Origin of the sequence: Aquidulcibacter paucihalophilus (genome assembly GCA_030285985.1) — a bacterium.
Classification (GTDB): Bacteria; Pseudomonadota; Alphaproteobacteria; order Caulobacterales; family Caulobacteraceae; genus Brevundimonas.
Genome location: CP127384.1, coordinates 224802 through 451049 on the forward strand (window position 1 = coordinate 224802; position 226248 = coordinate 451049).

At 68.3% G+C, this 226248-nt stretch carries 218 protein-coding genes, 1 tRNA gene, 2 pseudogenes and 1 riboswitch (2 of these 222 running past the window's edge); of the genes and pseudogenes, 109 read left to right on the top strand and 112 right to left on the bottom strand.

Going from position 1 to position 226248, the window contains the following annotated elements:
- Both leuS and KB221_01225 read right to left on the bottom strand, forming a co-directional pair.
- Window positions 1-1940: the 5' portion of a leucine--tRNA ligase gene (gene leuS / locus KB221_01220; GenBank protein WIY69657.1), read on the bottom strand. 661 nt of this gene lie to the left of the window's left edge; the window shows 1940 of its 2601 coding nt (coding positions 1-1940); it begins with the start codon at window positions 1938-1940; the stop codon falls past the left edge of the window.
- Between the two features lie 64 nt (window positions 1941-2004).
- Window positions 2005-2520, bottom strand: coding sequence for a DUF3576 domain-containing protein (locus KB221_01225; protein WIY69658.1), 516 nt, complete (start codon window positions 2518-2520; stop codon window positions 2005-2007).
- Window positions 2521-2857: 337 nt separating this feature from the next.
- Here KB221_01225 and KB221_01230 point away from each other — a divergent pair, with 337 nt between their 5' ends.
- A complete protein-coding gene (locus KB221_01230; GenBank protein WIY69659.1) occupies window positions 2858-3271 on the top strand; it encodes a hypothetical protein in 414 nt (137 codons plus the stop codon).
- Here the strand turns inward: KB221_01230 and KB221_01235 are convergent.
- Entirely contained in the window at window positions 3268-3918 is a 651-nt protein-coding gene (locus KB221_01235) for a thiamine phosphate synthase (GenBank protein WIY69660.1), read from the bottom strand. The two genes, KB221_01230 and KB221_01235, sit on opposite strands and share 4 nt — an antisense overlap.
- Between KB221_01235 and KB221_01240 the strand changes: the two genes are divergently transcribed.
- Window positions 3917-4636 carry a YggS family pyridoxal phosphate-dependent enzyme gene (locus KB221_01240; GenBank protein WIY69661.1) on the top strand — a complete coding sequence of 240 codons (720 nt, stop codon included), beginning with the start codon at window positions 3917-3919 and terminating at the stop codon, window positions 4634-4636. The two genes, KB221_01235 and KB221_01240, sit on opposite strands and share 2 nt — an antisense overlap.
- A gap of 62 nt (window positions 4637-4698) precedes the next feature.
- On the top strand, window positions 4699-5385 hold the full coding sequence (locus KB221_01245) for a response regulator transcription factor (GenBank protein ID WIY69662.1): 687 nt from the start codon (window positions 4699-4701) through the stop codon (window positions 5383-5385).
- A 1-nt stretch (window position 5386) separates the two neighbouring features.
- Here the strand turns inward: KB221_01245 and KB221_01250 are convergent, their stop codons facing one another.
- The 3 genes from KB221_01250 to KB221_01260 form a co-directional block, all read right to left on the bottom strand.
- Complete coding sequence (locus tag KB221_01250) at window positions 5387-6181, bottom strand: exodeoxyribonuclease III (protein WIY69663.1); 795 nt, start codon at window positions 6179-6181, stop codon at window positions 5387-5389.
- Window positions 6182-6513: 332 nt separating this feature from the next.
- A complete protein-coding gene (locus KB221_01255) occupies window positions 6514-7146 on the bottom strand; it encodes an outer membrane lipoprotein carrier protein LolA (protein WIY69664.1) in 633 nt (210 codons plus the stop codon).
- A 170-nt stretch (window positions 7147-7316) separates the two neighbouring features.
- Complete coding sequence (locus tag KB221_01260) at window positions 7317-9671, bottom strand: DNA translocase FtsK 4TM domain-containing protein (protein ID WIY69665.1); 2355 nt, start codon at window positions 9669-9671, stop codon at window positions 7317-7319.
- A 134-nt stretch (window positions 9672-9805) separates the two neighbouring features.
- Between KB221_01260 and KB221_01265 the strand changes: the two genes are divergently transcribed.
- Entirely contained in the window at window positions 9806-11059 is a 1254-nt protein-coding gene (locus tag KB221_01265) for a UbiH/UbiF/VisC/COQ6 family ubiquinone biosynthesis hydroxylase (protein ID WIY69666.1), read from the top strand.
- Here the strand turns inward: KB221_01265 and KB221_01270 are convergent.
- The 5 genes from KB221_01270 to rpe form a co-directional block, all read right to left on the bottom strand.
- Complete coding sequence (locus tag KB221_01270; protein WIY69667.1) at window positions 11056-11250, bottom strand: Trm112 family protein; 195 nt, start codon at window positions 11248-11250, stop codon at window positions 11056-11058. The genes KB221_01265 and KB221_01270 overlap by 4 nt on opposite strands.
- Window positions 11251-11258: 8 nt before the next feature.
- Window positions 11259-11918 (bottom strand): LON peptidase substrate-binding domain-containing protein, encoded by a 660-nt coding sequence (locus KB221_01275; protein ID WIY69668.1) that lies wholly within the window; start codon window positions 11916-11918, stop codon window positions 11259-11261.
- Between the two features lie 9 nt (window positions 11919-11927).
- Window positions 11928-12824: a thioredoxin gene (gene trxA, locus KB221_01280; GenBank protein ID WIY69669.1), complete on the bottom strand. Its 897-nt coding sequence runs from the start codon at window positions 12822-12824 to the stop codon at window positions 11928-11930.
- A gap of 94 nt (window positions 12825-12918) precedes the next feature.
- Complete coding sequence (locus KB221_01285; protein ID WIY69670.1) at window positions 12919-14730, bottom strand: heparinase II/III family protein; 1812 nt, start codon at window positions 14728-14730, stop codon at window positions 12919-12921.
- Complete coding sequence (gene rpe / locus KB221_01290) at window positions 14727-15386, bottom strand: ribulose-phosphate 3-epimerase (GenBank protein ID WIY69671.1); 660 nt, start codon at window positions 15384-15386, stop codon at window positions 14727-14729. Before rpe ends, KB221_01285 begins: the two co-directional genes overlap by 4 nt.
- Before the next feature lie 102 nt (window positions 15387-15488).
- On the opposite strand from rpe, the gene KB221_01295 reads away from it, so the two are divergent.
- Window positions 15489-15950, top strand: coding sequence for an OsmC family protein (locus KB221_01295; GenBank protein WIY69672.1), 462 nt, complete (start codon window positions 15489-15491; stop codon window positions 15948-15950).
- On the opposite strand, the gene KB221_01300 is transcribed toward KB221_01295, so the two are convergent.
- Window positions 15947-16675, bottom strand: coding sequence for a dienelactone hydrolase (locus KB221_01300; protein WIY69673.1), 729 nt, complete (start codon window positions 16673-16675; stop codon window positions 15947-15949). The genes KB221_01295 and KB221_01300 overlap by 4 nt on opposite strands.
- A 171-nt stretch (window positions 16676-16846) precedes the next feature.
- Window positions 16847-18451 carry a bifunctional phosphoribosylaminoimidazolecarboxamide formyltransferase/IMP cyclohydrolase gene (gene purH / locus KB221_01305; GenBank protein WIY69674.1) on the bottom strand — a complete coding sequence of 535 codons (1605 nt, stop codon included), beginning with the start codon at window positions 18449-18451 and terminating at the stop codon, window positions 16847-16849.
- Window positions 18452-18697: 246 nt separating this feature from the next.
- On the opposite strand from purH, the gene KB221_01310 reads away from it, so the two are divergent.
- A complete protein-coding gene (locus KB221_01310; GenBank protein WIY69675.1) occupies window positions 18698-19546 on the top strand; it encodes a DUF5694 domain-containing protein in 849 nt (282 codons plus the stop codon).
- A 59-nt stretch (window positions 19547-19605) separates the two neighbouring features.
- On the opposite strand, the gene KB221_01315 is transcribed toward KB221_01310, so the two are convergent.
- Complete coding sequence (locus KB221_01315) at window positions 19606-20133, bottom strand: prolyl-tRNA synthetase associated domain-containing protein (GenBank protein WIY69676.1); 528 nt, start codon at window positions 20131-20133, stop codon at window positions 19606-19608.
- Between the two features lie 55 nt (window positions 20134-20188).
- Here KB221_01315 and KB221_01320 point away from each other — a divergent pair, with 55 nt between their 5' ends.
- Window positions 20189-20929 carry a DUF6065 family protein gene (locus KB221_01320; GenBank protein WIY69677.1) on the top strand — a complete coding sequence of 247 codons (741 nt, stop codon included), beginning with the start codon at window positions 20189-20191 and terminating at the stop codon, window positions 20927-20929.
- Between the two features lie 97 nt (window positions 20930-21026).
- On the opposite strand, the gene KB221_01325 is transcribed toward KB221_01320, so the two are convergent.
- From KB221_01325 to KB221_01340, 4 genes are all read right to left on the bottom strand, one after another.
- Complete coding sequence (locus KB221_01325) at window positions 21027-21575, bottom strand: hypothetical protein (GenBank protein ID WIY69678.1); 549 nt, start codon at window positions 21573-21575, stop codon at window positions 21027-21029.
- Between the two features lie 82 nt (window positions 21576-21657).
- Window positions 21658-22290, bottom strand: coding sequence for a LysE family translocator (locus tag KB221_01330; protein ID WIY69679.1), 633 nt, complete (start codon window positions 22288-22290; stop codon window positions 21658-21660).
- A gap of 79 nt (window positions 22291-22369) precedes the next feature.
- On the bottom strand, window positions 22370-22942 hold the full coding sequence (locus tag KB221_01335) for a hypothetical protein (protein WIY69680.1): 573 nt from the start codon (window positions 22940-22942) through the stop codon (window positions 22370-22372).
- A gap of 110 nt (window positions 22943-23052) precedes the next feature.
- Window positions 23053-23484 carry a hypothetical protein gene (locus KB221_01340; GenBank protein WIY69681.1) on the bottom strand — a complete coding sequence of 144 codons (432 nt, stop codon included), beginning with the start codon at window positions 23482-23484 and terminating at the stop codon, window positions 23053-23055.
- Between the two features lie 114 nt (window positions 23485-23598).
- On the opposite strand from KB221_01340, the gene KB221_01345 reads away from it, so the two are divergent.
- Complete coding sequence (locus KB221_01345; GenBank protein WIY69682.1) at window positions 23599-24900, top strand: PQQ-dependent sugar dehydrogenase; 1302 nt, start codon at window positions 23599-23601, stop codon at window positions 24898-24900.
- A 13-nt stretch (window positions 24901-24913) separates the two neighbouring features.
- Here KB221_01345 and KB221_01350 read toward each other — a convergent pair whose 3' ends face one another.
- The 3 genes from KB221_01350 to htpX all read right to left on the bottom strand — a co-directional run bounded on the left by KB221_01350 (window position 24914) and on the right by htpX (window position 27686).
- On the bottom strand, window positions 24914-26146 hold the full coding sequence (locus KB221_01350) for an argininosuccinate synthase (GenBank protein ID WIY69683.1): 1233 nt from the start codon (window positions 26144-26146) through the stop codon (window positions 24914-24916).
- A gap of 97 nt (window positions 26147-26243) precedes the next feature.
- Complete coding sequence (locus tag KB221_01355; protein WIY69684.1) at window positions 26244-26669, bottom strand: hypothetical protein; 426 nt, start codon at window positions 26667-26669, stop codon at window positions 26244-26246.
- Between the two features lie 63 nt (window positions 26670-26732).
- Window positions 26733-27686, bottom strand: a complete 954-nt coding sequence (htpX, locus tag KB221_01360) for a zinc metalloprotease HtpX (GenBank protein ID WIY69685.1) — start codon at window positions 27684-27686, stop codon at window positions 26733-26735.
- A gap of 87 nt (window positions 27687-27773) precedes the next feature.
- Between htpX and KB221_01365 the strand changes: the two genes are divergently transcribed.
- On the top strand, window positions 27774-28010 hold the full coding sequence (locus KB221_01365; protein WIY69686.1) for a DUF1674 domain-containing protein: 237 nt from the start codon (window positions 27774-27776) through the stop codon (window positions 28008-28010).
- A gap of 265 nt (window positions 28011-28275) precedes the next feature.
- A complete protein-coding gene (locus tag KB221_01370; protein ID WIY69687.1) occupies window positions 28276-29178 on the top strand; it encodes a hypothetical protein in 903 nt (300 codons plus the stop codon).
- A gap of 5 nt (window positions 29179-29183) precedes the next feature.
- On the opposite strand, the gene pyrF is transcribed toward KB221_01370, so the two are convergent.
- Entirely contained in the window at window positions 29184-29909 is a 726-nt protein-coding gene (gene pyrF, locus KB221_01375) for an orotidine-5'-phosphate decarboxylase (GenBank protein WIY69688.1), read from the bottom strand.
- A 94-nt stretch (window positions 29910-30003) separates the two neighbouring features.
- Between pyrF and KB221_01380 the strand changes: the two genes are divergently transcribed.
- The gene (locus KB221_01380) at window positions 30004-30702 is read left to right on the top strand and encodes a MarC family protein (GenBank protein WIY69689.1); all 699 of its coding nucleotides are present in this window, start codon (window positions 30004-30006) and stop codon (window positions 30700-30702) included.
- 2 nt (window positions 30703-30704) lie between these two features.
- Window positions 30705-31088, top strand: a complete 384-nt coding sequence (locus tag KB221_01385) for a DUF1801 domain-containing protein (GenBank protein WIY69690.1) — start codon at window positions 30705-30707, stop codon at window positions 31086-31088.
- Here KB221_01385 and KB221_01390 read toward each other — a convergent pair.
- Window positions 31085-31897 (bottom strand): SDR family oxidoreductase, encoded by an 813-nt coding sequence (locus KB221_01390; GenBank protein ID WIY69691.1) that lies wholly within the window; start codon window positions 31895-31897, stop codon window positions 31085-31087. The genes KB221_01385 and KB221_01390 overlap by 4 nt on opposite strands.
- Window position 31898: 1 nt before the next feature.
- Entirely contained in the window at window positions 31899-32369 is a 471-nt protein-coding gene (locus tag KB221_01395) for an Rrf2 family transcriptional regulator (GenBank protein ID WIY69692.1), read from the bottom strand.
- A gap of 243 nt (window positions 32370-32612) precedes the next feature.
- On the opposite strand from KB221_01395, the gene KB221_01400 reads away from it, so the two are divergent.
- Complete coding sequence (locus KB221_01400; protein ID WIY69693.1) at window positions 32613-34601, top strand: potassium transporter Kup; 1989 nt, start codon at window positions 32613-32615, stop codon at window positions 34599-34601.
- 47 nt (window positions 34602-34648) lie between these two features.
- Window positions 34649-35995 carry an RsmB/NOP family class I SAM-dependent RNA methyltransferase gene (locus KB221_01405; protein WIY69694.1) on the top strand — a complete coding sequence of 449 codons (1347 nt, stop codon included), beginning with the start codon at window positions 34649-34651 and terminating at the stop codon, window positions 35993-35995.
- Window positions 35996-36104: 109 nt separating this feature from the next.
- Here KB221_01405 and KB221_01410 read toward each other — a convergent pair whose 3' ends face one another.
- The 5 genes from KB221_01410 to mutS all read right to left on the bottom strand — a co-directional run bounded on the left by KB221_01410 (window position 36105) and on the right by mutS (window position 44947).
- A complete protein-coding gene (locus KB221_01410; GenBank protein WIY69695.1) occupies window positions 36105-36806 on the bottom strand; it encodes a GNAT family N-acetyltransferase in 702 nt (233 codons plus the stop codon).
- Window positions 36807-36874: 68 nt separating this feature from the next.
- Window positions 36875-37924 carry a tryptophan--tRNA ligase gene (gene trpS, locus KB221_01415; protein ID WIY69696.1) on the bottom strand — a complete coding sequence of 350 codons (1050 nt, stop codon included), beginning with the start codon at window positions 37922-37924 and terminating at the stop codon, window positions 36875-36877.
- Complete coding sequence (gene murJ, locus KB221_01420) at window positions 37924-39519, bottom strand: murein biosynthesis integral membrane protein MurJ (protein ID WIY69697.1); 1596 nt, start codon at window positions 39517-39519, stop codon at window positions 37924-37926. The genes trpS and murJ overlap by 1 nt, the downstream gene beginning before the upstream one ends.
- A gap of 32 nt (window positions 39520-39551) precedes the next feature.
- The gene (glnD, locus tag KB221_01425; GenBank protein WIY69698.1) at window positions 39552-42242 is read right to left on the bottom strand and encodes a [protein-PII] uridylyltransferase; all 2691 of its coding nucleotides are present in this window, start codon (window positions 42240-42242) and stop codon (window positions 39552-39554) included.
- Window positions 42239-44947, bottom strand: coding sequence for a DNA mismatch repair protein MutS (gene mutS, locus KB221_01430; protein ID WIY69699.1), 2709 nt, complete (start codon window positions 44945-44947; stop codon window positions 42239-42241). The genes glnD and mutS overlap by 4 nt, the downstream gene beginning before the upstream one ends.
- Before the next feature lie 99 nt (window positions 44948-45046).
- A riboswitch (cobalamin riboswitch) is annotated at window positions 45047-45188 on the top strand.
- 185 nt (window positions 45189-45373) lie between these two features.
- Here mutS and KB221_01435 point away from each other — a divergent pair.
- Window positions 45374-47194 (top strand): TonB-dependent receptor, encoded by a 1821-nt coding sequence (locus KB221_01435; GenBank protein WIY69700.1) that lies wholly within the window; start codon window positions 45374-45376, stop codon window positions 47192-47194.
- Here the strand turns inward: KB221_01435 and KB221_01440 are convergent.
- On the bottom strand, window positions 47178-48035 hold the full coding sequence (locus tag KB221_01440) for an aldo/keto reductase (protein WIY69701.1): 858 nt from the start codon (window positions 48033-48035) through the stop codon (window positions 47178-47180). The two genes, KB221_01435 and KB221_01440, sit on opposite strands and share 17 nt — an antisense overlap.
- A 124-nt stretch (window positions 48036-48159) precedes the next feature.
- Complete coding sequence (gene recQ, locus KB221_01445; GenBank protein ID WIY70845.1) at window positions 48160-50031, bottom strand: DNA helicase RecQ; 1872 nt, start codon at window positions 50029-50031, stop codon at window positions 48160-48162.
- Between the two features lie 185 nt (window positions 50032-50216).
- Here recQ and KB221_01450 point away from each other — a divergent pair, with 185 nt between their 5' ends.
- On the top strand, window positions 50217-51602 hold the full coding sequence (locus tag KB221_01450; protein WIY69702.1) for an SPFH domain-containing protein: 1386 nt from the start codon (window positions 50217-50219) through the stop codon (window positions 51600-51602).
- 84 nt (window positions 51603-51686) lie between these two features.
- On the opposite strand, the gene KB221_01455 is transcribed toward KB221_01450, so the two are convergent.
- From KB221_01455 to KB221_01465, 3 genes are all read right to left on the bottom strand, one after another.
- Window positions 51687-52454, bottom strand: a complete 768-nt coding sequence (locus tag KB221_01455) for a hypothetical protein (protein ID WIY69703.1) — start codon at window positions 52452-52454, stop codon at window positions 51687-51689.
- Between the two features lie 23 nt (window positions 52455-52477).
- Window positions 52478-53131, bottom strand: coding sequence for a response regulator (locus KB221_01460; protein ID WIY69704.1), 654 nt, complete (start codon window positions 53129-53131; stop codon window positions 52478-52480).
- A 103-nt stretch (window positions 53132-53234) separates the two neighbouring features.
- Window positions 53235-53633: a hypothetical protein gene (locus KB221_01465; GenBank protein WIY69705.1), complete on the bottom strand. Its 399-nt coding sequence runs from the start codon at window positions 53631-53633 to the stop codon at window positions 53235-53237.
- A 237-nt stretch (window positions 53634-53870) separates the two neighbouring features.
- Here KB221_01465 and KB221_01470 point away from each other — a divergent pair, with 237 nt between their 5' ends.
- The 8 genes from KB221_01470 to KB221_01505 all read left to right on the top strand — a co-directional run bounded on the left by KB221_01470 (window position 53871) and on the right by KB221_01505 (window position 61043).
- Window positions 53871-54770 (top strand): class I SAM-dependent methyltransferase, encoded by a 900-nt coding sequence (locus KB221_01470; protein ID WIY69706.1) that lies wholly within the window; start codon window positions 53871-53873, stop codon window positions 54768-54770.
- Window positions 54771-54949: 179 nt separating this feature from the next.
- Window positions 54950-55684, top strand: a complete 735-nt coding sequence (locus KB221_01475) for a pseudouridine synthase (GenBank protein WIY69707.1) — start codon at window positions 54950-54952, stop codon at window positions 55682-55684.
- A complete protein-coding gene (locus KB221_01480; GenBank protein WIY69708.1) occupies window positions 55681-56322 on the top strand; it encodes a phosphoribosylanthranilate isomerase in 642 nt (213 codons plus the stop codon). Before KB221_01475 ends, KB221_01480 begins: the two co-directional genes overlap by 4 nt.
- A 33-nt stretch (window positions 56323-56355) precedes the next feature.
- Window positions 56356-57585 carry a tryptophan synthase subunit beta gene (gene trpB, locus KB221_01485; protein WIY69709.1) on the top strand — a complete coding sequence of 410 codons (1230 nt, stop codon included), beginning with the start codon at window positions 56356-56358 and terminating at the stop codon, window positions 57583-57585.
- 3 nt (window positions 57586-57588) lie between these two features.
- The gene (locus KB221_01490; protein ID WIY69710.1) at window positions 57589-58026 is read left to right on the top strand and encodes a hypothetical protein; all 438 of its coding nucleotides are present in this window, start codon (window positions 57589-57591) and stop codon (window positions 58024-58026) included.
- Window positions 58023-58853, top strand: coding sequence for a tryptophan synthase subunit alpha (gene trpA, locus KB221_01495; GenBank protein WIY69711.1), 831 nt, complete (start codon window positions 58023-58025; stop codon window positions 58851-58853). The genes KB221_01490 and trpA overlap by 4 nt, the downstream gene beginning before the upstream one ends.
- Window positions 58854-58862: 9 nt before the next feature.
- Window positions 58863-59759, top strand: coding sequence for an acetyl-CoA carboxylase carboxyltransferase subunit beta (locus KB221_01500; protein ID WIY69712.1), 897 nt, complete (start codon window positions 58863-58865; stop codon window positions 59757-59759).
- A 9-nt stretch (window positions 59760-59768) separates the two neighbouring features.
- The gene (locus KB221_01505) at window positions 59769-61043 is read left to right on the top strand and encodes a folylpolyglutamate synthase/dihydrofolate synthase family protein (GenBank protein WIY69713.1); all 1275 of its coding nucleotides are present in this window, start codon (window positions 59769-59771) and stop codon (window positions 61041-61043) included.
- Window positions 61044-61057: 14 nt separating this feature from the next.
- Here KB221_01505 and KB221_01510 read toward each other — a convergent pair whose 3' ends face one another.
- The 8 genes from KB221_01510 to KB221_01545 all read right to left on the bottom strand — a co-directional run bounded on the left by KB221_01510 (window position 61058) and on the right by KB221_01545 (window position 71677).
- On the bottom strand, window positions 61058-61363 hold the full coding sequence (locus tag KB221_01510; GenBank protein WIY69714.1) for a hypothetical protein: 306 nt from the start codon (window positions 61361-61363) through the stop codon (window positions 61058-61060).
- 94 nt (window positions 61364-61457) lie between these two features.
- Window positions 61458-61796: a thioredoxin gene (gene trxA / locus KB221_01515; GenBank protein WIY69715.1), complete on the bottom strand. Its 339-nt coding sequence runs from the start codon at window positions 61794-61796 to the stop codon at window positions 61458-61460.
- A 99-nt stretch (window positions 61797-61895) separates the two neighbouring features.
- Window positions 61896-65396 carry a double-strand break repair helicase AddA gene (addA, locus tag KB221_01520; protein ID WIY69716.1) on the bottom strand — a complete coding sequence of 1167 codons (3501 nt, stop codon included), beginning with the start codon at window positions 65394-65396 and terminating at the stop codon, window positions 61896-61898.
- Complete coding sequence (gene addB, locus KB221_01525) at window positions 65393-68479, bottom strand: double-strand break repair protein AddB (protein WIY69717.1); 3087 nt, start codon at window positions 68477-68479, stop codon at window positions 65393-65395. Before addB ends, addA begins: the two co-directional genes overlap by 4 nt.
- 52 nt (window positions 68480-68531) lie before the next feature.
- Window positions 68532-69236 carry a nucleotidyltransferase family protein gene (locus KB221_01530; GenBank protein WIY70846.1) on the bottom strand — a complete coding sequence of 235 codons (705 nt, stop codon included), beginning with the start codon at window positions 69234-69236 and terminating at the stop codon, window positions 68532-68534.
- Window positions 69237-69253: 17 nt separating this feature from the next.
- Window positions 69254-70354 (bottom strand): phosphotransferase, encoded by a 1101-nt coding sequence (locus KB221_01535; GenBank protein WIY69718.1) that lies wholly within the window; start codon window positions 70352-70354, stop codon window positions 69254-69256.
- Window positions 70347-70817 (bottom strand): tRNA (adenosine(37)-N6)-threonylcarbamoyltransferase complex ATPase subunit type 1 TsaE, encoded by a 471-nt coding sequence (gene tsaE, locus KB221_01540; protein ID WIY69719.1) that lies wholly within the window; start codon window positions 70815-70817, stop codon window positions 70347-70349. Before tsaE ends, KB221_01535 begins: the two co-directional genes overlap by 8 nt.
- On the bottom strand, window positions 70814-71677 hold the full coding sequence (locus KB221_01545; GenBank protein ID WIY69720.1) for a 1-acyl-sn-glycerol-3-phosphate acyltransferase: 864 nt from the start codon (window positions 71675-71677) through the stop codon (window positions 70814-70816). Before KB221_01545 ends, tsaE begins: the two co-directional genes overlap by 4 nt.
- 98 nt (window positions 71678-71775) lie before the next feature.
- Here KB221_01545 and KB221_01550 point away from each other — a divergent pair, with 98 nt between their 5' ends.
- The 6 genes from KB221_01550 (at window position 71776) to KB221_01575 (ending at window position 81908) form a co-directional block, all read left to right on the top strand.
- Window positions 71776-73878 (top strand): S9 family peptidase, encoded by a 2103-nt coding sequence (locus KB221_01550; GenBank protein WIY69721.1) that lies wholly within the window; start codon window positions 71776-71778, stop codon window positions 73876-73878.
- A gap of 73 nt (window positions 73879-73951) precedes the next feature.
- Window positions 73952-76060, top strand: a complete 2109-nt coding sequence (locus tag KB221_01555; protein WIY69722.1) for a S9 family peptidase — start codon at window positions 73952-73954, stop codon at window positions 76058-76060.
- Window positions 76061-76193: 133 nt separating this feature from the next.
- The gene (locus tag KB221_01560; protein WIY69723.1) at window positions 76194-78224 is read left to right on the top strand and encodes an AsmA family protein; all 2031 of its coding nucleotides are present in this window, start codon (window positions 76194-76196) and stop codon (window positions 78222-78224) included.
- Window positions 78225-78301: 77 nt separating this feature from the next.
- Window positions 78302-79159, top strand: coding sequence for an alpha/beta hydrolase (locus tag KB221_01565; GenBank protein WIY69724.1), 858 nt, complete (start codon window positions 78302-78304; stop codon window positions 79157-79159).
- A 77-nt stretch (window positions 79160-79236) separates the two neighbouring features.
- The gene (locus KB221_01570) at window positions 79237-80328 is read left to right on the top strand and encodes a hypothetical protein (GenBank protein WIY69725.1); all 1092 of its coding nucleotides are present in this window, start codon (window positions 79237-79239) and stop codon (window positions 80326-80328) included.
- Window positions 80329-80462: 134 nt separating this feature from the next.
- Window positions 80463-81908 carry an AMP nucleosidase gene (locus KB221_01575; protein WIY69726.1) on the top strand — a complete coding sequence of 482 codons (1446 nt, stop codon included), beginning with the start codon at window positions 80463-80465 and terminating at the stop codon, window positions 81906-81908.
- A gap of 37 nt (window positions 81909-81945) precedes the next feature.
- Here KB221_01575 and KB221_01580 read toward each other — a convergent pair whose 3' ends face one another.
- The 5 genes from KB221_01580 to KB221_01600 form a co-directional block, all read right to left on the bottom strand.
- Window positions 81946-82449, bottom strand: a complete 504-nt coding sequence (locus KB221_01580) for a phasin family protein (protein ID WIY69727.1) — start codon at window positions 82447-82449, stop codon at window positions 81946-81948.
- A gap of 20 nt (window positions 82450-82469) precedes the next feature.
- Window positions 82470-83225, bottom strand: a complete 756-nt coding sequence (locus tag KB221_01585) for a creatininase family protein (protein ID WIY69728.1) — start codon at window positions 83223-83225, stop codon at window positions 82470-82472.
- 74 nt (window positions 83226-83299) lie between these two features.
- Window positions 83300-83893 carry a TetR/AcrR family transcriptional regulator gene (locus tag KB221_01590; GenBank protein WIY69729.1) on the bottom strand — a complete coding sequence of 198 codons (594 nt, stop codon included), beginning with the start codon at window positions 83891-83893 and terminating at the stop codon, window positions 83300-83302.
- Entirely contained in the window at window positions 83893-85482 is a 1590-nt protein-coding gene (locus KB221_01595) for a DHA2 family efflux MFS transporter permease subunit (GenBank protein ID WIY69730.1), read from the bottom strand. The genes KB221_01590 and KB221_01595 overlap by 1 nt, the downstream gene beginning before the upstream one ends.
- Window positions 85479-86570 carry an HlyD family secretion protein gene (locus KB221_01600; GenBank protein WIY69731.1) on the bottom strand — a complete coding sequence of 364 codons (1092 nt, stop codon included), beginning with the start codon at window positions 86568-86570 and terminating at the stop codon, window positions 85479-85481. Before KB221_01600 ends, KB221_01595 begins: the two co-directional genes overlap by 4 nt.
- A gap of 164 nt (window positions 86571-86734) precedes the next feature.
- Here KB221_01600 and KB221_01605 point away from each other — a divergent pair, with 164 nt between their 5' ends.
- Both KB221_01605 and nth read left to right on the top strand, forming a co-directional pair.
- Window positions 86735-86884 (top strand): hypothetical protein, encoded by a 150-nt coding sequence (locus KB221_01605; protein WIY69732.1) that lies wholly within the window; start codon window positions 86735-86737, stop codon window positions 86882-86884.
- A 40-nt stretch (window positions 86885-86924) separates the two neighbouring features.
- The gene (gene nth, locus KB221_01610; protein WIY69733.1) at window positions 86925-87674 is read left to right on the top strand and encodes an endonuclease III; all 750 of its coding nucleotides are present in this window, start codon (window positions 86925-86927) and stop codon (window positions 87672-87674) included.
- A 108-nt stretch (window positions 87675-87782) separates the two neighbouring features.
- Here nth and KB221_01615 read toward each other — a convergent pair whose 3' ends face one another.
- Window positions 87783-88655, bottom strand: a complete 873-nt coding sequence (locus KB221_01615; protein WIY69734.1) for a transporter — start codon at window positions 88653-88655, stop codon at window positions 87783-87785.
- Window positions 88656-88746: 91 nt separating this feature from the next.
- Here KB221_01615 and KB221_01620 point away from each other — a divergent pair, with 91 nt between their 5' ends.
- Complete coding sequence (locus KB221_01620) at window positions 88747-89769, top strand: adenosine kinase (GenBank protein WIY69735.1); 1023 nt, start codon at window positions 88747-88749, stop codon at window positions 89767-89769.
- On the opposite strand, the gene KB221_01625 is transcribed toward KB221_01620, so the two are convergent.
- Genes KB221_01625 through KB221_01635 form a run of 3 tightly spaced genes read right to left on the bottom strand, consistent with a single transcriptional unit; the run spans window position 89756 to window position 91088 of the window.
- A complete protein-coding gene (locus KB221_01625) occupies window positions 89756-90301 on the bottom strand; it encodes a Smr/MutS family protein (protein WIY69736.1) in 546 nt (181 codons plus the stop codon). The genes KB221_01620 and KB221_01625 overlap by 14 nt on opposite strands.
- Window positions 90298-90558, bottom strand: coding sequence for a helix-turn-helix transcriptional regulator (locus tag KB221_01630; protein ID WIY69737.1), 261 nt, complete (start codon window positions 90556-90558; stop codon window positions 90298-90300). Before KB221_01630 ends, KB221_01625 begins: the two co-directional genes overlap by 4 nt.
- 23 nt (window positions 90559-90581) lie before the next feature.
- The gene (locus KB221_01635; GenBank protein WIY69738.1) at window positions 90582-91088 is read right to left on the bottom strand and encodes a DUF2975 domain-containing protein; all 507 of its coding nucleotides are present in this window, start codon (window positions 91086-91088) and stop codon (window positions 90582-90584) included.
- A 618-nt stretch (window positions 91089-91706) separates the two neighbouring features.
- Between KB221_01635 and rdgB the strand changes: the two genes are divergently transcribed.
- From rdgB to KB221_01705, 14 genes and pseudogenes are all read left to right on the top strand, one after another.
- Window positions 91707-92312, top strand: coding sequence for an RdgB/HAM1 family non-canonical purine NTP pyrophosphatase (gene rdgB / locus KB221_01640; protein ID WIY69739.1), 606 nt, complete (start codon window positions 91707-91709; stop codon window positions 92310-92312).
- Window positions 92313-92415: 103 nt separating this feature from the next.
- Entirely contained in the window at window positions 92416-93561 is a 1146-nt protein-coding gene (gene hemW / locus KB221_01645) for a radical SAM family heme chaperone HemW (protein ID WIY69740.1), read from the top strand.
- A 44-nt stretch (window positions 93562-93605) separates the two neighbouring features.
- Window positions 93606-94478 carry a 16S rRNA (cytidine(1402)-2'-O)-methyltransferase gene (gene rsmI, locus KB221_01650; GenBank protein ID WIY69741.1) on the top strand — a complete coding sequence of 291 codons (873 nt, stop codon included), beginning with the start codon at window positions 93606-93608 and terminating at the stop codon, window positions 94476-94478.
- Window positions 94475-94915 carry a YraN family protein gene (locus tag KB221_01655; GenBank protein ID WIY69742.1) on the top strand — a complete coding sequence of 147 codons (441 nt, stop codon included), beginning with the start codon at window positions 94475-94477 and terminating at the stop codon, window positions 94913-94915. Before rsmI ends, KB221_01655 begins: the two co-directional genes overlap by 4 nt.
- Window positions 94912-95727, top strand: coding sequence for a transglutaminase family protein (locus tag KB221_01660; GenBank protein WIY69743.1), 816 nt, complete (start codon window positions 94912-94914; stop codon window positions 95725-95727). Before KB221_01655 ends, KB221_01660 begins: the two co-directional genes overlap by 4 nt.
- A gap of 207 nt (window positions 95728-95934) precedes the next feature.
- Window positions 95935-96876, top strand: coding sequence for a glutathione synthase (gshB, locus tag KB221_01665; GenBank protein WIY69744.1), 942 nt, complete (start codon window positions 95935-95937; stop codon window positions 96874-96876).
- Between the two features lie 182 nt (window positions 96877-97058).
- A pseudogene (locus tag KB221_01670) lies at window positions 97059-97703 on the top strand (magnesium chelatase domain-containing protein).
- 258 nt (window positions 97704-97961) lie between these two features.
- Window positions 97962-98336, top strand: coding sequence for a hypothetical protein (locus tag KB221_01675; GenBank protein ID WIY69745.1), 375 nt, complete (start codon window positions 97962-97964; stop codon window positions 98334-98336).
- A gap of 616 nt (window positions 98337-98952) precedes the next feature.
- Window positions 98953-99222: a hypothetical protein gene (locus KB221_01680; protein ID WIY69746.1), complete on the top strand. Its 270-nt coding sequence runs from the start codon at window positions 98953-98955 to the stop codon at window positions 99220-99222.
- A 131-nt stretch (window positions 99223-99353) separates the two neighbouring features.
- Window positions 99354-99527, top strand: a complete 174-nt coding sequence (locus tag KB221_01685; GenBank protein ID WIY69747.1) for a hypothetical protein — start codon at window positions 99354-99356, stop codon at window positions 99525-99527.
- Window positions 99528-99814: 287 nt separating this feature from the next.
- Window positions 99815-99979, top strand: a complete 165-nt coding sequence (locus KB221_01690; protein ID WIY69748.1) for a hypothetical protein — start codon at window positions 99815-99817, stop codon at window positions 99977-99979.
- A gap of 167 nt (window positions 99980-100146) precedes the next feature.
- A complete protein-coding gene (locus tag KB221_01695; protein WIY69749.1) occupies window positions 100147-100653 on the top strand; it encodes a hypothetical protein in 507 nt (168 codons plus the stop codon).
- A gap of 71 nt (window positions 100654-100724) precedes the next feature.
- Window positions 100725-101795 carry a hypothetical protein gene (locus KB221_01700; GenBank protein ID WIY69750.1) on the top strand — a complete coding sequence of 357 codons (1071 nt, stop codon included), beginning with the start codon at window positions 100725-100727 and terminating at the stop codon, window positions 101793-101795.
- Between the two features lie 491 nt (window positions 101796-102286).
- The gene (locus tag KB221_01705) at window positions 102287-102634 is read left to right on the top strand and encodes a hypothetical protein (protein ID WIY69751.1); all 348 of its coding nucleotides are present in this window, start codon (window positions 102287-102289) and stop codon (window positions 102632-102634) included.
- A gap of 707 nt (window positions 102635-103341) precedes the next feature.
- On the opposite strand, the gene KB221_01710 is transcribed toward KB221_01705, so the two are convergent.
- Together KB221_01710 and KB221_01715 are read right to left on the bottom strand one after the other, a co-directional pair.
- On the bottom strand, window positions 103342-104028 hold the full coding sequence (locus KB221_01710) for a hypothetical protein (protein WIY69752.1): 687 nt from the start codon (window positions 104026-104028) through the stop codon (window positions 103342-103344).
- A 3-nt stretch (window positions 104029-104031) separates the two neighbouring features.
- Complete coding sequence (locus KB221_01715) at window positions 104032-106131, bottom strand: hypothetical protein (GenBank protein WIY69753.1); 2100 nt, start codon at window positions 106129-106131, stop codon at window positions 104032-104034.
- Window positions 106132-106391: 260 nt separating this feature from the next.
- Here KB221_01715 and KB221_01720 point away from each other — a divergent pair, with 260 nt between their 5' ends.
- On the top strand, window positions 106392-107144 hold the full coding sequence (locus tag KB221_01720; GenBank protein WIY69754.1) for a recombinase family protein: 753 nt from the start codon (window positions 106392-106394) through the stop codon (window positions 107142-107144).
- A gap of 333 nt (window positions 107145-107477) precedes the next feature.
- Here KB221_01720 and KB221_01725 read toward each other — a convergent pair whose 3' ends face one another.
- The 4 genes from KB221_01725 to KB221_01740 all read right to left on the bottom strand — a co-directional run bounded on the left by KB221_01725 (window position 107478) and on the right by KB221_01740 (window position 111728).
- Window positions 107478-109349, bottom strand: coding sequence for a ubiquitin-activating E1 FCCH domain-containing protein (locus KB221_01725; GenBank protein ID WIY69755.1), 1872 nt, complete (start codon window positions 109347-109349; stop codon window positions 107478-107480).
- A gap of 186 nt (window positions 109350-109535) precedes the next feature.
- On the bottom strand, window positions 109536-109946 hold the full coding sequence (locus tag KB221_01730) for a hypothetical protein (GenBank protein WIY69756.1): 411 nt from the start codon (window positions 109944-109946) through the stop codon (window positions 109536-109538).
- A gap of 14 nt (window positions 109947-109960) precedes the next feature.
- On the bottom strand, window positions 109961-111196 hold the full coding sequence (locus KB221_01735; GenBank protein WIY69757.1) for a hypothetical protein: 1236 nt from the start codon (window positions 111194-111196) through the stop codon (window positions 109961-109963).
- 124 nt (window positions 111197-111320) lie between these two features.
- Window positions 111321-111728, bottom strand: a complete 408-nt coding sequence (locus tag KB221_01740; protein ID WIY69758.1) for a response regulator — start codon at window positions 111726-111728, stop codon at window positions 111321-111323.
- A gap of 259 nt (window positions 111729-111987) precedes the next feature.
- Between KB221_01740 and KB221_01745 the strand changes: the two genes are divergently transcribed.
- Together KB221_01745 and KB221_01750 are read left to right on the top strand one after the other, a co-directional pair.
- Window positions 111988-112365, top strand: a complete 378-nt coding sequence (locus KB221_01745) for a response regulator (protein ID WIY69759.1) — start codon at window positions 111988-111990, stop codon at window positions 112363-112365.
- 9 nt (window positions 112366-112374) lie between these two features.
- A complete protein-coding gene (locus tag KB221_01750; protein WIY69760.1) occupies window positions 112375-112881 on the top strand; it encodes a hypothetical protein in 507 nt (168 codons plus the stop codon).
- A gap of 568 nt (window positions 112882-113449) precedes the next feature.
- Here KB221_01750 and KB221_01755 read toward each other — a convergent pair.
- Entirely contained in the window at window positions 113450-114091 is a 642-nt protein-coding gene (locus tag KB221_01755) for an HAD hydrolase-like protein (GenBank protein ID WIY69761.1), read from the bottom strand.
- Window positions 114092-115485: 1394 nt separating this feature from the next.
- Here KB221_01755 and KB221_01760 point away from each other — a divergent pair.
- Together KB221_01760 and KB221_01765 are read left to right on the top strand one after the other, a co-directional pair.
- Entirely contained in the window at window positions 115486-115791 is a 306-nt protein-coding gene (locus tag KB221_01760) for a hypothetical protein (GenBank protein ID WIY69762.1), read from the top strand.
- Between the two features lie 171 nt (window positions 115792-115962).
- Window positions 115963-116199 carry a hypothetical protein gene (locus KB221_01765; GenBank protein ID WIY69763.1) on the top strand — a complete coding sequence of 79 codons (237 nt, stop codon included), beginning with the start codon at window positions 115963-115965 and terminating at the stop codon, window positions 116197-116199.
- Window positions 116200-116513: 314 nt separating this feature from the next.
- Here the strand turns inward: KB221_01765 and KB221_01770 are convergent, their stop codons facing one another.
- On the bottom strand, window positions 116514-116717 hold the full coding sequence (locus tag KB221_01770; GenBank protein ID WIY69764.1) for a hypothetical protein: 204 nt from the start codon (window positions 116715-116717) through the stop codon (window positions 116514-116516).
- A gap of 149 nt (window positions 116718-116866) precedes the next feature.
- On the bottom strand, window positions 116867-117415 hold the full coding sequence (locus tag KB221_01775) for a GNAT family N-acetyltransferase (GenBank protein WIY69765.1): 549 nt from the start codon (window positions 117413-117415) through the stop codon (window positions 116867-116869).
- A gap of 174 nt (window positions 117416-117589) precedes the next feature.
- Here KB221_01775 and KB221_01780 point away from each other — a divergent pair, with 174 nt between their 5' ends.
- The 3 genes from KB221_01780 to KB221_01790 all read left to right on the top strand — a co-directional run bounded on the left by KB221_01780 (window position 117590) and on the right by KB221_01790 (window position 119288).
- Window positions 117590-118486, top strand: a complete 897-nt coding sequence (locus KB221_01780; GenBank protein ID WIY69766.1) for an endonuclease/exonuclease/phosphatase family protein — start codon at window positions 117590-117592, stop codon at window positions 118484-118486.
- On the top strand, window positions 118483-118665 hold the full coding sequence (locus KB221_01785) for a hypothetical protein (protein WIY69767.1): 183 nt from the start codon (window positions 118483-118485) through the stop codon (window positions 118663-118665). Before KB221_01780 ends, KB221_01785 begins: the two co-directional genes overlap by 4 nt.
- 158 nt (window positions 118666-118823) lie before the next feature.
- Complete coding sequence (locus KB221_01790) at window positions 118824-119288, top strand: hypothetical protein (protein WIY69768.1); 465 nt, start codon at window positions 118824-118826, stop codon at window positions 119286-119288.
- 54 nt (window positions 119289-119342) lie between these two features.
- On the opposite strand, the gene KB221_01795 is transcribed toward KB221_01790, so the two are convergent.
- Window positions 119343-121004, bottom strand: coding sequence for a recombinase family protein (locus KB221_01795; protein WIY69769.1), 1662 nt, complete (start codon window positions 121002-121004; stop codon window positions 119343-119345).
- Window positions 121005-121041: 37 nt separating this feature from the next.
- Here KB221_01795 and KB221_01800 point away from each other — a divergent pair.
- The 3 genes and pseudogenes from KB221_01800 to KB221_01810 all read left to right on the top strand — a co-directional run bounded on the left by KB221_01800 (window position 121042) and on the right by KB221_01810 (window position 124995).
- Window positions 121042-121998, top strand: a pseudogene (locus tag KB221_01800) (ATP-binding protein).
- A gap of 80 nt (window positions 121999-122078) precedes the next feature.
- On the top strand, window positions 122079-123602 hold the full coding sequence (locus tag KB221_01805) for a response regulator (GenBank protein ID WIY69770.1): 1524 nt from the start codon (window positions 122079-122081) through the stop codon (window positions 123600-123602).
- A 34-nt stretch (window positions 123603-123636) separates the two neighbouring features.
- Window positions 123637-124995 carry an MFS transporter gene (locus tag KB221_01810; protein WIY69771.1) on the top strand — a complete coding sequence of 453 codons (1359 nt, stop codon included), beginning with the start codon at window positions 123637-123639 and terminating at the stop codon, window positions 124993-124995.
- Window positions 124996-124999: 4 nt separating this feature from the next.
- On the opposite strand, the gene KB221_01815 is transcribed toward KB221_01810, so the two are convergent.
- Window positions 125000-127282 carry an NADP-dependent malic enzyme gene (locus KB221_01815; GenBank protein ID WIY69772.1) on the bottom strand — a complete coding sequence of 761 codons (2283 nt, stop codon included), beginning with the start codon at window positions 127280-127282 and terminating at the stop codon, window positions 125000-125002.
- 48 nt (window positions 127283-127330) lie between these two features.
- Entirely contained in the window at window positions 127331-128164 is an 834-nt protein-coding gene (gene dapF, locus KB221_01820; GenBank protein WIY70847.1) for a diaminopimelate epimerase, read from the bottom strand.
- Between the two features lie 60 nt (window positions 128165-128224).
- Here dapF and KB221_01825 point away from each other — a divergent pair, with 60 nt between their 5' ends.
- From KB221_01825 to KB221_01835, 3 genes are all read left to right on the top strand, one after another.
- Window positions 128225-129043: an ion channel gene (locus tag KB221_01825; protein ID WIY69773.1), complete on the top strand. Its 819-nt coding sequence runs from the start codon at window positions 128225-128227 to the stop codon at window positions 129041-129043.
- Between the two features lie 216 nt (window positions 129044-129259).
- Window positions 129260-131434: a prolyl oligopeptidase family serine peptidase gene (locus KB221_01830; GenBank protein WIY69774.1), complete on the top strand. Its 2175-nt coding sequence runs from the start codon at window positions 129260-129262 to the stop codon at window positions 131432-131434.
- 44 nt (window positions 131435-131478) lie between these two features.
- Window positions 131479-133692 carry a prolyl oligopeptidase family serine peptidase gene (locus tag KB221_01835; GenBank protein ID WIY69775.1) on the top strand — a complete coding sequence of 738 codons (2214 nt, stop codon included), beginning with the start codon at window positions 131479-131481 and terminating at the stop codon, window positions 133690-133692.
- A gap of 188 nt (window positions 133693-133880) precedes the next feature.
- Here the strand turns inward: KB221_01835 and KB221_01840 are convergent, their stop codons facing one another.
- The 3 genes from KB221_01840 to ftsY all read right to left on the bottom strand — a co-directional run bounded on the left by KB221_01840 (window position 133881) and on the right by ftsY (window position 136231).
- Window positions 133881-134510 carry a MarR family winged helix-turn-helix transcriptional regulator gene (locus KB221_01840; protein WIY69776.1) on the bottom strand — a complete coding sequence of 210 codons (630 nt, stop codon included), beginning with the start codon at window positions 134508-134510 and terminating at the stop codon, window positions 133881-133883.
- Window positions 134511-134599: 89 nt separating this feature from the next.
- Entirely contained in the window at window positions 134600-135292 is a 693-nt protein-coding gene (locus KB221_01845; GenBank protein ID WIY69777.1) for a septation protein IspZ, read from the bottom strand.
- Window positions 135293-135295: 3 nt separating this feature from the next.
- Window positions 135296-136231 carry a signal recognition particle-docking protein FtsY gene (gene ftsY, locus KB221_01850; protein WIY69778.1) on the bottom strand — a complete coding sequence of 312 codons (936 nt, stop codon included), beginning with the start codon at window positions 136229-136231 and terminating at the stop codon, window positions 135296-135298.
- A gap of 185 nt (window positions 136232-136416) precedes the next feature.
- On the opposite strand from ftsY, the gene KB221_01855 reads away from it, so the two are divergent.
- Window positions 136417-138456, top strand: coding sequence for an NAD(+) synthase (locus KB221_01855; GenBank protein ID WIY69779.1), 2040 nt, complete (start codon window positions 136417-136419; stop codon window positions 138454-138456).
- Window positions 138457-138508: 52 nt separating this feature from the next.
- Here the strand turns inward: KB221_01855 and KB221_01860 are convergent, their stop codons facing one another.
- Entirely contained in the window at window positions 138509-139384 is an 876-nt protein-coding gene (locus tag KB221_01860) for an alpha/beta hydrolase (protein WIY69780.1), read from the bottom strand.
- A gap of 86 nt (window positions 139385-139470) precedes the next feature.
- Window positions 139471-139983: an HAD family hydrolase gene (locus KB221_01865; GenBank protein WIY69781.1), complete on the bottom strand. Its 513-nt coding sequence runs from the start codon at window positions 139981-139983 to the stop codon at window positions 139471-139473.
- A 157-nt stretch (window positions 139984-140140) separates the two neighbouring features.
- Between KB221_01865 and KB221_01870 the strand changes: the two genes are divergently transcribed.
- Together KB221_01870 and KB221_01875 are read left to right on the top strand one after the other, a co-directional pair.
- Window positions 140141-141301 carry a DegT/DnrJ/EryC1/StrS aminotransferase family protein gene (locus KB221_01870; protein WIY69782.1) on the top strand — a complete coding sequence of 387 codons (1161 nt, stop codon included), beginning with the start codon at window positions 140141-140143 and terminating at the stop codon, window positions 141299-141301.
- A 9-nt stretch (window positions 141302-141310) separates the two neighbouring features.
- Complete coding sequence (locus tag KB221_01875) at window positions 141311-142246, top strand: Gfo/Idh/MocA family oxidoreductase (protein ID WIY69783.1); 936 nt, start codon at window positions 141311-141313, stop codon at window positions 142244-142246.
- On the opposite strand, the gene KB221_01880 is transcribed toward KB221_01875, so the two are convergent.
- From KB221_01880 to KB221_01890, 3 genes are read right to left on the bottom strand one after another with little or no spacing between them, the layout of a single operon-like run.
- Window positions 142243-142527 carry a hypothetical protein gene (locus tag KB221_01880; GenBank protein WIY69784.1) on the bottom strand — a complete coding sequence of 95 codons (285 nt, stop codon included), beginning with the start codon at window positions 142525-142527 and terminating at the stop codon, window positions 142243-142245. The genes KB221_01875 and KB221_01880 overlap by 4 nt on opposite strands.
- 9 nt (window positions 142528-142536) lie before the next feature.
- Complete coding sequence (locus KB221_01885) at window positions 142537-143022, bottom strand: MaoC family dehydratase (GenBank protein WIY69785.1); 486 nt, start codon at window positions 143020-143022, stop codon at window positions 142537-142539.
- A 13-nt stretch (window positions 143023-143035) separates the two neighbouring features.
- Window positions 143036-144016, bottom strand: a complete 981-nt coding sequence (locus KB221_01890) for a threonine/serine dehydratase (protein ID WIY69786.1) — start codon at window positions 144014-144016, stop codon at window positions 143036-143038.
- Window positions 144017-144275: 259 nt separating this feature from the next.
- Between KB221_01890 and glpK the strand changes: the two genes are divergently transcribed.
- A complete protein-coding gene (glpK, locus tag KB221_01895) occupies window positions 144276-145781 on the top strand; it encodes a glycerol kinase GlpK (protein WIY69787.1) in 1506 nt (501 codons plus the stop codon).
- Window positions 145778-146854, top strand: a complete 1077-nt coding sequence (locus KB221_01900) for a phosphotransferase family protein (protein ID WIY69788.1) — start codon at window positions 145778-145780, stop codon at window positions 146852-146854. Before glpK ends, KB221_01900 begins: the two co-directional genes overlap by 4 nt.
- A 107-nt stretch (window positions 146855-146961) precedes the next feature.
- On the opposite strand, the gene KB221_01905 is transcribed toward KB221_01900, so the two are convergent.
- The 7 genes from KB221_01905 to ccmC form a co-directional block, all read right to left on the bottom strand.
- Window positions 146962-148701, bottom strand: coding sequence for a CHAT domain-containing protein (locus tag KB221_01905; GenBank protein ID WIY69789.1), 1740 nt, complete (start codon window positions 148699-148701; stop codon window positions 146962-146964).
- An 11-nt stretch (window positions 148702-148712) separates the two neighbouring features.
- On the bottom strand, window positions 148713-149369 hold the full coding sequence (locus KB221_01910; GenBank protein WIY69790.1) for a hypothetical protein: 657 nt from the start codon (window positions 149367-149369) through the stop codon (window positions 148713-148715).
- Window positions 149370-149479: 110 nt separating this feature from the next.
- A complete protein-coding gene (locus KB221_01915) occupies window positions 149480-150235 on the bottom strand; it encodes a DUF1223 domain-containing protein (protein WIY69791.1) in 756 nt (251 codons plus the stop codon).
- 75 nt (window positions 150236-150310) lie between these two features.
- Window positions 150311-150532, bottom strand: coding sequence for a hypothetical protein (locus KB221_01920; GenBank protein ID WIY69792.1), 222 nt, complete (start codon window positions 150530-150532; stop codon window positions 150311-150313).
- A 34-nt stretch (window positions 150533-150566) separates the two neighbouring features.
- The gene (locus KB221_01925) at window positions 150567-151145 is read right to left on the bottom strand and encodes a DsbE family thiol:disulfide interchange protein (GenBank protein ID WIY69793.1); all 579 of its coding nucleotides are present in this window, start codon (window positions 151143-151145) and stop codon (window positions 150567-150569) included.
- On the bottom strand, window positions 151142-151336 hold the full coding sequence (gene ccmD, locus KB221_01930) for a heme exporter protein CcmD (GenBank protein ID WIY69794.1): 195 nt from the start codon (window positions 151334-151336) through the stop codon (window positions 151142-151144). The genes KB221_01925 and ccmD overlap by 4 nt, the downstream gene beginning before the upstream one ends.
- Window positions 151336-152058, bottom strand: coding sequence for a heme ABC transporter permease CcmC (gene ccmC, locus KB221_01935; protein WIY69795.1), 723 nt, complete (start codon window positions 152056-152058; stop codon window positions 151336-151338). Before ccmC ends, ccmD begins: the two co-directional genes overlap by 1 nt.
- Before the next feature lie 116 nt (window positions 152059-152174).
- On the opposite strand from ccmC, the gene KB221_01940 reads away from it, so the two are divergent.
- Window positions 152175-152399, top strand: a complete 225-nt coding sequence (locus tag KB221_01940; GenBank protein WIY69796.1) for an alkylphosphonate utilization protein — start codon at window positions 152175-152177, stop codon at window positions 152397-152399.
- A 194-nt stretch (window positions 152400-152593) separates the two neighbouring features.
- On the opposite strand, the gene ccmB is transcribed toward KB221_01940, so the two are convergent.
- On the bottom strand, window positions 152594-153259 hold the full coding sequence (gene ccmB / locus KB221_01945) for a heme exporter protein CcmB (GenBank protein ID WIY69797.1): 666 nt from the start codon (window positions 153257-153259) through the stop codon (window positions 152594-152596).
- Complete coding sequence (gene ccmA / locus KB221_01950) at window positions 153256-153855, bottom strand: heme ABC exporter ATP-binding protein CcmA (protein WIY69798.1); 600 nt, start codon at window positions 153853-153855, stop codon at window positions 153256-153258. Before ccmA ends, ccmB begins: the two co-directional genes overlap by 4 nt.
- A gap of 201 nt (window positions 153856-154056) precedes the next feature.
- On the opposite strand from ccmA, the gene acnA reads away from it, so the two are divergent.
- From acnA to KB221_01970, 4 genes are all read left to right on the top strand, one after another.
- The gene (acnA, locus tag KB221_01955) at window positions 154057-156762 is read left to right on the top strand and encodes an aconitate hydratase AcnA (GenBank protein ID WIY69799.1); all 2706 of its coding nucleotides are present in this window, start codon (window positions 154057-154059) and stop codon (window positions 156760-156762) included.
- A 336-nt stretch (window positions 156763-157098) separates the two neighbouring features.
- On the top strand, window positions 157099-157650 hold the full coding sequence (locus tag KB221_01960) for a fasciclin domain-containing protein (protein ID WIY69800.1): 552 nt from the start codon (window positions 157099-157101) through the stop codon (window positions 157648-157650).
- Window positions 157651-158039: 389 nt separating this feature from the next.
- Entirely contained in the window at window positions 158040-158501 is a 462-nt protein-coding gene (locus KB221_01965) for a DUF3429 domain-containing protein (GenBank protein WIY69801.1), read from the top strand.
- A gap of 412 nt (window positions 158502-158913) precedes the next feature.
- Complete coding sequence (locus KB221_01970) at window positions 158914-159612, top strand: hypothetical protein (GenBank protein ID WIY69802.1); 699 nt, start codon at window positions 158914-158916, stop codon at window positions 159610-159612.
- An 18-nt stretch (window positions 159613-159630) separates the two neighbouring features.
- Here the strand turns inward: KB221_01970 and KB221_01975 are convergent, their stop codons facing one another.
- Together KB221_01975 and KB221_01980 are read right to left on the bottom strand one after the other, a co-directional pair.
- Window positions 159631-160161: a hypothetical protein gene (locus KB221_01975; GenBank protein ID WIY69803.1), complete on the bottom strand. Its 531-nt coding sequence runs from the start codon at window positions 160159-160161 to the stop codon at window positions 159631-159633.
- A gap of 79 nt (window positions 160162-160240) precedes the next feature.
- Window positions 160241-161143 (bottom strand): isoaspartyl peptidase/L-asparaginase, encoded by a 903-nt coding sequence (locus KB221_01980; protein ID WIY69804.1) that lies wholly within the window; start codon window positions 161141-161143, stop codon window positions 160241-160243.
- A 164-nt stretch (window positions 161144-161307) separates the two neighbouring features.
- Here KB221_01980 and KB221_01985 point away from each other — a divergent pair, with 164 nt between their 5' ends.
- The 3 genes from KB221_01985 to KB221_01995 are packed head-to-tail and all read left to right on the top strand — an operon-like array spanning window position 161308 to window position 163729.
- Window positions 161308-162015 (top strand): 2OG-Fe(II) oxygenase family protein, encoded by a 708-nt coding sequence (locus KB221_01985; protein WIY69805.1) that lies wholly within the window; start codon window positions 161308-161310, stop codon window positions 162013-162015.
- Window positions 162015-163016, top strand: a complete 1002-nt coding sequence (locus KB221_01990) for an NADPH:quinone oxidoreductase family protein (GenBank protein ID WIY69806.1) — start codon at window positions 162015-162017, stop codon at window positions 163014-163016. The genes KB221_01985 and KB221_01990 overlap by 1 nt, the downstream gene beginning before the upstream one ends.
- Window positions 163013-163729 carry a 2OG-Fe(II) oxygenase family protein gene (locus KB221_01995; GenBank protein ID WIY69807.1) on the top strand — a complete coding sequence of 239 codons (717 nt, stop codon included), beginning with the start codon at window positions 163013-163015 and terminating at the stop codon, window positions 163727-163729. The genes KB221_01990 and KB221_01995 overlap by 4 nt, the downstream gene beginning before the upstream one ends.
- On the opposite strand, the gene KB221_02000 is transcribed toward KB221_01995, so the two are convergent.
- Window positions 163726-164124, bottom strand: coding sequence for a YkvA family protein (locus KB221_02000; protein WIY69808.1), 399 nt, complete (start codon window positions 164122-164124; stop codon window positions 163726-163728). The two genes, KB221_01995 and KB221_02000, sit on opposite strands and share 4 nt — an antisense overlap.
- Window positions 164125-164181: 57 nt before the next feature.
- Between KB221_02000 and KB221_02005 the strand changes: the two genes are divergently transcribed.
- Both KB221_02005 and KB221_02010 read left to right on the top strand, forming a co-directional pair.
- The gene (locus KB221_02005) at window positions 164182-164964 is read left to right on the top strand and encodes an SDR family oxidoreductase (protein ID WIY69809.1); all 783 of its coding nucleotides are present in this window, start codon (window positions 164182-164184) and stop codon (window positions 164962-164964) included.
- 120 nt (window positions 164965-165084) lie between these two features.
- A tRNA-Gly gene (locus KB221_02010) sits at window positions 165085-165159 on the top strand.
- 217 nt (window positions 165160-165376) lie between these two features.
- Here the strand turns inward: KB221_02010 and KB221_02015 are convergent.
- The gene (locus KB221_02015) at window positions 165377-166468 is read right to left on the bottom strand and encodes a phytase (protein WIY69810.1); all 1092 of its coding nucleotides are present in this window, start codon (window positions 166466-166468) and stop codon (window positions 165377-165379) included.
- A gap of 251 nt (window positions 166469-166719) precedes the next feature.
- On the opposite strand from KB221_02015, the gene KB221_02020 reads away from it, so the two are divergent.
- From KB221_02020 to lpdA, 4 genes are all read left to right on the top strand, one after another.
- Window positions 166720-168954 carry a TonB-dependent receptor gene (locus KB221_02020; protein ID WIY69811.1) on the top strand — a complete coding sequence of 745 codons (2235 nt, stop codon included), beginning with the start codon at window positions 166720-166722 and terminating at the stop codon, window positions 168952-168954.
- Window positions 168955-169168: 214 nt separating this feature from the next.
- A complete protein-coding gene (locus KB221_02025) occupies window positions 169169-170956 on the top strand; it encodes a PAS domain-containing protein (GenBank protein WIY69812.1) in 1788 nt (595 codons plus the stop codon).
- A gap of 65 nt (window positions 170957-171021) precedes the next feature.
- Window positions 171022-171513, top strand: a complete 492-nt coding sequence (locus KB221_02030) for a hypothetical protein (GenBank protein WIY69813.1) — start codon at window positions 171022-171024, stop codon at window positions 171511-171513.
- A 118-nt stretch (window positions 171514-171631) separates the two neighbouring features.
- The gene (gene lpdA, locus KB221_02035) at window positions 171632-173047 is read left to right on the top strand and encodes a dihydrolipoyl dehydrogenase (protein WIY69814.1); all 1416 of its coding nucleotides are present in this window, start codon (window positions 171632-171634) and stop codon (window positions 173045-173047) included.
- Here lpdA and KB221_02040 read toward each other — a convergent pair.
- From KB221_02040 to fsa, 4 genes are read right to left on the bottom strand one after another with little or no spacing between them, the layout of a single operon-like run.
- Window positions 173044-174087 carry an aspartyl protease family protein gene (locus tag KB221_02040; protein WIY69815.1) on the bottom strand — a complete coding sequence of 348 codons (1044 nt, stop codon included), beginning with the start codon at window positions 174085-174087 and terminating at the stop codon, window positions 173044-173046. The two genes, lpdA and KB221_02040, sit on opposite strands and share 4 nt — an antisense overlap.
- Window positions 174088-174124: 37 nt before the next feature.
- Window positions 174125-175054, bottom strand: coding sequence for a tyrosine recombinase XerC (locus KB221_02045; GenBank protein WIY69816.1), 930 nt, complete (start codon window positions 175052-175054; stop codon window positions 174125-174127).
- Complete coding sequence (locus KB221_02050) at window positions 175036-175743, bottom strand: DUF484 family protein (GenBank protein WIY69817.1); 708 nt, start codon at window positions 175741-175743, stop codon at window positions 175036-175038. Before KB221_02050 ends, KB221_02045 begins: the two co-directional genes overlap by 19 nt.
- A gap of 21 nt (window positions 175744-175764) precedes the next feature.
- Window positions 175765-176418: a fructose-6-phosphate aldolase gene (gene fsa / locus KB221_02055; protein WIY69818.1), complete on the bottom strand. Its 654-nt coding sequence runs from the start codon at window positions 176416-176418 to the stop codon at window positions 175765-175767.
- 30 nt (window positions 176419-176448) lie between these two features.
- Here fsa and KB221_02060 point away from each other — a divergent pair, with 30 nt between their 5' ends.
- On the top strand, window positions 176449-178611 hold the full coding sequence (locus KB221_02060) for a primosomal protein N' (GenBank protein ID WIY69819.1): 2163 nt from the start codon (window positions 176449-176451) through the stop codon (window positions 178609-178611).
- A gap of 151 nt (window positions 178612-178762) precedes the next feature.
- On the opposite strand, the gene KB221_02065 is transcribed toward KB221_02060, so the two are convergent.
- Both KB221_02065 and KB221_02070 read right to left on the bottom strand, forming a co-directional pair.
- Window positions 178763-179554 (bottom strand): glutaminyl-peptide cyclotransferase, encoded by a 792-nt coding sequence (locus KB221_02065; GenBank protein WIY69820.1) that lies wholly within the window; start codon window positions 179552-179554, stop codon window positions 178763-178765.
- Window positions 179555-179556: 2 nt separating this feature from the next.
- Entirely contained in the window at window positions 179557-180363 is an 807-nt protein-coding gene (locus KB221_02070; GenBank protein ID WIY69821.1) for a TerC family protein, read from the bottom strand.
- A gap of 150 nt (window positions 180364-180513) precedes the next feature.
- On the opposite strand from KB221_02070, the gene KB221_02075 reads away from it, so the two are divergent.
- From KB221_02075 to KB221_02110, 8 genes are all read left to right on the top strand, one after another.
- The gene (locus KB221_02075) at window positions 180514-181458 is read left to right on the top strand and encodes a DUF808 domain-containing protein (protein ID WIY69822.1); all 945 of its coding nucleotides are present in this window, start codon (window positions 180514-180516) and stop codon (window positions 181456-181458) included.
- A gap of 202 nt (window positions 181459-181660) precedes the next feature.
- Window positions 181661-182215, top strand: coding sequence for a F0F1 ATP synthase subunit delta (locus tag KB221_02080; GenBank protein ID WIY69823.1), 555 nt, complete (start codon window positions 181661-181663; stop codon window positions 182213-182215).
- A 69-nt stretch (window positions 182216-182284) separates the two neighbouring features.
- Complete coding sequence (gene atpA / locus KB221_02085) at window positions 182285-183820, top strand: F0F1 ATP synthase subunit alpha (GenBank protein ID WIY69824.1); 1536 nt, start codon at window positions 182285-182287, stop codon at window positions 183818-183820.
- Between the two features lie 32 nt (window positions 183821-183852).
- Window positions 183853-184731: a F0F1 ATP synthase subunit gamma gene (locus KB221_02090; protein WIY69825.1), complete on the top strand. Its 879-nt coding sequence runs from the start codon at window positions 183853-183855 to the stop codon at window positions 184729-184731.
- A gap of 64 nt (window positions 184732-184795) precedes the next feature.
- On the top strand, window positions 184796-186349 hold the full coding sequence (gene atpD, locus KB221_02095) for a F0F1 ATP synthase subunit beta (GenBank protein ID WIY69826.1): 1554 nt from the start codon (window positions 184796-184798) through the stop codon (window positions 186347-186349).
- A 3-nt stretch (window positions 186350-186352) separates the two neighbouring features.
- The gene (locus tag KB221_02100) at window positions 186353-186622 is read left to right on the top strand and encodes an ATP synthase F1 subunit epsilon (GenBank protein WIY69827.1); all 270 of its coding nucleotides are present in this window, start codon (window positions 186353-186355) and stop codon (window positions 186620-186622) included.
- A gap of 337 nt (window positions 186623-186959) precedes the next feature.
- Window positions 186960-187280, top strand: coding sequence for a multidrug efflux SMR transporter (locus KB221_02105; protein WIY69828.1), 321 nt, complete (start codon window positions 186960-186962; stop codon window positions 187278-187280).
- 18 nt (window positions 187281-187298) lie between these two features.
- Window positions 187299-187544: a DUF1272 domain-containing protein gene (locus KB221_02110; protein ID WIY69829.1), complete on the top strand. Its 246-nt coding sequence runs from the start codon at window positions 187299-187301 to the stop codon at window positions 187542-187544.
- On the opposite strand, the gene KB221_02115 is transcribed toward KB221_02110, so the two are convergent.
- From KB221_02115 to KB221_02145, 7 genes are all read right to left on the bottom strand, one after another.
- A complete protein-coding gene (locus tag KB221_02115; GenBank protein ID WIY69830.1) occupies window positions 187541-188011 on the bottom strand; it encodes an RNA pyrophosphohydrolase in 471 nt (156 codons plus the stop codon). The two genes, KB221_02110 and KB221_02115, sit on opposite strands and share 4 nt — an antisense overlap.
- Window positions 188012-188106: 95 nt before the next feature.
- The gene (locus tag KB221_02120; protein ID WIY69831.1) at window positions 188107-189306 is read right to left on the bottom strand and encodes a divergent polysaccharide deacetylase family protein; all 1200 of its coding nucleotides are present in this window, start codon (window positions 189304-189306) and stop codon (window positions 188107-188109) included.
- A 118-nt stretch (window positions 189307-189424) separates the two neighbouring features.
- Window positions 189425-190795 carry a S41 family peptidase gene (locus tag KB221_02125; GenBank protein ID WIY69832.1) on the bottom strand — a complete coding sequence of 457 codons (1371 nt, stop codon included), beginning with the start codon at window positions 190793-190795 and terminating at the stop codon, window positions 189425-189427.
- Window positions 190796-191046: 251 nt separating this feature from the next.
- Window positions 191047-192126 (bottom strand): peptidoglycan DD-metalloendopeptidase family protein, encoded by a 1080-nt coding sequence (locus KB221_02130; GenBank protein WIY69833.1) that lies wholly within the window; start codon window positions 192124-192126, stop codon window positions 191047-191049.
- Entirely contained in the window at window positions 192126-192590 is a 465-nt protein-coding gene (rlmH, locus tag KB221_02135) for a 23S rRNA (pseudouridine(1915)-N(3))-methyltransferase RlmH (GenBank protein ID WIY69834.1), read from the bottom strand. Before rlmH ends, KB221_02130 begins: the two co-directional genes overlap by 1 nt.
- A gap of 26 nt (window positions 192591-192616) precedes the next feature.
- Entirely contained in the window at window positions 192617-193018 is a 402-nt protein-coding gene (gene rsfS, locus KB221_02140) for a ribosome silencing factor (protein ID WIY69835.1), read from the bottom strand.
- Between the two features lie 91 nt (window positions 193019-193109).
- Window positions 193110-193787, bottom strand: coding sequence for a nicotinate-nucleotide adenylyltransferase (locus tag KB221_02145; protein WIY69836.1), 678 nt, complete (start codon window positions 193785-193787; stop codon window positions 193110-193112).
- 156 nt (window positions 193788-193943) lie between these two features.
- On the opposite strand from KB221_02145, the gene KB221_02150 reads away from it, so the two are divergent.
- Window positions 193944-194495 (top strand): hypothetical protein, encoded by a 552-nt coding sequence (locus KB221_02150; GenBank protein WIY69837.1) that lies wholly within the window; start codon window positions 193944-193946, stop codon window positions 194493-194495.
- Between the two features lie 6 nt (window positions 194496-194501).
- On the opposite strand, the gene obgE is transcribed toward KB221_02150, so the two are convergent.
- Window positions 194502-195560: a GTPase ObgE gene (gene obgE, locus KB221_02155; protein ID WIY69838.1), complete on the bottom strand. Its 1059-nt coding sequence runs from the start codon at window positions 195558-195560 to the stop codon at window positions 194502-194504.
- 312 nt (window positions 195561-195872) lie between these two features.
- Here obgE and KB221_02160 point away from each other — a divergent pair, with 312 nt between their 5' ends.
- Window positions 195873-196514, top strand: a complete 642-nt coding sequence (locus tag KB221_02160; protein ID WIY69839.1) for a hypothetical protein — start codon at window positions 195873-195875, stop codon at window positions 196512-196514.
- 33 nt (window positions 196515-196547) lie between these two features.
- On the opposite strand, the gene ald is transcribed toward KB221_02160, so the two are convergent.
- Window positions 196548-197666 carry an alanine dehydrogenase gene (ald, locus tag KB221_02165; GenBank protein ID WIY69840.1) on the bottom strand — a complete coding sequence of 373 codons (1119 nt, stop codon included), beginning with the start codon at window positions 197664-197666 and terminating at the stop codon, window positions 196548-196550.
- A 187-nt stretch (window positions 197667-197853) separates the two neighbouring features.
- Between ald and KB221_02170 the strand changes: the two genes are divergently transcribed.
- Window positions 197854-198285, top strand: a complete 432-nt coding sequence (locus KB221_02170; protein WIY70848.1) for an Lrp/AsnC family transcriptional regulator — start codon at window positions 197854-197856, stop codon at window positions 198283-198285.
- 2 nt (window positions 198286-198287) lie between these two features.
- Here the strand turns inward: KB221_02170 and KB221_02175 are convergent, their stop codons facing one another.
- From KB221_02175 to KB221_02205, 7 genes are all read right to left on the bottom strand, one after another.
- Window positions 198288-198500 carry a hypothetical protein gene (locus KB221_02175; GenBank protein WIY69841.1) on the bottom strand — a complete coding sequence of 71 codons (213 nt, stop codon included), beginning with the start codon at window positions 198498-198500 and terminating at the stop codon, window positions 198288-198290.
- 17 nt (window positions 198501-198517) lie between these two features.
- Window positions 198518-199780: a DUF418 domain-containing protein gene (locus tag KB221_02180; GenBank protein ID WIY69842.1), complete on the bottom strand. Its 1263-nt coding sequence runs from the start codon at window positions 199778-199780 to the stop codon at window positions 198518-198520.
- A 73-nt stretch (window positions 199781-199853) separates the two neighbouring features.
- Entirely contained in the window at window positions 199854-201506 is a 1653-nt protein-coding gene (locus KB221_02185; GenBank protein WIY69843.1) for an MFS transporter, read from the bottom strand.
- A gap of 168 nt (window positions 201507-201674) precedes the next feature.
- Window positions 201675-201812, bottom strand: a complete 138-nt coding sequence (locus KB221_02190) for an entericidin EcnA/B family protein (GenBank protein WIY69844.1) — start codon at window positions 201810-201812, stop codon at window positions 201675-201677.
- 42 nt (window positions 201813-201854) lie between these two features.
- Window positions 201855-203606: a sensor histidine kinase gene (locus KB221_02195; GenBank protein WIY69845.1), complete on the bottom strand. Its 1752-nt coding sequence runs from the start codon at window positions 203604-203606 to the stop codon at window positions 201855-201857.
- A 37-nt stretch (window positions 203607-203643) separates the two neighbouring features.
- Window positions 203644-204255: a sigma-70 family RNA polymerase sigma factor gene (locus tag KB221_02200; GenBank protein WIY69846.1), complete on the bottom strand. Its 612-nt coding sequence runs from the start codon at window positions 204253-204255 to the stop codon at window positions 203644-203646.
- The gene (locus tag KB221_02205; GenBank protein ID WIY70849.1) at window positions 204252-204449 is read right to left on the bottom strand and encodes a NepR family anti-sigma factor; all 198 of its coding nucleotides are present in this window, start codon (window positions 204447-204449) and stop codon (window positions 204252-204254) included. The genes KB221_02200 and KB221_02205 overlap by 4 nt, the downstream gene beginning before the upstream one ends.
- A 191-nt stretch (window positions 204450-204640) precedes the next feature.
- Between KB221_02205 and KB221_02210 the strand changes: the two genes are divergently transcribed.
- Window positions 204641-205438, top strand: a complete 798-nt coding sequence (locus KB221_02210; protein ID WIY69847.1) for a response regulator — start codon at window positions 204641-204643, stop codon at window positions 205436-205438.
- Between the two features lie 61 nt (window positions 205439-205499).
- Here KB221_02210 and KB221_02215 read toward each other — a convergent pair whose 3' ends face one another.
- Complete coding sequence (locus tag KB221_02215; protein WIY69848.1) at window positions 205500-205769, bottom strand: hypothetical protein; 270 nt, start codon at window positions 205767-205769, stop codon at window positions 205500-205502.
- A gap of 327 nt (window positions 205770-206096) precedes the next feature.
- Here KB221_02215 and KB221_02220 point away from each other — a divergent pair, with 327 nt between their 5' ends.
- Window positions 206097-207119, top strand: a complete 1023-nt coding sequence (locus KB221_02220; protein ID WIY69849.1) for an NADP-dependent oxidoreductase — start codon at window positions 206097-206099, stop codon at window positions 207117-207119.
- A 13-nt stretch (window positions 207120-207132) separates the two neighbouring features.
- A complete protein-coding gene (locus KB221_02225; GenBank protein WIY69850.1) occupies window positions 207133-207540 on the top strand; it encodes an acyl dehydratase in 408 nt (135 codons plus the stop codon).
- Window positions 207541-207686: 146 nt separating this feature from the next.
- On the opposite strand, the gene KB221_02230 is transcribed toward KB221_02225, so the two are convergent.
- Window positions 207687-208478: a SapC family protein gene (locus tag KB221_02230; protein WIY69851.1), complete on the bottom strand. Its 792-nt coding sequence runs from the start codon at window positions 208476-208478 to the stop codon at window positions 207687-207689.
- 92 nt (window positions 208479-208570) lie between these two features.
- Entirely contained in the window at window positions 208571-210589 is a 2019-nt protein-coding gene (locus tag KB221_02235; protein ID WIY69852.1) for a TonB-dependent receptor, read from the bottom strand.
- 105 nt (window positions 210590-210694) lie between these two features.
- Between KB221_02235 and KB221_02240 the strand changes: the two genes are divergently transcribed.
- From KB221_02240 to KB221_02260, 5 genes are all read left to right on the top strand, one after another.
- Window positions 210695-211171 (top strand): Fur family transcriptional regulator, encoded by a 477-nt coding sequence (locus KB221_02240; GenBank protein ID WIY69853.1) that lies wholly within the window; start codon window positions 210695-210697, stop codon window positions 211169-211171.
- Between the two features lie 40 nt (window positions 211172-211211).
- Window positions 211212-212102 (top strand): alpha/beta hydrolase, encoded by an 891-nt coding sequence (locus KB221_02245; GenBank protein ID WIY69854.1) that lies wholly within the window; start codon window positions 211212-211214, stop codon window positions 212100-212102.
- 83 nt (window positions 212103-212185) lie between these two features.
- Window positions 212186-213688: a CoA-acylating methylmalonate-semialdehyde dehydrogenase gene (locus KB221_02250; GenBank protein WIY69855.1), complete on the top strand. Its 1503-nt coding sequence runs from the start codon at window positions 212186-212188 to the stop codon at window positions 213686-213688.
- 6 nt (window positions 213689-213694) lie between these two features.
- The gene (locus tag KB221_02255; GenBank protein WIY69856.1) at window positions 213695-214165 is read left to right on the top strand and encodes a GNAT family N-acetyltransferase; all 471 of its coding nucleotides are present in this window, start codon (window positions 213695-213697) and stop codon (window positions 214163-214165) included.
- Window positions 214166-214251: 86 nt separating this feature from the next.
- Window positions 214252-215115 carry a hypothetical protein gene (locus KB221_02260; GenBank protein WIY69857.1) on the top strand — a complete coding sequence of 288 codons (864 nt, stop codon included), beginning with the start codon at window positions 214252-214254 and terminating at the stop codon, window positions 215113-215115.
- Between the two features lie 13 nt (window positions 215116-215128).
- On the opposite strand, the gene KB221_02265 is transcribed toward KB221_02260, so the two are convergent.
- Both KB221_02265 and secA read right to left on the bottom strand, forming a co-directional pair.
- Entirely contained in the window at window positions 215129-216298 is a 1170-nt protein-coding gene (locus KB221_02265) for an aminotransferase class V-fold PLP-dependent enzyme (GenBank protein WIY69858.1), read from the bottom strand.
- 8 nt (window positions 216299-216306) lie between these two features.
- A complete protein-coding gene (gene secA / locus KB221_02270) occupies window positions 216307-219201 on the bottom strand; it encodes a preprotein translocase subunit SecA (protein ID WIY69859.1) in 2895 nt (964 codons plus the stop codon).
- 242 nt (window positions 219202-219443) lie between these two features.
- Between secA and KB221_02275 the strand changes: the two genes are divergently transcribed.
- From KB221_02275 to KB221_02290, 4 genes are read left to right on the top strand one after another with little or no spacing between them, the layout of a single operon-like run.
- The gene (locus tag KB221_02275; GenBank protein WIY69860.1) at window positions 219444-220409 is read left to right on the top strand and encodes a peptidyl-prolyl cis-trans isomerase; all 966 of its coding nucleotides are present in this window, start codon (window positions 219444-219446) and stop codon (window positions 220407-220409) included.
- Complete coding sequence (argJ, locus tag KB221_02280; GenBank protein WIY69861.1) at window positions 220406-221797, top strand: bifunctional glutamate N-acetyltransferase/amino-acid acetyltransferase ArgJ; 1392 nt, start codon at window positions 220406-220408, stop codon at window positions 221795-221797. Before KB221_02275 ends, argJ begins: the two co-directional genes overlap by 4 nt.
- An 8-nt stretch (window positions 221798-221805) precedes the next feature.
- Complete coding sequence (mutT, locus tag KB221_02285) at window positions 221806-222204, top strand: 8-oxo-dGTP diphosphatase MutT (protein ID WIY70850.1); 399 nt, start codon at window positions 221806-221808, stop codon at window positions 222202-222204.
- 23 nt (window positions 222205-222227) lie between these two features.
- On the top strand, window positions 222228-222407 hold the full coding sequence (locus tag KB221_02290; GenBank protein ID WIY70851.1) for a Flp family type IVb pilin: 180 nt from the start codon (window positions 222228-222230) through the stop codon (window positions 222405-222407).
- Window positions 222408-222410: 3 nt separating this feature from the next.
- Here the strand turns inward: KB221_02290 and KB221_02295 are convergent, their stop codons facing one another.
- Window positions 222411-223292, bottom strand: coding sequence for a methyltransferase domain-containing protein (locus KB221_02295; GenBank protein ID WIY69862.1), 882 nt, complete (start codon window positions 223290-223292; stop codon window positions 222411-222413).
- On the opposite strand from KB221_02295, the gene KB221_02300 reads away from it, so the two are divergent.
- The 5 genes in view from KB221_02300 to KB221_02320 are tightly spaced (at most 25 nt apart) and all read left to right on the top strand, a layout consistent with a single transcriptional unit that may run on beyond the window.
- The gene (locus KB221_02300) at window positions 223291-224097 is read left to right on the top strand and encodes a ComF family protein (protein ID WIY69863.1); all 807 of its coding nucleotides are present in this window, start codon (window positions 223291-223293) and stop codon (window positions 224095-224097) included. The genes KB221_02295 and KB221_02300 overlap by 2 nt on opposite strands.
- 25 nt (window positions 224098-224122) lie before the next feature.
- Window positions 224123-224380 carry a glutaredoxin 3 gene (gene grxC / locus KB221_02305; GenBank protein WIY69864.1) on the top strand — a complete coding sequence of 86 codons (258 nt, stop codon included), beginning with the start codon at window positions 224123-224125 and terminating at the stop codon, window positions 224378-224380.
- The gene (locus KB221_02310; protein WIY70852.1) at window positions 224377-225216 is read left to right on the top strand and encodes a carbon-nitrogen hydrolase family protein; all 840 of its coding nucleotides are present in this window, start codon (window positions 224377-224379) and stop codon (window positions 225214-225216) included. Before grxC ends, KB221_02310 begins: the two co-directional genes overlap by 4 nt.
- Window positions 225213-225647, top strand: coding sequence for a DUF1178 family protein (locus KB221_02315; GenBank protein WIY69865.1), 435 nt, complete (start codon window positions 225213-225215; stop codon window positions 225645-225647). Before KB221_02310 ends, KB221_02315 begins: the two co-directional genes overlap by 4 nt.
- Window positions 225648-225650: 3 nt before the next feature.
- On the top strand, window positions 225651-226248 hold the 5' portion of the coding sequence (locus KB221_02320; GenBank protein ID WIY69866.1) for a helix-turn-helix domain-containing protein. The gene runs 224 nt beyond the window's last position; 598 of the gene's 822 nt are visible here — the first part of the coding sequence; it begins with the start codon at window positions 225651-225653; its stop codon lies off the right edge, out of view.

Sequence of the window (226248 nt, forward strand, 5' to 3'; positions counted from 1 at the left end):
GCGACGACGTTCTTCTTCGACTTGGACATCTTCTCGATGTCGCCGATCGTCAGCGTTTCGCCGGTCGAGAGTTGCCGGGCCGAGCGTTGGCCTGCGTCATTGGTCAGATCGACATCCGTGGGCTCGACCCAGGCCCCGTCGGCGCGGCGGTAGGTCTCGTGGACCACCATCCCCTGGGTGAACAGGCCGGCGAAGGGCTCGCGCACCGACATCAGGCCGGCATCCGAAAGCGCGCGGCTGATGAAGCGGGCGTAGAGCAGGTGCAGGACCGCGTGTTCGACCCCGCCGATATACTGGTCGACCGGCAGCCATTTGTCGGCGGCGGCGCGCGAGATCGGCTCGGCCGCGGTCGGATCGGTGAAGCGGGCGAAATACCAGCTGGAGTCGACGAAGGTGTCGAGGGTGTCGGTCTCGCGCACCGCCTTGCCGCCGCAGGACGGGCAGGCGACGTGCTTCCAGCTCGGGTGGCGATCCAGCGGATTGCCCGGCGTGTCGAAGGTCACGTCCTTCGGCAGCTCGACGGGCAGCTGATCGGCCGGAACGCCGACGGGGCCGCACGTGTCGCAGTGGATCACGGGAATGGGACATCCCCAGTAGCGCTGGCGGCTCACGCCCCAGTCGCGCAGGCGATAGATGGTCGCCCCCTGGCCATGCTCCGACGCCTCGAGGCGGGCGATGGCGGCGGCCTTGGCGGCCTCTACCTCCATTCCGTCCATGAAGTCCGAGTTGAACAGACGGCCGGGGCCGACGTAAGCCTCTGTTTCGACGCTGAAATCATCTTCTGCGCCATCGGGTCGCACAACCGGGACGACCGGAAGACCGTATTTCCGGGCGAAGTCCAGATCGCGCTGGTCGTGGGCAGGGCAGCCGAAGATGGCGCCCGAGCCGTATCCCGAAAGCACGAAATTGGCCGCCCAGACCGGCACGGTGCGGTCAGGGTCGAACGGGTGGCGCACCCGGATGCCCAGATCGACGCCCAGCTTCTCGGCCTTCTCGATATCCGCCTCACTGGTCCCCGAGCGGGCGCAGGCCGCCACGAAGTCCGCCACGGCGGGCTGGTGGGCCGCGATGGCGCGGGTCAGGGGATGATCCGGGGCCAGCGCCAGGAAGCTGGCGCCGAACAGGGTGTCGGGCCGTGTGGTGTAGACCTCGACCGGATCCCGCGCATGGTTGGGTTCGCCCGGCGCGGACGCCGGCAGGAAGGCCGGGGCCTCGGCGATATCCCACCAGAGGGTCGCGCCGCGGCTCTTGCCGATCCAGTTCTCCTGCATCAGCCGGACCTTGTCGGGCCAGCGGCCTTCCAGTTCCTTGAGGCCCTCGATCAGGTCGTCGGCATAGTCGGTGATGCGCAGGAACCACTGGTTCAGCTTGCGCTTCTCGACCACGGCACCGGAGCGCCAGCCGCGGCCGTCGACGACCTGCTCATTGGCGAGAACCGTATTGTCGACCGGATCCCAGTTGACCACCGAGTCCTTGCGATAGACCAGACCGCGCTTGAGCAGCTCCAGGAACCAGGCCTGCTGCTTGCCGTAATAGGCCGGGTCGCAGGTGGCGAACTCGCGCGACCAGTCCAGCGACAGGCCGAGCAGTTTCAGCTGGTCGCGCATGGCGGCGATGTTGGACCAGGTCCAGTCGCCGGGATGGATACCGCGCTCGATCGCCGCGTTCTCGGCCGGAAGTCCGAAGGCGTCCCAGCCCATCGGGTGCAGGACATCAAACCCCTGTGCCCGCTTCGACCGCGCCACCACGTCGCCCATGACGTAGTTGCGGGCGTGGCCCATGTGGATGGCCCCTGACGGATAGGGGAACATCTCCAGCACATAGTATTTCGGCCGTCCGGTGCCTTCGGTCGTCATGCGGAAGGCGTCGGCGGCCGCCCAGCGGGCCTGCTGGCGGGGTTCGGCGGTCTTGGGTTCGTAGCGAACCGGGGTCTTGGCCACGGGAGTCTTTCAGGCTGCTCCTTCAGGAACAGGCCCGACGGAGGCTAGTCGATGGGGAGGGTGATCAGCCGGCGTTGGAAAGGTTGAGCTGGCGCGCCTTGGTCAGGATGGCGTTTTCCAGATCGGTTTCGGTCTGGGCCGCGACGCGGGCTCCGGTCCAGCAGCCGGCGGTGTCGACTTCGGCGTCGGCGTCGGCCGGGTTGGGCGTGCAGCCGGGGCGCAGGACCTGTTTGGTGATGCTGACGTTCAGGGCGTCGGCGCGCAGGCGGCGGTCGAGGATGAAGACGGTCGCCTTGAAGCGCTCGTTCGGCGTCTGCGGGTCAACGTACCAGCCGTAGTTGATGACGCCGCCCCAGGGATCGGCATTGGCGAGGGGCATGAAGCTCAGCGTGTCGAGCGTGGCGCGCCACAGGAAGGCGTTGACGCCGATTCCCGTCTGCGCATCCGCTGCAGCCTGAGCGCTGCCCATGCCGCTGAAAACCTCACCCACGGTCGGGCCGAACGGGCGGGTGCCGGAGCAGCTGCCCAGCAGGACGCACGAGGTGATCAGGGCGAACGTCGCGCCGCGAACCAGCACCATCGAGACTTCTCCATACGGTCATGACGTGCAGCGGACCGGTTCCGGCGCACGCGCTGGCTCTGCCGGATACGGTCCGAGCCGAAGCGTCGCTCTATAACACGGCGAAAAGGGGCTATGACAAGGCGAAGACGCATTCGAGCGATCACCCGTCGGCCCCGGACGGCCAGGACGGCTCTCTGGCGAAGGATTCGCGTGACGCTCGCGCCACAGGAGTCTTCCAGAGTCGCCCGGAACCCACTTGCGGGGGCGCCGTTTCGTTGACCGGGTTGGCCAGCGGTGTCTTACTGATGGCGATCGCGACGTCTCGTCGTGATGTGAAGGGCAGGACATGCGCAAAATGACGCGCAAGACAGGCGCTCTGATCGCCGGACTGGCTGCGGGGCTTACGCTCCTGGCCATGGCCGACGTCGCCTCGGCCCAGGCCGCCGGCACGTCTGCGCGCGCCCGTGCGCCCGCCGTCTCCCTCACCGACGCCCAGGCGGCCCGCGCCGCCGCGGCCCAGCCCGGCTCGTCCCGTCTGCGCTTTACCGAGCGCGGCCGCTGGGGGCTCGATCTGAACCTCAACCAGCCCGTCGGCCGTGAGAGCAATCTCGGCGACGTCGAGGCCGGTGCCTATTACCGCGTCAACCCGCGCCTGCGCGTCGGGGCCGCCGCGGGCCTGGCCGAACCTGAGAGCGATCCGGCGCGCGCGCCCCAGACCGACCGCCGCGCCGCGCCCCGCTTCCGGCTGGAATCGATCTTCCGCTTCTAGTCCGGCCCGAACGCCGACTGGATCGCCGACACACCCGCAATTCCACACGCGCCGGAGCCGATAAGGCCCTGCGCGTTCGCGCCGTCGATTCCGCCGAGGGCGTAGACCGGGCAGGGTGCCGCCCCGACCCACTCTGAAAGGGTCTTCAGACCCAGCGCCGGCCGGGCCGCGGAAGCGCCGCCGGCCGGGAACACGGGCGACACGACAAGGGCGTCCAGTCCGGGCGTTTCCAGTCTTGCGCGGGAATGCGCCGCCCCGATGATGATCCAGTCAGGCCGGGCGGTCGCCAGGGCCGCCGCCTGATCCAGCGCCCGCTCTGGCAGGTGGACGCCGTCGGCCCCGACCGCTTCGGCCAGCGCCGCGTCGAGTCCGATCAACAATCGTCCACCGCGTTCCAGCGTGGCGTCGCGCAAGCGCTGCGCCGTTTCGAGAGCGTCGGTCCGGCCGAAATGCCGGAACACCACGCCGCACCCCGCTGGCAGTCGCGCCGCTGTCTCCCATGGCCGCGGCGTCCGCTCCGGATCGGTGAAGAAGAGGAGGGGCGGCAGGTCCGGACCGGCGCGACGGCGTGCCCGGCTGACTTTGGCCGCGTCCCGTGCGAGGACGCTGGCGGCTTCCCACAGGATTTCGGCGTCCGCCCGGTTCATGACCTCCTCATCTCCCGAACCCGTTCCGCCGTCCAGCACCGTCGCTGCGCGGCTTGAAGCCATCCGGCTGCGCATTGCCGCCACCGGCCGCGCCGCGGGCCGCCCCGAGGGCGGCGTGATCCTGACGGCCGTGTCCAAGACGCAGCCTCCTGAAGCCATCGATGCGGCGCTCGCCGCGGGCCAGCGGGTCTTCGGGGAAAACCGGGTGCAGGAAGCCCAGACCCGCTGGACCGACCGCCGGGACAGGATCGCGGGCCTCGAGCTCAGGCTGATCGGGCCGTTGCAGTCGAACAAGGCCGCCGATGCCGTCGCCCTGTTCGATGTCATCGAGACCCTCGACCGGCCGAAACTGGTGGACGCCCTCGCCGCCGCCGGCGCGCGCGCCGGCAAGACCGTGCGCGTCCTGATCCAGGTCAACACCGGCGCCGAGCCGCAGAAGGCCGGCGTCCTGCCGGGCGAGGTTGCGGCGCTTCTCGACCACGCCCGGGCCGCGGGCCTGATCGTCGAGGGCCTGATGTGCATACCCCCGGCCGACGAGGCCCCCGGCCCGCATTTCGCCCTGCTGCGCAAGATCGCCCGCCGGCACGGACTGGAGACCCTCTCGATGGGGATGAGCGGCGACTATGAGACCGCGATCCGCTTCGGCGCGACCCATGTGCGCGTCGGATCGTCGCTCTTCGGGGAACGAAAAGCCCCCGAAACACCCTCTAGGGACTGAAAACCGCACCGCTTGCGGTCCAACCCTTGGCGGAACCGCCGACGCTCGCCATTCTGGTACCCATGCCCACGCCCAAGACCATATTGATCATCGACGACGACGACGACCTGCGCGAGGCCCTGGCCGAACAGCTGGCGTTGCACGAGGCCTTCCGCCCGGTCCAGGCCTCGACGGCGGCCGAGGGCGTGCGGATGGGCCGCGAGGTCCGCGCCGATCTGATCCTGCTGGACGTCGACCTGCCCGATATGGACGGCCGCGAGGCCTGCCGGCTGCTCCGCAAGGACGGCGTCTCCACCCCGATCATCATGCTGACCGGCCAGTCCTCGGATTCCGACACCGTCCTGGGGCTGGAGTCGGGGGCCAATGACTATGTCACCAAGCCCTTCCGCTTCGCGGTCCTGCTGGCCCGGATCCGCGCCCACCTGCGCAGCCATGAACAGTCCGAGGACGCCGTCTTCCGCATCGGCCCCTATGAGTTCCGTCCGGCCGCCAAGGTCCTGATCGATGACAAGGCGAAGAAGGTCCGCCTGACCGAAAAGGAAACCAACATCCTCAAATACCTCTACCGCGCCGGGGCCAAGGCCGTGTCGCGCGAGGAGCTGCTGACCGAGGTCTGGGGTTACAACGCCGGGGTCACCACCCACACGCTGGAAACCCACATCTACCGCCTGCGCCAGAAGATCGAGCCCGAGCCGGGCCAGGCGCGGCTGCTGCTGACGGACGCGGGCGGGTACCGGCTGCAGCCGTGACCTAGACCTCCAGATCCATGGTCACCGGTGCGTGGTCGCTGGGCTGGGTCCATTCGCGGACGGTGTCGTGGATGCGGGCGCTGCCGGCCTTCACGGCCGGGGTCAGGCCCGGCGAGGTCCACAGGTGGTCCAGCCGCAGGCCGCGGTTGGACTTGCGGAAGTCGGCGGCGCGATAGCTCCACCAGCTGGCCAGTTTGGTCGGCTCGGGGATCTGGTCCCGGACCACATCGGCGAAGCCGCCCGCCGCCTGCAGCCGGCGCAGGGTCTCCACCTCCAGCGGCGTGTGGCTGACGATCTTCGACATATAGCGGTGGTTCCAGACGTCGTTCTCGCCCGGCGCGATGTTGAAGTCGCCGGCCAGGACCAACGGCCGCTGTTTGTCCCGCCCCGCCATTTCAGCGGTGAGGCGCTCGTAGAAATCCATCTTGTGATCGAATTTCGGGTTCAGGGCCCGGTCCGCGACGTCACCGCCGGCGGGGATGTAGAAATTCTGCACCTCGACGCCGTCGACCACGACGCCGACGCAGCGGGCGTGCTTCTCACGGCAGACGTCGAGAACCGGCGCCTCGGTGATCGGCTTGCGGCTGGCGATGGCCACGCCGTGCCAGCCCTTCTGGCCGCCGATCCTGAGGTACGGCAGCCCCATGGCCTCAAAGGCACCGCGCGGGAACTGGTCCTCGAGGCATTTGATCTCCTGCAGACACAGGACGTCGGTCCCGCTTTCGGAGACGAACCGCGCGGCCTGGTCGATGCGCAGGCGGACGGAGTTGATGTTCCAGGTGGCGATACGAAGCATGTTTTCCGGGGGCGCGGTCAGAAGGCTCCGCCTTCTCGACCCGACGCGCCCCTGGTGCAAGCACGGGCTTCGCGCTCAAGCAGCGAGGCGCCGCGCGGCGAGCGCTAGCGCCCAAAACGGCGCTCAAGCAGCGAGCCGCCGCACGGCGAGCGTTAGCGCCCTCAAATAAAAAAGCGCCCGGTCGGGGGGGACCGGGCGCTGGAAGGTTCGTCTCTCTCGCCGCCGGGAAGGGGATGAAATCCGTAGCGGTTCAGGTCGGCTCCCGCCGACCTGTGATGAAAGTGCCACGGTCGACAAAAAATGTCAAACCGCTGCTCGCCCCTCAGGCGAAATCAGTTCCGGCCCGGACGACGGGTCGGATCGCGCAGCTGGAACAGGCTGGCGGCGAGGTTCGAGGCCGGGGTCAGCGAGGTCAGCTGGGTCCGGGTGCTGCCGCCCTGGGCGTCGCGGATAGTCCATTCGTGCAGGCGGATCGGGTTGCCTGCGAAGGACAGGATGACCGAGCCCTCCTCGGGGCGACGCGCATCGCGGGCGATGATGGCGAAGGCCCCGGACGCCATGCGGGTCACACGGTCGACGCGCACGCCCTGATCGAAGCGGACATTGCGGGCGAGGAAGGTCGAAAGCGGCGTCGCGCCGAGCGGCACCTGACGGAAGACGTTCAGGCGCGGGTCGTAGCGTTTGACGTTCGAACCGTCCGACACGACCAGAAGGCCGGAGGGATTGGTGTATTCGAACCGCATCTTGCCGGGGCGTTGCAGCCAGAAACGCCCTTCGCGGCGCTGGGCCCCCGAGGTCTCGACGAAATTGCCCTGGGCCGACGTCAGCCCCTGCAGATAGGCCTGGGCCTGGGCCAGGACGGCGCGATCCTCGGCCGACAGGTTGCTCTGGGCGGAGGCGGGCATGGCGGCGAGGGCCGCGATGGCGGCGGTTCCGAGTGCAAAGGCGCGGCGCGAGACTGTCATAGGGTCTTCTCCCGTTCGGGATGGTTGTTGATCATGCCGTCATGCGGAACGGGAAAGGCGCAGGCATGGCCCGAGCCTGACCATATTCCGGCGCTGCGATGAAGCCCTGTTCAGCTTCAGGCGGCGACAACGGAGCCCTAACGCAGCAGGAGCGGCTCGCGTTGCCCGCCCTACATAGGCGGCGGGCCGGCGAGGATGTCGCGCTTGCCGGCGTGGTTGGCCGGACTGACGACGCCCTCCTGTTCCATTCGCTCGATCAGGGAGGCGGCGCGGTTGTAGCCGATCTGCAGGCGACGCTGGATGTAGCTGGTCGAGGCCTTGCGGTCGCGGGTGACCACGGCCACGGCGCGATCATAGAGGTCGTCGCCCGAGCCGCCGCCCTCATCGTCGAACCCGGCCGCGTCGCCGTCGCCGTCCGGATCGTCGGTGATCAGGTCGAGATAGTCGGGCTCGCCCTGGCTGCGCAGGTGTTTGCAGACCTCGTCGACCTCCTGGTCGGTCACGAACGGGCCGTGCAGGCGGGTGATACGGCCACCGCCGGCCATGTAGAGCATGTCGCCCTGGCCCAGCAGCTGCTCGCCGCCCTGTTCACCAAGGATGGTGCGGCTGTCGATCTTGGAGGTGACCTGGAAGCTGATCCGGGTCGGGAAGTTCGCCTTGATGGTGCCGGTGATGACATCGACCGACGGGCGCTGGGTGGCCATGATCAGGTGGATACCGGCGGCGCGGGCCATCTGGGCCAGACGCTGGACCGCGCCCTCGACGTCCTTGCCGGCGACCAGCATCAGGTCGGCCATCTCGTCCATGACGACGACGAGGAAGGGCAGGGGTTCGGGGCGGATCTTCTCGGATTCATAGACCGGGCGGCCCTGTTCGTCGAAGCCGGTCTGGACGGTGCGTTCGAAATGCTCGCCCTTGGCCACGGCCTCGCGGGCGCGCTCGTTGTAGGAGGCGATGTTGCGCACGCCGAGCTTGGACATCCGCCGGTAGCGGTCCTCCATCTCGCGCACGGTCCATTTCAGCGCGACGACCGCCTTCTTCGGATCGGTGACGACCGGGGCCAGCAGGTGCGGGATGCCGTCATAGACCGACAGTTCCAGCATCTTGGGGTCGATCATGATGAAGCGGCACTCCGCCGGGCTGTGCCGGTAGAGGATCGACAGGATCATGGCGTTGACGCCGACCGACTTGCCCGAGCCGGTGGTGCCGGCGATCAGCAGGTGGGGCATGCGCGCCAGATCGGCGACATAGGGTTCGCCGCCGATGGTCTCGCCCAGCGCCAGGGGCAGCAGGTGGGCGGGCTTGTCGTATTCGGTCGAGGCCAGCAGGTCGCGCAGATAGACGGTCTCGCGCTTGGCATTGGGCAGTTCGATGCCGATGGCGTTGCGGCCTGGCACGACCGAGATACGGCAGGCGCGGGCGCTCATCGAGCGGGCAATATCATCGCTCAGGGCCACGACGCGGCCGTGTTTCACGCCGGGCGCGGGCACCAGTTCGTACAGGGTGACGACGGGGCCGGGGCGGATCTGGTCGATCACCCCGCGCACGCCGAATTCCTGGAGCACGCCTTCCAGCATCTTGGCGTTCTGCTTCAGCGCCTCCTCATCGACCGAGGCCACGCGCTTGGCCGGCTTGGTCAGCATCGACAGGGGCGGCAGGTCGAAGCCGGTCGAGGGGCGGACGAAGTCGAAGGCGGCCTGGCTGTCGTCGGCCTCGCGGCGCGGCTTCGGCGCCTTGGCGGCGGCGACCTTGGGCTCGGGGGCACCGCGCACAGGGTCCGGTGCCTCCCACGGCGGGGACGGCTCAAGCACGGCGGGACCGTCGTCCAGCTCCAGCGCGGGGCGGGGACGCGGCGGGGCCTTGGCGGCGACGGGCCGGCGGGCCTTCGGGGCCGGCGGCGCGGGCGTGCGGATGCCACGAACCCAGGCCAGGCCATCGGCCAGGTCGGCGACTCTCAGACCGACGGCGTAGCCGATGCCCCACAGGGCCAGCGGCAGGAACAGCAGGCCGGCGATGACCGGCGCGCCGGGCAGGCGCAGGCCGCTGCAGATCAGGCGGATCAGGCCGACGATGGCGTCGCCCCACAGGCCGCCGAGGCCGGCGGCCAGGGGCCAGGCGGCGGGTGCCGCGAGGGCCGACAGCGCCGCCGACAGGGCGAGAACGCCGCCGGTGGCGGCAAGCGCCTTGAGCGCCGTGGGTTTCAGGCGCTGCTGGATGGCGTCGCCGATGGCCGCCGCAAGTCCGAAGGCGATCAGCAGGATGGCGGCCGGCCAGGCGGCCAGGCCGAGGGACTGCATGAACAGGTCGGCGAACAGCGCGCCGTTCAGGCCCAGCCAGTTGGTCGGTTCCGCGCCGGAGGCCGCATTCAGGCTGGGATCGGCCGGATTCCACGAGATCAGCGCCACCAGCAGCAGGGCGGCGAGCAGGGCCTGGAGCACGCCGCGGAATTTCACCGTGATCGGCGCGCCCCACAGGATGCGGGCGCTGACCCAGGCGCGCTGGCCGATGGCGAGGGCGGCGGACATGCGGCGACGAACTCCGGACGGACGGGACAGTCCGCTGTTGTCGCGCGAGGAGGGTTAAGGGGCTGTTTACCAGCCGACGACCGACCTCATTTGCCGCACTGGACGTTCCGCCCTTGCGGCGCGACAACCCCTCCATGAGCCAGACCGACCGTTATGACGTCATCATCGCCGGCGCCGGCCTCGCCGGGGCCACGTTTGCGCTGGCGGCGGCGCAGGGCGGGCTGAAGGTGGTTCTGGTCGATCCCCAGCCGTTTGACGTCCAGCTGGCACCGAGCTTCGACGGGCGTTCGACCGCCATCGCCTTTTCAACCTTCCGCATGCTGGACGCCCTGGGCGTCGGCGCGGCCCTCCGGCCCCATGCCTGTCGGATGGACCGGATTCTGGTCACCGACGGCCGGTGTCCGGGCGCGGCGTCGCGGCCGCAGTCCTCTGCCTTCCTGCGCTTCGATGCCGACGAGATCGGCGACCGGACCGACGGCGAGCCGCTGGGCTATATGGTCGAGAACCGGCGCATCCGCGTCGCCCTCTCCGAAGCGGTGACGGCGGCGGGCATCGAGGTGCGGGCACCGGCGGCGGTCGCCAGGGTCGAGGCCGGCCCGGGAATGTCGCGGGTCACCCTCGTTGACGGCTCGGTGATCGAAGCCCCGCTGACGGTCGGCGCCGAGGGCCGGGGGTCGACGGTCCGCACGGCCGCCGGAATCGAGACCGTCGGCTGGAGCTATGAACAGAGCGGGGTCGTCGCCACCGTGTCCCTCGGCCGGGACCACGGCAATGTCGCCCATGAATATTTCCTGCCCTCGGGCCCCTTCGCCATCCTGCCGCTGACCGAACGCCGGGCCAGCCTGGTGTGGACGGAATCGACCCGGCGCGGCGAGGCGCTGCGGGCCGCGTCCGATGAAGCCTTCCAGTCTCATCTGATGCGACGCTTCGGTGACTTCCTCGAGGACGTCACAGTGGTGGGACCGCGCTTCGTCTATCCCCTGTCGCTGCAACTGGCCCAACAGCTGACCGCCCCGCGCACCGCCCTGATCGGCGACGCGGCCCATGCGGTCCATCCGGTCGCCGGCCAGGGCCTGAACATGGGTCTCAAGGACGCCGCCGCCCTTGCCGAGGTGCTGGTCGAGGCCCTGCGGCTGGGCGAGGACATCGGCTCGGAGATCGTGCTGGACCGCTACGCCCGCTGGCGGCGGTTCGACAACGCCGCCCTGGCCGCGGGCTTTGACGGCTTCGTGCGGCTGTTCTCCAACGACATCGCGCCGGTTCGACTGGCGAGGACCCTCGGTATCGCCGCCGTCAACCGTATCGCCCCCCTGCGCCGCGCCTTCATGCACGAGGCGGGCGGTGCGACGGGGGATCTGCCGCGGCTGTTGAGGGGTGAGGCGGTCTAGTCCAGCGCCCGCGCCTCTTCCGGCAGCATGATCGGCACGCCCTCGCGGATCGGGAAGGCCAGTTTCGCGCCCTTTGACACCAGCTCCTGCCGCTCGCGGTCATAGGTCAGCTTGCCGCGCGTGACGGGGCAGACCAGCACCTCAAGCAGGCGGGGATCAACGGACGGCGGGGTGTGGAAGGCGTCGCTCATGATCACACCTATTGCATGGACGGCGCGTCGCCGTCTCCGTCCACTGCCGCGTCGATGGTCAGCAGGGCGGTCAGGACGCCCGAGCGGTCGGTCAGGCTGACGGCTTCCAGCAGGGCCTGTTTCTCGGGCGGGTCGAAGGGCAGGGCCATGGACAGGCTGTTGATCAGCGCCTCGGGCGGGGCGCTCTCGGCCGTGTCCCAGTCGATGTCGAGGCTGCGCGCTTCCAGATAGGCGCGCAGGGCGTCCAGCAGACCATCGCGGTCGAGGCCGACGTCATCGACGGCCGGCGGGCTCAGATCCGCCTCGAACGACGTGAAATCGGCACGGATCTGGCGATAGGGCGTCTGGGTCGGGATCTCGCTGCCCAGCCGGAATCGGGCGCAGCCGGTCAGGGTGATCAGATAGCGGCCGTCTGACGTTTCGGCGAAACTGGTGATCCGTCCCGCGCAGCCGATCGGCGACAGGCCCGGCAGACGCTGCGGCCCGCCCTGGGGCTGGAGCATGCCGATGATCCGGTCCCCGGCCATGGCGTCGTCGATCATGTTCAGATAGCGCGGCTCGAAAATGTTCAGCGGCAGCTGGCCGCGCGGCAGCAGGATCGCGCCGGGCAGGGGAAAGACAGGGATCACCTGCGGCAGGTCGGCGGCCTTCACATATCCCTGCGCCACGCCCGTCTCCTATGCGAACAGGATGGAGGACAGGCGTCGACGCCCGTCCCGCGCCACGTCCGACGCCGCGCCGGCCGCCTCGAACACGACCAGCAACTGTTTGCGCGCGGCCTGCTCGTTCCATTCGCGGTCGGCGGCGACGATGGTCAGAAGGCTGTCGACCGCCCCTTTCAAATCGCCCGACGCGGCCTGGGCCAGCGACAGGTCGAAGCGGGCCTGGCGGTCGGCCGGGTTGGCCGCGACCTTCGCCTTCAGGTCGTCGTCCGCGCCCGTCGGGGCGGCGGACAGCAGCGACAACTGCGCCCGGACGGACTGGACCGTGGCGTCCTTCGAGTCCGGTGCGGCCATGGCGATGGTCTGACGCGCCTGGTCGACGTCGCCGTCGGCCAGATAGACCCGCGCCATGCCGGCGATGGCCCGCTCATGCGCCGGCTCCAGCGTCAGCACCTGGGCGAAGGCCTGGGCCGCGCCGCCGAGATCGTGGAGCGTCAGGGACTCCTCGCCCAGCGACATCAGCTGTTCGATATCGGCGTTGGCGCTCGTGCCGCCCGTGAGCTTGTCGATGAAGGCCTTGAGCTGGCTGTCCGGCACCGCGCCCTGGAAGCCGTCGACCGGCTGGCCGTTGACGAAGGCATAGACGGTCGGGATCGACTGCACCCGAAGCTGGCCCGCATAGGCGGGGTTCTTGTCGACATCGATCTTGACCAGTTTCACCGCCCCGCCGGCGGCGCGGACGGCCTTTTCGATCGCCGGCGTCAGGGTCCGGCACGGCCCGCACCAGGTCGCCCAGAAATCGACCAGCACCGGCTGCGACTTCGAGGCCTCGATGACATCGGTCATGAAGCCGGCGTCGGAGCCGTCCTTGATCAGGTCTTCGGGCAGGGCGGTCGGGTCGGCGAAGCTCATCAATCGATCCTGTATCGGAAAAGGCGGAACGCGGCAGGCTCCAGATGGTCGCGGGCAAGCCCCGTCTCAAGTAGCGCGAAGCGCGGCAGCGCCCCTAGGTGGGGTCGGTTCCCGCGCCTGCCGGGCTCAGCTTCCAGCGGATCTTGGTCTCGGAGTCGGTCCGGGCCGAGCCGCGCACCACGATCTGCAGCGACCGCCGGGTCAGGCCCTCATCGATATGGACCGAGGGTTCTATGGCGACGTCGGGGCCGTCGGTGCGGAACCACCAGCCCCGGCCCGAATGGCCGCGCAGCAGGATCGAGCGACGATCGCGCGCCAGCGAGGCCTGCACGCCGGGTTCCAGCTGGAAGCGCACGGCATAGGGCGCCGCAATGGCGCGGACGACGTCCTTCTGGCCCGGTGCGGGGTGCAGCCGCTCCTCGGCGCGAAGTTCGTCCAGACGCTGGTCGAGATAGAGCCGGCGCTGGTGCAGCAGGCCGTAGTCGTGAACCCAGCCGTCGTGCTCGACTTCCAGCCACACCGCGCCCTCGCCGTCGCGCTGCTGCACCTCGAGGTGCAGCGGCCGGCCCATCAGGCGGTGGCCCATCAGCTCGGCCTTCCAGCCCCCCAGGGGTTCGCCGGTCGAGCCTTCGCCGAGCGTGAGGGTCGAGTGGCCGGGCGGCAGGCGCAGGCCCTGACGCTCGCCCGCGCGGGGCGTCCAGCCACAGCCCGTGACCAGCCGGTCCTTGCCGCAAACGATCTCCAGCGCCATCGGCTGGGCGCAGGCGGCGAGGGACCAGACCCCGCGTGCCGGTCCCGCAACATCCGCCGCTATGGTCAGCAGCGGGCTGCGGATGCGGGCAATGCCGGCCACGATCCGGCTTTGCAGATCGGCGGCGGGCGTCTCGTCATGGGCGCGGGCAGCGGCGATCCGGGCCTGGGTCGACGGCCCGCCGCCCTGCATGGTCACCAGCCGCCCATCGGGCAGGGTCAGCAGGCGCAGGGCCACGGTCAGCCGCTGGATGGCCGCGCGGACCGCGTCCGGGCCGGCTTCCGACAGTTGCGAGAGGGCGTCGTCGAGGGTCAGCAGGTCGAGCAGCAGTTCCAGCCCGGCCTCGGGGCTGCGCGAGGCGTGACCGCCGTCGGCATCGACGGTGCGGTCCAGCGCGCCGGGCAGGCGGCGCAGGGCGGCACGGCGCAGCGAGACGCCGGGCGGGCCGGCGAGGACACAGCCGGCCACGGCCGCGGCGGTCAGCCGTTCGGCGCTTCCGGCCAGGCCGCCGGGCGGACGCAGCAGTTGCCGTCCCTGACGGCCGAGGATGTCCGCCAGCCGCAGCCGTTCGGCCTCGGTCGCGACCTGCCCCATGCGCCGGGCGGCGCAGGCGAGATTGAGGGTCCGCCGCGCCAGCACCTCGGGACCCCAGGCGAACGGTGACCAGCGCGCGAAGGCGGAGCCCCAGGCAAGGGTCAGGCGCACGGCTTCCCGGGCCCCGCGCTCGCCCTGCAACATCATGGACGGCAGCCAGGCGAAGGCATGGAGTTCGGTGGCGAAGGCGCGGTTCGGGCTGGGGCGGTTCCAGGGGTCCTCGGGCGCCGCGGCCTCGAGACTGGATCCGGCGAGGATGAAACGGCCATCCACGGCGGCCTTGCCCGGGGCCGGATCAACCGGCCGGAAGTCACGGGGCGTCGCCGCGAAGGCCTGCACGGGCGGCCCCTTCAGCGTCAGACTGTAGCCGGGAAGGCCGTAGAGCTCGATCCAGAGCTGGCGGACCAGCATCCGGCTGATCACCGTCGGCCACAGGCCGGGCCCTGTCGCGGCACCGGCGCTGCGGACCGGCGTGCGCATCGGCGCACCGCGCAGGCCCGGGATTTCACCCGGTGGCGGGGCGTCGGCCTCGGTGCGGGAGAAGGCGGCGAGCGGATTCACGCGGTTTTCAGCGCCTGGATATTGGCGGCATAGGCCGAAGGCCCGCCCCGGAACACGGCAGTGCCCGCCACAAGGGCGTCCGCGCCCGCGGCCACACAGGCCCCGGCGTTGACGGCGGTGACCCCGCCGTCCACCTGCAGATGGGCTTTCGATCCCGCGGCGTCGAGCAGGGCGCGGGTCCGTTCGATCTTGCGCAGCGTGGTCCCGATGAAGGACTGGCCGCCGAAGCCCGGATTGACCGACATCAGCAGCACCAGATCGACCAGATCGATGACCTCCTCGAGCACGGTCAGCGGGGTCCCCGGGTTCAGCACCACCCCGGCCTTCGCCCCCAGTTGGCGGATGCGGCCCAGCGTCCGGTGCAGGTGCGGCCCGCTCTCGGGGTGGACGGTCAGGATGTCGGCGCCCGCCTCGCGATAGGCCTCCAGCCAGGGATCGACCGGGGCGACCATCAGATGGACGTCGAAGGGCAGGGCGGTGTGGGGCCGCAGGGCCTTCACCACATCGGGGCCGATGGTGATGTTCGGCACGAAATGGCCGTCCATGACGTCGACGTGGATCCAGTCCGCGCCGGCGGCGTCCAGCGCGCGAATTTCTTCGCCCAGCTTCGCGAAGTCACTGGCGAGGATGGACGGACAGATGAGGGGGGCGGCCATGGACCGGGGATAAGGCGGGTCGCGGGCGGGAGCAAGGCGTGCGCGGGGTTTCGCCGCCGCGACGTGCTACACGCTTCGGTCATTGCCCACTGGAGAACCGTCATGAGCGAACATCTGGCCACCGTGGAATGGAGCCGCGGCGATCAGGATTTCACCGGCAATCGCTATTCCCGCGCCCACGACTGGCGGTTCGATGGCGGGGCGGTGGTGCGCGGGTCCTCGGCGCCGACCAGTGTGCCGGAACCCCTGTCCGATCCCGCCGCGGTGGATCCCGAAGAGGCGCTGGTGGCGGCCCTGAGCAGTTGCCACATGCTGTTTTTCCTCGCCTTTGCGGCCAAGGGCGGGTTCACGGTCGACTCCTACCGCGACGAGGCGGTCGGGATGTTGGGCCGGGACGAACGGGGAAAAACCTCGATCACCACCGTCGCCCTGCGGCCGGCCGTGGTTTTCTCGGGCGAGACCCGTCCGGACGCCGCCGCGATCGACGCCCTGCATCACCGGGCGCATGAGGCCTGCTACATCGCCAATTCGATCCGGGCGGATGTGACGATCGAGGCGCGCTAGACCGCCGGGGCCACCGCGACATCATTCAGCAGGGCCACGAACCGCCGCTCGGCCTCGGCCGCCAGTTCGGGGTGGTAACGCATCGGCGGGGCGGTCATCGGCTCGTCGAAACTGTGGGTGCCGTCGGCAATCCAGGTCTCCACATCAGCCCCGCAGTTGCGGACCATGTCGTGCACCTGCTGGGCATTGCGGACGGTGGTCAGGTGGTCGGTGCGCGAGATCACCGCGACGGTCTTCGGGCAGTGCCGCCAGGGCCGCATCCGGTTGAAGGCGCCGATGCCGACATAGGGATAGGCCAGCCAGGTCCCGATCACCCCGTCCAGCGAGACCGCGCCGGGGTCCGTGACGCCCAGCTGACCCGGTGCCCGGTCGGAGCTCATTGCCTCCATGATGCCCCAGCCGCCGTGGCTCCAGCCGGCCAGAACGATTTTCGACGCATCCACATCGGCTCGCTGCGACACGCCGAGCAGGGTGGCCAGAATGTCGCCCGCCCGCTGCGAACCGTGCAGCAGGATACCGGTGCAGACCGTGGCCATGGCGAACCCGCGGCTCCAGCCGCGGGGCCCGTAGGAATCGACGATGAAGGCGCGCCAGCCGGCCGCCCTGGCCGCCGCGGCATATTTGGGCAGATGGCCGCGCAGGCCGCCGCAGCCGTGGAACAGGATGACCGCCGGGCGGGGGCGGTCATCGTCCGGGCCGACGACCGTGACGGCCGGTTCAAGCATCGACCAGCGTTGGGAGAGGGTTTGCATGAGTGTGACCATAGCCGGAGCCGCCGGTGCGTCGAGGTGATTAGTGGTTGGTGATTGGTGGTTCGCAGCTGCAAGCGCCGGTGTTCGCGAGCAGGGCGTGGAGCCCGATCCCGCAACCACCAATCACCAATCACCAATCACACCTCAGTGCCGGAACACCCGCACGCCCGTGAACGCCATCGCCACGCCCGCCTCGTCCGCGGCCGCAATGACCTCATCGTCGCGGATCGAGCCGCCGGGCTGGATCACCGCCGTGGCGCCCGCCGCGACCGCTTCCAGCAGGCCGTCGGCGAAGGGGAAGAAGGCTTCGGAGGCGCAGGCGGACCCTTGCGCCAGCGAATGGGCCAGACCCTTGGCCTCGCCGGCTTCGCGGGCGCGGATGGCGGCGATGCGGGCCGAGTCGCGGCGATTCATCTGGCCGGCGCCGATGCCGGCGGTCTGGCCGTCCTTGGCATAGACGATGGCGTTGGACTTCACGTGCTTGGCCACGGTGAAGGCGAACAGCATGTCCTCGATCTCCTGCGGCGTCGGCTGGCGGCGGGTCACGATCTTCAGGTCCGCGGGGGCGATGCGGCTGCGGTCGCGCGACTGGACCAGGAAACCGCCGGCCACCGAGCGGAACACCTCGCCGGCCGCCAGCGGGTCAGGCAGGCCGTCGGTCAGCAGCAGGCGCAGGTTCTTCTTGGCGGCGAAGATGGCCTGGGCCTCCTCGTCGGCGCCGGGGGCGATGACGACCTCGGTGAAGATGTCGGTGATCAGCCGGGCGTCGGCGCCGGTCAGGGTCCGGTTGACGGCGATGACGCCGCCGAAGGCCGAGACGGCGTCGCATTCCAGGGCCCGGGCATAGGCGGTCGCCAGATCGGTTCCGACGGCGACGCCGCAGGGGTTAGCGTGTTTGACGATGACGCAGGCGGGGGCCTCGAACTCCGCGACCAGCTCATAGGCGGCGTCGGCGTCGGCAATGTTGTTGTAGCCCAGCTCCTTGCCCTGCAGCTGGCGGGCGTGGGCGACGCCGGGGCGGGCATCCCCGGTGCGGTAGAAGGCGCCCGTCTGGTGCGGGTTCTCGCCGTAGCGCAGGGTCTGGGCCAGCGAACCGGCGATGGATTTGCGCGCCGGGGCGGCGTCCCCGACCTGGCCGGCGAACCAGCCCGAGACGGCGGCGTCATAGGCGGCGGTGCGGGCGAAGGCGCGGGCGGCGAGCCGCTTGCGCAGGGCCAGATCGGTCGTCCCGTCGGCCTTCAGCCCTTCCAGCAATTCGGCGACCGAGGCCGGATCGACGCAGACGGCGACATAGCCGTGATTCTTGGAGCCCGAGCGGATCATGGCCGGGCCGCCGATGTCGATGTTCTCGACCACGGCGTCGAAACCGGCGCCCGAGGCGACGGTGGATTCAAACGGATAGAGGTCGACCCAGACGATATCGATCGGGCCGATGTTGTGCGTCGCCATGGCCTCGGCGTGGTCGGCCGCGTCGCGCACGCCCAGCAGGCCGCCGTGCACCACGGGGTGCAGGGTCTTGACCCGGCCGTCCATCATCTCGGGGAAGCCGGTCAGGTCGGTCACGTCCTTCACCGGCAGGCCGAAACCGGCGATGGCGGCGCGGGTGCCCCCGGTCGAGACCAGTTCGACGCCGAGCCCGTGCAGGGTCCGGGCGGCGTCCTCCAGCCCGGTCTTGTCGCTCAGCGAGATCAGGGCGCGCTTCGGCGCCACGCGGTCGGGCGCGGGGGGAAAGTCGGGAGCGGCGGGCATGGCGGCGTCCGTATCTGGCGTGGGGTCGGGGGAGACGCGCGCCCTCTAGCATTCCACGAGGCGGGATAGAACCGTCGCGGTCGATCAATACAACGAACCGACGCATGGAGGGCGGAGATCGCAATCGGTCCGCGCCGGACCGCCCGGCCGATCTCTCCAAGATTTAATGTTCGGCCGCTCTTCCGGGGCATCGCCCTGCCACTTGTTGCATTATGATATGAAAATCGAACAAGTCGGGAGGTGACGATGCTGAAGTTGAAACTGTTGGCCGCCCTGGCGGTCCTGTGTCTGCCCCAGACGGCGTGGGCGCAGACACCCGCGCCCGCGCCGGTCCAGGTGATGGTGGTGGGGTCCTTTCACATGAATAATCCGGGTCGGGACATGCATAATATGCAGATCGATCCCGTGACCACGCCGCAGAAGCAGGCAGAACTGGCGGCCGTGGCCGAGGCCCTGGCAGCCTTTCGGCCAACCGCTGTGGCGATCGAACGGGTCGCCCCGGACCAGACCACCATGCTGGACGCCAACTGGCCCGCGTTCCGGCCCGAGCAACTGCTGACAAACGCGGACGAGCGGGTTCAGATCGGCTACCGCCTCGCCGCCCGCGCAGGAATCGACCGCGTATACGGGATCGACGAGAAGGACCGCGAGGGGCAGCCGACCTATTTTCCGATGGGCCCGGTCATGGCCTGGGTCCAGGCGAACGGCCGGATGCCGGAATTCCAGGCGGTGAGCGCGACCATCCAGTCCTCGATCGCCGAACTGGAGGTCCGCCAACGGGAGCGCACGATCGGTCAGCTGCTGGCCGAGATCAACGCGCCCGACCACCCGATGGTCGGGCCCGCCGGGCAAGAAGCCATTTATTACGCCATGATCGGCTTCGGCTCCGGCGACAACCAGGCGGGAGCTGAACTGAACGCGCGCTGGTATGCCCGAAACGCACAGATTTTCGCCCGACTGGTCCAGGTCGCCCGACCCGGCGATCGTATCGTGGTCGTTTACGGCAGCGGCCACGCCTACTGGCTGCGTCACTTTGTCGAGACGACCCCGGGATTCGAGTTGGTTGAACCGACGGCCTGGTTGTCCGCGGACTAGCTTGCCGTGATGGGTGTGGGTGGTTCCGGCGCGCAGGGAGCCACCCCGCCACCCTTTGGTCAGGCCGTTGGTTGACCGAAGTCCACCACCATCGCCTCGCGCCCGATGAGCGCGAGGAATCGCCGGAAGTCCGCCTGCGCCAGCGCTGTCGTCGCCGTATTGGTCAGCGGATGGAAATTGACGATGGCCGCGTCCCACAGCGCCTTGTCGATGACGAAGGTGACGCGGTGTTCGGGGTCGTTGATCAGGCCCAGGGCCGTGACCGAGCCGGGGCGGACGCCGAGGGTTTCGTACAGCAGGGTCTCATTGCCGAAGGACAGCCGCGCCGAGCCGATCCATTTGTCGGCCCGCTTCAGGTCCACCACCGTGTCCTGCCGCGCCGAGATCAGCCACAGCCGGCCCTTCTTGTCCTTGAGGAACAGGTTCTTGGTGTGGGCGCCGGGCATGGCGGCCTTGAGCTCCAGCCCTTCCTCGACGCGGAAGACGGCGGGGTGGTCGTGCGTCGTCCCGGCCACATCGTTGGCCGCCATCCAGTCCAGCAGGCGGTCGCGATCAAACGCGGGTTCGGTCGGCTTGTCTTCGGTCATGCGGCGCCGCTAGGAGGGAATGGAGACGTCCCTCGATACCGCCCGGAGGCCCGCCGTGGAACTGGAATGCTATCCGATGACGGCGACCCCGCCCGACCTCGTGCCGGGGCGGCAGTCGCGCAACTGGATGGACGCCTTCGCCAGCCGCCACCCCTATCGCTGCCTGCCGCTGAACATGGCCAACACCACGGGCTGGGAGATCCTGTGCCCGCTGACCTTCACCGCCGAATGGAACGGCGGGCCCAGCCAGGCCGACATCGTCATCACGCCCGAGCGGCCGAACGCAAATCTGACCCATGTGGTGACCTCGCATTTCTCGCGCGGGGTCCTGACCATGCATCCGCAGTATCTGTTCCGGACGCCGCCCGGCTGGGGCCTGCTGGCCGGCGGTTCGCCCAATCACATGAAGGACGGCATCCAGCCGCTGGTCGGGCTGATCGAGACCGACTGGCTGCCCTTCCCCTTCACCATGAACTGGCTTTTCACCCGCCCCGGCCGGGTCAAGTTCGAGAAGGGCGAGCCCTTCTGCTTCATCACCCCGATCGAGCACCGCAAGGCTGAACAATTCCAGCCGGTGATCCGTTCGCTGGAGTCCAATCCGGTCATGCACGGCCAGTTCGAGGCCTGGAACCGCGCCCGCACCGACTTCAACAAGCGCCTCGCCTCGGGCGACCCCGACGCGGCCAAGGAGGCGTGGCAGCGCTATTACTTCAAGGGCGAGGTGCCCGAGGACCTCGGCGTCGCGCCGGAGACGCATGTCAACAAGCGGCGGCTGAAGTCGCCGAGGATCGGCTAGGTTTTTGGGTGGTTGGTGATTGGTGGTTGGTGATCAGGGTTTGAGTCGCCATCGATCACTCGCCAGCCACCAATCACCAATCACCAACCACCGCTTCTCACATCGCCCGCGTCACCCGCGGCCCGAGGTTCTGGATCACTTCGCGGGCGTCGAAGGCATTGGCGTCGCCGGCCGGCTTGGCGCCGCGGCCCATGATGATCTCGGCCGAGGCCTCGAACCGGTCGATCTCGCGCACGTCGAAATCGCGGCCGAAGGGATCGCCCCACAGGCTCCAGGAACCGCCACGGTAGTAACGCCATGACGGACCCCAGAACGGGCTGTAGCGGTCGCGGTAGAAGGGGTCGGGGATGCCCTGCAGGCGGACGTCGCGGTCGGTGGCGCGGTTGACGGTGGAGAACCAGTCATAGCCGCTCTCGGCCGTGACCTCGGCGGCGCGCAGCAGCAGGGCCATTTCGACCTGTTCGCGCGAGGTGACGGAGTTGCCGGCGAAGCTGACCCGATAGCGGTCGGCGTCCACGCGCTGGTCGGAATAGCCGTAGCGGCTGTCGACGCCTGCCGGACCATAGGGCGTGGCCGTGGCGCAGGCGGACAGGGCCAGGGCTGCCGCCGTCGCCAGCAGAACGGGCTTGAGGAAACGAAGTCTCATGGAAACTCTCCTTGGCGCGACAGGGCGCACCCTGTCGGCTGAACGGGACATGATCGGCGTGGTTCCTGTTGCCGGCAAGTCCCTATAAACGCGACACAATAAGTACGGCGGCGGCCAGCAGAAGGATGCCGGTCAGGAGGGCGAAACCCTTGCGGAAACGCGGCTCGCTCATGCGCCGGGCCAAGGCTGCGCCGCCCAGACCGTAGGCGGACATGGTCAGGACGTCCATGCCGATGGTGGCCAGGGCGAACAGGGCCAGCTGCGGGGCCGCGGGGCGGGTCACATCCATGAAGGGCGGCAGGACGGCGGTGAAGAACAGGATCGCCTTGGGGTTGGCGATCTGCACCATGAAGCCGTCCACCAGGGCGCTCCGGCCCATCCGGATAATCGGCGCGTCCGGATCCGCGGCGTCGCGGAAGGCCCCGCGCAGGGCGCTGATCCCCAGCCAGGCGACATAGAGGGCGCCGCCGATCGAGATCAGGCGGAAGACCTGCGGAAAGGCGACGACCAGCGCGCCGAGCCCCAGGGCCGCGGCCCCGAACCAGACCAGGGTCGCGGCATTCATCCCGACCACCCCGGCCATGGCGGCGGCCTTGCCGCGCTGCACGCCATTGGCGACCGAAAACAGATTGGCCGGCCCCGGCGTGACGGCCATGACCATCATGACGCCGAGAAAGGTCAGATACAGGTGTGGATCGACGGGCAGGCTGGCCATGGCCGTCCTGTCGGGCCGGCGACGGCGCGGGTCAAGCCTGCAAGGCGTTCAGGCCGCGGAGGGGCGGGTTGGGCGGGCCTCAGTCGTCCCGGTCTTGGTCGGGGCCCGCCTTGGCGGCTTCGGCGGCCGCTTCATTGGCTTCCTCGACGGCGGCCTCGACCTCGCCCTGGGCCTCTTCGATCGAGTCCATGGCCGTGCCGAGCGCGTAATCGGCCATCAGGCCGTAGGTGGCCATGTGCTCGGGGTCGTTCGACGCCCAGGCCCCGTTGGCGACCATGCCCTGTGCGCTGGCGAGGGCACCGGACTCCTCGACGGCCGACAGGGCTTCGGCGACAAGCGCCTCGACATCGATGCCGGCGAGGGCCTCGGCGGCGATGGTCGAGGCGTGTTCGGCCACCACGGCGGTGAAGGCGTTGAGGTCAGGCTGGTATTCGGCCCAGAGGGCGGCAATCCGCGTTTCGCGCTGGGCCTCGGTCAGGCTGGCGTCTTCGGAAATGGCCTCGGCGCGTGTGCCGAAGGCTTCCATCCGGGCCTCGAAGGCGGCGGCGGCGGCTTCGATGGCGTCTTCCGACGGTCCGCGCGCGTCTTCCGCGACGGCGGCCGACATCGGCAGCAGGGCGAGGGCGGCGGCGAGTGACAGGGCCTTGATCATGGCGGCGCTCCGTATGAGGTCGCCACAAACGTCCGCCGAACACCGTCCGGCCTCAAGTGAAATCGCGGTAAGGCGGCGGGGCTGGCCCGCCGCCCTTCCGGATCAATGGCTTACTGGGCGGCGGCCTGCTGGAGCAGTCCGGCCTTGATTGTCGCCGGGGCACCCATGATCTGGGCGCGCACCATCGGACCCATCTGCGCCATCTGGGCCTGCTCCGCCGCCGGCATGACGGGCAGCTGGGAGGTGATGAAGGCGTCCAGTTCATTGGCGAAGGCGTCGGCCTGCGGCTGATAGCGGGCGGCGATGGCGTCCATGTCGGCATTGGCCCTGGCCCGGTCCGCGCCGGCGGCGGTGAGGGCGGCCTGCATCTCCCCCTGCATGGCCGTCATGGCCTGCTGGAAGGCCTGACCCTTGGCCTCGAAGGCGGCCTGCGCCTGCGCCGCTGCGGCGGCGGCAGGATCGGCGGGCGGCGCGTCCTGGGCAAAGGCGGGGGTCGCGAGCGCCAGGAAGGCGGCGGCGGCGAGGGCGGTACGAAGAGACATGTCGGGGTCCTGAAAGAGGTCGGTGGAGCCCATGCTCCTGTCCACAGGGTGGCGCCGATCCGGCGAAAGCGCGAGGCCGTTTGTGCCGCCGCCGGTCCGGGTTAGCGTAGCCGGATGCTGAAGACGCCGATGATCCGGGCCCGCCTCGCGCTCGCCGCCCTGTTCCTGATCGGGCTCGCCGGCCCGGCTGCCAGCCAGGGCGCGAGCCGGGCCTACGCCGTCGACGGCGACTGCGGCGGACGGCCCCGTACCCTTGTTCCGATGGTCGCCGGTTCCTGTCTCGGTCGGGTCTGGCAGCGCGCCGACGGCGAGGGCCCGCGCATGCCGCGCGGCCTGCTGGAGTTGCCCGACGGCGACTGGCTGGTCACCGACCTCGGCTCATGGGACGCGGGCCGGGGCGCGCTCTGGCGGATGTCGCCGGATGCGAACGGTGCGGTGTCGTGGACCCGGCTGATGCGCGGCCTGTCGATGCCGCACACGCTCGCGCGCGGCCCGGACGGCCGCATCTACCTGGCCGAGATGAGCCGGATCCTCGCCTTCGATCCGGCGCGGCCCGAGGCGGCGGTGACGGTGATCGACGGCCTGCCCGACAACCGCCTGCACGAAAACCGCCACCCGTTGTCCAGTTTCATCTTCGACGGCGACGGTGCCTTGCTGGTCAATGTCGGTGCCCCCTCGGACCGCTGCCTGACGCCGGCCGGCGCGCCGCAGCGGGACGCGGGCGGACAGTGCGCCGAGAGCGCCGAACAGGGGATGGTGCGCCGTTATGCGCCGGAAGGCCGTGGCCGCTGGAGCCGGACCTGGACGGTCCATGCCTCCGGCCTGAGGAACTCCGTCGCCCTGGTCCGGCACAGTTCCGGCGCCGTCTACCAGGCCGAAAACTCGGTCGATCTGACCACGCCCGACCGGCCGTTCGACGAAATCAACCGGTTGACTCCGGGCGCCCACTACGGCTGGCCCTACTGCACCGACATGGCGACGGTGCTGCCGGGCTGGACGGCGGCCCAGGCGCGCTGCGGCGCACGAGCCGCGCCCGTTTCCCTGCTGCCGCCGCATGCCGCGCCGCTGGCGATTCTCTACTACGACGGGGCGATGTTGCCGGAACTGCGCGGCCGGATGCTGATGAGCTGGCACGGCTATCGCCGCGCCGCCGGTCGGGTCGTGGCGGTGGAGACGGACGCTGCCGGCGGGCCCCTGACCGACCGCCGCGCCCGTTACGCCATCTATCCGCGCGGCTCGATGCCCTATCCGGTGGAGGCCCCGGCCCCGCGCGCGCGGGTGCTGACGCCGGGCTGGAGTGCGCGGCCCGGCCGCCACCCGCAGGGCTCGCCCGCGGGCCTGGCGGTCGCGCGAGATGGTTCGATCTGGATCGCCGACGACCGCGCCGCGGCCATCCTCAGGATCGCGCGGGACTGATTCAGATTTCGGTCTAGCTTCTGTCGCGCGCATCCCGCTTGCCCAGCACCCGCAGGCGCAGGGCATTCAGCTTGATGAAGCCGGCGGCGTCCTTCTGGTCATAGGCGACGGCGCCGTCCTCGAAGGTGACCAGCTCCTGGTCGTAGAGGCTGTTCTCGCTCTCGCGGCCGATGACGGTCGCATTGCCCTTGTACAGCTTGACCCGGACCGTGCCCGACACCTTCAGCTGGGAATGGTCGATGGCGGCCTGGAGCATCTCGCGCTCGGGCGAGAACCAGAAGCCGTTGTAGACCAGGTGGGCGTATTTGACCGCCAGCTCGTCCTTCAGATGCATGGCACCGCCGTCGAGGGTGATCGACTCGATGCCGCGGTGGGCGGCCAGCAGGATGGTGCCGCCGGGGGTCTCATAGACGCCGCGCGACTTCATGCCGACGAAGCGGTTCTCGACCAGATCGAGACGGCCGATGCCGTTGTCGTGGCCGTACTGGTTCAGGGCGGTCAGCAGGGTGGCCGGCGACAGGGCTTCACCATTGATCGAGACGGCGTCGCCCTTCTCGAAGCCGATGGTGATGACCGTAGCGACGTCCGGGGCGTCTTCCGGCGACAGGGTGCGCTGGTGGACGAATTCGGGGGCCTCGACCGCCGGGTCCTCCAGCACCTTGCCCTCGCTGGACGAGTGCAGAAGGTTGGCGTCGACGCTGAACGGGGCCTCGCCGCGCTTGTCCTTGGCGATCGGGATCTGGTGCTTCTCGGCGAAGTCCAGCAGGTGTTCGCGGCTCTTGAACTCCCATTCACGCCAGGGCGCGATGACGCGGATGTCGGGCTCCAGCGCGTAGTAGCCGAGCTCGAAGCGGACCTGGTCGTTGCCCTTGCCGGTGGCACCGTGACAGACGGCGTCGGCGCCGACCATGCGGGCGATCTCGATCTGGCGTTTGGCGATCAGCGGCCGCGCGATCGAGGTGCCGAGCAGATACTGGCCCTCGTACAGGGCGTTGGCCCGGAACATCGGGAAGACGTAGTCCCGCACGAACTCCTCGCGCAGGTCGTCGATGAAGATGTTCTCTTCCTTGATGCCCAGCTTCAGCGCCTTCTCGCGCGCCGGCGCCAGCTCCTCGCCCTGCCCCAGGTCGGCGGTGAAGGTCACGACCTCCGCGCCGTATTCCGTCTGGAGCCATTTCAGGATGATCGAGGTGTCGAGGCCGCCGGAATAGGCAAGGACGACCTTCTTGGGCGCGGACTGGGTCATGTCGGGTCTTTCGGCGAACGCGGGGAGGCGTTTGGGACGTGTGCGCGCGCTTAAAGGACCAGATGCCCCGCGATGCAAGGGCGGGAATGCGGCAGGGTCAGGCGAGACCCCCGCGCCAATAGACCGCTGCTACGAGCAGGATCAGAAAGATCGACTGCTCGGCCATGCCGATGAACATGCCTCCATAGGTCCCGTCTCGGGCCCACTGATTGTGAATCGTCCGCCAGCCACCACGCAGCAGGCCTGCGGCCAGGACGAGGATCAGGGCATTCAGCACCCAGATGGCGACGAGGGATTGTCTCCATTCTGCGGCCCATCGCTCGCCTGCCATGGCAAGACCGATCAGGGTTGTGAGCAGGATGAGTGCTGCGAGCGACGATCGGCGCACGAGCGCGCGGGCGCGGGACAGGTTCTCATCCACGCCGCCGATGCGGACGCGCCGCAACTCCTTCAAATCACGCCGGAAAGATGCGACCGCCAGGGTGCCGATGATCAGCGGCAGGAGAAGGAATGGAAGGGCCATGGGTCGGCAGGGTGCAACGCCCCACCGGTCTTCACAACTGACCCCCCGCCAGGGAGGTGGAGATCAGCCCCACGGTCCCCGGGGGGCCGACGGCGTGGACGGCACGCTGGTCGAAACCGGTCCGCGTGCGATCTCCGCAACGACCGGACGGACCCGCGTGACCCCCATGTTCAGCCCCAGCTCCATCAGGGCCTTCACCCGGTTGCCCGTCGCCGGATGGGTCGAGAACAGGTTGTCGGCACCGCGGCCCGCCAGGGGGTTGATGATGAAGAGCTGGCCCGAGGCCGGATTACGCTCGGCGGTGGGATTGACGATCTGGCGGGCGTGGCCCTCGATCTTCTGCAACGCCGAGGCCAGCGAGTGAGCATCGCCGGCGATTTCGGCGCCGACCCGGTCGGCCTCGTATTCGCGACCGCGGCTGATGGCCATCTGCACCAGGCCGGCCGCCATCGGCGCGAGGATCATCAGGGCCAGCGTCCCGATGATGCCGCCGGGCCGCTCCCGGTCGTCGCCGCCGAAGAACAGGGCGAAATTGGCCAGGGCAGCGATGGCCCCTGCGACGGTGGCGGTCACCGTCATGGTCAGGGTGTCGCGGTTCTTCACATGGGCCAGTTCGTGCGCCATCACGCCGCGGATTTCCTCGCGGGTCAGCATGTCCAGCAGGCCGGTGGTGGCGCAGACGGCGGCGTTGGCCGGGTTCCGGCCTGTCGCGAAGGCGTTGGGCTGGTCGTTGGGGATGATGGCGATGACCGGCCGTGGCAGGCCGGCGTCGCGGGCCATCTGCACCACATCGGCGACATAGGTGCGGACCACGGCGTTCGGATGCTGTTCGTCGACCGGCTGGGCCCGGTACATCTTCAGGACGATCCTGTCGGCGTTCCAGTAGCTGAACAGGTTCATCCCGCCGGCGAACACCAGCGCGATCAGCATGCCGGTCGGCCCGCCGATCAGATAGCCGAGGCCGACGAACAGGGCGGTCAGGGCCGCCAGCAGGGTGAAGGTCTTGAGGTGGTTCATGGTCCGGAAAAATCAATCGACGCTGGCGCCGGAAGGTCAGACGCATCATGTGTGCGGATCAACGCCCGGGCTCAAGACGAGGCTGCTGTGACCGATCATCCCACCCCCGACCCATCCCCGGCGCCGGCCTTCAACGCGGATGTGCCGAACGCCACCCCGGACCGGCCCCTGCCGGAGGCCGCGCGCCGCGCCCTTCTGGAGGCCGCCGAACGCCGCGGCGCGGGGGCGGAGGCCGAGCGACCGGTTGAACACGGCGGCCCGCGCGGGCCGGAGCCGACGCGCTACGGCGACTGGGAAAAGAAGGGTCTGGCGGTCGATTTCTGACCCCGTCGAACAAGGGCGGGCGAACGGCGTGAACGGTTTCGTTCCGGAGACCCGCCCGAGGTCCGCTTCCTCGCGGCCGGCATGAGGCGCTTTCGCAGCAGTCTGGACGCCTATCTCTACGACCGCTGACCGGCGCTTTTGCGACCCGAAAGGTTAATTTGAGGGCCGTTCGGGGAAAGCCGGGGGCCCGGTTTCGCCCGCTCGGTGCAATCTGAACCCTTTGTATTCCATAGGCTTAGAACGGCTCCATATGGGAGTCCGCGCCATGCGAATGATTAACCTTGCGGCCGTCGCCGCCCTTGCCATCCTGGCGGCCAGCCCGGCCTTCGCCGGCGACCGACGCGGCGGCGGTCATCCGGGTGGCGGCCACCCCGGCGGCGGCCCGAGCTGCGGCGGCGGCTGTGGTGGAGGCGGTGGCCATCAGCCGCCCCCCTATACGCCACCTCCGCCCCACGGCGGCGGCTACAACGGCAATATCAACGTGAACGTCAACGCCAACGCCAGTGCGAACGCCAATGCCGGCGCCGCGGCGGGCGGCTATTTCAACGCCCGGACCTATGACGTCGGCGGCATGCGGGGCGGCGGCGGCAGTTACGGTGCCGTCTATGTCGGCGGCGGCTATGGCGGGTACGGCGGCGGCTACTACGGCGGCGGCGCCATCTACAACGAAGAGGTCTATGAGGGCCGGGCCTGCGCCAGCGCGCCGTTCGGCTATGTCGTCAGCGGATTCGGCCGCGACGGACGCCGGGCGCCGGCCTGTGTGGCGAACACCGGCGGCTGCGAGGTCGATGTCGACCGCGGCGGCCGCTACGGCCACAGCGAGCGCCACAGCTGCGCCGGCGGCCGTCGTGAAGATTACGGCTCGTACGAGGAATCACGGTCGTACGAGAGCTACGGCTCCTACGAGCGCCGGGAAGAGTATCGCGAGGAATCGTCGTACGGCGGCGGCTACACCTATGTGGACGACCGGGGGTCCTACGGCGGCCGGGACTGCGACTGCGATCACGGCGGGGGCCACGACGCCGCCCCCTATCCGCCGCCCTATACCCCCGAACCGCCCCGCTATGAGCCGCCGGCCCCGCCCGCGCGTCCCTATCGGCCCGAACGGCCCCGCCCGGCGCAACCGCCGCGCCAGCACTACAGCCAGGAGCCCGGCGAGCGCGGCTGATGGCTCTAGCGGGCGACCCCGTCGATCGATTCGACGATGGCCGAGGCCGCCAGCAGGGGGTTTTCTGCCCCCACCACCGGCCGGGCCACGACCAGATGGGTCGCGCCCGCCTCCAGCGCTGCGCGCGGGGTGGCGACGCGCTGCTGATCGCCCTTGTCCGCGCCTTCGGGCCGGACGCCCGGGGTGACGATCAGGAAGTCCGGTCGTCCGGCCTCATGGGCGATCTCCCGCACCCGCGCCGCTTCCAGAGGGCTTGAGACCACCCCGTCGACGCCACAATCGAGCGCCTGCCGCACCCGCCGTTCGACCAGGTCGCGGGCGGTAAAGCCGTAGCCGATGTCGGTCAGGTCGGCGTCCGACAGGCTGGTCAGGACGGTGACGGCCAGCAGTTTCGTGCCCGTCCCCGCCGCGTCGCGGCCCTTGACCGCGCCGCGCATCACCTGCGGCTCGGCATGGACGGTCAGCAGGTCGCAGCCGCCCTCGGCCACGGCGCGGGCCGCGCCTTCGACCTGGGCGCCGATGTCGTGCAGCTTCCAGTCCTGGAACACCATCTTGCCCGAGGCCCGCAGCTCATGGGCGAAGGCCACGCCCCCGGGCCGGGCCAGCAGGGTCAGGCCGATCTTGTAGAAGCTGATGGTCGCGCCGAGGCGGTCGACCATGGCCCGCGCCGCGTCCAGCGACGGCAGGTCGAGACCGACGATCAGGCGGGGGTCGGTCAGTACGGGGGTCATGGCGTCGCTCCGTTCGAGCCGTTAGGCTGGACGCGCGCGGGGGCGTCAGCCTTTATGGGCCGCGGTTGGTTGAATTGCAGGGCGAGGTCAGCACATGGACGCGGTCGATCTGGGCGTCAACCTGTTCGTGGCCCTGTTCGCGCTTGTCGATCCGATCGGCAATATCCCGATCTTCGCCGCCGCGACGGCCGGCGCCTCGATGCGTCAGCGGCTCTCGGTCTCGGCCCTGATCTGCATCTTCATCGTCATCTTCCTGTGCTTCTTCTTCTTCACCGGTCTGGGGCTGCTGCAGTTCTTCGGCATCTCGCTGGCGGCCTTCCGCATCGCCGGCGGCATTCTGCTGCTGCTGCTGGGCCTCGACATGACGCGCGAGGACTTCCTCAAGATGTTCGCCGACCCCGACGCGGTGAAGGACGCGGCGAATGACAAGGGTTACGCCCGCCGCCGCTTTCAGCGGCTGGTCGTGCCCTTCGCCATGCCGCTGCTGATCGGCCCGGGCGCCATCTCGACCATCATCATCCAGGCTGGCGAGGCCGAGAAGGTCGGGCCCGCGGGCCAGGCGGCCGGGCTGGTGGCCATCGCCGCGGCGGGCTTCGCCACCTTCGTCTGCTTCACCCTGACCGGTCCGATCAGCCGTCTGCTCGGCGAGATCGGCATGGCCATCATTGTGCGGGTGCTGGGTCTGATCCTGTGCGCCCTGGCCATCCAGTTCATCCTCGCGGGCCTGTCGGAAGCCATCCCCGGCATGTTCAGCAGCATCGCGACGACGCCGTACCCGGACGCCGGGCACTAGTCGTGGCGAAGGGGCCCACGGTCGGGGCCTGGCTGGCGGCCCGGACGCCGGATATCCGGGGCGCGGTCGAGCGGCTGCGCGCCATCGTTCTGGGTGCCGGCGACGGTGTCACCGAACATATCAAGTGGAACGGGCCCAGCTTCTGCATCGACGGCGACGACCGGATCACCATCGGCCTTTTGCCCAGGGGCGGGGTCCGGGCCATTCTGCATCGGGGGGTCAAGGTGAAGGACGCGACGGGCTTCGCCTTTGCAGACGACAGCGGCCTGATCCAGTGGGCCGCGCCGGACCGGGGGGTGGTCACCTTCGCCGATGAAGCCGCGATCGCCGCCCGGGCTGACGCTTTCGCGGACATCTGCCGGCGCTGGCTTGAGGCGACCCGCTAGATCCGCTTCAGCCGCTTCGCATGCCCGCCGACCATGCCCAGCGCCACCTGGTCGGGCAGGTGTTTGGCCAGACTGGCCAGCAGATTGTTCATGACGCCCGGCGTGACCTTCGGCCGGTTGGCCTCGCAGGCCTCATAGCCGACCCGCGCCACATGATCGGCGGTCTGCCACATCCAGGCGGGATAGGCTGAGGACACCTGCTCGCGGGTGCCGTTGGCGTCGTGGAACTCCGTCAGGGTGTAGCCGGGGCAAAGGGCGGTGACGTGGACGCCGGTCCCCCGCAGCTCCAGATGCAGGCCCTGCGAGGCCTTGATGAGGAAGCTCTTGATCGGCCCGTACAGGGTGTCGCCGCCGGTCGCGGGCATCTGTCCGGCGAGGGAGGCGACATTGAGGATACGGCCATAGCCGCGCTCGACCATGCCGGGGGCGAACAGCCGGGCCAGTTCGACCGGGGCGGCCAGCATGACCTGGATCATCGCCCTGTGCGCCGCGGGGTCGGTGTTCAGGAAGCCGGCCGTGCGGCTGAAGCCCGCATTGTTGATCAGGCCGTCGACGGTCAGACCCTTCGACCGGATGGCGTCGAACAGCCGGCGCGGGGCGGCGGGATCGGCCAGATCGTCGGTCAGTATGGTCGAGGCCGCGCCGTTGCCGGCCAGTTCGTCCGCCAGCGCCTGCAACGGCGCTTCCCGCCGCGCCGTCAGGATCAGGTCCCAGCCTTCGGCGGCGTAGATGCGGGCGAGCGCGGCGCCGATGCCCGCAGAGGCACCGGTGATCAGCACCACGGGACGCGGCCGCGACGGCAGGCTCATCTCAGGCGGCAACCGGGCAGGACGAATGCGGCGCGAAGGCCGCCAGCGAGGCCGGGTCCTGATCCAGCAGGTCGGCGATGGTGATCTTCGACAGGGCCTGTCCCGCGGCCTGGTCGGCGGCGGTCAGGGCCTTGGCCACCTGACGCGGGATGTGTTCGCTGACCGGGCAGCCCTTGGCCCCGGCCGGCGGCGAGCCGAGGTGGGCGCAGCCGTTGACGGCGCGCAGCACGGTTTCCAGCGAAATGGCCTGCGGTTCATGCAGCAGCCAGGCTCCGCCCGAGGCGCCGGGCCGGGTGGCGATCAGCCCGGCCTTGGCCAGCAGGGCGGTCACGCGGCGCACGACGACGGGATTGGTCGGGATCGAGGCGGCCAGAATCGCGCTCGGCACGGCCTGGGCCGGCGAGTGCGCGCCCTTGTGGGCCAGATAGGCCAGGGCGTGGGCGGCGACGGGAAAGCGTTGGCTGTCTGACATGGTGTGGCCTCAAGATAGGCGCGCGGGACGGCTTTCACAAACCGGGTCATTCTGGTGGGCCGCGGTCGTCGATCCTTCGGGATCTCCCGACCCAAAGCCTGCCCTCGGGCCGACCCCTGGTCGGACCCGGGGCGGCCAATGACCTTCGCGCTTGCAGCACGATTGAACGGCTCGCGGAAAGGGCTTAAAGGCTCGCCGCTCTTTGGATGGGAACCGCAGTGTGCGGGGTCCCGGAGGAACTTCATGGCCGGGGCTTCTCCCCAAGGTGAAGACGGCGCCAGCGCCGCCGCCTCAAACTCCCAGACTCCCGCCGACAAATCGGTCGCACCGGCCCATCCGCACCCCGCGGCGGCCGGCGAGGGCGGTCACGTCAAGGCCGGTAAATGGGGCCTGATCATCGGCGCCATCGGCGTCGTGTTCGGCGACATCGGCACCAGCCCGCTCTACGCCATGCGCGAGGCCCTGCATCACAGCCGCAATGGCGGCGCTGATGAACTGGCCGTCCTCGGCGTGGTCTCGCTGGTCTTCTGGGCCCTGCTGCTCGTCGTGACGCTGAAATACGTCGTCTTCCTCATGAAGGCCGACAACAAGGGCGAAGGCGGCACCCTGGCGCTGATGGCCCTGGCCCAGCACGCCATCGGGCGGCGCTCCGGCCTGATCTTCATCCTCGGCGTCTGCGGCGCTGCCCTGTTCTACGGCGACGGGGTGATCACCCCCGCCGTTTCGGTTCTTTCAGCGGTCGAGGGCCTGCGCGACGCGCCAGGCCTGTCGGGCCAGCTGGACAGTTTCGTCGTGCCGATCGCGGCAGGCATTCTGATCGCCCTGTTCCTGATCCAGTCACGCGGCACGGCCAGTGTGGCGCGCTATTTCGGCCCTCTGACCGCGGTGTGGTTTCTGATCCTCGCCGGGCTGGGCCTTTGGCACATCTTTGACGACGTCTCGATCCTGCGGGCCCTGTCGCCGCACTACGGCGTGGTGTTCCTGTTCGACAACGGCTTCCTCGGCTTTGTCATCCTGGGCAGCGTCTTCCTCGCCGTGACCGGTGCCGAGGCGCTGTATGCCGACATGGGCCATTTCGGAAAGGCGCCGATCCGGATGGGCTGGCTGTGGTTCGTCCTGCCCTGCCTGACGCTGAACTATCTCGGCCAGGGTGCGCTGGTGCTCGACAACCCCGCCGCCGCGGCCAATCCGTTCTGGATGATGGTCCCGGAGGTCGCCTACTGGCCGGTCCTGATCATGGCCACCATCGCCACCGTCATCGCCTCCCAGGCGGTGATCACCGGTGCCTTCTCGGTGACCCAGCAGGCCGTGCAACTGGGTCTGCTGCCGCGCATCGACATCCGCAACACCTCGGAAAGCCAGGCCGGCCAGATCTTCGTGCCCTCGGTCAACATGATGCTGATGGTCGGGGTGCTGGTCCTGCTGGTGACCTTCCAGACCTCGACCAATCTGGCCGCGGCCTACGGCATCGCCGTGACCGGCTCGATGTTCGTCGACAGCCTTCTGGCCTGGTTCATCGTCCGCAATATGTGGAAATGGAGCCTTCCCCTGTCGCTGGCCGCCATCAGTCCGCTGGTCGCGCTGGACCTGGTCTTCCTGACCTCCAACATGCTCAAAATCCCGCAGGGGGCCTGGTTCCCGCTGGTGCTCGGCGCGGCCCTGATCCTGCTGATGTGGACCTGGGTGCGCGGCACCCAGATCCTGACCGACAAGACCCGCAAGGACAGCCTGCCGCTGACCGATCTGATCGAGATGCTGCGCGCCCGTCCGCCGCACCGCGCGCCCGGCACGGCCATCTTCCTGACCTCGGACCCCGACGTCGCCCCGGTCGCCCTGATGCACAATCTCAAGCACAACAAGGTACTGCACGAGAAGAACGTCATCCTGACTGTCCGCACCACCGACCGCCCGCGCGTGCCGGAAAGCCAGCGGGTCACGATCGAGCCGATCTCGGACGACTTCAAGAAGCTGACCATCTCCTACGGCTTCATGGAGCAGCCCAATATTCCCAAGGCGCTGGGCGTGTGCCGCAAACAGGGTCTGAAGTTCGACATCATGTCGACCAGCTTCTTCCTCGGCCGTCGCTCGGTGGTCGCATCGGCGTCGCAGGGCATGCCGCTGTGGCAGGACCGGCTGTTCATCTTCCTGACCCGTAACGCCGCCAACCCCACCGACTTCTTCCACATCCCGCCGGGACGGGTGGTCGAGCTGGGCACGCAGGTGGTGGTGTGAGCCGGGGACCTGACCAGGGGCGCAGCTCCGCCGCCCGCGGCCGTCGCATGGCCGACAAGGCCCGCGCCGGAACCCGTCCTCCGAAACCCCGGGTCGCGGACCCCCGCGACGACGGCCCGGACATCGGCGTCGAGGCCCGTCTGGCCGCCGGCGTGCTGCTGAACGCCGCGCTGGAAGGCCGGGGCGGGCTGGATACGGCCCTGTCGTTCCGCGAGGTCGCCGACCTGCCGGGGCCCGACCGCGCCTTCGCCCGCGCCGTGGCCATGGCCGCCCTGCGCCGCCTCGGCGAGATCGACCAGATCCTGGATCGCAAGCTTCAGAAGGCCCCGCCGCTGGCGGTGCGTACCATCCTGCGTGTCGCCCTGGCCCAGACGCTGGTGCTCGAGACCCCGGCCTTCGCCGCGGTGTCGACGGCGGTGAAACTGGCCGAGCGCGAGGTCAAGACCCGGCCCTACAAGAACCTCGTCAACGCCGTCCTGCGCGGCATCGAGCGCGAGGGCCCCGGCCTGACCACCGCCGAATCCAACCTGCCCGAATGGCTGGCCGCGCGCTGGCGCGCCACCTACGGCGAGGCGACCCTGACCGGGCTGGCGCTCGCCGCCCGCGAGGAGCCGTCGACGGACCTGAGCCTCAAGCCGGACGTGGACGCCGCCGCCGTGGCCGAGGCGCTGGACGGCGAGGTGATGGCCGGAAACACCGTCCGCACCGGTCGCCGCGGCGACCTGTCGATCTGGCCGGGCTTCGACGATGGCGTCTGGTGGGTCCAGGACGCCGCCGCCGCCGTGCCCGTTCGCCTGCTGGCGCCGAAGGCCGGCGAATCCATCGTTGATTTCTGCGCCGCCCCCGGCGGCAAGACGCTGCAGATCGCCGCCTCGGGCGCCTCGGTCGTGGCGCTGGACCGGTCGGACAAGCGGCTGGACCGGCTGCGCGCCAATCTGGCCCGCACCGGCCTGTCCGCCGAGGTCGTCGCCGTGCCCGCCGAGGACTGGGACGACCCGCGCGCCTTCGATGCCGTCCTGCTGGACGCGCCCTGCACCGCCACCGGCACCTTCCGCCGCAATCCCGAAGTCCTGCGCGCCACCAAGCCCGCTGACGTGGCCAAGCTGGCCGATGTGCAGCACCGGCTGCTCGACGCCGCCGCCGAACGGGTCAAGCCCGGCGGCCGTCTGGTCTATTGCGTCTGTTCGCTGGAACGCGAGGAGGGTGAGACCCAGATCATCGCCTTCCTCCGGCGCAACCCGGCCTTCAGGACCGCCCCTGCCGTTCCGGCCGAGGTCGGTGCGCCTGACGAAGCGCTGACGCCGGAAGGCTGGCTGCGCATCCTGCCGTCGATGTGGGCGGAAAAAGGCGGGCTGGACGGCTTCTTCATCGCCCGGCTGGACCGCGTCGCCTAGAGCGAAATCGGTCTTGGTGGACGCAGTCCGCCAAGACCCAGATTTCGCTCCAGCATAATTCTGGACCATTTTTTGGGTTCAGGTCGATTCGACCTGAAACAAAAATGGTCTAGGCCAGCACCGTATAGGTCATCCGCGCGCGGACGCTGAACCCGAGGCTTTCGTAGAAGGCGACGGTCGCCGTGTGTTCGGCATAGGCATGCAGGAAGGCCTGTTCGCCCCGCGCCAGAATCCGCGACACGACGGTGCGGCTCAGCACGCCCGCCAAGCCCTGACTGCGGAAGTCGGGATGGGTACAGACCCCGCTCAGCTCGCTGTAGCCCTCGACCTTCATCCGTTCGCCGGCCATGGCGATCAGCCGGCCCTCGCGCCGCACGCCGATGAAGCCACCGAGCCGCAGGGTCCCGCGCCGGAACGGGCCCGGCCGGGTCAGGGTGGCCAGGGCCAGCATCTCGTCGGCGTCGGCCTCGCCCAGCGTCAGGATCTCCAGATCGTCCTCGTGGCCGGCGGTCAGGGCGGCGGCGGTCATTTGCACGCAGGAGGCTTGCGAGAGGACCGGCACGTCCGGAAGGACCGCCGCGATCGGCTGGCCCTCAGGCTCGACCAGGCCCGCCCCCGGATATTCGCGGCACAGGGCATCGAGCAGCATGCGGCTCGCGGGCGTGTCGTCGGCGGCGGCGACGAAGACCCCCACATCCGGGTCCAGCCGCACGGCCGTCCCACCGTCCTGCGCCCGGCGGATGGCGAAGGGTGCCACGCGGGTGTTGAGGGCGCTCCAGACCGGTCGGTCGAGGGGGTGGGCGAGGGTCATCGCCCCTGTCTATCGCAAGCGTCGCCGTTCGCCAGAGACGACCGGGGCGTCGGGTCCGAAAACCGCCGTCAGGCGCGCCAGAAGCCCACGATCTTCTTGACCTCGTCCACCACGGGATCGGCGATAGCGGCGGCGCGTTCGGCGCCGTCCTTGAGGACGCGGTCGATCTCGGCCGTGTCAGCCATCAGCCGGCGCATCTCGGCGCTGACGGGGGCCATGGAGGCGACGGCGAGGTCGGCGAGCGCGGGCTTGAAGGCACCGAAGCCCTGGCCGGCGAACTGGGCCAGCACGGCTTCGCGGCTCATGTCCGCCAACGCCGCGTAGATGGTGACGAGGTTTCTGGCCTCGGCGCGGCCCTCGAGGCCTTCCAGCGTCTCGGGCAGGGCGTCGGGGTCGGTGCGGGCCTTGCGGATCTTGGCGACGATGGTGTCGGCGTCGTCGGTCAGATTGATGCGCGACTGGTCCGACGGGTCGGACTTGCTCATCTTGGCCGCGCCGTCACGCAGGCTCATGACCCGCGGCGCCGGTCCCTGGGTCAGGGGCTCGGGCAGGGGGAAGAAGCCGGGCGCGTTGAAGTCATTGTTGAACTTGGCCGCGATGTCGCGGGTCAGTTCCAGATGCTGCTTCTGGTCCTCGCCGGTCGGCACCTCGGTGGCCTTGTAGAGCAGGATGTCCGCCGCCTGCAGCACCGGATAGGTGTAGAGGCCGACGCTCGAGCGTTCCTTGTGCTTGCCCGACTTCTCCTTGAACTGGGTCATCCGGTCGAGCCAGCCGAGGCGGGCGACGCAGTTGAGGATCCAGGCCAGCTCCGAATGGGCCCGCACCGCCGACTGCGGGAAGATCACCGAGCGCGCCGGATCAAGGCCTGAAGCCAGATATGCGGCAGCGATCTCGCGGGTCTGGGCGGTCAGCAGGGCCGGGTCCTGCCAGACGGTGATCGCGTGCAGGTCGGCCACGAACAGGAAACAGGGTGCGCCTGTGTCCTGCAGCTGGGTGAACCGCTTCAGGGCGCCCAGGTAGTTGCCCAGATGCAGGGCACCCGAAGCCTGGATGCCGGACAGGATGCGGCGGGGGCCGGCGTAGGTGGAGGCGGGGGCGGCGGGAGCGTCGTCGGTCATCAATCCAGTCCGGTCGGCGCAACAGCGCCCGGTTCACGCTTCAGGGTGGCCTTCAGTTCGGCCACGCTGACGGCGCGGAAAAGCACGATGCAGGCCGCATAGACAAGGGCTCCCGCGCCACAGACGACGAGGACGGCGATTTCCTTGGCCAGCAGGACGCGGCTCAGGGTCGGGTAGCCGATCCCCGCGACGAGCAGCAGGCCGGCCATCACGGCGCTGGCGGCCAGAACCCGGAACAGGCGCGACAGGAAGGCCGGCGAGGGCCGCCAGATGTGCTCGCGCATCAGGGTCCCGCCCAGCAGGGCCACATTGATCCAGGCCGACAGGCTGGTGGCCACGGCCAGACCCAGGACCCCGTCGACGCCCATCCGCGTCAGGGTAAAGAACAGGCCGGCGCCGACCACGATGGTGAAGACCACGGCCGTGATGGCGTAGATCATCGGCCGGCGAGTGTCCTCGCGGGCGAAGAAGGGCGGGGTCAGGACCTTGGCCAGGACAAAGGCCGGCACGCCCCAGGCGAACTGGCGCAGGACGTCCGCGGTCCGCGCCGCATCCTCGCTGGTGAAGGCGAAGCGCGTCACGGTGGCGTCGATGACGAAGAAGGGGATGACGAACAGGGCCACCGCCGCCGGCAGGGTGAAGGCCATGGCCAGGGTGATGCCGTCGTCCAGCGTCTTGCGTCCGCCCTCGTGATCGTCGTTGACGAAGGCCCGGGTCAGACGCGGCACCAGGGCCAGGCCGATGGCGACCCCGATCAGGCCCAGCGGCAGCTGGTACAGGCGGTCGGCGTTGTACAGCACCGACCGGGCACCCTCGTCCGATCCCGCCAGCATCTGGCTGACCACGGAATTGACCTGCATCGCCCCGCCGGCCATTGCGCCCGGCACGGCGAGGGCCAGGGCCCGCTTCACATTGGGCGTCAGCCGCGGCCAGGACAGGCGGAGGGTGATCCCCAGCCGCTGCACGCCCCACCACAGCAGCCCCGCCTGGATCAGGCCGGAGACGGTCACGGCGGCGGTGACCCACAGCAGCACCTGCGGCTGGCTGGCGGGAATGACCCAGGCCGCCAGCAGGGGGGCGAGGGTGCACAGGTTCAGGAACACCGGCACGCCCGCGGACAGGGCGAACCGCCCGCCGGTGTTGAGCACGCCCGACAGCAGGGAGGCCACGGTCATACAGGCCAGATAGGGCATGGCGATCTGGGTGGCGGTGACCGCGACCGTCATGATCTCCGGCTGGCCCCGATAGGCCGAGAGCAGCCACGGCATGATCCAGGGCATCAGCACCTGAAGGACGATGCAGAAGCCGGCGACCACGGCGAGCATGAAGGACATGGCCTCCGACGCCGTCACCGCCGCCGCCGCATCGCCCTCGCGGGCGCGGACGCCGCCATAGACCGGCACGAAGGCCTGGGCGAAGGCACCCTCGGCGAACAGCCGCCGGAACATGTTCGGCAGCATCAGCGCCGTGGTGAAGGCGTCCATCATCGGCCCCTGGCCGAAGCGGGCGGCCAGGGCCATGTCGCGGGCAAAGCCGAGTATCCGGCTGCCCAGGGTCAGGGTGGCTTGGACCAGGGTATTGCGGGCGAGGCTCATCAGGGGCTCGGAAAAGCGGTTCGGATCAGCGCTTATCCTGCTTCCGGCGCGCGCGATACGGGGTCTGGCGCGGAAGCGCGCCGGCCGACCTCGGACACGTCGCGCAGGCTGGCCCGGACCGGGGTGGAATGCCGGGTCCCGGCGCGGTCCACGCGGTCCAGCACGGCTTCCAGCTCGAGCCGCAGTCGTTCCAGCTTCGGCCCCGCGCCCGGCTTTCGGCCCCGGGAGTCGGTGACATAGAAGCTGTCGACCGCGCGCTCGCCGAAACCGGCGATATGGGCCGAGCGGATCGACAGGCCGTTGTCGGCCAGGACGCGGGCGAGGTCGGCCAGCAGACCCGGCCGGTCGGCACCGGAGACCTCGACCACGGCGGCGTCGGGGCTCTCGTCCAGATCGACGATGGCGGTCGGCCGCACGTCGAAGGCGGCCCGGCGCGGGCTGGGCGCCGGCGCTGGCGCGGTCGCGATCCGGGCACCGCCGCGCGCGGCGGCCTCCAGGGTGGCGATCAGCCGGGTCAGGCGGCGCGGCTCGGCCTGGCCATAGGGGGCGCCGCCGCCGTCCTGAAGCTCGAATACGTCCAGGGCAGTCCCGTCCCCGGCGGTCGCCACCCGGGCCCCGACGACATCGGCACCCGCGGCGGCCAGGGCGGCCGCCAGATCGACGAACAGGCCGGGCCGATCCCGGGCGGCGACGGCCACCCGGGTGGCGGCGTACTCCTCGGCCTCGTCCTCCCGGATCGTCAGCACCTCGACCGCCGCGCCGCTCTTGCGGGCGCGCCCGACCAGTTCAGGGTAGTCGTCCAGCGGGTCCGCATGGGTCACGTCCTCGCCCCGGAACACGCCCTCGGTGCGCTGGTACAGGTCGCGGATCAGCCCGCCCTTCCACGCATTCCAGACGCCCGGCCCGACGGCGCGGATGTCGGCCACGGTCAGGATCAGCAGGGTCCGCAGCCGCTCGGGATCGCCCACCAGCCTGGTGAAGGCCCTGACCGTCGCCGGATCGGAGACGTCGCGCTTCTGGGCGTAGTCCGACAGGGCCAGATGGTTGCGCACCAGCCAGACCACGAACTCGGTCCGGCGCGGATCGAGCCCCAGACGGTCGCAGGCGCGCCGCGCGGCGATGGCACCGTCCTCCAGCTGTCCCCGGTCGCCACCCTTGCCGACATCGTGCAGCAGCATGGCCAGCATCAGGGCCTCGAAGTCGTCGATCCGGTGGACGATCTCGGACGAGGACGGATGCTCGGCCTTCAGCTTGCCGCGCCAGATGTCGTTGATGATGCCGATGGCCTGCAGCGTGTGCTCGTCGACCGTATAGGCGTGGTACATGTTGAACTGGGTCTGGCCGACGATCCGGCCCCACTCAGGCAGGAACCGGCCCAGCAGACCGGTCTCGTTCATCAGGGTCAGAACCCGGTACGGTCGCTGGCCGTGGGCGAGGATGTCGAGGAAGGCGCGCGTCGCCTCCGGGTCGCGCCGCAGCGAGGGGGTGACCAGCGACAACGACCGGCTGACCGCCGAAAAGGCGTCGGGGTGAATGTCCAGGTCGTGCTCGTCCGCCGTGCGGAACAGCATCAGCAGCTTTTCGGGTGCCTCGGCGAAGACCTCGGGACCCTTGACCGACAGGCGGCCGGCGTCCTCGATGAAGCCCTCGACGCCGAGCTTGCGCTTGCGGCCGGGGATCAGCCGCGACAGGCTCATGGTCGACTTCTGCTGGCGGGCTTCCAGCTTGGCCGACATGGCGCGGGTCAGGGCGCCGACGTCGCGGGCGACGAGGAAATATCGGCGCATGAACCGCTCGACCGCCGGCTCGTCGCCGCGCCCGCGCCAGCCCATCCGCCGGGCCACCTCGGGCTGGAGATCGAAGGTCAGCTTCTCCTCCGGCCGTCCCGCCGTGAGGTGCAGATGCGCCCGGACCCGCCACAGGAAGTCGAAGGACTCCTCGAAGGTGCGCCGTTCGCGGGCGGTCAGCAGGCCGTCCATCACCCGCGCGCCCAGCGGGCTGTCGGGTGCCAGCGACCGGGCGATCCAGAACAGGGTGTTGAGGTCGCGCAGGCCCCCCTTACCGTCCTTGACGTTGGGCTCGACCCGGTAGCGGACCGCACCGGATTTCTGGTGCCGGACGTCACGCTCCTCCAGCTTGGCGGCGATGAAGGGGCGGGGGTCGGACTTGACCACGAGGGCACGGAAACGGGTAATGAAGTCGTCGGCCAGCTTCTCGTCGCCGGCCAGGGGCCTCGACTCCAGCAGGGCGGTGCGCACCGTCATGTCGGATTTCGACAGGGCCAGACATTCGTCGACCGACCGCGCCGACTGCCCGACCTTCAGGCCGAGGTCCCACAGGACATAGAGCATGAACTCGATCACCTGTTCGGTGCGCGGGATCGATTTCCACGGGCGCAGAAACAGCAGGTCGAGGTCGGAGTGGGGTGCCAGCACGCCCCGGCCATAGCCGCCGACCGCGATCAGGCTGAGCCTTTCGGCCTCGCTGGGGTTGGCGGCGGGATAGAGGGTTTCGGTGGTGAACCGCCACAGGGCGTTCAGCAGGTCGTCGGCGGCGCCGGAATAGAGCCGGGCCACCTCGACACCCTCCCCGCCCGCGTCGAGTCGCCGGGCGATGCGGGCGCGGGCGGCGTCGAACGACTCGCCAAGGATGGCCGCCACGGCCTTGCGTACGTCGGACGCGGACGCGGCCTCGATCAGCCGGTCGTCGAGCACGTCGGTCACCGGCGGCCGAGGCCCTTCAGCCGGTACAGGGCCTCCAGCGCCTCGCGTGGCGACAGTTCATCGGGTTCGATGGCCTGCAGGGCGTCCTCGACGGCCGACGACCGCGGCGGCGGCGCGGGTTCGGCCACTGCGAACAGGGGCAGGTCGTCCAGGCTGATGGCGGCGGCCTTTTCGCCCTCCAGCCGTTCGAGCACTTCCCGGGCGCGCTCAACCACGGCGGCGGGCACGCCGGCCAGTTTCGCCACCTGCACGCCGTAGGAGCGGTCGGCGGCACCGGGCCGGGCCTCATGCAGGAAGACGAGGTCACCGTTCCATTCCCGAGCCGCCATCGACAGGTTGCAGACGTGCGCCAGCCGCGTCTCGAGGCCCGCGAGCTCGTGATAGTGGGTGGCGAACAGGGTGCGGGCGCGATTGCGGTCGTGCAGGGCCTCGGCCACGGCCCAGGCGATGGCCAGGCCGTCATAGGTGGCGGTGCCGCGCCCGATCTCGTCCAGCACAACGAAGCTGCGGTCCGTGGCCTGGGTCAGGATGGCGGCGGTCTCGACCATCTCCGTCATGAAGGTCGAGCGCCCGCGCGCCAGATCGTCGCCGGCACCGACGCGGCTGAACAGCCGGTCCACCACGCCCAGCCGCATGGCCTTCGCCGGAACGAAGGCTCCTGCCTGGGCCAGCACCACCAGCAGGGCGTTCTGGCGCAGGAAGGTCGACTTGCCGGCCATGTTCGGCCCGGTGACGATCGACAGGCGCGCGCCCGCCCTCTCGGAATTGGCCGCGCCGGATCCGTCCAGCCTGCAGTCATTGGGCGTATAGGGATCGCCCTGCGCCTTCACCGCCGCCTCGACCACCGGGTGCCGCCCGGCGGAGACCTCGAAACAGCCGGTATCGTCGATGGCGGGACGGACGCCGCCGACCTCCTCGGCCCATTCGGCGAGGGCGGCATGGGCGTCGAGCTCGGCCAGCGCCTCGGCCACCGCCTGAAGTGGCCGGGCCAGCGACTGGACCGTGGCGCGCCAGACCTCGAAGGTCTCGCCCTCGATGGCCAGCGCCCGATAGCCGGCCTGGCTGATCTTCGCGTCGAGCTCGGACAGTTCGACGGTGGTGAAGCGGACCTGGTTGGCCAGCGTCTGCCGATGGATGAAGGGGCTCTCGCCCGTGGGCCGGAGGAGTGGCTCGGCGGCCTTGGCCGAGGTCTCGAGGAAATAGCCGAGCACGGCGTTGTGGCGGATCTTGAACGGCACCCCCGCCTCAGCCACGGCCCGGGCCTCAAGGTCGGCGACCACGCGGCGGCTGTCGTCGCGCAGACGACGCGCCTCTTCCAGCTCAGGGCGATAGCCGGCCGAGACGAAGCCGCCGTCGCGGGCCAGATGCGGCGGTTCGGCGACCAGACCCTCGGCCAGATCGACCAGCAGCCTCCCCAGATCGGGCGACAGCGTCATCCGGTCGAGGCAGGCGACGAGCCGCGCCGGCGGGCCGGACAGGGGCTCGCGCGACGGCGGGAACAGGCCGGCGATGCCCTCGGCGATCGACAGGCCGGTGCGGATGGCGGCCAGATCGCGCGGCCCGCCGCGGCCCAGAACCAGCCGTGAGACGGCGCGGGCCACATCCGACGACGCCCTCAGACCGTCGCGGAGGTCGCGGCGCAGGTCGCGACGCTCCAGCAGCCATTCGACGGCATCGAGTCCATGATTGATTTGAGCCGGGTCGCGCAGCGGCCGGGCGATCCGTTCGGCGAGGGCCCGGGCGCCGCCCGAGGTGACGGTGCGGTCGATGCAGGCCAGCAGCGACCCCTCGCGTTCGCCGCGCTGGGTGCGGTCGATTTCGAGGCTCAACCGGGTCGCCGGATCGATGGCGAGGAAGCCGCTGTCGCCAGAACGGCGCGGCGGCGACAGGGCCGGGATCTTTCCGGCCTGGGTGGTCTCCAGATAGGCGGCGATCAGGCCCAGGGCCGAGACCTCGGCCTCCTCGAAAGCCCCGAAACCGTCCAGCGAGGCGACGCCGTACAGCCGCTCGACCCGGACCCGCGCCCCGACCGGCTCGGCCAGCGCCTGGGGCAGGGCCTGAACGACACCGCCCGAGCCGTCGAGCGCGGCCTTGGTCGTTTCGTCCGAGAACAGGCGGTCGGGCACCAGCACTTCCGAGGCCCGGAAGGAGGCGAGGGTGGCACCGAGATCTTCCAGCGAACAGGCGACCGCGTCGACCGATCCGGCCGACAGCTCGACCACGGCCACGGCGGCCCGGCCCTTGCGCACCGAGACGGCGGCCAGCCGGTTGGCTCCGCGCGCATCAAGCAGACTGTCCTCGGTCAGGGTGCCGGGGGTGACGACGCGGACGATGTCGCGATGGACCACCGCCTTGGAGCCGCGCTTGCGGGCCTCGGACGGGGCCTCCAGCTGTTCGCAGATGGCGGCCTTGAACCCCTGCCGGATCAGTCGCGCCAGATAGCCGTCCAGCGCATGCACCGGCACGCCGGCCATGGGGATGTCCTCGCCCTGGTGCTTGCCGCGTTTGGTCAGGGTGATGCCGAGGGCCTTCGAGGCGATCTCCGCGTCCTTGAAGAACAGCTCGTAGAAATCGCCCATGCGGAAGAAGACGATGGCGTCCGGCTGGCTGGCCTTGGCCGCCAGGAATTGCGCCATGACCGGCGTCACGCCCTCGCTGGACGGGACGGCGTCGGCTGTCGGGGGATGGACGAGGGGGGCGTTCATGGGGAGGCGACAGGGTGAAGGATTGCGCGGGCGCGCTCAAGCGGAATGGCGCGGCCTTGCACAGGCATGACCGGGCTGCGACAAGCCCGTCAGGCGGTTAAGGGAACGCGGTGCGATGCCGCGGCTGTGCCCGCAACTGTAGGCGGCGAGGCCGTCGTTCGATCCGGGGAGCGATCTCCGGCGCCACTGGGCAACCGGGAAGGCGTGGACGGCTGTTGTTGACCCGCAAGCCAGGAGACCTGGCCGCCGACGTCGCTCGTCCGCTGTCCGGGACCAGACAGAGGCGTGGGGCCAACCCTTCCGCAATTGCGGAAATTGTTCCGTCGAAGCGACCCGACCCAGGCGCCGTGCCCCTTCCGGGGGCCGGGTCGGTCGCTTTCACCTGCCGCCGCGCAGCGCCCGCGCGGGGCGACGGGAGACCCGCGCATGACGCGATCCATCCTCTACGCCACGGCCGCGGCCGTGTGCCTTCCCCTGCCCGCCTGGGCGTTGACCGCCGGTGAACCGGGCAGCGATCTGCCCGAGGTCGTCGTCACCGCCACCCGTCTGCCGGCCATCGTCGCCGACACACCGGGGGCCCGGACCATCGACCGGGCGACCATCGACCGGCGCGGTGCCGTCTTCGCCGCCGACATCCTCGGCGATGTGCCCGGCCTGTCCGTCTATCGCGCGGGCCTCGGCGGGGTGACCTCGGTGCGAATCCGCGGTGCCAGCCAGGACAAGTCGCTGGTCCTCGTCGATGGTGTGCCGGTGAATGACCCGTCCCAGCCGGCCGGCGGCTTCGACTTCGCGGGCTTCGACCTGACCGACGTCGACCGCATCGAAACGCTCAGCGGACCGCAGTCGTCCCTGTGGGGCTCGGACGCCATCGGCGGCGTGATCGCCTTCACCAGCCGCGAACTGGACGGCCTGCGCGCCGGGGTCGAGGCCGGATCGCTCGGCACACAGCGCGGCCGGCTGCAGATCGGCCGGGCAGACGACCGCCATGCGCTCGGTGCCTTCGTCTCACACTATGAAAGCGACGGTGTCTCGGCCGCGGCGAGCGGGACCGAGGCCGATGGCTTCGAGACCACCGCCTGGGGCGTGAACGGCCGCTACGCCTTCGACAGCCGCGTCGAGATCGACGGCCGCATCCGTCATGCCGACCGTTTTGCCGAGCTCGACGGGTTTGGCCCCGTCGATTCGCTGGATACGACCGACACCACGGACCGTTCGGGTTTCGTCCGACTGGCGCTCACCGACGTCCTCGGCCTCGATCACCGGGTCACGGCGGCCGTCTCGGACATCGCGCGGACCACTGACAGCGCCTTCCCTTCGGCCTATCAGGGCGAGCACCGCCTGTGGCGCTGGCAGGCCGACAGCCGGGGGACCGGCCCGGTGATCTATGCCTTCGGGATCGAGCGCGAGGAGACCGGGGCCGATCTGAACGGATACAGCGCCGGCCTCGGCGTCGATTCGGCCTTCGGGACGTTGCGTTGGGCCGCGTCGGACCGGCTGACGCTGAATCTCGGCCTGCGCCATGATTCGACCGACGACTTCGGCGGCGAGACGACCGGTCGGATTTCGGCCGCGTACCGGCTGGACGGCGGCCTGACCCTGTCCGGCGCGTTCGGGACCGGCTTCAAGACGCCCAGCGTCAGCCAGGCGGTCTGCGACTTCTGCTTCGTACTGCCGGGCACGGCGGTCGCGCCGCTGGTTCCCGAATACGCCCGCGGTGGCGAGATCGCCCTGGGCTGGCGGTCGACGGATGGACGCTTCGACGGTCGCGCAACCCTCTACCGGCTGGAGGTGGAGGACCAGATCGACGGCTTCTTCGATTCCGGGAGCTTCGAATTCTACTACGTCAACATCGCCGAGACCCGGACCGACGGGGTCGAAGTCGAAGGCCGGGCCGTGCTGGGCGCAGGCTTTGACCTCAGCGCCTCATACGCCTGGACCGACGCCGTCAATGAAGCGACCGGCGCCGCCATCCTGCGCGTGCCGGAACAGGCGGGGTCCGCGACCCTGGGCTGGACCGGCGGTCGCTGGTCGGGAGCCCTGACCGTGCGGGCGGAGGGCGATATGCCCGACTCGGGCGGAACGCGGGACGGCTTCGTGACGGCGAACCTGAACGCCGCCTGGGATGTCACGGATGCCATCACCCTGACCGCGCGGATCGAAAACCTGACGGACGAAACCTGGCAACAGCTGCTGGGCTATGGCGAGCCGGGCCGGTCCGGCTCGGTCGGGATCAGGCTGCGCTACTGATCCTGCGCGGGCCGGCGGCGGTGATCGTCGCCGGCTCCAGCTGCATGGAGGCCCAGTCGAGATCGGGCGTCTGGGCATGGGCCGCGGCGATGACGGCGCGCAGTTCGGCGGCCGAGGCGATGCTGGCGACGACGGCGGACACCTCGGGCAGGCCCATGGCGTAGGCCAGGGTGGCCTGCATCGGATCGACGCGGGCTTCGGCCAGACGCCGCCGGATGCGCGACAGGGTCGGGGCGTGGCGGTGCATTTCGAGGGGCAGGGCCTCGCCGCTCATGAACAGCAGGCCGTCGGCAAAGACCGAGGCGGCGTGGATATCCACGCCGAGGGCCGCGAGCTCGGCGAGGGCGCCGGAATGCTGGGCGCGCTGGTCCAGGAGGTTGCATTTCAGCTGGACCACGTCCGGCTGGAAGCGCCGGGCCAGCAGGCTCGGGCCGTCCTCGACCGTGGCGCAGAAGCCGATGCGGCGATACAGGCCGCGGTCCTTCAGGGCCAGCAGACGGTCCCAGAGGGCGCGGCCCTCGGCACCGGCCAGATCGGCGGCGCTGGAGACCAGCAGCAGGTCGCCGCGCGGCAGGCCGAGACGCTCCAGCGAGCGGCGGGCGCGGGCCTCGACCCGGTCGACGCCGTCACTGACGGACACGGTGCGCACCGAAACCTGGAAGGGCGAAGGGAAGGGCCAGGCCTGGCCGAGCCAGCGTTCGCCGTCGCCGTCAGGCTTGGTCGCGACCCGCGTGATGCCGGAATCGGCGGCGGTCTGGAGCAGCAGGCGCAGGGATTCCTCGCGCGCGCCGGCAGGCGCGGGAATGGCGCGGTCGGGCTGATGCACGACGGCCAGAGCCAATTTGTCGACCGGGGACGGGGCGCGGCTTGGGATCACCCCCGGACTGTGACGACCAAAGTTTAAGGCCCCCCTTCCGAGACCTTGCACGAAGCTTAACCAGCGAACGCCGGTCTTGGCCGTCGGCTCAGGCCGCGCCCTGCCGCAGGGCCTCCAGTACGCCCTTGCCATAGCGGTCCAGCCGGGTCTGGCCGACGCCGGAGATATGGCCCAGCCGCTCGAGGTCGGCCGGTTCGGCGAGGGCGATTTCCAGCAGGGTCTTGTCCTGGAAAATCACATAGGGGGGGACGCGCTGTTCGGCGGCCCGGTCGCGGCGCCAGGTCCGCAGGATCTCGAACCGGGCGCGGACGTCGGCGTCCATGGTCTCGAGCGCGGCGTTGCGGCCCGTGCGCGTCCGCTCGCGCGGGGCTGTGGCGGCGCGGGCGGCGGCGGCGCGCACCTCAATGGCGCGTTCGCCGCGATAGACGGCGCGCACGGCCTCGGGATCGCCCAGCCGGACCAGCGGCTTGCCCTCATTCGGGTCCTCGACCAGCAGCCCTTCGAACATCAGATGGTCGACCACGTCGCGCCAGGTGTGCTGGCCCGTGTCGGCGCCGATGGCCCAGGTGGACAGGGCCGTCTCCCAGGGCTGGACGTCCTTCGTCTTGCCCAGCAGGTGGTCGATGACGCGGGTCTTGCCGAACCGCTCGCCCAGCCGCTGCACCGCCGCCAGCGCCTTCTGGGCCGGGACGGTGGCGTCGAAGACGGCGGGCGGGTCGAGGCACAGGTCGCAGACGCCGCAGCGTTCGGCGCCTTCTTCCCCGAAATAGCGGCGCACGGCCTGGGCGCGACAGACGGCGCCGTCGAGCATGGCGAACAGCTGGCGGGCCTTGCGGACCTGCACCGCCTTGACCTCCTCGGCCATGGGGCGGCCCTCGAGCCGTTTCAGCGTCCAGGCGATGTCGGAGGGGCCGTACAGGGTGATGCCGTCGGCGGGTTCGCCGTCGCGGCCGGCCCGGCCGATCTCCTGCCAGTAGGCCTCGAGCGAGCCTGGCGGATCGGCGTGGATGACGAAACGGACGTCGGCCTTGTCGACTCCCATGCCGAAGGCGATGGTCGCCACCATGACCGCCCCGTCCTCGGCCAGGAACCGCTCTAGCCGGCGGTCGCGGTCGCGGGCGTCCATACCGGCGTGATAGGCGATGGCGTTGGTCCCGGCCTCGCGCAGGGCCTGGGCGACCCGTTCGCAGCCGTCGCGGCTGCCGCAATAGACCACCCCGGACTTGCCGCGCCGCTGGCGCACCAGATCGATGACGGCGGCGTCCGTGCGGGCCCGCGATGCGCTTTCCTTGCGGATCGCCGAGAGTTGCAGATTCGGCCGGGCGAAGCTGTCGACCACGACCTTCGCATCGTCCAGCCGTAGCGAACGGACGATGTCGTCGCGGGTTCGGGCGTCGGCGGTGGCGGTGACGGCGATCCGCGGCACGCCCGGGAACAGCTCGGCCAGTCGGCCCAGGGTCCTGTAATCCGGACGGAAATCATGTCCCCACTGTGAGACACAATGCGCTTCGTCGATGGCGATCAGGCTCAGAGGCAGGTCGTGCAGCCGGTCGATCAGATGCGGCTGGGCCAGTCCCTCGGGTGAGACATAAAGCAGGTCCAGCTCCCCCGCCCGGGCCTGACGCCAGATGGCCGAGCGGTCGTCCATGGAGACGCCCGAGTCGAGCCGCGCGGCCGCCACCCCCTGCTGTTTCAGCGCCTCGACCTGGTCGGTCATCAGGGCGATCAGGGGCGAGACGACGAGACCCAGCCCGGGCCGGAGCATGGCCGGGATCTGGTAGCAGACGCTCTTGCCGCCGCCGGTCGGCAGGACGGCGACGACGTCGCGCCCGGCGAGGATTTCGGTCACCACCTCAGCCTGGCGCCCGCGGAAATCGGCATGGCCCCAGACCCGCTCCAGCGTCGCCCGCGCGTCGGCGAGCGACAGGGCGGGCGGGGAAAGGATCGAGTCGGCGAACATGGCGGCCTTGTGCCTCATTTGTTCCGGTCTGTCAGTGGGGAAGTCCGTATCCGGGCCGCGGTTTTTCCTGCCCTTCAGGGGGCGGGATTCCGGCGCGCGCGGAACCTCCCGCAATAGCGGAACCTCCCGCAATAGTTGCGCCCCCCGGGGTTTATGGACATAGTCCGGCCAATTCAGGGGGTCTCATGCATTTGTATTTCATCGCCGGCGGCGTAGCGCTCGGCGTCTTCGTCATTGGTTTCCTGATCGCGCTTGTTCTGCGCCGGGTGGTCCCGACCAACGAAGTTCACATCGTCCAGCGCGGCCGGTCGCGCGTCAGCTACGGTGCCAGCCAGACGGCCGGAAACGTCTATTACGAGTGGCCGGCCTTCCTGCCCCGGATCGGCGTCCTGGTGACCAAATTCCCGGTCTCGATCTTTGATGTGAACCTGAAAGACTACGAGGCCTACGATACCGGGCGCCTCCCGTTCCGCGTGGACGTGCAGGCCTTCATGCGGATCGCAAAGTCGGACACGGCGGCGGAAAAGGTCGCCAATTTCGACGAGCTGCAACACCAGCTGTCCGGCATCCTCCAGGGCGCCGTCCGGAACGTGCTCGCCACCCACAAGCTCGAGGACATCCTCGAGGCCCGATCCACCCTGGCCGAGGCCTTCACCGCCCAGGTGGACAACCAGCTTCAGGCCTGGGGCGTCGAGACGGTCAAGAACATCGAGTTCATGGACATCCGCGACAGCGCCAACTCCCAGGTCATCGCCAACATCATGGCCAAGGAAAAATCCCGCATCGATCGCGAGAGCCGCGAGGCCGTGGCGATGAACAGCCAGATGGCCCGGACCAAGGAAATCGAGGCCGAGCGCATCGTCGAGGTGAACCAGCAGGACGCCCTGCAGCAGGTCGGCATGCGGACGGCCGAGCAGGAGAAGCAGGTCGGCATCGCCAAACAGGTCGCCGAGCAGGAGGTTCTGGTCGCGCAGAAGGACACCACCGAACGCGAGATGGATGTGAAGCGGGTCGCCGATACGCGCGCCGCCGACATCGCCAAGGGCGTCGCGGAGGTTCAGGCCGCGCAGGAGCGCGAGGTCACCATCATCCGGGCCGAGGGCCAGCGCCAGCAACAGGTCATCGGCGCGGAGGCGGAACGCCAGCGTCTGGAGCTGGTCGCACAGGGCACGCTGGCACAGCAGAAGCTCGACGCCGAAGGTTTGCTGGCGCAGGGCCAGAGCCGCGCCGAAGCCGAGCGGCTGCTGCTCCTGGCGCCGGTCACCACCCAGATCGAACTGGCCCGGGAGATCGGCGGCAACGAGGGCTACCAGACCTATCTGGTGCGCGTGGAGCAGATCAAGGCGGGGCAGACCGTGGGTGTCGCCCAGGCCGAGGCCCTCAAGGCCGCGGACATCAAGGTGATCGTGACGGGCGGCGACGTGCCTTCGGGCATGAACGGCATCACCGACGTGTTCAGCGCCAAGGGCGGACAGGCCCTCGGCGCGATGCTGGAGGGACTGGCCCAGACCGACGCCGGCAAGGCCGTGGTGGAACGGGCGACAAAGGGGTCGGCAAAGCCCAGGGAATAGCGCTGTTGGGGGTCCGGTCGGCCGCCGACAAGTCTATCGGCGGCCGCATCCCTCCCGACGTCGACTCCCCCGGGCCCGGCAGAGTCAGCCAGATTCCGCGTGTTGAGGCGGATCGACAGTCCAGGCGGGCCAGGTCCATCCCGCGGCTACGCCCAGACCTCTCCGCGGTGCGAACCGCCCGCTGAGATCGATCACGAGCCCGGCCTGCGGTGCCGGGCTTTCCGGGGTCGCCTCAATCCCGGTGAGGTCGGGGATTTCAAATTCTGACACCGTCGCCGCGTCTGGCGAAGGACCTGGAAGCTCGTCCACGAAGGACGACGGGGCACCCACGAGCCTGTTCATCAGCAGGCGTCGTTCTTCCATATGGACCTGGTAGAGCGCGTCGTACCTCGCCTGAAGGCCCGCCTCGGAGCGTCGACTCGCCATCGCCGCCTCCTGGAAGACGAAAATCGCCCGCGCCAGGCGGCGAACGCCAACGACCGGTCCACGGAGATCGGCGAGGTCATCCGTGTGACCGTCAACCAGGGCGTCCAGGCGATCCGCGAGATCCCGGTAGGGCTTGAGAGCAATTCCGCCAATCGTCCGCGCTGTGAGGACGCAGGCCACCCAGAGCAGAAAGCCCGTCAGCCCGGCCTTGGTGGCGGCATTCACGAGGGCTTCCTGGCCTGCCTCGAGTGTAAGCTGATGACCCACGGCGACGATGCGTTCGAACTGGAGCGCGGAAAGGCCGCCCAGAACGGTGGCGACCAGGGAGCCGGCGATGAGGGTGATGTGCGATTTGAAGAATGTCGCAGATTCTCGACGGGACATGACAGAAGCCCTTTGACTGTTATCTGTCTTGTAAGAGAACACAGGTCTGCCGCCATATCGTAGTTCTACTGCGCCGACTGTTTTTCTACATGTCCTGACAGGTCCGGCGCTTCCCGTTCTGCGTCAAACCAGAGCCTGAATACGGCAGATAGACTTCGAAGTGCCAGTTTTTCCATCAAGTTGATGCGATACATCTCAACAGTTCGAATACTGAGTTCCAGATTGTAGGCGATCAGCTTGTTCGACAAGCCCGCCAGCAAGCCTTGCACGACCTGTATTTCCCGAGGGGACAGCAAGGCCAGGCGGGCACAGGCGGAAGCCTTGCGGTCCGCTTCAGCTTCGGTCGTGTCGAGGCGTTCGAAGGCCTCGGCCACCATGTTCAGCAGGTCGGCATCCGCATAGGGTTTTTCCAGAAAATACAGGGCACCCGCCCTCATCGCGCGGACCGCGATCTCGATATTGTTGTCGCCGGTGAAGACGATCACCGGCAGCGCCATGCCACTGGCGATCATCTGATCCTGAACACGGAGCCCATCGGGTTCGGGCATGTGGATGTCGAGCAGAACGCATCCCGGCTTCCGATCCGGTTGAGAGTCGAGGAAATGCCGACCGGAGGCATGGGTCTTCACATCATAGCCGTCCGAACGCAGGAGCTCGGCACCGTGCGCCCGGTCGACCGGGTCGGCCTCGACGATGTGTACGCAACGATCAGTCAGCATATCCCGACCCCATGATGGCGTGGTCATCGGATATTGTGATCCGGGGTGCCGGACACTCCGACCCCGCCTGACCTTTACTCTCTTTATTCGGGAAATTCTCTCGCTATTCATCCCCAGGGGTGAGCAACGCCACACAGCGCAATTTTTTGCCATTCAGGACGGCGCATGCACCCTGGGCCCCGGGCTGACCCAATCCCACGAGCCGAAGCCCGGTCGGGGACGACAATCGCGGACGGGCCGGCCGCTCCGAACGCTCGGCGATTCCGGCATCTTCGGCCGACGACCACCCCGGAAAGTGCGGCGCGGGATTTTCCTGCTCCGGCTTCGGTTCGGCAAACGGATCGTAGAGGACGACCCGCAGACCCGGAGCGGGTGCGACGGTTCCGTCGACCCCGCAGCCCGGCCCGGTCTGGCAGGATGGGATCTCAACGGGTGCGGGCGCGACCGCCCGGATCAGGAAGGCTCCAATCGAGAAGCCGAACAACAAGGTGAGCAGGCGCATCGGCATCGCTCCGGGTGATCGGCCCTGTGGGGCCATGATCGGTTCGGCGGTGAACGCGCAACGGCAAGGACCGCCGGCGTTGTAATCAGCGCTGCGGCCTTGGTAGGGGCCGTATGGGAGCGGGCCAATCCGGTAGAAATACTGGGCTCTTCCGGGGCGACTTCGGAGACCGCACCAACCGCGCGCGATCTTGTCTTTGGCTTCGCGCGGCCCCGCATTCCGGCTATAGGCGCCGCCATGACATCCCTTCTCTACGGCCGCCCGCCCGCCGTGTTCGATCCGCCCGGTGCAGCGACCCAGCTTTCGCCCCTGATCCCCGGCGCGACGCCGATCGAGGACCTGGCCGAAGGCTCGGCCGACGGCATCATGATCTACGCCCCGCCCGGCGTTCTGGAGCGGCGCTATACGCTGGCGCTGGCTCTGAGGGCGTTGAAGCCCGGCGGCCGGCTGGACGTCATGGCGGCCAAGGACAAGGGCGGGTCCCGACTGAAGAAGGAGCTGCAGGGCTTCGGCGTCGAGGTCGGCGAGAGCGCCAAGGCGCACCACCGCCGCTGCGTCGTCATCCGCCCGGAGACGCTGACGGGGCTCGAGGCGGCCATCGCCGCCGGCGCGCCGCGGCTGGTCGAGGGCCTGGACGCCTGGTCGCAGCCCGGCGTCTTCGCCTGGGACCGGATCGATGCGGGCTCCCTGCTCCTCGCCCAGGCCCTGCCGCCGCTGAAAGGGGCTGGGATTGATCTCGGCTGTGGTTACGGCGCGCTGGCGACGGTGGTGCTGGGCTCACCGGCGGTGACCTCGCTGCGTCTGGTCGATCTGGACCGGCGGGCGATCGCGGCCGCGAAAAAGAACGTCACGGATCCGCGCGCGACCTTTGAATGGGCCGATGCGCGGACGCTGGAGGATGTCGGCGAGCTGAATTTCGTCGTCAGCAATCCGCCCTTCCATGACGGCGGGGCCGAGGACAAGCGGCTGGGCCAGGCCTTCATCCGCAAGGCCGCGGGCCTGCTGAAGAAGGGCGGCGTGCTGTGGGTCGTGGCCAACCGCCACCTGCCCTATGAGGCCGAGCTGAAGGATGCCTTCAAACGGGTCGACATGATCGCCGACTCCGGCGGCTACAAGGTGTTCGAGGCCGTGAAGTGAGTTCTCTGCTTTCGTCATCCTCCGGCAAGCCGCGCAGCGGCGCAGACCGGGGGACCCAGCGGCGCGCGCGAGCGCGAAACTGCCGGGAGCGCGCTGTTCAAGCCAGCCTGCATGAGCAGGTCGCCTTCGGCGCCGCTGGGTCCCCCGGTCTCGCTGCGCTCGCCGGAGGATGACGAAAGATGAAAACCCCTACCTCCCGCGTGGACAAGCTGCTGGGTTCGATGGGCTATGGCTCGCGGACCGAGATGGCGCGGCTGGGCAAGGCCGGCGGCATCGTGCTGGACGGCGTCGACCTGACCGATGTGTCGAAACGGATCGCGGTGACGCCGGACCTGACGGCGCGGATGGAGATCGACGGCCAGCCGCTGGATCCGGTGCCGGGTCTGGTGATGATGCTGCACAAGCCGCTCGGCATGACCTGTTCGCGCAAGGAGGACGGGGCCCTGGTCTATGACGTCCTGCCGCCCCGCTGGCGGCGGCGCGACCCGGCCATCTCGACCATCGGCCGGCTGGACAAACAGACCACCGGCCTGCTGTTGCTGACCGACGACGGCGACCTCTTGCACCGTGTGATCTCGCCCAAACGCCATGTGGCCAAGGTCTATCGCGCCACCCTGGCCCGGCCGCTGGTGGGGACCGAGGGCGACGTCTTCGCCGCCGGGGGGCTGGTGCTGGAGGGCGAGGACAAGCCGCTCTCGCCCGCCGTGCTGGAAGTCCTGTCGCCCACGGAGGCGCGACTGACGGTGACCGAGGGGCGCTATCACATGGTGCGGCGGATGTTCGCGGCGGTGGGCAACCACGTCGAGGGCCTGCACCGCGAGCGGGTCGGCGGCCTGGCCCTGCCGGACGATCTGGCGCCGGGGGCGTGGCGGCTGCTGGATCAGGACGGCATCAACGCCATATTCGCCACATGAGCGCCCATGCCAAGATCTGCGGCCTGACCACGCCCGGTACGCTCGATGCGGCTCTGGCCGGCGGTGCGGCCTTCGTCGGAGCGGTGGTCTTTCCGAAAAGCCCCCGCCACATCGACCCGCTGCACGGCGCGACCCTGTTCGAACGCGCCCGCAACCGGGCGAAGATCGTGGCGGTGACGGTGGACGCCGACGACGCCCTGCTGACCGAAATCGCCCTCGTCCTGAAGCCCGACCTGATCCAGCTGCACGGCCATGAGAGCCGCGAGCAGGCGCAGCGGGTGCGGATGCTGACGGGGGCGGGGATCATCAAGGTCCTGCCGATCCGGTCGGCAGAGGATTTCGCGGAAGCGGAGGCCTGGGAGCCGCTCGTCGACCATCTGATGTTCGACGCCAGACCGCCCGAGGGCTCGCACCTGCCGGGCGGGGTCGGGGCGCGGTTCGACTGGAGCCTGCTGGCCGGCCGGGTCTTTGACCGGCCGTGGTTCTTGGCCGGCGGTCTGAACCCGGACAATGTGGCGCAGGCGATTTCGGTGTCGGGTGCGCCCCTGGTGGATGTGTCCTCTGGCGTCGAAAGTGCGCCGGGTGTTAAGGACCCGGCCCTGATCGCGGCGTTTCTCGAGGCGGTGCGGTCGGCCTGATTTCCGCCGCTCCCCCGCGCGAAGGCTACTGACGTGAACGCCATCATCCCCAACCACTACGCCATGCCTGACGCCGAGGGCCGTTTCGGTCCCTATGGCGGACGGTTTGTGGCCGAGACCCTGATGCCGCTGGTTCACGAGCTGAACGCGGCCTATGAGGCGGCCAAGGCGGATCCGACTTTCCAGGCGGAGCTGGACGGCTTCCTGACCGACTATGTCGGCCGGCCCAGCCCGATGTACCTGGCCGAGCGGCTGACGGCCCACTACTCGGAGCAGTATGGGGGGGCCGCTGACATCTGGTTCAAGCGCGACGAGCTGAACCATACGGGCGCGCACAAGATCAACAACTGCATGGGCCAGATCCTGCTGGCCATGCGGATGGGCAAGAAGCGGATCATCGCCGAGACCGGCGCTGGCCAGCACGGCGTGGCCACCGCGACGGTCTGCGCCCGCTTCGGCCTGCAATGCGTCGTCTACATGGGTGCCACCGACGTCGAGCGGCAGATGCCCAACGTCTTCCGGATGAAGCTTCTGGGGGCCGAGGTCGTGCCGGTGACGGCCGGGGGGGCGACACTCAAGGACGCCATGAACGAGGCGATGCGTGACTGGGTCACCAACGTCGAGGACACCTACTATCTGATCGGCACGGCGGCCGGCCCGCACCCCTATCCGGCCATGGTCCGCGACTTCCAGTCCGTGATCGGGCGCGAGACCCGGGCCTCGATGCTGGCCCGGCGCGGCAAGCTGCCCGACGCGGTGGTGGCGGCCATCGGCGGCGGTTCGAACGCCATCGGCCTGTTCCATCCCTTCATTGACGACGCCGGCGTGCGGCTGATCGGGGTCGAGGCCGCCGGACGCGGTCTGGACGGCCCGGACCACGCGGCCAGTCTGCAGGGCGGCCGCCCCGGCGTGCTGCACGGCAACCGCACCTATCTGCTGCAGGACGAGGACGGCCAGATTCTCGAGGGCCATTCGATCTCGGCCGGTCTCGACTATCCCGGCATCGGCCCCGAACACGCCTGGCTGAAGGACATCGGCCGCGCCGAATACCGCGCCGCCACAGACATGGAAGCCCTCGAGGCCTTCCAGCTGTGTTCGAAACTGGAAGGCATCATCCCCGCGCTCGAGCCCAGCCACGCGCTCGCCCGGATCGGCGAAATCGCGAAGGAAGTGGGCAAGGGCGGCGATGTCGTGCTCAATATGTGCGGACGGGGCGACAAGGACATCTTCGCTGTGGCGAAGCATCTGGGCGTGGAGTTGTAGACCATGAAAATCGTGATGATGGCCGCCGCGGTGGCCCTTCTGGCCGCGCCGGCGATGGCGCAAACCCCGGCTCCCCTGCAGGTCGAGATCCCGGAACTGCCGACGGCGGTCAACGATCCGACCTGCGGCGGCAAGGTTGGCCTGGCGCAGCAGGCCATGTGCGTGATGACCACCCAGGGTGCCATCGGCGGTCTGGTCGATGCCTACAGTGAGGCCTTCCGGCGGCAGAACTGGCTGGCGGCCGGCGGAGAGGAAAACCGGGTCGTCTATGTGCGACGCCGCCCCGAAGGGGGTTGTGACGGCTTCCAGATGCTGGCCTTCGCCGATGAGGCGCGGGTACCGGGTCCGGCCGAGCCGGCCTGGCTGGCCTTTGCGGCCATACCGGGCGATGTCTGCGCGACCCGACCGGCGGCCGCGGCGACGCCCGCACCGGCGCAATGACCACAGCCCGTATTGACGCCCGCTTCGCCGCCCTGAAGGCGGAAGGACGGGCCGGATTTGTGGCCTATGTGATGGCCGGCGATCCCACGCGGGACGAGGCCCTGCAGATCCTGCGCGGCCTCCCCGCCGCCGGGGCCGACCTCATCGAGCTGGGCTTCCCCTTCTCCGATCCGATGGCCGAGGGGCCGCCGATCCAGCGCGCCGCCCTGCGCGGGCTGAAGGCCGGTCTGACACTGAAAGGGACGCTGGCCCTGGCCGCGGACTTCCGCGCCGGAGACGCCGACACGCCGGTGATCCTGATGGGCTATCTCAATCCGATCGAGAGCTATGGCTATGACGCCTTCGCCCGTGATGCGGCAGCCAGCGGTATCGACGGCCTGATCGTGGTCGACTGCCCGCCGGAAGAGGCCGGGCCGCTGTCGGACGCGCTGGACGCGGCACAGGTCTCCCTGATCCGGCTGGCGACGCCGACGTCGGACGATGCGCGGCTGAAGGTCATCGCCGAACGGACCTCGGGCTTCGTCTATTATGTCTCGGTCGCCGGCGTGACCGGGGTCAAGGAGGCCCAGACCCTGTCTGTCGCCCCGGCCGTGGAGCGCGTGCGCAAGGCCTCGGGCCTGCCGGTCGCCGTCGGCTTCGGGGTCAAGACCGAGGAGCGTGCCGCGAGCATCGCCCGCGTCGCCGATGCGGTGGTCGCCGGCTCGGTTCTGGTCGATGAGGTCGCCGCGGCGCTCGAGGCGAACGAACCGGCCGCCCCGCGCGTTCTGGCGAAGGTGAAGGCCCTCGCGGACGCCGTCCGGGGTGCGCGGGTCGCGGAAACGGTCTAAAGCGCGCCCATGGCTGACAAGAACCCTCCCAAACCCCAGGAAAAACGCGGCGGCTGGCTGAGCCGTTTCGCGCCCGGCGTTCGCAAGATCGTGAGCCGGCGCGACACGCCCGACAATCTGTGGGTCAAGGACCCCGATTCCGGCGAGATGCTGTATCGCCCGGATCTGGAGGCCAGCCTGTGGGTCACGCCGTCGGGCCGGCATATGCGCATCGATGCGCCCACCCGTCTGCGCGCCACCTTCGACGACGGCGACTTCGAGGCCATTGAGACCCCCGAGGTTCCTGAAGACCCGCTGAAATTCTCGGACGGCAAATCCTACAAGGACCGTCTGGCCGCCGCTCGCAAGGCCGCGGGCCGCAAGGACACCATGGCCATCGGTTTCGGCGAGCTGGACGGCACGCCGGCGGTGGTCATCGTCCAGGACTTCACCTTCATGGGTGGGTCGCTGGGCATGGCGGCGGGCGAGGCCTTCATCGCGGCCGCCCGCGCGGCCATCGAACGTGGCGTGCCGCTGGTCTGTTTCACTGCCGCCGGGGGCGCGCGGATGCAGGAAGGCGCGCTAAGCCTGATGCAGATGGCCCGCACCACCCTCGCCATCCAGGAGCTGAAGGCGGTTCAGCTGCCCTTCGTCGTGGTGCTGACCGATCCGACCACGGGCGGCGTCACCGCCAGCTACGCCATGCTCGGCGACGTGCACCTGGCCGAGCCGGGTGCCCTGATCGGCTTCGCCGGCCCGCGCGTGATCGAGGCCACCATCCGCGAAAAGCTGCCGCCCGGCTTCCAGCGGGCCGAATACCTCCAGGAAAAGGGCATGGTCGACAAGGTCGTGCCGCGGGCGGACCTGCCGGTCGTTCTGGGTCAGATCCTGTCGATGCTGATGGGCGGGAAGCGCCGCGCGGCGTAGCCTCGGCCCATGGACCCGATCTCCGAACGCCTGCGCGCGCGCCATCCGCAGCGGATCGATCTGTCGCTGGAGCGGATGCGCATCCTGTGCGCGGCGCTCGGTGATCCCCAGCACCGCCTGCCGCCCGTCGTCCATGTCGCCGGTACCAACGGCAAGGGTTCGACCGTCGCCTTCATCCGCGCCATCGCGGAGGCCGCGGGCCTGAGGGTCCACACCTACACCTCGCCCCATCTGGTGCGTTTCAATGAACGGATCCGGCTGGCGGGCCAGTTGATAGGGGACGCACCCCTGAACGCCATTCTCGACCGGATCGAAGCCGTGGGGACCGAGGCGACGGTGTTCGAAAGCACCACCGCCGCCGCCTTCGTCGCTATGAGCGAGACGCCCGCCGACCTGGCCATCATCGAGGTCGGGCTCGGCGGCCTGCTGGACGCCACCAACGTCATCGAACGGCCCCTGCTCAGCGTCATCGCGCCGGTCGACCTCGATCACGCCGAGTTCCTCGGCACGGATCTGCACGGGATTGCGGTGGAGAAGGCCGGAATCCTCAAGGCGGGCGCGCGGGGCCTGATCGCCCGCCAGTCCGAGGTCGCCATGGCGGCGATCGAGGCGGCGGCGAGGGCTGTGCATGCGCCTCTGACCGTCATGGGCGTGGATTTCGACGCCTGGGCCGATCGCGGCGGCCTGTCCTTCCAGGACCAGGAGCGGTTCCTCGACCTGCCGGCACCGGCCCTGAGCGGTCCGCACCAGGTCGACAACGCCGGTCTGGCGGTCGCCGTGGCCCTCGAGCTTGACCTGCCGGAGACGGCCATCGCCGAAGGCCTGCGCGCGGTGCGTTGGCCGGCCCGGATGCAAAGGCTCACCGCGGGTCCTTATGGCGAGGCCGCGCGGGCCGCGGATGCCGAACTGTGGCTGGACGGCGGGCATAATCCGCATGCGGGCGCGGCCCTGGCGGCGGCCCTGGCGGAACGACAGGCCAGGGCACCGCGACCGCTGGCCCTGATCGTCGGCATGCTGGCCAACAAGGACGCCGGGGGCTTCTTCGAGGCGCTCGGCCAGTCCGGCGCGGCCGTCTTCACCGTGCCCTTCGACGGGGCGGCGGCCGAGCCGGAGGCCCTGGCGGCGGTGGCGCGCGGTCACGGCCTCGGCGCGACACCCTGCGCTTCGGTTGATGAGGCGCTGGCTCGCGCCCTGCGGCTGGGCGCCGGCCGGGTTACGATCTGCGGATCGTTGTATCTCGCGGGCGAGGTGTTGGCCGCTTCCCGCGAAACCTGGCCGGACTGAGCCGGCCGGGTTCGTCAGCCGTTGGGGCCGCCCGGCGTCACCTGGGCACCTTCATCGGGCATGCGCATTCTCTGCATGGAGCGCATGAACTCCCGCGTCTGTTGATCCTGGACCCCGGCGCGAGGGATGTCGCGGCAGACGCGCTGCTGCATGTTGGATCCCGTGGCGCGCTCCAGCCGGCAGACGCGGCGGGTGTCGCCCTCGGGTCCGGGTGGCGCGCTGGCCGGGCGGGCCTCGGCCGGCGGGGCTGCGCCGGCGATGACGGCGACCTGGCCTCCGTCAGCAAGCAGGATTGTGGCGAACAGGGCGGCGGTCAGCATGGTGACTCTCCAGCATCCGTTGGGATGGCCGGAAGGAAAACATCGTTCAGCCGGCAGGACAAGTTACGGTTCGGACAGGCCCGGAGGGCCAGCCTCAGGCCGCGGACTTGCCGACCCCGGCTTCGGCCAGCCATTCGACGATCTTGCCCTTGGGCATGGCCCCGACCTTCATCGAGGCCATCTGGCCGTCCTTGAACAGCATCAGGGTGGGAATGCCCTTCACGCCCAGTTTCGACGGGATCATCGGGCTGTCGTCGATATTGACCTTGGCGATCACCACCTGACCGGCCAGTTCGTCGGCGATCTGTTCGAGCGCGGGGCCGATCTGTTTGCAGGGGCCGCACCACTCGGCCCAGAAATCGACCAGAACCGGGACGGACGCTTTCAGAACGTCGGCGTCGAAACTGTCGTCGGTGACCTTGAGGGTGGCCATGGGGAAATCTCTCCGGATCGGCCGGCCATCATGAGGTGATTCCGGCGCTTCGAAAGCCGATGTGGGGCGGGTTGCCGATCAAATCAACGGACGATCTGCTCAGACCGCCAGGGCGGCGTCCAGCATCGCCTGCGGAACGGCCATCAGGCGGGGGCCATCGGTCCAGACCAGGGCAGCCTCTACGGCCCGGTCCGGGTAGAGCTCGCGCAGGACCGCGGCATAGATCGCCAGCTGCAGCACATAGGCCGGGTCGGCGTCCTCGATCCGGTCGGGGGCGGGGCGGTTGGTCTTGTAGTCGATGACCAGCACCCGGTCCGGCGTGACCACCAGCCGATCCATCCGACCTGAAACGGCGGTGGTCCCGATCGATCCGGTCAGGGCCACCTCGGGTCGGGAGCCGGCCCCGAACACCGGCGCGAACCGCGCGTCGTCCAGGACCGAGAAGGCCGCAGCGATCATTTCGGCGCGCTGGGCGTCATCGATGTCCCGTTCGCGGGATAGCATCCGAGTCGCGGCAAGCGGGCGATCAGGCGCGGGAATATCCGGCAGTCGCTCCAGCAACCTGTGGATCAGGTCGCCCCGCCGGAACCGGCCCAGCGGCGCGCCCGGTCCGGCCGTGGTGGCCAGCGGTGACGGCGCGGGCGTGCGCAGGGTCTCCTCCATCCGCGAAGGGGCAGCGAGGCGGCCGGAGGCGTCGGGGGCGGGCGGGGTTCGCGCCCAGGGCGGAACGATGACGGCTTTTGTCAGGCTGGAAGCGGCAGGGGCGGCGGCCTCGTCCAGGTCGACGCCGAAGCGCAGCAGGCCATCGCCCACATCGCGCACATTCAGTGTGTCGTCCTCGTCCAGCCGCTGGAAGGTTTCGGCGATCACGTCCCACCAGCTTCCGACCTCGAAGCCGGTATCGGGCCGCCTGAGCGCACGCCCCATGATGATCAGGCGATCGCGGGCACGGGTCAGGGCGACATAGAGCAGCCGCAGCGACTCGGCGTCGGTTCGCGCGACGCGGGCATCGCGGGCAGCCTTCGAGGCGGCGCAGTCGTCCTTCGTCGAGCCCGGACACATCAACCAGCCCTCGCCCTCCGACCCGTCCTCGCCGGCGGCGGGCATCAGGGTCGGGCCCTGCGGCTTGGCCCGCGAGGTGGTGTCGGGAAGGATGACGACGGGTGCCTCGAGGCCCTTGGCCCCGTGGACGGTCATGACCCGAACCTCGTTTCGGGCCCCTTCCATCTCTCGCTTGACCTCGACGTCGGCAGCTTCGAGCAGGGCGACGTTTGTCTCCAGGTCAACGCCGCCGCGGTCCTCGGCGGCCAGGACCTGGGCGAGGGTCTCATCGATGGCTTCCTCGGCCTCGCGACCCAGCCGGGCGAGGATGCGGGCACGGCCGGTGACGCCGGTCTCGTCGACGCGGTTCAGCAGGCTTGAGAAGAAGGCGAAGGGGTCGCGGTCGCGCGCGTCCAGCGCGGCCTGGATGAAGTCGCGGGCCCGTCGCCAGACCGGCTGCTCGTCTGCCCGAAGCTGCAGTTCCTGCCACAGCGAGCGGCCTTGCCGGCCTTCCTTGTCGGCCAGCGGATAGAGGCTGTGCGGATCGCCGAAATCGGTGACGTCGCAGAAGGGGCTGCGCAGGACCTCGGCGAGGCTGAGGTCGTCGTCGGGATAGAGGGCGAAACGGGCCACGGCGATCAGGTCGTCGAAGACGATATGGCTGCTCAGCTTCAGCCGGTCGGCCCCCGCGACGGGCACGGCCTCGGCCTTGAGAGCGCGGATGATTTCCTCGAACAGGGCATCGCGGCGGCGGACCAGAATGAGAAAGTCGCCCCAGCGGGCGGGACGCCGGCCTTCGGGCGCTCCGCGATCATGGATGGCGACACCGGCGTCGACCTGCCGGCGGATATCGCGGGCGAGGGCGCGCGCCAGCTGTTTGCGGCCGCTGCGGGCGTCCTCCTTGTCAACCGGCGCGTTCCAGGCCTCGGCGTCGGGCGCGGCGGGGTCCTGGAAGAGGGGCCAAAGGTCAACCGAGCCATGCTCGCCGACGCGGGCCGGCTGATGGCTCGGGATGTCGCCCGAGGTGCCGACGAGGGCGCGGGTTCGCTCGGGCCCCTCGAAGGCGGCGTCGACGAAGGCCAGCACCTCCTCCGTCGAGCGGAAGGAGGTGTCGAGCGGCACTTCCTGGAACGGCCGTCCGGCACCGCGGACAAGGGCGTCATAGGCCTGGGCCTCCTGGCGGAGCCGTTCCGGTCGGGCCCCCTGGAAGGAGTAGATCGACTGTTTCTCGTCGCCGACGGCGAAGACCGTGCGGGGGATGCTGGGGGCGGTCTGGCCCCGACGCGGCGCGCCCTCGCCCGAGAAGAACTCCTCGGTCAGGGCCTTGAAGATGGCCCACTGGTCGGGAGCGGTGTCCTGAGCCTCGTCGACGAGGACGTGCTCGATGCCCCCGTCCAGCTTGAACAGCACCCAGGCGGCGGTGGACCGCCCGGTCAGCAGATCCACGGTCCGGACGACGAGGTCGGAGAAGTCGAGTGCGCCCTGCCGGGCCTTGGCCGCCTCGTAGAGGGCGGCGTGGGTCCGCGCCAGGGTCAGGGCCTTGACCGTGTCGTCCGCGACCTTCGCCGCCCGCATGCGGTCCAGCACGGCGCAGTATTTCAGCGAGACCGAGTCGAGATAGCCGGCCGCCGCGGGCGGAGCGCTCTTCGTGCCGAATTTGGTCCGCGCCTCGCCTTTTGAGTCGATGAAAAGGGCCTTCATCGCCGCGAGACTGGAGTGCGGGGGAACCGCCTCGCGCATCTGGTGTGCGATCTTCTGGTCGTTGGCGGATCCTGTGGCGAAGCCGTCGGCGGCGGCGCGCCATTCCGCAGGGTCCAGCCAGTTGAGGAAGTCACGCTCGATCACGCCGGGGGTCTCGTCCTCGGCGACGCCGGCGAGGATGTGCGGGCCCGGGGCGGCACCGCTGTCGACGCGCTCCACATAGGCCACCAGCTTGCCGCGCTCGGTCTCGATCATGGCCAGCAGGGCGTGGAAGGCCTTCCAGTCCAGCTCGACCGCGAAATGGGCATAGGCGGCACCCAGCCGGCCGTCGGGATCGGCGAGGGCGGCGCGGGCCAGGTCCTCGCGCGCCGCATGGGACAGGGCGATGGCCGCCTCATTCTCCAGCACCCTGAAGGCGGGGGAGACGCCGGCCTCGATGGGGAAACGCCGCAGCAGCTTCTCGCAGAAGGCGTGGATGGTCTGGATCTTCAGCCCACCGGGCGTCTCCAGCGCGCGAGCGAACAGGCGACGGGCGTCGGACAGGTCGGCGGGCTTGAGTCCGGCGGGGTCGCGGCCGTCAAGAAGGACCAGATCGCCGGCCAGTTCCTCGTCGTCCATGACGGCCCAGCGGCCCAGCTTTTCGAACAGCCGCGCCTGCATCTCGGCGGCCGCGGCCTTGGTGTAGGTGACGCACAGGATCTCGGCCGGGCGCGCCTTCTGCAGCAGCAGCCGGGCCACCCGGTCCACAAGGGTGGTGGTCTTGCCCGAGCCGGCGTTGGCCGTGACGAAGACCGAACGGCCGGGATCGGCGGCGGTCCTCTGGTGGGCGCGGGCCTGTTCGAGGGGAGACAGGGTCATTCGGGGGCCTCGTCCTCGCCGCCGACGACGTGCCATTCCCAGACCCGGGCCAGATGGTCGTAGTTGCCGCCGAAATTGCCCATGAACTGGGGCGCGGCCCAGGAGACATAGGGCCGGGCCTCGTCGTCGAAGGCGGCGACGCCGTCGATCAGCCGGGCCAGTTCGCGCCCGGCCAGTTCCGCAGCGGTGAGGGGCTGGTTGCGGCCGACCTTGCCCACGTCGACCGACTCGCCGGGTGTCTTGCGGCCGGTGACCTTGACGTAGAGCAGTTCGGACGCCGGCGTCGGCGGGGCGTCGGCGAACCCGCCGTCGGCAAGGATGGCGGCGGTGAGGGTCAGCTGGGGCGCGAAGCCTTGGGCGACCTGTCTGGCCGTGGGGGTCGAGCCGGTCTTGAAGTCGATCACGGCGGCTCCGGCGGCGTCGAGTTCGACCCGGTCCGCCTTGGCGGTCAGGGTGAAGGGGCCGAACGGGGCGTCGAACGTCATCCGGCCCGTCTGTTCGATCAGCAGGGTCGCCCCGCGCGCCCGGCGCTCGCGCTCCCAGCCGGCCAGCCAGACGGCGCAGTTGCGGGCCAGCGGCGTCTCCCGGGCCATCGCGTGGTCCTCGAAGCCGGCGGCGTCCAGCTCCTCGCGCAGGAAGCCCTCGATCTGGTCGGCGCAGTCGTCGGGCAAGGCATCGGGCCAGCTGACGACGACGCGTTCGATCGCCCGGTGGACGGCATTGCCGCGGGCCATGGCCTCGGCCGAGGCACCCGGACGGTCGAGCTTCTGCAGAGCAAGAATGCGTTGGGCATAGACGGCATAGGGGTCGCGCACCCAGCGCTCGATCCCGGTGACCGGCAACTGGCGCGGACGGCGATGCACGGGCGGCGTCGGCGCCGGACGGCGGGCGTAGCGCGGCGGTCCCGGCAGCGGGACATCCAGCGTCCGGGCCAGATCCACGGCGTCCGACGGCCGCTCGAGCACGACAGGCGTGCTCGGGGCGTCGGCACCGCGGGTCAGCATCTCCAGCCGCCAGAGCCAGCGCGACTTGACCGCCGGCTGCCCGCCGCGGCGCTCGGAATGGACCAGTATGGCCTCGTCGGCGCAGGCGGCCTGGACGAAGTCCTGGGCGGTCTGGCCGAGGCGGCGCTCGGGCGGCGGCAGGCCGAGGGCCGCCCGCATGGGCCGCGACAGGAAGGGATCGGTCGGGGCGGCATTGGGCCAGACGCCTTCTTCCAGTCCTGCCAGAATCATCCGGTCGGCCCGCACCAGCCGGGCCTCGATCGCACCGAGAATGCGCAGGCGCGGCTGGTTGGCCCCGCCGGTACGAACGGTCTCTTCGGCCAGCAGGCTGCGGATCAGGTCGGCGAATTCGGCGCGCGAGACGGGGCCCAGCGACGCCCCGCCCTCGATCAGGCCGGACAGCAGGGCCGCAGCCGCCTCTCCGTCGGGACCGGCCCAGGCATCCTGCCCGGCAAGCGCCTCGATCAGTTCTGTCAGACCGCGGGCAGCGACGTCGAGCGGGGCGTCCGGGGTGAAGGGCGCGAGGGCGGCGGCGGACAGGGTCTCCAGCCGGTCGACCAGGGTCGTGGCCGCCGCCAGGCGGGCGCGGGTTCCCTCCGACGGCGCCTTGCCGTCGTCGCGGGGCTCTCCGGCCTTGAGCAGGGCGCGCCGCAGACGGGCCCAGTCACGGTGACGTGGGCCGCGCAGGGCGTGGTGCTCCAGCGCCTGCCGCGCGACGGCGGAATCGGTCTCGCCGAGGTCGAGCCGGGCCAGGGGGTGTTTCAGCAGGCCGAGCAGGGCGTGGGGGTCGAGGGGTTTCGCCACGAAGCGGACCGCGAGATCGATCAGCCGGCCGGCGTCCATGCGCGACAGGGGCTGGCCGGACGAGACGTCGGCGACGCCCCCCCAGCGCTCGAGCCGGGCGGCGACGCGCCGGCCCAGCGCCAGGTCGGGGGTGACGAGGGCGCAGGTCTTTCCGGGTGTCTCCAGCGTCTCGCGCATCATCAGGGCGAGGGCGGCGGCGGCGTCCTCCTCGGCCCGGACGGTAACGACGGACAGACCCTCAAGACCCTGGGCGATCGGGTCGGCGGACTGTTCGCGGAAGGCATCCTTGCGCAGGGTGCTGATAACCGTGCGCCAGTCGTCGGTCGCGTCGGCGGGGCGCAGGGCTTCGTTGATCAGCCGCTGACGCGCCCGGTCTCGCCTGCGGGACACAGGGTCCTCTGCGGGCTCGAACCATGGCCGGACTTCCTCGCGTTCCGCGCGACCGTCCAGCAGTCGCCAGAGCGCATTCTGCGGATGCTGTTCGTTATCGCCCAGCGTTGCCCAGACCGCCGGATCCAGTTCGCGGTCGAGGCCGGGCAGGACGACGCAACCGCGTGGGGCGGCCGCGACGGCGGCCAGCACAGCGGCGGCCGCGGGGGCGGTGCCGGTCGAGCCCGCGGCGATGACCGTCTGGGTCGGCGGCCGCTCGGTCCAGGCGGTGGCCAGAAGGCGCAACAGGCGGGCGCGACGCCAGGCCGGATCGACCAGCCCCATGGCCTCAAGACGCTTCGGCCAGGCCTCTACGGCGAGGGCGAGGAACTCGGCGGACTCCCGCCAGTGTTCGGCCAGATCCTCCTCGACCAGGGTGGCGACCCGATGCAGGTCCTCGACCTCCTCCAGCTGGCAGGAGTCGAGGAAGCCGCCGAGCGCGTCGGCCATCTCCAGGGCGCGCAGGGGCGACAGGCCGGGGCGGAAATCCTCGACGATCATTCGCGCCATCTCGAATCGCCGCGTCAGGGGCGCGATGGCCGGGGGCAGGTCGAGCCCCAGCTCGCCCGGCGCGAACGGCGGCTCGTCTTCTTCCAGATCGCCCAGCGGCCGGACCTGCGGCAGCAGGATGGCCCGCCCGCCGGCCTGTCTCGTCAGGGCGGCGGTGAAGGCCCGGGCCGCGCGGCGGTTGGGCAGCAGGATGACGGCGTCGGACAAGGTCTCGGGCGGATGGTCGCCGAGCCAGTCGAGCACGCCGGCGGCGAGATCCTCAAGGAAGGGGCGGCGGGCCTCGATCGCATACCAGCGCGGCCCTGCCGGTTGGAACGGATCGAAGCGGGCGGTCATTGGGTGCCTACCGCTCGACGCGCGGCGTCTCGCTGCATGAGGCGCGAAATGCTCATCCGCCAGCCAGTTTCACTTCAGCCGCATCGCGGGCTTCGGGGTCGCCGACGTGCATCCAGTCGCCGTCCAGCACGCAGCCGTACAGCCGGCCCGCCGCCGCCGACCGGCGCCAGAAACCGCTCAGGGAGAAGGGGCCGTCGGAGCCGTCCGCGACATAGTCGGGCCGGCAGATGTGGACGCCCATATAGGCGAAGGGGGCCTCGGGGGCGTCGCCCCGGAAGGTCAGTCGCCCGTCGTCCGTGAGGAAGAAATCGCCGCCGCCCTCGAAGCCGATCGAGCCTTCGCGTCGCGCGAGAAGAAGGGCCGCATCCATGATTGACGGATTCCACAGCCGCGCGAGTTGATTCAGCGCGGTGTCGCCGGGGCCGCTGTTGTCGGTCCAGACGCTGTCGATATTGGCGACGAAGACCGGGTCTGACCCGAGTAGCGCCGCGGCCTTCTTCAGGCCCCCGCCCGTTTCCAGCAGTTCGGCGCGCTCGTCGGAGATGAGGATTTCAGGCCCTCCGACCCGTGCTGCGAGGTGCGATTCCAGCCGTTCGGCGAACCAGTGGACATTGACGACGGCCCGCTCGACGCCCGACTCGCCCAGACGGCGAAGCACATGGTCGATCAGGGCTGCCCCGCCGACCTCGACGAGGGCCTTGGGCCGGTCGTCGGTGAGGGGCCGCATCCGCGTGCCGAGGCCGGCGGCGAGGACCATGGCGGTGGTGGGCGCGGTCACGACCGGTTCTCCGCGACCCGGTTTTCCGCCGGCACGTAGCGGTCGAACCATTGCTTCAGACCGTGCAGCCCGCCGACCTCCAGGTCGCGCTCCAGATGCCGCCAGGTGCGCGGCATGAAGGCGGTGTAGCGGTCGCGCCGGAACAACACCTCCTGCCGGGCGAAGACCCGGCCGAGAATGCGGGCCGCGTTCAGGGCGGCCAGCGCCCGGTAGTCGTGCAGGAAGGTCTCGCGGTCCAGCGCCGGGCCGCGCGCGGCCAGATAGCGGTCCAGCATGGCCGTCTCCAGCTCCGGCGCGACATCCCGGCGGGCGTCCTGCAGCAGGTGCAGCAGGTCCCAGGCCGGGTGGCCGCTGACCGCGTCCTGGAAGTCGATCATCCCGACCCGCGCCAGTCCCGACCGGTCGGGCAGCCACAGCAGGTTCTCGGCGTGATAGTCGCGGTGCACGAAGACCGGCGTCGCGGCCTCACCCAGGGCGATCACCGGCGCCCAGAGGGCAGACCATTCGGCCCGCGCCTCGTCCGAGGGAACGGGCAGTCCCGCGAACGCCGGCCACCACTCCAGGAAGGGGTCCAGCCCCGCCTGATAGGCGAGGGCGTCATAGCGGTGCAGCGGCCAGCGCTCGCCGTCCGCCTTGATCACCCGCGGCGGGGCGGTCTCATGCAGGCCGGCGAGGGCGTCGACCGCCGCGCCGTAGATTGTCTGCAAGTCCCGGTCATGGGACGCAAAGATGTCGTCGCCCAGATCCTCAAGCACAGCCAGTCCGGCTGCCGTGTCGCGCGCGCCGATGGCGGGCGTCGACAGGCCGCGCTCGCGGAGCCAGCCCGCGATGGCGACGAACGCCGCGACCGACCCTCCCGCCAGCCGCGCCTCGGCATTGTAACCCAGCGCCCGGCGCTGGTCGGCGTCGGCGTCCTCGGGCGCGACCGCGCTCTCCTCGGCCGGCGCCTGATCCATCAGGATCAGCTTCCGACCGTCAGCCGTGGTCAGCCGCTCATAGCGGCGCGTCGAGGCGTCGCCGGCCAGCGGGACGCGCACGGCATCGGCGAGGCCGGCGGCCTTCAGGAAGTCGAGGCGTTGAAGCTCGCGGTCAGACATGCAGATCCTTCACCTTGGCTTCCCACGTCCCTACGCCAGAAACGGTCGCATGCCGTCCCGCGCCCTGTTCGGCGAGGGTCACGGTCAGCCGGTCGGGCCCCAGCCAGGCGGCGGGATCGTCGCCCAGCCGCTCGGGCCATTCAATCACGGCGCAACCCTCATCCAGCGCTTCGTCCAGCCCGATCTCCGCCGCCTCCTCGGGACGGGTCAGGCGGTAGAGGTCGAAATGGGCCACCGGCGGCGCGCTGTCATAGAATTGCACCAGGGTGAAGGTCGGGGAGGGTACGTCCTCGTCGGGCCGGGTCATGGCCCGGATCAGGCCGCGCGCCAGGGTCGACTTGCCCATGCCCAGAGGTCCGTACAGCAGCACGGTCTCGCCTTGCGCCAGTCGCGGCGCGATGGCCGCGCCGAGACGGGTCGTGGCTTCGGCGTCGGGCAGCACCCAGTCGCGTGTCCCGGTCATGCGAAATCGGCGTCCGGCTGGCTGGGCAGGACCCGTTCGGTGAAGGCCTTCAGCCCGTAGGTCGCCCTGGCCGCATCGATATCGAGCCGCGAGGGCGGGATCGGTTTGCCGACCTTCAGCTGGAAGGGCTTGCGCTTCTTGTTCAGCAGTTCGTGGAAAAGCGTGATGTCGCGCAGCTCCTGCGACACCCGGTCGAACAGGTGGAACAGGGTGGAATCGGGTCCCGCCACATGGATCGGCACGACCGGCGCGTCGTATTTGCGCGCCAGAGACGCCGCCGTCGGGGCCCACTCCGGATCGGTCAGGGAGCCGTCCTTGGCCACGCGGGACAGCCGGCCGGCCGGGAACAGGACCACGCAGCGCTCGGCCTCGAACGCCTCCTTGGCCGCCAGCAGGGTGGCGCGGGTCTTTTCGCGATTGCGCTTGGACACCACCCATTCGACGGGAATGACGGCCTCGCCCAGGCGGGGCGAGACCCTGAGCGCATCGGCATTGGCGAAGAAGATCGCGTCGGCCCGCCGCGCCCTCACAGCGTCGAACACGGCGATCCCGTCGGCGATGCCGGTCGGATGGTTGGCGACGACGATGCAGCGGCCGCTGGCCGGAATCCGCTCGGGATTCATCACCGCGACCCGCAGGTCCATGAGGTCGCTCATATAGTCGAGCGCCCCCGCCCCCGTCAGTGGCCTGACGGCGTCGGCCATGCGCACGGCGGCGCGATAGTTGAGCAGTTTGTAGAGCACCGGCCGGATCGCCGGCCAGAAGAAGGATCGGGTCAGACGCGGCGCGCGCTCGGCTATCAGCACGTCGACGATGTGCTGATCCGGGCGGGTCGGCGGGGGAGCGAAGATCTCGGTCATTCGCCCCGGTTGTCGCCGCTTGCGGCGCGCTCGGCAAGCGGCTTGGCGGGGGCGAGGGCCGTGTTAAGTCTGACCACTGGAACAAGGGGGTCGGGCGGATGACGATGCGGATGGGACTTCTGGCCGGCGCGACGGTTCTGGCCCTTGCGATCAGCGGCGCGGCCTTGGCCCGGACGCCGCCCGCCGGGGACGGACCGGTGGTCGCCCCGACCGCGGCCGGCGGCCTCAGCCCGGACCAGCTGGCCATGATGGAGCGGGTCGCCGATCCCCGCCTGTCGCCGGACGGCCGCCGCATCCTCTACATCGTCCGGGCCACCGACTGGGCCGGCAACCGGGGTGTCAGCTCGGCCTGGGTGATCGATCCGGACGGTCCGCCGCGGCGGCTGCCGGCCTCGGATGGCGGCGTGGCCAGCGCGCGCTGGGCCCCCGACGGCCAGTCGATCTATTTCCTGTCCTCGCGCGGGGGCTCCAGCCAGGTCTGGCGTATGGATCGCGAGGGCCAGGCCGCCGTGCAGGTGACCACCCTGCCGGTCGACGTCACCGCCTTCCGCCTGACGCCGGACGGCCGGTCTCTGGTCGTGGCCCTGGCGGTCTTCGTCGACTGCCCCGACCTCGCCTGCACCCGCGATCGGGTGAGGGCGCAGGCGGCCTCGGTCTCGACCGTACGCAGCTATGACCGGCTGCCGCTGCGCCCGTGGGACAGCTGGAATGACGGCCGCCGCAACCATCTGTTCGCCGTGCCGCTGAACGCCTCGGGTCTGGCGGCGGGCGAGGCGCGCGACCTGATGCGTGGGGTCGACGGCGATACGCCGTCGCGGCCGCTCGGTGACGACGGCGAGTTCGTCATCTCGCCCGACAGCCGTCGCCTCGTCTTCCAGACCCAGATGCAGGGCCGGACTGAAGCCTTCACCAACGACCTTGACCTCTACAGTGCCTCGATGGACGGCGGGCCGCCGGTCAATCTGACGGACGGCAATCCGGCGCCCGACACCAATCCGGTCTTCTCGCCGAACGGACGCCAGCTGGCCTGGCTGGCGGGCGGTCGCGAGAACGTCTTCGGCGACCAGGCCGTGATCATGGTCGGCAATGTCGACGGCTCCGGCGCGCGCGCCCTGACGGCCGACTGGGATCGCGGTCCCGGTGCCCTGCGCTGGCGCTCGGACGGGCGGGCGCTCTACGCCACGGCCGCCGAGAACGGTCAGCAGAAGCTGTTCGAGATCGACGCCCGCACGGGTGCCGTTCGCGCCGCTACCGACGAAGGCACGGTCTCGGCCTATGACGAGGCCGGCGGCCGGTTGATCCTGTCGCACGAAGGCTTCGGCGGCCCGGCGCAGATCGTCGACGCCTCGGGCGAGGCCCCGCGCGCCCTGACCGACCACAACGCCGCCGTCCTGGCCGGAACCGACCTGCCCGAGGGCGAGACCTTCACCTTTGCCGGCTGGAACGGCGAGGCGGTGCAGGGCTGGGTGTTCAAACCGGCCGGCTATGTCGAGGGCCGGACCTATCCGGCGGTCTATCTGATCCACGGCGGCCCCAAATCGCCCTGGACCGACGGCTGGAGCTATCGCTGGAACCCGCAGATCTACACTGGCGCAGGCTATGCGGTGGTGATGGTCAATTTCCACGGCTCGCCGGGCTTCGGCCAGGCCTTCACCGATGCCATCAACGATCACTGGGGCGATCGGCCGCTGGAGGATCTGCAGAAGGGCTGGGAGTCCGCCCTGGCCTCCAACGCCTTCATCGACGGCGACCGGGCCTGCGCGCTCGGAGCCTCCTACGGCGGCTATATGGTCAATCTGATCGCCGGCAAATGGAACGGGCCGTGGCGCTGTCTGGTCAACCACGCCGGGGTGTTCGACGTCGGCCAGCTGATGAACGCCATGGACATCGCCACCTTCATCGCCGAGTTCGGCGGTCCCTCGTGGGAGCGGCCGGAGCTGTACCGCGACTTCAGCCCCAACACCTGGGTGGCGGACTGGAACAAGCCCATGCTCGTCCTGCACGGCTCGCGCGACTTCCGTGTGCCGATCGAACAAGGGCTGGGGACCTTCTCGGCACTGCAAAGGCGCGGCATCGAAAGCCGGTTCGTCCATGTGCCGGACGAGAACCACTGGGTGTTGAAGCCGCGCAACTGGGTCGACTGGCAGCAGGAAATCCTCGACTGGACCGCCGGCCATACCGGAGCGGTGCCCGCGCCCTGACCGCCTTCCGCCCGCCGACCCGTGGTGCTACGCCAGCGCCCTGATCCGCGTCTTCGTCTCCAGGAGCCTGCTCATGCGTCACCGTTCCCTGCTCACCGGCGCCTGCGCCGCCTTCGTCCTGCTGGCCGTCGTCCCCGCCCTCGCCGAGACGCCGCCGGTGGTGGTCGCCGAAGCTCCGGCCGCCGCAGCCCAGGACCTGAACACCTTCACCTGGCAGGACATGATCGCCCTCAACCGGCTCGGCGATCCGCAGGTGTCGCCGGACGGGCGCTGGGTTGTCTATTCGGTCACCGCCACGGACGTCGCCGCCAACCGTCGCTCGGGTGCCCTGTTCATGATGGACCTGCAGAACCCGGGCGAGCCGGTCCGGCTGGCCATCAATGAAGGCGGCGCCAACACCGCCCGCTGGGGGTCTGACGGCAAGCTGTATTTCCTCTCGGGCCGCTCGGGCACGAGCCAGGTCTGGCGCGCCGCCGCCGACGGGACCGGCCCGGTGCAGGTGACCAACCTGCCGCTGGACGTGAACGCCTACCGCCTCAGCCCCGATGCCTCGAAGGTCGTGGTCTCGCTGGCCGTCTTCCCCGACTGCGCCGACCTCGCCTGCACCGTCGACCGGACCAAGGCCGTGGCCGACGACCCCTCGACCGGCCAGGTCTATGACCGGATGTTCGTGCGCCACTGGGACACCTGGGCGGACGGCACGCAGAACCACCTGTTCGCGGTCAATTCCGACGGCTCGGGCGCGCCGGTGATGGTGACGCGCGGCTTCGACGGCGACACCCCCTCCAAGCCGTTCGGCGACGAGAGCGAGTTTGTCTTCGCGCCCGACGGCCAGTCCATCGTCTTTTCGGCCCGGCTGGCCGGCCAGTCCGAACCCTGGAGCACCAATTTCGACCTCTACCGCACCAACGGCCTGAGCGGCGACGGGACGTTCGAGAACCTGACCGACGCCAATGACGCCTGGGACACCGGCCCGGTCTTCTCGCCGGACGGCCGCACCCTGGCCTATCGCGCCATGGCCCGTCCGGGCTTCGAGGCCGACAAATACGCCATCTTCCTGCGCGACATGGGCACGGGCCAGACCCGCCAGATCGCCGCGGACTGGGACCGTTCCGCCGACACCCTGCAATGGTCGCGCGACGGGCGGACGCTCTACACCACCGCCGGCGACGTCGGTCAGACCCGGATCTTCGCCGTCGACGTGACCCGCGGCTCGGTCGTGCCGATCACCGGGCCGGGCCATGTCTCGGCCTTCCAGCAGACGCCGTCCGGCTTTGTCTTCGCCCAGGACACCCTGACCCGTCCGAGCGAGCTGTTCGTGAAGACCTTCCGCGGCCGCGAAATGCCGCGCCGGATCACCGATGTGAACCCGTCGCTGGACGCCGAGACCTTCGGCGAGCCGGAGCAGTTCAGCTTCCCCGGCTGGAACGGCGAGACGGTGCACGGCTATGTCATCAAGCCCGCCGGCTATGTCGAAGGCCGTCAGTATCCGGTCGCCTTCCTGATCCACGGCGGACCGCAGGGCTCGTTCGGCAACAGCTGGTCCTATCGCTGGAACCCGTCGTCCTACGCCGGGGCCGGCTATGCGGTGGTGATGATCGATTTCCACGGCTCGACCGGCTACGGCCAGGCCTTCACCGACTCGATCAGCCAGCACTGGGGCGACCGTCCGCTGGAAGACCTGCAGAAGGGCTGGGCCTTCGCCCAGGAACGCTATCCCTTCCTGGACGGCGACAACGCCTGCGCCCTGGGGGCCTCCTACGGCGGCTATATGATCAACTGGATCGCCGGCAACTGGGCGGGCGAGTTCAAATGCCTGGTCAACCATGACGGCGTCTTCGACACCTTCGGCATGGGCTATTCGACCGAGGAGCTCTGGTTCACCGAGTGGGAATATGGCGGCACGCCCTGGGAAAACCCGCGCGGCTACCAGGAATTCAACCCGGCCAACCATGTGCAGAACTGGCGTGACCCGATGCTGGTGATCCAGGGCGACCTCGATTTCCGCATCCCGACCGCCCAGGGTCTGTCGACCTTCACCGCCCTGCAGCGTCGCGGCATCGAGAGCCGTCTGGTGGTCTTCCCGAACGAGAACCACTGGGTGCTCCGGCCCGCCAACAGCCGCCAGTGGCACACCGAGGTGTTCGGCTGGCTCGACAAATATCTGACGCCGGAAGACTGACGCCGGTCTGAAAGGGCGATCGACAGGGGGCGCGTCCGGCAACGGGCGCGCCCTTCGCCTTGAGGCCGGTGGCGCCAACTGCCGACTTCGCGCGTTGTCAGGGGTTGGACGGAGTTCCGGTTTGCCCAACCCCTTGAAAGACAATCCGAACTGGCTCGCCCTTCGCGACCGGGCCCTGGTCCCGGCCGTCGCCTGGGCGCGCGAGCGGCGGGACCGGGTCGTCGCCCATGATCCGGTCTATGGCGGCCTGCGTCGTCCGGGCCGTCCCGAGGCGTTCGCGGCCGGCGGGACCGTCCTGCTGCTCCTTCTGCTCGTGTTGTTTCTGGCCCTGTTCCAGTGGAACTGGCTGCGCGGGCCGATCGGCTCCTGGGCCTCGGCGAGATACGACCGCGAGATCGAGCTCAACGGCGACCTCGACGTCCATCTGTTCAGCCTGACGCCCTCGGCGCGGGTGCAGGGCCTGCGCATCGGGGGGCCGGACTGGGCGCTGGAACAGGATACGCTCAAGGTCGCGGACCTGCAGGCCTCCGTTGGCCTCGGTGCCCTTCTGGCCGGCCGGATCGAGATGCCGCGCGTGATCATCACCCGGCCCGAAGTCGTCCTGATCGCCGCCGAGGACGGGCGGTTGAGCTGGGTCCTCGACCCCGGCAAGACCGACGATCAGGGCATGAAGATTCCCCTGATCAACCATCTGGTGATCCGCGACGGCAGGCTGAGCCTGGACGAACTGAAGCGCGACCTGACGCTCAGGGCGACGCTATCGGCGCGCGAGGGCTCGGACGGTCAAGCCGGATTCCACCTCGACGGCCGCGGCACCATGAACGGCACGCCCCTGCGGCTGGAAGTCCGCGGTGGGCCCTTCATCAACATCCGGCGCGACCGGCCATATGGCTTCAAGGCCGAGCTGTCGGGCGTGGGCTCGACCCTGATCGCCGACGGCTCGATCACCCGGCCGTTCGACCTCGGCCAGTTCACCGCGGCCCTCAGCCTGCAGGGGCGCGACATGGCCGACCTGTATCTCCTGACCGGGATCACCACCCCCAATACGCCGCCGTACCGGCTGAGCGGGACGCTGAAGCGGGACGATACGGTTTTCACCTTCAACGATGTCTCGGGCCGGGTCGGGACCTCGGACCTGTCCGGCGACCTGAAGGTCGACAAGGTCGGCGACCGCCGTCGGGTCGATGCGGACCTCCGGTCCAATCTGCTGGACATCGACGACCTCTCCGCCGTGCTGGGCGGTACGCCGCGGGTCACGGCCTCCGGTGATACGGTCACGACCTCGGGCGCCGGCGCCAAACTGCTGCCCACCGCGCCGCTGAACGTCGAGCGGCTGCGGGTCATGGACGGCACGCTGCGTTACCGGGCCGCGCGGGTGAAGCGCAATGAGCTCGACATCCGTCAGGTCGACCTCGGGGCGGATCTCAGGGACGGCATCCTCAAGCTCGATCCGGTGTCCTTTGATTTCAACCGTGGCTCGCTGAACGGGACGGCGCGGATCAACGCCAACCGGGACACGCCGTACACCACGGCCGACTTCCGGCTGAGGGGCTATCCGCTCGAATCCATCGTGCCCGCCCGCGACGGCGCTCCGGTCGTCACCGGCAGCGCCCTCGGCCGCGCCAGACTCGAAGGCCCCGGGGCGTCGGTGCATGATTTTGCGGCCAACTCCACCGGCACGCTCAGCCTGGTGGTGCCGCAGGGGCGGATGCGCGCGGCGTTCGCCGAACTGCTCGGCATCAATGTCACCGCCGGACTGGGCAAATTGCTGTCCGGCGACACGGGTTCGTCCGAAATCCGCTGCGCCGTCGCCGACTTCACGGTGCGGCGCGGCATCGCCACCGCGCGGACCTTTGTGGTCGACACGACCCCGGTGCTGGCGCGGGGCGCCGGGACCATCGACCTCGGGGCCGAGACGATGAACCTTCGCATCGACGGAGAGACCAAACAGCCGCGTCTGATTCGTCTCTGGTCGCCCATCACCCTTCGCGGGCCGCTGACGGCTCCGGCGATCGGGATAGAGGGCGGCGCGGTCGCCGGCCAGGTCGGTCTGGGCGCGGCCCTGGGTGCCCTGATCAATCCGTTGATTGCCCTGCTGCCCTTCGTTGATCCCGGCCTGGCGGAGGACGCCAACTGCGGGGCCCTGATCTCCTCCGCGAGATAGGCCGCGCGACAGGTTGAGCCGAACGCGCGTTCCGTGCGTATCTTGGGCCCCGTCTCCCATTCGCCCTCAAGGACCGCATGACCCGAAGAGGCCTGTTCGCCCCCGCGCTCGGACTGCTCGCTGCCGCCTGTTCGCCCCTCGCCCTGCTGAATACGTTCGGCCCGCGCGACGGCGGTGTGCGCCGGGTCGACCGTGACCTCGCCTATGGCGAGGATGCCCGGCAGACCATGGACATCTTCGTCCCTACCGCGCCGCAGGCCCGGCCCTGGCCTGTGCTGGTGCTGTTCTACGGCGGCGGCTGGGACAGTGGCGACAAGACCTACTACGCCTGGGCGGCGCAGGCGCTGGCGGCGCGCGGCTTCGTGGTCGCCCTGCCGGACTACCGGCTGGTCCCTGAGGTGCATTTCCCGGCCTTCATCGAGGACGCGGCCCTTGCTACGGCCAGGGTCGGTGAAATCGCCGGCCAGTACGGTGCCGATCCCGCGCGGCTGGGCGTCATCGGCCAGTCGGCGGGGGCCCACCTCGCCATGATGATCACCCTCGATCGCCGCTATATGGCTGCCGTCGGCGCGCCCGGCCTGATCAAGGCGGCCGTCGGCCTGGCCGGCCCCTATGACTTCCTGCCCTTCGACGTCCCGGCCTCGGTCAATGCCTTCGGTCGGGTCGCCGACCCGACCCTGACCCAGCCCGTGACCTTCGCCCGCGCCGACGCTCCGCCGCTGTGGCTGGGACACGGCACCGCCGACGTCATCGTCCATGCCGAGGACACCACCATCCTGTGCGAGCGGATGCGTGCGGTCGGGGGACGCTGCGAAGAGAAACTCTATCCCGGCCTCAACCACGCCGACCTGATCTCGACCTTCTCCCCGCTGTTCAGGAAGAAGGCGCCGGTGCTGGACGATGCGACGGCCTTCCTGCGCCGCGAACTGGGCTGATCGTTTCGGTATCAGAACCGGTCAGTGGCGCGGACCGCGGGGCGGGTGCAGTCTTGGCCAAGATCGGGGAGACGGCGATGCGACTTCTGTTGTCTGTGATGATGGTCCTGGGCGTGGCGTCACCGGCCGTGGCGCAGCTTCCGCCGCCGTCGGCCGAACTCACCGCCGCTTTCGGGGCCGCCCGTGACACGTCGCCCACCTCGCCCCAGCTCGAGGCCGAGCAGCGGCAATGGCTGCACTATCGGAGCCTGGATGAATATGGCTACGGCACCGACGGGGATGACGAGCGTGCGCAGGAGCTGACCCGCCGGGCGCAGCGGGACCAGGCGCTGCAGGACGTGACCGTGACTTCGCCCGAAGCGCTCGGTGCCTGTATCGGCTCGGCCCTGAACGGCTGTTCCAGCCGAGCCGCCGGCTGGCTGTCGTCCCCGGACGGCGATCGCCTGTTCTGGCAGCTGCAGGACGGGGTCACCGACGAGAACGGAATCACCGGCGGTTTCATGCTGCTGTCCGGCGGCGGAACGGGACCTGTCCGGCCGAGGGCCTGGGCCTTCGAGGGCTGGCGCTACGAAGCGCCGACGCTGATGATCTTCGAAGGCAGGATGTATGTGGCGGTCCCGGGCCGGATGCAGGGGACAGGCAATGGCAATGCCGACGCCGTCTTCCGCTGGTCGCCCGATGCGGCCGAGCCCCTGGTCCAGGTGGATAACTGGAGCTGGCGTGATCAGCTGGCCGAACGGCTCCCGGCCGGACTGGAGGTCTGGAAGGGCGTGGACTACCGCTATGGGGACGGCGAGGTCTGGGCCTGGACGAAGCTCTGGCAATCGACCGACGGCAACTGTTGTCCCAGCGGGGGCGAGGCGACCCTTGGCTTCGAGATCCGGGACGACGCGCTGGTGCTCGCCGGGGTCAGCGTCAACGAGCCGCTGCGTGACGCGGCGATGACCGTGCCGGCCGAGGTGTTCGCGTGGATGGGCCGCAAGATGATGTGCGACCACTGGGCGGGCGAGGAAGGCTATGACGCCGACCGGCGGGCGCAGATCACCGCGGCCGTCCGCGACCTGCGATGCGAGGCCGAGCCGGCGGACGGAGCGGCGCTGAAGGTCAAATACGCCGACAACGCCATGCTGACGGCCCTGATCGCCCGCACGCAGGCGAACGGGGATTAGAGGCCGCGCTCAAGCCGCGAGCGACTGCGTAACAGCGCCTCATGCGCTCAAGCCGTGAGCGACCGCGTCGCGAACATAGCGCCCAACAAGCTGCACCGTCTCGCCAAGGCCATGATCTTCCGCTAGACGAGGCCATGACAGAAACGATGACAGCACAGGCGGCTCTGGACCGCCTCGAAACCCTCTACAGCCAATCCGTCTCCAACCTGCGCACCGCGGTAGGGACCTTCCTCCGGACCGGCGAACGCGCCGATCCCGAAGCGCGGGCCAGGGGCCTGTTCTCCTATCCGGAGCTTCGGGTCAGCTGGTTCGGCGACCGGCCCCAGAACCTTGAAACCCGCGCCTATGCCCGCCTTTCGCGGCCCGGCGTCTATTCGACCACCATCACGCGGCCGGACCTGTTCCGCCCCTATCTGACGGAACAGCTGAGCCTGCTGCAGGCCGACTATGGGGCCACCTTCGATGTCGGCCCGTCGGAACAGGAAATACCCTTCCCCTATGTGATGGACGGCTCGGACGTCGCGCTCGACCGCAGCCAGACGGCCGCCGTCGCCCGCTATTTCCCGACCACGGACCTCGCCCACATCGGCGACGAGATCTCCGACGGGATGTTCGACCTGACGAAGGACTTCCCGCTGGCCCAGTTCGACGGCCTGCGGACTGATTTCTCGCTGGCCCGCCTGCGCCACTACACCGGCACGCCGGTCGAGGACGTCCAGTCCTACATCCTGTTCACCAACTACAATCGCTACGTCGACGAGTTCGTGCGCTGGGCCTGCGCCCAGCTGCAGGACCCGAACAGCCCCTATGAAAAGCTGGTCTGCGCCGGCGGCATCGTCATCACCCGCGATACGCCCGATCCCGAGGCCGCGGTCATGGATGCGGCCTGGAAGAAGCACCAGATGCCGGCCTATCACCTGACCGCGCCGGGCTGGGCGGGCATCTCCCTGGTCAACATCGGCGTCGGACCATCCAACGCCAAGACCATCTGCGACCACCTGGCCGTCACCCGTCCGCATGCGTGGATGATGATCGGCCACTGCGGCGGCCTGCGTCCCTCGCAGAGCATCGGCGACTATGTCCTGGCCCACGCCTATCTGCGTGACGACCATGTGCTCGACGCGGTGCTGCCGCCCGACATCCCCATCCCCTCGATCGCCGAGGTCCAGCGGGCCCTCTATGACGCCGCCAAGATCGTCTCCGGCGCGCCGGGCGAAGAGGTGAAGAGGCGGCTGCGCACCGGCACGGTGGTGACCACCGACGACCGGAACTGGGAGCTGCGCTATTCCAAATCGGCCCTGCGCTTCAACCAGAGCCGGGCCGTGGCCATCGACATGGAATCCGCCACCATCGCGGCCCAAGGCTACCGCTTCCGCGTGCCCTACGGCACCCTGTTGTGCGTTTCGGACAAGCCCATCCACGGCGAGATCAAACTGCCGGGCCAGGCCAACCGCTTCTACGAGGGTTCGATCTCGGAACACCTGCAGATCGGCATCCACGCCATCGACCTGCTACGCGCCGAGGGCAGTCGCCTGCACTCCCGCAAGCTGCGGGCCTTCGACGAGCCGCCGTTCCGTTAAGGCCGCCTGACGCGCTTCCCGCAACTTGAGGCGAGGGCTACTTCTTCAGCCGTTTCGCATTGGCGACGGCGGTGTTGTGGATCGGGCGGATGGCATCGGCCTGACCCTTCAGCATGGCGCTGTTCAGGGTCAGCATCTGCGCGGCGGCGCGGCTCCACCAGCCGACGGCATAGCTGTACTGCGCCTGCATCGCCGCGGCCGGGGTCGCGGCGGTGGCGATCGATGTGGCGGCCTTCGAGGCGTGCCCTGCCTCGGTCATGACGCCCGAACCCAGACGGCCGCCAATGTCGCCGAAGGTCTTCGCCACGGACGAGGCGGAGGCCGACAGGGCCTCGACCTTCTCCGAGCTCATCAGCGACATTTCCTTCAGGTCGACCTTGCGCGGATCGATCATGCCGGCGGCCATGATCTCCAGCCGGGCGTTGATGACGTCGCCCGCGGCCTTCATCATCTCGCCACCCGACAGGGCTGTATTGGCCGCCCGCGCGCCGTCGCGGGTCAAGCGGCGGCCGGTCTTGATGGCTTTTTCGAACTGGGTCATGCGCCAGCCTTGGGCCGCAATCACGCCTCGGGCAAGACCTCGGCAGAGAAGTCGGCGACATCCTTCAACAGGGCGGGGACCGCCGCGTCGATGATGGTTCGTCCGTGCTCCGGGCTGGCCTGGGCGGGGTCCGAGCCGATCCGGCCGTCGGGGAAGCGCGCGCGATAGTCGAGCGCGTCGCGGATCGGGCCGGTGGGCGCGATCTGCGGGCTGTAGGTCGCCGTCTTGATATGATCCGGATAGGCGGCCTGCGTCACGGCGATCTCCGACGGCGTCGCATGCATGCCGTGGCCGGTCGGGAAGATGCGGGTGCAAAGGCTGTTGACGCCCGGCAGGTCCCACCAGTTCTTCAGCTTCAGCACGAACGGCGGCTGCTCCTCGACGAAGCTCCATTCCGCATAGATCTCGGCGAAGGTCGCCTCGATGGTGGCGACATTGCCGCCGTGGCCGTTGAGGAAATAGATCCGCTCGAACCCGTGCCGGCTCAGCGAGCTCACCCAGTCGGTGATCGCGGCCATGAAGGTCGAGGGGCGCAGCGAGATGGTGCCCGCGAAGGCCAGGTGATGCTGGGCCATGCCGATGTTGAAGGTCGGGGCCACGACGAGGCTGCCGTCCTGCTTCTCGGCGGCGTGGGCGATGATCTCCGGGCACATCCAGTCGGTGCCCAGGAGGCCGGTCGGGCCATGCTGTTCGTTCGAGCCGATCGGCACCACCACCGTCTTCGTGGTCTTCAGCCGGGCGTCGATCTCGGGCCAGGACGACAGATGGATCAGCATGGGGAAGCTCCGTGGAGATTTGCGCGGTTTAGGCCGATTGGCGGCCGGGGCCAACCTTCACCGGGTGCCGGCCGTCATCGGGCGAAGGCGCGCAGGAACCGGTGCACGGCCTCGGCGGCGCGCGCTTCAAGGTCGATCGGCGGCTGGGCGACGCCGAGGATGGCGCGCAGGTGGCCGTGCCCCAGCACCATGCCCGCGAACATCTCGGCCGCAACCTCGGGCTGGGGGATGCGTAGCAGCTCAAGCCGGTCCTGTTCGGCCAGCCAGGCCGCCAGCCGGCGCAGGCCCTCGGCGGGTCCGGCCTGGTAGATGGCGTCGGCGAGGTCCGGCATTTCCGGCGACATCAGGGCCACCCCGCGCAGCGAGGCCCCCGCGTCCACTCGCAAGAGCTTGTCGAGCAGGCCGACGGCGAAGGCGGTCAGCACCGTCTCCGGATCGCCCCCGGCGCGCAGCGGCGCGCTGATGGCGTCGGACCGGCGGGCGGCCAGCGCCCGGCCGATCTCCAGCTTGTTGGGAAAGCGGTTGTACAGGGTCTGGCGGGAGACCCCGGCCCGGCGCGCGATCTGCTCCATGGAGGCCAGGGCGCCCTTCTCGCCGAACAGGGCCGTGGCCGCCTCGAGGATGGCCTCGGTCTTGGTCTCGTCGACCTGTCCGCGAACGCGCGCCATCAGTGTGCCTCCACCGGCGGGGCCCCGGCCGGCGTCCTCACCGGTCGCGACAGCAGGGTGACGCAGGCCGCGAAGGCGCAGGCGATGGCCAGCATGGCGAAGGCGTCGCCGAACGCCAGGGTCGTGGCCTGCTTCTGCAGCATGCCCTGGACCGCCTTCATCGCCGACCCGGCCGGATCGATCGATCCCGCGAACCGCGCCTGCATCCCCGCCAGCATGTCCTGCATCCCCGCGCTGGTCACCGGGATGTTCTGGGTCAACTCGCTCATGTGCAGGGCGGTGTTCTGCGTCAGGGAGGTGTTGAGGATCGCCAGGCCGAAGGCGCCGCCCACGTTGCGGCTCAGATTGACCAGGCCCGAGGCGTTCTTGACCATCTCGGGCGGCAGGGTCGACATCGTGACCTGCTGGGCCGCGATCATGGCCATCATGACGCCGCAGCCGCGCACCGCCTGCACGCTGGCGAACTCCCAGAAGCCCCAGTCGGCGGTGACCAGTCGGGCGTCCCACATGCCCCAGGCGCAGAGCATGAAGCCGCCGAACATCAGCAGCCGCAGGTCGACCTTGCGTACCAGCCGTCCCGCGAAGGGCGCGGTCAGGAACATGGCCAGGCCCGAGACCACCATGGTCGTTCCGACCTCGGAGGCCGAATAGTCGCGCACCCGGCCGAGGAACAGCGGCAGCAGGAAGGTGCCGCCGAACAGGGCCGCGCCCACGATAAAGGTCATCACCACCCCGACGACGAAATTGCGGTTGGTGAAGGCGCGCAGCTCGACGATCGGATTGCGGTAGGTCAGCGACCGCCAGACGAAGGCCGGGCCGGTGATCGCGGCGACCAGGGCCAGCAGCAGGATCAGGTCGTCGGCGAACCAGTCATTCTTCGAGCCTTCCTCCAGCACGAACTGCAGGCTCATCAGGAAGGTGGCCATCAGCCCCAGCCCGGCCCAGTCGAACCCCTTGGCCAGGGACGGATCGCCCTTGTCGAAATTGGCGTAGCGACCGACCAGGAACAGCACCAGCATGCCCGGGATGAGGTTGATGAAGAACAGCCAGCGCCAGCTGAGCCACTCCGTCAGATGCCCGCCCAGGGTCGGGCCGACCGTCGGCGCCAGGGTCACGATCAGGCCCATGACGATGCTGGCCGTGACCCGCTTGTCCGGCGGGAAGGCGGTGAAGGCGACGGCGAAGACCGTCGGGATCATGGCCCCGCCGACAAAGCCCTGCAGCGCCCGGAAGAAGATCATCGCCTCGATCGAGGACGACATCCCTGTGGCCAGGCTCATGAGCAGGAAGCCGCTGCAGGAGACGAGGAAGACCTTCTGCGTCCCCCACAGCCGCGACAGATAGCCCGACAGGGGGATCATCACGACCTCGGGGATCAGATAGGCCGTCTGGATCCAGCTGATCTCGTCTGCCGAGGCGCCGACCCCGGCCTGGATCTGGGGCAGGGACGAGGCCACGATCTGGATGTCGAGGATGGCCATGAACTGGCCGATCACCATCCCGGCGAAGCCGAGCAGCAGGAAGGTCCAGTTGACCTCGGGCGCCGGCGTGGGCGCGGCGGCCTCGACCGTCGGAGCGGCGGCGGTCACCGGACCGCGGCCACGACGGGTCCGGTGGCGGCCTCGGCGAAGCTCAGGCCGCCGCGGCTCTTCAGGTCAACCTTGACCTCGACCGACAGGCCGGGCCGCAGGGCGGCGGCCCCCGCGCGGTCGACGCGGATGCGGACCGGCACGCGCTGGGTGATGCGGGTGAAATTGCCGGTCGCGTTCTCGACCGGGATCAGGGCGAACTCCGAGCCGGTGGCCGGGGCGAAGCTGTCGATATGACCGACCAGAGGCTCGCCGGGGAAGGCGTCGGCACTGATCTCGACGGTCTGGCCGATGCGCAGACGGTCGAGCTGGGTTTCCTTGAAATTGGCGACCACATAGGCGTCGCCCAGCGGCACGATGGACAGGATCTGGCCGCCCGGCCGGACATATTGCCCGACGCGGACGCCGCGGGCCCCGACCACGCCGCCGACCGGGGCGCGGATGACGGTGCGGTCCAGGGCTATGCGGGCCTGTTCGACACGGGCGCGGGCCACATCGACGGCGGCGAGGCTCTGGCTGCGGCTCGAACCGAGCACCCCGGCGGTGCGCTGTTCGGCGATCAGGGCGGCTTCCGCCTCGGCGACCGAGGCCTGGGCGGTGCGGGCACCGGCCTGTTCTGTCTGGATGCGGGCCTGGGACACCCAGCCCTGCTCGGCGAGGCGGCCGTAGCGGTCGACCTGCTGTGCGGCCAGGTCGGCCTGGGCGCGGGCCTGGGCCACGCCGGCGGCGCGCGAGGCGATGACGGCCTGTTCCTGGGCGGCGCGGGCGTCGACATTGCCGACGGCGGCGATCACCGACGCCAGATTGCCCTCGGCCTCGGCCAGATTGGCGCGGGCATCGGCGTCGTCCAGCCGGATCAGGATCTGGCCCGGTGCGACCCGCTGGTTGTCGGCGACCAGAACCTCGACGACATAGCCGTCGATCTGGGGGCTGACGCCGGTGGTGTCGGCCTGGACGAAGGCGTTGTCGGTCGCCTCCCAGCGCTGCTTGCCCTGCCACCAGACGACCCCGCCGATGACGAGGGCCAGGGCCGCAAAGGCGGCGACGATCAACGGCAGGCGCTTCTTGTGGGCGGGGGTCAGGGTCATGGCGGACTCGAAAGCGTGTCGGGGAGGACGGCGCATAAATGGACATGACTGTCCAAAAATCAACCACTCATGCGCCGGGGCCCAACACATCCTGTTTCCGAACCTGCGCTTGACCGCCGCCGCCGGGAGGTTTCGACTACGGCCAAGCTGAGAGGAGACCTCCCATGAAGCGCTTCGCCGCCCGGTACGCCCAGCCTGCCAGTCTTCTGATCCTGAGCTGCACCATCCTGTTCGGCCTGCCGCTGGCCGTCGGTCTGGCCGGGATGCTGCTCGGGGCCGGGGCCCTGTTCATTCCGGCATCGTGGGAGACCTGAGGCCTTCCCGGTTCCGGTCCGCGTCTGCTACCCGGGCGGGATGAAGCCGCCCAAGGCCCGTTCCAGACCTGCGCCGAAACCCGCGCCGAAACGCCCCGCCGTCATGACCGGGGCGATGGTCCCCGTGCTGGGCTGGCCGCCGGACGAGGACCGGGTTGAGGCCATCTTCGAACGGCTGGCGCGGATCATGCCCGAGCCGAAGACCGAGCTCAGCTTCTCCAGCCCCTATACGCTGGTGGTCGCCGTCGCCCTGTCGGCCCAGGCCACCGACGTTGCGGTCAACAAGGCCACGGACAAACTGTTCGCGGTCGCCGACACGCCCGCGAAGATGCTGGCGCTGGGGGAGGCGGGGCTGGTGCCCTTCATCGCCTCCATCGGCCTGTACCGGAACAAGGCGAAGAACGTCATCGCCCTGAGCCGGATCGTGCTGGAGCAGCATGGCGGGGAGGTGCCGCTGAACCGCGCCGACCTCCAGGCCCTGCCCGGCGTCGGCCGCAAGACCGCCAGCGTGGTGCTCAACGAACTGGGCATCGAGGCGGCCATCGCCGTGGACACCCACGTCTTCCGCGTCTCGCACCGGCTGGGCCTGGCCAATGCCGCCACGCCCGACAAGGTTGAGGCCCAGCTGTTCCGTGTGGTGCCCGAGCACTGGCTGCCCAAGGCCCACCACTGGCTGATCCTGCACGGCCGCTATGCGTGCACGGCGCGCAAGCCGAAATGCAGCGCCTGCGTGATCAGCGACCTGTGCCCGAGCCGGGCGGGGTTAGCGGCGCTGGGGGAGGCGGGGTGAAGGGGTGATTGGTGGTTGGTGATTGGCGAGGGAGGGGTCGACCACTCTGCGAAGCCAGAACCGCTGGTGCCCTCAACCAACCACCAACCACCAATCACCAATCACCAATCACCCAAGCCGCGCCCGCACCGCCGCCGCGAACCGCTTCCCGCCCTCCGGTGCCGAGGCCAGATAGAAGTCCGGCTCGATCAATTCCGCCTCCATCAGCAGCCAGCCGCCGTCGGCGTCCGGGGCCATGTCGATGCGGGCGTAGAGCAGGTCCTCGCCGATGGCGGCCAGCGTCTTCTCCGCCAGCGCCAGCGCGGCTGCCGGGGGCTCGGGCAGGGCGACATAGCCGCCGCCGTACTGGACCTGCACCCGGAACTCGCCCGGGACCGGCCGTTTGTTGACGACGTGGCTCAGCTTCCCGCCGAAGAAGAGCAGGGAGGTTTCGCCCTCGGTCTCGATCGACGGCAGATAGGGCTGGATCATCGCCGGGCCCTCGGGCGCCCCGACCATGGGCTCGCCCCGGGCCAGCCGCAGGGTCTTGTGGGCCCCGCCCGAGACGCGCGGCTTGACCACGATCTGATCGACACCGAAGCGATCGAAGGCGGCATCGGCGTCGGCCTGCGTCGGGCCGTCGATCCAGACCGTGTCGGGCATGGCGATGCCCTGTTCGGCCAGCCGGCCCAGATAGGATTTGTCCGAATTCCAGGCGAGCACCGACGACGGGTTCAGCATCTTCACCCCCGCCGCTTCCCAGGTCGCGCAGGCCTGCATCCAGCGGTCGTGGTCGCGGTGATAGCCCCAGGCGATCACCGGCAGGACCAGCGGAAACCGCATCAGGCCGGAGGCGTCCGCGATGTGGTCGGTCCAAGCGGTCGGAACCGCCGTCAGTCCGGCTGTGGCGAGGGCTTCTGCCAGCCGCTCCAGCACGCCGGGCCACTGGCCGGCATAGGAGGGGTCGGCGGCATCGGGGGTCAGGACGGCGATCTGGGTCATGGCGGACTCATAGCGAAGCGGCGGCAATCGCATAAGGCGTTCCTTATGCTTTTCGGATGACGCGGGGCCGGCTGTCCGATAAGGGCCGCCCATGACCCAGAACCCAACCTATGACGTCTGCGCCGTCGGCAACGCCATCGTCGACGTCCTCGCCCCCTGCGACCCCGCCTTTCTGACGGCCCAGGGCCTGACGCCCGGCTCGATGCAGCTGGTCGATGCGCAGCAGAGCGCCGCCCTCTACGCCGCCATGGCCGCGGGCGTTGAGGCCTCGGGCGGGTCGGCGGGCAATACGGTCGCCGGCGTCGGCAGCTTCGGCGGCCGCGCGGCCTATATCGGCAAGGTGGCCGATGACGTGCTGGGCGGCGTCTTCACCCATGACATCCATGCCGGCGGCGTCCATTTCGAGACTCCCGCGCTCCGGGACGGCGCCGTCCATGGCCTGGCCACCGGCGTCTGCATGATCAACGTCACGCCCGACGGCCAGCGCACCATGTGCACCTTCCTCGGTGCCGCCAATCAGCTTCAGGCCGCCGACATCGACGCGGCCCTGATCGGTGCCTCGGCCATCGTCTATCTGGAAGGCTATCTGTTCGACCCGGCCCCGGCCCGCGCCGCCTTCGAGGCCGCCGCCGCCGCCGCCCACGCCGCCGGACGCAAGGTCGCCATCACCCTGTCCGATACCTTCGTCGTCGCGCGCTGGCGCGCCGAGCTTCTGGCCTTCATCGAGGCCTCGGCCGACATCGTCCTGGCCAATGAGGGCGAACTGGCCGCCCTGTTCGAGACCGAGGACTTCGACGCCGCCGCCGCGCAGCTCGCGTCCATGGTGGACGTCGCCGCCATCACCCGCGGCGAATCCGGCTCGGTGGTCGTCTCGGGCGACGAACGCGTCGCCATCGCCGTCGTCCCCGTCGACAAGGTGGTCGACACCACCGGTGCCGGCGACCAGTACGCCGCCGGCTTCCTGCTGGGCGTGGCGCGTGGCCTGTCACTGGAAGACGCCGGCAAGCTCGGCTCGCTGGCGGCGGCAGAAGTCATCGCCCACTGGGGGCCAAGGCCGATGACCTCGCTGGAAGCGCTGGCGAAGGATGCGGGGCTGACCCTCAACCCCGCCTGATCGTCACATACAGCGCGCCATCCCCGCCATGATGGCGAGCGGCGGCCGCGAACCCCGACACCACACCGCGCAAGGCCGGGGCCTGCAGCCATTCATGCACCGAGGCCCGGATCACGCCCGTGCCGCCGCGCCGCCCCTGGCCCGTCACGACCAGCACCGAGCGATAGCCCCGCGCCTGCGCCCCCATCAGGAAGGCCGTCAGGGCGTCCTGGGCCTGGAAACGGCCGTAGCCGTGCAGGTCGATCTTCGCCTCGATCGGATCGCGCTCGCGTGACAGCCGGCGCTGGCGGCGCGGCTCCAGCTCTTCCGGGTGGCCGCGCGGCCGGAGCGGTGCCTGCACCGGCGGGCTCCAGGCCGGGGCGGCGGGCCGGGGCCTGGCCAGACCACGCGGCAGCGGTGCCGCGGGCGGATCGACCACGGCGGCACCTGGAATGACCAGGGCCGCCTTCTTCGGTTTGGCCGGCGTGACCGATCCGGCGACGCGGGCCCAGATGCGGCGGTCGTCGGGGCTCAGGTCGTCGCGGCGGCTCATGTCGTGCCGGGGGCGTTCCCGTCCGGATCCTCATCCGAGCCGACGTCCTGCGGCCCCGGGGCCTGGACCAGCAGGTCGCCCGGTTGGCAGTTCAGCTCGCGGCACAGGGCGTCCAGGGTCGTGAACCGGATCGCCCGCGCCTTGCCGGTCTTGAGGATCGACAGGTTGGCCAGCGTCACGCCGACGCGGTCGGCCAGCTCGGTCAACGACATGCGCCGTTCGAGGAGGATGCGATCAAGCTGTACGCGGATGGCCATGGGGGTTCTCTAGCTCAACCCGATCAGATCGTCAGTTCAGATTCGCGCCGCAGCCGGGCGCCTTCGCGGAACACCTCGGCGAGGACGAAGACGACCAGAACCGAGAAGGCGGGGGTGACGAGGTCGAACAGGCTGGGCGGCTCGAGCGACCCGCGCACCAGCCGCGATACCAGGGTCTGGCCGGTCCAGGCGCCGCCGGTGACCGTGGCCAGGGTCAGGCCGATCTGCTTCAGCCGGCTGACATTGGCGGGCTGGAAGGGGTCGCCGATCCTCAGGCTGAAAACGATGCGGCGCAGATGGCGGAGGATCAGGGCGAAGCCGGCGAAATAGCCGGCGAAGGCGCCGACCCCGAAGAGGGCGTAGGCGCGCGGAATGGGCACGCTGGTGCCGCCGTCTTCCGAGGTCGCGGTCAGGTCGAGCGGACCCATCGGAATGAAAACGAGGAAAAGAAAGACGAGGAGGGCGGCGCAGGTCAGCAGCGCCAGGATCCAGAAGGCGGCCCCGAGGGCGACGCCGAGCAGGCTGGACATGGATCCGGGACCGAGGGCCGGAAGGGCCGGGGTCCGGACGAAAGGCACGCGGATCCCGATCGAAAGCGATTTCGGGAAGCGCATGGGTCGACCTCTCTGCTAGCGGGCCGGTCGGCGGGGCGACGATGCCGCGCGGGGTCCGGCGAACCCGCACGCGGTCTTATTCTTCGCGATTGTCATGCCGATCGTCAAAGCTCCTGTGAGACTTTGTTGGTTTGGCCTGTCGCCCCTGGGGCGACTCCAGGCCATGTAGTCCGGTCGCCGTTCTGGCCGGTGTGGCCAGAGCGGGATCAGAAGGCCTGGATCAGGGTGGTGATCAGGGCGGTCGGCAGGGCGGCGAGCAGGAAGGCGTTGAGGATGCCGTGGCCGACCTTCTCGATGAAATAGGAAGCGTTCATGGTGTTCATAGTCGTTCTCCGTTGGTCCTGAGCGAGGGATGTTTTCACCCCTCTTTTGTTATTCCGCTGCATCGATATTGCCGGTTTCGGCTCTATCGGGGAACGTCGCGGCGTCCGTCCGTGAAGACATAGATAGGACATGCCTAACCGAAAGGCACGTTACATATCGTTTAACGATATTAAACTTTGGCAATGGATTGTTTCGGAGCGCGTGGTCAGTATGAAACTGAAGCTTATCAAGGGGATGCGGCTCGTCGTGGCCACCCACAACCCCGGCAAGGCCGTCGAGATCGACGCCCTTCTGGACGGACATTACGACGTGGTCACCGCCGCCAGCCTGAATCTGCCCGAGCCGGACGAGACCGAGAGCACCTTCGTCGGCAACGCCCTGCTCAAGGCGCGCCATGCGGCCGACCGTTCCGGCGAGGTCGCGCTCGCGGACGACTCCGGCCTGTCGGTCGCGGCCCTGGACGGTGCCCCGGGCATTTTCTCCGCGCGCTGGGCCGGACCGGACAAGGATTTCGCCTTCGCCATGCGCCGCGTCGAGGAACGGCTGGAGGAAACCGGCTCGTCGGATCGCCAGGCCTGGTTCACCTCGGCCCTGGCCGTGGCCTGGCCCGACGGCCCGGCGGTGGTGGTCGAGGGCCGCGTCGACGGCCTGCTCACCTTCCCTCCGCGCGGCGACCGCGGCTTCGGCTACGACCCCATCTTCATCCCCGAAGGCCAGACGCAGACCTTCGGTGAGCTGGATCCGGCGCTGAAGGATTCGATCAGCCACCGGGCGGTCGCGTTTGCGAAACTGAAGGCGGCGTTGATGGAAGGGTGATTAGTGGTTGGTGACTGGTGTGGCTGGATCGCCGCTGCCGATCACCGCCCAAGCACCGGCACCTGCCCCCGCCAATCACCAGCCACCAACCACCAATCACCCCATGCCCTCCGTTCCAGATCCCGGCTCCGACCTCGCCCTCTACGTCCACTGGCCGTACTGCGCGCGCATCTGTCCCTATTGCGACTTCAACGTCGTGCGCGACCGGGGCAGGGTTGAGGAGCAGGCGGCGCTGGCCGCGGCCATCCTCGCCGACATGGAGGCGCAAGGCCGGCTGACCGGCCCGCGCCGTCTGGCCTCCATCTTCTTCGGCGGCGGCACCCCCTCGCTGATGGCGCCCGAGGCCGTGGCCGCCGTCATCGACCGCGCCCGGACCCTGTTCCCGCCGCGCGGCCCGATCGAGATCACGCTCGAGGCCAATCCCACCGACGCCGAGGCCGCCCGCTTTGCGGCCCTGTCGGACGCCGGGATCAACCGCCTGTCGATGGGGGTACAGGCGCTGGACGACGCCGCGCTCGCCTTCCTCGGCCGCAACCATTCAGCGGACGAGGCCCGGCGCGCCGTCGCCGTCGCCGCCCGCGCCTTCCCCCGCCTGTCCATCGACCTGATCTATGCCCGGCCCGACCAGACCGTCGACAGCTGGACCGCCGAACTGACCGGGGCCATCGACATGGGCTTCGAGCACGTCTCGCCCTATCAGCTGACCATCGAGCCCACGACCGCCTTCGGCCGCGCCGTGGCCCGTGGGGCCTGGACCCCGCCCGACGAGGACCTCTCCGCCGCCCTCTATGAGACGACGCAAACCGTGCTCGAGGCGGCGGGCTTCGACGCCTATGAGGTTTCCAACCACGCCCGGGGCGAGGCGGCCCGCTCGGCGCACAATCTCCACGTCTGGCGTGGCGGTGACTATCTGGGCCTCGGCCCGGGCGCGCATGGGCGGCTGACCCTGGAGGGGTCGCGCACGGCGACCGTCGCGCACCGGGGCATCGGGGACTACGTCACCGGCGTGGCGGCCGGCGCGCCTTGGAGCGAGCGGGAGACCCAGTCGGCGCGCGACGCGGCCGAGGAGAAGGTGCTGCTGGGCCTGCGGACGGTGGAGGGTGTGGACCGCGCCACCTTCGCGGCTCTCGACCTCGATCCGGACGATCTGGTCACGGGCGGCTTCCTCGCCGTCGATGGAGACCGAATCGCCGCGACCCCGAAAGGACGCCCCGTGCTGGATGGGGTTCTCAAGGCGCTGCTGGTCTGAATGAGACCTTGAGGGGATGCGCCCCCTCGGGCACGGTCCCGCCGATGCCTGATCCGTCCGTCTTTCCGCCGACCGCCCCGCCCCCGCGCCCCGTCGCGTCGGGCCTCTATCTGGTGGCGACGCCGATCGGGAACCTCAGGGACATGACCCTGCGGGCGCTCGATGTGCTGGCCGCCGCCGACCTGGTCCTGGCCGAGGACACCCGCGTCACCGCCAAACTGCTGTCGGCCTACGGGCTGAAGGCAAAGCTGGAGCGGTGCGACGACCATGCCTCGGCGCGGGCCGCCGAGGGCGCGATCGAGCGGCTGCGGGCCGGCGAGGTCGTCGCCCTCGTCTCCGACGCCGGCACGCCGATGGTCAACGATCCCGGCTTCGTCGTCGCCCGGGCCGTGATCGCGGCGGGCCTGCCGGTGCATCCGATTCCGGGCCCGTCCAGCCTGTTGGCCGCCCTGTGTATCGCCGGCCTGCCCGCCGACCGCGTGCTGTTCGCCGGCTTCCTGCCCGCCAAATCCGGTGCCCGCCGCGCGGCGCTGGAAGAGGTGCGGACCGCCCGCCAGACCCTGGTCTTCTTCGAGAGTGGCCCCCGCCTCGCCGACAGCCTCGCCGACATGGCCGCCGTGCTCGGCCCGCGCCCCGCCGCCGTCGCCCGCGAACTGACCAAGATGTACGAGGAGTGCGTGCGTGGCTCCTTGGCCGAACTGGCCGGCGACCCGCGCTGCCAGTCGCCGAAGGGCGAGATCGTCATCGTCATTGCCCCCGGCGAGACGGAGGTCGCCTCTGAAGCCGATGTCGACGCGGCCCTCGCCGAAGCCATGACCCGCCTGCCGCCCGGCGAGGCCGCGGCGGAGGTGTCGAAGGCCCTGAACCTGCCGCGCAAGCCGCTCTACAAGCGGGCGCTGGAGATGCAGGGCCGGTGAGCCCGAAGCGGCCCCCGACGAAGGTCCGGGCCCCGAAGGTCGTTCGGACCAAGCGCGGCTGGCGTGTCGCCCTCGGGGCCGTCTCCCACCGGCTTGGCCACCGTTCGGAATGGCTGGCCGCCGCCTGGCTGATGGTCCGGGGCTATCAGGTGCTCGGTTTCCGCCTGAAGACCCGCGCCGGCGAGATCGACATCCTCGCCCGCCGCGGCAAGGTGCTGGCCGTGGTCGAGGTCAAGCGCCGCGCCACGCTGGAGGCTGCGCTCACCGCCCTCGGCCCCGACCAGTACGACCGCCTGCGGGCCGCCGGCCGGTCGGTGTTGCGCCAAAGACCCAGCCTGGCCGGTCATGTGCTGCGGATCGATATGGTGGCGCTGGCACCGGGCCGGTTTCCGCGCCATCGTCGCGGCGTTGTCGCCTTCGGGAGGGGCGCTGCATGACCCGCGAAGAAGCGATCGAGGTTCTCACGGAGGCCGGACAGGCCGGGGACGAGGCGTTCCCGCTGCTGGAAGCGGCCATCGCCTGCGCCATCCACGACCAGCCGTTTCGCGACCCCCTGCCGGTCCGCACCCTGGCCGCCCACGCCGCCGAACGGTTGGCCGAGCGGATCGCAAGCGAAGGTCCTGACGAGGCCCTGACCGAGACCATGGCCTCGGACCTGCGTTTGAACGGGGACCTGCTCAACCACGACAGCCCGGCCAATACGGACGTCATCCACGTCGCCGATACCCGCCGGGGCCTCTCCGGCGCGCTCTCGATCTTCTACCTCGACGCGGCGCGGCGGGCCGGCGTGAAGGCACGGGGCGTCGACTTCCCCGGCCATTTCCTGCTGCGGGTCGAGACGCCGGAGGGGCCGGTCGCGCTGGATCCCTTCAGCCAGGGCCGGCTGGTCCTGCCGTCGGAACTGACCCGGCGGGCCTTGCGGGCCGGTCTGACCCCGCACGTGGCCGACCGGCTTGATGTGCTGATGGCTCCGGTCAGCGACCGCGAGGCCCTGATCCGGCTGCAGAACGTCCTGTTCAGCCGGGCCCTCCGCGCGGCGGACTACGAGGGGGCCGAACGCTCGGCCCTGCGCCGCGCCCTGCTCGACCCCGAGGACCACCGCCCCTGGCTGGACGTCGCCGCCGCGCGCGAGAAACAGGGTTCGCTCGCCGGTGCGCTCGAGGCCCTCGCCCGCGCCCGCACGGTCGATGGTCCGATGGAGATCACGCGCCAGATGTCGGTCGATCGGGTCCGGCTGCAGCTGAACTGACGTCGGCTGCGCCGGGTGATTGGTGGTTGGTGATGGGTGGCAGGCCACCGCCGGTGCGGGGGCGCGAACTGCGCCGCCGTTCCGCTGACAGCGAGGCGGCAATCACCAACCACCAATCACCAGCCACCCCTTCGCTCGCCGCCGAGGGTTGCGCTCACCCCCGCGGCTGCCCATTAGCCAAGCATCCCCCGCTTGGAAGGACATCCCATGCTCAGAGTCGCGATCCAGATGGACCCCGTCGAGGCGGTCAACATCGAGTCCGACACCACCTGGCTGATGATGACCACAGCCCAGGACCGGGGCCACGCCCAGTGGGTCTATGATGTCCGCACCCTGGCGCTGGAGGACGGCCGCCTGTTCTGTCGCGCCCGCCCGGTGACCCTGCGCCAGACCCAGGGTGACCACGTCACCCTCGGCGAGGAGGTGAAGCTGGACCTCGGCGAAGATGTCGACGTCATCCTGATGCGTCAGGACCCGCCCTTCGACATGGCCTATGTCACCTCGACCTATCTGCTGGAGACGGTGCATCCGAAGACGCTGGTGGTGAACGACCCGGCCGAGGTGCGCAGCGCCCCCGAGAAACTGCTGGTGACGCAGTTCCCCGGCCTGACCCCGCCCACCCTGATCAGTTCCGACCCGGTCGCCCTGGTCGATTTTCACGAACGCCACGGCGATGTGGTGCTCAAGCCCCTGCACGGTGCCGCCGGCTCGGGCGTGGTCAAGCTGAAGGCCGGCGATCCCAATCTCGAGGCCCTGGTCGAGATCCACATGACCGGCAGCCGCGATCCGCTGGTGATCCAGAAATTCATCCCGGCGGTTTCGAAGGGCGACAAGCGGATCATCCTGATCGACGGCGAGCCGGTCGGGGCCATCAACCGTATCCCTGCCAAGGATCAGGTCCGCTCCAACCTCCGCGTCGGCGGCACCGCCGCCCCGGTCGAACTGACGGCGCGCGACCGCGAAATCTGCGCCGCCATCGGGCCAACACTGAAGGCCCGCGGCCTGATCTTCGTCGGCATCGACGTGATCGGCGACTATCTGACCGAGATCAACGTCACCTCGCCAACCGGCGCCCAGCAGCTCAAGGCCTTCACCGGCGTCGATGCGACCGCGCTCATGTGGGATGTGGTGGAGAAGAAGAGGGCTTAGGTCTTGGGGCTGGGGCTGGGGTGCCGGGTTTCAGGGCTTCCGGGCGTGTGCAGTCCTTCCAACTCCTAAGCCCTAACCCCTAAGCCCCAAGCCCCAAGCCCCAAGCCCCAAGCCCCAAGCCCTTCCCCTTGCCAACCGCCACCGTTCGTGGTTCGTTCTTTCTCCCATAGCGGGAGGAAGTGATGCTCGCCAGCGTGGTGACGGTAGCCTTCGAGGGGGTGGACGCCCGGCGGGTGGATGTGCAGGTCCATCAGCTGCCGTCTGGCGACCAGTCGTCCTTCACCATCGTCGGCCTGGCCGACAAGGCCGTGGCCGAGAGCCGCGAGCGGGTCCGTGGGGCCTTCGCCGGCATCGGCCTGTCGCTCCCGCCCAAGCGGATCATCGTCAACATGGCCCCGGCGGACCTGCCCAAGGAGGGCAGCCATTTCGACCTGCCCATCGCCCTGTCCCTGCTGGCCTCCATGGGCGTCATCCCGCCGGACATGCTGGCGGGCTGGGCCGCGGTCGGCGAGCTGGGGCTGGACGGTCGGATTGCGCCCGTCGGCGGGACCCTGCCGGCGGCGGTGGCGGTGGACGCCATGGGGCTGGGCCTGATCTGTCCCGAAGCCAACGGGCCCGAGGCGGCCTGGGCCGGCGACGTCGCGGTGCTGGCACCGCGGTCCTTGATCGGCCTGGTCAACCATTTCAAGGGCACTCAGGTGCTGCGCCGGCCCGAGCCGGGGGCGATGCGGTCCGGCGACCGCGTCCCCGACCTGCGCGAGGTCAAGGGTCAGGAGAGCGCCAAGCGCGCGCTCGAGATCGCGGCGGCCGGCGGCCACAACCTGCTCAGGTTATCTCTTAAACATCCCGACATTCAGCGGGCCGTTTGATCGTGTCTTTTGCGGCCTCCCACAGTGGTTTCGGAAAGCCCAAGGCAGCCGCCCAGTGCTTTGTGAATACCCAGGGCATTTTCCGTTGGCGCAAGGCTTAACAAGCCGATGCCCAATGTCGGATATCGCCTCCACGATAGGTTGGGCCCAATCGGTTGTAAGCTCTAGCCAAAATCACAAAGTTATCCTAAAGTTTCAACCTTATCGGGAGGCCACATGATTTTCTTGATTGCGATGCTTGGAGCACTCGGTGCACCTGAGATCACTCCGTTAACGGACGAAGCGATCGCATTGATTGAACCGGGCTTGACCTGCTCTGCGATCACTGAAACCGGCGACACCGTATTCCTCACCGACGGTGCCTTGGCGCTCCTAGGTATCGACGGGAAGGCTGTGAGAGTGAGCGACACCGATGACACCATGGGACTGCCTGAAGAGTTCTCAGGCGAAAAAATAACATTTAATATTCGACAGACTGGATCGACTATTTTTCTAGAAGAGGAAGAGCGCTCCTATATTCCTGCAGACTTGTTTTTGCAGACGGAGACAGGCACATCGCGGATTGCCGTTCAGTTTTCGTGTAGCTCCTGATTTCGATCAGTCTATCACGGCTGTAATCCTGGCGCGTATTTTGAAAACAGTGATTAAATATGCGGGCAATAGCTCTATTACTTTTTTATCTTGGCGCATGCTCGCCCGACGAAGGTGTGGCCAAGTCTTTTGAGGACAGCGCGGCCATAGGCCAATCCACCTCGGCTGCGGAGCTTGATATAAGCGATGCCGTTCCAGTTTATTGCCTTGATGACACTCAGACGTTTCAGCCTCTGGTCCGCACTAACTATGGGCGCTTAAAGCAGTCTTTCGTGCGCCAGTTCGGCTGGAATTCTTCGCTTATTGCGACATCAGAATCGCTTGGACGGCTAACGTTTTCCGAAACTGGGCTAGCCGATGCCAGGGAGCGGATAAGTTACGACGTCCTGCCACACAACGGCGGGATCGCCCTGCTGCGAATGGACGTCTCATTGGAGGGAGTGTCCGAGATTTCATCTGGGACCAAAATGTGCGGTACCACGTGGGGGATCGTCAACGTCCAGTAGGCATCCAGCCTCCGGTCATCGGCGAACCTGCCGCTCGGACACCGAGTTCGACCGATTTAAGCGAGCAAGTGGTGCACTCGGCTCACACGAAAGCGATGGGATCTTCTGCCATGAAAAAGTCAACGATGATCATCCTGGCCCTCAGCGCTGCGACCGTCATCGGGATCCTTGCCTTCGGCACGCAGCCCGCAAGGGTCGGCGAAGCCTGCATCACGGACGACCTAGTTTATGAAACCAAGGACGGTGTAGTGCATTTTGACGAGAACTCGTCGGAATGCTCTCCAGCCAACGAGGGCATCGCTCCAGTTGGCGAGGTCGTTATACTTGAGCAGCCCGCCGCTTCCGCAGAGACCACCTATTCCATGGAAACAGCACGATAGGGCGGGTTTCTGAACAATAGCGGCGCTCATCTAACCCGGCAAAAGCGCCTTTCAAATCAACCCTCATGTGATCTGACGCCGGGCCTGTGCCGACCAAAGCGCCGGCCAACCGCAGCATCCGAGGCGTTCGCATGACCGACGCAAAGCCGACTCCAAAACCCGCTAGTCCGGCCTTGTTCGCGACGATCCACTTCCAGAGCGACGAGCGTCCCGACGGCTATACGGACGAAGATATCGCCAAGCTGAACGGCCTGGCGAATGGTCGGGGTTCGTCGACCCAATCTAAAGCCAAAGACCCAGCCTAAAATCGATTCTCCGGCGATTTAAGCCCGCCTTCCTTATCTGCCGGGCGGCTCGCCCTGAAAGGTCGAGGACGCCGTTCGATCGCCTAAATTTCAAACCTTACCTCGAGGGTGATTTATTACTCTTGCTGAATGATGATGGTCTGCTCTTGTGCGATCGTCATGATCTAGGTTGAAGTAAATTGGTGATGTTTCGCCAATACATCATAATATTCGAAAGCGGTTTTGGCCATCTTTACTTGTCGCTTTGCTCGGTGCATACGGCGCCTTCTTCAAGTGAGAGGCCCACCATGAGCACTGCCAGCACCCCGCCGACCGCCAACAATCATATCGAAACCCACAATTCGGAGGACGGCGGCGACACGCCGTCAGCCTACCCGGAGATCCCGTCCAGCGACCAAATCGTCGGCGCTGACTCAGGGATGATCAAGCCGCCCGAACGCCCCGATGACTAGTGCCCGGATGGGGTACTTCAGGACCCCATAATCGGGGTTCCTTCCACACACACGCTTCCCGCCGACAGCGCTGATTCTGTGCGGCCTGTGGAGGTGCGCCCGATGCCGTTCCTGACGGCTTTCGCCCCCTGCGACCCGCCATGGATCGCAACGTCCCAGGTGCCTCCATGAGAACCATCGAAATCATAGTCCGGCAGGTCACCAGCCTTGATCCTGCGCTTCGAAGCGAGGCCCTACTGGCAGCCGTCCCGCAAGCGAGGGTCAGGAAGCTGAAGGCCGGTTGCGAGGTCCAGGTTAGTGTCCGGGATCCCGACCCCGGTGCCGTGCCGGACATTGTCTTGCGTTTCGATGCCAGCACACGGGTTGTCGAAGGCCGCTGGACCCAACTGTTTCCCGACATCAACGGGGCGGCGGACATGTTTGAGATTATGGAACGCCTGATCCGGAAGCACATGCTCGTCCGTTCCACATGTCATGTGACGGTCGGCAACCGTAAGGTGCGAAGCATCTACGGCCAGACGTGGCGCATCTCCGAACATCAGTCACTGACGCTTCAGATGACCCAGCCGAGGGTCAGAGTGCTCAGCCGAGAGGTCTCTCTGGTCCACAGTCTGAGACAGGTTGATTCCACAGTGGCCAGCACGCCCGCCCTGTGGGGCGGACATCCCGGCTGAAGACGATCGCACACACCTTGTCGCCGCCCGTTGTGGGCCTGTGACGATACAAGCCACCTAACGAGGCAACCATGAAGTCTCCGAACGCAAACGCCGTCATTCAGACGGCCTACGCTCTCAGTGCTGCGGCAACGTTTGAGAGTGCTCGACGGGCGTTTCCAGCGCTCTGCGCCGCCGAACCAGATGTACTGGCGGGCCGGCTATGTGGCTCGCATGTGCAAGATGCGATCGACCTCCAGCTTTCCTACCGCCAAGGCCTGCTCTCGGAAGTTCGGGTGCGTGCAACGATCTGGTCCGACCGTGATACGGCGAAGGCCGCTAGGGAGCTCCGGCAATACATTTCCCGGGCTTCGGGCCAATCGGTCCAACGGCGCGGCGGCCGCGCTCCTGAAAAAGATCGTTGGACAGTGGGCCACGAGACGGTGGCGCTCGAACTTAGACAGGCCAACGTGGAAGGCTTCCTCCTGGGGCTGGTCATCCTGACCCGGACATTCGACCAGCCGGACGCCGCCCAGGCCTCGAGCGCATCGTTGAGCGGTCTGTTCGGAGCGGCCCCCCGCGCCCCACTCCTCACGTTGCCGGCACGCAATTCACGGCAGGTATTCCCTCAGGCGGTGGACGACAGACCGGTCTGGGGCGAGAAGGTCATTCAGGTTGCGAAACTGAACTGGCCGAGAGCGTGGGCGGATGGGCCATACGTTCCAAAGTGGAAAACTGGTCGCCAGCGTGTTGGGCCTAGTTCAATGCATGTTGACGGTCCCCTGTTTTATCGCAGCGAGTTCGGCGATGCTGGCGGAGAAATAGGCCCCCGGCTCGCGGCGCTGGCGACGGCCTTGGACACCATGGCTGCCCGCAGCGATTGGGAGCCGGTCCGTCATTGTGACGAGGCCGACATCCGTCACCATTCCAGCCGCTGGTGGTGGCTCGGCGGAGGAGTGATGCTGCACGTCTACGTGCAAGAGCGCTCCATGTTCGACCCAAGTTCCTCCCACATCATTATCGACGCCTACCAAGAACTCGACGGGCCGCCGGCGCAGTCGGCGCGGCCGACACCGACGGTTCACGACGTCACCAGTTTGGTTTCCAAGGCGACGAGCCAGGCTCTCGGGTCGACAGTCGACGCTAATTCAGCTGCGGACTAGTACCCCGCTGGCGCTCGTCTGGACGCGGAGGCCTCACGACACGCCTAGTGTTGAAGCGGGGCCGGCATGCGACGCTATCGTTCGCAAGTGGGCCGCCGACGGGGCGCACGTGGAGCCGAAAAAGATCCTTGCTGTCGGGGACAGACGCCTATGATTTTTAGGCGATCTCGGCTATAATATCTGTGTTGGAAATTCGCATTTGCGCCTCCAACCACCCCCTAAATTTATAACCCCACAGGTTCGTTTGAGCCGGCCTTTCGCCGTGCCCAATCCCCTCCTCACATTCACAATTCATCAGCCCCAGCCTTCCCGCTGCGGCCCCATTTTTCATGGCAAACACAAACCCATATTTTCGTCCCAACCAACCCCGCCTCCTTCGTGTTGAGCGGGCCATCTCGTCGTGTCTGGAAACATATCTCGTCACGCTCACCACGAAACGTCGCCTGTCATCCAACACCTTCTCGAATGACGTCCGTGAGACGTTCAATCGAGTGAACGGCAAACTGTTCGGGACCGCCTTCAAGCGGGGGCGCAACGGCGAGAAGGTCCGCCTTCGCAGTCTCGCCGTTCAGGAACTCACGGCTAACGACGGTCTACACACCCACCTACTCGTCGGCGTGCCGGATGACTCCCTCGACCTCCGGGCTACCCCCTGCCCGACACCGGTCCCGGACCTGATCGTGCAGACGTGGATCGCTGGTGACCCCCACTTCCGCCGCCGGGAGGCGCAGGACGTCCGACCGATCACCGACTTCGAGGGCGCTCGAAGCTATATAATGAAGGGCATCTATACGCCGGCCGATTTCGCCGAGCGGTTCGACCCCACCAACACCCACTGATCATTCCGTGGACCCGAGCGACTGTTCATAGAGCCAGCGCTCGGCCCGGAACTTTAATCGTCCCGCTTGGCCAGACACCCGTCCGGCCTTGATTATAAAGTATTGTCTAAAGCTCAAAGAGATTCAGAGAGAGATCCAACATACCTCCATAACTGCTCCGAAGGAGCGTCGACGAGCGAAGCGAGGAGACCACTCCAATAGCTTCAAGATTCACTAGAGATAGAAGACTGGCTCTCGCGGTGGTTGTTGCGTATGGTGGCGGCGTCCGGGGGAGGGCTAATGCGTTTCCAAGTCCTTTGGGTGTGTCTGGCGCTCGCGGTGCCGACGGCGTTCGTTGGCGCTGTCCCGGCCGAAGCGCAGTCGTGAGGCTCCGGCTATTACCGCAATAGCGCAGGCAACTGCATCCCGGTGCCAAGGCGTCCCGGCAGCGGCCAGACCCAAGGTGCGTTGGGCGGGTCTAACGTCCCTGCAGGCGCTACGGCTCGTTGCCGCGATGGGACCTACAGCTACTCCCAGAGCCAGCGTGGAACATGTTCCGGGCACGGCGGCGTGGCTAGCTGGCTGTGAGCGCGAACGGAAACAGCTGGGGTCCCGTGGACCAGTTTAGCGACCGGATTTGACTCTTCTCCGCCCTTGGGAAGATCCACTATTCGTAGGGTTGGCCGCCGCCCCCTTCAGCGATAGGAAGACGACAGATCCCGCCTCCACTAGGCGTTGATGAGCGCCTCCTTGCCCACTGCGGCGAGCGCTCCGGTGAGCCACTCGCGATAGTCGGCGCTCGCGTTCCGAATTTCGTCGGCGATACGGATTTCGGCCAAGTCGAAATCGTTGGGCATCGAGAACCGGATTTCGCGACGAAGCAGTGTCCCCACGAGGTAGTCGTACCCAACGCAATGGTCTTCGTGAAATTCGATGGCGTGGAGCTCGAACTGCCTGGCGATCAGCGGATCGATGATGGAGTAGATGAACTCAAGGGAGAGCCCGCGCAGGTCGCCTTCGTCGGGCTCGCAGAAGTGCTGGATGGCGTTGCGCGCCAATCGCAGGCGCTCATAGCAGTCGGCGTTCGGGATTCGGATTCCGGCGGTCGCCCACAGGACCTGCGGCAGCTTCGCGAAGTCGTGGGTCTGACCCCTCTTCAAGAGCATCTGCAGATCCAGCTCGTCGGCTTGTTTGTCATCGAGGGTCGGCAGATCCTTGAAGATCAGGAGCGGGTGTTCCGACGCGATGATGGCCTTGAGGAATAGCTCGCCGGCGTGGGCGGCGTTCAATATCGACATCTGGGGCCAGTGCTCGTTGCCGGGGTCCGCGAACGCCGCATGCATGTTGGCTTGCGCCAACGCGCCGCTCGCCAGGTACAAGATCCGGTCGGGGATGCCGCGCAGGGCTTCGTTCATGGCTTAGTCTTCGTCAATATCGGTGTCGTCGATCGTCGGTGTAGGCTCGGGATTGCCCTTCGTAGGGGTCAGTTTACTTCGGTTGAGGCCAGCCGCCTGCAAGGTCGCCCTGTTTCGAAGCCATGCGTCATTGATGAGGTCCTGCCATTGGATGACCTCGATCTGACCGCGATAGGCTCCTTTCAGCTGACGAATTCTACCTTGGCTGTTGGACGTGGTTTCCCACCCGGACAACTGATGTTCCAGGTCGCCACGTATGTCGGCCACGACGTAGCAATAGAATATGCAGTCGTCGGCCACGCGAACGCGGGTCCGGTCGAAGCTCTCGATCTCGCCGCCCTTGAGCTGGGACAGGTATTTGGTGATCTGCCCCTCGATGTTGTCCTCGGCTTTTGCGTAGGTCGTACGACCAGGACGCTTGAACTCGACGATCATCACCGTGCGCATCGGTTCTGAGACATTGACGCTATCGGGGTTGTCGGTGTCGGTGACCCCCAGGCCATAGGCTAGGTCCCACACAAGCAGGTCTGGCCGATCCCCTGAGCCGCCTTCGGTCAGCACGGCGTCCAAACGCTTGTCGGACGAAAACGCCCGGGTAAAGGCCAGCCGCTCGTCAACAATCCAAAGGTCATGGGCGCGGCTCTTGGGCTCATCGCCGTCGTCGCCGCGGATCCGCATCGGACAAATGAACGCGTGGAGGGTGCTTTCCAGGTGATGGTCGTCGTCGCGCTCCCCGTGAGCGCGTATTCGCCGGATCAGCTTGTCGAGAAGTTCGAGCGCGAGCTTGCGGCGAACGACGTGCTGCGCCAGCGCCAGTTGTTCAGAAGCTTGGATTTCGCCGACAGCGCTCGTGATCGAAGCTTCTAGGTTGACCGGCGTCTGTTCGAGATCGAGGCTGTCAATGAGCGTCTGTAGGGACTTTTGACGGCTTTCCTCGCTGCGGATTTGGTACTTCACCAGCCCGGACGCGAAGTCCTCCGGGTTGGTGGCGTGGAAGGGAACGCGGCCCAGCTGTGTGTCGTCGGCGTCGAAACCAAAGGTCGGATATCGCTCGACAAAGGCCTGATAGCTCTTGCGGCGGGCTTCTGCGAATTTCGCGATCTGGCCGGGGAGCAGCTTCGCCTTGACCTCGTCCATGCAGGCTCGGCTGATAGCCTTCAGCGTGTTTTCCGGCAAGTTGAACGCGGTACGCCCCTCGTTGACGCGAAGGTCGAGATATTCCCCGGAAACGCACCCGTGGAAGACGAGATCCGATTGTCCGTCTCGCTCAAGGTCCACAACGCCCAGCAGGTTGTCGACCTTCCGAGTCTCGACGGTGCGCTCGTTGGCGAGCAGGTGCAACTGATGGCGGCCTTCCAACCCGGTACTGGCCTCTGCCTGACACGTGAAGCCGACTATCCGTAGCGTCCCGAATTCCTTGTGATCGAACGTCGTCTCCAGTGGCTTGCCCACCGTCAGTTCGGCGACAGCCTTCGGGTATTCGGTCGTGTTGCCGTCGAGGTCGATGAAGATCGACGGACCGGTGCCGACCAAGAAATCGGCGATGAAGTGAGCGCTGAAGTAGCGCAGGAACGTTTCGGCCCGCCTTGGGAAGGAGTCCGCATACTCCTTGGTTCGCAGGCCGGTGAAGGTGATCGTGGTCCCACATTCGGCGCTGCCGGCTTCGCGGTCCTCGAACCGCACAACGACTTGCTCGCGGTTATTGAGCAAGAAGTCGAACGCCCGCTCGTGGGTGACGCCGTCCCGGTAGTACGTGCTCTCGACCTGGATTTCTGAAAAGGCATCAAGCCAGAAGAGCCGTCCGACGCCTTTTCCGCCGCGAGGTCGTTTGAAGTCTGTGTCCACCTCGCAGAACGCGCCGTACCGGGTCTCATCCAGGCCGATGCCGCTGTCCGCGACGACAATCTGGATCCGCTCGGGGTCCGAAAGATTGGCCACGCGGATGTCGACGCGCCCCTCCGACACCCGGTCGTCGAGCCGATCTTCCAGCGCAAACATGGCGTTGCTGACCGCTTCAAACAGCGGCTGGAGCCCCTGCGTCGCGTTCGAGGGCTTCGGCAGCTTCCGAACGCGATTTTCGATATTTGGCGTAAGGGTGGGCACGACGGCATCCTAGTGATGCTGTGGAACGTGCGGGCCTATTCGTCCTGTGTAAAGCCCGAGCAACATAACCCATTGGTGCCCAGTTTTTCCCGGCGGTTCTCGAACTTCGGCCTCTTGGCTTAGTCCTAACGTCAGCTCATGGCACATGACTGACATACAGCAGGCCTCCGCCCAGCCTCGTTGTCCGAACTCATTTTTCGGGTGACCCGGGCCATTCCGGCAAACGTTCATTTGCCGCGAGATCGGGTCGGAAAACGCCAATGAAGGCAATCGCATATTACCGGGTGAGCACGGCCTCTCAGGGGAGAAGTGGTCTGGGATTAGACGCTCAGCGCCACGCCGTTCAGCAACTTTCAGTGCAGCGCGGTCTGTCGCTTTTGGCGGAGTTTACCGAGGTCGAGACAGGCCGTCGCGACGACCGACCCGTGCTCAAGAAGGCGCTGGCGAGAGCAAAGCTAACGGAGGCGACCCTTGTGATAGCTAAGCTCGATCGGTTGTCCCGCAATGCTGCGTTCTTGCTGACCCTGCGCGACAGTGGTGCGCGGTTTTTGGCTGCGGACGTTCCGGACGCGAACGACCTGACCATCGGTGTGCTTGCTGTAATTGCCCAGGCCGAGCGGGAGATGATCTCGCGTAGGACGACCGAAGCTTTAGCCGCAATCAAACACAAGATCGCTCGTGGCGAGATGCATCTATCCAGCCGGAGCGGACGGCCCGTCACAGCGCTGGGTAATCCCCACGCGGAAGGAGCGCTTGGAAGGTATGCGGGAAATCTGACGCTGGCTCGTCGGGCGAATGCTCGCCGAACGGCTGCCCGCTATCGCGAGCTCGGCCCCATCGTGGCTGCGATTATGTCGGCCGGACACACGAAGCCCTCGGCAGTGGCGGCCGAGCTCAACCGACAGGGTATTGCCACCGTGCGCGGCGCTAAGTGGCATGCATCGACCGCCGCTCGGTTGATAGCTGCTCGGGTCGCCAAAACGTCTGCTATGCGCCTCGCCGCGAAGGGCTGATTTCGACCAATTGCGGACATTAGAAGCCCCCAGACTGTCTCTCCAGCGGCCCTCGTGTGGCGGCACGACGCCGCGCCCTCACTGTTCGCCAGCGCGAGAAAACCAGCCACGCATGTGTTTGCGGGCCGCGTCTGGCGACCGCCAGTTTTCAAAAAGGCCCGGCGGCCGAATGTGCTGAAATCAATCAGCATAAAGCGTTCCGATGAGCGCCCGCGCGGCTACCGGACGATCACGGCGGCTTCCTAGGGGCATATGAGACAGTGCACCATACCGTCTTTACGCTGTACTGGGACAGGAGGTGGCACCTAGGGCGGGGCTGACCGTGTTCCCACCCTAGCGCGAAATTCTCAGCTTCGAGATATCGCGCCCGATGGCTGCGAAGGCTTCGGACAGGTCGGATCCGCTGGTCGGCAGATGCGCATGGGCAGGGCTGGTAGCACAGTTCGCGAGGAGGTTGGCGGCATTCCCGCCCGCCGAGATCTGGAACCCGACGGTGTAGACGATGACGCCCCGGTCCTTCATGGCATTGCAGAGGGCGGCACCCTGCGTGAACGGGCTACCGTTGGCGGCGTTCTGATTGATTTTGTCGCCTGTGCCGCCGGATCCGGCCCCAGCGTTCTGGGCGATCACGCCGCTGTTGTAGGGCGTATTGAATTCTCCGTCCGTCATGATGATGACGGCCTTGAGCGTATCCTCGGGCTCATAGGCACCGGCAGGGCTGCCGGGCCATAGGGTATTGAAGTTGGGTGAGACGGCGTACCAGCCCCAGGCCATGCCGATCTGGCCCGCTGTGGAGCCGGTGACGGACAAGCCGCTGATCAAGGATTTAAGGGTCGACCGGTTGCTGCTGAGCGGCAGGATGGTTGCCGATGGACAAGGGTTACCCGAGGTGGACGGATAGTTGCGCCCGACTCTCGCCGAGCCGGGTGACGCGTCCGTATAGGCCTGAGCGCCTGTTCGTTCGCTCACACAGGTGCTGGTCTCGAGGGCGCGGAGAGCGCCGGACGGATTGGTGAACACCCGCCACTGGCAGCCGTCTGCGCCGCACCAGCTGGACCCTCCGGAGGTATGTGACCCCCATTCGGCGCCGTTGACGCCGATCGAATAGGTATTGGCGGTGACGTTGCCGACGATGTAGGGGCGATTGTTGACCTGGGTCATGCCGTTGGCGCCGGTAATGTAGACGCCATCACCGTCGGACAGGCCGTGGCCGGGAGCGGTTACCTGGACCGAACAGTCCGACAAGAGGCACTTGCGAACCTCGCCGCCGCTTCGATATCCACCGTACGCGCCAGTTTGCAGGGTCGCCCAGGATGAGCCATTCCAGGTCTGCAGCGAGAAACTGTTGCTACTGAGTTTCTGGACCCGGTAGGGGCGATTGTTCACCTGCGTCATACCGGTGACGTTTCGGATCCAGACATAGTCATTGGTCTGCAAGCCATGACCGGAAGTGGTGGTGACCACGCCCGTGCTGGCGCGTGTGATGCTGCTGATGCCTCTCCCGGCCGAGGCTGCCCATTCCATCTGCGAAATCGATCGGGCTCCGGTGGGGGTCCCGCGGGCACCGCTGGCATAGGAGCCGAGGTTGACCCCCATCGAGTAGGGCACAATTGCCATCCGCGTATAAAAGGGTGTCTGGACGTCCTGCACCACGATATCAACCAGTTGGGTCGCTGCCGCCTTCAGGTCGATGATGCGCTGCCCAGCCATCGAGCCGGTGATATCGAGAACCAGCGCGACCTCGATGTTCTTTGCAGACCGATCGACCTCCGAATGGGCACCGACGGGCAGATAGTCATCCATGAACTGGCCGTAGGGTGGCAGGAAGATGTTGGCGACCAGAGCCTTCACATCGACTTTTGAGCTTGCGATGACGACGTTCTCGTCATTGATGACGAAGCGGGTGTCCGCTTCGCGCAGCAGAACATCGGGATAGGCCTTGAGATTGGCTCGAAGCGCCACCAGACCCACCCGCTGGAGGTCGGCGTTGTCGGTATAGGGAGACCGTGCTGCGGTCAGGGCGGCGGCGTCGAGAGCGTCCTGCAGATTGACCCGCACGGTCGAGGCGCGGTGAAGATCAACCCCGCCGACAGATATGAGCACCACCACCGGCAGGCTGAATGCGAACAGCAAGGCCACATTGCCGCGGGCGTCCGAAAGAAGACCGCGTACAAGGTGGACAAGATGAGTGATCGCCGTGCGCATTCTGCCAATCCTCGTTAATTCGTCACTCCGGAATTCGGTCCAGAATCTCATACGCCCACGGCTCTATAACGCGCCGCCAAGCTTAGCTTCGCATTCACAGGCATGGTTGATGCTCTGGGAATCTTGCTGATCCGAGCGAGGTCGCGACCTGCCGCCGGGAACGGACGCACGGATGAAGGCCGGGCTTCAGGCCTCTCCACGACCGCTTCTACGCGAGCTCCCGCGGCGGTCGCTGCTGCGCATCCCGCCGTTCAACATCATCAACTCGAGCCTGATTTCGACCAGGCGCAGCTCGATGGAGCCGAGCGCCAGCCACAGGGTGGAAATGAAGAGCAGGGCCACCTCGAAGGCAAGGACGCTCATCGCGGCCCTGGCACCCAGGATTTCAACGGCCAGCAGGGTGATCACAAGCAGCGCCGTGCTGATCCCGACCCCCAGTGCGCCCAGCAACTTCAGCACGGATCGGCGAGGTGCCTGCGGATTGATACGGCTGCCGTTACTTCGCCGGTCAGGCCCCCGCCGTTCGGCCCGCGCCCTGCGGTCGGCCGGGGCCGGAACATCGATCTGTTCCGCCACAAGTCCAGCTTCCAATGCCATAAGGTGCTCCGTTCCTAGTCGATCAGCCGGCTGCCGCCGGTGCGCGGCCCGACGCCGCTGGGTACCGGCACGTCAGAAGCGTCGTAGTTGGCGTTGATGAAGAGTGAGGGTGATCCGCTGAGCCGGAGTTCCCGGGCGACAATCACGGTCCAGGCGCTGTCGCGCGCGACGTCCGCGGTTCCTTCAACGATCAGGCGTGCAGACGGCACATAGATCACCCCCAGCAGGCTCTCGACATGGTCAGCCGAGATGAGGAAATCCTGTTGGTTGTCACGCATGCTGGCCATGACGATGCCAGCGAAGGCACCCGACTCACGACCTTCAAGATTGACCCGGGCCGCTGCGCTGAACGCGAACTTCGAAGCTCGGTCGAACAGCAGCACAACATCTTCGCCCTCCAGACGGGCAGACCCGTCGATGAGGAGGTTGCCCTTCAGGAAATAATGCTCACCGCTCTGCAGGACAATCCGGCCGTCGCCTGTGGCCTCAATGCCTCCGCAGTGCCTCCCCGGACTGATGTAATGGACGCCCGACGACACGGTGACTTTCTCTCGCGTCGCGTCGACGTCGCGGCAGGCACCTCCAAGGCCACCGACCGTCTCGAGTTCCAGATTGGCGAATGGGTCGTCGATCGGGGCGGCGCCTGTATTGGCCGCCGGGCTGATGGCACCGCCGGCCGATGTCACGGCCTGGACTGCCGCCGCCGTGATGGCACCCCCGCTGACCTCGATGTCGCGGTTGGAGTGCACCATGCAGGACGGCGCGGTCATTCGCCCCGTGTCCCTGACATGAAGGACGCGATTGGCTGTGGTCCCCGTGACAAGGACGCACAATGGAACCAGCCCGACCGAAGTCGCGGTCGCCTCTCCTTTGAAGTTCCACCCCCCGGGCGGCAGCATATTGGCGAAGAATGACGTCCGGTTGGCCTGCAGCAGGACCCGGATGCCGCGCTGCCCCCCCTGCGTCACGACCTCATAGGTCTGGACCACCGTCGGCGCGTCGGACCACTCGCTGAGTTGCCCCGCAACGAACGAGGCTGACCGTTCGCGGGCCGCGGCCCCGTCGGTGGCCAGGGCCAGGGCGGGCGCGCCGGCCAGGGCCCCGGCATCGGCAATGGCTTGCAGCCGGGTCTGGGCCGCCGTGACGGCAAAAAGGTCAATCGCGCCGACGCTTACCATGGCGATCGCCGGAACGATCAGGGCAAATTTCAACGCGATGGAACCCCGGGTCTCGCGCAGCAGCCGCTGCATCAGTGCCTGGACCCGACGCTGCAGGCGTTCAATCATGCGCGGCTCCCCGCGACATGGCCCCGGCTCTCTGGCCACGGGGCCTTCACCCGCACCGAGCCGGCCTGCACGCCACAGGTCAGTCGGCTCACATCACACCGGCGGATGACGGTTCGGACGATTGCAGTCGCCGCTCCGCGCGCGATGCCCGCAGGACATAGCGAATTTGATAGGTCAGCAGGCGCCAGTGCAGGGGTTTGGTGACGAACGAGGTCGCGCCCAGACGGAAGGCCCTGTCGATGGCTTCAACATCCTCGCGCCCGGTCTGGACCATGACCGCCAGACCCTCGAACCGCGGGTCGGCCCGTATGGCTGCCAAGGTGTCAAAGCCGTTCAACACCGGCATTTCCAGATCAAGCAGCACGATTTCGTAGTCATTGAGCGCCAGCCGCTCCAGAGCCTCGGCACCGTTAGATGCGACATCCACCGTGGCCGTCGGGGATGCCAGGTTTACCTGTGCGAACTCTCGCAGGATCGGATCATCATCGACGAACAAGATGGGCGTCGATTCGTCTAAGACATAGAAAAACCGAGCCAGAGTTTGACTTTCTACTTAAATACAAAATACGATTAGCCATTCACCATCTATGGTTAATCGCGCTCTCGCCAGTGCCTGCGGCGCCATTATACCTAAAATGGGGAAAAATTCACCCATGCGGGCATTTGGCGCAATTTCAAAAGCCACCCCGAACGGCCACTATCCGTAAGCGGCGGAATCCAGAATGCGGTTTCCCGTCTGTATTCTGGAGTTCACCGTGGCCATCATCCTGCTCGTTGACGATGATCCCGCATTACGGCTGATCGCCAAGGAACTGCTGCGGGTTGGCGGCCATGCCATTCTGGAGGCTGAAGACGGCGATGAAGCCCTGAAAATCGCCGGCGCCATCGCGGTGGATCTGGTCGTGCTGGACATGCTGATGCCCAACAAGGACGGGCTGGAAACCATTCTTGAACTGCGAAAGACCCATCCACACATCCGAATTCTGGCCATCTCCTCGGGAGGAAGGATGGATGAGGGCATCCTCTTGAGAACAGCCAGTTTATTCGGGGCCGACGAAATAATGCAGAAACCTTTGCGGTTGGACGTTTTTTCTCGTGTCGTCGATCAGATGCTATCCGATAAAAAAACTTGAATATCACTAATGATAGGCGACTATCGAAAACTTAGTAATCAAGTGTTGAGACAGATTAAAGTGACATCGCCAGATGAAATCGACGATGCTCTATCGGGTTTCCTGTTTGCGCAAAACATGGACTTCGTGATGAAGAGCGTTACCGCTTACAAAGCGATATTCGATGGCGACAGTACGACAATGTTCATATTTTTCGCTATGGCGCGGGCTTCGGTGGAGCACCTGAACCGTAAAAAGGTCCCCCGCGATGAAGCAGCCCGTGGGGTTTTTCCGGACACGCTTCGGCGACCAGTCTCGATACTTGGCATCGCCGACTACCTGGGCCTGCCGTATGAAACGACCCGCCGGCACGTTATGAAACTGGTCGAGCAAGATTTTTGTCAGCGCCAAGGCTCGCGGGAGTTTTTTATTTCTGAGGCAACAATGTCTCGGCCGGAGTTCCGGGCCCTATCGAGAGAGACGCTTGATCTCAGCATTTCATATATAAAGACGGTCAGCCCTTATATTGAGATCTGACGCGCGAGTGCTGAAAGGATTGTTCGCTTTTACGTCGGACCCTCGGTTCTGACCCGGGTCGTTCAGACACTCGTTGATCAGCAGCTGGCTCATGCATCCCCCGATGCAGGACAACTTCGCATTGTTCGGGTTGCCCGAACAAGTGATCGCACGATTGAGCGGCGACCATTCCCTACTGAAGGTTCTCAGCGGCTCTCGGTCAGGTGTTGGGGAAGGCGGGTTGACGCTTGGAATGCTTCAGGGGTTGGCGGGGAAGCGTCAACATCTTGCCAGCACGCTGAGCGTTCACCCAGTAGGGACCCACGGAGGTAACAAACGAGAAGGCCCTTCCGCCGCTCGCCAGTCGATGTCCAAGTCAGAGTGGCATTTGAAAGGTGGTGCCGCCTGGGTGACTCGAACGCCTGACCCCCGCATTGCTCATCCTCGACACACAAGAGGCCGTGGTCAACGTCCGCTACCCACCCATAGCAGACCTCAAGACCGTCCGCTTTCCGGCGGACAGCTCAGCCGACCCCTTCATGCCGGAAAGCAGACTCTTGGGATGGCTGCTATGGGTGGAAAGCAGACCTTAGTCGAGCAACTCGGCTGGTGCGCTGATGATCACCGCCGCTCCTGCCGTCGTAAGCTCCTCTCGGCTACCGTAGCCCCATAGAACGCCAACAGTGGGGATAGCGTGACGGCTTGCTGCACGAACATCCTGTTCTCGGTCACCGACCATGCAAACGTCGTCCGGAACCAAGCCCTCTGTTTCAACAATGTGGCCGATTAGATCACCCTTGTCGTCGAAACGGCCATCAAGATCAGGCCCAAAGACTCCATCCAGCAGTTCAGCCAATCCGAAATGGTCAACAACCCGTCTCGCGAAAACGGCTGGCTTGGCAGTGCAGAGTAACAGTCGGTGTCCCATTTTTCGCCGCTCCAGCAGCACATCGTGGATGCCGCTGTAGACCTGCGCTTGAGTTAGCCCCCACTCAGAATATCGCTGCCGGTAGTGCCGGAGTGCTTCTTCAGGCTCACCACGGCCATTCAGTAGTTGAGCAAAGGTCGCCCGAAGCGGCGGGCCAATAACCCACCGGAAGTCCTCATTTGCTGTGACGGGCCGCCCCATTCGCTCCAAAGCATAGACGCAGCTTCCGATGATTCCTTCAGCGGGATCGGTCAGGGTGCCATCGAGATCGAGCAGCAGTGTTTTGCGGCGGCGGACGGGCATTGGGCTGGATTACACTGCCGGGGAGATGTCGCCTATGGGTCGATAGCAGCCATCTAGGTCACGCTCGCAAGCGGACCCCGGCGACGCTGAAGGGGCGGAACCGGAAGCGTTACCCTGCCTTTGAGTTTCCGACGTAATGAAATACAAAGAAGAATTCAATCACTCTCTTCCCGTCATAAGAACAGTAAGTATCTTGACGTACATCCCTACGGATTGGCGCAAAGACTGAATATTGCGGATTAAAAAAATGATGACCGGTTCCGGTCAACTCAATTTCATATTCACCTTGTTTAACATTTCTACTTACCACGCCATTCGGGTCGCCCAGATCAGACGCTTCATTTGAACTCCAGAAACAGTTCAATTTGACCGTTTCTGCCGTCGTTCTATAATCGAATGAAAAACCATACCATGTACATGGCACTGAGTTCCCATCGTAGATGCAGAGTTGATTACCGCTTATAGTGATATAGCTAGTTTCCTCACAGATTTCGCGATCACTCTTCGGCGAGCAGACGGTACCCACCTTCAGATTTGATATAAATACGCTGTTGAGGTCACTAGGTGGATTGACGCGGGCGCAACCTGCCAGAACGCCAAGCACTATCAAACAAGGCCGCCACCAACCAACCATTAGTCTATTCCTCTCTCGCGCGGACTCGCCAAACGATATACCCCATTTGAGACAATAGTCGGCACGTTGGGCATGACCTTTCGAGGAACGGCAACGTCCGCTTTGGGTCGGGAGCGGACCATCGCCTGAGGGTGGAAAGCGGACGAGCCTCAAAGGTCACTCGGGTCGAATATCTGTGACCGTCTGCTGCTGACCAACCCATCTCTCCAGAAACCGAACCAGAGACGTGGGCCCGTCTAAATCTCGCATATCGATTTGAGCAGATGCTTGTCCGTGTGCTTCGATGACAATCCTTCCTCGACTCTCATCCAGCCGAAAACGCACCGGCCGTTGAGACGACAGCGTGAATCGCCGGTCCTCCCAACCACGGACTAGCAGGGTGCCGCCCCGCAACTCCACTGCCGGGATACGCCCCAATGCTCTAACCACCATTGGAATACGGGATAGGGCGATCCCGACGAGAACGGCCCCCACCGCATACACAATATATGATCCTGGTGGCTGATGGAGATAGCGGAAGAACGTTGAGGGCCCATTCATTGCGACCGGAAGCAGCGCAATCATGATCAGCAGACCCGCCTGCCGCAACGCGACTGGCAAGGCGCGATAGTAAAACTTGGGCTGTTGCTCGACCGTAGCCATAGCCGCCAACCTAAGTCGCGCCTGAGGAGGTCCGCAATGGGTCGAGAGCCGACGGTGACCTCAGGGTGTGGAGCGGACACGAGGGTGCTATCGGTGGGGTATCGCTGCTGAGAACCCGTTGATGCCCTCGATCAAGACCATCGGCGCCGCGTATGGCTGGGGCGGCTGGATCGCGTTTTTCGGTGCAGTCTACCTCACGCAATTCAGTTGGATCGCCGCCGGAATTTTCCTGTTCAGCTACGCCTTGGCGGGACCGGTGCTCTTGAAGTGCCCGAGGTGCGGATTGCCGACGTCTGGCCGCGTCCGAACTGACAGGAAAGGTCGGGAGCGGCGCAGTTCTTCTCACCACTCCCCCGACCCGGATTATTGCAGCCGGTGCGCTCTCGACTTCCGCACCCACACCCTGGGTGAACGCTTTGATTGATGTGTAGCCAACGTCCGCTTTGGGTCGTTAGCGGACGGTCGGCTCTGGGGGAAAGCGGACTTTCGGACGAGCGTTTGATTTCTGCTCTCGGCACACTTCAGCGGTCTACCAACGCCCGCCTGGACGCCGCCCCGGGTGATTGAGAGGTAAAGCGGCCCGATCGTCTGGCACATGAATGTTGGCGAACCATCGCATCAGAACGCGATCCCCGGCGACTGGCCGAACACTGGCGTTCGTAAAGGCAGCCTGTCCGAACTCAGGCGGGATCCCGATATCAACCGCGACCAATGCGACATCGTCGCCGACAGCCCCATCGCAATCGGGGCGGTCGCTGGTTCGTTCATAGACCTCGATACGACCACGGTGCGTAAGGGCTGGTTCGTCGAACTGGACGGGGGGACCCTGTAGGCGGCGCACTGTGATTGTTCCGCACTCGCTCTCGAACATCACAATTTCGCCCATCACATTCATCCGACCATCTCGCCCGCCCTCGACACGCTGATCGACCAAAAAAGGGTCGACAGCCGGCGGTGCCTGCCAGTCGCGATAATCATAAGGGCGCGCGGCGCACGAGGCGACGAGGCCGCCTGCGACTAAGACTTGTATCCAACGAAACGCATGACGGTGAGACATTCGGCTAGCTATGCACCGTGGTAGCCAAACCGCAACGGCTCGCGCCAACGTCCGCTATGGGTCGGAAGCCGACCGTCGCTTGAGGGCGGTTAGCGGACGGCCCCTTTGCGCTTGCGCCAATAATCCCAGACGAACTTCAACACGTTCACACCAATGGCGACCCCAAGCAGCGGCGTGAGCCAGCCGTCTGGGATGTCGGCACCGATGTCGAAATGAACGGACGCCCAGAACAGGCCGAAGAAGGCCAGCATTCCTGCCCACAGCAGTATCGAGTTCTTCGCGTCTCGGCTCATGAAGTGCTCCCGATGGCAGAGTAGCTTACCGCCAGCCGAAATGTCCGCAATGGGTCGGGTCCGATCATCAGCCTCACGCCCGATGGCGGACACTCGCTGCCCCGCCCGGACGCGGACACTTTGACGGTCGGCCAGGGGGCACCGTAAAACTAAGTCGCAGCCTTGCGCTGCTCCCTCCACACGTCGCGGCTGATCTCCCATAGCTCCACATCGTGAACGCCTGAGACCAGTTGCTTGGGGAAGCGGGCGATCACGCGCATTCCACGCTTCTCCGAAATTCGACGCGATGACGGATTATCGACGGCTTTGGGAACTCGGAGAATTTCCCGTCCAAGAACCTCGAACCAGAAGTCGGTCACTGCATCGCTCGCTTCAGTCATGAGCCCGCGTTGTTGCCATTCTGGAGCAAGCCAAAATCCCCTGTTGTCGTCAGGGTGATCCCTCAAGCTTACGACCCCGATCAAGAGATCAGGCTGTTCTCGTGGCCTTAGACTCCAGTGCCAGCCATTCCCGGCTTCAATAGCGGGGAGCGCAACGTGCCGCAGGTAGCCTTCGGCTCCGTCCTCGGGGTAGGGCCATGGCACTGCACCGTCCATCCAGCGGACGATCTCCCACTTCGGAAATGTGCGCTGGATTGCGGGTGCATCGCTAATGGACAGCGGGACCAGGTGCAGACGCGTTGTTGCCAGAGACTGCATGGCGGGAGCCTACTCGATGGTCCGATGTCCGCAATGGGTCGGGAGCGGCCATTCGAGCCGTTGCCGAAAGCGGACCTTGGACTGCAGCCGAACGGCTCGGTCTGGGGCCCCGCGCAAGGCCGGAAACGCCCGAGCCGATTTTGAACCGCCCGGGCCGCGTGCTCTACTGGGCTCATGAACACTACCGCCCTTCTCGCCGGTCTCGCCCTCTTCGCGGGAGCCTGTACCGGCACGCTCGCACCCAGAGACGAGCCATCGTCCGGGGCGGCCATCAAGCTTGCGGCCTGGAACGTTGAGCATCTCGCCGAGGCCGATGGCTCGGGGTGTCGTCCACGCACTGAGGCCGACTACGCAGCTATGCGCGCCTATGTGGCTGAGCTGGATGCGGACGTGATCGCCTTCCAAGAAGTCGAGTCAAAAGTCGCAGCCGAACGAGTGTTTGATCCGGCGAGATACACGGTGGTGATCGAAGATCGGGTTGGCACAAATCGCCGGGGTCCCTGCGGAGGTCGCGAGGGGCTGACGATCAACGCCCAGCGGACTGGGTTTGCGATACGCAACGGCATTCCGTTCGAGCGACAGCCCGACTTCACCGATCTCCAAGTCGGCAACCCCGATCTTCGCTCTGGGGTCGATCTCGTCGTGCGCCCGCGAGGAGGTGAGCCGATCCGGGTTCTATCGGTCCATCTCAAATCTGGCTGCAGCTCCGGCGACCGAAACGAAGCTTGCCCCGTCCTTTTCGAGCAGGTTCCGGTCATGGAGCGCTGGATCGACGAGCGTGCGGTCGAAGGGACGCGGTTCGCCGTCATGGGCGACTTTAACCGTCGTCTAGCGATGCCGGATGATGCCGTGTGGTCGGATTGGGACGATGCATCACCACCGAACGCCGACCTTGCCCTTGCCTCCGGTGAACAGTCCGCTCGGTGTAATCCCCGCTACCGCGACTTCATCGACATGATCGTGCTTGATCGCCGAGCCGCCGCTGATCTTGTTGGCTTCGAAGAGAAGACGTTCGCCGGCGATGCCCTGAGCGACCACTGCGCGGTGTCGGCGCGCTTGAGCCTTCGATGAGCACGCTCCACCACCTGCTTAGCGGATGGGTGGGACTGCGATCCGCGTGGTCCCGGAACGATGGCAAGCCGCGTGAGGAATGGGCACCGGGGGTCGATCTCAAAGAGTTGGTGTTGACCGGGGCGCTGGTGGTCGTAGTCGCCACGCTGGCCGTCGTTGTGATCGCCGCTCTTACCTGAGAACCCGAGCGGATTGGCTCGACGCCGGTAGGGTCCGGAAGGGCTGCGGGCCGAAGGTCGCCTATGGCTCGGAAGAGATCATATGGGTGATCGAACCTTCGCGTTGTCCTTCAGCCGATCTGACCGGAAGGGGCCTTCATCAACTGAAGGAGGCCCACATGAGTGTTCTGGACAAACTTGAACTGACGGCTGGCGGCGAACGTCGGGCGAGCTACGACCCGGTGCAGGTTCGCCGGCGCAAACTGGCGGCGGGTCTGCTGGATCAGATCAAACTGATCGACGCTATCGAGCAGGGCGAGGCGCACACAAAGACGAAGATGCGCAAACAGATTGTGCAGGGCACCAACGAGGTCGTCACCACGCAGGAGAGCCGCTCGGTCTCCCCGTGGTGGACGATCGACGACGACGGCAAGGTTCACTTCGCCATCCGGTACGGTGCGATGCGTCTGAAGCTGAAGGGCACGAACGACACGATCGTGTGCAAGTCGCTCGGCGACCTCCGCCAAATCCTCCCGCCACTGAGGCAGGAGGCCCTTACGGGATCGTTTGATGCGGCGCTGGCGACGGCCGCCGCCGAACTTCAAACGCGGTTCACGCCGAAGAATGCCTCCAAGTCCAAATAGCGCTTTGAAGGTCAGCCAGGTGTCTCTCCGGATGCCTGGCTGATGCTTTCCAGATCACCTCTCCGACAGTATGCGCTTCCCAGCCGCATGCGCCTCATCCGGCGGCAAGTCGGGGATGGTGATGTCGCCCACGATTTCACCATTTAGGTCCATCTGGACCACCGACGGCGCCCCTCGGATCGCCACGTACAGGGTGCCTGCAAACTCGATGTGATCGATGAGCTCTCGAAGGCTGCTGGCCGTTTTCGCTCTAGCGTCCCGTCGTTCATCCGACGGCGGCCCATCCAGCAAATGATGAACGGCTGCGACACGATCGATGTGCTTGTCAGGGCTGACGGAGCCCCGAGCGTGTTCGAGACGAACCCTCAACCCTTCTGTTGCAGCTTCGGCAGAAGCGATTTCGGTGCGGGCTCCCAGCCACCGCTGGCGGGCCTCCTGGTCGCCAGTCTCTTCGAACAGGTCGAGCATCCGCTTGGCACGAGCTTTCGCATTCTCCAGCTCCCTGAGCGCTCGGTACTCAGCATCGACGAGGCTTGCCGTCCCGACCGAGTTTTCGAAGAACCGGTCAGACAGCGCTGATCGCAGGAAGGCGTCCAGTATGCCGCTCTCGATAGGCTCATACCGATAGTGGGTGGAGTGATCGCAGTTGCCGCCGCGAACACGCAGCGCACAGCTTAGGTAACTGGCCTGTCGCTGAGGCGTAGGGACGCCTCGGCGCATTCTGGTCCCTTCGTGGGACTTCAGCTGAAATGCCATCGGTCCGCCGCAAGACCCGCATCGACATAGGCCGCTGAGGAGGTTTCTGACCTGCCCCCGTTGCCCGTCATTGCCTCGGCTCGGCTTGCGCTTGCCTTGAACCGTCGCCCAAAGTTTTTCGGAAACCACCGGTGGAAAGTAGCCCGAGATCGGTTCGCCGAGAGGAACTCGACGGGTCGATCCGCGGGGCTTGGTGTGCGGTTGAAACTCGCCGATGACGGCTGGGTTGGTCAGGATCTTCTGGACATAACTGGAATGCCATGCGGTCGCTTGGCTCTTGCCTCTGCCCCACGGTTCGACACCCCGTCGGTTCAGGTCGCCGGTGATCAATCGCTTTCCTTCTCCGTCGGCGGAGCGCTGGAAAATCTCATGCACGATCGCTGCTCGATCGGGGATCAGTTCGAATCCAGTCTTGTCCGGATCAAGCCGCAGCCATGCCGGACAGACGCCGGTGATCGGGCGGCTGTCACCCTGTCCAAGACGATCCCTTTTGATCTTCCAGCTGGCGGAAAGACGCTCGCTCTTGTGCCGGCTTTCCTCGTGAGCCCGGAACGAGTTGAACACCAATCCCATGAAGCCCATCAGGTTAGTGCTGATGCTTTCCGCCGTGATGACGTACCCGTCGTTTGCCGTGGCAATCGAGACGCCGAGGTCGGTCACTCGCTGAATCCAAGCGATCACCTTGGCTGGTGGAAGCCGGCTGATCCGATCCAGCTGCTCGACGACGATGGTGATGTCCCGGGGAAGCCTTCCAGCCTCCACCCGCCGGATCACGTCACCCAAGTTTCCGGTCTGGACGTTGGTGCCTGCATAGGCGCTGGAGCCTTCGTCAGTGACTCGTTCGAGGATTTCTAGCCCGTGCTGCGAACAGTATCGCTCGACCACTTGGAGCTGCCGCTCCAGTGTCGATCCCTTTCCCTGTTCCAGTGAACTCCAGCGAGCGTAAGCAATGGCCAACATGCCAATCGCCTAGCTGAGAAATTCGGGATGTTAAACAAATAACCTGCTCTTCGTCGGCCCACAAGGCTCGGGCAAGTCGATGATGGCGGCGCGGCTGCCGGGCCTGCTGCCGCCGCTGACGCCGAAGGAACTGCTGGAGACCTCCATGGTCTGGTCGGTGGCCGGGCTGATCGAGCGTGGCGCCCTGACCCGCGACCGGCCGTTCCGCAGTCCCCACCATTCGGCCTCCATGGCCGCCCTGACTGGCGGCGGGCTACGGGCCAAGCCCGGCGAGGCCTCGCTGGCGCATAACGGCGTGCTCTTCCTCGACGAACTGCCCGAATACAGCGCCCAGGCGCTGGATTCCCTGCGCGCGCCGCTTGAGACGGGCGAGATCGTGGTGGCGCGGGCCAATGCCCATGTCCGATATCCGGCGCGGTTCCAGCTGATTGCCGCCATGAACCCGTGCCGCTGCGGTCTCGGCGGGGGCGGCAAGGGGGCCTGCGGCAAGGCCCCGCGCTGCCAGCGCGACTATCAGAACCGCATCTCCGGCCCGATGTTCGACCGCATCGATCTGACGGTCGAGACGCCGCCGGTCACCGCCGCCGACATGGCCCTGCCGCCGCCCGCCGAGGGCACGGCCGAGGCCTCGGCGCGGGTATTCGCCGCCCGCGCCATGCAGGAGGAGCGGCTGCGGGCCGCCGGGATCGACCCCGACACTGCTCGCGACCAGGCTGTCAACGCCCGCGCTTCGGGCGAGACCCTGGACCGGTTCGCCACGCCGGATGACGCGGGTCGCGCCCTGCTGATGCGCGCGGGGCAGGCCGGCGGTCTCACAGCGCGGGGCTGGACCCGGACGCTGCGACTGGCCCGCACCATCGCGGATCTGGACGGCTGCGACGGGGTGCTTCGCCGCCATATCGCGGAGGCCCTGGTCTATCGCCGCTCCACGGTCGGAGCCCAGGGCGATTTTGAGCGGCAGGCGGGCGTGAGGCGGGAGACACGCGCCTTCTGAGTCCCGCCCGGCCTCTTAACCGGGCCGATTGAGCCGGTCTTAAGGGATTGCCCCGCAGGATACGGCTCGAGGAGAGCGGCATGGCGCGGCGGGCGAAGTCAGATGTGGCAACGGAGGCACCGGAACAGCAGTTCCTGCGCCTGATGAGCCATGAGATGCGCACGCCCCTCAACGGCGTCATCGGCATGCTGGGCCTGTTGTCGCGGACCCGGCTGGACGGCGCCCAGCGCGCCTATGCCGAGGCGGCGCGATCATCGGCGGAGCACCTGCTGGGTCTGGTCAACGATCTGCTCGACTATGCCCGGCTCGAGGCCGGCAAGCTGGAGTTCGACCACGCTCCGGTCGACGTGGAGGCGCTGGTGCGCGGCGTCGCCGAACTGCTCAGCCCGCGCGCCCATGAAAAGGGGCTCGAGATCGCCTGGTCGGTGGCGCCCGGCGCCGTCGACATCATGGGCGACGAGGGCCGCGTGCGGCAGGTGCTGTTCAACCTCGCGGGCAATGCCGTCAAATTCACCGAGTCCGGCGGTGTCCGCATCGCGGTCGAGCGCATCGGCGGCGCTGACAAGGCCCCGCGGCTCGCCTTCATCATCGACGACACCGGGCCCGGTGTTCCGGCCGAGGCGCGGGCGCGGATCTTCGAGGAGTTCGGTCACGTCGACGCCTCGGACGCCAGTCGCTTCGGCGGCGCTGGCCTGGGTCTGGCCGTGGTTTCGAAACTGGCCGCCGCCATGCAGGGTGCGGTGAGCGTCGGCGACCGGCCGGACGGGCCGGGTGCCCGCTTCCGCTTCGAGGCGGTCTTCGAGGCGGCGACCGGAGTCCCCGAGCGCGGCACCGCCCTGACAGGTCATGCCGTTGCGGTGGTCAGCCCCGACCCCTTCGTCCGCGCCGCCGCCACGGCCCAGATCGTCGCCTCGGGCGGGACGGTGCGCGAGGACGCCGGCATCGTCCTGATCGACCATGCCGCGCGCGAGACGGATCACGGCCTCGTCCGACGGCCCGCCGACGGTCGCGCCATTGTCCTGCTGAAGCCCGCCGAGCGTGATCTGATCGCCCGCTATCGCGGTGCCGGTTTCCACGGCTATCTGATCAAGCCCCTGCGCCGCGCCTCCCTGGCCGAGCGCGTGCTGGCCGCGTCGGGCACCGGTCAGGCGCACCAGCCCGGCCTGGCACCCTCGCCGCCGGCCGAGGATGACCGTGTCGCCCCGACGCGCTTCTCCGGCACGCGGGTCCTGCTGGTCGAGGACAATCCGGTCGGCGCCCTGCTGGCCGCGACCCTGCTGCGCCGCGAGGGCTGCGCCGTCGAGACCGCCGCCAGCGGCCATGAGGCGGTCGATGCGATGAAGCGCGCCCGCTACGATCTGGTCTTCATGGACATGCGGATGCCCGGCATGGACGGGCCCAGCGCGGCCCGCGCCATCCGCGCCGCCGGCGACCGCACCCCCATCGTCGCCCTGACCGCCAACGCCTTCGCTGAGGACCGCAAGGCCTGTCTCGAGGCCGGCATGGATGACCATCTGGTCAAGCCGCTCGAGCTCGATTCCCTGCGCGCCGCACTCGCCCGCTGGACGAACCGCACGGACCGCGCCAAGGTCTCCGCCGGATAGGGACGCGGGGGCGTCGCTTCGAGGGACGCCAGAGATGACCGACAGCTCCACGGAGGCCGCGCCGCCCAAGGCGAGCACGAAGGACGTGATCAAGGCGCTGGGCCGGGGCCGCGTCCTGATCACCCTGCTGCTGGGCTTTGGCTCGGGCCTGCCCTTCCTGCTGACGGGTGCGACGCTCAGCCTCTGGCTGGGGGAGGGCGATGTCACCCTGTCGGCCATCGGCTTCATCTCGTGGGTCGGCCTCGCCTATTCCTTCAAATTCGTCTGGGCCCCGGTCGTTGACCGGTTCGACGTTCCGATCCTTGGCCGGTTCGGCCGGCGGCGCGGCTGGATGCTGCTGTCCCAGTTCCTGGTCGGCGCGGCCCTGATTGCAATGGCGATCGTCGGTCCGGAGGGCGGGCTGACCGCCCTCGGTGCCGCCGCCCTGGTCACCGCCTTCGCCTCTGCGACCCAGGACATCGTCGTGGACGCCTGGCGGATCGAGACCGCCGAGAACGACGAGGACCTCGGGCTGCTGACCTCGGCCTACCAACTGGGCTACCGGTTCGCGATGCTGGCCGGCAACGCGCTGATCCTGTTCTTCGCGACCTGGTTCGGCTGGAACGGCGCCTACTTCATCTGGGGCGCGGCCATGTCGATCGCCATCATCGCTACCCTGTTCGCCAAGGAGCCGCTGGACCGGATGGCCATAGCCCGGGCCACGGGCGGCGCGGCACCGTGGACCCTGCGCGGCATGTACGACGCCGTCGTCGGCCCGTTCATCCAATTCCTGAAGACGCACAAGACCGCCGCCCTGCTGATGCTGGCGGCGATCAGCCTCTACCGCCTGCCGGACTTCGTCATGGGACCGATGGTGGGGCCGTTCTATCTCGACCTGGGTCTGACCAAGGAGGCGATCGGGGCCATGCGCCTGAGCTTTGGTCTGGCGGGCTCGATCACCGGGATTGCGGCCGGCGGGATCTGCGCCCTTCGCCTCGGTTTCGGCCGGACCCTCCTTCTGGGCGCCCTGATCGGCCCCATGTCGAACCTGGGCTACACCCTGATGGCCATGGTCGGCCTCTCGACGCCGATGTTCGCCGGCGTCCTGTTCGTCGAGAATTTCAGCGAGGGTTTGGCCGGGGCGGCGCTCGTGGCCTACATGTCCAGCCTCACCGGGATTGGCTACACGGCCACCCAGTATGCCCTGCTCAGCTCCTTCTACGCCCTGCTCGGGAAGTTCCTCAAAGGCTTCTCGGGGGTCGTTGTCGACGGCCTTCAGCAAGGGCACGAGTTGATGGTCGCCTACGCGATGTTCTTCGCGGGGACAGCGGCCATCGGTATTCCGGCCGTCTTCCTTTGCTGGCTGCTGGATCGCCGGAACCGCAGGCTGAAAGAAGCGGTCGGGTCGACCTGACCCTTCAGCCCTCCGCCGCCGCCCCTTCGTCATAGGCCGCGAACGTCGCGGCCGTGATGATCTCGCTGACCGAGGCGCCGAGGCTGACGATCTGGACGGACTTCTCCAGCCCGACGAGCAGGGGGCCGATCACCCGCGCCCCGCCCAGCGACTGGACCAGACGGGTCGAGATCGAGGCTGAGTGGATGGCCGGCATGACCAGAACATTGGCGTGGCCGGTCAGGCGCATGAAGGGATAGGCGCCCCGGGCGTCGGGATCGAGCGCCAGTTCGGGCGGCATCTCGCCCTCATATTCGAAATCGACGCCGCGCTGGTCGAGGATCCGGATGGCCTCGCGCACCTTCTCGCCCCGGTCGCCCGGAGGGTTGCCGAAGGTCGAATAGCTGAGGAAGGCGACGCGCGGGGTCTTGCCCAGCTTGCGGACCGTCTCGGCCGCCTGGATGGCGATCTCGGCCAGTTCCTCGGCATTGGGCAGTTCGTGGATCGAGGTGTCGGCGACGAACAGCGTGCGGCCCTTGGCCAGCAGGATCGACATGCCGATCATGCGGTTCTTGACGTCGAGGACGCGACGGACCTCTTTCAGCACCATGTTGAAATTGCGGGTTACGCCGGTGACCATGGCGTCGGCCTGGCCGCGGGCGACCATGGTCGCGCCGAAATAGTTGCGGTCCTGGTTGATCATCCGCTGGACGTCGCGACGCAGATAGCCGCGGCGCTGCAGGCGGGCGTAGAGCCAGTCGGTGTATTCGACATTGTGCTCACTGACCCGGGCGTTGACGATCTCCATGCCCATGGCGTCGAAATCGAGCCCGGCCTCGGCGGCGTTCTTGCGGATCAGTTCCTCGCGGCCCAGCAGGATGGGCGTGCCCAGTTCGGCCTGTTTGAAGCCCCAGGCGGCGCGGATGACGGCGGTCTCCTCGCCCTCGGCGAACACCACCCGCTTGTTCGGGGCGGCGCGCACGGCACCGGAGATGTTCTGCATCAGGGCGGCGGACGGATCGAGCCGCGAGCGGAGCTCGGTCCGGTAGGCGTCCATGTCCTCGATCGGCTTGCGTGCCACATCCGAGTCCATCGCCGCCTGGGCGACGAAGGGCGGGATGTACCAGATCAGCCGCGGGTCGAACGGCGAGGGGATGATGTAGTCAGGGCCGAATTTCAGCTTGCGTCCGCGATAGGCCATGGCGACCTCGTCGGGCACATCCTCGCGGGCGAGGGCGGCCAGGGCCTGGGCGCAGGCCACCTTCATCTCGTGATTGACCCGCCGCGCGCGCACGTCCAGCGCGCCGCGGAAGATGTAGGGGAAGCCGAGGACGTTGTTGACCTGGTTGACGTAGTCGGACCGGCCCGTGGCCATGATGGCGTCCGAGCGCACCGAGGCCACGTCCTCGGGCGTGATCTCCGGATCCGGATTGGCCATGGCGAAGATGATCGGATTGGGAGCCATGGAGGCCACCATGTCCTTGGTGATCGCACCCTTGGCCGACAGGCCCAGAACCACATCGGCGCCGACCATGGCTTCGGCGAGGGTCCGGTGCGGCGTGTCGGTGGCGTGGGCGGCCTTCCACTGGTCCATCCCGGTGGGCCGGCCCTTGTAGACCACGCCGTCGCGATCGACGATGACGGTGTTCTCGGCGCGGACCCCGACCGCCTTCATCAGGCCGATCGACGACAGTCCCGCGGCACCGGCGCCGGCGAGCACGACCTTGATGTCCTCCAGCTTCTTGCCGGTGATGTGGCAGGCGTTGATCAGGCCGGCGGTCGAGATGATCGCCGTGCCGTGCTGGTCGTCATGGAAGACGGGGATGTCGAGCAGGTCCTGCAGCTCGCTCTCGATGACGAAACATTCCGGGGACTTGATGTCCTCCAGATTGATGCCGCCCCAGGTGTCGCCGATGTTCTTGACGACGGTGATGAACTCGTCCGGATCGGTGGCCTTGACCTCGACGTCGAAGCTGTCGACGTCGGCGAACCGTTTGAACAGGACGGACTTGCCCTCCATCACCGGCTTGGACGCCATGTGGCCGAGGTTGCCGAGGCCGAGGATGGCCGTGCCGTTGGAGATGACGGCGACCAGATTGCCCTTGGACGTATAGTCGTAGGCCTTGTCCGCATCGGCGGCGATCGCCAGCACCGGGATGGCGACGCCCGGCGAATAGGCCAGCGACAGGTCGCGCTGGGTCGCCATGGGCTTGGTCGGCGCCATGGAAATCTTGCCCGGCGTCGGACTGCGGTGAAACTCCAGCGCGTCTTCGTCGGAGAAGGTCTGTTTGTCTGTGAGATCGGCCATGCCCGTTCCTAAGCCGCGGGACGGGCGGGGACAACCGTTGACGCAGCGTCAGATCGCCAGCGTCCCCGTTCGTTCGACCTCGACCGGCCCCGTCATGAAGACGTGGTCGGTGGCCTCGTCCCATTCGATCCGCAGGGTGCCGCCATCGACCTCGATGGTCGCGGCGCGTCCGGTCAGGCCGCGGCGGGAAGCGGCGACCAGGGCGGCGCAGGCGCCCGTACCGCAGGCGCGGGTCAGGCCGGCCCCGCGCTCCCAGACGCGCAGACGGATGTGATCAGGCGCGAGGACGTGAGCGAAGCCCACGTTGACGCCTTCCGGGAAGCGCGGGTGGTGTTCGATCAGCGACCCCGTCCCGCGCACGAAGGCGTCGTCGGGCGTCTGGTCCATGAAGAAGACCACATGCGGATTGCCCATCGAAACCGCGCCGGGCGTGTGCAGGACCGGGGCGTCGATGGGGCCGACCTGAAGTTCGATGCCCCGGGTGTCCATCGCCTCGTCCAGCGGGATCTGTTCCCAGTCCAGACGCGGCGCGCCCATGTCGACGGTGATCCGGCCATCAGCGGCGCGGCGCGCGGTGGTCGGACCGCCCAGGGTGTCGATCGTCACCTCCGCCTTGCCGGTCGACTGCAGCAGCATCCAGCCGATGCAGCGCAGGGCGTTGCCGCAGGTCTCGACCACGCCGCCGTCGGCGTTCCAGACCCGCATGAAGGCATCGGCGTTCGTCGACGGCTCGAGCGCGATGAGCTGGTCGCAGCCTTCGCCCGTCTTCCGGTCGGCGATGGCGCGCGCCTGGTCAGCCGTCGGCGCGAACGGCGTCTCCAGCGCATTGACGACGACGAAGTCGTTGCCGGCACCGTTCATCTTGACGAAGGGGCGGGTCATCATCGCCGCATATAGCGTTTGCCGGTTCCTTGCGCGAGCCGGCCGCGTTATCGCTGCATCATGAGCCGAACCAAGCCCGCGCCCCAGCCCGAGCCTGTCGACCAGAAGATCGGCGGCCTGCGCCTGCGGGCCCGGCTGCGGGCGCTCTATCACGGCTCCTCGCCCGTCGCCGTCCGCTTCCGGCTGGCCGTCCTGATCATCGACCTTCTGATCATCGCCTTCTTCATCGCCGCACCGCTGCTGCGCATGGAAGGGCTGATCTTCTACATCATCGACTATGTCATCGCGGCGGTGCTGCTCGCGGATCTGGCGGCGCGCGCCTCGGCCTATTCCAACATCCGTGACTGGTTGAGGAAGCCGATCGTCTGGGTCGACCTGTTCGTCTTTGCGACCCTGTTGTTTCCGTTCCTGTTCAACCTCGGCTTCCTGCGGGTGCTGCGGCTCTGGACCCTGATCCATTCCGAGTTTTTCTGGCGCACGGTCGGGCGTCGCTATGACGACACCCGGGTCGAGGATGTCACCAAGGCCCTGGTGTCGCTGATCACCTTCGTCTTCGTCGCGACCGGCTTCGTCTACACCAGCTTCATGGGCCGCCACGACGGCATCAGCGGCTATCTCGACGCCCTCTATTTCACCGTCACCAGCCTGACCACGACGGGTTATGGCGACATCACCCTGCCGGGCGAGTGGGGCCGGATCGTCTCCATCCTGATCATGCTGGGCGGCGTGACCCTGTTCGTACGGCTGGGCCAGACCCTGCTGCGGCCGCACAAGGTGCGGTTCCCCTGTGATCGCTGCGGCCTTCAGGTGCACGACCCGGATGCCGTCCACTGCAAGGCCTGCGGCAAGATCCTGTGCATTCCGGATGAGGGGGCGTGAAGCGGGTGACTGGTGGTTGGTGATTGGTGGTTGGCCGGCCGCCGTGCGACGGCGCGGACTGCGCCGCCCTTCCGCGGGCAGCGAAGCCGCAGCCACCAATCACCAACCACCAGCCACCCCTCAAGATGACAAAGCCGTAACCTCGGCCCGCCCCGCCTTGCCGCCACTCGACCCGCCGCTAAGGTGCCGCACGACCATTGCCGGGGACCTGACCACATGATCCGCACCACCGCGCTCGCCGCGCTTCTCGTTTCCACTGCCCTTTGCACGAGCGCCATGGCCCAGACACCGACCCCGCCCAACCCGCCGCTGGCGGAGGGCGCCTTCGCCACCTCGGACGCGACCGATCCCTATGTCTGGCTGGAAGAGGTCGACGGCGAGCGCGCCATGGCCTGGGTCAACGCCCACAACGAGCATTCGCTGGGCGTTCTCCGCGGCGATCCGCGTTTCGAAGGTCTGCACCAGCAGGCGCTGGAGATCGTCCAGTCGCGCGACCGCATTCCCTCGCCGGGCTTCAACCACGACGGCACGATCGACAATTTCTGGCAGGACGCCGAGCATGTGCGCGGCATCTGGCGCACCACGACCCTGGACAGCTACCGCACCGACGCGCCGCAGTGGGAGACCATCCTCGATTTCGACGCCCTGGCCGCGGCCGAGGGCAAGAACTGGGTCTACAAGGGCGCGACCTGCCTGCCGCCGGACGAGACCCGCTGCCTCGTCTCCCTGTCGGACGGCGGCAAGGACGCCGTGACCATCCGCGAGTTCGACCGCGCGACCCGCACCTGGGTCGAGGGCGGTTTCGTGCTGGAGGAGTCCAAGGGGGGCGCGTCCTGGGTGGACGAGAACACCCTGCTGATCTCGCGCGACTTCGGCCCCGGTACCCTGACCAGCTCGGGCTATCCGATGATCGTCAAGATCCTGCGGCGCGGCCAGACCATCGAGCAGGCGCAGACGGTGTTTACCGGTCAGCCCTCGGACGTCTCGGTCTCGGGCTACACCCTGCGCGACGCCGACGGCGTGGTTCAGGCCACCCTGATCAACCGCGGCGTCAGCTTCTATGAGGGCGAGACCCACCGGCTGCTCGACGACGGGACGGTGGTCCAGCTGCCCCTGCCGCCCAAGTCCAATATCAACACCCTCGTCCAGGGCCAGCTGGTGGTCACCACCGATCAGGACTGGACCGCGCCCTCGGGCCAGGAGTTCAAAACGGGCGACGTTATCGCCTGGGACCTGACGGCTTGGCTGGCCGATCCGACCGTCCGGGCCCAGCTGGTCATCCGCCCCGGCCCGCGCGAGGCCATCGAGGGCATCACCAGCACCCGCAACAAACTGGTCGTGGCCCTGTACGAAAACGTGCGCGGCTCGGTCTATGTCTATGAACCCAATCCCTCGGGAGAATGGGCGCGCAGCCGCATGGACCTGCCGCAGAACGTCTCGGTCGGCGTCGGCTCGGCCAGCGAGCGGGACGACCAGATCTTCGTCAGCGTCACCGGCTATCTGAACCCGTCCAGCCTCTATCTCGCCGACGCCGCCACCGGCTCGGCCGACCTGACCAAATCCCTGCCGGCCAAATTCAACGCCGAGGGCATGACGGTCGACCAGTTCGAGGCCCGTTCGGCCGACGGGACGATGATCCCCTATTTCGTCGTCCATCGCGGCGACATGGCCATGGACGGGTCGAACGCGACCCTGCTGTACGGCTACGGCGGCTTCCAGTCGTCGCTGCTGCCCGGCTATTCGGCCACGGTCGGCAAGCTCTGGCTCGAGCGCGGCGGGGTCTATGTCATCGCCAATACCCGCGGCGGCGGCGAGTTCGGCCCCAACTGGCACCAGGCGGCCCTGCAGGAAAACCGGCAGCGGGCGCACGAGGATTATCAGGCCGTCGCCATGGACCTGATCGCCCGCAACATCACCAGCCAGCCGAAGCTCGGCATCATGGGCGGCTCGCAGGGCGGCCTGTTCATGGGGGCGATGCTGACCCAGCGTCCGGACCTGATCAACGCCGCCGTCATCCAGGTGCCCCTGTTCGACATGCTGCGCTTCCACCGCCTGCTGGCCGGGGCCAGCTGGATCGCGGAATACGGCAACCCGGACATCCCTGAAGAGCGGGCCTGGATCCAGCAGTATTCGCCCTACCAGAACCTGCGCGCCGGCCAGCCCTATCCCGAGGTCTTCATCCATACCTCGACCAAGGATGACCGCGTCCACCCCGGGCACGCCCGCAAGGCGGCGGCGCGGCTGGAGGAGCTGGGCTATCCGGTGCTGTTCTATGAGAACACCGACGGCGGCCACGCGGCGGGGGCCAACCTGCGCGAGACCGCCCGGCGGCTGGCGCTGGAATACACCTATCTGACGCGGCGGCTGATGGACGCCCCGGCGGCGGAATAGGCCATCCTCCGGCGGCGGAGGGTTTCAATGTGCGGAGTTTTGCGATGAACCGACTGATCCTGTCCGCCGCTATCCCGGCGCTGATGCTCGCGGCCTGTGCGGGCGCGCCGGCGACGATGGAGGTCCCGATGCTGACCGTGGCGGACGTGCCGCGTCCGCTGCTGGCCCCCCCGCCGCACATGCCCGCGGACCTGTCCCCCGCGGGCGTCCGCGCCGCCGACGACCATCTGGCGCTGGAGGAGGTCAACGGGACCGAGGCCATGGCCTTCGTCGCCGGCGAGAACCAGCGCGCCCTCGCCGCCCTGACCGGCGACCGCCGCTACGAGACCTTCCGCCGGCAGGCGGAGGCGATCCTGACCGCCACCGACCGCATCCCCGGCCCCAGCTTCCTCGGCGACGGCATCGGAAACTTCTGGCAGGACGCGGCCAATCCCAAGGGCATCTGGCGGCGGACGACGCTGGACAGCTACCGCTCGGCCAATACCCGCTGGGAGACGATCCTCGACATCGATGCCCTCGCCCGCGCCGAGGGCCGCGACTGGGTGTTCAAGGGTGCCGACTGTCTGGCCCCGGACGAAACCCGCTGCCTGATCAGCCTGTCCGACGGCGGCAAGGATGCGGTGGTGGTGCGCGAGTTCGACACGACCACCCGACGCTTTGTCGACGGTGGCTTCAGCCTGCCCGAGGGCAAGCACCGGCTGGAATGGCTGGACCGCGACACCCTGCTGGTGGCGACGGACTTCGGTGCCGGCACCCTGACCGAGAGCGGCTATCCCTTCATCGTCAAATCGCTGCGCCGCGGCCAGACGCTGGCGCAGGCGACGGAAGTCTATCGCGGCGACATCGGAGACGGCGGCTACGGGGTCAGTCCGAGCGTCTATCGCGACCGCGCCGGCGCGGTGCAGGCGGTGCTGATCAGCCGTCCGCTCGACACCTTCCGCTCGGAAACCTGGGAACTGGTCGACGGCCGTCCGGTCAAGCTGAACCTGCCCGAGCGGGTCAGTGTCTATGGGGTGCAGGGCGGGTCCTTTATCCTGTCGCCGGACGAGGATTGGGCGCGGCCCGGACGGTCGCACAAGGCCGGCTCCCTGCTGGCGATCTGTATTCCCTGTGTCCGCCCCACAAGCGGTCCGGTGGTGATCACCAACCAGGTTGAGACCATCTTCGAACCCACAGAGCGCCAGTCGATCGGGGGCGTCCGGGTCATGCATGACCGGGTCGTGGTGGCCATCTCGGACAATGTCGTCGGCCGCCTCGCCGTATTCCATAACCGCGGCGAATTCGGCTGGCCGCGCACGGACATTGTCGTGCCGGACAATGTCGACGTTTCGCTGGGCGACTCCTCGAAGTCGCGTGGCGAATTCTTCGTCTCGACACAGGGCTTCCTGACGCCCCAGACCCTCAGCCTGGCGACGGTCACCGCGACGGCCGAGGTCGTCCGGCAGGCTCCGGCCCGTTTCGACGCCTCCACCCACGTCACCGAACAGTTCGAGGCCCGGTCCTCGGACGGGACCATGATCCCCTATTTCGTCACCCGCCCGCGCGACATGGTGATGGACGGATCGGCCCCGACCATCCTGTTCGGCTACGGCGGCTTCCAGGTCAGTTTCCCGCCCGCCTACAAGCCCGAGATGGGCAAGCTGTGGCTCGAGAACGGCGGCGTCTTCGTCCAGGCCAACATCCGCGGCGGCGGGGAGTTCGGACCGCAGTGGCACCAGTCGGTGCTGAACGAGAACCGCCAGCTGGCCTTCGATGATTTCGCGGCGGTGGCAGCCGACCTGCACCGGCGAGGCATCAGCTCGCCACGCCGCACCGGCATCTATGGCCGTTCCAACGGCGGGGTCCTGACCTCGGTGTCGATCACCCAGCATCCGGAGCTGTTTCATGCGGCGGTGATCGAGAGCCCGCTGATCGACATGCTGCGCTACCACGAACTGCCTGCCGGGGCCTCGTGGATCGGCGAATATGGCGACCCGCGCATCCCGGAAGAGGCGGCGTGGATCGCCCGCTACTCCGCCTATCAGAACCTTCGTCCGGGTGCGGACTATCCGCGCGTCTACATCACCACCAACACCCGCGATGACCGCGTCCACCCCGGCCATTCGCGCAAGTTTGCCGCGCGGCTGGGCGAGATGGGCTATGACCACCTCTATTACGAAGAGACGTCAGGCGGTCACTCCAACGACGCCGACCCGATCGCCAACGCCCGCCGCTGGGCGAGGCATTACGTCTATCTGGCGCAGCAGTTGATGGATTGAGGGGGCGGCTCCCCACACCTGCTATCGTCATCCCGGGGGCGCGAAGCGAGCCCCGGGACCCAGCGGCGCGCGCGAGCGCGAAACTGTCGGGAGCGCCGTCAGCGAGCAGAGACCCGTAGCCGCCGGTGTTTCGCCGCCGTCGCGGCGCCGCTGGGTTCCGGCCTTCGCCGGAATGACGATAGCGGGGGCTAAGCCGGCTCGACGACCTTGGCTTTTTTCGGCTTGGCGGGCTTTTCGGCCTTGGGAGCCTTGGCCGGTTTCTCGGCCTTCACCTTGGCCGGTTTGGCCGCCTTCTTGGCCAGCTTCTTCGCGTCGCGCGCGGCCTTCTTGGCCGCGCGGGCCTCGGCCTTGGCCTTGTCCGGGGCTGCGTCGGCCTCGCCGGCCAGTTCGGCCAGCAGGTCCAGGAAGCCGTCGCGCTTGGCCTTGGGCAGCAGGGCGAGGATGCGTTTGTCAGCGGCCTCGACCTTCGGGCGGGCGGCGTCCAGCGCAGCCTGGCCGGCTACCGACAGGCTGACCGCCTTGGCGCGGGCGTCGACGGCCGACTTCACCCGGTCCAGCAGGCCCTTGGTCGTCATGCGCGAGACGAGGTCAGCGAGGGTCGAGCGGTCGATCCCCGTGGCTCGGACCAGATCGGTCTGGGTCAGGCCGGACTTCTGCGACACGGCCTCCAGCACGGCGAACTGACGCTGGGTCAGGCCGTCGGGGCCGGTTTCTTCTGAATAGATGTCGAGCGCCAGCTGCAGCACACGGTGCATCAGATGGCTGGGCGACGCAGCGAGGCTGCCGCCGCGCTTCGGCTTGTTCCCGGACTTGACCATGAACCGTATCCCTTCGGCCGCGATGGGCCATGCGTAGCAGCGGTGCTTTACGGTTTGACGACGAACGGTCCGTCGTCGGTCCGGATATTTCAGGGTGCGGTGTCGGGCTCCGCCGGAGCCATCGGATCGACCGGCGCATCCGGCGAAGTCAGGTTGCGCATGATCAGCGGGATCTGCGACAGGCCGAAGGCGGAGGAGGCGATCCACAGAACGCCGCGGAAGCTGACCCAGACGTCAGCCGGATCGACGTCCTGGCGTCCCATCTGCGCGGCGGCCCAGCCGACCAGCGCTTCGCTGCGGACCAGTTCATTGACGATGGCGACGGCGAGAAAATAGATCCCGTAGCGCAGGGTCAGGGTTCGCCAGGCTCGGTCGTTGATGGGGATGACCGTGCCCAGCAGGGCCTTCAGCGGCTGTTTGTGAAGCAGGACACCGCCGATCAGGGCGACCGCCAGCGACAGGTTCAGCGCCGTGACCTTGACCTTCACCCACAGGCCGTCGCCGGTCAGAACGGTCAGCAGGCCGAAGACCAGGGCGAAACCGCCGACCAGCAGCGGCATCAGGGCCAGCCGCTTCTCGACGATCAGCCCGACCGCGACGCCCACGGCGGAGCCGGCGACGAGGAACCAGGTCGCGTGCACGAGGGCGTCGTCGCCGCTCATGCCGCGCAGGCGCATCACCAGGAAGGCGAGGCCGAAGGCCAGCAGGCCGCCGAAATCCACGGCCTGTCGCAGGCCGGACTCCTTCCTGGCGGTCGGTTCCGGGGCGGGGGCGTCAGTCATGCGTCAGTCCTCAAGCCCCACCAGCAGCCTTGAAAAGGCTCGCGCGTCAAACGGTTGCAGGTCCTCGACGCCTTCGCCCACGCCGATCAGCTTGATCGGGGCGTCCGAGGCCTGGGCCACGGGAACCAGAACGCCGCCCCGTGCCGTGCCGTCCAGCTTGGTCATGACCAGTCCGGAAACATAGGCCGTGCGGCCGAATATCTGTTCCTGGGCGAGGGCGTTGCGGCCGACGGTGGCGTCGAGCACCAGCAGGGTCTCGTGCGGGGCCTCCGGATCGATCTTCTTCAGCACGCGCACGATCTTCAGCAGTTCGTCCATCAGGGCGGACTTGTTCTGCAGCCGCCCGGCGGTGTCGATCAGGACGACGTCGTAGCCTTCGGCCTTCGCCCTGGTATAGGCGTCGAAGGCCAGACCCGCGGGGTCGGCGCCGTCGCGGCGGCTCTCGAAAGAGGCCCCGGCGCGCTCGGCCCAGACCTTCAGCTGTTCGCGGGCCGCGGCGCGGAAGGTGTCGCAGGCGACGATCATCACCTTGGCCCCCTGGCCGGTCAGGTCGGCGGCGATCTTGCCCAGGGTCGTGGTCTTGCCCGAACCATTGACCCCGACGAACAGGGTGACGAACGGTCGCGGACCGTTCAGCGGTTCGTAGCGGGCCTCGTGGTTGACCAGTTCGGCGGTCACGGCCTCGGCCAGCGCCTCCTTGACCTCGCGCTCATTGGCGCCCGCGCCGAAGCGCAGCTCGCGGAAGCGGGCCACGATCCGGTCCGTGGCCGCAGGCCCCAGATCGCTCTCCAGCAGATGCTCTTCCAGCCCCTCAAGCGCGGCTTCGGACAGCGGTTCCTTGATGAAGGTCGCGACGACCTGTTCGGTCATCTGCTTCGAGGAGCGGGAGAGGCCCTCGGTCAGGCGTGAGAGCCAGCCCTTTTTCGGCGCGTCGTTCATGCAGCGGGCTTAGCGGACCCTGCGAACGCAGTCACCCGCATTCCTTTTCCGCTCATCCCGGCGAAAGCCGGGACCCGGTGCTTTGGATGAACGGTTTGGACCTGTATGAGCATAACTCGCGCTCCAGCGGCGTCACGCTGGACAGGACTGGGTCCCGGCTTTCGCCGGGATGAGCGGATATGAAGATGCCCAAGATCCACCCGTTCCATTCGCCCCGCACCCACGGCTTCGTCCGCGTGGCCGCCGCGACGCCGGTGGTGCACACCGCCGACCCCGCCGCCAATGCCGAAGAACATGTCGCCCTGATCCGGCAGGCGGGCGAACGGGGCGTGGACCTGATCGTGTTCCCGGAGCTGTCGCTGAGCGGCTACGCCATCGACGACCTGCTGATGCAGGACGCCCTGCTGGCCGAGGTGGAGCGGCAGATCGCGGTTCTGGCCGGGGTGGCGGACAAGGCGGGCGTGATCGCCGTGGTCGGGGCCCCGCTTCGCAACGGCGACGCCTTGTACAACTGCGCCGTGGTGCTCGGCTCGGGGGCCGTGCTCGGCGTCGTACCCAAGACCTATCTACCCAACTACCGGGAATATTATGAGAAGCGGTGGTTCGCCCCCGCCGCCAGCCGGTCGGAGGACACGATCGTTCTCGACGGCGAGTCGGTTGATTTCGCCCCCGGCCTGATCTTCGAGGCGGTCGATCGGCCGGGCTTCGTCTTTGCCGCCGAGATCTGCGAGGATTTCTGGGCCCCGCAGCCGCCCTCGACGCGCGCGGCGCTGGCCGGGGCTCGCATCCTGCTGAACCTGTCGGCCTCCAACATCGTCATCGGCAAGGCGGACGAGCGGGCCGTGTTGTGCGCCAGCCAGTCGATGCGGACCCTGTCGGCCTATGTCTTCACGGCCTCCGGCTGGGGCGAGAGCACAACAGACCTGGCGTGGGACGGGCAGGCGACGATCCATGAGCTCGGCGCGAAACTGGCTGAAGGCGAACGTTTCACCCTGGAAAGCCAACTGACCGTCGCCGACATCGACGTCGAGCGAATCGGCCTGGACCGTCTGCGCAACGGCACCTTCGCCGACTGTGCGCGGCTGGAGGGCGAGCCGGCGACGGTCGTGCCGTTCGAGGCCGGACCGGGGCCGGACAGCGACCTCCTCCGCCCCCTCGACCGCTTCCCCTTCGTCCCCGACGATCCGGCCCGACTGGACCAGGACTGCTACGAGGCCTTCAACATCCAGGTGCAGGGGCTGATGCGCCGGATGAAGGCGACGAGCGCCGAACGGCTCGTCATCGGCGTCTCGGGCGGGCTGGATTCGACCCAGGCCCTGCTGGTCGCCTGCCGGGCCTTTGATCGGCTCGGCCTGCCGAGGACCGGCATCCTCGCCTGGACCATGCCCGGCTTCGCCACCTCGGACGGCACGAAGTCGAACGCCTGGGCCCTGATGAAGGCGCTGGGCGTCACCGGGGCCGAGATCGACATCCGGCCGACCGCGCGGACCATGCTGGAGGCCATCGGCCACCCGTTCGCCAGCGGCGAGCCGGTGCACGACATCACCTTCGAGAATGTGCAGGCCGGTCTGAGGACGGACTATCTGTTCCGGCTCGCCAACCAGAACGGGGCCTTTGTGCTGGGCACCGGCGACCTGTCGGAGCTGGCCCTGGGCTGGTGCACCTATGGCGTCGGCGACCATATGAGCCACTACAACGTCAATGGCGGGGTGGCGAAGACCCTGATCCGGCATCTGATCCGCTGGGTGGCGATGAAGGAGCACACGGGCGGGGCGGCGGACATTCTGCAGGCCATTCTGGACACGGAGATTTCACCCGAACTGGTCCCCGCCGGCACCGACGGCAAGCTGCAGTCCACCGAGGCGACCGTCGGCCCCTATGCGCTGAATGACTTCTTCCTCTTCTACATCAGCCGCTTCGGCCTGAAGCCGTCGAAGGTGGCGTATCTGGCGCATCAGGCCTGGACGGATGCGGCGACGGGCCACTGGCCGACGGCCACCCCGGACGACGAGCGGGTGGCCTATGACCTGCCCACGATCAAACACTGGCTGCGGAAATTCCTGTTCCGCTTCTTCCAGACCAGCCAGTTCAAGCGCTCGGCCCTGCCCAACGGGCCCAAGGTCGTGACCGGCGGCTCGCTGAGCCCGCGTGGGGATTGGCGCGCGCCCTCTGACGCGACCGCCCGGGTGTGGCTGGGTGAGCTGGAAGCCAACGTTCCGGACTGAGGGCTTAGGTCTTGGAGACGACCCCTAAGCCCTACGCCCTAAGCCCTCCCTATCAGGGCAGTTCGCTCAGGAACGGAAAGATAGCCGCCTTGGCCTCGGGTTCGTCCAGCATGGGTGCATGGCCGACGCCGGGAACCTCGACGACGTCCATCTTCGGCGCGCGCTTCTGCATCTTGGCCATGATCTCGGGGCTGAGCAGATCCGAGGTCTCGCCGCGCACCAGCAGCACCGGCCGACCCTTGGTGAGCCGGGTGAAGAAGGGCCACAGATTGGGGACCAGGGCCTTGGCCCCGGCCGCCCGGATCGGGGCCATGATGTCGGGGTCATAATCCGGAATCGGCGTGCCCTCGGTGCCCATGCGGAAGGTGCGACGGGCGAAGGCGTCCCAGTCGGCGTCCGACAGGTGCGGCAGGGCGACTTCGTTGAGCTTGCGGGCATAGGCCGCCGCATCGGCCCAGTTGCTGATCTCGACCGGTTGTCCGGCATAGGCGGCGATCCGGCCCAGGCCGACGGGCGACACCTCGGGACCGACGTCATTTATGATGGCGGCGGCGATGACCTTCGACCGGATGGCAGCGAGCGCCATGGTGATCAGCCCGCCCATGGAGGTGCCGAGGAAGACCGCCCGCTCGATGCCGAGGTCGCGCATCAGGGCCAGCACGTCCTGGGCATAGGTCGCGGGCTGGTAGGTCATCGGATCCGGCGCCCGGTCCGACTGGCCGCGGCCCCGGATGTCCACGGCCAGGACCCGTCGGCCGCTCTGGGCGATCAGCGGGGCGATGGCATCGAAGTCAGCGGAGTTTCGGGTCAGGCCGTGGATGGCGATGACCGGCAGTTTCGCGGTCCCGGACGTCGCGGCATAGTCGCGGGCGTACAGGCTCAGGCCATCGGAACTGGACCAGCGGCGCTCGGCGAAGGTCTGGGTCATGACGGGCTCCAAGGGCTGACGGCCAAGCTTATTTCATGGGCGGAAGAATTCCCACCCGACGTGACCTGACAGCGGGTGTCAGCTCTTCAGTGACCGAGCAGTTCCCGGACGAAATCGAACAGGTCGCCGCCCTCGAAGCGGAAACCCGGCACGCCGGCGCGGCGGGCGGCCTCCATGTCCGACGGCTGGTCGCCGATCATGAAGCTTTTCGCCGGGTCGATGCCGTGGTCGGCGATGGCCCGAAGGATCATGCCGGGGTTGGGCTTCCGATCCGGATGGTCGGGATGGATATAGGCCTCGACCCGGCCCTCGCTGTGGAAGGGGCAGGCGTAGACGGCACCGATCACCGCCCCCTTGGCGGCCAGCTTCCGGACGATCAGGGCGTTGAAGGCCTTCATCTGGTCTTCGGAGAACAGGCCGCGCGCGACGCCCGACTGGTTGGTCACAATCACGCACAGATAGCCGAGCTGGTTCAGCCGCCGCACGGCCTCGGCCGCGCCTGCCACGAGGCGCAGATGTTCTTCCAGATGGGGATAGCCGGTGTCCTCGATCAGCACGCCGTCGCGATCGAGGAAGACGGCGGGAACGCCAGAATTCATGATTTCCGGGCATACGGCGCCGTACACGGTCGTTGCAACCCGTCACGCGAAGTGACGGCGCGTGATTTGGCTTTAAGGCGACCGATTTGGTAGGAGGCCGCAACCGCAGCGGCGTCGACCGCCGCCGTCACGCCGCGCGCCCGGAGATATTCCCGACATGAGCATCGCCTTCATCGACCTTCAGGCCCAGCGCCTTCGTCTCAACGGCCGGATCGAGGCCGCCGTGCAGGAAGCCGTCGTGGGCGGTGCCTGGGTCATGGGACCGCAGGTGCGCCAGTTCGAGGCTGATCTGGCCGCCTTCGGCCAGGCGAAGCACGCGCTCGGCTGCGCCAACGGCACCGACGCCCTGATCCTGCCCCTGATCGCTTGGGGCATCCGCACCGGCGATGCGGTCTTCTGTCCCAGTTTCACCTTTACGGCGACGGCCGAGGTCGTGCCGTGGCTGGGTGCCACGCCGGTGTTTGTGGATGTGGACTCCCGGACCTTCAACATGGACCCGGTCCAGCTCGAGGCGGCGATCGAGGCGACCCTGAAGGAGGGCCGACTGAAGCCGCGCGTGGTCATCGCCGTCGACCTGTTCGGCCAGCCCGCCGACTATCCGGCCATCCGGGCCATCTGTGACCGCTACGGCCTCAAGCTGATCGCCGATTCGGCCCAGGGCTTCGGCTGTACCCTCAATGGCGACCATCCCATCAAATGGGCCGACATCACCACCACCAGCTTCTTCCCGGCCAAGCCGCTGGGCTGCTACGGCGACGGCGGGGCGGTGCTGACCGATGATGAGGATCTCGCCCAGGAAATGGACTCGCTGCGGGTCCACGGCAAGGTCGTCGCCAAGGACATGAAGCCCGGCGAGACGTTCGCCCACGACCCCAAATACCTGGCCATGCGGATCGGCATGAACAGCCGGCTCGATACCATCCAGGCCGCGGTCCTGATCGAGAAGCTGAAGGTCTTCGGCCAGGAGATCGAGTGGCGCAATCGCGCGGCGGACCGCTATGCCGAAGGTCTGGCACCCCATGTCGCCAGCGTGCCCACCGTGATCGACGGCGGGGTTTCGATCTGGGCCCAGTACACGATCGAGCACGAGAACCGCGACGGCCTGGCCGCGCATCTGAAGGACCAGGGCGTGCCCACGGCGGTCTACTATCCCGTCCCCATGCACCTGCAGCCCGCCTATGCCCGGTTCTCCAGCGGGCCTGGCAGCCTGCCGGTCACCGAGCGGCTGATGGAGCGGGTCATCAGCCTGCCGATGCACGCCGATCTCGATGAGGCGACCCAGGACAGGATCATCGCCGCGGTCGCCAGCTTCCGCTAAGGATCGCGCATGACCCAGCACCTTCCCCCGCTCAAGGTCGGCGTCGCCGGCGTCGGCGTCATGGGGCGCAACCACGCGCGCGTCCTGTCCGACATCCGTGACTTCGACCTGACCGCCGTCTTCGATCCCGACGCCGCCACGGCCGACGGGGTCGCGGCCCTGTATGGGGCGAAGGCCTTCACCACGGCCGCCGACTTCGTCGCCGCCGGTCTGGACGCCGCCGTGGTCGCCACGCCCAACCGGCACCACGCCGAACTCGGCGTCGCCCTGCTGGAAGCCGGGGTGCATGTGCTGGTCGAAAAGCCGATCGCGGCCACCGTCGCCGACGCCCAGCGGATGATCGACGCCGCCAAGGCCAACAGCCGGGTTCTGATGGTCGGTCAGGTCGAGCGGTTCAACCCGGCGGTCGAGGCCGTGAAGCGCGCCATTGACGGCGACGACATCATCTCGATCCAGATCACCCGCGTCGGCCCCTTCCCGCCGCGCATGGGCGAGGTCGGGGTGGTCATCGATCTGGCGGTCCACGACATCGACATCATCCGTCACCTGACGGGTTCCGAGATCACCGAGGTCCAGCCCCAGCTGGCCCGCACCAAGGCCGAGCGCGAGGACACGGCCCTGCTGCAGTTCCGGCTGGCCAATGGGACCATCGCCCACATCACCACCAACTGGGTCACGCCCTACAAGGTCCGCACCCTGCAGGTCGCCACGGCCAACAAATTCGTCGTCGCCGACCTGATCACCCGTCAGGTGACGGAGTATTTCGGCCAGCAGCCCGATGGTTCCTACCAGACCCGCGCCGTCAACAGCTGGCCCGCCGAGCCGCTGAAGAAGGAGCTGGAGGCGTTCGCCCACGCGATCCGCACCGGCGAGCCGCCGGCGGTCACGGGCGAGGACGGGCTGAGGAACCTGGAAGTGGCGCTGAGGTGTCTGGGGGAGGGCTAAAGGCCGTTCAGGCGCCGAAGCTCGTCGTCGCCAGGATAGTCTTTTAGCTGCTGCGATAGCGCGGCGAGGTCATAGGTCACGTCCGTGATGCCGGGGACGGGCGCATACTGCCCCCAGCCCTGACGGTCGTAGTGGGCCTGCATCGCTTCGTCCTGGGTCGAGGCGTAGACGACATAAAGCAGCGTGCCGGGCCCACTGATCCGTTCCATCTGGGCGGTGCCGTCCAGTGTCACCCTGCCAAAGCACAGGCCATCGGCGTATTCGCGTCCCTCATGCCGCAAGGTCGCCATTCAGGCCGCGCCCACCACCTGCATCCCCAGCCATTCCGCGATCAGGGCCGGCTTGTCCGCGCCCTCGATCTCGACCGTGACCTCGTGCTTCAGCAGCCAGCGTCCGCCACCCTTGTCCTCGGCGGACAGGAGTTTGAACCGGCCCCGGACGTTGGAACCTGCCGGCACCGGCGCGAGGAAGCGCAGTTTGTCGAAGCCGTAGTTGACCCCCATCACCACGCCCTCCAGCGGCGGCACGGCGTCATAGGTCATGGCCGACAGCAGGCTCAGCGTCAGGAAGCCGTGGGCGATGGTGCCGCCGAACGGGGTCTGCGCCGCCGCCACCGGATCGATGTGGATGAACTGACGGTCCTCGGTGATCTCGGCGAAGGCGTCGATCCGGGCCTGGTCGACGGTGATCCAGCGGCTGACGCCGATCTCCTGACCGATCAGGCCGGCCAGATCGGCGACGGGGGTGGGGGCGCCTGTGCGTTCGGTGCGGCTCATGCGGTCGGCTCCTTCAGGGGATGGGCGTGAAACGGTCTTCGATGATGGCGGCGAACAGGGCCGGGTCGACATTGCCGCCCGACAGGATGACGGCGGTGGTGCGATCGCGTGTCTCGATCCTGCCCGCCAGAATCGCGGCCAGCGACACTGCGCCGCCCGGCTCGACCACCTGTTTCAGCACCTTGAAGGCGTAGCGCACGGCCTCCGCCACCTCGGCGTCCGACACGGTCTCGACCCGGTCGACGCGGCGGTTGATGGGGAAGGTCAGCTCGCCCGGCCGGTCGGTCATCAGGGCGTCGCAGATGGTGCCCGGCGCCGGCGCATAGGTCAGCCGGTCGTTCGCGGCGATCGACCGCTGCATGTCGTTGTAGTGGTGCGGCTCGACGGCGATCACCGGACTGTCCGGCGACAGGGCCTCCATGGCCAGATTGATCCCCGCGATCAGACCGCCGCCCGAGGCACCGCAGACCAGCTGGTCGATCAGGCCGTCGGCCTGTTCCATGATCTCCAGCCCGATGGTGCCCTGGCCCTCGATGACGAAGGGGTCGTCGAACGGGCGGACGAGGATGGAGCCCTTCGACGCCGCGATCTCCTCGCCGATGGCCTCGCGGCTCTCGGTATAGCGGTCGTACATCCGCACCTCGCCGCCGAAGTCGATGACGCCCTCGACCTTCACCTTCGGACTGTCGGCGGGCATGACGATGATCGCCTCGATGCCGAGCATCTTCGCGGCGCAGGCCACGGCCTGGGCGTGGTTGCCCGAGGAATAGGCGACGACGCCGCGCGCCTTTTCCTCATCCGTCAGCCGGCTGATCCGGTTCCAGGCCCCGCGGAATTTGAAGGCCCCGGCGCGTTGCAGGTTCTCGGCCTTCAGCAGGATCCGGCCGCCGGTCAGCGCATTCAGCGCCGGGCTCTCGATCAGGGGCGTGCGCACGGCCTGGCCGGCGATCTGGCGGGCGGCGTCGCGGACGCCGGCAAAGGAGGCGGTATGCATGGGAGACTCATACCGCGTGATTTCCTCCCGGCGAAGCCGGCTTTGAAGGCCGGCTGGTTCATCACAACGAACACAACGAAGAATCCACAAAGGACACGACGGGGCCTGCGCCGAAATCCCATACCGTTGTGTCCGTCGTGCCTCGTTGTGTTCGTTGTGATGAACCTCGACTGCGCGTCTCCGGCTCACGAGTTACGGCTTCGCCGCGACGGCAGCGATGACCGGTTGAGTCTGCGGAAGGGCGCTCTAACCTGACCGGATGAAGAGCCTGATCCTCGCCATCGACCAGGGCACGACCTCGACCCGGGCCATCGCCTTTGAGGCGGCACCCGAGGGCGGTCTGCGGCCAGTCGCCGTCAGCCAGATCGAGCTGGAGCAGCATTTTCCGCAGCCCGGCTGGGTCGAGCATGACGCGGCCGAGATCTGGTCCGCGACCCTGCAGACCTGCCGCGAGGTGATCCGCAAGGCGGGCGGCGTCGGCCGGTTCGCCGCCATCGGCATCACCAACCAGCGCGAGACTTCGGTCCTGTGGGACGTCGCCACGGGCCAGCCCCTGCATCGCGCCATCGTCTGGCAGGACCGGCGCACGGCGGATGTCACCGGCAAGCTGGCCGCCGCCGGTCATGAGCCCATGGTCCAGGCGGCGACCGGCCTGATCCTCGACCCCTATTTCTCTGCCTCCAAATTCGCCTGGCTGCTGGACGCCGTTCCAGGCGCACGCGCGCGGGCGGAGACGGGGGAGGTCAAGGTCGGCACCATCGAATGCTGGCTGATCTGGAAGCTGACCGGCGGGGCCAGCCATGTCACTGATGCCACCAACGCCAGCCGCACCTCGCTGATGGACCTGTCGACGCGTCGGTGGCGTTCCGATCTCGCGGACCTGTTCAACGTCCCGATGGCGGTCCTGCCTGAGATCCGCGGCTGCGCCGACCCGTTCGGCGACTGCGATCCGACCCTGTTCGGCGCGGCCCTGCCGATTCATGGCGCGGCCGGCGACCAGCAGGCGGCCCTGGTCGGCCACGGCGCGCTCAAGGCCGGGGACGCCAAGATCACCTATGGCACGGGGGCCTTCCTGGTCGCCAATGTCGGGGCGGAACCGGTCGGCTCGACCAGCCGCCTGCTGGGCACGATGGGCTATGCGGTCGGAGACGACGTTGCCTGGGCGCTGGAGGGCTCCATCTTCTCGGCCGGCTCGGCCATCCAGTGGCTCCGCGACGGGCTGAAGGTCATCACTGAGTCGCGCCAGTCCGAAGCCATGGCCATGAGCCTGAAGGACAACGGCGGCGTCTATCTGGTGCCCGGCTTCACCGGCCTCGGCGCGCCCTGGTGGGAGCCGGAGGCGCGCGGGACCATCATTGGCCTGACCCGCGACAGCGGCCCGGCCCAGATGGTGCGGGCGGCGCTCGAATCGCTGGCCTACCAGACCCGCGACCTGCTCGACGCCCTGGCGAAGGACGGGGCACCGAAGCTCAAGGTGCTCAAGGTCGACGGTGGCGTCACCGCCAACGCCTTCGCCATGCAGTTCGTGGCGGACATCTGCGACGTCGTGGTCGAACGCCCGGCGTTTCAGGAGATGACGGCGCTGGGTGCGGCGAAGCTGGCGGCGCTGGGCGTCGGCCTGATCGGCGATCTGGAGGACCATCCGGTCGAGGCACCGGCCCGCTGGGCGCCCCGAATGGCACCGGAAGAGCGTGAACGGTTGCTCAGGGGCTGGCGCAGCGCGGTCCGCGCGGCCATCATCGCCGCTCACCCGGAAGACGCATGACCCAGACCGCCCCCGAAGACGCACAATCAACCTTTTCCGGCACCCGGGAGGTGGACCCCCGCTATGCGCTCGACGAGGCGGCGCTGGATCGCTGGTTGACGGCCCATGTCGAGGGCTACGCCGGCCCGCTGACCGTGCGCCAGTTCAAGGGCGGCCAGTCGAATCCGACCTATGAACTCGTCACGCCCGGACACGCCTATGTCCTGCGCCGCAAGCCGCCCGGGACGCTCCTGCCCAGCGCCCATGCGGTCGATCGCGAGTTCACCGTCATCTCGGCCCTGCATGCCCAGGGCTATCCGGTCGCCCGGCCGTATGCGTTGTGCACCGACGACGGCGTCATCGGGTCAATGTTCTACGTCATGGACAAGGTCGAGGGCCGGGTGCTCTGGGATCTGAAACTGCCGGGCCTGGAGCCGGCCCAGCGCCGCGCCATCTACGACAGCCAGGTCGACACCCTGGCGGCACTCCACGCCTTCGACCCGGCAGCCATCGGACTGTCCGACTACGGACGGCCCGGCAACTATTTCGAGCGTCAGGTCGGTCGCTGGACCAAACAGTACCGCGCCTCCGAGATCGATCCGATCCCGGCCATGGACCGGCTGATCGAATTCCTGCCCGCGACCCTGCCGCCGGACGGACCGACGCGGATCGTCCACGGCGACTTCCGTCTCGACAATCTGATCCTCGCCCCGGACGGGCCGCAGGTCCGCGCCGTGCTGGACTGGGAGCTGTCGACGCTGGGCGATCCGATGGCGGATTTTTCCTATCTGCTGATTGCCTGGGTGATCCCTGCGACGGCGCGAAACGGCCTCGCCGGTGCCGATCTCGAGGCGCTGGGCATTCCGTCGGTCGCCGATACGGTCGAACGCTATGCCCGCCTGACCGGGACGACGCCGGCCAATCTGGACTGGCTGTTCGCCTACAACCTGTTCCGGCTGGCCGCCATCTGCCAGGGCATCGCCGGGCGCGTGCGGGACGGGACGGCGGCCTCGGCCCACGCCCGGACCATGGCGGCGCAGGTGCCGATGCTGGCCGCAGGGGCGCTGAACTTTGCGGAGAAGGCAGGGGCCTGACGAGGGCTTGGGCCTTGGGTCCTAGGTCTTGGGAAGATGGGGACTCCGCGGCCTGTTGGGCATCATGGTTTCCAAGCCCCAGGCCCCAAACCTCAATCCCTGATCTCCTAACCCGGTTCGCCCACCAGGGTGAACGCCGCCCAGTAGGCTGGATGGGCCCAGCGGCGTTCGGCGCGGACGGCCCGGATGCCTGCCTGCAGGGCCCGGGCGCGGACGCCGGGATCACGCGCGCCCTCTCCGTCCAGATCGGCGAAGGCGGAGGTGATCAGGGTCGTCGTGGCGGCGTCCGAAACCTCCCAGTGCGACACCATCACCGACCGCGCCCCGGCGTAGAAGAAGGCCCGCGCCAGCCCCGAAAGGCCCTCGCCGCCGGGCCGCCCGTCTGACGCTGCGGTGTTGCAGGCCGAGAGCACCACGAACTCGGCGTTGAGTTTCAACTGGGCGGCTTCCGAGGCGCTCAGATAGCCGTCGTCGGCCTCGGTGGCCTGATCGGGCGGGGTCATCACCAGTCCGGGCTCGGCGGCGGCGGATCCGGCCATCAGGCCGTGGGTCGAGAAGACCACGAACCGCGCCCGCGACAGGGCGTCGGCGTCGTCGGCGCGCACGGCGTGCTCCGTCGCCTCGGGCCCGATCCTCACGACGGCGTCAGGGTAGCGGGTCTTCAGCGTCTCCAGCTCCAGTTTCGAGCCGGGCAGGGCGGGCAGGGCGCGCAGTTTGCCGACATCGGCCAGCCGGCCCTCGCCCATGACGTCGTCGGCGGCGGGCGAGCCGCGGGTGGCGTTCGTCGGCTCGCCGGTCAGCAGGGGCGCGCCGAAGGCGGCGAGCTGCAGGCGGGCGCCGCCGGCCTCGGCCCGCCGCACCACGGCTCCGCGACGCGGCGCGCAGCCGGCGCTGCGCTGGGCCGGGTCGGCGACCAGATGGCAACGAAGGGCTTCAAGGCTGGACACCGAGGGCAGGGTGGCGAGGGCGTAGCGGTCGATCAGCCAGGGCGTGGCGGCCAGGGCCTCGGGCGCGGCGTCGGAACCGGACGGTGCGGCGGTCGTCAATACCGACAGGGGCAGGGCGGTCAGCGCACCCGTGACGACCGAGATCAGGGTCTTCTTGCCGGCGAAGGCGGCCTCAACGGGCTGGATAAGCTCCGTGTACAGATGATGTGCCGTGGCGCGGTCGAATGGTGTCGCCTGCGGGCCGGCGAACAGCAGCGGGTCGACGTCCTGCCCGCCGCGCACGGTGCCGGCGCTGGTCAGGGAGGTGCGCAGCCGGTTCACGGCCGCGGTCATGGCCGCGTCACCGAGATTGTCCGCCCGGGCCCATTCGACCCGCTCGCGCGAAACGCCCCAGACATAGGTCGCCTCTGGATTGACCAGCACGAGCAGCAGGCCCTCGTCCGGACCGAGCAGGGCCTGGGTCTCCGCGATCGACAGGGCGCGCGGGCTGGTCAGTTCGGAATAGGCGGGGAACCGGGCGTCGATGTCGGCGTCGACGGTCTGCAGTCGTTCGACGGTCGCCTCCCAGACCGCGCGGGTGCGGGTCCGGTTGGCCAGCGCCTCGGCGTCCTCCGATGCGTAGAGCCGCTCCAGTTCACGCTCCAGACGGTCGCGGCGTTCGATCAGCTCCTCGCGCTCCTCCGCCAGCCGCCCCAGCGCATCGTCGCCCTGGGCGAAACGGGCCGAGACCCGCGCCAACGCGTCGGCGGCGTCGGAAGCGATGGCCCATTGCGCCGCCTCATAAGCCTCTGCGCGCAGGGCGGCGGGGGAGTCCTGGCGCGCGGGTGCGGGGCCGGCAGCGAGCAGGGCGGCGATTGCGGCGACCGCGGCCACAGACCTTGCGAATCCGGCTGCGATCATCCGTTCATGCCTCAGTTGCTCAGGACCTGGACCCGGGTCCAGACCGCGCCACGGTTGACGATGTCGACCTGCATCTGCCCGCCCGCCCGCGGCGAGACGGTGCAGACCGGATAGTGGTCGCCGAAGCCGTCGCGGCACACCACGGCGCCCCGCGCATCGCGCACGGTCAGGTCGATGTTGGTGTCGCCGTCGCCGATGGCCGCGACCCGCAGGATCTCGCCCCCGCGCGCCTCGACCGCGAAGGCCCAGCTTTCGCGGGCCTGAAGCGATTTCACCGTCAACACCGGTCCGTTCCCGAAGGTCGAGGAACGCACCCCGCGGGTCAGGGGGTCGCGCAGCCGGTCTATGGCGTCGACCACGCCGGGATTGTCGCCCGCCATGGCCGCCGCTTCGTCCAGAAGGCTGGTCGCGGTCAGGAAGGGAATCTCGCCGTCGGTCTGGCGCAGCGGCACCTCGGCCAGCAGCCGCGCCGCCATGATCAGGGCCCCGGCGTCATTGCGGGCACGGCCCCAGGCGGCCAGTTCGGCGGCGGTCAGGACCTGGGTCACGCCGCGCGCGGCCGGGGTCATCGAGCCTTCGTCCTGCGCCGCTGTCGCCACGGCGGCGCAGCCGAACAGCAGGCTGATCGCCAGGCCCGCACCGATCCATGTCCGTCCGCCGATACGCATCACCGTTCCCGCCCGCTGTCCGGCCCACGGACTGCAGGCCAATCATGCACTGTCCGGGGCTTTGGGAGAACAGGGATACTGACGGAAGCTGACAGCGCCGGTCCGGAGGTTCAGCGCGGGGCCAGAACGGCCGCGTTCAGGATGCGGCGGTCGTCCTTCGCCTGGACGAGAATGGCGACGGCCTGACCGGGCTCGCTGGTGCCGGGCAGAGCGTAGAGGGCGGGCCGTCCGGTCCACTCCCCGAGCGTCCGGACCGAGCGCACGACATTCATGTGCCGCACCGTGCGCCCGCGATTGTCGCCGCGGGCGATGACGACCTCCTGCGGACCGGGTGTGAAGGTCACCGCCACGACCTCGGCACCGCCGGAGGGGACGCGGCCGGAGCCGACCCCGACACGCTCGCCGCCGGTGCGGAATTCGATCTCCGGCGGAAACACCCGGCGCGCGGCCTCCTCGTCGATGGCGCTCTGCAGGGCGGGTGCCTGGGCCCCCACGACCTGACGACGGCCATCGATCACCACCTGGGGCGTGGACACATTGCGCAGTCTCAGCGGCTTGCGGTAGGCGCGCTGGCGCTGGGCGAATTCCGGACGGGCGAAGGTGTCCTGCCAGCCCAGATAGTCCCAGTAGTCGACGGCGTAGGTCAGGGCGATGACGCCGGGCTCGGCCGCGACCGACTCGAACCGCGCATTGGCCTCGGGACAGCCGGCGCAGCCCTGGGCGGTAAACAGTTCGATGACCACGGGCTCGGGCGGGGGCGCGGTTTCTCGGGCGGCGCGGGCCGACGACGGCTGGGCCACAGACCCCGCCGCGACAAGGGCGGCCGCCAGGGCCGCCGCAGGGATGATCCAGCCCCTCGCGCGCATGGTGGAGAGGTTAATCACGGTGGGCGAAAACGCGCCGCTCATTTTCGCGTGAAGGCCGAACGTCGCGGGGGATGATCAGACGCGGATGTCCAGCAGGGCCCCGGGGCGCGGGGGCTGGTCTTCCCGGGCTGTGCCGGCAGACGCCGGCGCCGCGGCGCGGACGACCGGCTCCGCCCCGCCTGTCTGGACGGCGTCCAGCGCGGCCTTGAAGAAGTCCGACCGCGCGGCGCGCGCCGGAGCCTGTGCGGGCTGCAGGGGTGTCGGGAAGGACGGCAGATTGGGTCGAATCGCGCTCATGCCGACAGGGTTAACGAAAACCGTCGGAAAGAGGTTAACGCGCCGGCGTGCGCGGCGTGGCGGTGGGCAGCGGCCGGGCCGGCGCCTGTATGGCCGCGACCAGACGCTCGATCTCGGCGGCGTCGAGCAGCGGACCGGACGATTTGGCGACGACCTTGCCCATGGCGTTGACGGCGAAGGTCTCGGGGGCGCCGCTGATGCCCAGGTCGAGGCCGGCGCGTCCGTCGCGGTCGACCAGCACCATGGCATAGGGGTCGCCCAGCTCGTCAAGGAAGGCGCGGGTGGCGACGGGGTCGTCCTTCCAGGCCACGCCGACTACGGCCACGCCGCGCGCCTTGAGGGCCATCAGGGCCGGATGTTCGGCGCGGCAGGGCGCGCACCAGCTGGCGAAAACATTGACCAGCATCGGCTTGCCGACGCCGGCGGTCTTCAGGTCCAGATGGCCGGGACCGGGCTGGTCGCCCGTCAGCAGGGGCAGGACGGTCTCGGGGATGGGCTGGCCGACGATGGCGTCGGGCTTGATCGACGGATCGCGCTTCAGCGACCAGCCGATGAACAGGGCCGCCAGCGCCACGAGGACGATCAGCGGGACGACGGACAGCCAGCGGCTCATTCCGGGTGCGCTACCGTGCTTCGCACTACTTGAGCGCGGTCCGGCTCGTCCTCGAGCCGCTTCAGCTCGGCCGACCAGCGGCGGGCCGCGATCAGGGCACGGGCGGCGAGCGCGGCGAGGACGATCGCGCTCAGGCCCCAGGCGGGCCAGACGAAGGCGGCGTAGCGGCCCATGTCGAGGTCGAGCATCATCAGGCCTCCAGCGCCCTGCGGGCGCGGATCGACACCACGCGGCGGCGCACGATCTCGGTCCGGATCGAGGTCAGCCAGATGGCCAGGAACAGCGCCCCGTAAGCCGCCATCATCAGCAGCAGGGGCGTCAGGAAGACGGCGGACATCGACGGCCCGTCGGCCCGCATCAGCGACGCCGGCTGGTGCAGGGTGTTCCACCAGTCGACCGAGAATTTGACGATCGGCAGGTTGATCAGCCCGACTAGGCCCAGCACGGCGGCAGCGCGCGCGGCCTTGGCCTCGTCATCGATCGAGGCCCTTAGCGCCATATAGCCGAGGTAGAACAGGAACAGGATCAGCACCGACATCAGCCGCGCGTCGCCCCACGCCCACCAGGCCCCCCACATCGGCTTGCCCCACAGGCTGCCGGTCACCAGCGCCAGGGCAGTGTAGGCGGCACCGGGCAGGGCGGCGGCGCGGGCGGCGGCGTCGGCCAGCGGATGGCGGAACACCAGGGCGAAGAAGCTGGAAACACCGAGCGCGCCATAGATCATCAGCCCGACCGAGGCCGCGGGCACATGCACGAACATGATCCGCACCGTGTCGCCCTGCTGATAGTCCTCGGGCGCGATGAAGCTGAACCAGGTCCCGACGGCCAGCAGCACGACGGCCACCCCCCACACCACCGGCGTCAGCGGGCGGGTGAAGCGCAGGAAGCGGTCGGGATTGGCGAGGCCGAACATCGTCGACGTCTTAGCGGCCCGGAACGGCGCGCGCCATATACGGACTTCACCGGGTGGCGCGAGGACGCAGGCAGTGTGCTAAGGCCACGCTTCCTCCCGACCCGAAAGACCCGGACATGACCGACGACGTGACCAAGGACTCCAACGGCAACATCCTGGCCGACGGCGACAGCGTGACCCTGATCAAGGACCTGAAGGTCAAGGGCTCGGGCGGGGTGACCCTGAAGCGCGGGACCCTCGTCAAGAACATCCGCCTGACCGGTGACACCGACGAGATCGAAGCCAATGTCGACAAGGTCCGCGGGCTGGTTCTGCGCGTGGAGTTCGTCAAGAAGGCCTGACCGGCGAGGCCGATCGCGCGAAGCGCAACGGGCTTCGAACGCGCAGGTTCATCACAACGGATACAACGAGGTCACGACGAACACTGCGGGATTTCGTCAGGCTCCGGTCCCGTCGTGCCCGCTGTGAGAGCGTTGTGTCCGTTGTGATGAACCTGCGCCGCCAAGGGGTTGAAGGGCGCTTCGCGCGGCCGGATTCACCCCTGCGCGTTGCGGACGGCCGCCGCCCCCGCAAACGGCGTGACCACGGCCGCGAACAGTACATAAGCGCCCAGGAAGGCCAGTGCCGGGGCCGGGTCGAGTCCGTTGACGGCCCGCTCCAGCGCCCCCGCCCCGAACACCACCGGCGGAATGAACAGCGGAAGGACGACCACCGCGATCAACAGGCCGCCGCGCTTTGAGCCCAGCGCCAGCGCCGCGCCGAGCGCGCCGGTCAGGGCGAAGCCGAGCGAACCGATCAGGGCGGACAGGCCGACCAGCCCGGCCAGCGACGTCGGCAGGCCCAGGGTGATCGCCGCAATCGGTGCGGTCAGGGCCAGCGGCACGCCGACCGCCAGCCACTGGGCCTTGGCCTTGGTCAGGACCACCAGTTCCAGCGGCACGGGGCCGAGGGCGATCAGGTCCAGCGCACCGTCTTCCAGATCGCGCTCGAACAGCCGCTCCAGCGACAGGATCGACGACAGGGCCAGGGCCAGCCAGGCGATGCCGCCCGCGATCGGCCTCAGGCCCGCCGGGTCGCCGCCGGCCGCCAGTGGAATGAGCACCGTCAGGCACAGGAAGAAGGCGCAGGCCAGCAGGGGCCCGCCGCCGCCGGACCAGGCCAGCGCCAGCTCGCGCCGGAAAAGGACCATCAGCGCCTTCATCGTCCGGCCCCGATGTCGAGCGCCCGCGCCGCGACGGGCAACGGATCATGGACCGCGGCGAGAATGGCGCCCCCCTTGTCCAGATGGGTCTGCATCAGCAGGCCGAGGGCGGCCCGCCACCGGGCGTCCAGCGGGGCGAAAGGCTCGTCCAGCAGCCACAACGGGCGCGGCGCGGCGACCAGCCGGGCGAAGGCCAGACGGCGGCGCTGACCGGCCGACAGCTTGCGCACTTCGAGATCGAGCAGGGGCTCCAGTGCCAGCACGTCTATGGCGGCCGCGATTCCGTCCGCCTCGGCCCCGGCCCAGCGGGCGTGGAAGTCCAGCTCCTCGCGCGCCCGGCGGCCGGTCTTGAGGCCGTCCAGATGACCCAGCCAGTGGATGTGGCTCGCCCGGGCCTGCGCCGGTTCGATGTCGGCGAAGGCGACCGTCCCGGCGTCCGGGCGGATGAAGCCGGCCAGGGTGCGCAACAGGGTGGTCTTGCCCGCGCCATTGGCCCCGGTCAGGGCCACGGCCTCGCCGGAGGCGATCTGGAAAGACAGGTCACGGAACAGGACGCGTTCGCCGCGGGAGACCGTGAGGGACGTGACGGAAATCATCCGCGCCCCCTCCAGTTGCGAACCCTTCTCAATGACCCTGCTTCCATCGTGGATACATGGACGCGACCCGCAACGCTCGTTATATCCGGCCCCGCCGCAGCAGGCGTTCGCCGCGCGCGTCGGGGACCTGTGTGCCCCGCCGTCGACCGCGCGTTCGTGCAACCGGATTGTCGGGCGGCGTGAACCAGAGGAAGCCTCTCCATGCCGTCAGTCGACAGCCTCAAGACCCGCCGGGACATCACGGTCGGGCGCAAGAAATACGCCTATTACAGCCTTCCGGCCGCTGAGGAAGCCGGCCTGACCGGGATTTCCCGCCTGCCGCGCTCGATGAAGGTGCTGCTGGAGAACCTGCTGCGCAACGAGGACGGTGTTTCCGTCAGCGAAGCCGACCTGAAAGCCGTCGCCGCCTGGATCGAGAACAAGGGCTCGGTCGAGCACGAGATCGCCTTCCGCCCGGCCCGCGTCCTGATGCAGGACTTCACCGGCGTTCCCGCCGTCGTCGACCTGGCCGCCATGCGCGACGCCATGTCGGCCCTCGGCGCCGACGCCTCGAAGATCAATCCGCTGAACCCCGTTGATCTGGTCATCGACCACTCGGTCATGGTCGACCATTTCGGCACACCCGGCGCCTTCAACCAGAACGTCGAGCGCGAATATGAGCGCAACATCGAGCGCTACAAATTCCTGCGCTGGGGCTCGTCGGCCTTCAACAATTTCCGCGTCGTGCCCCCCGGCACCGGCATCTGCCACCAGGTGAACCTGGAGAACCTGGCCCAGACCGTCTGGACCGTGGCAGAGGGCAAGGCGACCGTCGCCTATCCCGACACCGTGGTCGGCACCGACAGCCACACCACCATGATCAACGGCCTGGCCGTTCTGGGCTGGGGCGTCGGCGGCATCGAGGCCGAGGCGGCCATGCTGGGCCAGCCCATCCCCATGCTGATCCCGGAAGTCGTCGGCTTCCGCCTGACCGGCACCCTGCCGGAAGGCGCGACGGCCACCGACCTGGTCCTGACCGTCACCCAGATGCTGCGCAAGAAGGGCGTGGTCGGCAAGTTCGTCGAATTCTTCGGCCCCGGCGTCATCAGCCTGACCATCGAGGACCAGGCCACCATCGCCAACATGGCTCCGGAATACGGCGCCACCTGCGGCTTCTTCCCCGTCTCGGCGGCGACCATCGGCTATCTGACCGCCACCGGCCGCGACAAGGCGCGCGTCGCCCTCGTGGAAGCCTACGCCAAGGCGCAAGGCCTGTGGATCGACGAGACCTCGGAAGACCCGGTGTTCTCGGACATCCTCGAACTGGACATGTCTTCGGTCGTACCGTCGATCGCCGGTCCGAAACGCCCGCAGGACAAGGTCGAACTGACCGTGGCCGCCCCCGCCTTCGAAACCGCCCTGACCGAAGTCTTCAACCGCCCGGTCGACGCCCCGCGCGTCAAGGTCGAGGGTGAGAAGTTCGACCTCGGAGACGGCGACGTCGTCATCGCCGCCATCACCTCCTGCACCAACACCTCCAACCCGTCGGTCCTGATCGCCGCCGGCCTGGTGGCGCGCAAGGCGAAGAAGCTGGGCCTGTCGGTCAAGCCCTGGGTCAAGACCTCGCTGGCCCCCGGCTCGCAGGTGGTCACCGATTATCTGACCGCCGCCGGCCTGCAGGCCGATCTGGACGCCATGGGCTTCAACCTGGTCGGCTACGGCTGCACCACCTGCATCGGCAACTCGGGCCCGCTGTCGGACAGCATCTCCAAGGCTATCAACGACAACGGCCTCGTCGGCGCCTCGGTGCTGTCGGGCAACCGCAACTTCGAAGGCCGGGTGAACCCCGACGTCCAAGCCAACTACCTGGCCTCGCCGCCGCTGGTCGTCGCCTACGCTCTCGCCGGCTCGATGCGGATCGACATCTCCAAGGATCCGATCGGCCAGGACAAGAAGGGCAAGGACGTGTTCCTGAAGGACGTCTGGCCGACCTCGAAAGAGATCGCCGACATCCAGAAGAAATGCGTCACCCCGGCCATGTTCGCCAAACGCTATGCCGACGTCTTCAAGGGCGACAAGCACTGGCAGGGCATCAAGGTCGAGGGCGGCCAGACCTACGCCTGGGACGACAGCTCGACCTATGTCGCCAACCCTCCGTATTTCGAGGGCCTGTCGATGGAGCCGACGCCGGTCACCGACATCGTTGAGGCCCGCGTGCTGGCCATCTTCGGCGACTCGATCACCACCGACCACATCAGCCCGGCCGGTTCGATCAAGAAGACCTCGCCCGCCGGCGCCTGGCTGACCAACCGCGGCGTCGATGCGCTGGACTTCAACAGCTACGGCGCCCGCCGCGGCCACCACGAAGTCATGATGCGCGGCACCTTCGCCAACATCCGCATCCGCAACAAGATCACGCCTGACATCGAGGGCGGCGTCACGCGCCACTTCCCGTCGCAGGACACGATGTCGATCTACGACGCGGCCATGCGCTACCAGTCCGAGGGCCGGCCGCTGGTCGTGTTCGCGGGCAAGGAATACGGCACCGGCTCGTCGCGCGACTGGGCGGCCAAGGGCACCCGCCTGCTCGGCGTCCGCGCCGTTCTGGCCGAGAGCTATGAGCGCATCCACCGCTCCAACCTGGTCGGGATGGGCGTGGTGCCGCTGCAGTTCAAGGCCGAGGGCTGGACCCGTCTGGGCCTGACCGGCGAGGAGATCGTCACCATCCGCGGCCTGTCCGACGTCAACATCGGCAAGCTGCGTCCGCGTCAGGACCTGTGGGTCGAGCTGTTCCGTCCGTCGGACGGCAAGATGGCCCGCTTCCCGGTCCGCTGCCGCATCGATAACCAGACCGAGCTGGACTACTTCAAGGCCGGCGGCGTCATGCCCTACGTCCTGCGCAACCTGGCGCGCGGCGACGCCGAATAGGCTTCACGCCTCACGACACAACGAGGGCCGGCGGAGCGATCCGTCGGCCCTTTTTGTTTGGCGGAGTCTGGCGCTGGAAGCGGACGCTCCGGAGGGTCGGCTATGGGTGGGAAGCGGACGTTGACTTGCCGGGCTGAGCCCGTCGGAATGCAGCCCCAATCCAGTCCGGCATATCGTCCTGGACGGAAGAGAAACGGGGTCACGTCACAGGTCAGCTTGGATGGGTGCGACCTGTGCGGCGGGTTGACGCGTGCGCGTACGACCTGCATCCGCGACATGGCAACGGTCGTTCCTGACCACGCTCGCCAGCAGGCGATCGCAGTCAGGAAGCAACCCATGAAGCTCAACTCCCTCCTCGGCGCTGTCTCGGCCGTCGCCCTGCTCGTCGCCGCACCCGCCATGGCAAGCACAGCCGCCGAATCGTCCTCCGTCGCCCAGGCCCGGCAGACCATCGTCGAGGCCGTCGTCGCCTCGCCCTCCCACACGACCCTGGTCGCCGCGGCCCAGGCCGCGGGCCTTGGCGATACCCTGTCCAGCGCGGGCCCGTTTACGGTCTTTGCACCCACAGACGCCGCCTTCGCCGCCCTGCCGTCCGGCACGGTCCAGACACTGGTCCAGCCGGCCAACCGCGCCATCCTGACCAGGATCCTGACGTATCATGTCGTTGCCGGTCGTGTTGCCGCAGCCGACGTGATTGCCCTGATCCAGGCGGGTGGCGGATCGGCCGCCATCACCACCGTCTCGGGCGATACCCTGACCGCGTCGCTGCGCGATGGCTCGGTGATCCTGACCGACGAGAATGGCGGCGTCGCCACCGTGATCCAGGCCGACTTGTTCCAGTCGAACGGCGTGATCCACGTCACTGACGCGGTTTCCCTGCCGAACTGACGATGACGTGCGGAGGTGTTCACGGATGCCTCCGCACAGTTCTTCGCGCTGAAGATCTGATCAACCAGGACAATCCGGTGATAGGACTTTGATCGGCTAACCCTGATGATGGGAGCAGATCAACCAAGGGCCGAACTCTGGCACCGCCCGGAGGGAATTCTCGCGGGCAGGTCACAGATGGTGCTACGCTCGGTCTAGGCCACAAGGCCTATGCGGCCTGCGGAATCCGCTGCTGATGCTCGGAGTCTGCAGCGACTGGCTGCTGCGGCTCGCCCGAGGACGGGCGTTGCCCCTGTCCTGATCCAACCGTTACCGGGAGCACTCATGTCCACAAACTGCAAACCGGGCTCATCTCTACTGATTTCAGGCCTGACCGGAGGTCGACGCGCGTGATTGCATCCCAGAAATTTGGTCTTCCGGTCATAGCCGGTGCGCTCGGACTGGCAGGACTACTGCCGCAGGTTCTGGTCGTGGCTGCATTAGTGTTTGGTGGCCCTGAAGTGCGTTTTACGGCGCTCAGCCTCGGCTACGCCTATGCGGCCCTGATCGTCAGCTTTCTGGGCGGCGCATGGTGGGGCCTGGCCGCCATCGGTGGCTCAAGGACGCCCCGTTGGGCCTGGATCGCTGCTGTGCTCCCGTCGCTGCTTGCTCTGGCGACAGCTTGGCCTTGGGCGACCGGTGGGAACTGGCCGTGGCCGTCTCTACTCGTCCTTGGCGTGTTCCTCGGATTGAGTCCGCTGGTCGACCGGAGACTGAAGGCGGCCGGGTTGACGCCAGCCGGTTGGATGGCGCTGCGAATCCCCCTCTCCCTTGGACTGGGTGTTTTGACGATCCTGGCGGGACTGGTTTAGCCCGGGATAAACCCGATTTGCCATGAAGAGCCTGATCCGGCGAGGTGAACTGCACCCGGTTTCGTCGACACCAGGAAAAGGTGTTTTTGGCTCTGACCGGGGTGAAAAGCGGACGTCCCTGACCGCCGCTTCGGGTCGGGAGCGGACTGCCAGCGGAGGGTGGTGAGCGGACATTTGACCCTGCCGCTCTCCCTCAGGGAAAGGCCCGTTCTGCCGACCTCGTGTGCTCGACCCCGATCAGAGCCGGGAAACGCCGCAGGTTCGCCCGCCTCAGCTTTCCGGCCGGCGCACGGCTCAGGAGCTTGGACCATTCGCCGCAGACGCCGGACCATGGCAGGCGTCGCCCCGAACGTGCATTATCCGGCCTGAACCGGCCTTCGAGCGCCGCCCCTCTCCCACGAACGGATGCATGATGACACCGATCAGAAACCTGGCCCTTGTCTCCGCCGTGCTGGCGACGCTCGCGGCATGCTCCGCCCCGGAGCCGACACCCCCCGCGGCCGAGGTCGTCGACGCGGCCAACGGCACCGTGCGGGTGCGCGGCACCGTCCAGTCCGTGACGGACGGTTCGATGACGGTTCAGACCTGGGACGGCCGGACGGTCGCCGTGCCGGTGGCGGCGACCACGCGGTTTGTCTGGGTCGTGGCGTCCAGCCTTTCGACCCTCAAGGACGGCGATTTCGTCGGGACCGCGACCGAGGGTCCGAAGACGGCGCTTCGATCGCTGGAGCTGGTGATCTTCCCTGAATCGATGCGCGGTGCCGGCGAGGGTCACTATGAGTGGGACGTACCGGGCGTTGTCGCCTCCCGTGGTGGCGGCTCGGTCGTGTCGAGCGCGATGACCAACGGCACGGTCGCGAGCCAGAGCGCGATGACCAACGGCACGGTCGCGGGCAATGAAGCCTCGGCCGGCGGCCGTATGCTGACCATCTCCTATGCGGGCGGCTCAGCCAATGTCACGATTCCCGAGGGCACGCCGGTCGTGCGTTTCGAGCCGACCGAACGGGCTTCCCTGGCGGTCGGTCAGAAGGTCTACGCCGTGATCCCGCAGGGCACGACGGCGGCCGGGTTCCTGGCCATGGGCAAGGACGGCGTGACCCCGCCGATGTAGCCGGCAGGGGGATCCCGCTCAGCCCTCCGTCGCATTGTGCAGCCCGCGGTCGCGCGGATTGCGCCCGAAGGCCTGCTCGCAGACGGCGCGGCCGAACTCTTCGGAGACCATCATCTGGCGGTCGCCCAGCAGGGCGCCGAGCCGGCCCTGGGCGCTGGTCGCCACCGAGACGGGGAAGCGACCCACCACCCGGTTGTCGTCCGCCGGATCGACGAACTCGACGGTGCCGGACAGCGTATGGCTACCCTCGCCGGTCAGCAGGGTTTCCAGACGGCCGGCGCGCTGCATCTCGTCGATATGGACGCGGATGTTGATCGGTGCGGTGCCCCACATGCAGCGGCGCAGCTCCTCATGGACCTCGGTCGAGAAGGTCAGGGCGAAGTCTTCCTCCGCGTCCAGCCAGCCGGTCGACAGGGTGACCGAACCGGCCTGGGCGGTTTCCTGCAGGCCGATCGGCAGGGCCATGGGCGGGCCGCCCTCGATGACGGGCGCGCAGGCTGCGACGGACAGCAGGGCGGCGGCGACGGCGGCGGTGATGGCGGTTTTCATTTCGGGCTCCCCGTTTTTTTCGCGGCAAGCTTAAGCGTGGCGGGCGGTGAACGCCGGATGAACCGCATTCCTCCGGAGATTAAATCGCCGTAAGGCGCGCCGGTCCAGCGCCGAACACCTCAACCCCGATCCCGCCGTCGGTCGTCAGCCAGGCCCGCTTCATGCCCTGGCTGTTGAACGGCGCGGTGATGTTGCCGTCACGGTCCAGCGCGATCAGGCCGCCGTCGCCGCCCATGCCGCCGATCTCCTCGATCACGGCCCGCCCCGCCTCGGCCAAGGTCTGACCCGCCCCGACGCGCCAGCTGACCTGGGCGCAGGCCGCCACGCGGATGAAATACTCGCCCTGGCCGGTGCCCGATACGGCCACGCGGCCGTCGGCCCAGCTGCCGGCACCGGGGATGGGGGTGTCGCCGACGCGACCCGGCATCTTGCCAAACACGCCCGCCGTCGAGGTCGCCGCCGCCAGCCGGCCGTCGCGGTCCAGCACGCAGCAGCCGACCGTGCCGTGGGCCAGGGTCCCCGGTGGGTGATTGTCCTCGCCCTGACCGGCCCGGGTGAACCAGGCCTCCTCGTCGGCAATGGGTTCGAGCCCCTGGTCAAGGGCGAACAGGGCCGCGCCCTCGCCCGCCAGCATAACGTGGGGCGTCCGGTCCATCACCGCACGCGCGGCCACGACCGGATTGCGGAAGCCCTGCAGGGCGGCGACGGCCCCGGCCTTGCGCGTCGCGCCGTCCATCAGACTGGCGTCCAGCTCATAGGCACCCGCCAGATTGGGTGAGGCGCCGCGTCCGGCGACATAGAGGCCGGAATCCTCCAGCAGGACCGTCGCCTCGACCGCCACATCCAGCGCTGAGGCACCTGCGTCCAGCCGCGCCTTCATGGCCGCCACGACCTCGCCCATATGGGCGATCTCGCGCGTGTAGTCGCGTTCGCGCCGGGCGCCGGCGCCGCCGTGGAGGATGAGGGCGGGTCTGCCGGTCATCAGGGCCTCTTTTAACTCGGGTCGTGGGTCGCTAGCGTCGGACGAAGACGGCAGCGCTTTCGCCCGTCATGCGCGCCAAGGGATGATCCGTGCAAGCTTCAGGGCCGTTTGTGGTATCGAATTCCGCCCGGATCGGGATCGATCCGGCGCTGAAACCGGCGTCCATGAGCGCCGCCTTCAAACAGTTCGGCCGCATCCACATCCCCGGCTTCCTGAAGCCCGCCTCGGCGGAGATGCTGCATCGGGCGCTGGCGACGGAGACGCAGTGGATCTGCTCGACCATGGGCGGCGGCCAGACGATCGACATCCCCGTTGAACAGCTGGAGGCGTTTCCGCCCGACAAGGCCATGCGTTTCATGCAGCTGGCCCACGCCGAGGCGCGCGACGGCTTCCACTATATGTTCGACAGCGTCCGCATCAGCGACCTGGCGGAGCAGCGGCAGCCCCTGGCCGTCGAACTGGCCGCCGCCTACGGCTTCCTCAACAGCCCGGACTTCCTCGACTTCGTCCGCGCCCTGACCGGCGACCCGCGCCCCAACTATGTCGACGCCCAGGCGACCCGCTATGAGCGCGGCCACTATCTGACGCAGCATGACGATTCCGCCGCCGAAAAGGGCCGGCTCTATGCCTTCGTCATGAACCTGACCCCGCACTGGCGGACGGACTGGGGCGGCCTGTTGAACTTCATCGACGCCGACGGCCACGTGGCCGAGGCCTACAGTCCGGCCTGGAACGCCCTCAACCTGTTCCGTGTGCCCCAGCCCCACGCCGTCTCCTGCGTGGCCCCCTTCGCCGGGGCTCCCCGTCTGTCCATCACCGGCTGGGTGCGCCAGGTCGACCCCAGCCTCCTCCCTTCAAGAAAGACTCCCTGATGCGCGCTGTCCTGTCCAAGGCCCCCGGCGGTCCTGAAACCCTCGTCGTCGAGGAGGTGCTGGACCCCCGGCCGATGAAGGGCGAGGTGGTGATTGAGGTGAGGGCGGTGGGCGTCAACTTCCCCGACACCCTGATCATTGAGGACCGATACCAGTTCAAGCCGACACGGCCTTTCTCGCCGGGTGGCGAGGTCGCGGGCGTGGTGGAGGCCATCGGCGAGGGCGTGACCAATGTCCGCAAGGGCGACCGGGTCATCGCCGTGCCCGGCTGGGGCGGCATGGTCGAACGGCTGGCGGTGCCCGCCGCCTCGGTGATGAAGATCCCCGACGCCATGGATTTCAACACGGCCGCGGCCCTGGTGATGACCTATGGCACCTCCTATTACGCCCTCAAGGACCGGGCGCAGCTGAAGGCGGGCGAGCGGCTTCTGGTGCTCGGCGCAGCCGGCGGCGTCGGTATCGCTGCGGTCGAACTGGGCAAGGCCATGGGGGCCCAGGTCACCGCCGCCGCCTCGACCAACGACAAGGTCCAGTTCGCGCTGGAGGCGGGCGCAGACAACGGCCTGATCTATCCCTCGGGCAAGATGGACAAGGCGGCCCAGAAGGAGCTGTCGGGCGAGCTGAAACTGGCCTCGGGCCGCGACGGTCCGGACGTGGTCTATGACGCCGTCGGCGGCGACTATTGCGAGCCGGCCATCCGAGCCATGGACTGGAACGGCCGCTATCTGGTCGTCGGCTTCCCGGCCGGCATCCCCTCCCTGCCGCTGAACCTGACCCTGCTGAAGTCGGTGTCGGTGATCGGGGTGTTCTGGGGCGCGGCGGTGATGCGCGATCCTGCCGCCCACGCCGCCAACATGGGCGACCTCCTGAAGATGTGGAGCGAGGGCAAGATCCGTCCGCGCGTCAGCCAGACCTTCCCGCTGGAACGCGCCCATGAGGCGATCAAGGCGCTGGGCGACCGGTCGGTGATGGGCAAGGTCGTGGTCACGGTCGATTCGTGACCCTGCGCCTGTCGCCCGCGCTGGACATCGCGGCGCTGCGCGCGGCGTTTGCGGAGCGGCGGCGGCTGCATATTCCGGGTGTCCTTGATCCTGACAGCGCCGGGGCGCTGGTCGCGGCCATGGAAGCCTTTGACGACTGGAAGGTCAGCGTCTCGGCGGGGGGCGAGTTCTTCGAACTTCCCCTCAAGGGCCGTGTCGCCGCCGAGCCGGGCAAACAGGGCTGGATCGACGGGGCCCGTGTCGACGGGGCCGAGCCCCGCATGCAGTACATCTTCGACACCCGCCGGCTGGATATGGACCCGGAGGACGCGCCGCGGGACGCCGTCAGCGAGGTGCTCGCCTTCCTCAACGGGCCGGACGTCCTCGCCTTCGTCCAGGGCGTGACCGGGGACGCCCGCATCGACTTCGCCGACGCCCAGGCCACCCGCTACCGGCCCGGCCATGTCCTGACCGGCCATGACGACGCCGCCGATGGCAAGAACCGGCTCTACGCCTATGTGCTGAACCTGACTCGCGACTGGCGCGCCGACTGGGGCGGGGTGCTGGCCTTCGAGGGGGCGGGCGGCCACATCGAGGAAGGCTTCGCGCCGGCCTTCAACGCCCTCAACATCTTCGCCGTGCCGATGCGGCATGCGGTGACCCAGGTGGCCAGCTTCGCCCCGCGCGACCGGTTATCGATCACCGGCTGGCTGCGCTCACATCAGACGGTCTAGGCGTCGCGCAGCCGCTCCAGCGCCGCGTCGGCCTGATCCTTGTGGCGGCGCTTGATGTTGGCCCCCAGGGTGGCGACCAGGGCCGCGATCACCGCCGCATCGTCCGTGAAGCCGATGCCGGCGAAAATGTCCGGAATGGCGTCGATGGGCAGGACGAAATAGGCCAGCGCGCCCAGCATGATCCCCTTGGCCGCCGTCGGGGTCTCCGGATCCCGGGCGGCATACCAGACGCTGACCACCTGCCGGGCAAACGGGATGCGGGCCGCGGTGCGCCGAATCTTGGGCCAGAATCCCTTCTGCACCCGCACCTCGTTGACCTGCTGGATCGCGGGGACGAGGGCGCGGGACGGGTCCAGCGCGTCTTCGGGCGTCATGGGTTTGGCATTCGTGGTCATGGCGGCTAAATCCCCGCGACTGATCTCAGGTTCAATCTCAACATAGGGGCTCCGGCCATGAAACTCGACGGGTCGATTGCGGCGGTGGTGACGGGCGGAGCCTCGGGCCTCGGCGAGGGGACGGCGCGGGCCATCGCGGCCACTGGCGCCAGGGTCGCCCTGTTCGATCTCAATGAAGAGCGCGGCGAGGCCATCGCGGCCGAAATCGGCGGCGTTTTCTGCAAGGTCGACGTCACCGACGACGCATCTGTCGCCGCCGCCTTCGCCAGGGCTCGCGCCGCGCACGGCCAGGAGCGTCTGACGGTCAACTGCGCCGGCATCGCCACGGGCCAGAAGACGGTCAGCCGCAAGAAGGACACCGGCGAGATCCGCGCCCATGACATGGCCGGCTTCGAACGCACCGTGCGGGTCAATCTGTTCGGCACCTTCCGCGTCCTCAGCCAGTCGGCGGCCGGCATGGTCACGCTGGAGCCCATGGCCGACGGCGAGCGGGGCCTGATCGTCAACACCGCCTCGGTGGCGGCCCAGGACGGCCAGATCGGCCAGGCGGCCTATTCGGCCTCCAAGGGCGGCGTCTATGCCATGACCCTGCCGGTCGCCCGCGACCTCGCCCAGGAAGGCATCCGCTGCAACACCATCCTGCCGGGGATCATGTGGACGCCGATGATGGCCGGCATGGACCAGAAGATCCAGGACGCCCTCGCCGCCGCCATCCCCTTCCCGAGCCGCCTCGGCACGCCCGCCGACTACGCCTCGCTGGTGCTGGAACTGGCCCGCAACGTCTACATCAACGGCGAATGCATCCGGCTTGATGGAGCCATTCGGCTCGCCCCGCGCTGACGCGCGGGCAGGGCGCTAACGCTCGGCTCGCGGAGCCTCGCTGCTTGAGCGCAAGGAAATGTGCGCAGGGGACTTGCGAGGGACCGGGCCGCTCGGTATACGCCCGCCTCCGACTGAAGTGCGGGCGTAGCTCAGTGGTAGAGCACAACCTTGCCAAGGTTGGGGTCGAGAGTTCGAATCTCTTCGCCCGCTCCAGTTGGAACCTGAAAAGCTCGGCTTCGGCCGGGCTTTTTGCTTTTTGGCGCCACGGGCCGCCTGAGTTTGCCAAGGTTGGGGTCGAGAGTTCGAATCTCTTCGCCCGCTCCAGTTGGAACACGAAAAAGCCCGGCCTCGGCCGGGCTTTTTTGCATTCTGGAGCCCTGGGCGCAGATCGGTGATGGACCTGCCGCGTCCGCAGCCGCGTCCGCCCGGGCTACAGCCCGAGCGCAGTCCGGATGTCGCGCCAGTCGATGTATTTGAAATTCTGCGTCCCGGCGTCGTTGATGTCGTCCTGGACGACCACCAGTCCTTCCGGGAAGGCGTCGCCGACCGGACCGCCCCGGGCGGCCAGGCCGTCTGTTCCGGTGACGCGATCGACGGTGCCGTCCTGGACCACGAACCGGCCCGCATAGACCGGAGCGGCACCATCGATGCGCCAGACGGGGAAGGTCGAATCGCCCTGGCTCGAACCGATCAGATACCGGGCGGCGCCGTCCTCAAGGATGGTCAGCCCCTCGGCGTCCGCGACGAGGACGCCCGGCGCGATCGGCTGGACCAGGGTCCGCCCCGCGCCGGCCGCCGGATCGAGGCCGTAGCGCCAGAGGCCGACGTTCTCTTCGGCGATATAGAGGGCATCGGTGGCCTCGTCGGCGGCGCAGCCTTCCGAAATCGTCCCGACGTCAAAGCGGCGCACCTCGCGGGCCGACGGCGCGCCCGTGGCCTCGGCCGTCAGGACGAACTGGCGCACCTCGCCCTCGTGTCCGACCAGCACGGCGTGGATCTCGGTGCCGCGGCGGGCGAAGCAGAAGCCGTAGGGCTCGACCACGTCGGTGGTGACGGCACCCCAGGGGCGCACGCCCGTCGCGTCGGCGGGGTCGAACAGATACAGGGCGACACCGGTCTTGCCCGGTGTGCGGTCGCTGGCACCGAGCACCACCTGCGGCCGGCCGCCCACGGTCAGGCCTTCGGTCAGATCGACATTGTTCAGCAGGCCTTCAGGCAGGAACTGCAGGACGGCTCCGTCCAGGCCGTAGATGTACAGGCCGGCCTTCTTGTCCGTTCCGGCGACGAAGCCGCGCGTGGACACGCCGCCGATCATGACGGGCGCGTCGCCGGCCCAGATCGCCGGATCGTCGGCGGCGTCCTGTCCGGCCGTCCCGACCGAGGGCGTCTCAAGCCGGGCCGTGACGCCCGCGCCCTGGCCGACGAAACCCTCCCCCTCGCCCTGGAAATCGACCTCCGGGGTCGCGCAGGCGGTCAGGAGCAGAGCCGACGCGGCAAGCGTGGTCAGGGTGCGGACAAACATGGAGCGCGCCTGTGATGGATCGGGATCGTCGCGCCAGAACACGGGGCCCCGGACCCGTCAACGCAAGGGTCGGTGACAGAACAGCGTCATCCCGATGAAAGTCTCTCCGGCATCGGAACAAGCGTCACCTTGGCGTTCGAAAAACGCCAAACCGGCTTCGCCAAATCGTCGTGTCCGCGTCGCTCCGACCGCCTAGCTGGGCCGTCAGAACCGGCGACCGTGGGGGCGACCGGGCCATCGGGATGCTTGTCATGAAACTCGGACTTCTGCTCGGCGCCGCGCTTGCGCCGCTCGCCTTTGCCGGCGCCGCCTTCGCCCAGTCGGGCCCGGACACCGCGCCGCAGGGCCCCGTCTCGTCGCTGGACGAGGTGATCGTCGCCGGCGAGCCGATCATGCGCAACCGCACCGACGACGTGGTCTCGACCCTGTCCTATGACCTGGAGTTCTTCCAGCGCTTCGAGCCCCTGACGGTCGGCGACGCGCTCAAGCGGGTCCCCAGCGTGACCTTCCTGTCGGACATTCTCGAGTCGGACGGCGTCCGCATGCGGGGTCTGAACCCGGGCTATACGCAGATCCTGATCAACGGCGAGCGGGTGCCCGGCGGCGAGGCTGACCGCTCCTTCTTCGTCGACCGTATTCCGGCCGAGCTGATCGAGCGGGTCGAGCTGGTGCGATCCTCCTCGGCCAACCGGTCGGGCGACGCCCTGGCTGGAACCATCAACATCGTGCTGCGTGACGCCCTGTCGCTGGACGGCGGCTACATCCGCGCCGGCGCCCTGCTGTTCCCTGACGATGAGATCGGCGGCACCTTCGGTGCCGTCTACGGCGGCGAGGTCGGACCGGGCCGCTTGCTGCTGGGTGCCAGCGTGCAGGACCGCCGCAATCCGAAGAACAAATACAGCCAGCGCTTCGACCAGCCGGGTGGCACGCTCGTCAACACCGAGGTCCAGACCGACGTCCGCGACGGCACCGACTATTCCTTCAACGCCGCCTATGAGGTCGAGGTCGGCGGCGGGTCGCTGGATCTGTCCGGCGTGTTCGTGCGCACCGACCGCCTGCAGGACGAGGACTCGATCGAGTACCGCAACGGCATTGAGAACGATGCCAACCTGCTGACCATCAACGACAACGACATCGACATCCAGACCGACAACCTGGCCCTCCGCGCCCGCTATGAGCGCGAAATGCTGGGCGGCGAGACCCGGATCAAGCTGGGCTACGCCTCCTTCGACGACGCGCAGACGGAGTTCGAGAACGAGGCGGAATACCTGCGTGACGGCCTGCCCTTCCCCGAAGAGGACCGCTTCACCGCCGATCTGGAGATCCGTGACCTGCAGGACGAGGAAGTCTCGTTCGCCCTCGAGCACAGCCGCCCGATCAGCGACAATGTCGAGATGGAGTTCGGCATCCAGGCGGTGAGCAAGGACCGCGACTCCACCACGGTGGTGGCCAACCGGGTCCGCTTCACCATTCCCAACGCGCCGACCCCGCGTCCGGCCCAGCCGCCGTTCGTGTTCAACACCAACAGCTACGTCATCGAAGAGACCCGGTTCGACCCCTATCTGATGTTCTCGGGCGAGAGCGGCGCCCTGAAGTGGGAGGCCGGCCTGCGCTATGAGACCACCGACACGACCATCGCCGGCATCGACAATGACTTCGCCGTCCTGCTGCCCTCGGCCAGCCTGCGCTACCGCCTGTCGGACTCGGACCGCCTGACGCTGTCGGTCGCCCGCACCGTCCGCCGTGCCGATTTCGACGACCTGGCCCCGGTGACCCTGGAAGAGGAGCGCGGTGACAACGATTTCCGCGGTAACCCGCTGCTCGAGCCCGAAACGGCCTGGGGTGTGGACCTCGGCTTCGAGCGCCGCCTGGGTCGCCGCGGTGTGATCGGCATCAATGCCTTCTATCGCGACGTCACGGATCTGATCGAGGACGTCAACACGGGCCTGGAGGGCAGCGGCGGGCCGGGCACCTTCATCGAGTCGATCGACAATGTCGGCGACGGCCAGGTCTATGGTGTCGAGTTCGACCTCTCCACGCCGCTGGACTTCATCGGCATGGAGACCACGGGCGTGTTCCTGAACGCCTCCTGGCTGGACAGCAACGTCGAGGACGCTCTCGGCGAGCGCCGCTTCAACGACCAGTCGGACTATGTCTACAACTTCGGCTTTACCCACGACATTCCGACCTGGGGCGCGGCGTTCGGTGCCACCTATCGCAAACAGGCCGGCGCCTTCGGCCGCGTCTATGCGGAAGAGGTCGGGACCGCCTACGGTGCCGATCTGGAAGTGTTCATCGAGAAGCAGATCTTCTCCAACACCGTCATCCGCCTGACCGGGTCCAATCTGCTCGACAGTTCGAAGGATGAGGGGTTCGACAAGTTCAACGACCAGGACGACCAGGAAAACCGCGTCTACGACGAGTACGAGCTGGAAACCGAGTCCGCCGGCCCGGTTTATCAGCTGGTGATGCGCGTCGCCTTCTGATCAGGGGCACATCAGTCCACACGAGGATGAGGCCGGGCGGCGACGCCCGGCCTCTTTTCCTGTCTGCTGTCCTGATCCGGCACGGTGACGCTGGACGGCGGACGAAAGCCCGGCTAGGTCGCCTTCGGGGCGAAAGCGGGCCGGTTCGGTTCGCCGTTTGCAAGGTGTCTCCCGGACAGGCGCATGTGGCGCCAGAACGGGACAGTCGGGTCGCATGTTTCTCGAAGGCCAGGTGAACTGGATGTGGGTGTTGGGGGCGGTCGCCGCCGTGGGCTGGATCGTGGGGCTGGTCGCCCTGTGGTTCGCCTTCCGCAACGGTACGCGCCATGTCAGCACCTCCGATCAGCTTGATCTGGTCCAGCGCGTCGCCGACGATTCCCAGAAGCGCCTGTTCGAAACCCTGAACGCCATTCCCGTGGCCCTGGTCGAGACCGACCTGCAAGGCAAATTCGTCTTCGCCAACCGCGCCGCCCACCAGCTGCTGGGCCGCAAGGATGCCGAACTGATCGGGCTGCGGTTCCATTCCGCGACCTGGGGCATCACCTTCCCCGACGGCCGGCCCGTGCCGCCGGACCTGCTGCCCAGCGCCCGCGCCCTGCGTGGCCAGACGGTGCGCGGCTTCCAGCATCTGCTGGCCAACCCCGCCTCGCGCCGCAAGATGCTGGTCTCGGTTACGGCCATGCCGATCGAGAACGAACTGGGCCAGGTCACCGGCTCGACCGCCGCCATCGTCGAGACCGAAGGCCTGCAGACCCCGGAACAGTTCATGCCGGAGCCCGCCGCGGCCCCGTCGGACGACCTGACCCGCCGCGTCTTTGACGCCGCCTCCAGCGCCCTGATCGTGGTCGGTGCCGACGGCCGGGTTCGTGAGGCGAACCGCACCGCCCTGCTGGTGCTCGGTCGCCCCGAAGCCGAGGGCGACTTCTCCGACCTGTTCCTCGCTGAGGACGAGCGCGTCGAAGGCCGTCAGGCCCTGCGCGCCGCCCTGTCCGCTCCGGCGGGCGAGGCCGAGCCCTTCGTCTCGCGCCGCGGTGCCGAGGAAGGCATCCGCTGGTCCATGCTGCCGCTGACCGACACCGACGGCCGCGTCGACGCCCTGTTGCTGGCCGGCGAGCGGGCTGAGCCGACTCCGACCGCCGAACCGGTGGTTATCGAGACGCCGGCCGCGCCTGAAGCCGTCTCCGACGAGACCCTCGCCCTGCGCGAAGCCGCCGAGACCGCGCGCCAGCAGGCCGAGGAGGCGATCGCCGCCGCCGCCGCCGCTCGCGAGGAAGCCCGGGCCGCCTATGCCGCCGCGCGCAAGGCCGGCGAGGACGCCGAGGCCGAGCTGGCCGGGGGGCGCCGCATGGAGAACGTCGGCCGCCTGACCGGCGGACTGGCACACGATTTCAACGCCCTGCTGGGCGTCATGACCGGCGCACTCGACATGATGCTGCGCCAGGCCGACGACCCTGCCCGGGTCCGCCGCATCGGCCAGGCCGCGCTGGCCGCGGGCCAGCGGGGCGAGCTTCTGACCCGCCGTCTGACCGCCTTCTCGCAGGGCGACGACGAACCGGTGCTGCGCGTCCTCGACGCCGGGGTGCTGCTGCGTGGCATGGAGACCCGTCTGCGCGCCCTCGCCGGGCCGAATGTGGACCTGATGATCGAAGGCCCGTCAGAGGCTGCGCCCGTCAGCCTGGACCCGGTCGCCTTCGAGGGCGCAGTCCAGAGTCTCACCCGCAACGCCGTTGAGGCCGTCGCGGGTCGGGGCTCGGTCGCGGTGCGGCTGGAGACCATGCTCGAGGGCGGCGTCCGCCTGAGCGTGCGGGACAGCGGCCCGGGCATGGACCGCGACCTGGCCGCCCGCGCGGTCGAGCCCTTCTTCACCACCCGCGAGGGCGCGGCCGGTCTGGGCCTGTCCCAGGCCTATGCCTTCGCCCGCCAGTGCGGCGGCGTCCTGTCGATCGACAGTGCGCCCGGCGAGGGTGCCGAGGTCTCCATCACCCTGCCCAACGCAGCCTGAGCCGCCGCCTTCCACCGTTCGTCGGGCGGGGGTATGGTAGTTAACGCGGGGGCGGGAGGTTCTTTATGAAGCTGTTGCGATTCATCGTCGTCCTCGCGGTCATCGGCTACGCTGGCTGGCTGGCCTGGCCGTTCATCTCTCCATTCCTCGAAGGCTCCGGACCGGATGTGGCGGCGTCGCGCATGGGGGCCGAGGCACAGTCCGGCGGCGACCTGTTCGGCTTCCTGCCGGCCTGGACCCTGTGGGCGGGGGCGGTGGGCCTGTATCTGATCGCGGCTTTGCTGCTGGGCTCGGGCAATCCCAAGGCCGCTGTGGCCTATTTCCTCGGCTTCATCGCCGACGCCGTCCTGCGGCTGGCGCTGGACCAGAACGGTGGTGGCGACGTCGCCGCCCGCTCCGCCGGCCCGACCCCCATGGCCGCGCCGGAAAGCCTGGGTGGCCTGCCGGTCGATCCGGTCTGGCTGGTGCTCGGCGCGGTCTTCCTGCTGGGCGTTCTGGTCGTCGTGGCCAGCCGGCGCGTGCGGCGCAGGCGCGAAGCGGACCAGCTGAATTTCTGAAGTCACGGCTGCGGATTGGCCGCGAAGCCCCCTATATGCGGGGTGACGGTTGACCCTTGCGGGCGGGCCGTTAGGTTCCGCGCGCCTTTCCGCGCCCAAGACAGACCCGAGAGATTCCATGGCCGAAGCCGCCGTTTCCAGCGCCTCGTATGACGTCGTCATCATCGGCGGCGGTCCGGGCGGCTATAATGCCGCCATCCGGGCGGGCCAGCTGGGCCTGACCGCCGCCTGTGTCGAGATGCGCGAGACCCTGGGGGGGACCTGCCTGAACGTCGGCTGCATGCCCTCCAAGGCCCTGCTGCACGCGTCGGAACTCTATGAGATGGCGGGCAAGGAATTCGCCGGCCTCGGCATCGAGGTGACGCCGAAGCTCAATCTGGCGCAGATGATGGCGCAGAAGTCCGAGAGCGTGACCGCCCTGACCAAGGGCATCGAATTCCTGTTCAAGAAGAACAAGGTCGACTGGGTCCGCGGCCGCGGCCGCATCGCCGGCACCGGCAAGGTCGAGGTCACCGCCGCGGACGGAACGGTCAGCACCCTGTCCGCGAAGAACATCGTCATCGCCACCGGCTCGGAACCCACCCCCCTGCCGGGCGTGGCCTTCGAGGACGGCAAGGTGGTGGACTCCACCGGTGCCCTGTCGCTGCCCGTCCTGCCGAAGCACCTGATCGTGGTCGGTGCCGGCATCATCGGCCTTGAACTCGGCTCGGTCTGGCGTCGTCTGGGGGCGCAGGTGACGGTGGTCGAATACCTCGATCGCATCACCCCCGGCATGGACAGCGACCTGGCCAAGGCCTTCCAGCGCAGCCTGACCAAACAGGGCATGACCTTCAAACTGGGATCGAAGGTCACGGCGGCGAAATCGTCGAAGGACGGCGTCGAGCTGACCGTCGAGCCCGCCGCGGGCGGTGCCGCCGAGACGCTGAAGGGCGACGTCGTCCTCGTCGCCATCGGCCGCCGTCCCTACACCGAGGGTCTGGGTCTGGAGACGGTGGGCGTCACGCCGGACAAGCGTGGATTCCTCGACAACGACCACTTCAAGGTGGCGGAAGGTGTCTGGGTCATCGGCGACGTCACCCACGGCCCGATGCTGGCCCACAAGGCTGAGGAAGACTCCGTCGCGGTCATCGAACTGATCGCGGGCAAGGCCGGTCACGTCGACTACAACCTGGTCCCCAGCGTGGTCTACACCGCTCCCGAGGTCGCCTGGGTGGGCCAGACCGAAGACCAGCTGAAGGCCGCCGGGGTCGCCTACAAGAGCGGCAAATTCCCGTTCACCGCCAACAGCCGGGCGAAGATCAACCATGAGACCGACGGCTTCGCCAAGGTGCTGGCCGACGCCGCGACCGACCGGATCCTCGGCGTCCACATCATGGGGCCCCAGGCGGGCGAGATGATCGGCGAGGCCTGTGTGGCCATGGCCTTCGGCGGTTCGTCGGAAGATATCGCCCGCGTCTGCCATCCCCACCCGACCCGCTCGGAGGCCGTCAAACAGGCGGCCATGGGCGTTGAGGGCTGGACGATGCAGGCCTAACCGCCCGGAAGCTCCAGCGTTCGCGTCGACTGGCGGCGCAGGCCGGAGAAGGTCACCGTGTCGGCGGGGAAGTCGAGCGTCACCTCGCGGAACCGGCCCAGCAGGTCGGCACCGATCAGCAGGGCCGGTCGGTTGCTCAGGCCCAGGGTGTCGAAAGCGTGCAGGTCAGCGAACAGCATCGGGGTGGCCCCGAGCCGGGTCGCGCCCAGCCGCAGGTCGTCGACCTGCGCCAGGTCGGCGCTCAGGCTCTGGCCTGTCACCCCATAGATGGGCACCGACCGCGCCAGACGCCCGCCGTCCCGGCGGCGCACCGCGATCGCCCGCCGAAGCGCGAGGTTGCCGATCGAATACTGGGCCCCGCTGTCGATGAAGGCGACGGTCGGCTGGCCGTCCACGGTCACCTGGGTCAGCATCATCTGGCCGAAGGGGCCGGTCGTCGCCCGCAGTCCGTCCCGGCGAATGCGCGAGCCGGTCTGCATGTCTCCGCCCATGATGACGGCGACGCCGCGCATGGTCAGGCTGGCCGCGCGCCGCACGACGTCGAAGCGAAGCTTGAAACGCCCCAGAACGTCGAGGCCAATCAGGCCGTCGGCACCCAGCTGGTCGCGCTCGAAGACGGGACAGGTCAGGTCGCGGAACCCCAGGCCGCTGAGCTGCAGCCGGCTCACCGCCACGCTGCGGGTGATGCGCGCCTCGGTGATGCCGTGCACCATGACCGGCTGGAGCGCCGGCAGGGCCAGCTGATCCGCCAGGCTGTCGGCGATGGAGGTGGTGCCGGCGCCGGTGTCGATCACGAAGGTGAACGGACCACGGTTGTTGATGAAGACCGCCGCCCCGACCCGTGTGAACAGGTTGGCGAGCAGCTGGATCGGCTGTGTGTCTAACCCGGGATCCGGCGCTTCGGGCGCGTCCTGGGCCGCGGCGGGCCGGGCTGCGCCCATGCCGACGGCTGCGGTCAGGCCGGCGATCAGGCCGCGACGATCCAGGCCCTGAAAATCCCGTACGCTCAGCGCCGCCTCCCCAGCGGTTTCGAGCGTCACTTTACCTCCTTGAGTGACGCTGACCAGCCCGGGGCCGTCAGCGCCTGGGATGAGCGCCGGAATATGCGTCCAACAGCCTCTGGGCGTCGACGGCGGTGTATTTCTGGGTCGTCGACAGGCTGGCGTGGCCCAGAAGTTCCTGGATCGAGCGCAGGTCGGCGCCGGCACCCAGAAGATGGGTGGCGAAGCTGTGGCGCAGGGCGTGCGGCGTGGCCGTGGCGGGCAGGCCCAGCCGGCCGCGCAGGCGCTGGACCATGGCCTGGACATGGCGCGGTGTCAGCGGCCCGCCGCGGCGCGCGCGGAACAGGGCGTCGGCCGGCGCCAGCGGGAAGGGCTGCAGGGCCAGATAGCCGTCCACCGCCTCGCGCACCGCGGGCAGGACGGGGGCCAGCCGCGTCTTGCCGCCCTTGCCGGTGATGCGCAGGGTCTCGGGCAGGGGGGCGTCGGACCGGCTCAGGGACAGGCCCTCCGATATCCGCAGGCCGCAGCCGTACAGCAGGGTCAGGACGGCGCGGTCGCGGGCGGCCTCCCAGGCCTCGGCGTCAGGGTCGGCGTCGGTCTCCTGCAACAGGCCGCGCGCCTGGTCCTCGCTGACGGGGCGGGGCAGGGACGTCTTGATCCGGGGGCCGCGCACCAGCGCCAGCTGCGGGGCGGGCGTGCCGCAGCGCCGGTCGAGGAAGCCGTGGAAGGCACGAATGGCTGACAGAGTCTGGCTGATCGACCGCGCCGCCAGCGGATGGTCGCCCGAGCGGCGTTCCGCCAGATGGCCCCGCACCTCGGCAGCAGTGACCGTTCCGAGGTCGGCCAGTCGCTGCGGCCCGCCCCGGTGCTGCGCCAGAAAGGCGAGATACAGCCGGCCGATGCGGCCATAGGCTTCCAGCGTGTTCGGGGCCAGCCGCCGCTCGTGGGCCAGATGCTCCAGCCAGGCCGCGAGGGCCTCGTCCGCGCTCAGTTGAGGATCGGCCATCGCTCGGCTGTCCGTTCCACCACCCGGGCGATGAAGGCCACCAGTTCGCAGCCCATGGTGGGGGTGAAACCGTCCTCATCGGGCGAGCCGAAGGCGCAGATGGCATGGCGGGCGGCGGGTTCCGCGCCGGGGAACTGCGGAGCCATGCGGATCAGGGCGACCGACTTCACCTCGGCCTCATTGGCACCGAACAGGTTCAGCCCGTCAAAATTGGGTCCCAGCCAGGTCAGGCCGTGCTCGCCCAGCAGACCATCGACCCCGTTGGCCTCCAGGCCGCGCCAGCCGAACGGCACGCCGCCGGGCTTCTCCAGGGCGATGGCCGCGCCGGCCAGGCCGAACCGGCCCTGCGCCACCGCATCGAGCCGGCGGGCCAGATCGGAGGGATTGCGCGCCTCCATCAGGTCGAGCGCCGCCACATGGGTCTGGGTCTGGGCGGCGAAATTGGCCCGGGCGATGGATTCAATCCGTTTGCGGGCGTCGGCCTCGCGCTCCGCGGCCTCTTCCAGCTTCGTCAGGGCGGCGCGGCCGAACTCCACCACGTTGCGGCCGTGCGGCTTCAGGCCGATCTCCTCCAGCAGGGACCGGTCGTCCAGCAGGGTCTGGGGGTTGGCCTGCAGCCAGGCGCGGATCTCCGGCCAGTGGGGCTCGGCCGGCGGAAGCTTCGAAAAGAGGTCAGGCTTGCCGCTCAAAGACCTCTCCTCGAGGTGACACTACAGGATGGACTGGCCCGTCTTGCCCCAGTCCGCCAGGAAGGCATCAAGCCCCTTGTCGGTTAACGGGTGCTTGACCAGCGCCTTGAAAACGTCGGCCGGGATGGTCGCGGCGTCGGCGCCGGCGACCGCGGCCGCGCTGACATGGTTCGGATTGCGCAGGGACGCGGCCAGAATCTGCGTGTCGAAGCCGTGCACGTCATACAGCACCCGGATCTCTTCCAGCAGGCCGATGCCGTCGGCACCGTGGTCTTCCAGCCGGCCGACGAAGGGCGAGATGAAGGTGGCGCCGGCCTTGGCGGCCAGCATGGCCTGGGCGGCCGAGAAGCACAGGGTGACGTTGGTCCGGATCCCCTTGTCGGCGAAGGCTCGCGCCGCGCGCAGCCCGTCCCAGGTCAGGGGCAGCTTCACCACCACGTTCGGGGCGATGGCGGCGAGCTTGTCGCCCTCCTTCACCATGGTCTCGAAATCGGTCGCCACGGCCTCGGCGGAGATCGGCCCCTCGACGAGGGCGCAAATCTCGGCGATGACCTCGGCGATGTTGCGACCGGATTTGGCGATCAGCGAGGGATTGGTGGTGACGCCGTCCACCATGCCGGTGGGGACCATGTCCTTGATGACGGCGACGTCGGCTGTGTCGAGAAAGAGTTTCATGAGCGTCTCTCTAGCGGAGCGGACCCGGCGGTGAAAGTCGCCAGCGTCCTCATTCCCCTGCCGGTGTCCGAGGCCTTCGACTACGAGGTCCCCGAAGGCATGGATGTGACCCGCGGTGATCAGGTCGCCGTGCCACTGGGCCCGCGGCTGATGCGGGGGGTGGTGTCCGAGGCGCGCGAGACGACCGGCTCCAACCGGCGGCTCAAGGCGATCGACCATTTGTTGGATGATCCGCGCCTGCCCGAACGCACCGTGGACTTCGTCGAATGGGCCGCGCGCTGGACGCTCAGCGCGCCCGGCGAGATGGCGGCGGCGGCGTTGAAGGGCCTGCGCGCGCCTCGCCCGCGGCCCGAGCGGCGCGTCCGGCGGGTCGGGGACCGCGCGCCTGCCAAGCTGACCGCGCCCCGCGCGGCAGTGCTCGAGGCCCTCGGCCAGCGGTCCATGGCCGGGCCGGACCTGGCGCGGGCGGCAGGTGTCTCCTCCGGCGTGGTCAAGGGGCTGCTCGACGAGGGTGTTCTCGAGGTCATCGAGATCGAGGCGGTCGCCGCCTTCGACCCGCCCGACCCCGATCACGCCCCCGCGGCGCTCAATCCGGATCAGGCGGCGGCGGCCTCGGCTATGGCTGAAGCCACAATGAAGGGCGGCTTCGCCCCCTTCCTGCTCGACGGGGTCACCGGCTCGGGCAAGACCGAGGCCTATCTGGAGGCGGCGGCGCGGACCCTGAAGGCCGAGCCGTCGGCGCAGATCCTGATCCTGCTGCCCGAGATCGCCCTGACCCAGGACCTGATCGCGCGCATCACCGCCCGTTTCGGCGTTGCGCCGGCCGAGTGGCACTCCGGGGTCGCCCCGCCGCGCCGGCGGCAGGTCTGGGAGGCGGTGGTCGCCGGCCGCTGCAACATCGTGGTCGGGGCCCGATCGGCCCTGTTCCTGCCGTTCGTCAATCTGCGGCTGCTCGTCGTCGATGAGGAGCACGACGGCTCGTTCAAACAGGACGAGGGACTGGTCTATCACGGCCGCGACCTGGCCGTGGCACGGGCGCGGATCGAGGGCGCGACGGTGGTGCTGGCCTCGGCCACGCCCTCGCTGGAGACCCTGTGGAATGCCCATCAGGGCCGCTACGGCTGGCTGAAGCTCGCCGCACGGCACGGGGCGGCGGTCCTGCCCGAGGTCACCCTGCTGGATCTGCGACAGTGCCCGCCCGACCCCCAGACCTGGCTGTCCCAGCCCCTGCGCGAAGCCATCGGCGAGACGTTCGCGCGTGGCGAACAGACCCTGCTGTTCCTGAACCGGCGCGGTTATGCGCCGGTGGTCCTGTGCCGGACCTGCGGTCACCGGATGACGGCACCCGACACCGACAGCTGGCTGGTCGAGCATCGCTACACCGGCCGGCTGATCTGCCACCTGACCGGCTTCACCATGGCGCGGCCGAAACTCTGCCCGTCCTGCGGCGCGGTCGACAGCCTGGTCTCGGTCGGGCCCGGGGTCGAGCGGGTCGAGGAGGAGGTGCGCCAGCTGTTCCCCGAGGCCCGCACGGCGGTGTTCAGCTCCGACACCACGCCTGATGCGAAGTCCGCCCGCGCCCTGATCCAGCGCATGACCGACGGCGAGATCGACATCCTCGTCGCCACCCAGGCGGCGGCCAAGGGGCACAACTTCCCCCTGCTGACTCTCGTCGGCGTGGTCGATGCCGACCTCGGTCTGCGGGGCGGCGACCTGCGGGCGGCGGAGCGCACCTTCCAGCTGCTGACCCAGGCCACGGGCCGGGCCGGACGGGCCGACAAGCCGGGCCGCGCCATCCTGCAGACCTGGACGCCGGAGCATCCGGTGCTGATGGCGCTGGCAGCCGGCGACCGGGACGCCTTCGTCGCCGCCGAACTGGCCGAGCGAGAGGCCGCCTTCCTGCCACCGTACGGCCGGCTGGCGGCGATCATCCTGTCGAGCGAAAATGCGGTCGCGGTGGAGAAATTGGCGCGGGAATTGGCCGGTTCGATTCCCAACGCCGAACGCCTGGAAGTCTACGGCCCCGCCGACGCCCCCCTGGCCCTGGTGCGCGGCCGCCGTCGCAAACGCCTGCTGGTCCGCGCCGACCGCGACGTCGACCTGCAGGGCTTCCTGCGGGCCTGGCTGGCGCGGGTGAAGGTTCCGGGCTCGGTCCGCCTCAGCGTGGACGTGGACCCGTACAGTTTCCTGTAGGGGGCGCTAACGCTCGCGACGCGGTCGCTCGCTGCTTGAGCGCGGGTTGGCGTTCCGGGCATGCGCGAAGCGCCAGGCCGCGTCGGATCGACAAGGCGGAGCCTTGTGACGGCGGCCCAACAAGAACAAGCGCTGGCCTCGCGTAGCGAGGCTAGCGCGGCCCCGTCAGCCGGATCTCGAACAGTTTCGGCCAGTTCTTGCCGGTCACGAACAGCCGGCGGCCCTCCGGGTCCCAGGCGATGCCGTTCAGGACCGCGTCGGTCGGGTCCAGCCCGCTGCGGTCCGGCATCAGTTCGGTCAGGTCGATGATGCCCGTGATCGCCCCCGTCGTCGGGTTGATACGGACGATAAAGTCTGTCTGCCACAGGTTGGCGAAGACCTCGCCCTCGATCCACTCCAGCTCGTTGATCCGGCCGACCGGTCGGCCCTGCAGGGTGACGGGCACGCGGCCGGTCTCGGCCAGGGTCGCCGGATCGAGGAAGCGCAGCGCCGCGGTCCCGTCGGACAGGATCAGGCGCGTCGTGTCGTGGGTCAGGCCCCAGCCCTCGCCCGCATAGGTGAACTGGCCTTCGGGCTCGAGCGTCGCGGGGTCCCAGATGAAGCCCTTGCCACCCTTCCAGGTCAGGGTCAGGACGCGGTCGCCGACCGCGGTCAGCCCCTCACCGAAATATTCCTCGTCCAGCTGGCGCTGCTGCAGGACGACGCCGTCCTCCAGCCGGACGCGCCGGACCGTCGAGGGATAGCGGCCGGTGCTTTCCAGAAGCTCGCCGTTCCTGAACACCAGTCCCTGGGTGAAGGCCTCCGGGTCGTGCGGATAGGCGCGCACGACCTCGAAGCCATAGACGGGCACGGGCGTGACCGGGGCCGCGGGCGCTGCTGTCGACTGCGCCGCCGCCGGAACCGGCACCAGCAGCAGGGCGAACAGGAGCGCCGCGACCCTCATGATCAGATGCCCGGCTCGGCGGTCTCCGCCTTGTTGAGGCTGGCCAGGCGCGCCTCGGCGGCAGCGGCCTTCTTCACCTGTGCCCTGCGCGAGACCATGTTCAGACCCTCGACCGCGGCGGAGAACGCCATGGCCGTATAGATATAGCCCTTGGGCACATGCGCCCCGAAGCCCTCGGCGATCAGCACCATGCCGATCATCAGCAGGAAGCCGAGGGCCAGCATGACCACGGTCGGGTTCTCGTTGATGAAGTTTGCCAGCGGGTCGGCGGCCAGCAGCATGACCGCGACGGCGACCAGCACGGCCACGACCATGATCGGCAGGTGGTCGGTCATGCCGACGGCGGTCAGGATCGAGTCGATCGAGAACACCAGGTCCAGCAGGATGATCTGGAAAATGGCCGAGCCGACGTTGGAGATGACCATGTCGGTCTTGTCCTTCTCCAGCATGTCATCGCTCTTGGAGTGATCGACGCTGTGATGGATCTCCTTGGTCGCCTTCCAGAGCAGGAACAGGCCGCCCGCGATCAGGATCATGTCCTTCCAGGAGAAGGCGTTGTCCATGACGGTAAAGACCGGCGCGGTCAGGCTGACGATCCAGGCGATCATCGACAGCAGGGCCAGGCGCATGATCAGGGCCAGCGAGATGCCGATGCGGCGAACCCGTTGCCGGTGCTCTGGCGGCAGCTTGTTCGACAGGATCGAGATGAAGATCAGATTGTCGATCCCCAGCACGACTTCCATGACGACGAGGGTGATAAGGGCGGCCCAGGCGGCCGGGTCGGACAGGAGTGCGGTAATTTCGGTCATGTGCCTTGGGATATGCCAGCCGGGAACGTCGCGCCAGAATTTTCCGTAGGGGAAGGGCGCGGCAGGGCGCCGCGCCGGAACAGCCCACTGGACCCGGCTGCCGGGCTCGCCTAGCCAGAAAGGAACTGCATTCGTTCTGTCAGGTGAAGCGTGCCCTCAGGTCTTGCCGCCCTTCTCGACGACGTCGCCGCGATCGCCAAAATGGCGGCCGCCTCGGTCGATGACGTGTCCGCCGCCGCCGGCCGCGCCGGCGTCAAGGCCGCCGGGGTCGTGGTTGACGACGCTGCGGTGACGCCCGGCTATGCGATGGGCTTCTCACCCCAGCGCGAGCTGCCCATCATCGGCAAGATCGCCATCGGGTCGCTGAAGAACAAATTCCTGATTCTCCTGCCCGGGGCCCTGCTGATCAGCGCCTTTGCGCCCTGGGCCCTGACGCCGCTGCTCATGATGGGCGGTGCCTATCTCTGTTTCGAGGCGTCCGAGAAGATCTGGGAAAAGCTGGCGGGCCATGACCATGGCGAGATCGCGCCGGACGAACTGGCCCTGTCGTCCGAAGAGCAGGAAAAGAAGATGGTGGGCTCGGCCATCCGCACCGACCTGATCCTTTCGGCCGAGATCACCGCCATCGCCCTGGCCGACCTGGCCGAACGTCCGCTGGCGACCCAGGCGGCGGCCCTGGCCGTGGTCGGACTGCTGATCACTGTGGCGGTCTACGGTGCGGTCGCGTTGATCGTGAAGATGGACGATATCGGCCTGCATCTGGCGGAGCGCCGCCTGGCTTCAACCCGCGCCCTCGGGCGAGGCCTGGTTCGCGCCATGCCGATGGTGCTCGCCGCGCTGGCGACGATCGGCACCGGGGCCATGCTGTGGGTCGGCGGCGGGATTCTGGTCCACGGCCTGCACGAATACCATCTCGATCTCCTGCCCGGCCTGATCGAGGGTCTGGGACACGCCGCCGGGCAGGTTCCGCTCATCGGCCCCGTAACGGGATGGCTGGTGACGGCCTCGGCCTCGGCGATCGTCGGGCTTGTGACCGGCGGGGTGATCGTGGCGATCCTGCACGTCATCCCCCGCGGCAAGCGCCCCGCCCACTGACAAGGTGCGGCAATCAGACGGACTGCGACCCGCCGCCTCGGTTGCGGTCGGGGGGTTACGATGCTATCAGGCGCCCGGCTGAGCCGGAGGGCGCGTTGCAAGACGCGTCCCCCAAGTGCTTTCTCAAAGCATTTCAGACCTTTGACTGGCGCGGACACGCCGCCGGTCGCCAACCCGAACGCTAACCGCGCGGACATGACTAGTGGCTGACGACTACAGGACGACGGAAGTCGGCGAGCGCTACGCACAGGCGCTGTTCGACCTTGCTGATGAAACGGGCGCCCTGGAGGCGGTTCGCGCCGACCTGGCCTCGCTGCGCGCGGCCTGGAACGAGAGCGCTGACCTGCGCCGTCTGGCACAGTCGCCGGTGATCGCCGCCGAGGACCAGCAGAAGGGTCTGACCGCCATCGCCGACAAGGCGAAGTTCAACGGTGTGACGAAGAATTTCCTCGGTCTGCTGGCCCAGAACGGCCGCTCGCGCGATCTGACCGCCGTCATCGCCGGTTTCGACCTGCTGTACGCGAAGAAGACCGGCGTGGTCGCCGCCGAGGTCGTCTCGGCCCAGCCGCTGACCGCCGCCCAGATGAAGTCCATCCAGTCGGCGCTGCGCGCCTCGCTGGGCAAGGATCCCGAAATGACCGCCCGCGTCGATCCGTCGATCCTGGGCGGCCTCAAGGTCAAGGTCGGCTCGAAACTCTTCGACGCCTCGCTGAAGACCAAGCTCGACCAGATGAAGTTTGCCCTGAAGCGCGCGTAAGCGCGCTGACCCACCAGAATTCAACGCGCCCGACCGGCGCGCTGACAAGACGATAACAGAGAGCCTGTCATGGACATCCGCGCCGCCGAAATCTCGGCCATCCTCAAGTCGCAGATCGCCTCCTTCGGCGTCGAAGCCGACGTGTCCGACGTCGGCCAGGTGCTGTCGGTCGGCGACGGCATCGCCCGCATCCACGGTCTGGACAACGTCCAGGCCGGCGAGATGATCGAATTCCCGAAAGCCGGCGTGAAGGGCATGGCCCTGAACCTCGAGCGCGACAACGTCGGCGCCGTGATCTTCGGCCAGGACAACCAGATCGCCGAGGGCGACGAGGTCCGCCGCCTCGGTGAGATCGTGGACGTTCCGGTCGGCAAGGGCCTGCTGGGCCGCGTCGTCAACCCGCTGGGCGAGCCGATCGACGGCAAGGGCCCGATCCAGTTCACCGAGCGCCGCCGCGTCGACGTGAAGGCCCCGGGCATCATCCCCCGGAAGTCGGTGCATGAGCCCATGCAGACCGGCCTGAAGGCCATCGACACCCTGATCCCGATCGGCCGCGGCCAGCGCGAGCTCATCATTGGCGACCGTCAGGTCGGCAAGACCGCCGTCGCCATCGACACCATCCTGAACCAGAAGAGCACCAACGCGGCCGCCGCGTCGGAAGGCGAGAAGCTCTACTGCATCTACGTCGCCATCGGTCAGAAGCGCTCGACCGTCGCCCAGATCGTCAAGACGCTCGAGGAGCGCGGCGCCCTGGACTACACCATCGTCGTCGCCGCCACGGCCTCCGAGCCGGCCCCGCTGCAGTTCCTGGCCCCGTTCTCGGGCACGGCCATGGGCGAGTTCTTCCGCGACAACGGCATGCACGCCCTGATCGTCTATGACGATCTGTCCAAGCAGGCCGTGGCGTATCGCCAGATGTCCCTGCTGCTGCGCCGCCCGCCGGGCCGTGAAGCCTATCCGGGCGACGTCTTCTACCTGCACAGCCGCCTGCTGGAGCGTTCGGCCAAGCTGAACGCCGACTACGGCTCGGGCTCGATGACCGCCCTGCCGCTGATCGAGACCCAGGCCAACGACGTGTCGGCCTACATCCCGACCAACGTGATCTCGATCACCGACGGCCAGATCTTCCTCGAGTCCGACCTGTTCTACCAGGGCATCCGCCCGGCCGTGAACGTTGGCATCTCGGTGTCGCGCGTGGGCTCCTCGGCCCAGACCAAGGCGATGAAGAAGGTCGCCGGCTCGATCAAGGGTGAGCTGGCCCAGTATCGGGAAATGGCCGCCTTCGCGAAATTCGGTTCGGACCTCGACGCCTCGACCCAGAAGCTTCTGGCCCGCGGCGCCCGCCTGACCGAGCTGCTGAAGCAGCCGCAGTACAGCCCGCTGACCATGGAAGAGCAGGTGGTCTCGGTTTACGCCGGTACGCGCGGCTACCTCGATGGCATCGCCGTCGGCGACATCGGCCGCTTCGAGAGCGAGCTGCTGGCCCGCATCAAGTCGTCGAACGCCGGCCTGCTGGACGGCATCCGCGCCAAGAAGGACCTCACCGCCGAGCTCGAAGCCGAGCTGAAGTCGGTGCTGGACGCCTTCCTCAAGACCTTCGCCTGAGACCGGACCGGATAGCGAGAAAGTAGCGCCGGATGGCCAGCCTCAAGGAAATGCGCAATCGGATCGGAAGCGTCAAGTCGACGCAGAAGATCACGAAAGCCCTGAACATGGTCGCCGCGGCCAAGCTGAAGCGCGCCCAGGACCAGGCTGAAAGCGCCCGTCCGTATGCCCGCAAGATGGCCGCGGTCATCGCCAACCTCGCCGCCGGCGTGTCCGGCGACGGCGCGCCGAAGCTGCTGGCCGGCACGGGCAAGGACCAGAAGCACCTGATCGTCGTCGCCACCGGCGACAAGGGTCTGGCGGGCGGGTTCAACACCAACGTCATCCGGGCCGCGCGCGAGCGGATCAACAGCCTGATCGCCGCCGGCAAGGACGTCCGCATCATCGCCGTGGGCCGCAAGTCCCGCGACGGCCTGACGCGTCTGTATGGCGACAAGCTGGTCAAGACGTTCGAGATGTCGGACCACAAGGTCATCGGTCTGCCGGCGGCGGAGCCGATCGCGGCCCTGATCGCCGAGGAGTTCGAGGGCGGCAACGCCGACGTCGTGACCCTGTTCTTCAGCCGCTTCCAGTCGGTCATCGCCCAGATCCCGACGCCGAAACAGCTGATCCCGGCGGTCGTCGACGGCGACGCCCCGCCGATCGATCTGAACGGCGCGACCTATGAGTATGAGCCGTCGGAAGAGGAAATCCTTGAGACGCTCCTGCCGCGCAACATCACCACCCAGGTGCTGGCCGCCCTGTACGAGAACCAGGCCAGCTTCTTCGGGGCCCAGATGGGCGCCATGGACAACGCCACGCGTAATGCGGGCGACCTGATCAACAGCCTGACCCTGCAGTACAACCGCAAGCGCCAGGCCCAGATCACCACCGAACTGATCGAGATCATCGCCGGCGCAGAAGCCCTCTGATCCGAACCCCGCCCAGACACGCCCAGATACACGCCAAGCACGACCTTCCGAACGGAACGAACCGATGACCGACACCACCGCCAAGAAACCCGCCGCCAAGAAGCCGGCTGCTCCCAAGGCCCCGAAAGCCGCCTCCGCCACCGGCAACGCCGCCTACACGGCCGGCACCGGCGTGGGCCGGATCGCCCAGGTCATCGGCGCCGTTGTCGACGTCGAGTTCACCGGCCAGCTGCCGGCGATCCTGAACGCCCTGGAGACGCAGAACGTCGACCAGAAGACCGGCAAGCCCTTCACCCTGGTTCTGGAAGTCGCCCAGCACCTCGGCGAGAACATGGTCCGCACCATCGCCATGGACACCTCGGAAGGCCTGACGCGCGGCCAGGCCGTGACCGACACCGGCACCTCCATCCTGGCCCCGGTCGGCCCCGGCACGCTCGGCCGCATCATGAACGTCGTCGGCGCGCCGATCGACGAGCAGGGCCCGATCAAGACGACCATGTATCGCCCGATCCACCGCGAGGCGCCTTCGTTCGAAGAGCAGTCGACCTCGTCGGAAATCCTCGTCACGGGGATCAAGGTCATCGACCTGATGTGCCCCTACACCAAGGGCGGCAAGATCGGCCTGTTCGGCGGCGCCGGCGTGGGCAAGACCGTGACCATGCAGGAACTGATCAACAACATCGCCAAGGCCTACGGCGGTTATTCGGTTCTGGCCGGCGTGGGTGAGCGCACCCGCGAGGGCAACGACCTGTATCACGAGATGATCGAGTCCAACGTGAACGTGGACCCGACCAAGAACGGCGGCTCGACCGAAGGCTCGAAATGCGCCCTCGTTTACGGCCAGATGAACGAGCCTCCCGGTGCCCGCGCCCGCGTCGCCCTGACCGGCCTGGCCCAGGCCGAGTATTTCCGCGACGAGGAAGGCAAGGACGTTCTGCTGTTCGTCGACAACATCTTCCGCTTCACGCAAGCCGGTTCGGAAGTGTCCGCCCTGCTGGGCCGTATCCCGTCCGCCGTGGGCTATCAGCCGACGCTGGCCACCGAGATGGGCAACCTGCAGGAGCGCATCACCTCGACCAAGAAGGGCTCGATCACCTCGGTCCAGGCCATCTACGTTCCCGCCGACGACCTGACCGACCCGGCCCCCGCCGCCTCGTTCGCCCACCTGGACGCAACGACCGTGCTGAGCCGCGACATCGCCGCCCAGGCCATCTTCCCGGCCGTGGACCCGCTCGACTCGACCTCGCGGATCATGGACCCGCTGGTCATCGGTGAAGAGCACTACCGCGTCGCCCGTTCGGTCCAGGAAGTCCTGCAGCAGTACAAGGCGCTGAAGGACATCATCGCCATCCTGGGCATGGATGAGCTGTCGGAAGAGGACAAGCTGATCGTCTCGCGCGCCCGCAAGATCCAGCGCTTCCTGTCGCAGCCCTTCTTCGTGGCCGAGCAGTTCACCGGCGCGGACGGCAAGTTCGTCTCGCTGGAAGACACGATCCGCTCGTTCAAGGGCATCGTCGCCGGCGAATACGACCACCTTCCGGAAGCCGCCTTCTACATGGTCGGTGCCATCGAGGAAGCCGTCGAGAAGGCCCAGAAGCTCGCCGCCGAGGCGGCCTGATCCATGGCCGGCAAGCTCAGCTTCTCGCTGGTGTCGCCTGAGCGCGAGGTCTTCAACGGCCTCGTCGACCAGGTCGACGCGCCCGGCGTCGAGGGCGACTTCGGCGTTCTCGCCGATCACGCACCCTTCATGACCGCCCTGCGCGAAGGCGTCGTCACGGTCATCGACGGCGGTTCGCGCCGCCAGTTCGAGGTCCATGGCGGTTTCGCCGACGTGACCCCGGCCGGCCTGACAATCCTGGCCGAACAGGCCTCGGAAGTCGCGGCGGCCTAAGGCCCTTGTCATCCCGGACGCGGCGCAGCCGCGATCCGGGACGCGCCTGCTCCAGCATCTCTCCTCCCGGAAGGCGCGCAGCGACTGTCCGGGAGCAGGGTTGAACCTTCCCGGATCCCGGTTCAGCTCTTCGAGCTGCCCGGGATTTTCTCTTTTTGGGCCGCGCCCCGTCCCGGCCCTACGCTTCGCTTCGGCCGGGATGACAAGGTATGCGGACCTTGACCCTCCCGACGGGTGCCCTAGATAGCCCCTGCAGACGAGGCCACGTCCTCGCCCCGGCGATCCTGGATCGCGGGCAAAGTCCGGGACGGCCCGGCCCTTTGCACGGAGGGCCTTCATGGCCTGGACCTATCTCATCATCGCCGGCCTGCTCGAGATCGTGTGGGCCTACTTCATGAAGCAGTCGGACGGCTTCACCCGTCTGTGGCCCAGCGTGGCGACCCTGGCTTTCATGGGGGCCAGTTTCGGCCTGCTGGCGCTGGCCATGAAATCCCTGCCCATGGGCTCGGCCTATATGGTCTGGACCGGTATCGGCGCGGTCGGCGCCTTCATCGTCGGCGTGGTCTTCCTGCAGGAACATCTCAGCCTGTGGCGGGTGCTGGCGGCCTTGCTGATCGTCAGCGGGATCGTCCTCATGCGTCTGGCGCCCAGCCAGTAGCGGCGTTAGCCTCGGGCCATGCTCGAGCTTCGACCCAACTGCGAATGCTGTGACCGCGACCTGCCGTTCGACAGTGTCGAGGCCCGCATCTGCACCTTCGAATGCACCTTCTGCGCCGATTGCGTGGACGGCGTGCTCAAGGGTGTCTGCCCCAACTGCGGCGGCGGGTTCAGCGCAAGACCGCTCCGGCCGGCGCATCTGATGGCGAAATATCCGGCCTCGACGAAGCGGGTGCTCAAGCCGCAGGGCTGCGCGGCCGCCTAGACCACCAGCGGCGCGAATACGGCCACGACCTGCTCGTACGAGGCCCGTTTGAACGGCACGATCAGATCGGGCGCGTCACTGAGCGGCCCCCAGCGCCAGGCGTCGAACTCGATCTCCTCATAGGCCTCGAGGTCGATCTCGGACTCCTCGCCGGTGAAGCGGAAGGCGAACCACTGCTGCTTCTGGCCGGCCCAGCCGCGCGCCTGTTTCGACCCGCCGTAGTCGGGCGGGAAGTCGTAGGCGATCCATTCTTCGGTGCGGGCGATCAGTTCGACAGAGACGACACCGGTCTCCTCGGCCAGCTCACGCCGGGCGGCGGCCTCAAGGTCCTCGCCCTCATCGACCCCGCCCTGCGGGAACTGCCAGGCGTGAGTGTTCCCGCTCCCGGCGCGACGCCCGTACCAGACGCGCCCGTCCGGATGGAACAGCACGACGCCGACATTGGGGCGGTAGCGGGAGAGGTCCATGGGAGGGCTTAGGTCTTAGGAGTTAGGGTGAGCAGGGGACTTCTAGCAGGTCGCCGGGTGGCCGCCCTACTGCCTAATTCCCAAGACCCAAGCCCTTACCTGCCCGGCCGCTGCGTCATCGCGCTCGCCGGGGCCAGCTGCAGGCCGCGGGCGTCCATGTCGGCGGTCCAGCGGGCCACGGCCTCGACCGTCACCGGATAGCTGAAGCCTGTCCCCAGCGCCTGGCCACGGCCCTTGGCCAGGGCCTCCAGCGCGTTCAGCTGGGCCACGATGGCTGTTGGATTCTGCTCTTCGTCGATGATGCGGTTGGCGCTCGCCCGGGCCCAGGCCCCGGGCCGGCGGCTCATCGATCCGTCGTCGAGGAAGGCCACGCCGCGCTGGCGCAGGATGCTCATGAAGGCGTTCATGCCCGCGTCCGAGCTCGCGAACCGGTCGCCCATATAGTTGGTGACCCCGAAATAGCCGGTCGCCCGTCCCAGCAGCCAGTTCATCCGCGCCTGGATGTCGGCCGCCTCGGCCGAGGCCAGCAGGGTATGCGGGCCGGGGTCATTGTCGGGGTAGCCCGACGGCTCCATCGGCATTTCCAGCATGACCTCATGGCCCTGGGCGCGCGCCAGGTCGATCCAGCCCTGCAGGCCTTCGGCATAGGGGACGAAGCTCAGTGTCACCTCGGCGGGCAGCCGCTCGATGGCGGCGCGCGTGGTGACGGCGTTCAGGCCGAGGCCGCCGACGATAATGGACACCCGCGGCCGGCCATTCGAGCGGAACGGGCGGGCATAGGCCTGGGCCGGGACGCGGCCATCGGTGGCGATGGTCGGCAGCGGGCCGTTGGGGCCCGGCTGGCTCAGACCGGCGATGGGGGCCGCGGGCAGGGGGCTGGCGGCGACGCGTGGGGCGGTCACCGGCGCACCATTGCCCGACACTGTGGCACCGTTGGGCAGGGTGATCACGGCCTCGCCGCCCAGGGCGGGATCGACGGTGCCGCCGTCTGCGGCGAGGTCCTGCCAGGAGCCGTAGGCGCCCACCGAGAAGGCTTCCAGACCGCTCGGGGCTGGAGCCGCCACCGGCGCTTCGCGCTTCAGCGCGGCGCGGGCCGAGGGGGCACCGGCGCGCGGGTCACCCAGCACGGTGATGAACAGGGCGGCGGCGCCGAGCAGCAGCAGGCCGGCACCGGCGACGGCGACGGGCGGCTTCTTCAGGATGCGGCCGACGGGGGCGAGATTTTCACGCAGCGAACGGCGCACCGGTGGCGCTCCGGCGGTCGTGGCGAGAACAGACTGGCGCTTGGCGAACATGGGCAGGACTGGACGCTCGAACGGGGGTCCGCGAAGCGGACTCCTTCAGGCCTCACAGTGGCGGGCGTCGGTTAAGAAAGCCTAACGCGCCGTTATCCATGTGTCGTCCCTGGCCGCGTCAGTTTTCCGGCGCGGGCTCCGGCTCGCCCGCGGCCAGGGCGGTGCCCGGCTCGGTCACGACGATGCCCTCGGGCGCGGCCGCCAGCTGGGCCAGGTTTCCGCCCGCCCGCAGCACGTCGAAGGCCCGTTCCAGCTGATAGTCCTTGTCCTCGGGCCAGCCTTCGCCGGGGGCCTCGTGCGGGGTGTGCGGTCCCTTGCGCTCGGCCCCGATGGAGGCGTCCAGCGCCGTGGCGTAGGCGGCTTCGGAATAGATGAAGTTCGACCGGGACACGATCCGGGCCTCGGCCAGCGAGCGCGACACTTCCAGATCGGGCTCGATGCCGATCTTCTGGATCGAGGCCCCCGAGGGCGTGTAGTAGCGCGCCGTCGTGATCGACAGGGCACCGTCGGCGCCGTTGCGCAGCGGAATGACGGTCTGGACCGAGCCCTTGCCGAAGCTGGTCAGGCCCACGATCGTGGCCCGCTGGTGGTCCTTCAGGGCACCGGCGACGATCTCCGAGGCCGAGGCCGAGCCGTAGTTGATCAGCACCACCAGGGGCAGGCCGCCGGTCAGGTCGCCCGGCCGCGCGCCGTAGCGCTGGATCTGGTCGGCCTTGCGCCCGCGCTGGCTGACGATTTCGCCGCGTTCCAGGAAGGCGTCGGAGACCGCGATGGCCGCGTCCAGCAGGCCGCCGCCATTGTTCCGCAGATCCAGCACATAGCCCTTGATGCCGGGGTTCTCGGCCTTGAGGCGGGTGATGGTCTCGCCCAGTTCGCGGCCGGTGTTCTCGTTGAAGGTCGAGACGCGCAGATAGGCGAAGTCGCCCTCGATGCGGCCGGTGACGGATTCGATCTTGATGACCTCACGCGTCAGGGTCACCTCGCGCGGCTCCTCGCCGTCGCGCAGGAAGGTGACCTGAACCGAGGTGCCGACGGCCCCGCGCAGTTTCTCGGAGACCTGGCTCACGGTCAGGCCCGCGGCGCTCTGGCCCTCGATGGAGGAGATGACGTCCCCGGCGTTGACGCCGGCGCGGGCGGCGGGCCCGCCGTCCATGGGCGAGATCACCTTCACCAGACCGCCCTCGGCCTGGATGGTCAGCCCCACGCCCGAATAGGCGCCCGAGGTCCGCTCCTGAAGCTCGTCGAAACCGGCCGGCGGCAGATAGTTCGAATGGGGATCCAGCGCCGACATCATGCCCTGCAGCGCCGCCTCGATCAGCTTCTTGTCGTCGACCGGGACGACATAGGCCTGTTCGACGATGCCCAGCACATCACCGAACAGCGCCAGCATCCGGAACGCCTCGTTGCGCGGGGTCTGGCCTGTCGCGCTCGCGGCGCCCAGCCCCACCAGGGTCACGGCGGCGGCGCCAACCAGCAACAATTTACGCATCGGGGTTCTTTCAGCGGACAGGGAGGCGGCTCTTGGTCGGGCAGTTACGGACCGACCGGCGACGAAATCGTGGCCGATCGGCGATTCCCGGATAAAATCAGCGTCATCGGCGGATGGGAAGCAGTTTCGCTGAAGGGGTGATTGGTGGTTGGTGGCTGGTGACTGGCAGGTTCCAGAACAGGCACCCGGCCCGCGAACCCGAAAATCACCAATCACCAATCACCAATCACCAATCACCAGCCACCAGCCACTCACCTCAACCAGGGCTCCGGATCGATCGGCCGCTCGTCGCGGCGCAGTTCGAACGCCGGCTCGCCGTCCGCGCCGGTCCGGCCCAGGCTCTGGCCGTCCACGACACGGTCGCCGGCCTCGACCGAGACCTCATCCAGCCCGGAGATCACCGCGCGCCAGCCGGGGCCGAGGTCGAGGATCACGACCTGCCCCCAACCGCTCAGCGGCCCGACGAAGGCGACCTGCGCCGCGGCAGGGGCGCGGACCTCCGCGCTGCCGGCGCGCCAGCTCCAGCCGCTCGACCCTTGGCCGAAACGCCGCGACGGCGCGCCCTCGACCGGCGGGGACAGACGGCTGCGTCCGGCGGGCAGGCGGGCCGAGGCCGGCTCTACCTCGGTCCCGGGCGGCGGGACGGCGGCACCCAGCGAGCGCAGCCGGGCCTCCAGCACGCGAGCGGCCGTTTCAGCGCCCTCGGCCTCGGCCTTCAGCACCGCCTGAAGCCCGGCCTTGCGCCCGGTCAGGGCCTCGATTTCGGCGCGCCGGTCGCCCCGGGCGCTTTCGGTGGTGAACAGCTGTTCGCTGTTCAGCGCGCTGAGCCGGCGGACCCGGACCACCTCGGCCTGACGGTCGGCAAGGCCCTGGGCCTGGGCCTGCAGCGCCGGCGCCATGGCGCGCATCAGTATGGCGGCCCGCACGGTGTCCACGGCCTTGTCGGCGGGGACCAGCAGCGGCGGCGGCGGGCGTCGGCTCATCATCTGCAGGGCGGACAGCAACCGGCCCTGCCGGCCCCGTGCCCGGGACAGCTGGGCCACCAGCGCCGCCTCGCGGGCGCTCAGCTCGCGCAGCCGGGCCCGCTGGCCGGCGATGACGGCGTCGTCCTGTCCGACCGCGGCGCGCAGTTCGGTCAGCTGGCCCTCCAGCCGGGCGATCTCGCGGGCGGCCTCGGCGGCCTCCGCGCGCAGGCGCAGGGCGCGGGCGCGCTCGTCACGGAACTCGGCCTGCAGCCGGCCGACCTCGGCCGCCGGCGGCGACTGGCGCGCGATCGCCGCCACAGGCAGGGCAATCAGGCTCAGGCAGAAGATCAGGATCGGGGCGCGCATCAATCCCGATGATAGGGTGATCCGGCCAGAATGGTCACGGCGCGATACAGCTGTTCCGCCAGCATCGCCCGCGCCAGCGCATGCGGCCAGGTCTGCGGCCCGAAGGCGAGGGTTGAGCCTGCCGCCGCCCGCACGCTCTCATCCAGCCCGTCGGCCCCGCCGATAGCGAACACCAGCCGCCGCTCGCCGCGATCCCGCAGCAGGGCGATATGGTCGGCGAAGGCGCGGCTGGAGAAGGTCTTGCCGCGCTCGTCGCAGGCGATCAGATGCGCCCCTTCGGCGGCCTTCAGGATCAGCTCGGCCTCGGGTGCCTTGCCCGGCTTGCGCGGTTCCAGATCGACCAGCTCGAGCGGGCCAAGACCGAGGGCCCGACCGGCCAGGGTGGCGCGCTCGGCATAGTCGGCCGCCAGCACGGCCTCGGGTCCCCGCCCCGGCTTGCCGATGGCGATGACGGCCAGCTTCATGGGGTCAGGACTTCGGGCTCAGGAGATCAGGCGCGCGCGTCGACGCGGTGGCCGCTCTCGACCGACCAGATCTTCTCGATGTTGTAGAAGGCGCGCACTTCCGGGCGGAACAGGTGGACGATGACGTCCCCCGCATCCAGCAGCACCCAGTCGCAGTGCGGCAGGCCCGAAACCTTGACCTTGCCGAGACCGGTTTCCTTCAGCGTGCGCTGCAGGTGGTCGGCCAGGGCGCCGACGTGACGGTGCGACCGCCCGGAGGCGATGATCATGGTGTCGGCCATCGGGCTTTTGCCCTTCAGGTCGATAAGGACGATGTCCTGGGCCTTGTCGTCGTCGAGACGCGACAGGATGGCCGTTTCCAGAGCGGTGGAGCCGACGGGAAGGGGAGCCTGCGGACCGTCGGATTGGATGGGCTCGAATTCGTCCATCTCGTGCGCCGTGTTGGCGGCGTCTTGCGCGTCGTGCGCGGGCGAGGGGGTCAGCGGAGGGCTCCGGGGAGATTACTAAAGCGGAAGCCTATCACAAACGCGCGGCGGCGTCACGCGCGGCCCGCAGCGCCGTTGAGGATCGGGGATTCAGCGGGGCCGTCAGATAGGTCCAAGCGGGCGCGTCGAGTGCCGGCACCAGTCGCGCACGGGCGGCCGGAACCCGCGCGGAGGCGAAGCGCGCGGCGGCCGGGGCGGTGCGGCTGTCCAGCTGGCTGCCCGGTCGGGCGATCACCGCCATGGGCATCATCCGCATGATGTCGGTCCAGCCGCGCCATTTGTGAAAGCCGGCCAGATTGTCCGACCCCATCAGCCAGACAAAGCGCACGCCGGGGTGCCGGGCCGTCAGGGCGCGCAGGGTGTCGACGGTCCACTGCGTGCCGATCCGGGTCTCGAAATCCGACACCACCATGGACGGCCCCGCCGCCGCCATGGCCGCCGCGGCCCGCGCCGAGGCCATCCGCTCGGCCAGCGGCGCACTGTCGCGGGCGTCCTTGAGCGGGTTCTGCGGTGACACCAGCCAGATCACGCGGTCCAGCCCCAGCCGCCGCATGGCCGTCTCGGCGACATGGGCGTGGCCGTCATGGGCCGGATTGAATGAGCCGCCGAACAGACCGACGGCCATGCCGGGCGACAGGTCCAGCCCATCGCGCAGGGCGCCGGGTCTGGGTCCTCTGGCCTTGGGCGCGGGTCCGGCGTGGAAGAAGGGCAAGACGGGCTCGCGGGGGCTTATGCTCACAAGGGAGCTAACACGCCGCCCCTCCCGTGTCGCCTGCGATCAACGGCCCAATTTTTTGCATGGGCCGGAAATCCTGACGCTCCGTGTCAGGTGATGCGGAACAGGGTGCCGATCTCACAGGAGACGCTCATGACCCTTTCCCGCCCCCGCCGCCGGTCCGTCCTGCAGGCCGCCGCCGCCCTGGCCGCTGCCGGCACCGTCCCCGCCTCGGCCCAGACGGCCCCGCTGCCTGCGCGAGCCGGCGAATTCGATTTCCTCTCCGGTGAGTGGCGGATCGCCCACCGCCGCCTGAAGGCGCCCGGCGACTGGGATGTCTTCGAGGGCGAGGCGACCTGCTGGAGCATCCTCGGCGGCGTCGCTCACGTGGAGGAGCTGCGCATCCCGGCGCGGGACTTCAGCGGCTTGGGTCTGAGAACCCTCGACGCCGCCAACGGCGTCTGGCTCGACTACTGGATGAACGCGAAAGTCGGCGTCCCGGGCGCGGCGGGGACGCCGGGCCGGTTCATCGACGGCGCCGGCAATTTCGATACGCCGGATACGGAAGACGGCCAGCCGGTGATCTATCGCGGCTGCTGGGACCAGATCACCGCTACCGGCTGCCGCTGGCGCCAGGGCGTTTCGCGCGACGGCGGAACGACCTGGGACTGGGGCTGGATCATGGAATGGACGCGGGTCGCCTGAAGGCGATCAGGGCGCCCAGCCGCCGGGCGTTTCCATGACGGTCTCGTCGGTCTCGGCCGGCGCGATCTCGCCGCGATCCTTGCGGACCTCGGTCCAGGCGGCGCGCAGCAGTTCGGTCACGCCTTCGCCCGACACGCCGGACACGAGCATGGGACGGCGGCCGGCGGCAGCCTCCAGCTCGGCGGCCTTCTCCTCGCGCGCCTCGGGCGTCAGGGCGTCGACCTTGTTCAGGGCCAGGACCTCGGCCTTCTCGGCGAGGCCGGCACCATAGGCTTCGAGCTCGTTGCGGATGGTGTGATAGGCGCCGGCGACATCGTCCTGCGTCCCGTCGATCAGATGGATCAGACAGCCCGACCGCTCAACGTGGCCGAGGAAGCGGGTGCCCAGACCGGCCCCTTCCGACGCGCCCTCGATCAGGCCGGGGATGTCGGCGATGACGAACCGCTCGGTGGGCGACAGGTCGACCACGCCAAGGTTGGGCACCAGGGTCGTGAACGGATAGTCGGCGATCTTGGGCCGCGCCGCCGATGCCGCCGCGAGGAAGGTCGACTTGCCGGCGTTGGGCAGGCCGGCCAGGCCGACGTCGGCGATCAGTTTCAGCCGCAGCCAGATCCAGCGCTCCTGGCCTTCCTGGCCGGGGTTGGCATAGGCGGGCGCCTGGTTGGACGGGCCCTTGAAATGGACATTGCCCCAGCCGCCGTTGCCGCCCTTGAGCAGCATCTCGGTCTTGCCGGCGTAGTCCATGTCCAGCAGGACGGTTTCCTTGTCGTCGTCCAGCACCTGGGTGCCGACCGGGACCTTGAGGATGATGTCCTCGCCCTTGGCGCCGTGCATCTGACGGCCCATGCCGTGGACGCCGGTCTGGGCCTTGAAATGCTGCTGGTAACGGAAGTCGATCAGGGTGTTCAGGCCGTCCATGGCCGTGATCCAGACGTTGCCGCCATTGCCGCCGTCGCCGCCGTCGGGCCCGCCGTTCGGAATGAATTTCTCCCGCCGGAACGAGACGGCGCCCGCCCCGCCATTGCCGGAGCGGATATAGATCTTGGCCTGGTCGAGAAACTTCATCGCGGGATTTCTAAGTGGGCGCTAACGCTCGCGACGTGGTCGCTCGCTGCTTGAGGGCGGCTTATGCCTCAAGAGCACGGCGATTTACAGGCGAAGGCGGACGGTCGGCCTTAAACGGATCGTAAGCGTGGCCGGAACAGGGTGTCCGGGAATGTTCACGGAGAGATCAGAATGATCTCGTTGACGGCCGTTTCGGCCTCGCCACTTCCCGCCTGGCGTACCCCGTTGCCGGGCAGGTCCCGGCCCGCCGCGGAGGCGTCGCCGGGGTTCGGCCTCCCGTCCCTCTCCGATCTGCGCGACGCACAGAGGTCGATGCGGAAGGAGATGGCGGCAAGGAAGGTCCAGGCCGTGCGCGAACGCCGCGACGCCCTGATGCTGCTGGTGAAGATCGACCCGAAAGCGGCGCTGAAGATGACCGCCGCGCTGGCGAAGGAGCTCGGGTCGGCGGTGGCGGACTATGTCGAGGCTGGCGGCCGGAACGTCACCGACGGCGAGATGGCCCTGATGCGTCGGGACGCGATGGAGGCCCGCGAGGCGGCCGATACGGCGCTGAACGGCTTGCCCGCAGAGCCTGAAGAGTCCGGTGCGGAGGCGCGCGAGGTGCTGGCCGGGTCGGCACCCGCGGTCGTCGATGCTGAGCTGAAGCGGGCCCAGGCTGCCTATGCCGCCGCTTTCAGCGTCGCCGATGCGCGCGACGAGAGGGCCGACCGGGCGGAGGCCGTCCTCGGCGTGGCCGTGGCCGACCGCGGCTTCTTCCAGCAGGTGAAAGAGGCGCTCGCCGAGCTCAAGGAGGCGCGCGAGAAGATCAAGGCCAACTGGGCCCATCCGAGGGCACCGGGCCGGGACGACTGGAAAGAGGCCGACAAGGAGATGGCCGAGCTCGAGAAGGCCATCGACATGGCCCCGACCGGAACGCCGGAGCTGGCATCGACGGGCGCGTCGGTTCAGGCCTGAGCCCTCTCCCGTCAGGGAGAGGGCCCGGAAACCTCAGCCCTTGGCCCAGACGCCGAACGGATCGCTCCACGGCATGTCCAGCGCTTCGGCGACGGCCGGATAGGTCAGTTCGCCCTTCAGCACGTTCAGGCCGCGTGCCAGATGCGGGTTCTTCTTCAGCGCTTCCAGGCCATGGTCCGCCAGCGCGAGGCCGAAGGGCAGGGTGGCGTTGTTGAGGGCCTCGGACGACGTGCGCGGGGCGGCACCCGGCATGTTGGCGACGCAGTAGTGGACCACGTTGTCGATCACATAGGTCGGGTCTTCGTGGGTCGTGGCGTGGCTGGTTTCGAAACAGCCGCCCTGGTCGATGGCGACATCGACCAGCACCGAGCCGGGCTTCATCTGCTTGAGGTGCTCGCGCTTGATCAGCTTGGGCGCCTCGGCCCCGGGGACCAGCACGGCGCCGATGATGACGTCGGCCTTGACCATCTCCTCCTCGACCGCGCCGATCGAGGAATAGCGGGTGATGACGCGGCCGTTGGTGACCTCGTCGATATAGGCCATGCGCGGGATCGAGCGTTCGAGGACGACGACTTCCGCGCCGAGGCCCATGGCCATGCGGGCCGCGTTGAGACCGACGACGCCGCCGCCCAGAACCAGCACGCGCGCCGGAGCCACGCCTGGAACGCCGCAGAACAGCAGCCCCATGCCGCCGTTGTGCTTCAGCAGGGTCTCGGCGGCCGAGAAGACGGCGATCCGGCCGGCGACTTCGGACATCGGCGCCAGCAGCGGCAGGCCCTTGCGGTCGTCGGTGACGGTCTCATAGGCGATGGCGGCGCATTTCGAGGCCAGCAGACCCTTGGTCTGCTCGGGATCGGGCGCGAGGTGCAGGTAGGTGAACAGGATCTGGTCCTCGCGGAGCATTTCCCACTCGACCTTCTGCGGCTCCTTCACCTTCACGATCATGTCGTTTTCGGCGAAGATGGTCTTGGCGTCGGAGACGATCTTCGCCCCGGCCTTCTTGTAGTCGGCATCCGTGAAGCCCGCGCCGAGGCCGGCACCGGTCTCGATCGAGACCGTATGACCGTGGGCGACGTATTCGCGCACCGCCGTCGGCGTCAGGCCGATGCGGTGTTCGTTCTTCTTGATTTCCTTCGGGACGCCGACGCGCATGACCGTTTCCTTCTGATCAGGACGGGCCGATCTACGGCGGCTCCGTTTCGGGCGGCAATCTAGCGGCGGTTTGACCGCAGGTTCCTGTTCTTTTCGTCGTGTGAACGCTGTAAAGTCGCAGAACCTGCGAAGGAGTGCGCTCTTGAAGACTGTTTCTGCTGTCGCCCTCGACGACACCGACCGCAAGATGATCCGCGCCCTGCAAGGCGACGGCCGCATGACCAACGCTGACCTGGCCCGGACGGTGAACCTGTCCGAGAGTGCCTGCCTGCGTCGGCTCCGGGCGCTGGAGGCCGCCGAGGTCATCAGCCGCTACGCCGCCATCATCAACGAACGCGCCGTCGGCCTGCCGATCAGCGTCTTCGTGACCGTGACCCTCTCGTCCCAGGCCGAGGCCTCCCTGACCGCCTTCGAGACCGCCATCTCAACGGTGCCGGAGGTGGTGGAGTGCTATCTGATGACCGGCGGCTCGGACTATCTGCTGCGGCTGGTGGTGCGCGACGTCGACGACCTGGAGCGCGTCCACTCCCGCGAACTGACCCGCATCCCCGGCGTGACCCGCGTATCCTCGAGCGTGGCCATGCGCACGGTGGTCAAGCGGGGTGCGCTACCGGTCTGATCTCAGCCTCGCCGGCCGCGCGCCACACCGATCACCGCCACCACCAGCCAGACCGCGCCGATGATCAGCAGCAGGTCGGCGACGGGCCGCGAGATGCTGTAGAGCTGATAGTCCTGCCAGCGGCCGACCGCGAACTCCGCCAGCCAGTTGGCCGCCGCGCCGATGATCAGCACCGCGACCGGCCAGACCAGCGGCTTGAGACGGCGCTGTTTCATGCGTGCTCCCGGCAAGGTCAGGACGCCGCAGGCGTCGGCTCAGCAACGCGCGTCACCCGGAACGGCTGCCACCGGCCATAGGTGGCCGAACGCCAGAGCCACTCCAGCGGTCCGAAGCGGAACCGCGCCAGCCACCACTGACTGAAGACGATCTGCAGGGCGAAAACGCCCACCGCCAGAAGCGTAAGCACCGTCGGACCCGAATAGGTCAGCAGCCCCAGTCCGAAGCCGTTGAGCACGAACAGATAGACCAGGCTGTGCGCCAGGTAGTTGGTCAGGGCCATCTGCCCTACGGCACCCAGCCCCGACAGCCGGCTGCGCCCTGCGTCCGACCGGCACAGCACGACGATCCCGCAGCCGTAGCCGAGGGCCAGCACCAGTTGCGAGGCACCCGTGACCAGCTCCAGCCCGAGACCGACCGGGCCTCTGGCCGCGAGGTCCAGGACCTCCATCAGCGGTCCCGCCGCGGCCATGCCCAGCCCGAGGGTCAACAGCCATGGCAGGGCGCGGCGGAAGCCGGCGGCGTATCGCGCGGTGTCCTGAAGCCAGCCCTGCCGATAGATCCAGGCCCCCAGCAGGAAGCGGCCCAGGATCGTGCCCAGCAGCGAATATCCCAGCGGGGAATAGTAGAACTCCGGCCCGGCCATGGTCAGGTTTTCACGCACGAAGGCGGCGTAGTCCCGTCCGAGTATGACGTCCCAGCGCCGCGTCATTCCGGCCTCGAGAAGCGCGAAGACCGCCGGTGCCTCCCCGGCGGGAGTCGTCGCCACAAACCAAAGCGTCGCGGCCGCTCCCGACGCGATCGCCAGGATGAGCCCCGGTACCAGCAGCAGCTTCGACGGCCAGCGCCGCGTCATCATCAGGACCAGCCCCATCAGCGCATAGGCGTGCAGGATATCCCCCGCGAAGATCAGCAGGAGATGCGCCACGCCGACCGCCAACAGGATCAGGACCCGCCTCAGGTAAATGGCCCCGGCGTTCGCACCGCGCGCCTCGGCGCGGTCGCTCAGGACCGCAAAGCCGAAGCCGAACAACAGCGAAAACAGCGCCTGCGCCTTGCCGTGGACCAGCCAGGTGCCCACCAGTCCGACGTAACGGTCGAGGGTCTCGCCAAAGAGGTGAACGACCCGCTCGTCAGAGACGATGTAATCGAAATAGCCGAACATGTTCATCCACAGCACCCCGAAGAGAGCGAGACCGCGGATGATGTCGAGCTCGCCGATCCGGTCGCGTCCGAGCACAGGATCGGACGCCGCGCTGAGGTCGGACGCTGAGGTCATTATGGCTTTCCCCCGATAGCGGGGTCAGCCTTAGGGCGAACCGTGTTCGGCGTCCATTATTGGGGCCATTGCCCTAGATCGCATCGAGGTCCCGCCCCTTTGTCTCCGGCAGCCAGATCAGGGCCACGACCGCGGCCAGGGCGGTGAAGGCGACCGAATACCAGAGGCCGAAATAGATGTTCCCGGACCAGGCCACGAGGGCGAAGCTGGCGGCGGGCAACAGGCCGCCGACCCAGCCGGTGCCGATGTTGTAGGGCAGGCTCATGGCGGTATAGCGCACCCGCGTCGGGAACAGCTCGACGAGGGCCGCCGCCTGCGGCCCGTACAGGGCCGTGGCCGCGACCATGAAGATCATCAGGATGCCGAAGACCAGCGGCATGTTGATCCGCGCCGGATCAGCCTTCGCCGGATAGCCGGCCTCGGCCAGCGCCGCCTTGATGCGGGTCTCGACCCCGGTGCGCGCGGCCTTCAGGGCGACGGCGTCCATGCCGGCTCCCTCGACCGAGGCGACCTCGATCCCCCCGACCCGGACCATGGCGATGGAGCCCGGCGCGGCCTCGGCGTTGCCGTAGGAGACACCGGCGTTGGACAGCACGCTCTTGGCGATGTCGCAGGAGCTGGAGAAGGCGGCCTTGCCGATCGGATCGAACTGCAGGGCGCAGGTGGCCGGGTCGGCGACCACAGTCACGGGCGCGGCGGCCTGCGCCTCCGCCAGCGCCGGATTGGCGGCCTTGGTCAGGGCGTGGAAGCCGGGGAAGAAGGCGACCAGCGCCAGGATCATGCCGAACAGCATCACCGGCTTGCGCCCGACCCGGTCCGACAGCCAGCCGAAGAAGACATAGAGCGCGGCCGAGGCGACGGTCACCATCAGCACCAGCTGGTCGACCGTATTGACGTCGATCTTGAGCACCCGCTCCATGAAGAACCGGGTGTAGAAATAGCCGCAGTACCAGACCGCCCCCTGGGCGATCATGATGCCGAACAGGGCGATCAGCACGAACCGGCCGTTGCCCCACTGGAGGAAGGCTTCCTTGTACGGCGCGCGGCGCTCGCCGCCTTCGGCCTCCATCCGCTGGTAAGCCGGGCTCTCGTTCAGCTTCAGCCGGATCCACAGCGACACGACCAGCAGCAGGGCCGATAGCAGGAACGGGATGCGCCAGCCCCATTCATCGAAGGCCTCGACGCCGACGATCTGGCGGGTGATCAGGATCACCGACAGGGCACCGATCAGGCCGAAGGCGGCGGTGGTCTGGATCCAGCCGGTCAGCAGGCCACGCTTCTTCGGCGGCGAATGTTCGGCGACATAGATGGCCGCCCCGCCATACTCCCCGCCGAGCGCGAAGCCCTGCAGCACGCGCATGATCAGCAGCAGTATGGGCGCGGCCAGGCCGATCTGGCCGTAGTCGGGCAACAGGCCGATGGCCACGGTGGCCACGCCCATCAGGGTGATGGTCACGAGGAAGGTGGTCTTTCGCCCCGTCCGGTCACCGAACCAGCCGAACACCAGCGCGCCCAGCGGCCGCACGATGAAGCCGAGGCCGAAGGTCAGCAGGGCGAGGATGTAGGCGACGGTCTCGCCGGCGTCGGCGAAGAAGTGGCGCGCGATGACGGTGGCCAGGGAGCCGAAGACAAAGAAGTCGTACCATTCAAAGGCGGTGCCGGCGGCTGATGCCACCACGACCGTCTTCAGGCTCGGCTCCGCCCTCGTCTCAACCGCTTCCGTCATCGATCGCCTCCCCGCGTCGTCATGGCGTCTCTGCGGACGCCTCCGGGGGGATGCTAGACGGCGTTGCGGGCCGCGCAAATAGCGAAGGCCCGCCGGCGGGGGGATGCCAGCGGGCCTTCTTCAACCGAACCGCGCGTCGGGGGGGAATCGCGGTCGGGAAGGGGGTGTCTAGTTCTTCGCGTCTTCGGCGGCGCCGGTGACGGCCTGGCCGGCGGCGGAGGCGTCGCGGCCCACGCCGGAGACGGTGTTGCAGGCCGCAGTGGTCAGGGCGGCGGCAGCGGCGAACAGGACAAAAATCTTGCGCATCGAGAGAACTCCTTCAGGCCGGGGGAGGCGGCGTCTGGAGTATCAACGTCGTGACGGCGCGGCGGTTCCAAGGTCGGCCGGATCGGTGGGGATGACCGCTTCCGGGGTGGCGAAGGTCATGCGGGCGATGGTGCCGCCGCCCTCGGCCGGGACCATCTCTGCCGTTCCCCGAAGCTGCTTGGCGAAGGCCCCCATCAGGGTGCGCCCCACGCCGGCGCGGAAGGTTTCGCTGACGCCCGGTCCGTCGTCCTGGACTTCCAGCACGCTGGTCTCGCCCTGGACGAAGAAGCGGACCTTGAGGTCGCCGCCGCGCCCGGTGAAGGCGTGTTTCTGGGCATTGCTCACAGCCTCGACCAGCCACAGGGCCAGCGGTGCCAGCTTGTCGGGGTCGACGACCAGGGAGTCGGCCTCGACCGATGAGGTGACCAGCTGGCCCCGTCCCGATTCGCTGGCGACCAGCTGTCCGACCAGTTCGGTCAGGAAGATGCGGGCGTCGGCGTAGCGCAGGTCGTCGCTCTGGTAGAGGGTGCGGTAGATCAGGGCGAGCGCCGAAATGCGCTGACGCGTATCGCCGACCGCCGCCTTCGACGCCGGATCGGTCAGGGCCCGCTGCTGCATCGACAGCAGGGACGAGATGATCTGCAGATTGTTCTTCACCCGGTGGTGGATCTCGCGCATCAGCGCGTCCTTCTCCTCCAGCGAAGCGGTCAGGGCGGCGTCGCGGGCGACGATGGACTCGGCCAATTCGTCGAGGGTTCGCGCCAGGACCCGGATTTCGGCCGGCGCGTTCATGGCCTGGACGGGACGCACCGAGAACCGGCCCTTGGCATAGATGGCCGCCACCCGCTCCAGATAGTTCAGCCAGCGGATCACGACCCGTTCGCTGACCCACATGACCGCTGTGAAGGCCAGGAACCAGGCCAGCAAGGGCATGAACAACGCACCGACGGGGTTCAGCCGTGCCCAGGACAGCAGGCCCGGTGCCGGTGCCGAGAGCAGGGCGTAGACGTCGCGGCCGGCTAGGGCGGCTCCCGCATAGACCCTGTGGCGTCCAGCGGCGTCGTCGGCCTCGAAGATCGCCGAGGCGTCGCTGCGCGCACGCTCGACCCAGCCGGCCAGCGGTTCGCCGCGGGTCAGGGTGAAGGCCTCAAGGTTGGTGGCGGTCAGCAGCCGTCCGTCGGCATCGGTGAGCGCCGCCTGCGAGCCCGCCGGAAGGGAGGGATCGTCCAGGTCGGGTTGCAGGCTGGACAGGGGGATCAGGGCGACCATCGCACCGTCGAACCGGCCCATCGGCCGCTCCAGCCGGGTGGCCACGATCAGGCCGGGCGGCTGTCCGGCCACCGCCGGCGCACGCGCCAGAACCGTGCCTTCGCCGCTGCGCAGGCGTGCGAACCAGGGCGTGGACCTTGCCTGGCTCAACCACGCGGGCGGCGCGGCGCCGAGGCTCTCGGACGCGCAGGCTGTGGTGCCGCTTGCGGTCAGTCGCGCCAGTCCGTCCAGATCCTCGAGCCGGGCGACCAGATCGCTGAGCCTCGGCTCGCAGAAGATTTCCAGCGCCTCGGGGCGCAGGGCGATCAGCAGGACACCGGTGCTGTCCAGCTGCGCCTTGGCATTGGCGGCGCTGCGTTCGGCGGCCAGTTGCAGATCGGACCGACGGTCGGCGTCCTGGGCCCGGAAGGCCGCCTGCGCCTGAAAGCCGCCGAGGATCAGCAGGGGCAGGAGGGCAATGGCCAGCCAGAGCCCCAACCGGAAGCGGATGCCCTGGAACCTTGCGGGGCCCAGGCCCCGACCCATTCCCCTGGCGATCGCGCGGCCGAACCTGACCACAGCGTCAGCCTTGCCTCGCGCTGCTCAGACGGTCCGCGGCCGCGAGGATGGAGCGCATGGCGTCGCCCGCGGCGCGGCCGTCGCGCGCATATCCGCCCCGTTCCAGCGTCGCCTGCAGGGCCTTGCGGGCCCGCGACACGCGGCTCTTCACGGTTCCTACGGCGCACTGGCAGATTGCAGCGGCCTCTTCATAGGCGAAGCCGCCGGCGCCCACGAGGATCAGCGCCTCGCGCTGCTCTTCGGGCAGGGTGCCGAGGGCCAGGCGCAGTTCGTCCAGCGCCACCGGGGACTCCGGATCATCGACCGCGACCAGGGTCCGTTCAGCGGCCTCCTGGTCCAGCTGCGTCTGGCGCCAAGAGCGGCGCTTTTCGGAGTAGAACTGATTGCGCAGGATCATGAAGGTCCACGCCTTCATGTTCGTGCCCATCTGATAGCTGGCGCGCGCATCCCACGCCTTCATCATGGCGTCCTGGGCCAGGTCGTCGGCCGCCGTCGGGTCACCCGTCAGGGTCCGCGCGAAGGCGCGCAGATGCGGGATCAGCACGACCAATTCCCGCTTGAAGGCGTCGTCGTCCGCTGAAGGGGGTTTGGGCGGCGGGCTGGAGGCGCCGCTCATTCGCCGTTCCCTTCGGCCGAGCGCGCGTCGGCCCGGCGCAGAATGTCCAGAAACTCGTCGGGAACGGGCTCGTTCACGATCTCGTCGAACATGTGACGCAGTTTGACGCCGATCGCCTGCTGGCGAAGTCGGGCTTCCTCCAGGCTTGCGCCGCCCTTGGGAGGCTTGCCGGGGGGATTGGAATTATCTGTCATTGAAAAAACGGCCGCCACCCTGACGATAGTTGTTGCGAGTGCCGGAACGCCGCCCCGCAGGCCCGGTTCCTAGGGAATCGGGAATTAATGCTCAAGCTTGAGCGCCGAAGCGGAACCGTGACCGATTTGATACGTTGAGGGGCACTGCAGCGGCTCCAGGGTGGGAGCCGTAATCGTCGGGGATTTGATACATGAGCCTGCTGGCCCGCCTTGCGCCGCATCTGCCTTACGTCCGTCGTTACGCGCGCGCGCTGACCGGCGACCAGACCACGGGCGACAACTACGTCCGTGTTGCCCTGGAGGCCCTCGCCGCCGGTGAACGCCAGCTGCCGGCCGAGATGACGCCGCGCGTGGCGCTCTATCACGTCTTCCACGCCATCTGGACCACCACCGGTGCCCAGCTGGAGGACAAGAGCGGCCTCGACGGCCGGGACGATGATGCCTCGCGCCGTCTGATGCGGATCGCGCCCCGCTCCCGCCAGGCCTTCCTGCTGACGGCGCTCGAAGGCTTCACCCCCTCCGAAGCTGCGCAAATCCTCGACGCCGACGCCCATGACGTCGAGCGGCTGATCTCGGAAGCCCAGACGGATATCGACGCCGAACTGGCCACCGATGTCCTGATCATCGAGGACGAGGCCATTATCTCGGCCGACATCGAAAGCCTGGTCCGGGAGCTCGGTCACCGGGTCACCGGCACCGCCACCACCCATGATGAGGCCGTCGACGCCGTCGCCCGCCATCGCCCGGGTCTGGTCCTGGCCGATATCCAGCTGGCCGACGGTTCGTCGGGCATCGACGCGGTCAAGGACATCCTCAAGCGGATCGACGTGCCGGTGATCTTCATCACCGCCTTCCCCGAGCGGCTGCTGACCGGCGAGCGGCCGGAGCCGACCTTCCTGATCACCAAGCCCTTCCAGCCGGAAACGGTGAAGGCGGCGATCAGCCAGGCGCTCTTCTTCCACCCGTCGCGCCAGAAGGCGGCAGCCTAGGGCCTCGCCAGGAACAACAGGAAAAGCCCCGGTCGCAGGACCGGGGCTTTTTCGTATGGCCCTACTGCGGCGCGGGGGTCGGCGCCGGGCCGGAGTCGTCAAAGGCCCGAACATCCACGGGCTGCGCGCCTGTGTTGGCATTGGTGTCAGCGAAGCCGCCCTGGCTGACGAACCACATGCCCAGCAGCAGTACGGCGACGGCCGACAGGGACACCATCAGAATGACGAAGATGCGCCGGCCCTTGCCGCCCCCGCGAACATACTGGGCTTCGACGGGTCGGCCTTCATGGACCGCGTCGGCGGCCTTGTCGTGAGGCGATGGGTGGGTCATGGCCGGCGCTCCGCAGGTGATGGTTCTGACCTGCTGAACGCGGCGCGAACCGCCGCCGTTCCGGCACGGCGCGATGCGCAAAAAAAGATTCAAACAGGCGGGAACCCCCGGCGGACTTCACCGTTAGGTCTTTGCGGAGGCGGCGACGCCCCCCCGACTTGAGGCTGGTGCAAGCCAGCCTGTCGCCTCCGCGCCTCATTCTCGATGATGCCACTTCAAGGCGGACCTTCTGGTCCGCCTTTTTCTTTGCCCCGGCTGGACAGCGGGCCGCGGCATGCAGACTATGCGGGTTCACAAAGAAAACCCCATACAGACCCGGAGATGGCCATGGCTCGCGTGAATCGTCAGTGGGTGTTGCGCCAGCGGCCCAAGGGTCTGATCCAGCCGGGGGATCTGGAGCTGGTCGAGGCGCCGGTTCCCGCCCTGAACGAATCCCAGGTGCTGGTCCGGACCGTCTATCTGTCGCTCGATCCCACCAACCGCACCTGGATGAACGACGCCGAGGGCTATCTGCCGCCGGTACCGATCGGCGGCGTCATGCGCGGCCTGACCCTTGGCGTGGTCGAGGAAAGCCGGTCCAGCCGGTTCCGGGCCGGGGATGTGGTCACGCCGATGTCTGGCGGCTGGGCGGACTACGCCGTGGTCAATGAGATGGAGTTGCGACAGGTCCATCGCGCGGCGGGCCTGCCGCTGACGGCGAACCTCAGCGTGCTCGGCATGACCGGGATGACCGCCTATTTCGGCGTCACCGACGTGCTCAAGGCCAAGGCCGGCGAGACGCTGGTGATCTCCGCCGCCGCCGGCGCCGTGGGTTCGATCGCCGGCCAGGTGGCGAAGGCGCGTGGCTGCCGCGTGATCGGCATCGCGGGCGGCGCTGACAAATGCCGCTGGCTGACCGGGGAACTCGGCTTCGACGCCGCCATCGACTACAAGAATGAGGATGTCGGCGAGGCGCTGGACCGGCTCGCACCCGACGGGATCGATCTCAATTTCGAAAACGTCGGCGGCGACATCATGATTGCTGTCTACAACCGGCTGAAGACCCACGGCCGGATGGCGGTCTGCGGCCTGATCTCGGCCTATAACGCCACGAAGATGCCGCCGTCGCCGAACTTCAGCCGGATCATCACCCATCGCCTCAACATCCAGGGCTTCCTGGTGCTGGACTACGCCCACCGCGCCCGCGAGATGGTCACCGAGATGGGCCCCTGGCTGCAGAGCGGCGAGGTCAAGTGGAAGGTCCACGTCGACGACGGTCTCGAAGGCGCGCTGGACTCGCTGAACCGCTTGTTCACGGGCGATCACGACGGCAAGCTGCTGGTCCGGGTGTCGGAAGAGCCTGCGGGCTGATAGGACCGATTGGATGACCGAACCGCTGCACGTCCATTTTGAAGATCTGGGCGTCGGCGAGGTCGTGCCCCTCGGCGCCTGTATGGTCGATGCCGGCGCGCTTGATGTCTTCGTCGAGCGGTTTCTGCCGGGCTGGGACCCGTCCTACGGCGCGCCCGACGCCATGGTCTACGCCCTGTGGAGCCGGCTGTTCGCCGACAAGGCCGCGGGCTGGGCCCAGTCCAAGGTGCTGGCTGTCGACGGCCTGCGCTATTTGCGGAACCCGCCTGCCGGCGAGCTGATGCGCGGACGGATGACCGTCATGGGCAAGGACCCGGTCGGCGACGAGAAGGGCATCGTCATCGCCCAGCACGACCTGCTCGACGAGGCCGGCCGTCTGGTCTTCTCGTGCCTGACCCGGGCGCTGCTCGCCCGCCGCTGATGCGATGGGCGCGGCTGGTGGCCAGTGTGAGCCGGACCTCTGCCCCGCCAGGGAAAAACCCCGCCCGGACGAACCGGACGGGGTTTTCTGTTCTTCGAAAAGCAGCTTGCGGCCGCGGACCAGCCGCTAGCCACCAATCACTCGCTTCAGGCGTTGCCGGCAGCCGGCTGCGCTGCGGCGGCCTTCTGGAAGGCCATGGCGATCAGACGATCCCAGCCCAGCAGCGACACCAGGTGGGCGTAGATCTGGCCCAGGGCGCCGTTGTCGCGCAGTTCGGCCAGCTTCTCGGCCGGCAGGGCCTTCAGCTTGTCTTCCGAGACGGCGAAATATTCCGCGATCTTCTGCGGCGCGGCGGCGGTGCCGTCGGGGTTGCGCGGCGTGAACACAGCCTCGCGGGTGTCGAACAGGTCCAGCTCGGTCAGCAGCTTGACGAAGGCGTCGGTGCGCTGACGCTCCAGTTCGAAATTGTTGCAGAACTCCATCGCCTGTTCGACGTAGGGCGAAGGCTTGCCGTCGATGAACAGCGGCGTGGCACCGCCGTCCTTGATGAAGGGGGCGTCGCGGTCGACGCAGAGAATCAGACGCTTCTGGACCTCGTCATTGGCGAAGACGAACGGATAGCGGCGCACATAGGCCGGGATGTAGGCCTCGGGGCGGAACTCGCCCGCGTCGCTGACGAACAGGTTCTCGCCGCCGCGCAGGGCCATGACGGCGACCGGCATCTTGGCGTCACCGACGAAGATCACCGGATAGGACAGGGCGGCCGGAGCGAACTCGGTCACGGTCAGCGGAACCAGATTGGTCGTGGCCACAAAGCCGTAGGGCTTTTCGACCGGATCAACACCGAGCGCGCCGTGGGCCTCGACCGACAGGGGCTCGGGCTTGCCATAGAACAGGACGTTGCCGGACAGGCCGGCGGTGGAGGTGGTGTCGGTCATGGACGCGAAACGAGCTCTCTTGATGAAGGAAGGCGCGTGTCTAGCGCAGACACGTCAAGGCGGCAAACCGGCTCTCCAATCCGGCGTAGCCCCTAGAACCGGTAGCTGATCCCGGCCCGGAAATTGCGCCCCGGCAGCGGTGCCCGGTCCTTCAGGAAGCTGACGTGCTCGCGTGCCTCCGTGTCGGTCAGGTTGTGTCCCTCGGCGAAGACGGAGATGTCCCGGTCGGCGAACGGACGCCAGACCCCCGACAGATTGACCATCGTATAGCCGTCGGTCCCGAGTTCGTAGGCGGCCAGCTGGTCCTGCTCCCCGACCCGCCGCACCTCGAGGGTCGCGTCGAACGGCGTCGAGGCCCAGAGCAGGCGTCCGCTCACGCTGTAAGGCGGAATGCGCGCCGCCGGACCCAGGTCGGTCTCGGCGTCCACGAAATCGACCGCGCCCTCGAAGCTCAGGGCCCGATCGGCGCTGGACCAGAGATCATAGCCGGCCTCGGCCTCGAAACCGCGGAACTCCGCCCCGGTCTGGACGAATTGGAAGATCGGGAAGCTCTCGCCGCCGTCCACGAACACTGCGCCGGTGTCCTGCTCATCGATGAAGCCGTCGTATTTCGAGGCATAGACGTGCAGGTCGCCATGGAACCGCCCGGCCTCATAGTGGACCGTGCCCTCAATCGTGGTGACGGTCTCATTGTCCAGGGTGACGTCGCCGGTCTCATAGACGCCGGTGGCGATGTGCAGGCCGTCGGCGAAAAGTTCGACCTCGGACGGCGCGCGCTCGTTGCGGGCCAGGCTGATCCCGAGGAACAGGTCCGCCGTCGGCTTGATGAAGGCGGCCGCCGAGCCTGACCAGTTGTCGAAATCGCGCTCGATCTCCGCTCCGCCGGACAGCGGCGTCGCGGTCACCGTGCGCCGGTCGTAGCGCAGACCGCCCTCAAGGCCCCAGCCGGTGCGGTCCAGCCGCTGGACGGTGTAGATCCCGGCCTCCTCGATCTCGCTGCCCGGGACAAAGGCTTCCGAGCCGATGGCCTCGAACGAGCGCGACAGGGTCTGGACCCCGATCGCGCCGTTCCAGCCGTCGCGGGTCCGCTGCACCAGGTCGGCGCGCGCTTCCCAGCCGTCGGACTGGAAGACGGTGCCCGGGTTGCCGGGGCCTTCGAATTCCGTGTGAGTGTAGTCGGCGTGCCCAAAGGACCCGGTCAGGCGTTGGAAGGGGCCGCCGTCGAGGGTCAGTTCGCCGCGCACGTCCTCGCGGGTCTGCTCCAGCTCGATGAAGACGTCTTCCTCCGCCACCACGCCATAGGTGCTGGACAGGTCCTTGATCGAGGCGCCGATGAAGCCGCGCGATCCGATCCACGACAGGCCGAGGCCCCGGCTGTCCAGCTCCGAAAAGCTGTTGGGCTGGGTCCCGCCCGGTCCGCGCGGAATCCCCTCGGCGTCGGCCAGCCGTTGCGAGATCGAGGGGGCGGGGATGTCGTAGTCGTCAGACTCCTTGCTGACGCCGTCGAGACTGACCACGACCGGCCCGAGGGCGAAGGCCAGGCGGCCGGCGACCGACCGGCCGTTGTCCACGCTCGAGGCCTGGGTCGAGATCGCGCCGTCGAGGCCGTCGGGCAGGGCGGTCGGGATGCGGTTGTCCAGCACATTGACGACGCCACCGATGGCCGTGCCGCCATAGGCCAGCGTCGCCGGGCCGCGCACGATCTCGATCCGGTTCGCCTCGGCCGGGTCCGTGGCCACCTGGTGGTCGGGCGAGACCGAGCTGGCATCGATCAGGCCGATGCCATTGGTCAGCACCTGCACCCGCGGCCCGCTCAGGCCGCGGATAACGGGTCGGCTGGCACCCGGGGCGAAATCGGTCGAGCGCATGCCGGGCAGACCGGCGACCAGATCACCGAGGGACGAGGCCGGGGCCGAGGCGAGGGCTTCCTCGCCGATGACCGTGGTCGCGATGGTCGTGGCTCGCGCGCTGATACCGTAGGGGGCGCCGGTGACGATGACCTCGTCCAGCTCCGTCGGGCGCGGCCCGTCCTGGGCGGCGGCGGCCCCGGCGAGGGCGGCCCAGCTTGCGGCGGTCAACAGGGCGGCGCGGGACACGACAGCGAGACTCATGGGGGACATCCGGACTAAAGCGAAGGTATGGTGTTATGAGATAACATCACGTCTCGTCAAGGGCCGGATGTTGCGGGACCGCCCCGGAAGCCCTAGCTCAGGGTCATGAGCGAAGCCTGCGGCCATCATCACGCGGACGGTCCTCCGGGAGCCGCCGACGTCGCCCGCGCCATCCAGGCGGCCGATCTCCGGCTGACCGCCGAGGGCGAGCGGATGACCCCGCCGCGCCTGCGCGTGCTGGAGCTCTTGCTGGCCGCCGGCGAGCCGGTGAAGGCCTATGACCTGATCGCCCGCTTCGGCGAGGACGGTCAGCCGGCCAAACCGCCCACCGTCTATCGCGCCCTGGAGTTTCTCGAACGCAAGGGTCTCGCCCACCGCATCGCCTCGATCAGCGCCTATGTCGCCTGCACCTCCGGCGCGGCCGATCACGCGGCGGCCTTCCTGATCTGCGACTGCTGCGGCGCGACGGCCGAGGTCTCCGCCCCGGTGGCCGGTGATCTGGGCCGGGCCGCCGAGGCCGCCGGCTACGCCATCCAGCGCACGACGATTGAGGCCCACGGCCGCTGTCCGGCCTGCCAGTAGGGCGCTGGCAATCGGCGTGCCGAGGCCCTATCTCCGCCCCATGGATGCGATCCGGCTTTCCCCGCCCCGACGTCTGAGCCTGCCGGTGTCGAACGACCGGGGCGAGGGCTTCATAAACGTGCTGGACTTCGGCGACCGCAAGCGGCCCGTGGATCTGGTCTTCGTCCATGCCAACGGCTTCAACGCCCTGACCTACCGCACCCTGCTGGCGCCCTTGTCCGGGTCCCTGCGCATCTGGGCCCCCGACCTGCGTGGCCATGGCAGCACGACCCTGCCGGCCGAGGGCGGCGATCGCCGCGACTGGCACGACCACCGGGACGACCTCGTCACCCTGCTGGACAGCCTCGACGGACCGCCGGTGATTCTGGCGGGCCATTCGATGGGCGGCACCTCGGCGCTTCTGGCCGCGGCCGAACGTCCCGACCGTGTCGGCGGCCTGGTCCTGTTCGACCCGGTGATCTGGAGTCGCTGGGTCGTGACGGCCTTCAAACTGCCGCTGCTGGACCGGCTCGGCTCGCGCATCCCGCTGGTCCGGAATGCCCTGCGGCGCCGCAAGGTCTTCGACAGTCGCGAACAGGCCATGGCCGCCTACCTGGGCCGCGGCGCCTTCCGCGGCTGGCCCGAGATGATGCTGGCTGACTATATCGCCGACGGCCTGATCGAGACGCCGGAAGGCTATACGCTCGCCTGCGACCCCGCCTGGGAGGCCTCCAACTATGCCGCCCAGAGCCACGATCCCTGGCGCGCCCTGAAACGCCTCGACTGCCCGGTGACCGTGCTCAAGGCCGAGGGGCCGGGTCCCTGCAGACTCCCGGAGAACCCGCGCGGCCTGCCCCACGTCACCGTCGGGACCGTGCCCGGCGGTACCCATTTCTTCCCCATGCTCCAGGCCGACATCGCCCGCGACGCCCTCTTCGACGCCGCCGTCTAGACCGGCTGGCGCCCGCGCGGGGCAGGGGCTAAACCGCTGCCCATCCGACCCGACTGTTTCGTTTTCCAGGACCGTTTCCGATCATGCGTGACATCAACCACTTCATCGACGGCACCAGCTTCATCGGCGCTTCGGGCCGCTTCTCGGACGTGTTCAACCCCAATACGGGCGAGGTCCAGGCGCGGGTTCAGCTGGCCTCGGTCGCCGAGATGGACCGCGCGGTCCAGGCCGCCCAGAAGGCCTTCGACGGCTGGTCCTCGACCAATCCCCAGCGCCGCGCGCGGGTGATGTTCGAGTTCAAACGCCTCGTCGAGGCCAATATGAACGAGCTGGCCGAACTGCTCTCGGCCGAGCACGGCAAGGTCATCGCCGACTCCAAGGGCGACATCCAGCGCGGTCTTGAAGTCATCGAGTTCGCCTGCGGAATCCCCCACGCCCTGAAGGGCGAATACACCTGGGGCGCGGGTCCCGGCATCGACGTCTATTCGATGCGCCAGCCGCTGGGCGTGGTTTCGGGCATCACCCCGTTCAACTTCCCGGCCATGATCCCGATGTGGATGTTCGGCGTCGCCATCGCCGTCGGCAACACCTTCATCCTCAAGCCGTCCGAGCGTGACCCGTCGGTGCCGGTCCGTCTGGCCGAACTGATGATGGAAGCCGGCGCTCCGGCGGGCGTGCTCAACGTCGTCCACGGTGACAAGGCGGCGGTCGACGCCATCCTGACCCACCCGCAGATCCACGCCGTGAGCTTCGTCGGCTCGTCCGACATCGCCAACTATGTCTACCAGACCGGCGCGACCCACGGGAAACGCGTCCAGGCCATGGGCGGCGCCAAAAACCACGGCATCGTCCTGCCCGACGCCGACATGGACCAGGTCATCAAGGACCTGTCCGGCGCGGCCTACGGCTCGGCCGGCGAGCGCTGCATGGCCCTGCCTGTAGTGGTCCCGGTCGGCAAGAAGACCGCCGACGAACTGCGCGAGCGGATGGTCGCCGAGATCCCGACCATGCGGGTCGGCATCTCGACCGACGCCGGCGCCCACTACGGCCCCGTCGTCACCGCCCAGCACAAGGCCCGCGTCGAGGGCTGGATCGAGACCGGGGTGCGCGAAGGCGCCGAGCTGGTCGTCGACGGCCGCGGCTTCAGTCTGCAGGGGCATGAGAAGGGCTATTTCATCGGCCCGTCGCTGTTCGACCACGTCACCCCGGAGATGGAGTCCTACAAGGAAGAGATCTTCGGCCCCGTGCTGCAGATCGTCCGCGCCGCCAGCTTCGAGGAAGCCCTGTCCCTGCCGTCGAAGCACCAGTACGGCAACGGCGTCGCCATCTTCACCCAGAACGGCCGCGCGGCCCGCGACTTCGCCGCCCGGGTCAATGTCGGCATGGTCGGGATCAACGTCCCGATCCCGGTGCCGGTCGCCTATCACACCTTCGGCGGCTGGAAGCGCTCGGCCTTCGGCGACACCAACCAGCACGGCATGGAAGGCGTGAAATTCTGGACCAAGGTCAAGACGGTCACGGCCCGCTGGCCCGACAGCGACCTGGAGCATGCGGATTCGAGCTTCGTCATCCCGACCATGGGGTGATGTTCGATGGAGCCCGTGACCCTCAGGGCCGCCGGGCCCGCTGACGCCACTAGCCTGTATCGCCTCATGTGCGGCCTTGCGGACAATCAGGGGGAAGCCGCTTACCTGGCCGCAACCCCGGCCAGTCTGGCTGCAGCGCTCGCTGCGGACCCCCCGGCCTTCGGATGTCTGCTGGCCGAACGGGACGGGCGGGATGTCGGCTATCTGACCTGGGTCCGCTGCTACGGCATCTGGCGCGGTGCCGACTATCTGAACCTCGACGACCTGTTCGTTGACGAGTCCGTGCGGGGCCTGGGAGTCGGCGCGGCCCTGATGCGCCGGTTCGGTCAGTTGGCGGCCGGGCAGGGGGTTGGAGCGCGCTGGGAGGTCCAGTCCGACAATCTGGGTGCCCGCCGCTTCTATGCCCGCCTCGGTGCCGACCAGGAGGACAAGACCATCGTGCGTTGGTCGGTCGCCGCCATGCGGTCTTCCGACTGACCACTCGCCTCACAGGCGTGCGCGACAACCCAATTCGGTGCTAGGCGTTAACCTTCGCGAACCGTGAAGCTGGAGCGTCCCCCCGCATGCGTCGCTTTTTCATCTGGTCGGCCCTCGCGGCCGTCATCGGCCTGGTCCTCGCCGGCGTCGCCTACTGGGCGTACTGGACCTATTATGCGCGGTTCCAGCCCGTCACGGTGACCCGCAACCAGGCTGAAATCCAGCGCCTGCTGGATGAGGCGTCCTGGGTCTCGGCGGGCGGCGGTGGCGAGCCGCTGTACATCATCGGCTACCGCGACTCGGCGGCCATGGCCCGCTACGAGCGCGAGGAGATCCCCAAGCTGCGCGCCGCGGGCATCGAGGCCCGGACCATCCTGTTTGCGCGCCCGGACCGCGAGGGGCTGGCCCAGTCCACCGCCGCCGAACGCGCCACCATCGCCGAGCTCTGGCTGACCCGCGACTGGACCCTGTACCAGCGCTGGACCGCCACCCCGGTGCGCAACTGGACGGCCGCGGGCATTCCCGCCGCCGACGGCAATCTGGCGCGCGGGGCCGTGGTCGAGGCCGGCCGCGACTTCGTCGCCCGACTGACCGAGGATCTCAAGGAGGCGGGTTTGCAGACGCGCTATCCGCTGGTCATCTGGCGCGACCGCGAGGGCTTCATGAAGGCCTGCGCCTGTTCGGACAGCCGCTCCTGGGTCTTCATCCGCGATGATCTGGACGCACCGGACCGGATTGATCCGCCGGTCGTCGCGCCGGGCGATCCTTCAGCCCCGCAGGCCTTCCCCGGCGACGGCAGCCCCGAAAGCCTGCCCTATCCGACCCTGCCGCCAATCGCCCCGGCCGACGGTATCGCGCCGGGGGCCACGCCCGTCCCGGCCCCGGCCTCGCCGCCGGTCCCGCGCAAGGCACCCGAGGCGAAACAGGCGGAAGACACGACCTTCTTCTAGGCCGCCGGCGGAATCAGAGCGCGCGCTTGCAGGCGGTGATCAGCCGTTCGACGTCGTCCGCGTCCTGATAGAGGCCGAAGCCGAAGCGGATCACGTCGTCGCGCACGTCGGTGAACACGCCCGCATCCTGCAGCCGTGACTTCCACGCCGGCGCATCGTCATGGCGGAAGGCCAGGAAGCGCGCGCGCCGGGCCTCGCCGGTCAGGGGATTGATCAGTTCGGCCGCCGCCAGCCGCCCGGCCTCGCCGCCCGCCACCGCCGTCTGGAACCGCGCCATCAGGCTCTGGGCGTGGGCGCTGACGTCCGCCGTGCCCAGCCCCGCCTCGTCCAGCATCCGCCGCACGGCATTGAACCGGTACAGGGGCGAGACGTCGAAGGTGGCGCCCCAGAAGCGGCCGCCGTCGCTGCGATACTGAACCCCGCCCGGCGGCCCCGACAGATCGCCGAACTCGGCAAACCAGCCGGTCACGACCGGCCGCGGGCAATAGCCGTCCGGCGCATGCAGGAAGCAGACGCCCTCGCCGGCCATGGCGTATTTGTAGCCGCCGGCCAGATAGAAAACCCGGTCCGCGACCGCCGACAGGTCGGTCGGCTGGGCCATGAAGCCGTGATAGCCGTCGATGACCACCCAGGGCCCGGCCGGATCGGCCAGGTCCGCCAGATCGGCGATCCGGCCGAAGCTCTGGCCGGTGCGGAAGAAGACCTGGCTGATCAGGATCAGGTCAAAGCCGCCGCCGCTGGCCGCCTCGACGAACCGGTCGTCAAAGGTCTCGAACGGATGCAGGGGCACGCGGGTGACGACGGCCTCGCCCGCCTCTTCCCAGCGCTGGGCCTGACGCCGGAAAGAATGAAACTCGCCGTCGGTGGACAGGATGCGGACCGGCTTGCGCTCAAGGCCCGAGACGATCCGCAGCAGCAGGTCATGGGTGTTGGGAGCGAACACCACCGTGTCCCGGGACGGCAGGTTCAGCTCGCGGGCGACGTGCGTCTGGGCCTCGGGAATGACCTCCCCGAAGATGAGGTCCCATTTCCGGTCCGCGAACTGGTTGGCCTCGACCCAGGCCCGCAGCTGTCCGTCGAAACTGGCGTCCGGCCACAGGTGATGACTGTGCGCGGCGAAATGCAGCCGTTCGGGATCCAGCGACAGGGCGCGGGAGAACAGGTCCTTGTGAGTCCCGGCCATCCGGGGACCTAGATCAAACTGCCGTGGCAGTGTTTGAACTTGCGGCCCGAGCCGCAGGGGCAGTCCGAGTTGCGCGGCGTGCGCTCCCAGCCGGCGGGCAGGGTGTCGACCGGCAGGCGCGCGCGATCATCGCCCTGCAGCTGGCCTTCGGGGTTCTGCGCCAGCGGGTTCGACATCTCGTTCTCGCCGGTGCCCGGGTTCAGGTGGATTTCCTGGAACTCCGGCATCTCCATCGCCGGCGGGGCCTCGAAGCGGAACTCCACCGTCATCAGCCAGCGGGTCACGTTGTGGCGCAGCTCATAGAGCAGCGTCTCGAACAGGTTGAAGGCCTCGGTCTTGTACTCGTTCAGCGGATCACGCTGGCCGTAGCCGCGCAGGCCGATGACGCCGCGCAGATGGTCCAGGTGGACCAGGTGCTCGCGCCACTGCATGTCGATCATCTGCAGCAGGAACTGCTTCTCGAGCCCGCGCGTCTGCTCGGCGCCGATCTGCTCCAGACGGGCGTTGGCACGGGTGTCGGCGGCGGCGATGACCCGCTCCTCGATCTCCTCGTTCGACACGCCTTCCTCGGCGGCCCAGTCGTGCAGCGGCAGCTCCAGACCGAGGGTCGACTTCACCTTCTCGTCCAGGCCGTCGATGTCCCACTGCTCGGCATAGGCCTTGGGCGGCATATGCTTCTCGATCAGGTCGGCGATGACGTCGTTGCGGAACTCGCCGACCAGTTCGGACAGGTCGGTCGAGTCCATGAACTCCTGACGCTGCTCGAACACGGCCTTTCGCTGGTCGTTCACGACGTCGTCGTACTTCAGCAGGTTCTTGCGGATGTCGTAGTTGCGCGTCTCGACCCGCTTCTGGGCGGTCTCGACGGCGCGGTTCAGCCAGGGGTGGCTGATCGCCTCGCCCTCGGCCACGCCGAAGCTGCGCATGATGGCGTCCAGACGGTCGCCGGCGAAGATGCGCAGCAGATCGTCCTCGCAGGACAGGAAGAATTTCGAGGTGCCGGGGTCGCCCTGACGGCCGGTCCGGCCGCGCAGCTGGTTGTCGATGCGGCGGCTTTCGTGGCGTTCGGTGCCGAGCACGAACAGACCGCCGGCGGCCAGCGACTTCTGCTTCTGCACGGCGATGTCGGCCTTGAGACGGGCCTCTTCCTCGGCCTCCATCCCGGGGGTGACCTCCTGCGCCATGTTGCGCAGGTCCTGACGCCATTTCTGCAGGCGCATTTCGAGGTTGCCGCCCAGCTGGATGTCGGTGCCGCGGCCGGCCATGTTGGTGGCGATGGTCACCACACCGGGCAGGCCGGCGTCGGCGACGATATAGGCTTCCTGCTCGTGCTGGCGGGCGTTCAGCACGCTGTGCGGAATGCCCTTGCCGGTCCGGACCTCGATGTCGAAATCCTCGTCCTTCAGCGCCTGATAGGCCTTCTTGGCCTCGCGCCGCGCCTTCTCGTCCTCGCTGGTCACGGCCTCCAGCAGATGGGCGTGCTGCGGCTTCAGCGTCTTGAGGGTGACCTCATACTGATAGGTCTTGAGCAGTTCGGACAGGGTTTCCGACTTCTCGATCGACACCGTGCCGACCAGGATCGGCTGACCCTTGACGTGGCATTCGGCGATCAGGCCGGCGATGGCCTGGTTCTTCTCGGTCTCGGTGCGGAAGATCTCGTCGTCGTGGTCGATCCGCTTGACGGGCCGGTTGGTCGGCACTTCCAGGACGTCCATCTTGTAGATGTCGAGGAATTCCTGGGCCTCGGTCGCGGCCGTGCCGGTCATGCCGGACAGCTTCTCGTAGAGGCGGAAATAGTTCTGGATGGTGACCGAGGCCAGGGTCTGGTTCTCGGGCATGATCTTCACGCCCTCCTTGGCCTCGATGGCCTGGTGCAGGCCTTCGGACAGGCGGCGGCCCTGCATCATCCGGCCGGTGAACTCATCGATCAGCATGACCTCGCCGGCCTTGATGATGTAGTCCTTGTCCTTCTGGTACAGGGTGTTGGCGCGCAGGGCCTGGTTGATGTGGTGGACCAGGGTGATGTTGGCCGCGTCGTACAGACCAGTCGTGTCGGCCTCGAACAGGCCGCGCTCTTCCATGATCTGCTCGATCTTCTCCGAGCCCTCCTCGGTCAGCAGCGCCTGACGCTGCTTCTCGTCCAGGTCGAAGGTGGTCTTGTCCTGGATCAGTTCCTTGATGATGCCGTCGACGATCAGATACAGGTCCGACCGGTCTTCCGTCGGGCCCGAGATGATCAGCGGCGTGCGCGCCTCGTCGACCAGGATGGAGTCGACCTCATCGACGATCGCGAAATGGTGCGGACGCTGCACCATTTCCTTGCGGTCATAGACCAGGTTATCGCGCAGATAGTCGAAGCCGAATTCGTTGTTGGTGCCGTAGGTGATGTCGGCCGCATAGGCCGCCTGGCGCTGGCCCGAGGACAGGCCGTTGACGATGACGCCGACCTCCATGCCCAGGAAGCGATAGACCCGGCCCATCCATTCGGCGTCGCGTCGGGCCAGATAGTCGTTGACCGTGATGACGTGCACGCCCTTGCCGGCGAGCGCGTTCAGATACACCGGCGCCACGGCGACCAGGGTCTTGCCCTCACCGGTGCGCATCTCGGCGATGCCGCCGTCGTGCAGGATCATGCCGCCCGCCAGCTGGACGTCGTACTGGCGCTGGCCCAGCACCCGCCGGGACGCCTCGCGGGCCACGGCGAAGGCCTCGTTCAGGATCTTGTCCAGCGTCTCACCGCCCGCGAGCCGGTCGCGGAAGGCGTCGGTCATCATCCGCAGCTCATCGTCCGACAGGGCGGTGAACTTGCCTTCCAGCGCGTTGATCTTCTGAACCCGGCTCATGAAGTCCTTGACCTTGCGGTCGTTGGAGGAGCCGAAAATCTTCTTGGCGATGCCGAGCATGGATGATCCGAAGGCGGGCGAGCGACAGGGGCTCTGGTACTGAAAGGTCCCGAAGGAGCGGCGACGACTGCGCGGGCGGAAGGGGCTTCGGCGACGGCGACCCGGTGCGCCTGTCACAGGCGCGCGCGAGGGCCGCGCGATCGTTCGAAAACCCCTCGACTTGGGCGCAGGCGGGACTTAAGCACCGGCCTTATCCCTGTCAACGCGAGGGGCTTTTCCGCCCCGTGACGGAGCGCGCCCAAATGCGGCTTTCCAGCCCCCTCGTTCCCGTTCTTCTGGCGGCCTGTCTGACCCTTGCGGCCTGTGGTCCCGGCGGCGGCGCCGACCGCGCCCCCGAACCCGGCGATCGCGCCGTGGCCGAGGTCCAGGGCAAGACCATCTGGGCGTCTGACGTCAAACGCGAGGCGGTGGCGCAAGGCCTGGTCGGCGAGGGTGAGCCCCTGGACGTGACCTCCGACCTGTTCCGTCGCGTGCTGGACGAGGTCATCGACCAGAAACTGCTGGCCCGCGAGGCCGAACGTCGCGGTCTCGACAACTCCGCCCTCGCCCAGCGCCGGCTGGAGGCAACCCGGGAACGCATTCTCGGCGACATGCTGGTCGAGACCGTGGTCAACGGCTCCATCTCGGACCGTGCCGTGGAGACCATCTACCAGGAGCAGGTCCGTCTGGCGCAGACGTCCGAGGAAATCCGCGTCCGCCTGATCCTGTCGCGCACCAGGCCCGAGGCCGATGCCGTGATCGGCATTCTGGCCCAGGGTGCCGCCTTCGAGGCCGTGGCCGCCGAAAGCTCGATCGACGACGCCACCCGCTATTCCGGCGGCGACCTCGGCTACCGGACCATCGACGTCATGCCCGAGGCCTACAAGAACGCTCTGCGCGACCGCCCCGCGGGCTCGACCGTCGGTCCGTTCCAGACCGAGGGCGGCTGGGCCGTGCTGCGGGTCGAGGACCGCCGCCGCGAGACCCCGCCGACGCTGGAACAGGCGCGGCCCCAGATCGTGCGCTACCTGACCTATGAAGGCGTCCGCCAGCTGCTCGAGGAGTTGCGCGGCAAGGCCGAGGTCGAAAACCTTCTGCCGGGCGACACGCCCCGCTCGCAGGAGCCGGCCTCGGCACCGCGTCCGCCGGCCGCTTCCGCCGGAACCCCCGCCGCGCCCGCATCGCCCCCGGCCGCCGCCGTGGCACCGGCGCCCCGGAAGGCGTCATGAGCCGTCCGCCCGAGGCCGGCCGCGCCTCCACCGGCCAGAAGATTGAACAGGCCATCGAAAAGGCCTTCGATCCCCTCGCCACGGCCCTGAAACGCGCCACGACGCCGGCACCGGCGAAGCCCCTTGCGCCGGCCGCGCCGGGCAAGCCGGGGCTCGAAATCTCGCCCCTGGCCGTGCCCTTCCCGATGATCCCGCCCATCGGCGGGGTCGAGATCGCGACGGCCCGGGCCGGCTTCTACAAGCATGAGCGCGACGATCTGGTGGTGTTCCGCTTCGCCCGGGGCACGACCTGCGCCGGGGTCTTCACCCGGCACAAGATCGGCTCGGCACCCGTCGACTGGTGCAAACGCCAGCTGGATGCGGACGGCGGCGGTCAGGACGTCCGCGCGCTGGTCGTCAACGCAGGCTGCGCCAACGCCTTCACCGGCAAGGCCGGCGCCGATGCGGCCCGACGCACGGCCTCCGAGGTCGCCAAACGCTTCGGCTGCCGCCAGCGCGACGTCATGCTGGCCTCGACCGGGGTGATCGGCGTGGTGCTGGACGACCGCAAGATCGTCGCCCGGATGCCGGATATCGACGCCGGACTGGATGCCGACGCCTGGGCCCGCGCCGGCCAGGCCATCATGACCACCGACACCTTCCCCAAGGGGTCGTATGCCGAATGCAGGATCGAGGGACACACGGTCCGCATCGCCGGCATCGCCAAGGGGTCGGGCATGATCGCGCCCGACATGGCCACCATGCTGGGCTTCATCGTCACCGATGCCGCCATCGCCCCGCCGGTGCTGCGCGCCCTGCTGGGCCTGCATGTCCGCACCACCTTCAACAGCGTCACCGTCGACGGCGACACCTCGACCAATGACACCTGCCTGCTGTTCGCCACGGGTGCCTCGGGCGCGCCGCGCATCGGCCGGGTCGGCGACCGCCGGCTGAAGGAATTCTCGGCCGCGCTGGACAGGGTCATGCTCGACCTCGCCCACCAGCTGGTCCGGGACGGCGAGGGCGCGACCAAATTCGTCAAGGTTACCGTGGACGGTGCCGCCTCACCGGCCTCGGCCCGGAAACTGGCCAAGTCGATCGCCGACAGCCCGCTGGTCAAGACCGCCCTGGCCGGCGAGGACGCCAACTGGGGCCGGGTCGTCATGGCCGTCGGCAAGACCGAGGAGCCGGTCGACCGCGACAGCCTCGCCATCCGCTTCGGCCCCCATGTGGCGGCCATCGACGGCGCCCCCGCCCCGAACTACGACGAGGCGAAGATGAGCGCCTATATGAAGAAGGCCGAGATCGACATCACCGTCGACGTCGGCTCGGGCCGCGCCTCCGCCACCGTCTGGACCTGCGACCTGACCAAGCGGTACGTCGAGATCAACGGCGACTATCGGTCGTGAGCGACGGATTGCCCACCGTCCTCGTCGTCGCCGTGGCCCTGATCGATACCGACGGCCGGGTCCTGATCGCCCAGCGGCCCGAGGGCAAGAAACTGGCCGGGCTGTGGGAGTTTCCGGGCGGCAAGGTCGAGCCCGGCGAGCGGCCCGAACAGGCCCTGATCCGCGAATTGCAGGAAGAGCTCGGCATCGACGTCAACGAGGCCTGCCTGGCCCCGTTCGTTTTTGCCAGCCACGCTTACGATTCGTTTCATCTGTTGATGCCATTGTACCTCTGCCGACGCTGGTCGGGGGTGGTTCAGAACCGCGAGCACGCGGCGCTGAAATGGGTCAGGCCGAACCAGCTTTCGGACTATCCCATGCCGCCGGCCGATGAACCCCTGGTCGCCTGGTTGCGCGACCTGCTCTAGCCGCCGGAAGGAGGGGGCCGATGATGAGACGCTTCCTCTCCCGCTTCCTGCGCGACGAAAGCGGCGCGACTGCCATCGAGTACGGCATGATCCTGGCCCTGATGTTCCTCGTCATCCTGGGCGCCATGCAGGCCTTTGGCACCACGGGCAGCGGCATCTTCAACACCGCCATGGACAAGATCCGCACCGCCATGGGCGGCTGAAACCTACTCGCCGGTCTGCTCCCTGACCCCCAGCGCATCGGCCAGCCGCATCTTCGCGGAGCCGCGCGGCAGCGGCTTCTGCTGGCTTTCGTGCGGGGCCCAGCCGGCCAGGTGCACGATCTCGAAGGTCGCCGGGATGCGGCCGTCGGTGCCGGCGTACCGTTCCGCATAAAGCTGCGCCGCCCGGCCGAGGATACCGCGCGTCAGCGGCCGTACCGGCCCGGCCAGCACATTGGTCTCTCCCATGGCGCGCAGGTCGCGGAACAGGGCCAGCAGGTCGGGATAGCGCACCGTCACCCGGTCGACGTCGGCCACGGGCAGGGCGAACCCGGCCCGCTGCAGCAGGGCCGCGCCGTCGAAGCCGTCGGCAAAGGGCGAGACCCGCGCCTGGGCCCCGCCGCGCGCCTCCAGCTCGGCCTCGGTCAGGACCGCGCGCAACTCCTTCAGCGTCCCGGCCCCCAGCAGGGTGCCGAGGAACAGGCCGTCGGGTTTCAGCGCACGGCGGATCTGGCTCAGGGCGCCCGGCAGGTCATTGGCCCAGTGCAGGCTCATCAGGGAGACGATCAGGTCCTGCGACCCGTCGGCCAGATCGATCGGCGCCACGCCGGGGCCCGCCCGGGCCGCCCGGTCGCCGACGGTCTTCACCGGCCCGACCCGGGCCGCCGCCGGGCTTTCGGCCAGCGCCCCGGCGAAAGCCCCCGGATGCGCCGACAGATCCGCCGCCTCGGGCCAGTCGCGGACGAGGGCCTCCAGACTGCCCACGGCGTTCTCCGCCGCCCGCGCATGCAGGAAGTCGGCGCGGGAAAGCGAGGGCTCGCTGCGTTCAAGCCTTGCCGTGCGGCGCTGAACGTCGAAAATGCGGGGGGGACCGGAGGAAGGGCTCATGCGGCTTCAGGATGGGGTCTGGCGCGACCGATTGAAAGCGGCCGCCCCGCGCATCGTGTTCGGTGCCCGCGCCCTGGGTCGCGGCGTCGCCGATCTGCTGCTCCCGTCGCTGGCCCACGACAGGGCCGAGGCCGCCGCCTCGCCCGGCCTGACCGCCGGTGCCTGGAGCCGGGTGACCTTCCTCGAGGACCCGGTCTGCGACGGCTGCGGTGCCGGTTTCGAGATGGATGGCGGCCCGTTTGCGGCTGCGCGGTGCGCTGCCTGTCTGGCCCAGCCCTATGCCTTCGACCGGGCCCGGGCCGCCTGCGTCTATGACGAGGCGTCGCGCGGGCTGATCCTCAGGTTCAAACATGGCGACCATCAGCCCTTCGCCCCCCTGTTCGCCCGCTGGATCGCCCGCTCGGCCGCGCCCCTGCTGGACGGGACCGACGCCGTCGTTCCCGTGCCCCTGCATCGTTTCCGCCTGTTGTCGCGCCGCTTCAACCAGGCCGCAGAGATCGCCCGGCCGCTCGCCCGCGACACCGGTCTGGACTATCTGCCCGACGCCCTGATCCGCACGACCCACACGACCACCCAGGGCGGCAAGTCCGTGCGCGGCCGGCGCCTGAACGTCAGGAAGGCTTTCGCCGTCAGCGAGGCGGGCCGTCGACAGGTCAGGGGCCGCCGCATCCTTCTGGTCGATGACGTGTTGACCACGGGCGCCACGGCCGAGGCCTGCGCCCGCGCGCTGATCGAGGCCGGCGCCCGCGCCGTGGACCTGGCCGTCGTGGCCCGGGTACGCACGGCACGGCAATTGCCTGTATAGGCGGATCAGGATTCAGGAGACCCCGTTGGCCGAGATCGTCATCTATACCAAGCCCGGCTGCGGCTACTGCCACGCCGCCCGCGACCTGCTCGACCGCAAGGGAGCCGATTATGAGGATATCGTCGCCTCCCACGATCCCGCGAAGAAGCAGGAGATGATCCAGCGCTCGGGCGGCCGCATGACCTTCCCGCAGATCTTCATCGGCGGAAAACACATTGGTGGCTCCGACGACCTGCATGCGCTTGACCGCAAAGGCGAGCTGGACGCATTGCTCGAGGCCTGATGGCAACGCTTCCGCTCGCCCTGCTCCAGACCCGCACGCCGGCCAGTCCGGCGGCGGCTCTTGCCCATGTCGCGCCGCTGATCCGCGAAGCGGCGGCGGGCGGGGCGAAATTGATCCTGACGCCGGAAGCGACCAATTTCCTGATCAAGGACCCCGCCGCCCGCGCCGCGGCTCTCACGACCGAGGACCAGGACGCGGTCATCGCCGGCCTGCGCGACCTGGCCCGGGAGCTCGGTGTCTGGCTCCTGATCGGCTCGGCCATCGTGAAGTCGGGCCACGCGGGCGACGATCGCGCCGCCAACCGCTCCCTGCTGATCGACGACACGGGCGCGGTGGTCGCGACCTATGACAAGCTGCACGTCTATGACGTCGACCTGCCGACGGGCGAGCGCTGGCGCGAAAGCGCCGCCATCCGTCCCGGCGACAAGGCGGTCGTGGCCGATACGCCCTGGGCCCGGCTCGGCCTGACCATCTGCTACGACATCCGCTTCCCCCATCTGTACCGCGCCCTGGCGAAGGCCGACGCCGGGATGATCGCGGTGCCCGCCGCCTTCACCGTCCCGACCGGCGACGCCCACTGGGAGACCCTGTTGCGCGCCCGGGCCATCGAGACGGGCTGCTGGATCCTCGCCCCCGCCCAGGCCGGCCTGCACGAGGACGGCCGCCGCACCTGGGGTCGATCCACGGTGGTGGGCCCATGGGGCGAGGTGGTCGCCAAACTCGATCACGACGAGCCCGGCGTCCTGTTCGCGACCCTGGACTTTGACGCGGTCACGCGCGCCCGCAACGCCGTGCCGCAACTGACCCACGACCGCGATTTCGCGGGGCCGGCATGATCCGCTACGCCCTCCAGTGCGACGGCGGCCACGGCTTCGAGGCCTGGTTCGGCGACTCGGTCGCCTATGACGACCAGGCCGCGCGGGGTCTGGTTGAATGCCCCCATTGCGGCTCGCGCGGTGTCTCCAAACAGATCATGGCCCCGGCCGTGGCGGGGACCCGCAAGACGGCGGTCTCCAGCCCCGATCTGGCGAAGATGCAGACCATGATGACGCAGATGGCCCGCGAGGTGCGGTCCCACGTCGAGCAGAATTTCGACTATGTCGGCGACGCCTTCGCCCGCGAGGCCCGCGACATCCACGAAGGCCGCTCGGAGAAGCGCGAGATCTACGGCGAGGCCACGCCCGCCGAGGTGAAGAAGCTCAAGGACGACGGCGTCCCCTGCGCTGCCCTGCCGCCGCTCCCGCCCGATCCGGCCAAGGCCCACTGACCGGTGGGGGAGGGGGAGCGCTACCAGGAGTTCGAACCGCCCGCGGCGCTTCGGCCCTTCGTCCGCACGATCTGGACCTATGCCGCGCCCGCTCCCGAGCCGATTGTCCAGCGGATCGCCCCCGACGGCTGCCCCGAACTGATCCTCGACATCGGCGCCCCCTATGAGGAACAGGGCGAGGACGGCGTCTTCCGGCTCCAGCCGCCGGCCCTGTTTGCTGGCCAGATGACCCGTCCGCTGGCCCTGCGTCCGGTCGGGCCGGTGGAACTGGTCGCGGTCCGGTTCGAGCCCGACGGGGCCCGCGACTGGCTGGGCCATCCCGCGGTGGAGGCGGTTGATCGCCGTCTCGACATGACCGCCCGCCTCGCCGGCGTCAGCGCCCCGTCCGGCGATCCGGCGGCCCAGGTCGAGGTGATGGTCCGTGTTCTCGAGGACCACCGCCGCCGCCATGACTGGACCCTCGACCCGGCTGTCCGCGCCGAGATCGAAGCCGCCGCCGCGGATCGTCCGGGTGCGGACCGATCGCCGGGCGAGCAGCGCGCCCTGCAGCGCCGCTTCCGCGACCGCGTCGGCGTCCCGCCGCGCATCCTGCGCTCCATCT

Bases quoted from the DNA above. Each gene is read 5' to 3' on its own strand.
- KB221_01225 (WIY69658.1), bottom strand. From the start codon at position 2,520: ATGGTGCTGGTTCGCGGCGCGACGTTCGCCCTGATCACCTCGTGCGTC.
- KB221_01230 (WIY69659.1), top strand. From the start codon at position 2,858: ATGACGCGCAAGACAGGCGCTCTGATCGCCGGACTGGCTGCGGGGCTT.
- KB221_01240 (WIY69661.1), top strand. From the start codon at position 3,917: ATGACCTCCTCATCTCCCGAACCCGTTCCGCCGTCCAGCACCGTCGCT.
- KB221_01235 (WIY69660.1), bottom strand. From the start codon at position 3,918: ATGAACCGGGCGGACGCCGAAATCCTGTGGGAAGCCGCCAGCGTCCTC.
- KB221_01245 (WIY69662.1), top strand. From the start codon at position 4,699: ATGCCCACGCCCAAGACCATATTGATCATCGACGACGACGACGACCTG.
- KB221_01250 (WIY69663.1), bottom strand. From the start codon at position 6,181: ATGCTTCGTATCGCCACCTGGAACATCAACTCCGTCCGCCTGCGCATC.
- KB221_01255 (WIY69664.1), bottom strand. From the start codon at position 7,146: ATGACAGTCTCGCGCCGCGCCTTTGCACTCGGAACCGCCGCCATCGCG.
- KB221_01260 (WIY69665.1), bottom strand. From the start codon at position 9,671: ATGTCCGCCGCCCTCGCCATCGGCCAGCGCGCCTGGGTCAGCGCCCGC.
- KB221_01265 (WIY69666.1), top strand. From the start codon at position 9,806: ATGAGCCAGACCGACCGTTATGACGTCATCATCGCCGGCGCCGGCCTC.
- KB221_01270 (WIY69667.1), bottom strand. From the start codon at position 11,250: ATGAGCGACGCCTTCCACACCCCGCCGTCCGTTGATCCCCGCCTGCTT.
- trxA (WIY69669.1), bottom strand. From the start codon at position 12,824: ATGAGCTTCGCCGACCCGACCGCCCTGCCCGAAGACCTGATCAAGGAC.
- rpe (WIY69671.1), bottom strand. From the start codon at position 15,386: ATGGCCGCCCCCCTCATCTGTCCGTCCATCCTCGCCAGTGACTTCGCG.
- KB221_01295 (WIY69672.1), top strand. From the start codon at position 15,489: ATGAGCGAACATCTGGCCACCGTGGAATGGAGCCGCGGCGATCAGGAT.
- KB221_01300 (WIY69673.1), bottom strand. From the start codon at position 16,675: ATGCTTGAACCGGCCGTCACGGTCGTCGGCCCGGACGATGACCGCCCC.
- purH (WIY69674.1), bottom strand. From the start codon at position 18,451: ATGCCCGCCGCTCCCGACTTTCCCCCCGCGCCCGACCGCGTGGCGCCG.
- KB221_01310 (WIY69675.1), top strand. From the start codon at position 18,698: ATGCTGAAGTTGAAACTGTTGGCCGCCCTGGCGGTCCTGTGTCTGCCC.
- KB221_01315 (WIY69676.1), bottom strand. From the start codon at position 20,133: ATGACCGAAGACAAGCCGACCGAACCCGCGTTTGATCGCGACCGCCTG.
- KB221_01325 (WIY69678.1), bottom strand. From the start codon at position 21,575: ATGAGACTTCGTTTCCTCAAGCCCGTTCTGCTGGCGACGGCGGCAGCC.
- KB221_01330 (WIY69679.1), bottom strand. From the start codon at position 22,290: ATGGCCAGCCTGCCCGTCGATCCACACCTGTATCTGACCTTTCTCGGC.
- KB221_01335 (WIY69680.1), bottom strand. From the start codon at position 22,942: ATGATCAAGGCCCTGTCACTCGCCGCCGCCCTCGCCCTGCTGCCGATG.
- KB221_01340 (WIY69681.1), bottom strand. From the start codon at position 23,484: ATGTCTCTTCGTACCGCCCTCGCCGCCGCCGCCTTCCTGGCGCTCGCG.
- KB221_01345 (WIY69682.1), top strand. From the start codon at position 23,599: ATGCTGAAGACGCCGATGATCCGGGCCCGCCTCGCGCTCGCCGCCCTG.
- KB221_01350 (WIY69683.1), bottom strand. From the start codon at position 26,146: ATGACCCAGTCCGCGCCCAAGAAGGTCGTCCTTGCCTATTCCGGCGGC.
- KB221_01355 (WIY69684.1), bottom strand. From the start codon at position 26,669: ATGGCCCTTCCATTCCTTCTCCTGCCGCTGATCATCGGCACCCTGGCG.
- htpX (WIY69685.1), bottom strand. From the start codon at position 27,686: ATGAACCACCTCAAGACCTTCACCCTGCTGGCGGCCCTGACCGCCCTG.
- KB221_01370 (WIY69687.1), top strand. From the start codon at position 28,276: ATGCGAATGATTAACCTTGCGGCCGTCGCCGCCCTTGCCATCCTGGCG.
- pyrF (WIY69688.1), bottom strand. From the start codon at position 29,909: ATGACCCCCGTACTGACCGACCCCCGCCTGATCGTCGGTCTCGACCTG.
- KB221_01380 (WIY69689.1), top strand. From the start codon at position 30,004: ATGGACGCGGTCGATCTGGGCGTCAACCTGTTCGTGGCCCTGTTCGCG.
- KB221_01390 (WIY69691.1), bottom strand. From the start codon at position 31,897: ATGAGCCTGCCGTCGCGGCCGCGTCCCGTGGTGCTGATCACCGGTGCC.
- KB221_01395 (WIY69692.1), bottom strand. From the start codon at position 32,369: ATGTCAGACAGCCAACGCTTTCCCGTCGCCGCCCACGCCCTGGCCTAT.
- KB221_01400 (WIY69693.1), top strand. From the start codon at position 32,613: ATGGCCGGGGCTTCTCCCCAAGGTGAAGACGGCGCCAGCGCCGCCGCC.
- KB221_01405 (WIY69694.1), top strand. From the start codon at position 34,649: ATGGCCGACAAGGCCCGCGCCGGAACCCGTCCTCCGAAACCCCGGGTC.
- KB221_01410 (WIY69695.1), bottom strand. From the start codon at position 36,806: ATGACCCTCGCCCACCCCCTCGACCGACCGGTCTGGAGCGCCCTCAAC.
- trpS (WIY69696.1), bottom strand. From the start codon at position 37,924: ATGACCGACGACGCTCCCGCCGCCCCCGCCTCCACCTACGCCGGCCCC.
- murJ (WIY69697.1), bottom strand. From the start codon at position 39,519: ATGAGCCTCGCCCGCAATACCCTGGTCCAAGCCACCCTGACCCTGGGC.
- mutS (WIY69699.1), bottom strand. From the start codon at position 44,947: ATGAACGCCCCCCTCGTCCATCCCCCGACAGCCGACGCCGTCCCGTCC.
- KB221_01435 (WIY69700.1), top strand. From the start codon at position 45,374: ATGACGCGATCCATCCTCTACGCCACGGCCGCGGCCGTGTGCCTTCCC.
- recQ (WIY70845.1), bottom strand. From the start codon at position 50,031: ATGTTCGCCGACTCGATCCTTTCCCCGCCCGCCCTGTCGCTCGCCGAC.
- KB221_01450 (WIY69702.1), top strand. From the start codon at position 50,217: ATGCATTTGTATTTCATCGCCGGCGGCGTAGCGCTCGGCGTCTTCGTC.
- KB221_01460 (WIY69704.1), bottom strand. From the start codon at position 53,131: ATGCTGACTGATCGTTGCGTACACATCGTCGAGGCCGACCCGGTCGAC.
- KB221_01465 (WIY69705.1), bottom strand. From the start codon at position 53,633: ATGCGCCTGCTCACCTTGTTGTTCGGCTTCTCGATTGGAGCCTTCCTG.
- KB221_01470 (WIY69706.1), top strand. From the start codon at position 53,871: ATGACATCCCTTCTCTACGGCCGCCCGCCCGCCGTGTTCGATCCGCCC.
- KB221_01475 (WIY69707.1), top strand. From the start codon at position 54,950: ATGAAAACCCCTACCTCCCGCGTGGACAAGCTGCTGGGTTCGATGGGC.
- KB221_01480 (WIY69708.1), top strand. From the start codon at position 55,681: ATGAGCGCCCATGCCAAGATCTGCGGCCTGACCACGCCCGGTACGCTC.
- KB221_01490 (WIY69710.1), top strand. From the start codon at position 57,589: ATGAAAATCGTGATGATGGCCGCCGCGGTGGCCCTTCTGGCCGCGCCG.
- trpA (WIY69711.1), top strand. From the start codon at position 58,023: ATGACCACAGCCCGTATTGACGCCCGCTTCGCCGCCCTGAAGGCGGAA.
- KB221_01500 (WIY69712.1), top strand. From the start codon at position 58,863: ATGGCTGACAAGAACCCTCCCAAACCCCAGGAAAAACGCGGCGGCTGG.
- KB221_01505 (WIY69713.1), top strand. From the start codon at position 59,769: ATGGACCCGATCTCCGAACGCCTGCGCGCGCGCCATCCGCAGCGGATC.
- KB221_01510 (WIY69714.1), bottom strand. From the start codon at position 61,363: ATGCTGACCGCCGCCCTGTTCGCCACAATCCTGCTTGCTGACGGAGGC.
- trxA (WIY69715.1), bottom strand. From the start codon at position 61,796: ATGGCCACCCTCAAGGTCACCGACGACAGTTTCGACGCCGACGTTCTG.
- addA (WIY69716.1), bottom strand. From the start codon at position 65,396: ATGACCCTGTCTCCCCTCGAACAGGCCCGCGCCCACCAGAGGACCGCC.
- addB (WIY69717.1), bottom strand. From the start codon at position 68,479: ATGACCGCCCGCTTCGATCCGTTCCAACCGGCAGGGCCGCGCTGGTAT.
- KB221_01530 (WIY70846.1), bottom strand. From the start codon at position 69,236: ATGGTCCTCGCCGCCGGCCTCGGCACGCGGATGCGGCCCCTCACCGAC.
- KB221_01535 (WIY69718.1), bottom strand. From the start codon at position 70,354: ATGTCTGACCGCGAGCTTCAACGCCTCGACTTCCTGAAGGCCGCCGGC.
- tsaE (WIY69719.1), bottom strand. From the start codon at position 70,817: ATGACCGGGACACGCGACTGGGTGCTGCCCGACGCCGAAGCCACGACC.
- KB221_01545 (WIY69720.1), bottom strand. From the start codon at position 71,677: ATGACCGAGATCTTCGCTCCCCCGCCGACCCGCCCGGATCAGCACATC.
- KB221_01550 (WIY69721.1), top strand. From the start codon at position 71,776: ATGACGATGCGGATGGGACTTCTGGCCGGCGCGACGGTTCTGGCCCTT.
- KB221_01555 (WIY69722.1), top strand. From the start codon at position 73,952: ATGCGTCACCGTTCCCTGCTCACCGGCGCCTGCGCCGCCTTCGTCCTG.
- KB221_01565 (WIY69724.1), top strand. From the start codon at position 78,302: ATGACCCGAAGAGGCCTGTTCGCCCCCGCGCTCGGACTGCTCGCTGCC.
- KB221_01570 (WIY69725.1), top strand. From the start codon at position 79,237: ATGCGACTTCTGTTGTCTGTGATGATGGTCCTGGGCGTGGCGTCACCG.
- KB221_01575 (WIY69726.1), top strand. From the start codon at position 80,463: ATGACAGAAACGATGACAGCACAGGCGGCTCTGGACCGCCTCGAAACC.
- KB221_01580 (WIY69727.1), bottom strand. From the start codon at position 82,449: ATGACCCAGTTCGAAAAAGCCATCAAGACCGGCCGCCGCTTGACCCGC.
- KB221_01585 (WIY69728.1), bottom strand. From the start codon at position 83,225: ATGCTGATCCATCTGTCGTCCTGGCCCGAGATCGACGCCCGGCTGAAG.
- KB221_01590 (WIY69729.1), bottom strand. From the start codon at position 83,893: ATGGCGCGCGTTCGCGGACAGGTCGACGAGACCAAGACCGAGGCCATC.
- KB221_01600 (WIY69731.1), bottom strand. From the start codon at position 86,570: ATGACCCTGACCCCCGCCCACAAGAAGCGCCTGCCGTTGATCGTCGCC.
- KB221_01605 (WIY69732.1), top strand. From the start codon at position 86,735: ATGAAGCGCTTCGCCGCCCGGTACGCCCAGCCTGCCAGTCTTCTGATC.
- nth (WIY69733.1), top strand. From the start codon at position 86,925: ATGAAGCCGCCCAAGGCCCGTTCCAGACCTGCGCCGAAACCCGCGCCG.
- KB221_01615 (WIY69734.1), bottom strand. From the start codon at position 88,655: ATGACCCAGATCGCCGTCCTGACCCCCGATGCCGCCGACCCCTCCTAT.
- KB221_01620 (WIY69735.1), top strand. From the start codon at position 88,747: ATGACCCAGAACCCAACCTATGACGTCTGCGCCGTCGGCAACGCCATC.
- KB221_01625 (WIY69736.1), bottom strand. From the start codon at position 90,301: ATGAGCCGCCGCGACGACCTGAGCCCCGACGACCGCCGCATCTGGGCC.
- KB221_01630 (WIY69737.1), bottom strand. From the start codon at position 90,558: ATGGCCATCCGCGTACAGCTTGATCGCATCCTCCTCGAACGGCGCATG.
- KB221_01635 (WIY69738.1), bottom strand. From the start codon at position 91,088: ATGTCCAGCCTGCTCGGCGTCGCCCTCGGGGCCGCCTTCTGGATCCTG.
- rdgB (WIY69739.1), top strand. From the start codon at position 91,707: ATGAAACTGAAGCTTATCAAGGGGATGCGGCTCGTCGTGGCCACCCAC.
- hemW (WIY69740.1), top strand. From the start codon at position 92,416: ATGCCCTCCGTTCCAGATCCCGGCTCCGACCTCGCCCTCTACGTCCAC.
- rsmI (WIY69741.1), top strand. From the start codon at position 93,606: ATGCCTGATCCGTCCGTCTTTCCGCCGACCGCCCCGCCCCCGCGCCCC.
- KB221_01660 (WIY69743.1), top strand. From the start codon at position 94,912: ATGACCCGCGAAGAAGCGATCGAGGTTCTCACGGAGGCCGGACAGGCC.
- gshB (WIY69744.1), top strand. From the start codon at position 95,935: ATGCTCAGAGTCGCGATCCAGATGGACCCCGTCGAGGCGGTCAACATC.
- KB221_01675 (WIY69745.1), top strand. From the start codon at position 97,962: ATGATTTTCTTGATTGCGATGCTTGGAGCACTCGGTGCACCTGAGATC.
- KB221_01680 (WIY69746.1), top strand. From the start codon at position 98,953: ATGAAAAAGTCAACGATGATCATCCTGGCCCTCAGCGCTGCGACCGTC.
- KB221_01685 (WIY69747.1), top strand. From the start codon at position 99,354: ATGACCGACGCAAAGCCGACTCCAAAACCCGCTAGTCCGGCCTTGTTC.
- KB221_01690 (WIY69748.1), top strand. From the start codon at position 99,815: ATGAGCACTGCCAGCACCCCGCCGACCGCCAACAATCATATCGAAACC.
- KB221_01695 (WIY69749.1), top strand. From the start codon at position 100,147: ATGAGAACCATCGAAATCATAGTCCGGCAGGTCACCAGCCTTGATCCT.
- KB221_01700 (WIY69750.1), top strand. From the start codon at position 100,725: ATGAAGTCTCCGAACGCAAACGCCGTCATTCAGACGGCCTACGCTCTC.
- KB221_01710 (WIY69752.1), bottom strand. From the start codon at position 104,028: ATGAACGAAGCCCTGCGCGGCATCCCCGACCGGATCTTGTACCTGGCG.
- KB221_01720 (WIY69754.1), top strand. From the start codon at position 106,392: ATGAAGGCAATCGCATATTACCGGGTGAGCACGGCCTCTCAGGGGAGA.
- KB221_01725 (WIY69755.1), bottom strand. From the start codon at position 109,349: ATGCGCACGGCGATCACTCATCTTGTCCACCTTGTACGCGGTCTTCTT.
- KB221_01730 (WIY69756.1), bottom strand. From the start codon at position 109,946: ATGGCATTGGAAGCTGGACTTGTGGCGGAACAGATCGATGTTCCGGCC.
- KB221_01735 (WIY69757.1), bottom strand. From the start codon at position 111,196: ATGCAGCGGCTGCTGCGCGAGACCCGGGGTTCCATCGCGTTGAAATTT.
- KB221_01750 (WIY69760.1), top strand. From the start codon at position 112,375: ATGATAGGCGACTATCGAAAACTTAGTAATCAAGTGTTGAGACAGATT.
- KB221_01755 (WIY69761.1), bottom strand. From the start codon at position 114,091: ATGCCCGTCCGCCGCCGCAAAACACTGCTGCTCGATCTCGATGGCACC.
- KB221_01765 (WIY69763.1), top strand. From the start codon at position 115,963: ATGAATGTTGGCGAACCATCGCATCAGAACGCGATCCCCGGCGACTGG.
- KB221_01770 (WIY69764.1), bottom strand. From the start codon at position 116,717: ATGAGCCGAGACGCGAAGAACTCGATACTGCTGTGGGCAGGAATGCTG.
- KB221_01775 (WIY69765.1), bottom strand. From the start codon at position 117,415: ATGCAGTCTCTGGCAACAACGCGTCTGCACCTGGTCCCGCTGTCCATT.
- KB221_01780 (WIY69766.1), top strand. From the start codon at position 117,590: ATGAACACTACCGCCCTTCTCGCCGGTCTCGCCCTCTTCGCGGGAGCC.
- KB221_01785 (WIY69767.1), top strand. From the start codon at position 118,483: ATGAGCACGCTCCACCACCTGCTTAGCGGATGGGTGGGACTGCGATCC.
- KB221_01790 (WIY69768.1), top strand. From the start codon at position 118,824: ATGAGTGTTCTGGACAAACTTGAACTGACGGCTGGCGGCGAACGTCGG.
- KB221_01795 (WIY69769.1), bottom strand. From the start codon at position 121,004: ATGTTGGCCATTGCTTACGCTCGCTGGAGTTCACTGGAACAGGGAAAG.
- KB221_01805 (WIY69770.1), top strand. From the start codon at position 122,079: ATGGCGCGGCGGGCGAAGTCAGATGTGGCAACGGAGGCACCGGAACAG.
- KB221_01810 (WIY69771.1), top strand. From the start codon at position 123,637: ATGACCGACAGCTCCACGGAGGCCGCGCCGCCCAAGGCGAGCACGAAG.
- KB221_01815 (WIY69772.1), bottom strand. From the start codon at position 127,282: ATGGCCGATCTCACAGACAAACAGACCTTCTCCGACGAAGACGCGCTG.
- dapF (WIY70847.1), bottom strand. From the start codon at position 128,164: ATGACCCGCCCCTTCGTCAAGATGAACGGTGCCGGCAACGACTTCGTC.
- KB221_01825 (WIY69773.1), top strand. From the start codon at position 128,225: ATGAGCCGAACCAAGCCCGCGCCCCAGCCCGAGCCTGTCGACCAGAAG.
- KB221_01830 (WIY69774.1), top strand. From the start codon at position 129,260: ATGATCCGCACCACCGCGCTCGCCGCGCTTCTCGTTTCCACTGCCCTT.
- KB221_01835 (WIY69775.1), top strand. From the start codon at position 131,479: ATGAACCGACTGATCCTGTCCGCCGCTATCCCGGCGCTGATGCTCGCG.
- KB221_01840 (WIY69776.1), bottom strand. From the start codon at position 134,510: ATGGTCAAGTCCGGGAACAAGCCGAAGCGCGGCGGCAGCCTCGCTGCG.
- KB221_01845 (WIY69777.1), bottom strand. From the start codon at position 135,292: ATGACTGACGCCCCCGCCCCGGAACCGACCGCCAGGAAGGAGTCCGGC.
- ftsY (WIY69778.1), bottom strand. From the start codon at position 136,231: ATGAACGACGCGCCGAAAAAGGGCTGGCTCTCACGCCTGACCGAGGGC.
- KB221_01855 (WIY69779.1), top strand. From the start codon at position 136,417: ATGCCCAAGATCCACCCGTTCCATTCGCCCCGCACCCACGGCTTCGTC.
- KB221_01860 (WIY69780.1), bottom strand. From the start codon at position 139,384: ATGACCCAGACCTTCGCCGAGCGCCGCTGGTCCAGTTCCGATGGCCTG.
- KB221_01865 (WIY69781.1), bottom strand. From the start codon at position 139,983: ATGAATTCTGGCGTTCCCGCCGTCTTCCTCGATCGCGACGGCGTGCTG.
- KB221_01870 (WIY69782.1), top strand. From the start codon at position 140,141: ATGAGCATCGCCTTCATCGACCTTCAGGCCCAGCGCCTTCGTCTCAAC.
- KB221_01875 (WIY69783.1), top strand. From the start codon at position 141,311: ATGACCCAGCACCTTCCCCCGCTCAAGGTCGGCGTCGCCGGCGTCGGC.
- KB221_01885 (WIY69785.1), bottom strand. From the start codon at position 143,022: ATGAGCCGCACCGAACGCACAGGCGCCCCCACCCCCGTCGCCGATCTG.
- KB221_01890 (WIY69786.1), bottom strand. From the start codon at position 144,016: ATGCATACCGCCTCCTTTGCCGGCGTCCGCGACGCCGCCCGCCAGATC.
- glpK (WIY69787.1), top strand. From the start codon at position 144,276: ATGAAGAGCCTGATCCTCGCCATCGACCAGGGCACGACCTCGACCCGG.
- KB221_01900 (WIY69788.1), top strand. From the start codon at position 145,778: ATGACCCAGACCGCCCCCGAAGACGCACAATCAACCTTTTCCGGCACC.
- KB221_01905 (WIY69789.1), bottom strand. From the start codon at position 148,701: ATGATCGCAGCCGGATTCGCAAGGTCTGTGGCCGCGGTCGCCGCAATC.
- KB221_01910 (WIY69790.1), bottom strand. From the start codon at position 149,369: ATGCGTATCGGCGGACGGACATGGATCGGTGCGGGCCTGGCGATCAGC.
- KB221_01915 (WIY69791.1), bottom strand. From the start codon at position 150,235: ATGCGCGCGAGGGGCTGGATCATCCCTGCGGCGGCCCTGGCGGCCGCC.
- KB221_01920 (WIY69792.1), bottom strand. From the start codon at position 150,532: ATGAGCGCGATTCGACCCAATCTGCCGTCCTTCCCGACACCCCTGCAG.
- KB221_01925 (WIY69793.1), bottom strand. From the start codon at position 151,145: ATGAGCCGCTGGCTGTCCGTCGTCCCGCTGATCGTCCTCGTGGCGCTG.
- ccmD (WIY69794.1), bottom strand. From the start codon at position 151,336: ATGATGCTCGACCTCGACATGGGCCGCTACGCCGCCTTCGTCTGGCCC.
- ccmC (WIY69795.1), bottom strand. From the start codon at position 152,058: ATGTTCGGCCTCGCCAATCCCGACCGCTTCCTGCGCTTCACCCGCCCG.
- KB221_01940 (WIY69796.1), top strand. From the start codon at position 152,175: ATGACCGACGACGTGACCAAGGACTCCAACGGCAACATCCTGGCCGAC.
- ccmB (WIY69797.1), bottom strand. From the start codon at position 153,259: ATGAAGGCGCTGATGGTCCTTTTCCGGCGCGAGCTGGCGCTGGCCTGG.
- ccmA (WIY69798.1), bottom strand. From the start codon at position 153,855: ATGATTTCCGTCACGTCCCTCACGGTCTCCCGCGGCGAACGCGTCCTG.
- acnA (WIY69799.1), top strand. From the start codon at position 154,057: ATGCCGTCAGTCGACAGCCTCAAGACCCGCCGGGACATCACGGTCGGG.
- KB221_01960 (WIY69800.1), top strand. From the start codon at position 157,099: ATGAAGCTCAACTCCCTCCTCGGCGCTGTCTCGGCCGTCGCCCTGCTC.
- KB221_01970 (WIY69802.1), top strand. From the start codon at position 158,914: ATGACACCGATCAGAAACCTGGCCCTTGTCTCCGCCGTGCTGGCGACG.
- KB221_01975 (WIY69803.1), bottom strand. From the start codon at position 160,161: ATGAAAACCGCCATCACCGCCGCCGTCGCCGCCGCCCTGCTGTCCGTC.
- KB221_01980 (WIY69804.1), bottom strand. From the start codon at position 161,143: ATGACCGGCAGACCCGCCCTCATCCTCCACGGCGGCGCCGGCGCCCGG.
- KB221_01985 (WIY69805.1), top strand. From the start codon at position 161,308: ATGAGCGCCGCCTTCAAACAGTTCGGCCGCATCCACATCCCCGGCTTC.
- KB221_01990 (WIY69806.1), top strand. From the start codon at position 162,015: ATGCGCGCTGTCCTGTCCAAGGCCCCCGGCGGTCCTGAAACCCTCGTC.
- KB221_02000 (WIY69808.1), bottom strand. From the start codon at position 164,124: ATGACCACGAATGCCAAACCCATGACGCCCGAAGACGCGCTGGACCCG.
- KB221_02005 (WIY69809.1), top strand. From the start codon at position 164,182: ATGAAACTCGACGGGTCGATTGCGGCGGTGGTGACGGGCGGAGCCTCG.
- KB221_02015 (WIY69810.1), bottom strand. From the start codon at position 166,468: ATGTTTGTCCGCACCCTGACCACGCTTGCCGCGTCGGCTCTGCTCCTG.
- KB221_02020 (WIY69811.1), top strand. From the start codon at position 166,720: ATGAAACTCGGACTTCTGCTCGGCGCCGCGCTTGCGCCGCTCGCCTTT.
- KB221_02025 (WIY69812.1), top strand. From the start codon at position 169,169: ATGTTTCTCGAAGGCCAGGTGAACTGGATGTGGGTGTTGGGGGCGGTC.
- KB221_02030 (WIY69813.1), top strand. From the start codon at position 171,022: ATGAAGCTGTTGCGATTCATCGTCGTCCTCGCGGTCATCGGCTACGCT.
- lpdA (WIY69814.1), top strand. From the start codon at position 171,632: ATGGCCGAAGCCGCCGTTTCCAGCGCCTCGTATGACGTCGTCATCATC.
- KB221_02045 (WIY69816.1), bottom strand. From the start codon at position 175,054: ATGGCCGATCCTCAACTGAGCGCGGACGAGGCCCTCGCGGCCTGGCTG.
- fsa (WIY69818.1), bottom strand. From the start codon at position 176,418: ATGAAACTCTTTCTCGACACAGCCGACGTCGCCGTCATCAAGGACATG.
- KB221_02065 (WIY69820.1), bottom strand. From the start codon at position 179,554: ATGAGGGTCGCGGCGCTCCTGTTCGCCCTGCTGCTGGTGCCGGTTCCG.
- KB221_02070 (WIY69821.1), bottom strand. From the start codon at position 180,363: ATGACCGAAATTACCGCACTCCTGTCCGACCCGGCCGCCTGGGCCGCC.
- atpA (WIY69824.1), top strand. From the start codon at position 182,285: ATGGACATCCGCGCCGCCGAAATCTCGGCCATCCTCAAGTCGCAGATC.
- KB221_02090 (WIY69825.1), top strand. From the start codon at position 183,853: ATGGCCAGCCTCAAGGAAATGCGCAATCGGATCGGAAGCGTCAAGTCG.
- atpD (WIY69826.1), top strand. From the start codon at position 184,796: ATGACCGACACCACCGCCAAGAAACCCGCCGCCAAGAAGCCGGCTGCT.
- KB221_02100 (WIY69827.1), top strand. From the start codon at position 186,353: ATGGCCGGCAAGCTCAGCTTCTCGCTGGTGTCGCCTGAGCGCGAGGTC.
- KB221_02105 (WIY69828.1), top strand. From the start codon at position 186,960: ATGGCCTGGACCTATCTCATCATCGCCGGCCTGCTCGAGATCGTGTGG.
- KB221_02110 (WIY69829.1), top strand. From the start codon at position 187,299: ATGCTCGAGCTTCGACCCAACTGCGAATGCTGTGACCGCGACCTGCCG.
- KB221_02115 (WIY69830.1), bottom strand. From the start codon at position 188,011: ATGGACCTCTCCCGCTACCGCCCCAATGTCGGCGTCGTGCTGTTCCAT.
- KB221_02120 (WIY69831.1), bottom strand. From the start codon at position 189,306: ATGTTCGCCAAGCGCCAGTCTGTTCTCGCCACGACCGCCGGAGCGCCA.
- KB221_02125 (WIY69832.1), bottom strand. From the start codon at position 190,795: ATGCGTAAATTGTTGCTGGTTGGCGCCGCCGCCGTGACCCTGGTGGGG.
- KB221_02130 (WIY69833.1), bottom strand. From the start codon at position 192,126: ATGCGCGCCCCGATCCTGATCTTCTGCCTGAGCCTGATTGCCCTGCCT.
- rlmH (WIY69834.1), bottom strand. From the start codon at position 192,590: ATGAAGCTGGCCGTCATCGCCATCGGCAAGCCGGGGCGGGGACCCGAG.
- rsfS (WIY69835.1), bottom strand. From the start codon at position 193,018: ATGGACGAATTCGAGCCCATCCAATCCGACGGTCCGCAGGCTCCCCTT.
- KB221_02150 (WIY69837.1), top strand. From the start codon at position 193,944: ATGACCCTTTCCCGCCCCCGCCGCCGGTCCGTCCTGCAGGCCGCCGCC.
- obgE (WIY69838.1), bottom strand. From the start codon at position 195,560: ATGAAGTTTCTCGACCAGGCCAAGATCTATATCCGCTCCGGCAATGGC.
- KB221_02160 (WIY69839.1), top strand. From the start codon at position 195,873: ATGCGGAAGGAGATGGCGGCAAGGAAGGTCCAGGCCGTGCGCGAACGC.
- ald (WIY69840.1), bottom strand. From the start codon at position 197,666: ATGCGCGTCGGCGTCCCGAAGGAAATCAAGAAGAACGAACACCGCATC.
- KB221_02170 (WIY70848.1), top strand. From the start codon at position 197,854: ATGATCCGCGCCCTGCAAGGCGACGGCCGCATGACCAACGCTGACCTG.
- KB221_02175 (WIY69841.1), bottom strand. From the start codon at position 198,500: ATGAAACAGCGCCGTCTCAAGCCGCTGGTCTGGCCGGTCGCGGTGCTG.
- KB221_02180 (WIY69842.1), bottom strand. From the start codon at position 199,780: ATGACCTCAGCGTCCGACCTCAGCGCGGCGTCCGATCCTGTGCTCGGA.
- KB221_02185 (WIY69843.1), bottom strand. From the start codon at position 201,506: ATGACGGAAGCGGTTGAGACGAGGGCGGAGCCGAGCCTGAAGACGGTC.
- KB221_02190 (WIY69844.1), bottom strand. From the start codon at position 201,812: ATGCGCAAGATTTTTGTCCTGTTCGCCGCTGCCGCCGCCCTGACCACT.
- KB221_02195 (WIY69845.1), bottom strand. From the start codon at position 203,606: ATGGGTCGGGGCCTGGGCCCCGCAAGGTTCCAGGGCATCCGCTTCCGG.
- KB221_02200 (WIY69846.1), bottom strand. From the start codon at position 204,255: ATGAGCGGCGCCTCCAGCCCGCCGCCCAAACCCCCTTCAGCGGACGAC.
- KB221_02205 (WIY70849.1), bottom strand. From the start codon at position 204,449: ATGACAGATAATTCCAATCCCCCCGGCAAGCCTCCCAAGGGCGGCGCA.
- KB221_02210 (WIY69847.1), top strand. From the start codon at position 204,641: ATGAGCCTGCTGGCCCGCCTTGCGCCGCATCTGCCTTACGTCCGTCGT.
- KB221_02215 (WIY69848.1), bottom strand. From the start codon at position 205,769: ATGACCCACCCATCGCCTCACGACAAGGCCGCCGACGCGGTCCATGAA.
- KB221_02220 (WIY69849.1), top strand. From the start codon at position 206,097: ATGGCTCGCGTGAATCGTCAGTGGGTGTTGCGCCAGCGGCCCAAGGGT.
- KB221_02225 (WIY69850.1), top strand. From the start codon at position 207,133: ATGACCGAACCGCTGCACGTCCATTTTGAAGATCTGGGCGTCGGCGAG.
- KB221_02230 (WIY69851.1), bottom strand. From the start codon at position 208,478: ATGACCGACACCACCTCCACCGCCGGCCTGTCCGGCAACGTCCTGTTC.
- KB221_02235 (WIY69852.1), bottom strand. From the start codon at position 210,589: ATGAGTCTCGCTGTCGTGTCCCGCGCCGCCCTGTTGACCGCCGCAAGC.
- KB221_02240 (WIY69853.1), top strand. From the start codon at position 210,695: ATGAGCGAAGCCTGCGGCCATCATCACGCGGACGGTCCTCCGGGAGCC.
- KB221_02245 (WIY69854.1), top strand. From the start codon at position 211,212: ATGGATGCGATCCGGCTTTCCCCGCCCCGACGTCTGAGCCTGCCGGTG.
- KB221_02250 (WIY69855.1), top strand. From the start codon at position 212,186: ATGCGTGACATCAACCACTTCATCGACGGCACCAGCTTCATCGGCGCT.
- KB221_02255 (WIY69856.1), top strand. From the start codon at position 213,695: ATGGAGCCCGTGACCCTCAGGGCCGCCGGGCCCGCTGACGCCACTAGC.
- KB221_02260 (WIY69857.1), top strand. From the start codon at position 214,252: ATGCGTCGCTTTTTCATCTGGTCGGCCCTCGCGGCCGTCATCGGCCTG.
- KB221_02265 (WIY69858.1), bottom strand. From the start codon at position 216,298: ATGGCCGGGACTCACAAGGACCTGTTCTCCCGCGCCCTGTCGCTGGAT.
- secA (WIY69859.1), bottom strand. From the start codon at position 219,201: ATGCTCGGCATCGCCAAGAAGATTTTCGGCTCCTCCAACGACCGCAAG.
- KB221_02275 (WIY69860.1), top strand. From the start codon at position 219,444: ATGCGGCTTTCCAGCCCCCTCGTTCCCGTTCTTCTGGCGGCCTGTCTG.
- argJ (WIY69861.1), top strand. From the start codon at position 220,406: ATGAGCCGTCCGCCCGAGGCCGGCCGCGCCTCCACCGGCCAGAAGATT.
- KB221_02290 (WIY70851.1), top strand. From the start codon at position 222,228: ATGAGACGCTTCCTCTCCCGCTTCCTGCGCGACGAAAGCGGCGCGACT.
- KB221_02300 (WIY69863.1), top strand. From the start codon at position 223,291: ATGCGGCTTCAGGATGGGGTCTGGCGCGACCGATTGAAAGCGGCCGCC.
- KB221_02295 (WIY69862.1), bottom strand. From the start codon at position 223,292: ATGAGCCCTTCCTCCGGTCCCCCCCGCATTTTCGACGTTCAGCGCCGC.
- KB221_02315 (WIY69865.1), top strand. From the start codon at position 225,213: ATGATCCGCTACGCCCTCCAGTGCGACGGCGGCCACGGCTTCGAGGCC.